A 227,236-nucleotide genomic window follows, 5' to 3' on the forward strand; every position below is an offset into this window, starting at 1 on the left:
AAAGGCGCCGTGCGCGGCCACCATCAGCACGACCGCGCCGAGCTTCAAAATCAGCCAGCCGCCCATCAAGTCATGAAGTAGAAACAGCAGGGTGCCGGAGCCGATCGCCAAAAGTGCGGCGGGTGTGGCAACGGTGTTGTAGAAAAAACGCGGCATGGGCGGGGTGCCCTGGGCAAAGCCCGCATCCCGGCGAAGCGCCAGACTGTGATTTAACAGCGCCGGGAGATACAGCAGCGAGCCGCACCAAATCACCAGCGCTGCGATATGAAGAAGTTTTAACCAGGGCATCACGGCGTCCTTGCAATGCTTTAAAAGCGCTTTCGAATGAGAAGCACGTCAAATGAAGACGCTGGAGTCCGCCGGAAGGCCGAGCCAGCCAGAAGGCTTGCAATCGAGTGAGCACGTTCACCGAGCCCCCGCCCGCCTCTGCCGGGCCGGTCAGGGGTTGAGGCTGTTCTTACCTTAGCCAACTAGCCACGGGCTGGCTAGCAAAGCGAGTCAACGCTTACATGGTAGCCGGTAAACTTGCGCAGGTTGATGACGCCGGTATCGAAGATCAGGTACTGGCCCTTGACGCCGTTCAGTACGCCCTCGACCACCGACTGCTTATCGAAATTGTGCGAGGCGATCTTGCGGGGGAACGACTCGACCGGGTAGCGAATATCGAGCGGGGTTTCATCGAGTAACCGAATCGCCTCCCCCCCGTAGGTGTCGCGTAGCGCGTCCAGGCCGCTGGCAACGGCCTCGAGCAGCCGATCGCGCTCCTTGATCAGATCGAGCGGTTCGACCTCGCCCTTGAGCATGGCGCGCCAGTTGGTGCGATCCGATACGTGCTCCTTGAACAGCGTCTCGACGAAGCCGGACTGCTGGCGGCTGGCCACTTCCATGATCGGCAGCGCCTGGATGGCGCCCTGGTCGATCCAGCGGGTGGGCATGTTGGTCTTGCGGGTGATGCCGACCTTGAGCCCGGAGGAGTTGGCCAGATAGACGATGTGCGGGGTGAAACAGTGCACCTCGCCCCATTCCGGCTCGCGGCAGGTGCCCTGAAAATAGTGGCAGGTTTCCGGCTTCATGATGCAGGTGTCGCACTGCGCCAGGCGTTTGAAGCACGGGTAGCAGTAGCCCTGGGCGAAGCTCTTGTTGGTCTTGCGCCCGCAGTGGGTGCAGGCAATGTGGCCATCAAAGTGCAGGCGAAGCGGCGTGCCGATCAACGCGTTGAGCGCCAGTCGTTGCTCGCCGGCGCGCAGGTGATACGTGACTTCACCGCCAGGTGCCTCGAGCGTGCCCGCCATTTTGCTCAGATGGCCGGACACGCGCACGGCGCTTGACTCGCTTGCGAACAGATCAGTCACCCGAGACGTCCCGGCCCAAACCCGCCATTTCCGGCGATACGCCTGCGCCGGTGGCCCCTGCGCCACAGGTGCGCCGCTCGAGATAGCCCACCCGGTTCTCGTCGGGCACGTTGTTTTCGATTTCAAAACGAATCACCGCCTCGAGACAAAGCTCGGTTTGCTCGGCGGTCAAAAAGCGGCCATCCGGCCATTTACGCAGTGATACCGCCTGCTTGAGGCTTTCGTAAATGCTCGGGGTCATCTGGCTGATCATGCGCTCAAAGCTCATATCATTCATGCAGGGCTCCAGTCGTATCGAAGGTCAGGGCGTGGACCGTGGACGTTTGGCGCAATAGTACCAGCCCGAGGCCAGCCCCACGAGTAGCCCGCCCAGGTGCGCCTCATTGGCCACGTTGCCAAAGCCCACCCACTCGGCAAGCGAGGTCATGGTGAACACCATCCATCCCAGCATGAACACCACCAGCATCTGCGGCACGAAAAAGCCGCTTTCGGGGCGCTTACGTGAGACGAGCCAGACGTGGCCCAACAGCGCATACACCACCCCGGACATGCCGCCGAACAGCACCGTGCCGGTGGCGTACTGCGCCAGATTCGAGCCGATGCCCGCCACCAGCAGCAGCGCCACCATCACGCGGCTGCCCTGCAGCGCTTCGATCTGACGACCGAAGTACCACACCCACATCAGGTTGAAGATCAGGTGCATCAGACCAAAGTGCAAAAATGCCGGGGTCAAGAGCCGCCACAGCTGGCCGCCGGTCAGCGTCTCCATCAGGTGTTGGGCAACGAGCTGGCCGTTGACCACGCCGACCGGCACGATGGTCAGCGCCGTAAGTACGCCGTCGCCCAGGGTATTCATGAGCACGAAGACTAAAACGCTCAAACCGATGATGAGCGATGTAACGGGCAGGCGGCGTAAAAGCGTGGCGCCCTGAGTGCGCTGAGCGCTTTGGGGGCGCGGGCCGGTAATCAGCGTTTCGCCCTGCTGCCAGCGGCGCACCAGCGCGGTCAGCTCGGTTTTCTGACGGGGGTCGGCGAGCCACAGCGTCAGGCCCTCCGGCTCTTCGGTGATCCGATGACCAATCCGGTAGTGCCAGAGCGCCTGGCGAAGCTCACGCGTGTCGGCATCAACGGGTAACAGCATGACGGGGTGCATGACACCTCCCTGGAGTAAAGGATCGGCTGCCCGGCGCGGTGGTTTCGTCATGAGCGTAAATCGTGCGCATAAAAAAACCGGCGGAGGGGGCCGCCGGCTTAAAGCAAGGGATCATTCAAGGGAACACTTACTATGATAGCCAGCGGCGGGGTTAGTTCAGCCATTTTCAAAAAAAGATGTTTCTTAATGTATCTACTCATAATCTGAATTAGAAAGCGCTCGGTAGCCCGCTCAAATGCGGCTGCTCTCTTCACGGTGAACGTCCACCCAAACGAAGCGGTCGGCGCTCAATTCACGCTCGCCGTCGAAACGATAGGCCACCAGCCGCCCATACTTCACCGCGCTGTAATCCAGACACGCGATGTTGCGCGCGGGCAGCGCCGGAATCCCCTCACACCAGTAGTGGCCAATGAACAGCGCCCGCTGCTCGGCGTCGTAATAGCCAAGCCCTTCGCGCTCGGCCTCGCTCAGCGGCCGGGTTTCCAGGTGATCCGGCAGGTTGTCCGGCTGAAACACCACGTCGCCCCAGCGCTTGGGATTGGCGGCCCAGAAATGGGCGCGAAAACTTTTGCGCGTAAAGCCATCGCCGGAGTGGATGGCCACGCCTTCGGGCAGTGCGATGCTGGGCCCTCGGGTCAGCCGGTCGACGATGGCAAACGCCTCGGTCGATGAGTCGGCGGACTCCTCCAGCAATTCATCGGTCAGACACGCGTTGGGCGAGCGCTTCTTGAGCGCCTCGATCAGCGCTGCGTCCCAGCAGGCGTGCACCACGCGAAAGTCGTCGAACTCCAAAAACAGCGGCAGCGTCTTGAACCAGGCGAGCGTGTCTTCCCACTCGTTGGTGTGGTCGCGGTACTGATAGAGCGTATCGGCGATGATGCGGTTGTGGCGCGGCGAATGCTCGCGCAGCCAGCGCCGGTCACTCCCCCTCGGCGCGGGATGGGTGTAGGCCAGGGCGTGGTGCTCATGATTGCCCATCACGATATAGGCCTCGCCTTCGTCGACCATGCGCCGGGCGATCTGCACCGCCAGGCGAATACGCGGGCCGCGGTCGATCAAATCGCCCAGAAAGACGGCCTTGCGCGTCGGGTGGCGATACACCCCGGCGCGTTGTTCGTAGCCCAGCTTTTCGAGCAGCGTCGAAAGCGTCGCCCCGCAGCCGTGGACGTCGCCAATGAGATCATACCCCTGGCTCATCAATCCCCCAGCCGATGACTCCAGCCCAGCTTGCTGCGCAGGATGTCGTAAAAATTGTGGCCCAACGGATGAACGAGCTGAACGCGGGCGGGCTTGCGAGTGATCACCAGCACGTCGTCGGGCTTGGCCACCGCGCGGGTCTGGCCGTCGCAGCTGATGTGCGGGTAGGTGTGGTTGGTTTCGCCGATATGAATCCGGATTTCGCTCGCCGCGTCGATCACGATCGGCCGGCTCGAAAGCGTATGGGGAAACATCGGCACCAGCGTTACGACGTCGAGCTTGGGGTGCATGATCGGCCCGCCGCCGGAGAGCGCGTAGGCCGTCGAGCCGGTAGGCGTGGCGACGATCAGCCCATCGCTTCGCTGACTGTAGACGAAGCGGCCGTCGACGAAGAGTTCGAATTCGATCATGCGCACCGCCTTGCCCGGGTGCACCACCACTTCGTTGAGCGCGTCGCCCCGGCCCACCGCCACGCCGTTGCGGTAGAGCACCGCGTCGAGCAAAAAGCGTTCTTCGACCTCGAACTGCCCCGCCAGCACCTCACCGACCCGGGTTTCGAGCTCGTCCGGGGAGATATCGGTGAGAAAACCGAGCCGCCCGCGGTTGACGCCCAGAATCAGGGTGCCGCTTTGGCACAGCGAGCGCGCCGCGCCCAGAAGGCTTCCATCGCCGCCGACCACAATCACCAGGTCGCAGCGCTCGCCGAGCATGCGCCGGCTGGTTTCCGGCTGGCCATGATCGGGAATCATCGTGGCAGTGCGATCCTCGACCAACACGCGATAGTCATGTTCGACCAGATACGCCACCAGCCGCGAGAGCGAATCGACTACCTTGTCGCTGCCGAGCCGGCCGATCAGGCCGATCGTATTGAACGGTCTTTCGACCGTCGCGTTGGTCATGCTGGACGTACGGGTTGGCGTGGTGGGCATGGGCGGCTCTCACTGTCGTTATCGCCCATTATGAAGACCCGCCCGCACGCGGGCAAATCCGGCGCCTTGTTTATCCGATACTTATCGGCAAAGCAGGCCTTGAGAGCGACTACCTGGCGGCTCAGGCGCGCTCGAGCGTGCCGGTGAGTTGGCGGCGCTTGAGCCACCACTGATTGAGCCAGAGCGAGGCGACGATGATCAGCCCGCCCAGTGCCAGCCGCCCAAGCTCCGCGTCGCGGTTCCAGATTACCAGGTTGACGATCAGCCCCGCCGGTACCAGCGCATTGTTCATGATCGCAAGCGTGCCGGCATCGACCCGGGTCGCCCCCTGGTTCCAGGCGAAGTAGCCCACGCCCGAGGCCGCAAGCCCAAGCCAGGCGAGAACGCCCCACTGAAGCGTCGTGGTGGGCAGCGCCTGAATGTCACCCAATAGCAAAAAGGCCGGCAGTGCGACGATCAGCGCGCCGATGAAAAACCAGCCAAACACGTGGTGCCAGGCAAGCGTTTGAGACTGCCTAGCGGCCAGCCGGCGATACCCCACCTGGCCGATCGCAAAGCTCAAGTTCGCGCCCTGGACCACCAAAAAACCGAGCCAGAAGCCGCTGTCCACGCCCTGGTAGCGAATCACCGCTGCACCGATCACCGCCAGCGTCGCGGTCACCAGATAAATCGGTGTGAAGCGTCGAAAGAGCAGGTCGTCGAGCAGCGCGATGTAGATCGGCGTGAGCACGGTGAACAGCACCACCTCGGGCACCGAAAGCAGCAAAAAGGAGTGGTAGAGAAAGGTGTACATGACGCCGAGCTGAAGCGCACCAAGCGCCATGAGCGTAAACCGGTCGCGCCAGCTCAAAAGTCTGGGCCGCAAAAACGGCAGAAACACCAGTAGCGCCAGCGACACCCGCACCAGCACGGCGAAGTAGCTATCCACCTGCCCGGACAGATAGACACCGATCAGCGAGAACGAGAACGCCCAGAGCGCCGTGACGCCAACGAGATACCCCATGGTAAACCCCGAAAATTATAAAAAGTTGACGGGATTATACGGCGCTCGGGGAAAAGGTAAAGCTCGGCGCACGAGGTTCGTTAGCGGCGAAGCACCCAAGCGAGTGCGTAGATGACGCCGGGCAGCCAGCCCAAAAGCGTCAATACCAGCGCGATCACCACGCGCCTGGCCCCGCCGCCGGCAAGCCCGATACCCAGCGGTGGCAGCAGTACCGACAGCGCCGCGTAGGCGGCCTTGAGTCCGGCAGGCTCATCGACCGAGACTTTAACTGAGTCGCTCCCCGGCGATTTGACGTCCGGCGTTGGCGCCGCCACTTTATCGGGCTTAGCGGGTTCGGGAGTGAAGTGCTCGACGGCGCTGGCCCTGGCGGGTGAGCTCACTTCTTCGCGTTCTACCGGTGCGTGTTGCGCTTTTTTCTCGCGACGCTCGCGTTCGACGGCCTTACGATGCGCCTCTTTATCGATTTTCTGCTCGAGGGTATCGGCGTCGTCCGCCAGATCCTCGTGGTAGCGTTCCCAGTCTTCCCAGTCGTGGGGCGTACCGGATTTGGGCCGCCCGTCACCGGCGCCTCGAGCCCTGGCCCAGGCTTTCTCTTCCAGCGTATTGGGCCGATCCGGGTCGCGCTCGACGCCAACGCCTTTACGGTTCATGTATTCGCGGGCATCCATAGTCGGCTCCTTGTGTGTCAATGCCGGCGCTTCGCCGCATTTAGCGCAAGCGCCTGATCAATGCAGACCGGTCAAAATAGCAGTAGTATAGGCAAGCCAAAAAAAACCGCTGCCAGAAGGCAGCGGAAGCAAGGGATCGAAAAAGAAGCCAGTACAACACTTCTAGCGGCTACTGTCGCAAGGATGCGGCCGTAGCGAAGGCTATAACGCGTTGCCTGTACACTATCTGACAGCGATTTGGTAAAAAGTTCTCAACGGGACAAAAATTTTCTACCCGCAAGCGGGCGGCGACCGCGTCCGAACCGGTAAGGAGCACGAGTAATGGCGCTTTATTTATTGGTGCTTGGCGTTTGTTTGCTGGTGATCGGTTCGGTGCTGGTCATCTTGATGACGACCAGCACCCCGCGTTATCGCACCGAGCCCAAGGATTTGCTCGCGCTCTTCGACAAGGCGCTGGCAAGCCGGGTCAGCGAAACCGAGTGGAACGCCATGATCGGCTACCCCATTCGTCACGACGAGTATCTCGACGGCGTGCGCCGCCGGGCCTCACAGCTCATGGAACAGTACGGCCGGCGCTGGCAGATCGCCCAGGGCAAGCCGCTTCTCAACGCGGCGGGCCAGCAGGAGCTTCAAGCGCTGCGAGATCACCTTGCCGCACACACCGCCCTGCGCCAGCGCTAGGCTCTGTCTGAAAAGTGCCTGCGCTCAACAATATGGCGTTAAAAATTGGCTCGTGCGCGAGTTCGATCAGAATACTCATTTACACACTGAAAACTCCGTTTCTTCGCCAATTTTTGCCTTGTCTTCGCTCACCGACTTGTCAGACAGACCCTAACGTCCCGCCATGCCCGAGAGGAGTTCGTCAATGCTTAGCACCATTCGCCAACTGCCGCTTTCGAGCGCGGTCAAGAGCCACGCTCACGACTTCCATCAGATCGTGATCACGCTCTGCGGCTCGTCGACGTTCGAGATCGAGGGGCTCGGCGGGCGAGTCAACGCGTTTTCCGGCTGCCTGGTGCCCGCCAATCACGAGCACTACTACTCCGGGCAGGGCTATAACCGCCAGCTCATCTTCGATATTCCCGATGACGCCCCGGCGCTGACCGGCGAGCACCGCGAACTGATCGCGCTGTTCGACGCGCCGCGCTTTTTCGCCCTCGACGGCGCGCTTCGCCACTACCTGGCGTTCGTCGAAAGCGAACTCGATCACGGTTTTTATGGCCAGGCGCTGGAGCAACAGCCCGACCGGGTCGCCGCAACCCTGCTCGGCGCCTTGAAGGCGCGCCTGGCGACCCCCCTGCCCGCCTCGCGCCGCCAGCTGGATTTGGCGCCGATCGACCGCTTCATCACCGCAAGGCTCGCCGAGCCCTTGAAGGTGGCGGATCTGGCTCGGCTGGCGTGTCTGAGCGAGGCCCACTTCTCGGCACGCTTTCGCACCCAAACCGGGCTCTCGCCCTGGCAGTACGTTCGTCAAAAGCGCCTGAGCGCGGCGCGGGAGCTGGTCGCCCAGAGCCGGCTGGCGCTGGCCGACATTGCCGTACAAACCGGCTTTGCCAATCAAAGCGCGCTTTCACACGCCTTTCGTCGCCGCTACGGCTGCTCACCGCGGGCGCTGCGCAATCAGCTGAGTACGCCCGCGCCGGGCGCAGCGGCGCCCGGCACGGCGGCGTCCGGCGCCGCGTCATCCCACGCCACGCTCGACGGATGGCGTTAAGCCAACGACACTGAGCCCAGAGCGTCGTGCCAGCGACACGACACCGCGCTTTCCGTGAAATCGACACGTTTTGGCGCGAAACTGACATACACCCGCTCGCCCGGCGCTCTACATTCGAGCGTCATCGGGCGTACCGCTCGGCCGTTTTCCACCTACCAACTCCCGGGGGCCAAAATGCTCAACGCCAAAAAAATGCGTGACCCTGCCGTGTGGCAAACCGATCTCGATTCGCTTTTGAAGACCGTAAGCGATCATTACATCGTCGATGAAGACCACTACGTTGCCGAGTTGATCAAGGTGCTGGACGCCGGGCGCGAGGATTTCGAACGTATCGGCGCCAACACCGCCGAGCTTGTGCGCGACGTGCGTAAAATGGATACCGCCGTCGACACCATCGACGAGCTGTTACAGCAGTACAGCTTGGACACTCACGAAGGCCTGATGCTGATGTGTCTGGCCGAGGCGATGCTGCGCATTCCGGACAAGGCCACGGCGGACGCGCTGATCGAGGACAAGCTGGGCCCGGCGGATTGGCAGTCCCACGTCGGCAAGAGCGAGTCCTGGATGGTCAACGCCTCGACCTGGGGGCTTTTGATGACCGGCCGTGTGCTCAAGCTCGACCACCCGCGCGAAGGCCAGCCGGCGAACTTCATCAACCGCCTGGTCAACCGCATGGGCGAGCCGGTGATTCGCCGCGCCATGGTCGAGGCGATGAAGATCATGGGCAAGCAGTTCGTACTCGGGCGCGACATCGACGAGGCACTCAAGCGCTCGAAGCCGCTGTTCAACAAGGGCTACACCTACTCCTACGACATGCTGGGCGAAGCCGCGCGCACCCGTGACGACGCCAAGCGCTATTTCGATGACTACGCCAAGGCCATCGAGGCCGTCGGCAAGACCTCCCAGCGTTTGGACGCCAAAACGCCGAAGCCGTCGGTGTCGATCAAGCTCTCCGCGCTGCACCCGCGCTACGAGTTCGGCCGCCGCGAGCAGGTGCTCGCCGAGCTGGTCGATACCGTGATCAAGCTGGTTCGCCGCGCTCGCGAGCTCGACGTCGCGCTGACCATCGATGCCGAAGAAGTCGACCGTCTGGAGCTTTCGCTCGAGGTGTTCCGCGCCATTTACGAAAGCGACGCTGCCCGCGGCTGGGGCCACTTCGGCCTCGTGGTCCAGGCCTACTCCAAACGCGCGCTGCCGGTGCTGCACTACCTGAACCGGCTGGCCGACGAGCAGGGCGACGAGATTCCGCTTCGTTTGGTGAAAGGCGCCTACTGGGACAGCGAGATCAAGGAGTCGCAGCAGCTGGGCGTCGACGGCTACCCGGTCTACACCCGCAAGGCGTGTACCGACGTGGCGTACCTGGCCTGCGCACAGTTTCTGCTCAGTGACGACACCCAAGGGCGTATCTTCCCGCAGTTTGCCACCCACAACGCCCACACCGTGACGGCGATCGTCGAGCTCGCCAATGCCGGCAACCGTGCCTTCGAGTTCCAGCGCCTGCACGGCATGGGCGAGGCGCTTTACGATGCCGCCCTCACCCGCGCCCCGGAAGGTACGTACTGCCGTATCTACGCCCCGGTCGGCGCCCACAAGGATCTACTGCCTTACCTGGTCCGCCGGCTTCTGGAAAACGGCGCCAACTCCTCCTTCGTGCATCAGCTCGTCGACCCGGACGTGCCGGTGGAGTGGCTTTGCCAGCACCCGGTCGAGACGCTCAAGCAGTACGACAGCTACACCAACAACCGCATTCCCGCCCCGCGCGACATTTATGGTCCGAAGCGCAAGAACTCGCGCGGCGTGAACCTGAACATCCGAAGCCATCATGACCCGCTCAAGGAGAAGATGGCCGCGTTCATGGACACGCAGTACACGGTCAAGCCGCTGCTGGCCTTCGACATCGAAGACGATGCGGGTGCGACCCACGAGGTCAAGGTGCCGTTCGATCGTTCCTTGAGCGTGGGCACCGTGCAGTGGACGAGCAAGGAGCAGGCGGCCAAAGCGCTGGACGCCGCCTGGGCGGCGTTCCCGCGCTGGGACGACACGCCGGTTTCTGAGCGCGCTGCGATGTTGCGTCGACTGGCGGATCTCATGGAAGAGCACATGCCGGAGCTGATGACGCTGTGCTCACGTGAAGGCGGCAAGCTTTTGACCGACGGCGTCGACGAAATCAAGGAAGCGGTGGATTTTTGCCGCTACTACGCCATGCGCGCCGAGGAGTCCTTTGGTGAAGTGATCGAGCTGCCCGGCCCGACCGGCGAGTCCAACCGCCTGACCATGGGCGGCAAGGGCGTATTCGCCGCGATCAGCCCGTGGAACTTCCCGGTGGCGATCTTCTGCGGCCAGATCGTCGCCGCCGCGGTCGCTGGCAACACCGTACTCGCCAAGCCCGCCGAGCAGACCTCGATCATCGCCCACCGTGTGGTCGAGCTCATGCACGAGGCCGGCATCCCGCGCGACGTGGTACAGCTTCTGCCCGGCGACGGCCCGACCGTGGGCAGCGTGCTGAGCGGCGATTCGCGTATTACCGGCGTGGTATTCACCGGCGGCACCGACACCGCGCAGCTGATCAACCGCTCGCTCGCCGCGCGCGAAAACGCGCCGCTGCCGACGCTGATCGCCGAAACCGGCGGCATGAACGCGATGATCGTGGACTCCAGCGCCCTGCCGGAACAGGTGGTGGTCGACGTGATCCAGTCCGCGTTTCAAAGCGCCGGCCAGCGCTGCTCGGCACTGCGCGTGCTTTACCTGCAGGATGATATCGCCGACCGGGTCATCGAGATTCTCCAGGGCGCGATGAACGAGCTACGCATCGGCGACCCGCGCGATCTCGGCACCGACGTCGGCCCGGTGATCGACGAGGAAGCTCGCGAAGGGCTGATGGCGCACATCGAAAAGCTCAAGGGCGAGAACCGTCTGGTCGCCGAAACGCCGATGGCGGCTCAGTACACCCAGAACGGCACCTTCGTGGCGCCGGTGGCCTTCACCATCGACAGCATCGAGGCGCTCGAGCGCGAGCAGTTCGGACCAGTACTGCACATCGTGCGCTATAAAGCCCGCGACATCGAAAAGGTGATCGATACCATCAACGCCCGCGGCTACGGGCTCACCTTCGGCGTTCACAGCCGCAACGAGTCGTTCGCTGCCCACATCGCCAAGCGCATTCGTGTCGGCAACGTCTATATCAACCGCAACATCATCGGCGCGGTGGTGGGCGTGCAGCCCTTCGGCGGCCAGGGCCTCTCCGGCACCGGCCCGAAGGCGGGCGGCCCGCACTACCTGCAGCGCTTCGTCACCGAGAAAACCGTCACCAACAATACGGCGGCACTCGGCGGCAACGCCTCGCTGCTGGCCCTTGGTGACGAATAGCGTGTGACGAATAGCGCGCGATGAATAACGTGTATGAATAAAAACCTTGACCTTCACCCCTTCAGGGGGTGAAGTAAAATTGACTGCTCGGCCGACGAATCGCTTTTGAGTCGATAACAATAAGTCGCGCCGATCTTTACTTAAAATCCAAAGGGGAACTTCCATGGCTATTGGCGTGTGGATCAGTCTTTTCGCTTATTTTGCGCTCATGGTGGGCATCGGCCTATATGCCATGCGCACCTCGACCTCCACCTCCGAGGACTACGTGCTCGGCGGGCGAACCTTGAGTCCGAAAGTAGCCGCGCTCTCCGCCGGCGCCTCGGACATGAGCGGCTGGCTGCTGTTGGGCCTGCCCGGGGCGATGTTCGTCTCCGGACTGGGCTCGGCCTGGATCGGTATCGGCCTGTTCGTGGGCGCGTTTTTCAACTGGCTGTTGGTGGCACCGCGCCTGCGTGAGCAGACCGTGCATTACGGCAACGCCATCACCATTCCGGCGTTTTTGGCCAACCGCTTTCCGACGCGGGCGCTGTCGCTTCGCACGGTGTCGGCAATCGTCATCGTGGTCTTCTTCGCGGTCTATACCGCATCGGGCCTGGTCGCCGGTGGGCGGCTGTTCGAGAGCGCTTTCGCCGGGGTGATCAACCTGGGTGGGTTCAGCGACTACGGTACCGGCATCATCATCACGCTCGGCGTGGTGCTGGTCTATACCGTGGTCGGCGGCTTTCTTGCGGTCAGCCTGACGGACTTCGTGCAGGGCTGTATCATGATGCTGGCGCTGATCATCATGCCGGCGGTGGTGCTGTTCGGCGAAGGCGGCGGCGGCTTCACTCAGGCCTCGCAAACCCTCAACGAGGTCGACCCGACGCTGCTCTCCTGGACGGACGGGCTCACCTTCATCGGCTGGCTCTCCGCAGTCACCTGGGGGCTTGGTTACTTCGGTCAGCCGCACATCATCGTGCGCTTCATGGCCATTCGCAGCCTCAAGGACGTGCCGATCGCACGCAACATCGGCATGAGCTGGATGGCGGTGTCGCTGATCGGTGCGGTATCGCTGGGTATCTTCGGGCGCGCCTACGCCATCCGTAACGGCATGGACGTGGAAAACCCGGAGACGATCTTCATCATCCTCGCAGACCTGCTCTTCCACCCGCTGATCACCGGCTTCCTCTACGCGGCGCTGCTGGCGGCGGTGATGAGTACCATTTCGAGCCAGCTGCTGGTTGCCTCGTCGTCGCTGACCGAAGACTTCTACCGGCTGTTCTTGCGCAAGGAGGCCTCCGAGAAAGAGACCGTGACCGTGGGCCGAGTGAGCGTGGCGCTGGTGGGGATCGTTGCCGCGATCATCGCCTCCGACCCGGAGTCTCAGGTACTGGGGCTGGTGAGTAACGCCTGGGCAGGTTTCGGCGCGGCCTTCGGTCCGCTGATTCTGCTGTCGCTGATGTGGTCGCGCACCAACGGCGCCGGTGCCATTGCCGGTATGGTGGTGGGTGCAGTGACCGTGATGCTCTGGATCACGCTGGGCTTCAACGCCGAATTTCTGGGCGGGCCGGGCATCTACGAGATCATCCCGGGCTTCATCGCCTCGTTCATCGCGATCATGGTGGTTAGTAGCGCCACTCGCGATGCCGGCGAGTATCGCCATATCGAACGCTAAGCGCTCAAGCATGAACAAGGCCACCTTCGGGTGGCCTTTTTTGTACCCCGTCGCTTAAGTCGTTGAGCCAGATCAAAAAGGCCCTCTGCCGCTGGCGTTACGCTGTACCAACGCTATCAACGCCAAACGTCACGCTATCACGAGGGAAGCATCATGGGTCGACTCTGGACTACCACTATCACTGCCGCCGGGTTCGCCGCGGCCGCCCTCATTACCAGCACCCCGGCGCTGGCCTACGGCCAGGGCGATTTCTTCACCCGCATCGGGGTCGCCAAGGTCGCCCCTAAAAGTGATAACGGCACGCTCGATACGGCGCTGGGCGACCTTGGTGTCGATGTCGAGGATAAGTCGGGCTTCGCCTTTACGCTCGGCTACCGTTTTCACGACAAGCTCGGCGTCGAGCTGCTCGCCGCCCTCCCCTTCGAGCACGACGTTCGCTTGAACGGCGACAACATCGCCTCGACCAAACACCTGCCACCGACGCTGACACTGCAGTACTACCCGCTCGGCGGCACCCAGTCGCGGGTTCAGCCTTACGTTGGCGCCGGGGTCAACTACACCCGTTTTTCAAGCGAGGAAGTAGATATCGACGGCGTGGGGCTGGCGCTGGACGACAGCTGGGGCGCGGCGGGACAGCTCGGACTCGATCTGATCATCGACGAGCACTGGACCTTGAACGCTGCGGCCTGGTACCTGGATATCGAAAGCGACGCCACCGTGGCGGGAAGCGCGGCCGGCAGTATCGACATCGACCCGGTGGTGGTCATGGCGGGGATTGGCTACCGCTTCTAGCCCATGGATCGTTCAAACGCTTGCAAAAAGAAAGCCCGACGCTCGACGCCGGGCTTTTGGCATGCCAGTGCTTAACAGGTAAGCGGCATTTCTAGCCTTCGGTCACGACCTTGTCGACGCGCTCGACGGCCTGAACGACCAGCAGCTGATCGCTTGCGCGCACCTTCTCCTGCTGAAGATAGGCGGCGACCGCCGGGGCGACCTCGCACTTTGCCGGCATTCGCGCCTTGGCCTCGACCAGCGCATCGAGTCTTGCGATGAAGACGAAGCGCAGCCACTGCGGCAGCGACATGGTATCGACGCAAAATGGCTGGCGGCTCTCGAACGCCGGGGCATCCGGGGTGGGCATACGCCAGAGGCCGGCCGCCTTCATCGCGGCTTCGAGCTCGCGCAGCGACTGGTGAAGCGATGGATGTACGCTCATAAGCTCCTGGGGAGTCGGTGCATGAACGTGCCATTATCGCCTTTTCGCGCCCGCGTTGCCATGAGGGCGCGCATCGCTTTGCCGCCACTTTTACGGTTATCCACGGATTCACAGAAAACCTGCAAGAGGCTGTGGATAAACTATGGAAAGGTGACGAGACGCTTACGGCGATGGGCCCTGGGTCAAGTTGTTCAATTTTTGATCATCAAGAGGCGTCAGCGCGCAAACTCCGGCTGACACCGGGGGCGGCTCAAGGTAGAGTGCCCGTTCGCGAAAGGAAAGGATCACATGCAAGCACTGAATACCCTGGACGAGTTCTTTAAGCGAAGCGGCGCCGAGGTGGCCATTTACCATATGGGCCGACGCGTCACCCCGTGCCCGCGAGAGACGCTGGCCGCCTTCGAGCGCGGTGAGACGGCTTGGCCCATGCCCTGGCAGGGGCAGGCGCGCGTGGCCGTCGCGTTTCGCATCGGCGACATGGCCGAGCCCGCGATCTGGTTTCTCGCCTTTGCCCTCGACGAACAGGGCATGCTGTCGCCGGCTTCCCGCGACGGCTTTTTGAACCGCCTGGTGGAAACCCTGGGGCGTAACGTGGCAAACGTTGGTCAGAATGAGGCGAGCAGTGAGCACTTCATGCAGGACAACCCCCTGGCCTTCACCCCGAGCCTGCCGTTTCAGGCCATGCTCAACGCTCGCGCCACCTTCGACCAGCATCTTCCCGCCAGCCAGCACTTCGAGCCGGTGGAGGCTTACCTGAGCGGTCAGCAGACCATCGACTGGCAGGCATTGGGCCTTCAGGGTATTGCCGACTACACTGTGCGCAGCGACGCGCCCACCCAGCAACGCCTGGCCGATTCGATTACGGCAAACCAGTTTGAGCGCGATGTGATTCGCCCACTCTGTCTGTGTTTGGAACACTGCGTGCTCGACGAGCGGCTGGTAATGGCGCTGATCGAGCGCGGCGAGCTTGCCGCAAGCGAAGGCGATATCGAAACGCTGTGCGCCTGCGTACGCGCGGTGGGCGCCAGTGAAAGCGCGGCCGTAGGGCGTTGGTATCTGGCGCTGCTCGAGGACTCGGCGGCGTGCGGGCCGGACGTACTGGCGGCGATCGCCGGGCGCGGCTGGGAGTGGCTAGAAGACGCCGAGCGGCTGCCGCTGTTTCTGCACCGCTTGGCGGCGCGCGAAGATACCGACTTCAACGCCCTAGTGCGCGATATCGCGCTGGTTCCGCGGCTGCGGCTTCTGGTCCTCATGACGCTGCGCGATGCCCCCGAGGGCAGCGCCGTACAATCGCGGCTGGCGAAGTTGGCCCCGCGCCACTAACGTTAATGAAACCAGTCATTAATAAAGTTAGTCGTTAATAAAGTCAGCCGTTAATCAAGCCGGTGGTTGAAGCCAATCCGTTTTCGTAGCGATACCCGGGCCTTATCTGGAATTCGGCCCGGGCCTTCGACCCGGGCGCGCAAGGAGTGATCGTGAAGGAACTACCTTATCAGGCGAAAGCCGTCATCGGGCGTCGCGAAATGGTGACGCTGCCGGAACTTGGCCTGCATCTTTGCTGCAAGGCCGATACCGGCGCGCGCACCTCGGCGCTTCACGCCGAGGAGATCACGACCGAAGAGGACGAACACGGCCAGCTCTGGATCAGCTTTGTTACCCATAGCGGCGGGCCCGCCACGCCCTCGCACCGCTATACGCTCCATTTGCATGACCGGCGCCGCGTCACCAGCTCCAACGGCCACAGCGAGTGGCGCTACGTGATTCGCACGCCGGTGATACTGGGCGAGCTCAATTTCCCCGTCGAGCTAACGCTCACCGACCGCAGCAATATGCGCCATCCGATGCTGCTGGGTCGTCGCGCCATGCGCCGCCTGCTGGTCGCGCCGGGCGCCGCTTTTTTGCACGGCGAACCCTAAACCTGCACCTCTTATCGTGATCCGAACCGGAGCCCTGTATGCATATTGCCCTGCTTTCGCGTAACCGCAACCTCTACTCGACGCGCCGGCTCATCGAGGCCGCCGAGGCCCGTGGCCATACGGCTCGCGTGGTCGATACCCTGCGCTGCTACATGAGCATCGCCGCCCACCACCCGTCGATTCACTACAAGGGCGCCGAGATCGAGCGTTTCGACGCGGTCATTCCGCGTATCGGCGCCTCGGTCACCTTCTACGGCTGCGCGGTACTGCGCCAGTTCGAGATGATGGGTACTTACGTGGTCAACGATTCGGTGGCGATCACCCGCTCGCGCGACAAGCTGCGCTCGCTGCAGCTTCTCTCGCGCAAGGGGCTCGGGCTTCCGATCACGGGCTTTGCCCATTCGCCGGATGACATTCCCGATTTGATCACCATGGTGAAAGGCGCGCCGCTGGTGATCAAGCTGCTCGAAGGTACCCAGGGAATCGGCGTGGTGCTCGCCGAGACCAACCAGGCCGCGGAATCGGTGGTGCAGGCGTTCATGGGCATGAAGGCCAACATCATGGTGCAGGAGTACATCAAGGAGGCCAAGGGCGCCGACATTCGCTGCTTCGTGATCGGCGACAAGGTGGTGGCGGCGATGAAGCGCCAGGCCGCCGAAGGCGAGTTTCGCTCCAATTTGCACCGTGGCGGTACCGCCAGCGTCATCCGTATTACGCCGGAGGAGCGCTCGACGGCGATCCGCGCCGCCAAAGCGATGGGACTTCAGGTCGCGGGGGTGGATCTTCTACGCGCCAACCACGGCCCGGTAATCATGGAGGTCAACTCCTCGCCCGGGCTTCAGGGTATCGAAACCGCGACGGGCAAGGACATCGCCGGGCTGATCATCGAGCAGATCGAGAAAAACGCGGCCCCGTCGCGTAAGGCCCCGCCCAAGCCTAAAGGTTAAGGTAAAACCGCTAAAATAATCCGTTCAAGGGGTGGCAAATCCCGGCCACCCCCGCCACAATTTGCGTCACCGAAGGAGGTAGACGCTCATGTTTCTTGATAATCGCCAGGTGGCGATGGACAGCGTGCTGGAAGCGCTGGCCGACAGTATTGACTATTTCCAGGATAACCTTGAACGCCTGCGTCCCTCGCTGCGTGACAGCCTTAAACCGTACTACGCCGCCAGGCTCAAACAGATGCGCCAGCTACAGTCGCTTGCGCGCACCCATCTCAAGATGCTGCCTCGCGATGCCGACGTCGAACGCGACGACTTTCTGTGGCTTTGGAGTCGGCTAAAAAGCTTCGTGGGTAACGACAGCCAGGTGCTGATCAACGAGCTGCTGGAGCAGGAGCGGGTGCTGATGCAGGCGCTCTCCACGCTCTTCACCCACCCGCTGCCCGAGCCGATCGAACCGGTGATCGATGCCGCAATGAAAGCGTGTCGCGAGCTGATTCGCGAGCTCTACAGCCTGCAAAAGCAGCGCGCCAAACGCTGATCTTTTGAACGTTTACCGAGCGGGCTTCTTCGGTGCCTGACGCTCGAGCGTTGCATCGGCCTCTTCCAGCGCGGCGTCCTTTAAAGAGAGTACGACCGGCAGTCGGTAGACCAACGGTACGTAGCCGGCCTCTTGCGCCTCGCCGGGGCCCACCTCGATGGGCTCCGCCGGGCCGAGAAAGTGGGGCGCGCGCCCCCAAAGATAAAGATCGCCCAGGGTGGCCACTCGGGCGGCGACTTCGCGAAGCCGCAAGCGCCACTCCCCCGCCGCCCGGCGCTGCTCCGCCACGCACCCCGTCACCTCCATCCCCAGCGACCGGCCGATGTAAACCGCCCGCGGCAGATGCCAGCTTTGGGTCACCAGCACCGCCTCATTGAGCTGGAAGACGTCCTTCGCCCGCGCCAAGGTGTCGTAGGTACTGAAGCCGGCGAAATCCAGCGTCATCTGCGTGGACGGTACACCGCGGCGGTGAAGGTCGCGCCACATGGCTCGCGGCTCGTTATAGGCCTGGGTGCGGTTATCGCCGGAAAGCAGCAGGTGATTGACGCGCTCGCGCGCGATCAAATCCGCGGAGGTGCGCATACGAGCGTTGAAGTGCGGGTTTCGAAGCCCGCTGCGAGTCCAGTTCGAGGTGCCGAACACCACCGCCACGTCACTTGTACGGCACTGGGCCACGGGCCGGTCGATATAACGGGCGGTGCTGGCCAACACCCAAACGTTGCCGGCTATAAACACGAATGTCGCCAGCAGCAAAAGCGCTGCCAGCGACATCAGTAGCCACTTGATCGTGCGTTTCACGAAACTAGCCATTCAGCAGCGCCCCGGCCGCCCTTAGAACATGCCGAGCTCAAGCTTGGCCTCGTCGCTCATCATGTCCCGACTCCAGGGCGGGCTGAAGACGATCTCGGTATGCACCTTCGAGATCTGCGGCGCGCCGAGGATCTTGCTGCGCGCGTCGGCGGCGATCACCTCGCCCATGCCGCAGCCAGGGGCGGTCAGCGTCATGCGAACGGTCACCATCCGTTCGCCGCTGATCAGCCGGTCGATGCGACAGCCGTAGACCAGCCCCAGATCGACGATGTTGACCGGAATCTCCGGGTCGAAGCAGGTTTTGAGCTGATCCCAGACGAACGCCTCGATCTCCGCCTCGGAGGCCGACTCATCGAGTGTCGGTGTGGGCAGGGACTCGAGCCCCAGCGCGTCCAGGTGGCGCCCCTCGATCAGGTAGAGCCGCCCTTCGAAGCCCACGCTGACCGTGCTGCCCTTGGCCTGCATGACGCTGACCTCGCTATCCTCGGCCAGCGTCTGGGTGGTGCCAAAGGGAATGGCAATTGCCTCGACATCACGCTGCAGCGGCAATTTCTGGCCTCGGGTCAGGCTTGCGATTTGCTCGATATCCATAGGCGTTATCTCACCATTTTAATGACACGTTCGAGCGCCGCCACGAACGTGTCGACCTCCTCGAGCGTATTATACGCCGCAAAGGAGGCGCGGCACGTCGCCTCGACCCCGAAATGGTGTAAAAGCGGCTGCGCGCAGTGGTGGCCGGTGCGAATGGCAACGCCCAACTGGTCGATCAAAAGCCCGATATCCTGGGAATGGGCGCCGTCGACGACGAACGACAGCACCCCGGCCTTGTTCGGTGCGGTACCGATGATGTTGAGCCCATCGATCTGGCTTACCCGCTCGGTGGCGTGGGCCAAAAGCGCGCTTTCCCACTGACCGATCGCCTCGATCCCCACGCTTTCGACCCAGCCAAGCGCCTCGCCCATGGCGATCACCTCGGCAATTGCCGGCGTGCCCGCCTCGAACTTGTGCGGCGTTTCGGCGAAGGTCGTGCCAGAGGGCTCGAACGAGACGGTCTTGATCATCTCGCCGCCGCCCTGCCAGGGCGGCATCGAATCGAGCAGCGCCTTCTTGCCGTAGAGCACGCCCGCGCCGGTCGGCCCGTATACCTTGTGCCCGGAGAAGGCGTAGAAGTCGGCGTCCAGATCCTGCACGTCGATCTTCTGGTGCGGCGCGGCCTGGGCGCCGTCGACCAGTATCAGCGCCCCCTGCTGGTGGGCAAGCCTTGCCATCTCCTTGATGGGGTTGATGGTGCCCAGAGCGTTGGAGACGTGGTTCACCGCCACGAGTTTGGTGCGCTCGCTCAAAAGCGCCCGGTAGGCGCGGATGTCGAGCGCGCCGCGCTCGTCGACCGGAATCACCTTGAGGGTAAAACCACGCTCGGCGGCCAAAAGCTGCCAGGGCACGATGTTGGAGTGGTGCTCCAGCATCGAGATCAGCACCTCGTCACCGGCGCTCAGATTCTGGCGCCCCCAGCTCTGCGCCACCAAGTTGATCGCCTCGGTGGTGCCGCGGGTAAAGATGACCTGACGCGAATCCTCGGCGTTCAAAAACGCCTGAACCCGGGCACGGGTGCCTTCGAACGCCGCCGTCGCCTCGTCGGCCAGCGTATGCAGGCCGCGATGGATATTGGCGTTGTAACGCGTGTAGTAGTGGTTGAACACGTCGATCACGCGCGAAGGCGTTTGGCTGGTCGCCGCGTTATCCAGATACACAAGGGGCTTTCCGTGAACCTCGCGAGCGAGTATCGGAAACTCATCGCGCAGCGCCTTCAAATCGAAAGGCGCCTGGACGGCAGGACGCACATCAATGGCGGTGTCAGGCATGGCTCGCTCCTTGGTGATTAAGCGCTTACTCGTTGAGGGCGGCGGCGATCTCGACCAGCCCCGCCAGGTTGAAGCGCTCGGGCAGTTTGCCCGCCACGGCGAGCTCGACGCGCTCGCTGATCTCATCGAGCGTAACCTGCTCGAGCACCTCACCGGCGAAAGCCAGCGTCAGCAAACCGCGTGCGGTGGCCTCGTCGATACCGCGGGTGCGCAGCGCATAGACCGCCTCTTCGTCGAGCTGGCCGGTCGTGGTGCCGTGAGAGCACTTGACGTCGTCGGCGTAGATCTCGAGCTCCGGTTTGGCATCGATGTGGGCACGGTCCGAGAGCAGCAGGTTCTGGTTGCTCTGAAAGCCTTCGATCTTCTGGCTGTCGCGCTTGACGTAAACGCGGCCGTTGAACACGCCGTGAGCGCGGTCACCGAGAATGCCCTTGTAGTTCTCGTTGGAGAACGTCAGCGGCGCGTTGTGGTTGACCTTGGTGTGGTTGTCCACGTGCTGGCGACCTTGGCCAAAGAACAGCCCGTACAGGTTGGTATAGGCGTTTTCGCCGTTGAGATCAGCGATGATGTCGTTACGCGCAAGCGCCCCGCCAAGGTTCAGGTTATACGAGGTGTAGACGCTGTCGCGGCTTTGCTCCACGTGAATGCTCGCCACGTGGAAATCGCCGATCGGCGCTTCCTGAAGCTTGTAGTGGGTCAGGATCGCGCCGCGATCGAGCATCAGCTCCGCCACCACGTTGGTGAAGTTGGCGGCATTCGCTTCGCCGGCGTAGTGCTCGATCACCGTCGCTTCACTGCGACCGCCCGCCTCGACGAGAATGCGCGGGTGGCACATGACCGCCTCACCTTCGCGGGAGAGAAACTGCAAAATGATCGGCTTGTCGACCACGGTGTTAGGTGCGATGCGTACCACCGCGCCCTCTTCCATGAATGCCGTGTTGAGCGCGGCGAACGCCGAGAAGTCGACGCTGGTCAAACGACCAAGCGGCCCGCCGACCGCTTCGTGGTTCTCTTCCAGGGCTTTCGAGAGCGGCAGCACCTGAACGCCCTGGGGCAGCGCATCGATATCGGAAAGCTTCGGTGCGAAAACGCCGTCGACGAAGGAAAGGCGATACGCTTCGACCGGCAGTGTCAGCGTTGCCGCCTGGGCCTGGGAGAACTCGCCATCGTCGGCAAGTTTGAAGTGGCCCTGAGCAATGGCGCGCACGTCGGTGTACTTCCACTCCTCGTCGCGGCGGGTGGGAAAGCCCATCGCCTCGAAGCGGGCCGCGCCCGCCTGGCGGCGGGCGGCGATCCAGCTCGGCTCGCCGCTGTAGTTGACGCTGCGCGTTTTTAGCGTATCCAAAAACGTCTGGGTATCGCTCATGCCACGGACTCCTCGATACCTTCGTATCCGTTCGCCTCGAGGGATTTGGCAAGCTCGGCGTCGCCGGTCTTGACGATGCGGCCATTGACCAGCACGTGCACCTTGTCCGGCACGATGTAGTCGAGAAGACGCTGGTAGTGCGTGACCAGCAAAATGGCGCGATCCTCGGCGCGCAGGCTGTTGACGCCGTCGGCCACGACTTTCATGGCGTCGATGTCGAGTCCTGAGTCGATCTCGTCGAGCATCGCCAGTTTCGGCTGAAGTACCAGCATCTGGAGGATCTCGTTACGCTTTTTCTCGCCGCCGGAGAAGCCTTCGTTGACCGCACGCTGCAGAAAGCTTGCGTCCATCTTCATGAAACCAAGCTTCTCTTTAACCAGCTTCATGAACTCGGGCGCGGGCATTTCGCCTTCACCGCGAGCAGCGCGCTGGGCATTGAGCGCCGACTTCAGCAGATAGATGTTCTTGACCCCCGGAATCTCGACCGGGTACTGGAAACCGAGCAGCAGGCCCGCCTGGGCGCGCTCTTCGATTTCCATCTCCAGCACGTCCTTGCCTTCGAACGTGATGCTGCCCTGGGTCACTTCATAGCCATCCTTACCGGCGATGACCGCCGATAGAGTCGACTTGCCGGCGCCATTGGGGCCCATAATAGCGTGAACTTCGCCGGCGTTGATGGTCAGCGTCAGGCCCTTGAGGATTTCGTTGCCTTCGACGGTGACGTGTAAATCGGTAACTTCCAACATGGTAATAACCCTTCAAAATCCAGCGAGTCGCAGGTGCGACGCTTAAACAACAGGTAGTGGCGAAAAATGCTGGCGTCGGCGCTTAGCCGACCGCGCCTTCCAGCGTCACGTTCAAAAGCGCCTCGGCTTCGACGGCGAACTCCATCGGCAGCTCCTGGAAGACGTCCTTGCAGAAGCCGTTGACGATCATGCTCACCGCGTCCTCTTCACTGATACCCCGGCTCTGGCAGTAGAAGAGCTGGTCTTCGCCGATCTTCGAGGTCGTCGCTTCGTGTTCGATTTTCGCGGTGGAGTTGCCGATCTCCTGATACGGGAAGGTGTGCGCCCCGCAGGTATCGCCAATCAACAGTGAGTCGCACTGGGTGAAATTACGCGCGCCCTTGGCTCTGGGGCCGATCTTGACGAGTCCACGGTAGGACTGATCGCTACGCCCGGCGGAGATGCCCTTGGCGACGATGTAGGAGCGCGTACCCTCGCCCACGTGAATCATCTTGGTGCCGGTATCTGCCTGCTGGCGACCATTGGTGACTGCAACGGAGTAAAACTCGCCGATGCTGTCCTTGCCGCGCAGTACGCACGAGGGGTATTTCCAGGTGATCGCCGAGCCGGTTTCGACCTGGGTCCAGCTAATGCGCGCGCGATCACCGCGGCACTCGCCGCGCTTGGTGACGAAGTTGTAGATACCGCCGACACCGTTCTCGTCGCCCGGGTACCAGTTCTGCACGGTGGAGTACTTGATGTAGGCGTCATCGAGCGCCACGAGTTCGACCACCGCGGCGTGGAGCTGATTCTCGTCGCGCATCGGCGCGGTGCAGCCCTCGAGATACGACACCGTGGCCCGGCTTTCGCAGACGATCAGGGTGCGCTCGAACTGGCCGGTATTGGCGGCGTTGATACGGAAGTAGGTCGAGAGCTCCATCGGGCAGGTCACGCCTTCCGGCACGAACACGAAGGAGCCGTCGGTGAACACCGCCGAGTTGAGCGCGGCGAAGTAGTTATCCGCCTTGGGTACGACGGTGCCCAGGTACTGTTTGACCAGCTCCGGATAGTCGCGGATCGCCTCCGAAATCGAGCAGAAGATCACGCCCGCCTCGGCCAGCTGCTTTTTGAACGTGGTCGCCACCGACACCGAGTCGAACACCGCGTCCACGGCCACACCGGCAAGGGCCGCTCGCTCGTGCAGCGGAATGCCAAGCTTTTCGTAGGTTTCCAAAAGCTTGGGGTCGACTTCGTCGAGACTCTGCGGGCGGTCTTCCGGGCGCTTGGGCGCGCTGAAATACGAGATCGCCTGGTAGTCGATCGGCGGGTAATCCAGGTGCGCCCAGGAAGGCTCTTTCATTTTGAGCCACTGACGGTAGGCGTCCAGGCGCCACTCGAGCATCCACTCTGGCTCGCCTTTCTTGTTGGAAATAAAGGCGATGGTGTTTTCGTCCAAACCAGGTGGCAGCGTGTCGCTCTCGATGTCGGTCACAAAGCCATCTTTGTATTCGCGACGAACCAGCTGTTCCATCTCTTCGCTTGCCATGGTCGTACCCTCCAGGCCGTTGGGTGGCGAGCCTGCTCGCCGTCCATAAAGTTAACGCCTTTGCGTGTCTTAAGCAGACACCGCCGACAGGCTGATCGTTTGAATAGGTAGCGCAATAGGCAGTTTGATCGGTGAGGTATCCGCCAGATGCGAAAGCGTGACGCTCTCGAGGAGCGTGCGCAGCGCAATCGACACCCGCTGCCAGTTGTCGGAGACGCCACAGCTGCCCGCAAGCTCGCACTCGCCTTCGGCGTGACTGCACTCGGTCATCGCCACCGGCCCTTCGATGGCGGCAATGATGTCCGCCGCGGTAATTTGGGAGGCGGGGCGCGCAAGCCGGTAGCCGCCCTGAGCGCCGCGCTGGGACGTCAAAAGCCCCGCCTTCGCCAGCATCTTGAGCGTTTTGCTCACCGTGGGGTGAGGCAGGTTGACGGTGCCGGCCAGGTCCGCCGCCGCGTGCGGCGTTTCCGGATGGCGGGCAATTTGGGCCATCACCACCGCTGCGTAATCTGTCAGCCGAGAAAGCTTTAGCATTGAGGCTCCCGATGGGGGTCGCTTTCGATTGAGGACCATTTTAGTCCTGTATGAAATTGATGTGAAGCCCCGGACTCCCCTATTCAACGAAAAGCGGCGTTTTCGTGCACGTTCGCCGCCAATCCAATCATAAAAGCCAATCATTCTCATTTGTAAGTACTATTATAAGTACTATTGAACCGACGCAAAAAGGCCCGCCAAATGGCGGGCCCCGTATCGATTACGTCAGGCTTTTTTGACGAACTGCGACTTGAGCTTCATCGGGCCGATCCCGTCGACCTTGCAGTCGATGTCATGATCGCCGTCGACCAGGCGGATGTTCTTGACCCGGGTGCCGACCTTGACCACCGAGGAGCTCCCCTTGACCTTCAAATCCTTGATGACCGTAACGGTATCGCCATCGACGAGCGGGTTGCCGTTGGCGTCGCGTACCACGCTTTCAGTCTGTACCTCAGCCTCACCGGTTTTGGACCACTCGTTACCGCACTCCGGGCAGACGTACTGCAGGCCGTCATCGTAGGTATAGGCGGAATGGCAGGCGGGACAGTTGGGCAGCTCGCTCATCGAAGGCTCCATCGCGGGAAAACAAAGCGAGGGAGCCTACACACATTGCGCCCGTCACACCAGCACTTAGCGCTGGTAGGTACCGACCAGGCGGTTCATACCGAGAAGATGCGGCTCGATTTCGGTGAGCAGTTCCGACAGCGTCAGCCCCTCGGGTAGCGAGGTCTGTTGATCCAGCGCCAGCACCCAAAAGTAATAGAGGTGTTTACCATGATTTTCCGGCGGCATGGGGCCGGCGTAGCCGGGTTTGTCGAAATCGTTATTGCCGGCGGTGCCGGTGGTAGCGCTCTCTGGAAGCTCGGACAAATCGCCTGGCAGGTTGTATAAAAGCCAGTGAACGAAACCGTAGCCGCCGTTTTTGACCAGCGGCGCGTCCGGGTCATGGCAAATCACTGCAAAGCCTTTCGTGCCTTCCGGGGCGCCCTGCCAGGCAAGCGCCGGCGAGACATCGTCGCCCTCGCCGGTGTACTGGGCGGGTATCGGCTGGTGATCAGAAAAAGCGGGGCTGGTGACTTGCATCGTGGATAGCGCAAAGGCCATGTGAAAGCTCCTTCAAGTGTCGTCCATGTAAGCGGGCGCCGTCCCGCGGTTTTAGTGCGTTAGTACGTGGCGGGCAGCGCCAGCGCATCGGCGTGCTGCTGCTGCCACTGGCGAGCCGTGGCCACGTTGTCGGCGTTGGTGTTGGGGTCGAGCGCCCCCGTGAGGGTAATGACGTCGCCCCGGGTTCTGGCCATCAAGAGCGGGTCCTGGGTGGCGAGCTCCAGCGCGTAAAGCGCGAGCATCAGCTCAAAATCGTCTCGAGTATCGAGACGGGCCAGCAACAGCGGCACCGCCGGCAGACCGATCTCGCCTAGCTTCTCGGCGGCGACATAGCGGGGCCCGTGGCTGCCCGGCGCGACAAAGCGCGGATCCGACAGTCGGCTAACGAAGTAGGCCGCCCGCTCTTCGGGGCTGGTGGCCAGCGGCGGCTCCCAGTAGATATCGGTCATGCCGTAGCGAGGCATCGTCGTGTAGCCCGTGCTGGTGCTTTGCGGCGTTTCTGGCGCTGTTGCCGGCGTGGCCGGCGGTGGCGTGCGGCCTGCGCAGCCGGCCAATAAAGCGGCGACGGCGAGCGCCAGTACGGCACGTGCGCGTTTTCCCATGTTCATCACGTTTTCTCAGGCCCTTCTCTCATGTCAAGGCGTAGCGATTGGGTGAAGGCCGCCGATCATGATGACCAGCGCCCCTGGCGCTTGAGGCGCTTTTCGACCCAGTGGTCGTAGTAGCGGCGAAGCCCCTGCTTGATGCCGGGCAGGCCGATAATATACGCCCCCGGCACGAGCCAGGGAATACGCTTCATCAACAGCCGGTAGGCGTCGATCCCTTCGATGATACGGCCGTTTTCAAGCTCGATGTGCAGCGAGCGCAGCGCGGTGTCGCGTGCAATGCCACGCGCGTTGAGCGTCTGCTCGTACTCGGTGACGTCGCACCACGCGATATCGTCGCCTCGCCGCCCGGCCAAGCGTTCGAAAATTCGCCGGTCCTTGCGACAGCTCGGGCACTGGCCGTCGTAAAAGACCCGCAGATTATCGCGTTTGGAGATATCAGGGTGATTCATGGGCAGTCGCTCCCTTTCGAGACTTCAGTGTGGCACTGCCCGGGGACAACGCAAGCCGCAGTGGGCGATGAACATCGATAAAAAAGCCCGCGCTTTGGGAAAAGCGCGGGCTCGAGGGTCGAGCCGCCGGGCGCATTACCCGGCGCGTTGGTGAGGACTATCGAGCGATCAACTCCACTCCCCCTGTTCCTGCAAACCGCCGAGGCTGACGTCGCTGCTGAACGCCACCACGTCATCCATCGGGAAGCCCATCGCCTCGGCCTCGGGGTCGAACGCCATCGTTCTGGTGGTACTGAAGGCCTGCGCGTCCTGCCCGGCGTCGCGGGTGATCTGGAACGAGGCCAGATCCATCGAGCCACCGTTGAAGGTCACACGTAGCACCTGAACCCCTTCGGCCAGATCGAGCGTGAGCGTCGGCCCTTCGACGTACACGCCCCAGTTGCCGGAGTTGGGCACCGCGGCCGTTGCCTGCTCGTAGAAGCCGCCGTTTTGCTCCACCGCCGCGGTGATCGTACGCCCACCGTTAGGGCTGGCGGTCACAAACGATAGCGTATGAGTGCCGGCCTGCTCGACGTTGATGGTGTACTCCAGCCACTCGCCTTCGTCTACCCAGCCCACCGCTTCGCCGTCGCCGACAATATCCACACCATCGCCAGGACGATAGTCGGTGCCGATCTGGAAATCGTCGGCGTCGTTGTAGGAGATGCCCTGCCCGCCCTCATCGTAGTCCACCGCATTGAGCGTGAGGCCCTCATCGGCATCTACGGCCCAGGGCACGCCGCCGGCGTTAAAGGCTTGTTGGCCGTCGCGCGCCAGAGTGAACGACGCCAAATCCTGGGAGCCGCCGTTGAAGGTCAGCCTAAGCACCTGCTCGCCGGCCTCGAGTGCCACCTGGGAAAGCTCGGTGCGCTGGAAGTTGCCCCAACCGCCGGTGGGTGACACCACGACCGCCTCGCTTGTGACGTAAGGCGCACCCTCGCCCTGGGTGAAGGTCGCGGTAATGCTGCGCTGCGGGCCGCTGCCATCACCCAGCGCCGACAAAAACGACAAGTCATAGACGCCGGCCTGCTGAATATCGAGGGTGTATTCGACCCACTCGCCTTCGTCCACCCAGCCGATCGCGTCGCCGTCACCCACGATATCCACGCCATCCCCGGGGCGGAAATCGCTGCCGATCTGGTCGGCCTCGGCGTCGTTGTAGGCCACGTCCTGTCCCCCTTCATCGTAATTCACCGCGTCCAGCGTGAACCGGCTGCCGACCTGCCAGGGATCGCCGTCCTCTGTAAAGGCGCGCTGGCCGTCATCCACCGGAGGTTCGACCGGCGGCTCCACCGGTGACTCGACGCGCGTCAGATCGAAGGAGGCCAGATCCATCGAGCCGCCGTTGAAGGTTAGCCGCATTACCTGCTCGCCGGCCTCGAGCGCCACCTGGGTGGTGTCGGTGCGGGTGAAGCTGGTCCAGCTGCCGGTCGACGCCACGCCCACCGGGGAGGTCGTCACGTAGGGGGCATCCCCCTTGGCGAAGCTTGCGGTAATCGAGCGCGCCGCGCCGCCGGTGGCGCCCAGCGAGGTGAGGAAGTCCAGCTCATACACGCCGCTTTCGCTGACGTTGATGGTGTACTCGACCCACTCGCCGTTCTCGATGAAGCCGATAGCCTGTGAAGGCGTGGAGATGTCCACCCCTTCGTCACTGCGGAAGGTACTGCCGAAATGCTCGACGGTGGTATCGTTGTAAGCCACGCCCTGGCCGCCGTTGTCATAAAGCCGCGCTTCAAGGCTGAGCCCCTCATCCCCCACCGCCCACGGCGTTTGAGTCGCATTGAAGGCGCTTTGATCCTCGATTGCCGGGGCCTCGAAGTCCAGCGTGAAGGAGGCTAAATCGAGCTGACCGCCGTTGAAGGTGAGCCTGAGAACCTGCTCGCCCTCTTCGAGCTCGAAGGTCAGCGGCCCCACGGTCTGGAAGTTACCGAAGCTGCCGGTGTTGGGCAGGCTCTGGGTCTGGGCCGGGGTATAGAAGCCGCCGTTTTGCTCGAAAGCGGCGGTGATGCTCTTGCCGGTGCTGGTCGCCGAGGTCGAGAAATTCAGCGTATAGGTGCCGGCGGTTTCGACGTTCAGGGTGTACTCGACCCACTCGCCGTTGGCGACATAGCCGATCGCCTCGCTGCCGTTGGAGATGTCCACCGCTTCATTGGCACGAAACGCAGCGCCCTGGTGCGCGGCGGTGGTGTCGTTGTAGGCCACCCCCTGGCCGCCGTTATCATAGAACTTCGCCGCCAGCGTCAGGCCGTCGCTGCCCACCGCCCAGGGCATTTCCGTGGCGTTATAGGCACTTTGTTCGACCGGCGCCGGCGCCTCGAGGAAGTTCGGTACACCGTCGTTATCGTCGTCATCGTAGAGATCCACCCGGCCGTTGCCGTCGGCGTCTTCCGCCCCGGTGGGGTCGTAGGTGGCGACGTTTTCGACCAGGAAGATATTGTCGTTGTAGTCGTAGTTCACCCCCGCGTAGTCCTGGATGACGATGTAGGTGTTCGGGATCACGTTACCCGCGGCGTCCCTGGCGATATACACCCGAATCAGGTGGCCGTCGTTCTGGTCCCAGTTGAGGTTGGTACCGGGATTACCGATGGCGTCGATGGTGTCCTCGTAGAGGTTGGCGTCCGGGTCCGACCAGGAGATGTAGCCCTGGCGACCGGAGATCTCGGCAAAGAAGCCAAACGGCGCGTCGCGATCGAGCGTCGTGGCGGTCAAACCGTTTCCGCCCAGGGTGCGCGGCAGAAGCGTCTGCCCGTCGGCGCCGTCGTGGGCCAGAATTTCGTCGCGGTCGCGGCTATCCACATCGTGGATGAACAGTCGCGCCACGTCCCCCTGGGTGTGGTAGGCCGCAAGCTGGGTGATCTTGACCGGCGCACCCGCCTCGGCGCGCTGGAAGTAGGGCGAGAGAATCTCGTCGCCGTTGGCTTCCACCAGCCCGCCGCGGTTCATGATGCCCTCCGCCACGTTGGTCGAGTAGCCAAAGGCGTTGACGATCTCCTGAACCAGCGGCTCCTGCCCGCTTTCGGAGCGGTTCTGGGCCAGGCCCGCCAGGGCGATCGTCTTCTGCGCCGAGTCGGCGTCGCTCGAGCTGATCACAAGGCTCGCCTCATAGAGGCTTGCATCGTCCGGGTCGTCGGCGATGAAGCGCACCGTCACGTCGACCGACTCGCCCGGCTGCAAACTCACTGCCGTAAACGGCTGGGTAAGCTCGAACAGAGTCGTATCGCTGACCGCGATGGCATCGATATCGAGCACCTCGATGCCATCGTTGCGCAGCGTCATCGTGACTTCGTCGTGGACCACCTGGGCGGCGTTGGCCGGGTTTTCGATGCGCGACATCACCAGCCGGTCATTGGAGGGCACGCCGTCGTTGTTGATCACCGTGAGCTGACCGCCGGTCACCGGCGAGACCCCTTCGATCACGAACATGTTGTCGTTGTAGTCATAGTTGATGCCGGTGTAGTCCATGACGCCCAGGTAGGTATTGGGAATCACGTTGCCTTCACCGTCGAGCGCGCGGAACATGCGCACGGTGTAGCCGCGCTCGATGCCCGCTGCATCCGCCGGCGGCGTGCCGCCGCCTTGTGGATTGAGCGCCGGGTCGGTGGAGAGATTCGCCACCTCGATGCCGAAGAGACCCTGCCCGGTCCAGCCGCCAGGGATATCGGCGCGGGTGAACGTGGCCGTGGCAAAGTCGCCGTTGCTCTTGATCGGCAAGAGGCTCTGGTTGTTGTTACCGGCGTGGTTGCTGAAGATGATGTCCTGATTCTTGTTGCCGGGGTTGTGAATACCGATCGTCGCCCCGCCGTCGCCGTGGTAGGCGGCCAGCTGGGTGATCTTCGCTTGGCTTACGCCATCGGCCAGCGACCAGTAGCGTGACAGCACTTCGTCGTCGTTGACCGGGCGGTAAAGGTCGAAGTCGTTGAGCACCGAGTTCTCGCCGCCGCCGACGGTGGTCAGGCCCTCGATCCGGTTACCGAAGCCGAACACCTCCCACACCTCGTTGACGTTGGGTTCCCAGCCGCCTTCATCGCGGGCCTGCCAAAAGCCGGCCATGTGGATTTCGGCGACCGGCGTCTCGGCGTCGTTGGTGATCAGGCGGATGCGCCCTTCGAACACGCCGTCGCCGGCATCGTTGGTGGGCGGCGTGTAGCTTGCCCGATCGAACAGCACGGCAATGTCGAGCGACTGGCCGGCAGCCAGCGTCAGTCCTTCGAAAGCGTCCGGGTCGGCGAGCACGAAGGGGCCATCGATATCGGCATCGAGAATCACCAGATCCTCGCTGCCGGTGTTGGAGAGCGTGACCGTTGCGCTCTCCTTGAAGTCGCGGTTCGGGTTCGAGGCGCTGTTGTTCTCCAGATAGTTGAAGTGCAGCCGATCGGAGAAGTAGGCCGCGTCGCCGCTTTCAATGACCAGATCGGCGCTTTCGTTGACCGCTACCGGGGCCACGTCGAGATAGTCCAGATCACTCGCCCCGTTGGCGCTGGAGACCACGCGCAGGTTGTAGTCGACGCCCGCTTTCAGCGCCACGTAGGTGCCCTGCTCGCCGGCATCGCCCACGCCCGGGTAGCTCAGTACCTCCACCGGTCGACCGTTGAGCGTCAGCGTCAGCCCCTGGCCGTTGTCGGCGCCGGCGTTGGCCGCCAGGTCGAGCCGGTAGAGACCGTCGGCATCCACGTTGAAGTAGAAATCCGCGGTCAGGTCGTTGATGGTACGGGCGCTATCACCGCTTTCGAGTTCGATACGCGCGCCGCTCGACACATCGGCGTACACCGGCATGAAGGTATCCGCCGGCGCATCGAACACCCGCAAAAAGTCGATGTTGGGGCCGTTGGCGCCCGGGGCGGTGACGCTTACGGTGTTGCTGCCCGCCTGCAGATTGATCAGCACGTTCTGGAAAAACCAGTCGTTTTCTGCGGCGTTACTTTGACCAGCGAAATTGACCAGCCCCAGATCGACGCCATTGACGGTGAGCGACAGCGGCCGATCGGCCTTGGTGGCCGCCAGCGCGTAACGAAAGCCCACGTCATAGTTACCGGTGGTATCGACATTCACCGTCCAGGTAATGCTCTGATCGCTGGTGCCGTCGAAATCGACGTAGCCCGTGCCGGAGGCGTTGCGGTCATCGGCGCTTTCGGGCACCACCACCGCGCCGTCGAGCACGGCGTTCTCGGCTTCGTAGTCGGTAAAGCCTGCGGGGTTATCGCCGCCGACCACGCGCAGAATCTCGAGCTGGTCGATATTGGGCCCGGTATTGGCCACGGCTTGCAGCCGCACGGTGTTCTGACCGCTGACGAGCGTGGCCGCCACGTCCTCGGTGAGCCATTCCGCCCAGGCTGCGTCGCCGGTCAGCGTCGCCGGTGGGCTGAAGTCGAACACGCCAACGCTCACGTTATTGACGAACACCTCCAGCGGCCGGTCGGTGGTGCCGCCGTTGGCGTAGCGAAGCCGCAGCACTGACTCGCCGGCGTCCGCAGTATCGAGATCGAAGGTAAAGGTCAAAAAGTCCACGTTGGTGGAGCCGAAGTCCGCGTAGCCGCCGAGCACTCCGTCGTTATCGTTGGTGTTGCCGTCGATACCAAAGGAGCCGGGGCGCAGGCCGTTGGGCAAGCCTTCGGTGGTTTCGGGATTGATGGCGTCCCGGATCTGAATCTGGGCGCCGGCGCCGGTGGCGACAGTCACCGCGGTAGCGTCCTCCGGCGTTCTATCCTCGGCCTGGATCACCAGCAGTGATTCGAGCTCGCCGGGCACCGGATCGACGGGATCGACCGGATCGATGACGCCGCCGGGGGCCGGGTCGAGGCGGATGATCTGGCTCTGCCCGTTGGCGCGGTTCAGCGTCAGGATATAGAGCTGGCCGGTGATCGGGTTCTCGATGATGTCGAGCGGGTCGACATAGCTAATGACGTTGCCCTGGGGGTCGCGCAGCACGTCGTCACCGATCACATTGCCGTTGGCATCGAGGGTTATGCTGCGCACGTCGTCGCCGCCGGAGTACTCGGTGAACAGCACGTTGCCCTGCAGGTTGCCGCCGAACACGCCACTCTTGTACTCCACAGCGCCATTGGGCGAGCGGTTCTCACCGAGTGAATAGACCCCCCCGATGTCGTAGGTGCCCTCCGGATTGGTGCCGACCGGGTAGCGGTCCACCTGATGGGGGTCGACGCCGCCGGTCGGGTTGCCGCCGTTCATGATGTACTCGTCGCGCAGCGGATTGGGGTGACCGTAGTAACCGCCCTCGACCACCTTGAACAGGTAGTCGTCCTGCTTCTCGACGTTGGTGTAGCGCTCGTTGACCGGGGTCGACGGGTCATCGGGGACGTTGCCGCCCGCCGCCGAGCCGTTGGTCGGCACGTACAAGAAGCCGTTGGAGTGCCAGACCAGATCGTAAGCGTTACGCGCGCCGGTAGCGAAGATCGTCAGCACCGCGTCCTCGGCGAAGGGGTCGTAGTAGCTTTGCAGCACGTTGCCATCGGCGTTTTGCACCGTGGCCACGCCGCGCTCGTCAAAGACCAGAAACTCGCCGTTGCCCATCGGAATCGGGTCATCCTTGGGATGGCCATCCGGGTCGTTGTAGCGGGTGTTCTGGCCGTTGTTCGGCACTGGTTCGGTGGAGACATCGAAGCCTCCGGGCGGCGCATCGCGGGTCGGGTCGATCTCCATGACCGCGGCGTTGAGCAACCGCTCGGGGCGGTTACCCCAGGCGCTGTCCGGCTCGCCCATCGCCGAGTTGGAGCCCTGGATGAGATACAAAAGGTGCGTCGGCACGTCCGGGTTGGCGGTAGCGTCGTATTCCGGATTGGCGCGGAACTCGAGGCTGTTGGTGACGTGGTCACCGTTGGAGCGCGGAAGCCCGGTGATGTAGGGCTCGGCGGTGCCGGAGAAGCCGCCGTTGTCGTCGAGAGTGATCCTGGTGATCCGCCCGCTGAACTCCGGCACGCCGTTGTCGCGGCCGTTGAGCGGAATCGGATAGTTGTCGGTGATCCAGAGCACGTTTGGATCAGTGGGGTCGACCACCAGACCGATGATGCCGCGCCGGTCGTTGCCGCTCTCCGCGCCCGCCTCGAAGAAGTAGTCGCCGGGAAGCGAAAGCTCCTGACGGTTGCCGAGCGAGCCGGTCGCAGGGTCGATATCATAACGCAGAATCTGCCCGCCGATGGTTGCGATGTACATGGTCGAGCCGTCGGCGGTGATCTCGAGCGAGGTAAAGCCGAAGGCGCCATCGGCAGCGCCGTCAAGCTCGATCACATCGTTGAAGGCCACGTCACGCGCCACCACTTCCGGCTCGGCGCCGGTGACGAAAGTGTTGGTGTACTTCTGGAACTCGCGGGTGGGCGCTGTGAGATCGTCGTTGGCGCCGCGGTCCTGGAAGCCGTCGATCACCAGGGTGTAGCTGGTGAACGGCTTGAGCATCTGACTCGGCGAAATGGTCAGCGAGTCGAAGCCGCCGGTGGTGTTGACGTTGAAGGCGACCTCTTGGCCGCTGACGGTTTCGAACAGTTTCACCGAGCCGTCGGTGAGACTTTCGAGCAGCGCGCCGCCGCGGCCATCGACCACCGAGATACCGACGAAAATATCGGACGACGGGTCGACGCCGGTCGCCACGGCGCTATCGTCGGGCTCGAGATTGACCTCGACTTCGTTCTCCCCCACGCCGGCGATGGCACGGGCGTCGGTGAAAAAGGCGTAGTCCTCGAAGGCCGGGCGGTCGTCGTTCGGCGTGAGATCCGGCAGCGCTTGGATCTCGATGTACTGGATCTCGGTGTTTTCGTTATCGAGACCCAGCGAGTCCAGCGTCAAACGACCATCAGACACCTGAACGATGCGGGTGACCAGATCCGAGCGCACGCCCTGGGTGTCGTTGGCCGGGTTGGTATCCGCCGGGAAGTCCGCAGGGCGGAACGGCGTGAACGGCGTGTTGAACAGCTCGCCCTCGGCGTTGAGCACGTTGCGGCTATCATAAGGCCCGGACGTGTCGCCGATCGAGATGGTCACCTCGTAGTAGCCATCTTCGAGCTCGATCTCCCAACCGGCACGCACGTAGGCGCTTCCGGGCTGGTCGAAGTGGGCGTAGGTCCCCAGGCGTGGGTCGAGCCCGGCGATGTCGTCGGTGCGGTCGTTGACCGCCACGCTGGTCAAACTCGAAATATCCAGCGGCGTGGTGCCGGCCTCACCGTCGTAAATCGACGCCTCGGTGACCCAGCCGTAGCGATACACCTGGCCATCGACGGTCACCGACTGAGTGCCAAAGCCCTTTCCGACATCGGCGATATAGCCTTCAGGAATCGCCACCCCTTCCGGCTGGAAGTTGATCTTGACGGCAAAGCGCTCGCCGGGTTCGACGACGACCGGTGGCTCGACGCCTTCCCGGGTGATGCTCAGCCGGTCGATATTGGGACCGGCGTTGGTCAGGTTGGCCAGGCGTATGGTGTTGCTGCCCGCGACGAGTTCGACGTCGAGCGTGGTCTCGGTCCAGTTCTGCCAGTCGGTGGCGCCCACGCCGGTCGAGGCGAAGGCAAGACTGCCCTGGGAGGCACCGCCCACCAGCACGTCCATCGGCCGGTCGACGCCGCTGGTGCCGGCGTTAGCGTAGCGCACCGTGAGCTGATAGGTCCCCGCCTGGTCGACGACGACGCTAAAGGAGGCGGCGTCGCCGATATTGCTCCCCATGTCCAGGTAGCCACTGCCGGTAAAGCCGTCCCACAGGCCATCGGCGCCGGCGTCGGCATTGGTTTCCGGGTTGGCGGCGTTGCGCACCTGGGTATCCAGGGTCGTCCCCACGTTGCTCGGGTCATCGATGGCCAGCGCCTCGCCTTCGATGGTGAATTCGAAAGGCGGCGGCGTCGGCGTTTCGCCCTCTTCCGACAGGGCAAACGTGATCTGGTCGATATTGGGACCGTTGGCCACACCGCCGTTTGCCGCGGCAGGAATGGTCAACGACAGCGTATTGGCGCCGGCCTCAAGCGTGATCTCGACGGTCTGCTCGAGCCACGCATCCCAGGGGTCGTTGACGCCGTCGTTGGGGGCATTGGCAAATGCCAGCTGTGGCCTGGCGGCGCCGTTGACGGCCAGATCCAGCGGTCGTGGGGCGGTACCGCCGTTGGCGTAGCGGATTGTTGCCGTGTAGGTGCCCGCTGCTGGCGCGTCGATGTTGAAGGTGATCCGGTCGCCGGCGTCGGTACCGAAGTCCAGGTACGCCCCGCCCACCGCGCCTTCGCGGTAGGTGCCGAAGTCGTCCGGGTTGGCGGCATCGACCACCCGGGTGACCGCGCCCTGGGCGGTGCCGCCCACATCAGTGACCACCGCCGTCTCGGCCTGGATCGTGAAGGGTTCGACCACCGGCGTTTCACCGCCGCCGCCTTCGTCGATATCGTTGACCGTGATCAGCGTGCTCTGCGAGACGCTCGTTTGCCCATCGGATACCGTGACGGTCAGCTCGTAAACGCCGTCCTCGTTGGTGTCAGCGGGAAGTTCCGCATCCGGCGCGTTGATGAACGATAGCGCCCCGGTCGCCGCATCGAAGCGGAAAAGCGCCGCGTCACTGCCGGATAGCTGAACCGACAGCGCGTCGCCTTCGGCGTCTGCCAACGCCAGGTTGGCTATCAGCGTACTGTTTTCGTCGATAGCAACGTTCGCCGCGAGGCCTTCCAGCGTGGGTGCAGCGTTGACCGGAGCGTCGATACGCTCGAACACCAGCGAGTCGATGCGCATCAGCTCACCGCCGGCGCCGCGAAGCGCAAGGCTTGCGATATCGCCGGCAGTCACTTCAAACGGCGTTTCGAACACGATCTCCTTGCGGTTACCGCTCTGGCCGGCGTTGCCGCGGGCGCCCACTCCCACCAGCGTGCCGAAGGCGTCACTTAGCAACACGTTGTCGCTCAGGCTGTTGCTTTGAACGTTGCGCGCCTGCAGTACGGTGTCGCCAATGGTGAGCGTCAGCGAGCCTTCGCCGTCGTTTTCATCGAACACGTAAAGTTTCGCCACGTACCAGCCAGGTTCTATCCCGCCGGCGGCAAGATCGGTACCGATAGTGGCCGGGGCGTTGCTGGTCAGGCGAATCAGCTGCTCGTTGGAGGCGCTGGCGTTACCGGTGACGATCAGATTGGACGCCTCGAGATCGGTGAAATTCTCCGCCTCGATGGTGACCGCCCCGCCGACCTCGACCCCTTCGATCAAAAAGCTCAGCGTTTGAGTGGCAGAGAGCCCCGCCGGGTCGGTAGCGCGGATGACGATGTCGAAGGCGCCGCTTATGGTCGGAGTGCCCTGGATGACGCCGTTGACCACCTCGAGTCCGTCGGGCAGGTTCTCGGCACTCAGCGTCAGGCTGTCGCCATCCGGGTCGCTAAAGAGCGCGGCCAGATCATCAAGCGCTATCGCGGTGAAGCTCTCCCCCACTTCGCCGAAGTAGGGCTCGAGCGCCGCGGGTGTGGCGACCGGCGCCTGGTTGACGTTTTCGATGGTGAGTGCGAAATCCGTCGACGTCGTGGCGGCGCCATCGTCGGCGGTGATCGACACGGTATAGGTGCCCGGCGTCAGGCCATCGAGGCTTCCGACCAGGGTCTGCTCGACGATGCTCAAACCGGCCACGGTGACCGGCTGGCCGCTGCTGTCGACGACATCGAAGCGGTAGCTGAGCGCATCGCCGTCGTCGTCGACGAAGGGCAGATCCATCTCGAGCGTCGCACCTTCCTCCAGGCTCAGATCGGCGATACCGCCGCCCACCACGCGCGGGGCGCTGTTGGTGTCGGCCTCGGCGGCGTCAAAAAGGCGCACATCGCTGAAGCGAGTGCTGCCCTTGGCGCCGATATCGTCGTCGTTGATGAACACCAGCGAGTCGATCGTGGTGCCGGCGTTGTTGCCCAGGTCGATGGTGAAACGCAGCGTGCCGTTACCGGTATCCACGCCCTGGCCACGCAGGTCGACGAAGCCGCCCTGGGACTGGGTGCCCCCCAGCTGGTAGACGCTGTTGCCGCCGTTGAAGGGGTTGGCATCGTTGTCAAAGCCAACCGCGACGATCTCCGGCACCGGCGACTCGGAAATCGCGATTTCCAGGGTCAGCCTGGACTGGTCGGTGATAATGTAGCTCTCGCCAAGCCCTGCCCGCTTCCAGACGTTATCCGTCAGCGTGAGCGTTGCGCCTTCATTGGATACCGTCGCCCCCGTGCCGCTTGCCGGATTGTCCTGGGCGTCGTTGTAGGCGCTGATGGTGGCATCACCGAAAAGCACATCGAGCGCGGCAGGCGCCGGCTCCTCCTCCACGGTTTCGAGGGTCAGCGCGAGAGTACGCTCGGCGCGGTTGCCGAAGGCGTCGCGCACCAGAAGCGTTGCGGAAAGTGCGCCCTCCTCGAAGCGTGACAGATCAAGCAAAAAGCGGCCGCTTTCGTCCGGGGTGACCTCTTCGACGCTTACACCATCGTCGAAGCTGACGCCAACGAAGGTCACATCGTCGTCGAGCCCGGTCACGCTGAAGCCGGCGGTGGCGGCCTCGGCCGTGTCGATGACGAGCGTATCGGCGCTGAAATCAAGCGTTGTGGCGTCGGCGTCGGCGCTGACGTCGCCGACCGGGCCGCTGCCGGCAGTGGTGACCTCGAGCCGGTCGAGGTTCGGGCCGCTGGAGGCGCCCGCAGGAATGCTCAGCACGATGATGTTTTCACCGGCGGTGAGCGCGGTGGTCAGGCTCTGATAGCCCCACACGTCGAAGCCTTCCGGCGCAAGGTTGGTGGCGTTGGGGTCGGTGGTGACGAAGGGCTGATTGCCCAGCGCCTCTCCGTTAACGGAAAGTGCCATGGGCCGATTGCCGTTGCTGGCGTAGCGAAAATTCAGATCGTACTCGCCGGCCTCAAGAACGTTGACGATGAAGGTCAGGCTGTCGCCCGGCTGGCTGCCGTAATCGACGTAGCCAGTGCCGGAGTAGTCCGGGCGCAGGCCTGAAAACGTCGTGCCGCTTTCGGGGTTATTGGTATCGCGCACCAGCGTCGCCGCGCCGTTGGTGGCGCCAAGGGTGGCCTCCTCGGCCTGAATGACGACCGGCTCGATGACCGGGTTAGCCGGCGTTTCGGGGTCGACGACCGCCGGCGCAATCAGCATGAGTTCAACCTTGTCGATGTTGGGCCCGTTGGCGGCACCGCCAAGGCGCAGCGTATTGCTGCCGGCGGCAAGCGTAATCTCGAGCGTTTCCGTCGACCACCCCTCCCACTGGCTGGCGGCGAGGTTAGCCGGGCGGTTGGCTTGCGGCACATCGGACACGTCGTCCGGGTAGTAAGCCGGCGCGTTGGTCGGCGCGAAGGCGAACGTGCCCAACGGGCTGACCGCCCCACCCTCGACAAGGCCCAGATTGAGCGGGCGTGAAGAACTCGTCGCGTAGGTGATCGTGACGTTGTAGGTGCCGGCCGTGGCGACATCCAGCGTGAACTCACCATAAGCGTCGGCGTTGCCAAGCGCCCAATCCAGATAGCCTGCCCCTTCGGCGCCGACCCGGAAGGTTTCGCTACCCGTGGTGAAGCTTGCGATGTTGTCGACCGTGGTCGCGCGGTTGGTGGCGCTGTTTTTTACATCGGCGCTGGGTGACACCACCATGTCCTCGGCCTGCACGACGTAGACATCCGGGTTGGGTGCGCGCACCTCCAGAAAGTCGAGATTGGGGCCGCTGGCGCCGTTGGAGGTGAAGCTAACGCTGTTTTCACCGGCCTTGAGCTGCACGCGCACGGTGCGCTCACCAAAGTCGCTGAAATCCGTTGGCTCAGAGGTCAAGGTGGTGCTCGGTAGATCGAACATGCGATCGACGAGCTCGCCGTTGACGTCCAGACGCAGCGGGCGGTTGCGCTCGCTGCCATCGGCATTCTGGCTCAGCGCGTAGCCCAGCGCCAGGTCGTACTCCCCATCCTGCTCGACGCTGAAGATGAACGTCAGCGTTTCGCCGCCAGCTACGCCATCGCCGTAATCGACGTAGGCCTGGCCGTCGGCGTTGACCGCGTTGGGTACGTCCGGCCCGGAAACCACGTTGATACCAGGACCGGTCAGCGTCGCGTAGGCACCGCTGGACACCTCCTGGTTTTCGGCCTGGATACGAATGGGAGTAAAACCGGATACGGCGGCTGCGTTGATCATGGCGTCAGGCTCCATCGAGGTCTCGGGGTCGATCATCAAGGCTTGTACAGCGAAGGCATCGTGCGTTTGGGGTGCGACAGGCGCTTGTGCGCTGCTATCGTCTGTAACGGTCAGGTTGAGCGTGTAGAGCGAGTCGGGGAGCAACCTGCGCTGCTCGTCCAGCGCCTCGAGTCTCAGGCTTAAAGGGCCCGCAGGTGGGGCAGGTAGTGACTCGAAAACGAACGGGTGTTCGAGACTTTCGAGCACCCTGGTTTGGTTGTTTGCGTCCTGCCAATACAGGCGCAGCGTATGAATGGCATCGTCCCAGGCAGTGTGTTGGGTATCGATATGAAGTTTGCTGTTCGCAAATATCGTTCCCTCCCACTTTTTTTCTGTTCCCGAGAGGCTTGATAACGCTTGGGATTGATTATCTAAAAGCGATACTAAGTACATGGCCCACCCCATTTTTATTGGAATTATCAAGAGCCTTTAAAGCGCAGCGGACATCGGAGCATTTTTATAAGTATGAAACGACGATGTCCTTCGCCAGAGACACTTGCCAACCTCACCTGACCTCCCGGGCCCAGCGCGTGGTTAGCATGGAGTTTAATCAGACTTCAAAAGCAAGCGGAAGTGGGTATCAGAAAGCCTGGAGCCCACGCTACATGCGGGCTTCACGTGAGCGGAAAAATAAAAACTTGTTAATTCAGCTCTCTTAAAACGCTAACTAAACCGCGATATCCGAAAAACATTGGGAACTTAAGAAAACGGTATTAACGAAAATAATAGCTTTTGATTATTAATTTAATGATCACAGAAAACATTAGCTCCTAAGACTTACTGTTCTTCTCTCTTATTAATTAAATAATGGAAAATTGAAAAAAATAGCCCGAGGTTAAAACAGCGATCCTGATACGCTGGCAAAACTGATAACAATAACAAAATGACCCTGCGTTCATCTTGCAGCCCTCTTACCAACGCCTTGATGTTTCAAGCGAACCGACCCATACGCCACGGTGGGGCGGCCAATAATAACGACAATCCTGCCCTGGAGCGTGCCATGCTAAAACCCAAAGAAGGCTCGGATCTTGCGAAGGTGCTCGGCACCTGCCGACGAAGTTTTATCTACGTGGGTATATTCAGCCTTTTCATCAACCTGTTGATGCTCGTTCCACCGCTTTACATGCTGCAGGTCTACGACCGGGTGATCACCACGAGAAGTCTCGAGACCCTGCTCATGCTGACGCTGGTCACGGTATTTTTCTTTCTGGTCATGGGGGGGCTTGAGCTCATGCGCTCGCGCATTCTGGTGCGGGTTGGCAACAAACTCGACGTGCGCCTCAGCCGTCGGCTCTACGCCGCGATGTTTCAGCGCTCACTGATGAGCCCGGGAAAACCCTCCGCCCAGCCGCTCAATGATCTCACCACGCTGCGCCAGTTTCTGACGGGCAATGCCCTGTTCGCCTTCTTCGATGCCCCCTGGGTGCCGGTTTACATCGCCGTGCTGGCGCTATTTCACCCCTGGTTCGGGCTCTTCGCTCTCGGCGCAGGGCTCATTCTGGCAACGCTTGCCATTATCAACGAGCTCAGCACCAAGGCGCTGTTGAACGATGCCAACGGTCAGCACGTCATGTCCCAGGATCTGGCTAACAGCAACCTTAGAAACGCCGAGGTACTTCACGCGATGGGGATGCTGCCGGGCATCATGGGGCGCTGGAGCGCGCGCCACTACGACTACCTGATGCTGCAGTCCCGCGCCAGCGACCGCGCCGGGGTGATCACCAATACCTCCAAGGTGCTGCGGCTGATGTTCCAATCGCTGATTCTCGGGCTTGGGGCGTACCTGGTGCTGACCGGCGATATCACCCCGGGCATGATGATCGCGGGCTCGATTTTGATGGGCCGGGCGCTTGCGCCAATCGATCAAATGATCAATGGCTGGAAAGGTTTTGCCGGCGCGCGCACTGCCAAAGCGCGTCTCGAGGAGCTTTTGGTGGCCATTCCCGCTGAGCAGCCGCGCATGCCGCTGCCCGCACCCAAGGGGCGGCTAGTGCTCGAAGGCGTGAGTGCCGCGCCCCCCGGGCAAAAGCTCGCCACGATTCGCGACATCGATCTTACCGTGGCGCGCGGCGAGCAGATCGCGATCGTCGGACCGAGTGCCGCGGGTAAGTCGACGCTGGCCCGGGTGGTGCTGGGTATCTGGCCCAGCCAGCTTGGCTGCGTGCGTCTGGACGGCGCGGATATCGCTCAGTGGAATCGCGCCGCACTGGGCCCTCATGTGGGCTACCTGCCCCAGGATATCGAGCTTTTCGACGGCACGGTTTCGGAGAACATCGCTCGCTTGGGCGAGGTCGACCCGGAGGCGGTGGTCAGGGCGGCGCGCAAAGCGGGCGTTCACGACATGATTCTGGCGCTGGAAAACGGCTACGACACCTGGCTCTCTCATGGGGGCAACGCCTTATCGGCAGGCCAGCGCCAGCGTATCGGGCTTGCCCGGGCACTCTACGGTAAACCGGTACTGATCGTGCTGGACGAGCCCGATGCCAACCTGGACGACGCCGGCGAGGCATCGCTTGCCGAGTGTCTGGTGGGTCTGCGCCAGGAAGGCACGACGACGCTGGTGATTACTCACCGCACGCGGCTTTTACAGAGCGTCGACAGAATTCTGGTGCTCAGGGATGGCAGCATCGCCTCGCTCAAACCGCCGGCACGCGTTCAGCCCGCTGTGCGCATGACCGCCGACGGCCTTCGTCCCCAGCCGGTGACCACGCTACGCCCTAGCGCCCGTGGCCGTAATCCACAGGAGAATCAGCCATGAACACACAAACACCCCCGGGCTTCCCCGCCGCCGCCAACGATGAGCTTCCGCTGGAAGATACCCGCTACCGGCGCATGGGTGTGATCATTCTGGCCGTGGCGATCGGTGGCTTCGGCAGTTGGTCGGTGTTCGCCAACCTGGCGGTCTCTGTGGTGGCACCGGGCTCGGTCTCCGTTGAAAGCTTTACCAAAACCGTTCAGCACCTAGAGGGCGGCATCGTGGAGCGCATTCTGGTCGAGGATGGCGACCACGTCGGCGCCGGCGATGTACTGATGGTACTCGATGACACCCAGGCGCGTTCCCAGCTCGAGGTCATCCGCGCCAATTACCTCATCAGCCGGGCCACGGAAGTCCGGCTACTGGCCGAGCTCAGCGACGCCGATACTCTCGACTTTCCTGTCGAGCTGACCGAATCCACTAGCCCACGCGTACAGGATGTGCTCGATGTGCAGCGTCGGCTATTTCATTCACGGCGCGCATCGCTGGAGAGCACGCTGGCCTCGCTCGACGAGCAGGTTACCCAGATGAACGAACAGATCCAGGGTCTGACCAACACCCAGTCGATCAACCAGCGGCGCATCGGCTCACTGGAAAACGACGCGGCGAACCATCGCCAGCTCTTTCAAAGAGGCATGATCAGCAGTCAGCGCCTGCACGAGCTCGAGCGCGAAAGTCTTGAGTATCAAAGTGTCAACGCCCAGCACGCCGCCGACGTGGCCAAGCTCAATTCTCAGATGAGTGAAAACACGCTGCAAAAACAGGTGCGCCTGCAGGAGTTCCAGCAGCAGGTCGGTGAGGCGCTGCGTCAAACCCAGGCGGAGGTAGCAGACGCCGAGGAGCGCCTGACCGCGCTTTTGGACAACGTTGATCGCACCGAGGTGATCGCTCCGGTCACGGGCACCGTGGTGGGGCTTCAGGTGCACACGCCCGGCGGCGTCATTCGCCCCGGCGAGGCGCTCATGGATATCGTACCCTCGAACGTCGGCTTCATCGTCGAGGCTCGGGTGCCGGATCACGATATCGACCATCTCTATCATGGACAGCCGGCGGAAATTCGCTTCAGCGCCTTCAATCAGCGTCTCTCCAACGTGATCGAAGGCGAAGTCGTGCATATCAGTGCCGACAGCTTCGAGGACGAAGCGACGCGAGCGCGCTATTACAAGGTGCGTTTACGGGTCACACCGCAAGGCGAGGAGAACATGACCGAGAGCATGACGCTTCTGGCGGGTATGCCTGCCGAAGTGATGCTCAAAACCGGCGATCGCAGTTTTGCAAGCTATATCGCCAAACCGATCACGGACATGCTCGCCCGCGCCATGCGCGAAGACTGATGCCGGGCCGCCCCTCGTCGCATCGTCGAACCGTTCGAGTTGGCACTGCCGGCGTATAAACGTGTAGCGTAGCGCTCATCATCAATGAAGGAGCGCTACCATGAGTGCCAAACGGCTTTTGATCATTAGCCATGCGCCCTCTCCCAACACGCGCCGGCTGCGCGACGCCGTGATCGAAGGCGCAAGCGACGAGGCGGTCGAAGGTATCGAGGTGCGCGCGCTCGCCCCGCTCGACGTCACCCCGGACGAGATCATCGCCGCCAACGCGGTGGTCATCGGCACGACGGAAAATCTGGGCTACATGGCCGGGCTGACCAAGGACGTGTTCGATCGCTGCTACTATCCATGCATCGAGCATACCGAGGGCCTTCCGTTTGCCTTCTATGTCAGGGCCGGGCTCGACGGTACCGGCACGCGCCGAGCCCTCGAGGCAATCACCACCGGTCTTCGCTGGCGTCTGGTTCAGGCGCCGCTGATCTGCCAGGGCGATTTCGACGAGGTGTTCATCGACCAGTGCAGAGAACTCGGGCTTTCGATGGCGGCGAGCCTGGAAGCGGGCATCGTCTAAACCCAAAAACGGCACCCGAAGGTGCCGTTTTGCGTTGCCACGCGTAAGACGTACTTGACGCCTATTTTAGCCGTTCGAACACCGTGGCCACGCCCTGGCCCATGCCGATACACATGGTGGCAAGGCCAAGCGTAGTGTCCTGCTGGCGCATCACGTTCAAAAGCGTGGTGCAGATTCGCGAGCCGGAGCAGCCCAGCGGATGGCCCAGCGCGATCGCGCCGCCGTGAAGATTGACCTTCTGATCGAGATCGTCCAGAAAACCAAGATCCTTCAATACCGGAATGCCCTGGGCGGCGAAGGCTTCGTTGAGCTCGACGGTTTCGATATCCCTGGCGGAAAGCCCGGCGGCCTTGAGCGCCTTTTTCGATGCCGGCACCGGGCCGTAGCCCATGATGGAGGCGTCGCAGCCGGCCACACCCGTCGAAAGTACCCGGGCGATCGGCTCGAGACCCAAAGCCTGAGCGCGCTCGTAACTCATGATCGCCATCGCCGAGGCGCCAACAGAAAGCGCCGAGGAGGTGCCCGCGGTAACGGTACCGTTACGCGGGTCGAACACCGGTTTGAGCTCGGCCATGGACTCAAGGCTTGCATCGCCGCGCACGACTTCGTCGTGCTTGACGTTGACCCGGAAGCCATTGCTGTCGTGGCCTTCGACACCGATGATCTCGTTGTCGAAGTAGCCCTTCTCGTTGGCGGCCTTGGCCCGCTGGTGTGAACGTACGCCGAACTTGTCCTGCTCTTCACGGGTGACGCCGTGCATCTTGCCCAGAAGCTCGGCGGTCAGGCCCATCATCATGGCGGCCTTGGCGGCGTACTTGCTCGCCGCCGGGTTGACATCGACACCGTGGGCCATGGGCACGTGCTCCATGTGCTCGACGCCGCCGATGACGTACATGTCGCCCATACCCGCCTTGATGTTCGCCGCGGCGATGTGCAGCGCGGTCATCGAGGAGCCGCACAACCGGTTCACGGTTTGCGCCGGCACGGTACGCGGAATGCCGGTCATGATCGCCGCGTTACGGGCGATGTTCATCGACTGCTCGAGGGTCTGATTCACACAGCCCCAGATCACGTCGTCGACCTCCGCCGGGTCCAGGCTGGCGTTACGCTCGAACAGCGCCTGCATCACCGCCGCCGACAGGTTTTCGGCGCGCACGTTGCGAAATGCGCCGTTTTTGGCCTTGGCCATGGCGGTACGAACCCCGTCGACCACCACGATATCCCTTGGATTCAAACTCATCATATTTCTCCTGTTCGCGGTGACTTAGGCCTGGTCTTTGTAGAAACGCTCGCCGTTTTGCGCCATTTGCTTGAGCTTTTCAGTCGGCGCGTAAAGCGGACCAAGTTCCTCGCTGAGCTTTTCGGCCTGCGCCACGAAGGTGTCCACGCCCATGGCGTCGATATAGCGCAGTGCCCCGCCCCGGAAGGGAGGAAAACCGATGCCGTAGATCAGCGCCATGTCGGCTTCGGCGGGCGTGTCGACGATGCCGTCTTCCAAACAGCGCACGGTCTCCAGACACAGCGGCGTCATCATCCGCGCGATGATGTCCTCGTCCGAGAACTCCTTCTGCTCGCCGGCAACTTCCTTGATGAGCTCGTAGGCTTTTTCATCGGTGACCTTTTTGGGCTTGCCCTTCTTGTCTTCCTCGTAGGCGTAGAAGCCCTTGTCGTTCTTCTGGCCCAAACGGTCGTTCTCAAACATCACCTGAATGGCCGTCTTGCCTTCGCGCGCCATGCGATCCGGGAAGCCTTCCGCCATCACCTCGTTGGCGTGCACCGCGGTGTCCATCCCCACCACGTCGAGCAAATACGCCGGGCCCATTGGCCAGCCGAACTTCTCCATCACCTTGTCGACGTGCTGGAAGTCGGCGCCCTGCTCGACCAGAAAGCTGAAGCCGCCAAAGTAGGGAAACAGCACGCGATTGACCAAAAAGCCGGGGCAGTCGTTGACCACGATCGGCGTCTTGCCCATGGCGCGGGCGTAGGCGACGGTCGCTGCGACCGCCTCGTCGGAGGTCTTTTCGCCACGAATGACTTCCACCAGCGGCATGCGGTGCACCGGATTGAAAAAGTGCATGCCGCAGAAGTTGTGCGGGCGCGCCAGGTTCTTTGCCAGCCGGTTGATCGAGATCGTCGAAGTGTTCGAGGTGAGGATGGTGTTCTCGCCGACGTTCTTCTCGACCTCGGCCAGTACGCCCTCTTTCACTTTCGGGTTCTCGACCACCGCTTCGACGACCAGATCGACGTTTTCGAAGTCGCCGTAGGAGAGCGTCGGACGAATGTTGGTGAGCTTTTCAGCCATCTCTTCAGGCGTGAGTTTTTTACGCTCGACCTGCTTGCCAAAAAGCTTGCGCGCCTCTTTCAAACCAAGCTCGATCGCCTCGCCCTTGATGTCCTTCATCAGGATCGGCGTGCCCTTTGAGGCGCTCTGGTAGGCGATACCGCCGCCCATGATGCCCGCGCCCAGCACCGCGGTCTGCTTGACCGGGCGGGCCTGTTTTTCGTACTTGCCGGCCTTTTTCTTGACCACCTGATCGTTCAGGAAGAGCCCGACGAGGTTGAACGCCACGCTGGTCATGGCGAGCTTGGCAAACGCCTTCGCCTCGATCGCCTGGGCGCGCGCACGCTCCTCGCCGGCGCCTTTCTGGATGACCTTGATCGCTTCGATGGGCGCCGGATAGTGCGGGCCCGCCTTGCCGGCGACATAGCCCTTGGCGGTCTCGAAGGCCATCATCTGTTCGATGGCGTTGAGCATCAAAGGCGCCTTCTTCTCGGCGCGGCGGCTTTGGTAGTCGAGCTCGCCGGCGTTGGCGCGGTCGAGCATATCGAGCGCGGCGGCCTCGAGCTGGTCGTGGGCGACCACGGCGTCGACCGCGCCCATCTTGAGCGCCTCGGCCGGGCGGTTTTCGCTACCGCCGGCAATCCACTCGATGGCGTTGTCCGCGCCGATGATGCGCGGCAGACGCACGCAGCCGCCCCAGCCCGGCAAAATGCCCAGTTTGGTTTCCGGCAGGCCCATCTTGCCCTTCTCGCTCATGACGCGAAAATCGCAGGTCAGAAGCACTTCGCAGCCGCCGCCGAGCGCCAGCCCGTTGACCGCGGCCACGGTGGGAAACGGTAGATCCTCGATGGCGTTGAAGATGTCGTGGACCTTGAGGTTCATCTCTTCAAGATACGCTTCGCCCTTGTCGAACAGCGAATGAAACTCGGTGATGTCGGCGCCGACAATGAAGACATCCTTGGCGCTTTTGATCAAAAGGCCCTTGAGGTCGCGCTCGCCTTCGATCGCGCCGACCGCCTCGCCCAGCTCCTGCACCACGGCGCTGGAAAGCTTGTTGATGGACTCATCCTTCAAATCGAAAGTGAGCGTTGCGATGCTGTTGCCACCTTGGGTGTCACGACGCTCCACCGTGATGGCGTTGCCTTGATAGATCATCCGCGCTGTCTCCACTGGTACGGGCTTTACAGATACGAGCTCTACAAATCGGGCGGGGGCCGAACGCGGGCCTGCCGCAATTTTCATACGGTCGTTTGATCGCTCAAGCCTGGTCGAGTTGCCTGTCAAGGTCAAGCCTCCAACGACGCCTCAAGCGGACGATACGCCCGCAAAACGCTACGTTAGAAGACGCAGCCCTTGCCGTTCAAGGCCTGGCGAGGCTCTATCGACTTTCGTTGCAATCCCTGGGATTATAGGCGCTTTCTCAACGAGTGGACCGTCATGGGCGCTTTTCTGACTCCTACCCGCATGGCCAAGTGGCAGTCACTTGCCGAGCGAATCGTTCTCCGGGTCAAGCCCTGGGCCTTTTTATGGCCACCCATCGCCTTCGCCGCCGGGCTCGGCAGTTTCTTTTTGGTGGACCGTCAGCAGTGGCTGGGGGCGGCGCTGGCGCTGGGACTACTGCTGGCCTGGGGGCTCATGCTCTCGGAGAGCCTTTTGTCGCGCGTACTGAGAAAGCGCGGTCAGGAGGGCCTGCCGCGCATGGTCACCACCTTTATCGCGCAGATGATCCACCAGGAAACGCTTTTTTTCACCCTGCCTTTCATTTTGATCACCACGGTGTGGAACAGCGGCCAGCTCATCTTTGCACTACTCGTGTTGGCGATGGCGATTTTGTCGATCGTCGACCCGCTCTATTACAAGTTGGCCGGGCGCTCGCGAAGCCTTTATTTTCTGTTTCACGCCCTGTGCGTGTTTCTCGTGCTGCTGGTGATTTTGCCGATCATGGTGCACCTGACCACCGGGGAAAGTCTTGCGCTGGCGCTCGGCTTGACGGTGTTGATTGCGCTTCCAAGCTTCTGGCACCTGGTCAAGGCAAGAACGCTTACGCGCCTGTGCCTGTTTCTCCTTCTGCTGGTCAGCCTGGCGCTTGCGGGCTGGGTCGCGCGGGTGTGGGTGCCGCCGGCCACGCTCTGGATGACGGGAAGCGCGCTTTCACCAGAATTCGACACCGCCAATCGAACGCCGCTGGGTGAGATGACGCTAACGCCAGAGGCGCTGGCAAGCCGTGGGCTCTACGTCTATACCGCCATTCGCGCCCCGCGAGGCTTGAGCGAAACCGTTCACCACGTTTGGCACCACAACAGCCAGGAGCTCGATACGGTGGAGCTCGATATCAGCGGTGGTCGCGAGCAGGGCTACCGCGCCTGGAGTCATAAGAACAACTTCCCCCAGGACCCGACCGGCAACTGGCGAGTCGATATCATGACCGCCGGCGGCCAGCGGCTGGGGTTGATTCGCTTCGTGGTGGCGGCCGATTCCAATGAGGCAAGCGTCGCCGATGGTCGCATTCGCGCCAGCGGCATGAGCCGGCTACACCTGGGGCGGTTCGTTGCCGGGCGGGGCGAAAGTGAAGAAGATAGTGAAAGCGAGGAAGGCGTCGAGAGTGATGAGCGCGTTGAAAACGTCTCCAATGAGGCCCGCTAATATCCGGCGGGCGCTTGCAATCAGCGCCCGAGGTTATGACAATTCGCTGAACACACTCACGGATCGTGACTCATGGCTTCAACAATAGGTTTTCGACTTGCGCGTTTACCGCACCTGTGGCGCTCCATTCTGGATCGAAGGCTGGCGCCGCTGGGGCTTACGCAAACCCGCTGGGTGACTCTTTACCATTTATGGCGCCTGGGCGAAGGCCACCCCCAGTGCGATCTAGCCAAGGCGATCGGCGTCGAGGCGCCTTCCTTGGTGCGCACGCTGGGCCAGCTCGAGGAGCAGGGGCTGATCGAGCGGCGTGCCTGCGACAACGACCGGCGCAGTAAACGCATTTTTTTGACACCGAAGGCCACGCCGCTGCTCGAAAAAATCGACAGCGTGGCAAGTCAGGCGCGCGAAGAGATGTTCGCGGGCTTGAGCGACGAGCAGCTCGACACGCTCGACGAGTGGCTGGGCGTGATCGAATCCAACGGCCTCGCCATCCAGTCCCGCGACCAGCAGGGCCCCATCGCCTAACGCGAAGAGGCGCTCAGCGCCAAATGATCCGCCTGGCCTGCGAGCGTCTGAGTGAGCTCGCGAAAGGACGCCACATAGAGCGTAAAGCGCTCAGGCCCCTGCGATTCCCACCACCAAAGCGTCATCGCCTGGGCGCTGGACTCGATCACCAGCGCATCCGTTGGCAGGCGCTCCAAAAGCGCCTTCAGCGAGGTCTCGGCCGCCGCCGGCAGCGGCCTGAGCGGCGCGATGCGCCAGCGCCAGCCGGCGTGATAGTGCTCCAGCGCCTCGCTTGCGTGGGCATCGCGCACCAGCACGAAATCCGGCCCCGGTGCTTTTTGCGCGTAGGCAAACCGGTAGCCTGGCATGAAGCCCTTGAAGTTATGCAGCGGCGGCGCGGCCAGTTTCACCTCCACCCCTTCCTTGCGCGCAAAGCTTCTAAGCGCATTCTGCCGCGTTTGGCGCGGATTGGGTTTGAGCCACATGACCGGCGCGGCCACGAACAGCACGACGCCCAGCACGATCAACCATTCCATTTACGACATCCCTCTTTCAACCGATCGATACTTGCGTTAAAAAAACCCGCGTTTGGGCCGTTGTGAACCCCATGCGTTGCGCTTACAGTGAACATTACCCGACAAAGGTGCTCTTTGTTGCTTATTGCGAAGGAGATGGGTCATGAGCTATCACCATATTCTGGTCGCGGTTGATTTGACCAAGGACTCCCACCGGGTGCTCGAGCGCGCGATCGCCGTCTCGCAGCGAAACGAGCACGCCAAAATTTCGATCATGCACACCCTGGAGCCGCTCGGTTTCGCCTACGGAGGCGATATTCCGATGGATTTGACCAGCATTCAGGATCAGCTGGACGACCACGCTAAAAAGCGCCTGTCGGAGATCGCCACGCCCCACGTCAAGCCCGAAGATCAGCACGTGGTGGTCGGCATGCCGGATACCGAAATTCATCGCTTCGCCAACGATCGCGGTGTCGACCTGATCGTGGTGGGCTCCCACGGCCGTCACGGCTTCGCGCTGCTTTTGGGCTCCACCTCGACCGGCGTTCTCCACGGCGCGCCCTGCGACGTGCTGGCGGTGCGCGTGGGCCAAAAAGGCGAGCAGACCGACGAATGACGCCGTGGTCCCGCTAGCGCAAGGCGCCCCGCGGGGCGCCTTTTGTTCATCAAACGCTGCCAAATCCTGCCGGCCTGTCTACTCGCCCGCCATCGCCTCGAGCTCCATCCAGCGCTCCATGGCCGTTTCCAGCCGCGCCTGTACGCCCTGCAGCTCGTTGAGCTTTGCCGTTACCTCGGTGGCGGGCTTTTGATAGAACGTCGGCTCGCCGATCACCTTCTCAAGCGCCGCTATCTCCTCTTCCAGGGTTTCGATCTCGCCGGGCAGCGCCTCGAGCTCACGGCGCAGGTTGTAGGAGAGCTTGGCCGACTTTTTCGCCGGGGCGCTTTTGGGCTTCTCGGCACTTTTTGCCTCAGCCTTGCCGGTCGGCTCGGTGTTCTGGCGCGCCGCGCCCTCCCAGGGGGCCGGGGGGAGCTTTCCGCCCTGACGAATCCAGTCGCTGTAGCCGCCGACGTACTCGCGCACCGCGCCGTCGCCTTCGAACGCCAGCATGCTGGTCACCACGTGATCCATGAAGGTTCGGTCGTGGGAGACCAGCAGCAGCGTGCCATCGAAATCGAGCAGCAGCTCTTCCAGAAGCTCGAGGGTTTCCATGTCCAGGTCGTTGGTCGGCTCGTCGAGCACCAGCACGTTCGCCGGCTGAGTGAAAAGCTTGGCCAACAGCAGCCGGTTGGACTCGCCGCCGGAGAGCGCCTTCACCGGCTGGCGTACCCGGTCCGGGGTGAACAGAAAATCCTGCAGGTAGCTCATGACGTGGCGGTCGCGCCCGCCAACGCTGACACGGTCGCTGCCCTGAGCGACGTTGTCGTAGACGGTTTTCTCGAGCTCCAGCCCCGCGCGCAGCTGATCGAAGTAGGCGACCTTCAAATTGGTGCCAAGCTGGACGCTGCCCTCGGTGGGTTCGAGTTGGCCGAGCAGGATCTTCAAAAGCGTCGTCTTGCCCGCGCCGTTGCGGCCCAAAAAGCCGATGCGGTCGCCGCGCATGATTTCGAGATTGACGTTGTCGAGGATGACTTCGTCGCCAAAGCGCTGGCTGACACCCTTGAGCTCGACCACCCGCTTGCCGGTGCGCTCGCCGCTGTCTACCGTGAGGTTCGCGCTTCCCTGACGCTCGCGGCGCTGGCTGCGCTCGGCGCGCATCGCTTCCAGCGCACGCACGCGGCCTTCGTTACGGGTACGCCGTGCCTTGATGCCCTGGCGAATCCAGGTCTCTTCCTGAGCCAGCTTCTTGTCGAACTCGGCGTTTTCGCGCGCCTCGACTTCGAGCTCGTGCTGCTTGCGTGCCTGGTACTCCTCGTACTTGCCCGGGTATCGGCCGAGCTTGCCGCGGTCGAGCTCCAGAATATGGGTGGCAAGCTTCGAGAGAAACGCCCGGTCGTGGGTGATCAAAAGCACCGCGCCGTTGAAGGCGAGAAGCTGCTCCTCGAGCCAGGCGATAGTGTCGAGATCCAGGTGGTTGGTGGGCTCGTCGAGCAGAAGAAGATCCGGCTCGGAGACCAGCGCGCGGGCCAGTGCCACCCGCCGGCGCCAGCCGCCGGAGAGCGCGTTCATCTCCGCCTCCGGCGGTAGCCCCAGGCGCGTCAGCACGACATCGATACGCTGATGAAAGGACCAGCCGTCGATCGCCTCGATACGCGTTTGAAGCGTGGCCATCCGGTTCATGTCCGGGTCGGGGTCGTTGATCAGGTGCTGGTATTCGGACAGAAGCTCGCCGGCCTCCGGCAGGCCCATGGCCACCACGTCGAAAATCGTCATGCCGGAGGACTCCGGCAGCTCCTGGGCGAGCACGCCGACCTTCAGGCCCGGCGCGCGCCAGACGGTGCCGTCGTCGGCCTGGATGTCACCGGCCACCAGCTTCAAAAGCGTCGACTTACCGGTGCCGTTGCGACCCACCAGCGCCAGCCGCTCGCCCTTCTCCACCGTAAGCTCAGCGCGGTCCAGCAGGGTCTGTGTGCCATAGGCCAGTTGTAGCTGCTCAAGTCGTAACAGGGTCACGCGGTATCCTCCATGTCGTCAGGCGCACAGTGTAACGCATGGCCCGGTTGAACGGTGAACTCGAATCACCGCCGCCCGAGCCATCCGGCGCCGATGACTCAGAGCCCGCTTCGAATGCGCTTTTTATCCAGCTTGCCGACGCTGGTCTTGGGGATCTCATCGACGAGACGAATATCTCGCGGCACGCCCCAACGGTTGAGCTTGCCGTCATCGACGAAGCGCTCCATGAAGGAGATCAACGCCTCAATAGAGGGCGGCTCGTTGAGGTTCTGCGCGACGACCCAGGCCACCGGCCGCTCACCCCACTTGTCGTCGGCAACGCCCACCACCGCCACTTCAGCGACCTCCGGGTGCTGGCTCAAAAGGCTTTCCAGCTCGAGCGACGATAGCCACTCGCCGCCAGTCTTGATCACGTCCTTGATGCGGTCACTGATGGTCAAAAACCCCGCCTCGTCGATCGAGCCCACGTCACCGGTGTGGAGCCAGCCGTCGCGCCAGAGCTCTTCGCTGCGCGTCTCTTCCTTGAAGTAGGCCTGCGTCAGCCAGGGCGCCTTCATGCGGACTTCCCCCACGCTTTGGCCATCATGGGGTAGCGGCTGGCCCTCGGTATCGACCACCTGAAGATCCACGAAAGGCGCCGGTAATCCTGCCTTGCAGCGCCAGGCAAGTTGAGTCTCGTAGTCGGCCTCCTCGACGTGGCGCGGTAGAACGTCGATCGTCACCACCGGGCAGGTCTCCGACATGCCGTAGGCACTGCGGGTATCGACCCCCAGCGCCCAGGCGCGCCGCGAAAGGCTCTGGGTCAGGGCACTGCCGCCCAAAAGCACCTTCCAACCGGTGAGATCCACCCGCCTGGAGGAGACCGCCTCGGTGCTTAGCACCATGTTGAGCAGCGTCGGTACGCAGTGGGAGAAATCGACCCGCTCTTCGACGAGCAGCTTGACCAGCATCTCGGCGTCATATCGGCCGGGATAGACCTGGGTGGCGCCCAACAGCGTGGCCGTGTAGGGCACGCCCCAGGCATGAACGTGGAACATCGGCGTAATCGGCATGTACACCTTGTCGCGACTCAAAAGCTCCACGCCCTTCGCCTGGAACAGGTTCGCCTCGCTCAGCGTGTGCAGCACGAGCTGGCGGTGGGTGAAAAAGACGCCCTTGGGATTGCCGGTGGTGCCCGTGGTGTAGAAAAGCGTGGCCACGGCGTTTTCATCGAAGGTGGGAAAGTCGAAGCGACGCGGCTGCTCTGCCAGCAGCGCCTCAAACTCACCAACGACGTTGAGCGACGTATTAACCGCGTGTGGCGTCTCCTGGCAAAGCACGTAGCCGCGTACCCGATCGAGTTTTGGCGCCAGCGGCTCGAGCAGCGGCAAAAAATCCTCTTGGGTCAGCACGAAGGTGTCCTCGGCGTGCTGCATGGTGTAGAGAATCTGCTCCGGGGCCAGGCGTACGTTCACGGTATGCAGCACCGCGCCGATCATGGGGATGGCGAAAAAGCACTCCAGATAGCGATGGCTATCCCAATCGAGTACCGCCACCACGTCGCCGGCCTCGACACCCTGAGCGGTCAGCAGGTGCGCAAGCTGATGCACGCGCTCCTCGAAGCGGCGATAGTCGTGGCGGCTGTGGTCGCGGTAGACGATCGGGTTGGCGCCGGCGGCGCGTACGCCGGCGCTCAGCAAATCCCCTATCAACAGCGGTGGGTTCGTCGCCGAGGCGGTGGCGGGCAGGATTTTGGGGGTGACGTTGGGCATGGGCGGCTCGCTTTTTATTGCTGTGTTAAACGGCTGTTTGATCGCCTTTAGTGTTCACCGCCCGTTGATCCGGCGCAATCCGTTCCCACTTCTGCTTTGGTATTAGCCGGACGTCCCTCCAAGCCGTTACAATGGCGCGACTCTCACCCGCCGATACGGCGCCCACCTGCAGGAGCCGGGTTTGACCACAACTGACACGCCATCCTTTTTACCCGAGGCGCTGTGTTTTCGCCCGCGCGAGGCGCTGGTGGATATCGGCGCCAACCTGACCCACGAAAGCTTCGAGCGCGATCTGGACGCGGTCATCGAGCGCGCCCAGGCAGCTAACGTGACGACGATGATCGTGACCGGCACCGATCTTGCCCACGCCGAGCAGGCCGTGGCGTTGGCCAAGCGCTTTCCCGGTCTTTACGCCACCGCCGGCGTCCACCCCCACGATGCGAGCGGCTGGAGTAATGAACTCGCCCGTCAGATGGCGGCGCTGCATAAAGCGCCCGCGGTGGTGGCGGTCGGCGAATGCGGGCTCGACTTCAACCGCAACCTCTCCACCCCCGCGGAGCAGGAGAAGGCGTTCGAGGCGCAGCTGTCGCTTGCCGCCGAAAGCGGTTTGCCGCTGTTTCTTCACGAACGCGACGCCGGCGCGCGCATGCGCGAAATACTCAAGGCCTGGCGCGACGATATTTCTAAAGCGGTGATCCACTGCTTCACCGGCGAGGCGCAGACGCTCTACGGCTACCTGGATCTGGATCTGCATATCGGCCTGACCGGCTGGATCTGCGACGAGCGCCGCGGCCATCACCTGCGCCCGCTGTGCAAGGACATTCCGCTCAACCGGCTGATGCTCGAAACCGACTGCCCTTACCTTTTGCCACGTAACCTGCCGGCCAAGCTCAAGGGCCGACGCCACGAACCGGCACTGCTGCCCTGGATCAGCCGGGAGATCGCTCATTGGGCCGGCGTGGAAGAAGAAACACTGATCAATGAAACCACCCGCACCGCCCGGCGCTTTTTCAATCTCGATAGCGCCTTGAAGGAGAGTTAACGTGGCCGAAATGCCCGGATTTATCGCCATCGAAACCGGCGAAGAGGATGGCCTGCCGCTGGCGATCGCCTGGTCGCTGCCGGATGGGCGCATCAAGCAGACGCTGATTCAGCCCGACGACAGCTGGATCGAGGAGGACACCAACGTCTCCGGCGCCTACAGCATCGAAGAGCTCGAAAGCCTGGGCGTAAGCCCGCTGGACGTGATTCGCGAGCTCGAAACCGACCACTTCTCCGCCACGCTCTACACCAGCGACAACGGCGAGGACGAAGCGGCGCTGGCCCGCCTTTTCGACACCTACGGGCTGGACCCCTTCATCGAGCTGGCGCCGGCCCACGTGCTTTACGATCGGCTATCGAGCGGCGAGTGGCACCGCCTGCGCGGCGACACTTTCAGCGACCGTGGCCTCGAGCCCATGCGCGCCGAACACGAAGTCGAGGTGATGCTGGCCCTGCACCAACGCCTGAGCGAGCGCGAAGATTAGCCAGCCACCTTGTCATTGGGCGTTTTGGTGCCGAGTGCTTCAAGACCTGCTGTAACGGCGCCATCGAGCGTATCCCCCTGATGATAAAAGCGTGATAGCGCCCGGCGAAACGCCCGGGCGCGAAGTGGCAGCCCTTCGCGCTCGAAACGCGCCGCGCGCTCGAGCACCTTCGCTTCAAAGGCGGCCCGGTCGACCTCGACCGCCCCGCCCAGGTTATCGACGCTCACGTTGAAGGCGCGTCCGCACGCGCGGGTAAAGAGATACTCCAGCGCCTGGGGGGCGCTTTCGGCGCGCTCGAACGCCGCCTGCTCGAAAGCGTCGCGCCCATCCGGCAGATACCAGTAGCCGTAATCCTCCTGCTCGCGGCGTTTGGCGCCGGCGATGCACCAGTGGCTGATTTCGTGCAGGGCGCTGGCGAAAAAGCCGCGCGCGAAAATGATCTGGTGATACGGCGTCTCGCTGGTGGCCGGCAGGTAAAGCGGCTCGTCGCCGCCCTTGATCAGCCGCGTCTGATAGGTGTCGGCGAATACGCCATCAAACAGCGCGATGATATCGGCCAGCGTCCAGCGCTCGAGGGTCTTGGTCACTATCGCGTCACTTCAAAAAGGGATAAAAAAAACGGTGGAAACAGGGTCCCGGAAAACTCGGCCACCGAGCCCCGCTACAGGCATCCGGCGGCGAAATTTGCTACGCTTGCGCCCTTTCATCGACTCCCTCATGTGAGGAGCCTTGCCGTGGGCGCCGCCGTTCATCGTATCAAATCTCTTTACTGGCCCGAAACGCGTCTGCTGATTGCACTGGCGCTCCCCATCGTGGGCGCCCAGCTCGCCCAGGCCGCTATCGGCGTGGTCGATACCATGATGACCGGGCGCTTTGGCGCCACCTCGCTTGCTGCCGTCTCGGTGGGCTCGAGTCTCTGGACGCCGTTGATGCTGTTCATGACCGGCACGCTCATGGGCGTGACGCCGATCGTGGCGCACCTGCTGGGTGGCCAGCGTACCGCGGACATTCCCAAAGCGGTTCACCAGGCGCTCTGGGTCGCGCTGGTACTCGGCGTCGTGGCCGCCTTCTTACTGCATACCGCGACGCTTCCCGTGTTCGAGCGCATGGACGTACCCGAGGCCGTGGCGCGCGAGGCGAGCGCGTATCTGGGGGCCGTCGCCTTTGGCATGCCGGGCATCGCGCTGTTTCAGGCGCTGCGCGCATTCTCCGACGGCATGAACCATACCCGCCCGGCGCTCTGGATCAGCCTGATCGGCCTTTTGATCAACGTACCGAGCAACTACGTGCTGATCTACGGCGGCGACGGCCTGATTGACCTGTTTGGTGCCTGGCTACCCACCCCGCTTGCCACGCTGCCCGCGCTTGGGGCGCTGGGCTGCGGAATCGCCACCGCCCTTTCCATGTGGTCGATGGCGCTGGCCATGGCCTTCTACACGGCGCGTAGCCGCAGCCGCAACTACCAGGGCATTGCGCTTTGGCAGCGCCTGTATCGCCCGTACTGGGCCGGCATTCGCGAGCTGGTCGTGGTCGGCATGCCGATCGGCGTAGCGATCTTCGTTGAGGTGACGCTGTTCACGCTGATTGCGCTGTTCATTGCAAGCCTCGGTGAAGTCACCGTGGGCGCCCACCAGATCGCGCTAAGCTATACGTCGCTGTTGTTCATGCTGCCGCTGTCGCTGAGCATGGCGCTGACGGTGCGGGTAGGCAATACGCTCGGCCAGGGGCGCCCGGCGCACGCAAGGCATGTCGCCTGGAACGGCATCGCGCTGAGCGTTCTCATCGCCGCGGTCAACAGCGCGTTTTTATGGCTGAGCGCGAAGCCGGTGATCGCACTCTATACCGCCAACCCGGAGATTCAGACGCTGACGCTTTCGATCATCTCGCTGGCGGTGATCTTCCAGCTCTCCGATTCGCTGCAGGTGAATCTGGCCGGCGCGCTCAGAGGCTATAAGGACACCCGGATCGTCATGGTGATCACCGTGCTCTCCTACTGGATCGTCGGCCTGGGCGGCGGCTACTGGCTAGGCACCCAAGGGCTTGGCGGTCTCACCGGGCCGCTCGGCATTCACGGCTACTGGGTCGGCCTGATCGCCGGGCTAAGCACCGCGGCACTGCTTCTCGGGTGGCGCCTGAAACGGATCAGCCTGAGGTAAGCGCATGAAACGTTGCCTTTCGATGATAACCCCACTGTGTTCAGCGCTGCTGCTGAGCGCCTGTGGGAGCAATGAGGATCCGGCCTGGCAGGCGTATCACCAGACGCTTGAAAGCGCGCTCGACGCCGAGCCGATCGCCCGCGAGGCACCCTCCAACATCGGCGCCTTTCCAGACCGCCGCGAGCGACTGCTCGACGTGCCGGAAATCCGTGAAAGCATGTTCAACGTCTACGCGCTTCGCGAGTGCGATATTACCTCGCTGGTAGCAGCGCGTAACAACCAGCTTGGGCGCGTCGCGCCCCCCAGCCAACACTGGCTTTACGAGCGCGAGCTGTGGCGGCGTCTGGAACGCTGCTCCCAAAGTGACGTTGTTGAAGGGCTGGGTGAAAACGACCGAGCGCGGCTTTTGAACCTGACCGCGCTCAAGACCGAACAGCTGCCCGCCGTAGGCTTCAACGCGCTGTTCGACTCAGAGGAGTGGGAAAAGAACTTCTCCCGCGCGAGCCAGCCGCTCGAATTGACGGCGCTGCCGGACATGACCCGCGAACTCGAGGCGCTTGGCTATCTCGAGAGCATGGTCCTCAACACCTACGACCTCGAGTGGCAGGCGGACTCCGCCACCCTCGAGCAGCATCTTAAAGCCCTTCAGGCGCGCCCGCTGACCGCCGAAGTGCTGCGCACGCTGTTGCTGGGTGCCGAGCGCCTGAACGAGGCCAACCGGCTGCTCGCAAGCCACCTACCCGCCACGCAATGCCTGCCGGCCTGGCAAGGCGACTGGCTGGTAAATATGGCGCGTGCCGCTCGGCGCTGGCTCGACCAGGTCAACGCCTTGATCGATGCGCATGAGGTAAACGCCCCAGCGGCGGTGGCCGAGTATCAGCGTCAGTGGCTCTCTCTGGAGACCGCAAGTGCTCCCTGGCCACGCTTTGAAGCCGCGCTGATGGAGCACCTTGCGCTTCGCACGGCCTACCCGGTGTGTACACGGAATCAAGGCGTTGATTAAAAAATAAGTAGGTTCTCTTAACCTGGCGTCCAACCTGTGCTATTGGTTGAAATACGCGGTAGGCAGTTTCGCGCCTATCAACGTCGTGACCACGCAGCACCAGGAGGGACACTATGGGTCGACCCCATTCACCCCACTCTGCCCAGGTCATCGACCTGGAAACCGCGCGCCAACGTCAGCAGGCGCGCAAGTGCGTGATTCGTCTAGCCCCCGAGCTCGACGGACTCGAGATGGTTTACCAGCTCGCTGCGAGTCCCGACACCTATTACGGCCTGCCGATACTGGCGTGGGGCTTGCGTGACGACGGTAATGTCGTGGGTCTGGTGCCCTGGATGAACGGGCTGTGCGCCTGCAACGAGCTCGACAGCCAGGAAAACGGTCATTTCGTCGGCTATCGCGACCCGGAAACCGAGGAAATTTTCGAGCTACCACCGGAGCATAAGCACGCCGAACTCATCGCGGCGGCAGACTACTTCGAGTACGAAGCGTCAAAAGACGTGGCGCTGATTCAGCAAATTCCCGACACGCTCGGCACCCACGCGCTGTGCATGAACCAGGAAGATGCGCCCTGGCATATGAAACCGGTGTTTGGTTGGCGTCTTTATAGCAATGGGAGCGTCGAGGCGCTGCTCGCCGACGAAGAGAAAGCGCAAATGTCGCCGATCATCCTGGGTGATTCTTGCCTATTCGATGCCCATACCCGCTATCAGACCATCTACTTCTTTCAGCGCCACATCGCCAATCGGATTCTCGAAGAGGACCCGGCCACACTGGAGGCACTGGCGATGATGGTCGTGCCCGACGACGAGTAGTGCCGGGTACCGCTCGATGGCTCACGCAAGGCGAATGAAGTAACGGTATTCGCCTTCGTGTTCACGCTGGGTCATCAGTTCGTGGCCCAGGAACTGACAGAACTTGGGCACATCGCGCGTAGTGGCGGGGTCGGTCGCCACGACTTCGAGAACCTGCCCGGCACTCATGTCGCGGACCTTATTATGCATAAGCATAATGGGCTCGGGGCAGTAGAGTCCGGTAGTATCCAGCGTAGCGTCACAGGCGGGCGTCGTATCAGTCATCTCGGGCCTCGGTAAGGAAGTGGCATATGGTTAAAGTTATCATCGAACGGCGCATCATGCCCGGCCTCGAGCAGGAGTACGAGCAGGCGGCCCGCGAAGCGATGCGCGTCTCGCTCGGCGTCAGTGGCTTCGTCAGCGGTGAGACGCTGGTCAGGGTTGGCCAGCCGGACCGTCGCTTGATGATCACCAAGTGGCGCGATCTGCGTGCCTGGAAAGAGTGGCACCAAAGCGAGGCAAGAGCCAGGGCGATGGAACAAATCCTGCCACTTCTTACCGAAGACGAAACCGTGCAGGTATTTGAAGCCGCTCTTTGATAGGTGACGATCCGCTCGCCGGGTACGCGGGTCTAGTGCGTTAACCGCACGTGAACCGTCACCTCTTCACGATCGTGATAAAGGTGGCGACAGCGAATTTCGGCACTCACCCCCGCCTCTTTCAGCGACTCCTCAAGGGTGTCCAAACAGCGCGTCACTTCGTCCCAGCGCTTTTTCATCGGCAGTTTCAAATTGAAGATCGCCTCACGGCACCATTGGCGCGTCAGCCACCGCTGTACCATGGTCAGTACGCGCACGGGCTTGTCGACGATGTCGCACACCAGCCAGTCCAGCCGCTGGTCCGGCGCCCAAACGAAGCCGTCCTCTTTCAAGTGATCGACCTGGCCGGTTTTCATCAACGCCTTGTCCATCGGGCCATTATCGATCGCGTAGACGTACATGCCGCGCTGAACGAGCTGCCAGGTCCAGCCGCCAGGGGCAGCGCCCAGATCTGCCGCCTGCATGTGTTCGGCAAGCCGGGTATCCCACTGATCCCGGGGAACGAACTCGTGCCACGCCTCTTCGAGCTTGAGCGTCGAGCGACTGGGCGCGCGCGAGGGAAAGCGTAGCCGGCGAATGCCGTTTTTGAGCTCGCTGCGATTGCCGGGAAAGCTGATGGCGAGCTGGACCCGGTCGCCGCTGGTCCAGAAAACGTGCAGCCGCCGACCGCCGGCCTTACGCCTGAGCGCGCCGCGCTTGGTCAATAAGCTCTCCAGCGGCTTCGTCAATGCCTTGATCAGCCCGGCCAGCGCCTTGCCATCGTTGGTATCCGGCGTTTCATGCCAGATCTCCTCGAAGCTCCAGCGGCTCGATTTGATCTGCTCGAGCATCGGCGTGAGCCGGTCCTCCTTCGAAAGCGACAGCGGAGCCAGCGCGGCCAGACTCTGACGCGCAAAGATGAGCTTGTCGAATCGCGCGTCGCGATGCAGCGTGTTGATCGGCTCATCGTCGGTCCGCGTCAGGCTCGCCCAGCCCTCCCCTCGCTGTGGAACGCAGGGCACGCAAGCCAGCGCTGCGTGGTGCTGCATCTCTGCCAGCGCATCGGGCTCGAAGCCCGGGCGGCAGTACACAAGCCAGGTTGAGGGCGCTATTTCACTCACGGGGGACTCCACTCTGTGCCGGTCGCATTGAATTCGAGGCGCATCATACCATCGCAGGCCACGTTATCGGGCGCGAACTGCTTATTTACAATAAGATCACGCTGTCATCGTTTGCCACGGCGAGCTTTCGATAGCCCGAATACAGAAAAGCCGCCCATGGGGCGGCTTTTCTATAACCAGCGGCGAATATCAATTCTCTGCGGCATCCTCGATATCTTCACCCGCATCTTCGATGCTCTCGCCGGCGCTTTCAATGCTGTTATCGATATTTTCGCCCGCTTCTTCTGCCGGACCCTGATCGTTGTCGCAGGCTGCAAGCCCGCCAGCCATCAGTGCGATCAAAGCGGCCATCAATAGTTTTTTCATCATGTCTCCTTTCATTTTTTACGCTCCTTTTTGCCGAATTAAACGACCTTTGCATCATACGGTTTTTATTCAACGAAAGACAACCGACAGCTTTTTCATTGTCTCGCGTCAGGACACGTATTTTCCATGCACAAAAAAAGCCCCGAACACAGAGTGCTCGGGGCTTTTTCGAATAGGTGCCTGACGATAACCTACTCTCGCATGGGGAGACCCCACACTACCATCGGCGCGTTGCGGTTTCACTTCCGAGTTCGGCAAGGGATCGGGTGGTTCACGCAAGCCATGGTCGTCAGGCGTAACTGTCAATGTATATCGGCTGACGGTTTCGTGATCGTCCCGTTCGACATGAAGCCTCTCGCTTCATGTTCGTGCGTATCCGGTTATTGCTTCGTTGTCACTGCGGGCCGAACCCCTTGGGTGTTATAGGGTCAAGCCTCACGGGCCATTAGTACACGTTAGCTCAACACCTTGCGGTGCGTCCACACCGTGCCTATCAACCAGCTGGTCTCGCTGGGCCCTTCAGGAGGCTCGAGGCCTCGGGGATGTCTCATCTTGAAGGGGGCTTCCCGCTTAGATGCTTTCAGCGGTTATCCCGTCCGCACATAGCTACCCGGCAATGCCACTGGCGTGACAACCGGAACACCAGAGGTGCGTCCACTCCGGTCCTCTCGTACTAGGAGCAGCCCTTCTCAAACATCCAACGCCCACGGCAGATAGGGACCGAACTGTCTCACGACGTTCTAAACCCAGCTCGCGTACCACTTTAAATGGCGAACAGCCATACCCTTGGGACCGACTTCAGCCCCAGGATGTGATGAGCCGACATCGAGGTGCCAAACACCGCCGTCGATGTGAACTCTTGGGCGGTATCAGCCTGTTATCCCCGGAGTACCTTTTATCCGTTGAGCGATGGCCCTTCCATACAGAACCACCGGATCACTAGAACCTGCTTTCGCACCTGCTCGACGTGTCTGTCTCGCAGTCAAGCACCCTTATGCTCTTGCACTCATTGCACGATGTCCGACCGTGCTGAGGGTACCTTCGTGCTCCTCCGTTACTCTTTGGGAGGAGACCGCCCCAGTCAAACTACCCACCACACACTGTCCTCGACCCGGATAACGGGTCGGAGTGAGAACACCAATGATGCCAGGCCGGTATTTCAAGGGTGGCTCCCTCCGAACTGGCGTCCGGAGTTCCTAGCCTCCCGGCTATCCTACACAGGCAACATCAGTATCCAGTGTGAAGCTATAGTAAAGGTTCACGGGGTCTTTCCGTCTAGCCGCGGGTACACCGCATCTTCACGGCGATTTCAATTTCACTGAGTCTCGGGTGGAGACAGCGTGGCCATCATTACGCCATTCGTGCAGGTCGGAACTTACCCGACAAGGAATTTCGCTACCTTAGGACCGTTATAGTTACGGCCGCCGTTTACCGGGGCTTCGATCAGGAGCTTCGCCCGAGGGCTAACACCATCACTTAACCTTCCGGCACCGGGCAGGCGTCACACCCTATACGTCCGCTTGCGCGTTGGCAGAGTGCTGTGTTTTTACTAAACAGTTGCAGCCACCTGGTATCTTCGGCCGGTTCGGGCTCGGGGAGCAAGTCCCTCTACCCTACGCCGGCGTGCCTTCTCCCGAAGTTACGGCACCATTTTGCCTAGTTCCTTCACCCGAGTTCTCTCAAGCGCCTTGGGATTCTCACCCTGACCACCTGTGTCGGTTTGGGGTACGGTCGCACATGATCTGAAGCTTAGAGGCTTTTCCTGGAAGCGTGGCATCAGTGACTTCCTGACCGTGGTCAGTTCGTCTCGCATCTCGGCCTTGAACGCCCGGATTTGCCTGAGCGTTCAGCCTACCTGCTTTCACCGGGACAACCAGCGCCCGGCTCACCTAGCCTTCTCCGTCCCCCCATCGCAATCATGTCCGGTACGGGAATATTGACCCGTTTCCCATCGACTACGCCTTTCGGCCTCGCCTTAGGGGCCGACTCACTCTGCTCTGATTAGCATCGAACAGAAACCCTTGGTCTTCCGGCGGGGGAGTTTTTCACTCCCCTTATCGTTACTCATGTCAGCATTCGCACTCGTGATACCTCCAGCAGACCTCTCGATCCACCTTCATCGGCGTACACGACGCTCCTCTACCGCTCATCCAGAGGATGAACCCGTAGCTTCGGTACCTGGTTTAGCCCCGTTACATCTTCCGCGCAGGCCGACTCGACCAGTGAGCTATTACGCTTTCTTTAAAGGATGGCTGCTTCTAAGCCAACCTCCTGGCTGTCTGAGCCTTCCCACATCGTTTCCCACTTAACCAGGATTTGGGGACCTTAGCTGACGGTCCGGGTTGTTTCCCTTTTCACGACGGACGTTAGCACCCGCCGTGTGTCTCCCACGCTGCACTCACCGGTATTCGGAGTTTGCCTCGGGTTGGTAAGTCGGGATGACCCCCTAGCCGAAACAGTGCTCTACCCCCGGTGGTGATACGTGAGGCGCTACCTAAATAGCTTTCGAGGAGAACCAGCTATCTCCGGGCTTGATTAGCCTTTCACTCCGATCCACAAGTCATCCAAATCTTTTTCAACAGATCCTGGTTCGGGCCTCCAGTTGATGTTACTCAACCTTCACCCTGCTCATGGATAGATCGCCCGGTTTCGGGTCTATATCCAGCGACTGGTCGCCCAGTTAAGACTCGATTTCTCTACGCCTCCCCTATTCGGTTAAGCTCGCCACTGAATATAAGTCGCTGACCCATTATACAAAAGGTACGCAGTCACAGAACAAGTCTGCTCCCACTGCTTGTACGCACACGGTTTCAGGATCTATTTCACTCCCCTCGCCGGGGTTCTTTTCGCCTTTCCCTCACGGTACTGGTTCACTATCGGTCAGCCAGGAGTATTTAGCCTTGGAGGATGGTCCCCCCGTCTTCAATCAGGGTTTCTCGTGCCCCGACCTACTCGATTTCACTGTGCTCGGATTTCGGCTACGGGACTATCACCCGCTATGGTCAGACTTCCCAGACTGTTCGCCTATCGATTGCACAACTTAAGGGCTGGTCCCCGTTCGCTCGCCGCTACTGGGGGAATCTCGGTTGATTTCTTTTCCTCGGGGTACTTAGATGTTTCAGTTCCCCCGGTTCGCCTCGTATCCCTATGTATTCAGGATACGATACCGACCTTGTGGTCGGTGGGTTTCCCCATTCAGAAATGTTCGGGTCACAGGTCGTTTGCCACCTCACCGAACCTTATCGCAGGCTTCCACGTCTTTCATCGCCTCTGGCTGCCTAGGCATCCACCGTGTGCGCTTCATTGCTTGACCCTATAACCCGAAGGAGTCCGGGCCCGCAATGACAACGATTGCCGGATACGCTTGAGACGTATCACAAAACAATTGCGTATCGAGATCACGTCACGATTACAGGAGCCGAAGCTCATGTCACCGTATCGTCATTCGATACTGTCAGCATGATATACATTGTTAAAGAGCGACTGCCATAAGCAGTGACAAGCGTTCTTCACGTTGGAAAAAAGACCCAAAATACCCAAGGGATTTTTCTTTCAGTGTGTGAAAACACAGCGCTTGTCACTGCTCATCAACAGCATTCGATCAGGCAATTCATTGTGGACGTTTACCGCGAGGATGACGCATCGTTTAAGGAGGTGATCCAGCCGCAGGTTCCCCTACGGCTACCTTGTTACGACTTCACCCCAGTCATGAACCACACCGTGGTGATCGCTTTCCCGAGGGTTAAGCTAACCACTTCTGGTGCAGTCCACTCCCATGGTGTGACGGGCGGTGTGTACAAGGCCCGGGAACGTATTCACCGTGGCATTCTGATCCACGATTACTAGCGATTCCGACTTCACGGAGTCGAGTTGCAGACTCCGATCCGGACTGAGACCGGCTTTTCGGGATTCGCTTGCTCTCGCGAGTTCGCTGCCCTTTGTACCGGCCATTGTAGCACGTGTGTAGCCCTGCTCGTAAGGGCCATGATGACTTGACGTCGTCCCCACCTTCCTCCGGTTTGTCACCGGCAGTCTCCCTAGAGTTCCCGCCATTACGCGCTGGCAAATAGGGACAAGGGTTGCGCTCGTTACGGGACTTAACCCAACATTTCACAACACGAGCTGACGACAGCCATGCAGCACCTGTCTCTGCGTTCCCGAAGGCACCCCGGAATCTCTTCCGGGTTCGCAGGATGTCAAGAGCAGGTAAGGTTCTTCGCGTTGCATCGAATTAAACCACATGCTCCACCGCTTGTGCGGGCCCCCGTCAATTCATTTGAGTTTTAACCTTGCGGCCGTACTCCCCAGGCGGTCGACTTATCGCGTTAACTTCGCCACAAGGTGCACAAGGCACCCAACGGCTGGTCGACATCGTTTACGGCGTGGACTACCAGGGTATCTAATCCTGTTTGCTACCCACGCTTTCGCACCTCAGTGTCAGTGTCAGTCCAGAAGGCCGCCTTCGCCACTGGTATTCCTCCCGATCTCTACGCATTTCACCGCTACACCGGGAATTCCACCTTCCTCTCCTGCACTCTAGCCTGACAGTTCCGGATGCCGTTCCCAGGTTGAGCCCGGGGCTTTCACAACCGGCTTGTCAAGCCACCTACGCGCGCTTTACGCCCAGTAATTCCGATTAACGCTTGCACCCTCCGTATTACCGCGGCTGCTGGCACGGAGTTAGCCGGTGCTTCTTCTGTGGGTGATGTCCTTCCTGACGGGTATTAACCGGCAGGCCTTCTTCCCCACTGAAAGTGCTTTACAACCCGAGGGCCTTCTTCACACACGCGGCATGGCTGGATCAGGCTTGCGCCCATTGTCCAATATTCCCCACTGCTGCCTCCCGTAGGAGTTCGGGCCGTGTCTCAGTCCCGATGTGGCTGATCATCCTCTCAGACCAGCTACGGATCGTCGCCCTGGTGAGCCGTTACCTCACCAGCTAGCTAATCCGACATGGGCTCGTCCGATAGCGGGAGCCGAAGCCCCCTTTCTCCCGTAGGACGTATGCGGTATTAGCCTGGGTTTCCCCAGGTTATCCCCCACTATCGGGTGGATTCCCATGCATTACTCACCCGTCCGCCGCTCGCCACCAGGAAGCAAGCTTCCCGTGCTGCCGCTCGACTTGCATGTGTTAAGCCTGCCGCCAGCGTTCAATCTGAGCCATGATCAAACTCTTCAGTTTAAAATCAGTGTGATTCTTGCCTGCCCCACATACGAAGACATGACGCAGAGGCGAATCAATCCTGGCTCAAGGTTCAAACGAATTTACCGTGATACCTCGAAAGGTATCGCTGTGTTCGTCTGCCTTGATATAAGGTGACTTGTCACCCTCATCGGCAAACGCCCACATGAATTGCCTGATCAAATTGTTAAAGAGCTTTCGACGAACCGTTCGATGACCTGAACCGCTTGCCCGTCGAGGAAGGCGTATTCTACGCATTCCGGTGAATTTGTCAACCGCTGATTTCAGCGAGTGAAGCGAGCCGTTCAAACCAATCGAACATTGCTCTAACTTCCTGACAAACCGAAGGTTTTCACCTTCATCCACCGCTGGAAACGTTGTCCGTCCCCGGCAGCGGATGCGTACTTTACGGATTTGGTCGGGCGAGTGCAAGCGGTTTGTGCAAAAAGTTCAGCGAGCCAAACAAAACACTATAAGAAGCAGGCAAAAACAAAAAGCCGGCAGATCGAACTGCCGGCAAGAAGGTAATCAGTTATCGCCTGATAGTTGGCGTTAGATTTCGAAGCCCAGACCGAAGTCTTCGCTCGATATCGCCATCAGGCTTGCCGCCCCGGCCTGAATCATTTGGGCGTGAGCCCGGGTGCGCGGAAGCAGGCGCTGATAGTAAAAGCGGGCGGTGTCGATCTTCGCCTGATAGAACGCCTTCTCGTCACCGTTGAGCCCGGTCGCCGCGCTCTTGACGGCGCGGGCGAACAGATAAGCCAGCGCCACATAGCCCGAGTACATCAGATAGTCGACACTGGCGGCGCCCACTTCTTCGCGGTCCTGCATGGCTTTCATGCCCACGCCCATGGTGAGCTCGCCCCACTCGGCGTTGAGTTTGGCAAGCGGCTCGATGAACTCCTTGAGCGCCGGGTTATCGGCTTCGGTCTTACAGAATCTGTGAATCTCTTTGGTAAAGACCTTCAGCGACTCGCCCTGGCTCATCAGCACCTTACGGCCCAGCAAATCGAGGGCCTGAATGCCGGTGGTGCCTTCATAAAGACGCGTGATGCGCGCGTCGCGCACCAGCTGCTCCATCCCCCACTCCTTGATGAAGCCGTGACCACCAAAGATTTGAACACCTTCGTTGGTGCTTTCGAATCCCACCTCGGTCAAGAACGCCTTTACGATCGGCGTCAAAAGCCCCAGCAGCGTATCGGCACGCTCGCGCTCGTCACCCGGTGCTGCGTGCTCCACTTGGTCGAGCAGCTGCGCCGCGTACAGCACCAGCATGCGCCCACCTTCGGCGAAGGCTTTCTGGGTCAGCAGCATCCGACGCACGTCGGGATGCACAATGATCGGGTCGGCGGGCTTTTCCGGGGCTTGCTTGCCGGAGAGCCCGCGCATCTGCAGCCGGTCGCGGGCGTAGGCGAGCGAGTTCTGGAAGCTCGCCTCGATCAACCCAAGCCCCTGAATACCGACGCCGAGGCGCGCGGCGTTCATCATGGTGAACATGCAGGCAAGGCCCTTGTGGGGCGGGCCGACCAAATAACCCGTGGCGCCGTCGAAGTTCATCACGCAGGTGGCGTTGCCGTGAATGCCCATCTTATGCTCGAGCGAGCCACACACCACGCCGTTACGCTCGCCGACGTTGCCCTCGGCGTTCGGCAGGAACTTGGGCACAAGGAAAAGCGAAATGCCTTTCGAGCCTTCCGGGGCGTCCGGCAGCTTCGCCAGTACGAGATGCACGATGTTCTCGGCAAGATCGTGCTCGCCGGCGGAGATGAAGATTTTGGTGCCGGTCACGGTATAAGCGCCGCCCTCTGCCGGTACGGCGCGGGTCTTGATCAAGCCAAGGTCCGTGCCGCAGTGGGGCTCGGTCAGGCACATCGTCCCGGTCCAGACGCCCTCGACCAGTTTGCTGAGATAGGTGGATTTCTGCTCGCCGGTACCGTGGTGGCGCAGCGCGTCGACGGCGCCGTGAGAAAGTCCGGGATACATTCCCCAGGCCAGGTTGCTGGCACAGATCATTTCCGAGAGCGCCATGGCAAGCGACGGCGGAAGTCCCTGGCCGCCGTGCTCAACCTCGGCGGAGAGTCCGGGCCAGCCGCCTTCGACGTACTGCAGGTACGCCGCACGAAAGCCATCCGGCGCCTTGACATCGCCGTTTTCCAGCCGCGTACAGCCCTCGGCATCGCCGATCTGGTTGAGCGGTAGCAGCACCTCACGGGCGAAGCGCCCGCCCTCCTCCAGAATGGCGCCGACCACGTCCGATGAGGCGTCGTCGCCTTTGCCGATCGCGGCGTAGTGCGCGGGGTAGTCGAGCATTTCGTCCATGACGAAACGCAGATCACGCAGGGGGGCTTGGTAGCTGGGCATCGCGGGTCTCCTCAACCGTGGCCGAAAGCCATAGAAAAAGGCGGCTTTCAAACGATTGTTTGAAACTAGCGCGACGCCGCACGCCCGTCAAGCAGGCGTTTGAATTTGACCGCTACTTACACGCACTCTTTAGTCGAATAGCGAACGGTCACTTGCCCGTTTTGAGATAACGCGGGCGCAAACGGTTCGTGCTCACTGCATGCGAATACCGCCATCCAGGCGAATTACCTCGCCGTTAAGCATCGGGTTGGTGATGATCTGCTCGGCCAATTGGGCAAACTCGTCGGCGCGGCCAAGGCGCTTGGGAAACGGCACGGCGGCAACCAGAGCATCATAGGTATCACGCGGAATCTCGCTCATCATCGGCGTTTCGAACACCCCTGGCGCGATGGCCATGACGCGCACCGCGTGGCGCGAAAGCTCGCGGGCAGCGGGCAGGCTCATGCCGACCACCCCAGCCTTGGAGGCGCTGTAGGCGCACTGCCCCACCTGGCCGTCGAAAGCGGCCACCGAGGCGGTATTGACGATCACTCCGCGCTCGCCGGACGCCGTTGGCGCATTCTTCGCCATCGCCGCGGCGGCCAGGCGCATCACGTTGAAGGTGCCGACCAGGTTGATCTGAACCGTTTTAGCGTAAGCGTCGAGATCCGCCGGATGGCCTTCGCGGTCGACCAGCTTGGCCACGCTCACCACCCCGGCGCAGTGCACCACGCCGGCCAGGCCCTGCTCGCCGCCGAGCTCGACCGCCGCGTCGATCACCTTCTCCATCTGTTCACTCGAGGTGATGTCTGCGGTCATGGCGCGGGCGCGCTCGCCGAGCGCTTTAGCCTGCTCATGCACGCGCTCGCTCACATCGCACAGCAACACGCTTGCGCCAAGGCTCAAAAGCCGCTCGGCGGTCGCCGCGCCGAGCCCGGAGGCGGCGCCGGTGATCAGAAATGCGCGCTGATTTATTTCCATATTAAAGCCCTTTTATCAAAGCCCTTTGCCGGGATTATCAAACGTGGCGCTCGCCTGAGCGCGCAGTTTGAAACGTTGAATCTTGCCGCTGGGGGTTTTTGGCAGCTCGTCGACGAACTCGATCTCGCGCGGAAACGCGTGAGTCGACAGGCGCTCGCGCACCAGCGTGCGGATCTCTTCGGCCAGCGCTTCAGTCGGCTCGAAGCCTTCGCGCAGTACCACGAACGATTTGATGATCTCGCCGCGAATCTCGTCAGGCTTGCCTACCGCCGCCGACTCTGCCACGCCGGGGTGCGTCATGACGCTGTTTTCGACATCGGTCGGGCCGACCCGATAGCCCGCGGTGGTGATGATATCGTCGTCGCGCCCGGCGAACTGAAAGCTGCCGTCCTCGTTTTTGATCACGACGTCGCCGGTCAGGTAGTAGCCGTTCACGAACGGGTTCTTCTCCTGCCAGGTGTAGCCCTGGAAGAAATGCACGGGGGAGTGGTCGATATCCACCGCGAGCACCCCGGGCTCACCCGGCGGAAGCTCGTTGTACTCGGCGTCGAGAATCGCCAGCCGGTAACCCGGTAGCGGCACGCCCATGCCGCCCACGTGTTTGGGGTGATCGAGGCCGTGGTGGCAGTTGCAGGTCATGCCGGTTTCGGTCTGGCCGTAGTGATCCATCACCGCGCAGCCCAAAGCTTTCTCGACCCAGTTAACGACCTCGGTATTGAGCGGCTCCCCCGCCGAGCTCGCCGCGCGAAGATTGAGACTCTGATGGGCGTCATCGAACAGGCTTGATGCCTTCATCAGCCGGTAGGCGGTGGGTGCGGCGGCGAAGTTGGTGATGTCATGACGCTTCATGAACGCAAGCGCCCCTTCGGCGCTGAAGCCCGCCTCGCAGAAGTGCGTGGTTGCACCCAGTAGCAGCGGCCCGGCGATGGCGTAATAAAGCCCGTAAGCCCAGCCCGGGTCGGCCATGTTCCAGAAACGGTCCTCGCGCTTTAGATCCACCGCAAGCTCCATATAAAGCGCGAACGCCGCCATCGCCTTGAGCGGCACCGCCACACCCTTGGGCTTGCCCACGGTGCCGGAGGTAAACATCTGTAGAAACGGCGCCTGAGGGTCGAGCCGCGGCGGCGCGTCGCTCATGGGCGCGTGCGCCAGCGCCGTTTGCCAATCGAGATCCGCCGAGTGCTCATCCGTTGGGCCACCGACGGCCAGCACCGGCGGGCAGCGCTCGATGCCGTCGAACTTGTGCCGGTTGGCGTGATCGGTGATGACCAGCTGGGTATCGGCGCGGCTCAAACGGTATTCCACCGCGTCCGGCCCAAAAGCAGTAAAAAGCGGCTGATACACCGCGCCGATGCGCCAGGTCGCCACCACGGCCACCAGCAGCGCCTTGGAACGCGGCAGCATACAGGCGATGCGGTCACCCTCTTTCAAGCCCTGGTCGCGTAGCCAGCCGGCCAGCCGCGCACTTTCGGCGTCGAGCTCGCGATAGGTGAGCGTATGCACCTGCTGATGAGTATCTTCGTGTACCAGCGCCAGCGTCTCGCCGCGCCCCTGTTCAAGATGGCGCGCGCAGCACGCCTCGAACGCGTTGAGCTTGCCATCCTTGTGCGTATCGAGACCTTCGATCACGGCGTCAGTCGAGAAGCGCTCGAGATAGTCGGCATAGGCGGGAAGTGAAGCAGTGTGAGTCATGGCGGCTCTCTGTTGTTATTAAATCGAGCTATTGAATCGAGCTATTCGGTCAAGCTATGGGATCGAGCGTGCAACAAGAGACTTGCATTCCGCAGGCATTGGTTTACGTTAACGGAAACTTGCCCTTTGGCTAACGCTAAAAGGATTGCCGGGCCAGCGCAAGCGAGCGGCGCTACAACGGCGTTAGACGTTGGTCGCGCCCAACGGTGAGCCTTGTGCTGCGGCCACCTGTTCATCGCGATACTTTTCAACGGCTACCATCACTACAACAGCCGTATCAGTGGTTTTTGGAGTCGTTTTTACAATCGTTTTTACAATCGTCTTGATAGCCGTCTTAACAACCGTCTTTATAGCCGTCTTTATAACAATGCCATCAGGAGACTTCCCATGAGCAGCGCCAACGACATCGTCTTTCTATCCGCCACCCGTACGCCGATGGGCGGGATGAGCGGCAGCCTTGCAAGCCAAAGCGCGCCGGCACTGGCGGCGGTCGCCATTCGCGCCGCGTTAGAGCGGTGCGCCATCGCCCCGGACGCCATCGAGGAGGGCATTCTTGGCTGCGTGCTGCCCGCCGGCGTCAAGCAAGGCCCTGCCCGTCAGGCCATGCGCCAGGCCGGCATTCCCGATGCGATCGGCGCCACCACCATCAACAAGCTGTGTGGCTCGGGGATGAAGGCGGCAATGCTGTGTCATGATCTGATCAAGGCGGGCACGAACTCGGTGATGCTGGCCGGCGGGATGGAGTCGATGTCCAACGCCCCGCACCTTCTCACCAAAGCGCGCAGCGGCTACCGGCTGGGCCACGGTGAGCTCAAGGACCACATGTTTTATGACGGCCTGGAGGATGCCGAAACCGGCAAGCTGATGGGGGTATTCGCTCAGGAGATCGCAAGCGCTCGCGGCTACACCCGCGAACGTTTGGATGACTTTGCTATCGCCTCGCTCGAGCGGGCGATGAAGGCCAATGAAGACGGCTCTCTGGATGCCGAGATGGCGCCGGTGACGGTCACCACCCGCCAGGGCGAGAGCGTAGTCGATAAGGACGAGCAGCCCTTTCAGGCCCGCCTCGACAAGATCCGTACCCTGCGCCCGGCATTCGCCAAGGACGGCACCATCACCGCGGCGAACGCAAGCTCGATTTCCGACGGCGCGTCGGCGCTGATCATGGCAAGCCGCGAAGGCGCCGAGCGCATGAAAGTGAAGCCTCTGGCGCGCATGCTCGGCCACGCCACCCACTCGCGCCACCCGAGCGAGTTCACCATCGCTCCGGTGGGGGCGATCGAGTCGCTATTGAAAAAGGTCGGCTGGAGCGTGGATGACGTCGACCTTTTCGAGATCAACGAGGCGTTCGCGGTAGTCACGCTCATGGCGATCGACGATTTGGGCCTGGATTACGCCAAAGTGAACGTCTTCGGCGGCGCCTGCGCCCAGGGCCACCCGGTGGGTTCGACCGGCTCGCGCATCATCGCGACACTGATCCACGCGCTGCGCACGACCGGCGGCAAGCGTGGGGTGGCGAGTCTGTGCATCGGCGGCGGCGAAGCCACGGCGGTGGCAGTCGAGCTGATCGATTGATCATCAGGCAGCTTTCACGAAAAAAACCCGCATCGACTCGATGCGGGTTTTTATTGACCCAAACAGCGGCAGTGTTTAGCCAAAGCGCCCGGTGATGTAGTCGTGGGTGCGCTGATCCTGGGGGTTGGTGAAGATGTTGTCGGTGGTGTCGACCTCGGCAAGATCGCCCATGTGGAAAAACGCGGTACGGTCGGCCACGCGCGCGGCCTGCTGCATATTGTGAGTCACCATGACGATGGTGTAGCTCTCGCTGAGCTCGTCGATCAGCTGCTCCACTTTCGCCGTGGCGATGGGGTCGAGCGCCGAACACGGCTCGTCCATCAGGATCACGTCCGGGCTTACCGCCACGGTGCGCGCGATACAAAGGCGCTGCTGCTGGCCGCCGGAGAGCCCGGTGCCGGGCTTGTCCAACCGATCCTTGACCTCGTCCCACAGCCCGGCGCGGCGCAGGCTGCTCTCGACGATGTCATCGAGTTCCGCCTTGCGCTTGGCAAGCCCATGAAGGCGCGGCCCGTAGGCGATGTTCTCGTAGATCGACTTCGGGAACGGGTTGGGCTTTTGAAACACGATGCCGACCTGAGCGCGCAGCAGCACCACGTCGCGATCCGGCGCGTAGATATCGCGCTCATCGAGGGTGATCTTGCCCTCGACACGGCAGATGTCGATGGTGTCGTTCATGCGGTTCAAACAGCGCAGAAACGTCGACTTGCCGCAGCCCGAGGGACCGATAAAGGCCAGCACTTCGTTTTCGTAAATATCCAGATCGATGCCATTGATCGCCTGGGTATCGCCGTAGAAAACGTTGACGCCTTCGGCCTTGAGCTTGACCTTGTCTGTTGCCTTGCTGACGCGGTTTTCACCGTTGCCGACGCTGACGCTGGACATGGCGCCGGATGGTGCGCGCGCCCCGGCATTCGTCGACTCGGAATTCGCAGAAGAGCTCGCAGAAGAGTGCGTAGAAGTATCCACTTACCACCTCGTTTCGAATTTTTTACGCAGCCAGATGGCCAGCGCGTTCAGGCTGAGCATCAGGCCCAACAGCACGATGATCGCCGCGGACGTGCGCGCCTCGAAGAAATTGCGCAGCTCGTTACCCTGCCACAGATAGATTTGCACCGGTAGCGCCGTAGACTGATCCATCGGCGAGCCCGGCACGTTGGCCACGAACGCGTTCATGCCGATCAGCAAAAGCGGCGCCGTTTCGCCCAGCGCCTGGGCCACGCCCAGAATCGAGCCAGTGAGAATGCCCGGCAGTGCCAGCGGCAGCACGTGGTGAAACACCGTTTGCACGCGCGAGGCGCCAATACCCAGCGCGGCCTGGCGAATCGACGGCGGAATCGAACGTAATGATGCGCGCGTGGCGATGATGATCGTCGGCAGCGTCATCAGCGTGAGCACCAGGCCCCCGACCAGCGGCGCCGACAGCGGCAGGCGCAGGTAGCCAATGAAGATCGAGGCGCCCAGCAAGCCGAAGACGATCGACGGTACCGCGGCCAGGTTGTTGATGTTGATCTCGATGAGATCGGTCAGGCGATTTTTGGGCGCGAACTCCTCGAGATAGATCGCGCTCGATACCCCCAGCGGTACCGACAGCGAAATCACCACCATCATCATGAACAGCGACCCCATGAAGGCACCGGCAAGCCCTGCCGAGGCGAGCGAGCTTCGCGAGTCGGTATTCATGAATAGCGACGTGCTAAAGGACTGACGCAGTACGTCCTGCTCTTGCAGTACATCGACCCAGGCGCGGGACTGCGGGCTCAACTGCAGGCGCGCATCCGGCAGGTCCCGGTCGATGTTGCCCTTCACCCACACGTCGACGTCGGCGCTGGCGAGCATCTTGAGCGACACCGTTTCACCTAAAAGCGAGGGGTCCTCGGTGAAGCGGTCGCGCAGCGCGTAGCGCTCGCCGGAGGCGACCAGCGCGCGCAGGTCGCGAAGCGCTCGTGGCTCGACCTCTTCGCCCAGGGCCTGCTCAAGCGAGGTATCGATCAACGACTGCCAGTTCACCAGCCCTGCCTGAGTCAGCCACTGGGTCATGCGCTCATCGAAGGCGAACTGGCTCTCGCCCGCTTCGCGCTCGGGTTTGGGCGGAAGGTCGATGACGTCCGGATCAAACGTCACCTCGGTATAGAGCGTGGCCTGCCAGAAGGCGGGAATGCCCTTGCTCAGGATGCTGGCGAACAGAATGGCCACCAGGGTCATGCCGGTCAGTACCGCCACCAGCCCCAGCCGACGGAACGTGTTCTCCTTGCGGTGACGCTTGGAAAGCGACTTCTCGATCGTTTCGAGGCGATGCTGGCGGCGCTGCTCAATCGTTAGGGACATGGGCATCTACTCGTATTGCTGACGATATTTGCGCACCACGACCAGTGCGATGACGTTCAAGCCCAGCGTGATCACGAACAGCGTCAAACCGAGCGCGAAGGCGACCAGCGACTGGGGGCTGGCGAAGTCCATGTCCCCGGTGAGCTGGTTGACGATGGTCACGGTGATCGTGGAGACCGCCTCGAACGGGTTGGCGTGCAGCACCGGGTTGTTGCCCGCCGCCAGCACCACGATCATGGTCTCGCCGATCGCCCGGCTCGCCGCAAGCAAAAACGCCCCAACGATGCCGGGAAGTGCCGCAGGCAGCACCACCTGGCGCACGGTTTCCGATTTGGTCGCGCCAAGGCCCAACGCGCCGTCACGCAGTGATTTGGGCACCTGCGTGATGATGTCATCGGACAGCGACGAGACGAACGGAATGATCATGATGCCCATGGCGATGCCGGCGGTCATGGCGCTGGTAGTGCGGATATTGATGCCCACCAGGTCACCGAGCATCGACAGAAACGGGCCGATGATCGTCAGCGCGAAAAAGCCGTACACGATGGTGGGAATGCCCGCCAGAATCTCGATGATCGGCTTGGCGATGCTTCGAAGCCAGGGCGAGGCGTACTCCGCCATGTAGATGGCCGTCATCAGCCCCACGGGGATGGCGACCAAAAGCGCGATGGCGCTAACCATAAGGGTGCCCCACAAAAGCGGCAGCAAACCGAACTCGCCCTGCCCGCTCGCACCAGCGGTGCTAAAGCGCGGGTTCCACACCGTGCCGAAGAAGAAGTCTGCCGGGTGGATGAAACTGAAAAAGCGCAGTGCCTCGCCCAGCATCGACAGCACGATGCCGACCGTCGTCAGGATAGCGATCGCCGAGCTGGCGGCCAGCGCAAAGGTAATGACCCGCTCAACCTGGTTGCGCGCCCGCCAGGTCGGTGAAATGCGCCGCCGCGCCAGCACCAGCCCCGCTACCGCCAGCACCGCCATCACCGCGATCAGGGCGATGTTTTCAAGCGTTTGCAGCCGCGCCATGTGGCTCGCCGCGGCAAGCTCTTCCGGGCTTCCACCGCCGGCGACACCGCGCCCATCGGCCAGCGCCGAGATGCGACGCATCAGGGTCTGCATCTCCTGGTCGCCGAGCCCGCTTACAAGCTCTGGCGGCAGTTGGCCGGTGACCAACGTGTCGATCAGTTGGGGCGCCAGAAACGACCAGAGAAGAAAAATGGCCAGCGCCGGCAGCCCGCACCAGAGGGCAACCAGCGCGCCGTAATAACCCGGGCGCGAGTGCAGTCGCACGTCGCGGCTTGACGCCACCGCGCGGCTGCGCGTCAGCCCCAGGTGATATGCCAAGGCCATCAGCATCAAAAGCGTGGCGATCAAGGCAAAATTGCTCATGGTATGTCTTCGCCTTTTACTTTCTACGTTTAAACGCCGGCATCGAATGCCTCGATGCCGGCGCAATCACTTTCTCACCTGCCTTGCGTTGTCAGGCACGGCGCCTGTCGCAAGGCGGGCCAGACGTTACTCGGCGCTGACCACGGTGCGCGACTCGAACTGCTCGAGCTGCTCCTGACGCTCGCCTTCGTCCATCGGGATCAGGCCGGCGTCTTCCAACGGGCTTCCGTAGCCGGAGGTCATGTCGTTGAGGAAGAACTCGGTGTACTCGGCAAGGCCGGGGATGACGTCCAGGTGCTCGCCTTTCACGTAGAAGAACAGCGGACGTGATACCGGGTATTCACCGGAGCCGATGGTTTCGAGGCTCGGCTCGACGCCGTCCATGGTCGCCACTTGCAGGCGGTCACGGTTCTGGTCGTAGAAGCTCAAGCCGAACACGCCCACGGCGTTCTCCTGAGCGTCCAGGCGCGCCAGGGTTTCGGTGTAGTCGCCGGCGATTTCGACGATACGGCCGTCACCGCGCAGATTGTTACAGGCGTCCTCTTCCACTTCCGCGACGGTGTCGCAGCCGGCGTGCAACACGCGCTCTTCGAATACTTCACGGGTACCGTGGTTGGAAGCCGGGATTACCAGCGTGATTTCCTGGTCCGGCAGGCTATCGTCGATATCGGACCAGTTGGTGTAGGGGTTGTCGACCAGCTCGCCGTTTTGGGGCAGCTTGGCGGCGGCGGCCTTGAAAACGAATTCCGGCGTCAGCTCAAACGCGTTTTGATCCAAGCGCGAGGCGAAGACGATACCGTCGTAGCCGAATTTCACCTCGAGAATGTCGTTAACGCCGTTCTCGCCGCAGCTTTCGACTTCGCTTTGACGAATCGGGCGCGAGGCGTTGGCGATGTCGATGGTGTTTTCACCGACGCCCTGACAGAACTGACGCAGACCACCGCTGGAGCCACCGGAGCCCACGACTGGCGTATTGAACTGGGAATAGGTGTTGCCAAACTCTTCTGCAACGATACTGGCAAACGGCAGTACGGTAGAAGAGCCCGCAATCTGAATGGTGTCGCGAGCCATGGCTACGCTGGATACGCCAGCGCTCAGGGCGGCGACTACGGCAACACTTAGCGTCTTTTTGGTTACATTCATCGTTGCGTTCCCCTTGGTGTGAAATCCAGCGCGCCGCTGGAAAAGGTGGCCCTGTGGCCTTCAACACCGAGGAGTCTGCCGCGCTTTGATTGCAATTATATGACAGCGCCGCGCTCACCTGCTTTTTTTAACGTGCATGGCCCAAGGCGCGCATTAAGGTGGCGTTACTGAGCGCGGCGTCAGCCAGCGCACGCCCAGGTTGCCCAGCAGCGCGACCGTCAGCATGGTGAGCAGCATCGGCCCCAGGTGATCGACCTCAAAAAGCCCGACCACCACGCCGGCAAGCGCCCCACAGGTGAACTGAATACCGCCCAAAAGCGCCGTTGCCGTGGCGCTGATATGGCCAAAATGATCCAGCAGCGACGAGATGGCGTTGGGCGTGATCAGCCCGATCATGCCGGTGAACAGCATGATCAATGGCACCACGACATAAAGCGAGGCCAGCCCCAGGGCGTTGACGAGCACCAGCGCCAGCGCCGCCACCAGCTGTACGCCCAACCCCAGGCGCAGGTTTTGCTGCGGCGTGCGGTAGCGCAGAAGATAGATATTGACCCGATTGGAGAGCGCGATGACCACCACATTGACCCCGAACACCGCCGGATAAACATGGGGAGAGAGTGAGAAATAGTCCAGATAGAGAAACGGTGAGGCGGTGACGAAGGCAAAAAGCCCGGCGAAGGAGGCGGCGACCGCGCAGATATACCCCATCGCCTCGCGGTGGCGCAGCACGCTTGCATAGTTACGCAGCACTTGGCGCGGCGAAGCGGCCGGCAGGCTCATGTCGCGCGTTTCCGGAAGCTTCGTCCCCAAAAGCCAAAGCAAAAATCCGGCGTAGGCCGCCAGAAACACGAAGATCAGCCACCAGTCGCCGACGCGCAGCAAAAGGCTGCCCACCGCCGGCGCCACCAGCGGCGCCAGCATCATGATCATTGCCATGGTCGACATCACCCTCGCCGCTTCGCGCCCGCTAAAGCAGTCGCGCACGATCGCCGCCGAATTCACCACGCACGCCCCGCCGCCGAGCGCCTGCACGAAGCGCCAGGCCAGCAGCGCGCCAAGGCTATCCACGGTGGTGATCAAAAGGCTGGCCAGCAAAAAAACCACCAGCCCGCCCATCAACACCGGCTTGCGCCCGACCCGGTCGGAGAGTGGGCCAAAACAGAGCTGGCCAAGCGCAAAGCCGAACAAGAACATGCTGATCGAAAGCTCGGTGCGGTGAATACTTTCATCGATCGCCTGGGCCAGAATACCGATCGCCGGCAGGTACGCATCGATGGCAAACGGCGCAAGCGCGGTGTTGGCGGCGACCAAAAGCGCCACCCGGCGTGAGTTGAGCTGCATGAATCTCCCTATCGCATCGCTACCCTGTCATCAAGCACCCGAACCGAAACATCACGGCGTTAGCGACGAAAACGCCCGGCGCGCGTGCTTTCATGATACGGCACTTCTTCGCCGCTCGAGGTCCCGGTTCAAAAAACCGCAACAAACCGCGCTTAGTCTACTGCTATTTTACTACGCGAACCCGGACTGCCCATGACCCTCAAAGCGCTTCACCACCTTTCGCTTCGCACGCTGGCCTTGGCGGCGCTATCGCTGGTCACGCTCTGCGTCGTGGCCCTCGCCCTGCTTGCCTGGAGCGTGATCGAACGGGGGCAAAACGATCTGGCGCTGCTCGAGCGGGTCAACGTCCAGCAGGCGTCCTCGCTCAATCGGGTGCACATATCAGGCCTTGAAGGGCTTCACCGCCTCGACCGGGCGCTCGAGCGTCAGCTCCGGCCCTCGCTTGGCGACCCGATCGAGGCGCTCGAAGCGGTAGAAAGCGACCTCGAAGAGATGAACAGCGGCCTGGCGCGATTTCTCGCTGCCAGCGCCGACTACGCCGGCCGCGACGCGCTCGAGGCGTCGGCTCGGGCGCTGATCGCCACGATGGAGCAGCAGCTTGCGGCGGTACGCGCCGGCGACCGCGGCGGGTATCGCGAGCTTACCGCCCAGGCACTCACGCTCAGCCAGGCGTTTAGCGAGCAGGCGCGCGCCTTCTATGCCCTGGCGGATCAACAGGGCTCTACCCTGCTCTCGCGCGCCGAGCGCCAGGCCGCCACGCTCGGCCAGGCGCTGATCGCGGGCGTGCTGGCAACGCTCGGTATTCTGCTGATGATCGCCGTGATCGGGCAGCGCTACTTTCTGCGCCCGATCAAAACCCTGGTGGGCCATCTTCGTACCCTCGCCAGGGGCGATTTGAGCCGGAAGGTCGAGAGCCCGGGGCGTAATGAAATCGGCCAACTCTACGCCGAGCTAGACACCATGCGCCGCGCGTTCATCGACACCGTCACCCAGCTTCACACCCAGAGCCGCTCGATGTTCGAAAGCGCCCAGCGCCTGGCACTGGGAAGCGAAGAGCTGACCGTACAGAGTCGTGAGCAGCAGGCCTTTCACGCGGCCACGACCACCACGCTCGACGAGCTCACCACGCACACCGCCTCCACCGCCGGCTTTGCCGCCGAGGCGGCCAACCTGACCGCTTCGGCCCGAGCGCGCACGGCCGAAGGAAGCGAGGTGATGAGCGACTTTCTCGCCACCATGGAGCGCATCCAGGCGCGCGCTCGCGAAGTGGACGGGATCGTCGAGGCCATCGATGCGATCGCGTTTCAGACCAACATTCTCGCGCTCAACGCCTCGGTGGAGGCAGCGCGCGCCGGCACCGAGGGCAAGGGGTTCGCGGTGGTGGCAGAGGAGGTCAGAACGCTCGCCACGCGAAGCGCCGACGCCGCCGGCGAGATCAGAGCGCTTCTGGCGGAGTCGGGCCGCCAGATCGAGCAGGGCTACGCGCGCTCGCGCCAGGCAAGCGACACCATGCACGACATCGCCGACGCTGGCGAGCAGGCCAATCGCCTGATGGCGCACATCGCCAGCGCCGCCCAGGAGCAGCATCGTCATATCGAGCGGCTCAACGCCACGCTTGCCGAGCAGACCCAAACCCACCGGGCCAGTGCCGACCGGGTCGAACAAAGCGCCCGGGACGCGCTCGCACTCGAGCAGATCGCCGAGGCGCTCAGAGAAGCCGCCGACGCTTTTCAAATCGACGATGCTCCGCCGGCCGGCTTTCACTGGCGCCCCGACCAGGCGTTGGTGCAATCGGCCCGCGGCAATATCCACAGACCGGAAGCCTTGTTAGAGTAGGGCTGGACTCAATAGGGAGGAGCCTTACATGAGCACGAGCCTACTCGCGCAGCTAAAAGAGATGACCAAGGTCGTCGCCGACACCGGCGATCTGGAAACGATCCGCCGCTTTCGCCCGGAGGATGCCACCACCAACCCGTCGCTCATCCTGCAGGCCGCCCAGCAGGAGGATCGCCGCGAGCGCCTCGCCGTCATCGCCCGCGAAAGCGCGGACATCGACGAGGCGGTGGATCGGGTTGCGGTAGAGATCGGCTCCGAAATCAGCGAGCTGGTGCCAGGCTACGTCTCTACCGAGGTCAGCTCGCGACTCTCGTTTGACCGCGAGGCAACGATCAAAAAAGCGCACTCGCTGATCGAGCGTTACGCGAAAAACGGCGTTCCCGCCGAGCGAATTCTGATCAAGACTGCCTCGACCTGGGAGGGGATTCAGGCGGCGCGAGCGCTCGAGCGCGACGGCATTCGTACCAACCTCACGCTCTTGTTCGGCTTCGCCCAAGCCAAGGCCTGCGCCGACGCCGGCGCGACGCTGATCTCGCCCTTCGTCGGACGTATTCTCGACTGGCACAAGGCGCAAAATCCGGACGGCGACTTCAGCGGCGACAACGACCCCGGGGTGGCCTCGGTCAAGCGCATCTTCGAGTACTACAAGGCGCAGAATTACGCCACCATCGTGATGGGCGCAAGCTTTCGCAACGTCGACGAAATCAAGTCGCTCGCCGGCTGCGACCGCCTGACCATCTCGCCGGCGCTGCTCAACGAGCTCGATGAAGAGCACGGCACGCTCGAGCGCAAGCTGAGCGTGAAAAGCGCGAAGGTAGGCGCCGATGACGCCTTGAGCGAGCAGGAGTTTCGCTGGGCGATGAACGATGATGAAATGGCCCACGACAAGCTCGCCGAAGGCATCCGCAAGTTCATGGCGGATCAGAAAAAGCTCGAGGAGCTGCTGGCCAAACTGCGCCAGTGATCACCCCGGCGGGGCGGGCCGTGCCACCCAGGCGGAGATGATAAAGGCCCCGGGGGTTGCGCCCCGGGGCCTTTGATGTCAAGCGAAGGGTCATCGAGCGATGACCCTAGTGTACCGGCGAGTCCTGGGATTCCAGCATGTCGACCAGCGGCTGAAACTGTTCGCGGTTGTGTTCGTTCATGTGCATCAGGATACGGTGAGCCTCGAGGATTCGATCACGCAGCCCCTCCTCGTCCGTGGGCACTTCGGGCAGCTCGGTCAGCGTCGGGTCAATGCCGCCCGCGTTTTGAAGCGGCGCCTCGACCAGGGTAAAAAAACGCGCGAACCCCATCACATCCAGCATTTTCTGAATATCGGGGTTGTCAGCGATGATCGTCGGCGGATGTTCCAGACGCCCTTTCACCGCCATGGCTACCTTGGCCAGAAAGCCCAGGGCACTGGAGTCGACGTTACTCGCCTCGCGCAGGTCGATCATCACCGAGCGAAGCCCGGGCGTGTCGGCGAGCCGCTGGGCCTGGACGTCGAGCGTGGCGCAGAGCGTCAGGCGCACGTCGCCACAGAGCTTCAGGATGAAAACCCCGGAATCGAATGCCGCCTTGATACGGCCTTCCTCAATCAGCATGACCAAATCCGCTCACCATCATGATTGTCAGATCGTCGGGTAAAGCGTTGCGGTCTTGGCTCTCCTCGTCAGCCGTCTCCCCCTCCATCAGCAGGGCGTTGGTCTGAACCAGCCGGTCGCGCAACCGCTCGAGTGTCTCACTCTCGCTTACTAATTGCTCAAGCTCCATGAGCCGCGTGTCGAGCGTCTTACCCGGCAAGCATTCCAATACGCCGTCTGAACAGAGCCACAGGCGAAAGTCAGGCGGAAGGTCACAGCTAAGAGAAGGATACTCGATATCGGGGAAAAGCCCGACCGGCATGCCTTCGCCCTCGAGGCGCGTCAGGCCCTGGTCGGTCACCAGTATCGGCATCGGCAGCTGTGCACCGAGCGAATAGTGAAGGGTCTTGGCCTCGTGGTCAATCACCCCCACGAAAAGGGTGGCGTGCTTGCCGATATCGGTATCCTGAAGCTCGCGGTTGAGCGCCTTGAGCCATGTGGCGGCCAAACGCTCCGGCGCCTGGCCGTCCCACTCGTTAAGCCAGCGAATAAACAAGTACTTGAGCAACACCGTGACGAAGGCCGACGAGGCGCCGTGGCCGGATACATCGGCAAAATAGAAGGCGCTGAAGCGCTCATTGAACGGCTGATAGTCGAGAAAATCGCCGGACAAATAGAGCGACGGCGCGAACCAGTAATCGAATCGAATGCCGTTGATAGTGCGCGCGTTCACCGGCAGCAAACGGCGCTGGATATGCCCGCCGCTTTGCTGGTCCATGCGCAAAAGCGCCAAGTGCGTCTCCAGGCTTTCGTTGAGCTCCTTGAGGCGCGCCCGGTCGCGCTCGCGCTCGCGGGCAAGCGCACTGAGTTCGACCGCCTTGCGAATCATGCGCCGTAAAAGCTCGCTGTGTCGCAAGGGGTCGACCACGTGATCCAGAAGTCCGCTCTCCACCGCCTGAAAGAGCGCCTGGTCCTCACGGGAGTCGCTGACTACCAACGTTGGCACCCGGGCGGCCAACAGCGCCCACTGCTCGCGGGGCACCACGCCGACCCGCGCCACAACCAGCGCGACGTTGTCGGGCAAACGTTCGATGTCGCTGGCGGCCAGCACCGCCATGTCGCGGCAGGTGATGGCGCGAGTGAGCGCATCGCGCTCATCGCCCGGGGCATCGATGACCGCGATCAGATGCTTGGAGGAATCCATATCAAGCCTCAGTCGGCGACGTCATCGTCACCAAAATCTGCATCGTCGAATTCAAAGCTGTCCATGGCGAAGGGGTCGTCACCGAGCTCGCCGTCGTTGATCATGAACTGGCGACGCTGCAGGTAGGCGTCGCGAATGAATTGGTAGCGGTCGCCGCTGATCAGCGACTCCTGGTCGAGCAGCCCCGCCCGGGTGTCGATGACGTTGAGCGCGGTCAGGCTGATACGTACCGCATCGTCCTCGACGTAGGTATTGGGGTAGGCCGCGATATCCGCCGGCAGGCCCGTGGTGTCGCGCAGCGTGCTCGGGCCGAGCAGCGGCAACACCAGATAGCGCGAGTCGCTCCAGCCCCAGCGCGCTAGGGTCTGGCCGAAATCTTCCTCGTCGGCGGTGATCTCCATATGGGTCGCGTAGTCCAGAAGACCACCGATCCCGACCGTCGAGTTGATCAAAAACCGCGACGTCGCAAGCCCGGCGTTGGCCGGCTTGCCCTGCAAGAGGCTGTTGAGCGCGGTGCGGATCTCGCCGAGGTTGGAGAAGAAGTTGCCCACGCCAGTCTGCACCGGGTCTGGCGTGACGTTGCGATAGCCGGTGGCGACCGGCTTCAACGCGTAGCGGTCAAGCACGTCGTTGAAGGCGAACACGCGCCGGTTGAAGCTCTCCCAGGGGTCGTCCGGGTGCGCCTGCTGCGCCGTCGTTTGGGTGCTGGCACAGCCGGACAGCCCCATGGTGGCCAGCAGCACGACCGGCAAAACGCTCTTGAGCGCGCCGGCGTTGAGTCGATTGGCCCTTGAGGCGGCTAGTAACCCTGACATGATGATTCCCTCTTTTTTAGTGTGTCCCTGCTTTATTTAATACACGCGTCTACTGACAGCGCAGCACGACGCTGCCGGCGCTATAGCCTGCCCCGAAGGAGCAGATCAGGCCAGTGTCGCCAGTCTTGAAATCGTCGCGGTGCAAGTGAAACGCGATGATCGATCCGGCAGAGCTCGTATTAGCGTAGCGATCGAGAATGATCGGCGCCTGACTTTCGTTGGGGTCGAACCCGAGCACCCTGCGCGCGATCAAATCGTTCATGTGCCGGTTCGCCTGATGCAGCCACAATCGCTTGACGTCAGAGCCTTCGAGTTCGAGCGAGGCCAGATGCGAGGTGATGAGACTGGCCACCATCGGGCACACCTCCTTGAACACCTGGCGCCCCTGCTGCACGAACAACTTGTCGACGCCGAGCGGATCGCTGTCGGTCACGCGGTTCAAAAAGCCGGCGTTGTTGCGAATGGCGTTCGAGAACCGGGTGACCAAACGTGTGCCCAGCACCTCGAAGCGCTGGCTCGCCACGGCGAGATCGCTTCGCTCGAGCACCACCGCCGTGCACGCGTCGCCGAAGATGAAATGGCTGTCGCGGTCAGTGAAGTTCAAATGCGCCGAGCAGATTTCAGGGCTCACCACCAGCGCGCGCTTGACGCTTCCTGACGCGATGGCGTTGGCCGCGGTTTCGATGGCAAAGGTGGCTGAGCTGCAGGCGACGTTCATGTCGAAGCCGTAGCCCGCGGTGCCGAGCGCCTGCTGGATCTCGACCGCCACCGCCGGATAGGCGCGCTCCAGATTCGAGCAGGCCACGATGACGAGCTCGATTCCCTCGGCCTCGACGCCGGCATTTTTCAGCGCCTGCCCAGCGGCCTCGACGGCCATCTCGCACTGGATCGACGGCTCGTCGTCGCTGCGCTGTGGCAGATTTGGGCGCATGCGCGCCGGGTCGAGAATACCCTCAGCATCGAGCACGTACCGGCTTTTGATGCCCGAGGCCTTTTCGATGAATTCGCTGCTCGAGTAGGCCAGCGCCTCGCGCTCGCCGGCGGCAATTTCGGCGCTAAAGCGCTCGTTGTGACGGTCAACAAACGCGTTGAACGTCGCGACCAGCGCCTCGTTGTCGATGGCGTGTTCCGGTGTATATAGGCCCGTGCCGGTAATCACCACGTCATTCATACTTGTTCTCCCTCGCGTTGTGCTCAACGACCCCGGTACCTGGCCTGCTTAGGCACTCGGCCTGCTGCGTTGAGTGTCATCGTCGCCCCCGGCCCTGGAGGGCGCGCGTTGCGCCTTACGGGCGCGTAATCTCTTCCCACTGTTTTTCGAGGCGCTTGACCGACACCGGCATGAGAGTGCCAAGCTGCTGGGCGAACAGCGACACGCGAAGCTCCTGAATCCACCAGCCGAAGGCGACCAGCACCGGATCCTCGACCTGGCCGCGGCGCTCGCTTTCACGCCTTGCGTCGAACTTCGCCTCCAGCGCCTGAATCTCTTTCATCATCATCTGGTCGCGCCCGCGCTCGCGCCCCGCCTTTTCAAGACGTATCAGCGCGGCGTCGAAGTACCGAGGGTACTCCGAAAGCCACGCCCCCGCATCACGGATGAAGCCAGGATAGACCAAACGCTGCATTTGCGCCCGCACATCGCTATAAACGAGCGCTTGGGAGAAGTCGAGATTGCCCTTGAGCCGCTTGGCGAGTTCGAGATGCGCCTTGAGCGCCGCCTCGACCTCTTTCAAGAGTTTTTCGGCGCGCTCGGGCAGCTGGTCTTCCACCTCATTAAGGCGGGCCTCCAGCTCCCCCGCCGAGCGTGGCAGCGGATCGATGGCCACGACCTGGGTAAACACCGCCAGCAGCACGTCGTCGATGAATGCGGACTTCGCGCCGACGTTGGTGAACAGCAGCGCGCACTTTTCAAGACGTGGCAGCGCGCGAATGGCCTTGACCCGCTCGCCGCGCTGGGTGATCGCAAGCCGCGCCACACCTTCCCGGTGCGCGGCCAGGGCCTTGGCCGGGTGATCGAATAGCGCCACCTTGAAGGACGCTCCGTCGACGGCCAGCGCCGGGTAAGCCTCCACGCGGATGCCGGCCTGGGTAGTCACCCGCGACTCGGGCAGCGGCGATGGTGGGAGCTCGTTTAGAGCCGGTGCCTGGGTGGCCTCTCTGGCCAGCGCCTGGGCGCCCAAATTGGCCGCTTGCTCGAAGCGCTTTTCCAGCGCGCGCACGTCGCGCCCCTGGCCGAGTGTTTCACCCGCGTGGTCGACCACGCGCACGTTCATGATCAGGTGCGCGTCGAGCTGGTCGAAACGCCAGTCGTCCGGGTGAACGCGGGTGCCGGTGCGCTGGCGCAGAAACTCGCCCAGCGCCTCGGTCAGTGGGCGCTCCCCGGGCACCAGCGTTTGCAGCGCGGCGTCGACCCAGTCGGGAATCGGCACGACCTGGCGGCGAATGCTCTTGGGCAACGACTTCAGAAGCGCAATACACTTTTCGCGCAAAAGCCCCGGCACCAGCCACTCCAGCGCGTTTGCCGGCAGCTGCGAAAGCATCGCCGCAGGCACGGTAAGCGTGACGCCATCGTCTTCGGCGCCGGGGGCAAAGTGGTAGCTTACCGGGTAGGCAACGCCCCCCAGGGTCAGGTAATCCGGGTACTGGGCACGCGTGACGTCCTCGGCCTCGCGTGCCTTGAGCGAGGCGATGTCGAAGTGCAAAAGCTCGGGCGTTTCGCGCTCGGCCTGCTTGCGCCAGTGCTCGAAGCCCTTGCCGTTGACCACATCAGACGGAATGCGCTCATCGTAAAAGGCAAACAGCGTCTCTTCATCGACCAGAATGTCGCGACGCCGCGCCCGGTCCTCGAGCGCTTCGACCTCGTCGATCAGCTCACGGTTGTGGGTGAAAAACGCGCCTTTGGTCTGAAATTCGCCTTCGACCAGCGCCCGGCGGATGAAGATCTCGCGGGACGCTTTCGGGTCGATGGGACCAAAATTGATCCGCCGGCGTGAGACGATCGGAAGACCAAACAGCGTGACCTGCTCTAAGGCCACGACCTGAGCGCGCTTCATTTCCCAGTGCGGCTCGCTGTAGCTTCGCTTGACCAGATGTTCGGCCTGAGGCTCGATCCACGTCGGATCGATCTTCGCCACGGTGCGGGCGTAGAGTTTGGTGGTTTCGACCAGCTCGAACGCCATTACCCATTTGGGCGTCTTTTTGGCGAGCCCCGAGCCCGGGTGGATGAAGAACTTGCGGTTGCGCGCGCCCAGATATTCGCGGTTCTCGAGCAGATTACCCAGATTCGACAAAAGCCCGGAGAGCAGCGACTGGTGAAGCCGGGCCGACGTCTTGCGCCTTGCCTGGCGCGCCTGCTCCTCGCTTTCGTCTTCATTGGCAGGCAGCGGCCCCGGCACCTCGATCTCCATGTCGCGCAAAAGCTGTCTGAGCTGGCGGAACGTGTCGTGCCACTCGCGCATGCGCAGGTAATTGATGAAATGATCGCGACACCAGCGGCGCAGCTGGCTGCTGGAAAGCGAGGCGCGCGCGTTTTCGATGCCGTGCCACAAATTCAAAAGCGCGACGAAGTCGGAGTCCGGGTCGTGCCATTTCTGGTGGGCCTGATCGGCCGCCTGACGTTTGTCCGCCGGGCGCTCGCGCGGGTCCTGGATCGCCAGCGCCGACACCACCACCAGCACGTCGCGAAGGCTCTGGCGCTCGGCGCCTTCGAGCACCATGCGCGCAAGCCTAGGGTCGATGGGGAGCCTTGCGAGCTTGCGCCCGAGCGGACTGATCTGCTCTTTCTGATCCACCGCGCCGAGCTCGAACAGCAGCCGAAAGCCATCCTTGACGAAGCGGCTGTCCGGCGGATCGACGAAGGGAAACGCCTCGATATTGCCAAGCTTCAACGAGAGCATCGACAGGATCACCGAGGCGAGATTGGTGCGCTGGATCTCCGGGTCGGTGAACGCCGGGCGCGAGAGAAAATCCTCCTCGTCGTACAGGCGAATACACACGCCTTCGGCGACCCGCCCACAGCGGCCCTTACGCTGGTTGGCGCTGGCCTGGCTGATCGGCTCGATGGGCAGACGCTGGATCTTCGCCCGGTAGCTGTAGCGGCTGATGCGCACCAGCCCCGGGTCGACCACGTAGCGAATGCCGGGCACGGTGAGCGAGGTTTCCGCCACGTTGGTGGCCAGCACGATGCGCCGGCCGCGGTGCGGGGCAAACACCCGGTTCTGCTCTTCGTTGGAAAGCCTTGCGTAGAGCGGCAGCACTTCGGTGCCCTTGAAATCCGCCCGGCGCAGGGTGTCGGCGGTTTCGCGAATCTCGCGCTCGCCGGGCAGAAAAATCAGCACGTCCCGCGGGCCGTGCAGCCAGCCGCGCTCGCGCTCCAGGGTTTCGATCTCACCAATCGCCTGAAGAATCCCCTCCTGTAGCGTGCGATCCTCCTCGTCGTCGTCGCCTCGTACCAGCGGGCGGTAGAGCACGTCGACGTCATACGCGCGCCCGGAGACCTCGACCACCGGCGCGGGCTTTTTGCCGTCGCTGAAGTGGGCGGCGAAGCGCTCGACGTCGATGGTCGCCGAGGTAATGATCACCTTGAGATCCGGGCGCTTGGGCAGCAGGCGCTTGAGATATCCCAGCAGAAAGTCGATGTTGAGACTGCGCTCGTGGGCCTCATCGATGATGATCGTGTCGTAGCGCCAGAGCATCGGGTCGTGCTGGGTTTCGGCCAGCAGGATCCCGTCGGTCATCAGCTTGACCAGGGTGTTCGGCGCACTTTGATCGGTGAAGCGCACCTGATAGCCCACCTGCTCGCCCAGATTCACCTCGAGCTCTTCGGAGATACGCATGGCGACGCTGCGCGCGGCAAGACGCCGCGGCTGGGTGTGTCCAATCAGCCCCCGGCGGCCGCGGCCGAGCTCCAGGCAGATCTTGGGCAGCTGGGTCGTCTTGCCCGAGCCGGTTTCACCGGCCACCACCACCACCTGGTGATCGCGTATCGCCTCCAGAATGTCCTCGCGGCGCTCGACCACGGGAAGATTGGGCGGGTAGCTGACCGCCACATGGGTCGAGGCACGGCGCTCGAAATGGCGCTGGGCCTTGTCGATGTCGCGGCTCAGCTCGGCCAAGCCGCGGTCGATGGGCTTGTCCTCACGCAGACGCCGCTTGAGCCCGTCGACTCGCCGCGCCAGGCGGTGGCGGTCGCGAAGGGTCAACTCGTCGAGGGCGCGCTCGAGCTGCGTTACCTGGTCGGCGCTGGTCAAGGAGGGCGTCTCGGTGGTCACGTTAGGCTCAAATTCCATCTGGAGAAACAAAAATTCGGCCCGCCTGAAAAAGCGGGCCGAACAGTATAGCGCTTTCACTCGCAACAGGGCTAACCCGGCAAGGCGCCCTTCCCCTGGGGTCAGACGTTCGCCTGCTCCTCGCCCTTCTCTTCGCTTTTCTGCTCGTCGCGCAGCTCGCGGCGCAGCACCTTGCCCACGTTGGTCTTGGGCAGCTCATCGCGAAACTCGACGTACCTGGGCACCTTGTAAGCGGTCAGCTCTTTCTTGCACCAGGCGCGCAGCGTCTCGGCATCGAGGCTCGAATTTTTCGAGACCACGAAGAGCTTGATCGCTTCACCCGCGTCTTCGTCCGGCACACCCACCGCTGCCGCTTCGACGACGTCCGGGTGGCCGGCCACTACGTCCTCGATCTCATTGGGATAGACGTTGAAGCCGGAGATCAGAATCATGTCCTTTTTACGATCCACGATGCGAATGTAGCCGTCATCCTGGAGCACGGCGATATCGCCGCTGTGAAACCAGCCGCCTTCGTCGATCGACTTTTTCGTCTCGCCGTCCTGGTTCCAGTACCCCTTCATCACCTGAGGCCCCTTGATGCAGAGCTCGCCGGGCTCACCCAGAGCCACATCGTGACCGTCGGCGTCCACGGTCTTGACCGAGGTGCCCGCCACGGGCTTGCCGATGGTGCCAAGCTTGATGGCGTCGGTGGGGTTGAAGCTCACCACCGGCGAGGTCTCGGTCAGCCCATAGCCTTCCGCCACCGGGCAGCCGGTCACCTCTTCCCAACGCTGGGCGACGGGTTTGGTCAGCGCCATGCCGCCAGAAATAGTGAGTTTCAGGTGCGAAAAGTCGAGCGACTTGAAGTCGTCGCGCTGACACAGCGCGTTGAACAGCGTATTGAGCCCGATAAAACCGGAGAACTTGAGCTTCTTGAGCTCCTTGACGAAGCCGGGCAAATCGCGGGGGTTGGTGATCAGCACCGAATGGTTGCCGGTATCCATCAAAAACAGACAGTTCACCGTGAAGGTGTAGATATGATAGACCGGCAGCGGCGCGATGATGGTTTCGCTGCCGTCCTTCAGGTGCTTGCCGATCGCCGCACGCGCCTGCAGCATGTTGGCGATCAGGTTGGTGTTGGTCAGCATCGCGCCCTTGGGCCGGCCGGTGGTGCCGCCGGTGTACTGGAGCGCTGCGACGTCGTCCGGGGTGCGTTTGACCGGGGTAAAGTCTTTCTCCTGGCCGGCCTTCATGACCTGGCGAAAGCCGGTGGCGCCAGGCAGCCGGTAGGTCGGCACCATCTTCTTGACGTACTTGACCGCGGCGTTGATCAGCCAGCGTTTCGGCACGCCGTGAAGATCGGCGAGTTCGGTGACTACCACGTGTTTGATATCGGTTTTGTCGAGCACCTTGTCGAGCTTGTGCGCCATGTTCGCCAGAATCAGGATCGCCTTTGCGCCGGAGTCCTTGAACTGGTGGGCCATTTCACGTTCGGTGTAGAGCGGGTTGGTATTGACTACCACCAGCCCCGCGCGCAGCGCGCCGAACACCGCCACGGGAAACTGCAGCACGTTGGGCAGCTGAATGGCGATGCGATCGCCGGGCTTTAGATCGGTATGATTCTGCACCCAGCTGGCGAAGCGCCCGGCATAGCGGTCGAGCTCGTCAAAGCTCAGGGTTTGCCCCATGCAGCTAAACGCGGGCCGGTCGCCGTAGCGTTTGACGGCGTTGTCGAAAACGTCGACAACGGAATCAAATTGATCCAGTCCTTCAAGCGTGGGGCCATTCAAAATGGGAGCATCGGCGTGTTCGCTCATGGTGCAATCTCCGCTATCCGTGTCGATAAGTGGACCGACCTTGTTGTTTTGTTAATCGTTTGACGATCTTGTGATGTTGACGTCGCTCCAAGATATACCAGGGGCGCAGGGCTGTAAAACGCTCGATTGAAACTACTGTTTCATGCGAGCCATGCGCCTGGCTCGAAACCGACGTGTCGCGTGCTCATTATGGTGCGTAACGCGCCTTTATGCTTCCCTCTCGCCATACCAGAAGCTCGCCGGGCAGCATCGTCGTCCACACCTCGTTGTGCGTCAGCGGCGCGGTGGCGATCACCGAAACCACATCATTCGCGGTGGTGTGCTCGCTAAAATTGACCGTCATTTCGGCATCCGACAGCTCCGCCTCGCCAAAGGGGGCACGTCGGGTAATGTGCGCGAGTTTGGTCGAGCAGTAGCTATAGAGCGACTCACCGTCGGAGAGCAGCAAATTGAATACGCCAAGCCCCCGCAGGCGCTCGCAGAGCGTGTGCAAAAGCGCCGCGACCGGTCCGAAAGATGCAGGCGGAGTTGGAAACGCGCGGCGAAGCTCACCCAACAGCCAGCAAAAGGCGTGTTCGCTGTCCGTCGAGCCGACCGGGGTGTAGACATCGAGCGCAAGCTCCTGCCACCCGTCGAGCTGGCCATTGTGGGCGTAGCACCAAAGGCGGCCCCACATTTCGCGAGTGAACGGATGGGTGTTGGCCAGGCGCACGCCGCCCACGTTGGCCTGGCGGATATGGCTGATCACCACGTTGGATTTGATCGGATAGTCGCAGATTAGCCGAGCGATGGGCGAATCCACCGATGGGTGCGGGTCGCGAAATTCTCGGTAGCCGCCCTGCTCGTAGAAGGCGATGCCCCAGCCGTCGCGGTGGGGGCCGGTTCCCCCGCCGCGGTGCAGAAAGCCCGAAAAGCTAAAGCAGATATCCGTCGGCACGTTGGCGCTCATGCCTAAAAGCTCGCACATGGGGCTCTCCTTGCCAGGTGTTTAGCCTAGTTGATCACCGGCTCGCGACGTTTGGTGTCACCACCGGCGCTTCGCGTTTTAGGCGCCGCGCGTTTGGGGCCGGCATTGCGCGGCGCGCGCGGGCGGTCGTCATCGCCGTCGTCGTGGTTTGACGGACCGCGTTTGGTCGGGCCACGCTTGGTCGGCGCGGCCGGGCGGCGAACCCACCAGAGCGCAACACCCGCGCAGGCGCCCAGCGCGATGCCGATGAGAAGCCAGACCAGCCCGCCCCACAGGGCCGAGGCGCTGTGCTCGAGAAAGCCGACCGCCGACACCATCGCTGCCGGCGCCCAGCCGGTGTAGAACTCGTTCTCCTCGATCAGCGGCAGGCTAAAGCGCGCCGGTATCCACATCGCGCCGGCCACGCCCCAGGTAAGGACCAGCCGCGGCAGGCGCGGCAAAAACGACAACGCAAAATACACCGCCAATAGCACTACCAGCGAAACCCCGTAATAACTTAGCCAGAGCAGTGACATTGAGCCTGTAAACAGCATAATACCCTCGTGTGGGTGAACGCACCCGCGGTTGATTTCCCGTTATGGTACCTGTCAATTTATGAAAGCACAGCCTGGCATGCGCAAAGACTCGCCCGTGGCGCGCTACTATCGCGCCGACGACCCCCACTGGCACTGGCTGGAGCAACGCGACACGGCTGAGGTCGACGCCTTTCTGACCGCGGCCAACGAGGAGCACGAGCGCTGGTTTCGCCCGCTCGCGCCGCTTGCCGACACGCTCTATCAGGAAAATCTTTCCCGGCGTGAGCTCGCCGTCAAAAGTCTTGAGACCGCACTCGACGTGTTTACGTTCTGGAGTGAAACCGGCGAAGACGACGACTACCCGCGCTGGTGGCGCGCCCCGCTCGACAACCCCGGCGCGCCGGAGTGCTTTTTCGACGTGGTGGCGCGCGCAGAGGGGCACGCCTTTTTCGAGATCGGCGACATGGCGCTCACCCCGGACGAGCAGTGGCTTGCCTGGAGCGAGGACACCCAGGGCGACGAGCGCTACACGCTGTGGCTGAAAGCGCTGCCCAACGGCGAGCCGCACAAGCTGGCAAGCGATATCGGCCCGGCGCTTTGCTGGGCGGAGGATCAAACCCCGCGCGGCGCTACGCTGCTGTTCACCCGCTTCGATGCCACCCAGCGCCCGGACAGCCTCTGGCGCTGCGCGGTGGATTTCGCCAACCCCGCCCAGGATGCCCCGGCCACGCTTGTGCTGCGTGAGGACGATGCCGAGTTCTGGCTGGGCGTGGGCAAGACGCGCTCGAAGGCCTGGCTTTTGATCGAAACCAGCGCCAAGGACACCAGCGAAATTCTCGCCGTGCCCGCCGACGCCCCGGCCACGCCGCCTCTGCTGCTACATCGGCGCGTGAAAGGCGTCGAGGCAAGCATCGACCACCGCCCCGGCGCCTTCTACCGGCTGCAAAACCAGGCCGGGCCCCACTTCGCCCTCGACGTACTCGACGAGCACGCCCTGACCGAGGAAGACGCTGAAAGCGCCAGTTGGCAAACGCTGATTGCTCATCGGGACGATCAAACCCTGGAAGGCGTGGATGCTTTTGCCTGGGGGCTGATCGTGGCCGAGCGCGACCACCACCAGGCCCAGACGCGGCTGCGCCGGCTGGTGCTCGAAGACAATGGCGTCGTCACCCAGGATACGCCGATCGAGCTGGTCGAGCTGCCCTGCTCGCAGCTGATGGAAGACGCACCGCACTTCGACACCACCGTGGTGCAGGTGCGCGAGGAGTCCTTCACTCGCCCGGCGAGCTGGTACGCGCTGGATCTGGAGAGCGGCGAGCGCACGCTGCTCAAAACCCTGGCGGTGCACGGAAACCTCAAACCCGAGCAGCTTGCCAGCCGCCGCCTCTGGGCCACGGCCCCGGACGGTGAGCGCGTGCCGGTATCGATCGTGGCACGGGCGGATTTGATCGATGCCCCGCTACCCACCCTGCTGTACGGCTACGGCGCCTACGGCGAGCCGCTGGACCCCTGGTTTTCGATCGCCCGGCTGTCGCTTCTGGAGCGCGGCGTGGCCTTCGCCGTGGCCCACGTTCGCGGCGGCGGCGAGCGCGGCGAGCCCTGGTATCTGGACGGCAAGATGGCGCACAAGGAGAACAGCTTCTCTGATTTTCTCGCCGCGCGTCAGGCGCTGGTCGATCAAGGCGCGAGCCTTGATGACAAAATCGTCGCCTGCGGCGCCAGCGCCGGCGGGCTTTTGGTGGGCACCTGCCTCAATCGCGCCCCCGAGGCGTTCTGCGCCGCCGTGTTGGACGTGCCGTTTCTCGACGTGCTGCGCACCATGCAAAACCCGGAGCTTCCGCTCACCACCGCCGAATACAGCGAGTGGGGCAACCCGGCAGAGCCGGAGGTGTACGCGCGCATTCAGGGTTATTCGCCGGTGGATAACGTCAAAGCCCAGGCCTATCCGCCGCTCTGGATCGAAGGCAGCTGGTTCGATACCCGCGTCAGCTACTGGGAGCCGGCCAAGTTCTACGCCCAGGTCACCCAGGCCCAGCAGGCCGACGCCCCGGTGTTGCTTTACACCGACAGGGAGAGCGGTCACGGCGGCGCATCCGGGCGCTTCAAGGCGTGGAAGGACGCCGCCCGTCAGGACGCGTTCATCCTGTGGGCGCTGGGTCTCGACAGGTAAGCCCTTATAACCCAAACGTTCACCCCAATATCCAAAAAAGCGCTCGCAATTCCATGCGAGCGCTTTTTATTGAACGCCAATAATTCGATTTTTAAACGCCGCTAACTTAATGGAAACGTTTTCCAAAAATACTTTTCAGCCGTACAGGAGTGCGCCATAATAGCCGTTAGTCGCATAGACGAAAGTTTTATACCTTAACGGCGCCTCGGCGCAGGAGAGCAGCATGAAGTATCAGGAACAGTTTCTGACCATTTGGGACACCCCGGCGACGCAGACCGAGCGCCAGAAAAAAGCCGCCAAACCGCGCGTGTCGCTTTTCAAAAGCCTGTCGCTGATGCTGGTGGCGCTCAAGCGTTAAGCGCTCAGACGGGCGCTAGCGAATGGGCAGCACGGCAATGATGTGCTCGTCCCACTCGCGCTCCGGCACGTCATCCTGAGAAACGGCGAAGCCGCGAACGCTAATACCCTTGCGGTGGACGCGCTCGGCGTCGTTACTCAAGAGCGGGTGCCAGCCGGCCAGCTTGCGCCCTTCTGCTACCCGGCGATAACCGCAGGTCGCCGGTAGCCAGTTGAATTCGCGCACCAGTGCCGGCGTTAGCTGAGTACAGTCCGGCACGGTATCGAAGCGGTTCTCGTAGTCACTGCACTGGCAGCTGTGTGTATCGAGCAAGCGACACGCCACGTTCAAAACGGCGAGCTCGTTGGTGTCGTCGTCGTGAAACTTCAGCAGGCAGCACTGCCCGCAGCCGTCACAAAGCGCCTCCCACTCGTCATCGGCCAGCTCCTCGAGAGCGTATTTTTCCCAGAAGCGTTCGCGCATCTCATCCTCGTTCGTCAAGTGTGGCAGGCGTTGCTGTCTACCGTCATCAGCTCATCGTCAGCCGTTCGTCGCCGGCCGTTCATTGCCGGTAGCGTCGAGCCGCTCGAGACAGTCGGCCCACAGCGGCTCGAATTGCGCTTCGAGCCAGCCGTATTGGTGGTCAAGCCAGGGCGTCAATTCGGCCAGCCGGTTGGGGCCGGAGAGCCGCTGGCCGAGGCCCGCAATGGCGCGGCAGGTGAAGTCGAAATCGGCGTAGCGATGAAGCCAGTCCTGCTCGATCAGCGCCGGCATCATCGCGGCCAGCCGGTTGGGGGCGCCTTCACGCTCGAGCAGCGTATAAAGGCGCGCCACCAGCGCTTCGAACTCGGCGGTGCCGATCAGCTCACGCGCTAGAAAGTGATCCCAAAGAACGTCCAGCGCAATACCGGCAAAGCGGCGCTGACCCGCCGGCGCCGACGCCTTGACCCCCTTGACCCGCGCGTGGCTATCGACAAAGGCGTCGACCCGCCGATGGTGGCGAATGCCCGCCGCCACTGATGACGGCCAAGGGGCAAGGTCGCTTCCCTTGACGCCGTCGGCGATCACGTTGCCCAGCAAAAAGCCGTCGCTGCCGCGGCGGGCAAGCAAGGCGTGGGCCAGAAAGTTCATGAATGGCGGTCGACGTGGGCGCGGTGGACGTCCAAAAGATACTCCTCTTTTGCCGGCGGCATCTGCAGGTAAAAGCCCTGGGTCTCGATCCCCTCGAGCACATCGCCGACATCGACCCGGGCGAGCTTTTTATCCGCGGTCAAAATCATGGTCAGCACCGCCACGGGCTTGCCAAAAGTCTCCATCAGCGCCTCGGGCACCGGTGCAAGCCCCTGGCGCTTGTCCACGTAAAGATACATCTCTTCCTTGCGCGAGCTTTTAAAGATCTCGCAGACCAGCTTGTCGCTCATGCTCCGCTCTCCTGTAGCGCCTGAGATAGCGCGTCGTTCAAACACTCGCCCCGCCAGCCGCCGGGAAGCGTCGGCGCTTCACCGGCCATGTCCTGCATCACCAGCGCCTCGATGTCGCGCCGTCTGAGCAGCACTTCCGGGGCGATGCCCAGCGCCGCCGCCTTTGCACTAATGACTTTCTTGAGCGCCTTGAAGCGACGCTTGAAACTCGGCGACGCCGGGTCCGGCCATGGCGCGGGCAGCGCCTCTTCCGGGCAGTGACGCGCCTCTCTGACAAACTCGAGCAGCGTATCGCCCTCCTTCTTGACGAAGGCCGGTTTCACGCCTTCGACGCCCGCCAGCTCGAAGCGGTTTTTCGGCATTGCCTCGGCCACGGCAAACAGCAGCTTGTCGCTGGCGAGCCAGTTGCGCGGCAAGTCGCGTCGGCGGGTTTCGCCTTCCCGCCAGGCGGTCATCCGCTGATAGGCATCGATCGCCCGGGGGGGCAGCCGCCACAGCTGGCGCTGGCGGGTGTACCAGAGCGCGTCGCTTTCGCTGCTGCGCTCGGCCTGGGCAAGCTGAGCGGCGCACTCCTCGAAAAGCCACTCCCGGCGCCCCAGCATGTCGAGCTGACCCGCCTGTAGTGCCCAGACCCGCAGCAGATAGATAACGTCGAGGGCGGCGTAGTCGCACTGGCTCGGCGTCAGCGGCCGGAGCAGCCAGTTCGAGCGCGTCTCCTCTTTGGGCAGGGTCTCACCGACCCAGTGCTCGACCAGCTTTTGATACCCCAGGGCGGGCACCTCGCCGAGCAGCGCCTGAGCGATCTGGGTATCCACCAGTGGCGTCGGCAGCACACCGGCCCAGAGCTGGAAAATTTCCAGATCCTCGCTGCCCGCGTGCAGCAACTTGATGGCCTGGTTTTGCAACAGCGCCCTGAACGCCTCGGTGCACGGGGTGGCGACCGGGTCGATCAGATAGGCAAGATCACCGGCGCAAAACTGGATCAGCGCCGGAATCGGAAAAAAGGTGTTTTCGCGGAAAAACTCCGTATCGAGCGCGATCACGCTGGCGGCCTCGACCTCCCGACAGGCGGCGTCGAGCTGGTCGGCGGTCTCGATCCATCGGTAGGACGGTTGGGTTAAAACGGACACGGTAGACTTCCCTGTGGTGGTACCAAAAGCGGCCCAGGTGACGGTAATCGACGCCTCGCGGCAGGCTCGCCGCGGGCGCAGGCAGAAGAGTGTGGCGCGGCTATTCGAGGCCGAATGGCAGGCGGCCGTTGAACGCGCGGCTGAGCGTGCCGCCATCGACGTACTCGAGCTCGCCGCCCATGGGTACGCCGTAGGCGAGCCGGGAAAAGGCGACGCCGTACTGGGCGAGCTGCGAGGCAATGTAGTGCGCGGTCGCTTCACCTTCGACGGTGGGATTGGTCGCCAACACGATCTCGCGGATATTGCCTAAGCTTACACGCTCCTCGAGCAGGTCGAGCCCGATCGCTTCCGGGCCGATCCCGTCGAGCGGCGACAGATGGCCGTGAAGTACGAAGTAGCGCCCGCCAAAGCCGCCCGCCTCTTCGATGGCGAGCTGATCCGCCGGCGACTCCACCACGCAGAGCACGCTGTCGTCGCGCCGCGGGCTGTCGCACAGCGCGCAGACCTCGGCCTCGGTAAGCGTGCGGCAGCGCTGGCAGTAACCCACCTCACGGATGGCGCGCTCGATCACCTCGGACAGACGCTGGCCGCCCTCGCGCTCACGCTCGAGCAGATGCATGGCCATGCGCTGGGCGGTCTTCGGCCCAACGCCTGGCAGCACCCGAAACGCTTCGATGAGCTGCTCGATGAGCGGGGAAAAACGCATCGCTTAAAACGGCATCTTGAAGCCGGGCGGCAGATTCAGCCCCTGGGTGGCCTCTTCCATCCGCGCCTTGGAGTTGGCTTCGACCTTACGCACGGCGTCGTTGACCGCCGCGGCCAGCAGGTCTTCGAGCAGCTCCTTGTCCTCTTCCAGCACGCTTGGGTCGATGGTGACGTCGCTCACATCGTGACGACCGTTCATGGTGACCTTCACCATGCCCGCGCCGGCCTCGCCGAAGACCTCGGCTTTCGCCGCCTCTTCCTGGACCTGCTGCATCTTTTCCTGCATTTCCTGGGCCTGCTTCATCAAGTTGCCCATTCCGCCTTTAAACATGGTGTCTACTCCCTGGTGGTCAATCGGTGCGGTTTGAAAGCTTAGCGTAAGCCGCAAACGCCGGGCTGTCATGGCGACGTCGAGGTTTTTGGCTTGACGCTCTCTTCGTTGAGCGTGGCGCCAAAGGCTTGACGTAGCTTCTGTATATTGGGGTCGCGCTGCAATAGATCAACGGCGCTGGCGTGTCGCTCGCGCTGAAAGCGCAGCGACTGGTCGCGCGGGGTTTCGAGCCTGGTGTCGAGCTCGCCGACCTCAAAGCTCACCGAGCGCGAAAAGCCCTGATCGGCGAGCGCCTTCTCCAGGCGCTGCTGGTGTACATCGGCCTGCATCGCCGACTGGCTCGGGTCCAGGGTCAACACCAGCGTGCGTCCATCATCGCTTGCCAGCTGGCAGTGCGCCGCCAGGTTGCGGGTCAAACCGCCAAGGCCAAGCTGGTCGAACAGCGCAAGCCACCCGGCGTGGTCGAGCCGCCCGCCGGGCACCGGAGCGGTTTTAGCCGCCGCCGCGTCGCTCGACGCCTGCTCGTCGGCTGGCTCTTGAACTTGCCGACCCTGTGCCTGAGCGCTCTCGGCAGGCGCATCCGGCGCAGGTGCGCTTTCTATAAAGGCGCTCTCGGACGACAGGTCCTGTACGGGCACGTCCTCGACAGGCACGTCCTCGACAGGCATGTCCTGTACAGGCACGTCCTGCTCATCGAAGTCGGTCACATCGGCGTCAACCACGATGGGGGTATCCGGTACGAACGCCGGCGCGGCGGGCTCGGGCTCGGGCTCGGGCTCGGGCTCGGGCGCTTCAGCATGCGCGGCGGTGTCGTCCATCGCCCAGGGGGGCGGCGATTGATCGATCGGACTTGCGACTTCCTGCACCGGGGCGCTGACAGGCGCTGATTCGAACGCCGCCGGGGCAGGATCAGGCTTTTTTGGCGCGTCGGCCGCCGGCTCGTGGTCGGCGGGTGTGGCCGCGTTGGCTTGCGCCATGGGTTCTGAGCGTAGCGGTAGCGGCGTTTTCGGCGGCCGGGGCACGCCCTGGGGGCGAAACGCCAGCATGCGCAAAAGCGTCATTTCCAGCGCGCTGCGCAGATCCGGGGCGTGCTCCATGTCGCCGCGCCCCTGAATACCAATCTGGTAATAAAGCTGGATATCCTCGGCGGTGAAGTGGCCCGCAAGCTCGAGAATGGTATCGCGGTCACCGTGGCTGTTATCCACCGCCCCTGGCACCATTTGCGCGACCGCCAGCCGGTGCAGAATGCCGGTCAGGTCGTCGAGCACCGCGGCGAAGTCCGGCCCCTGCTCGGAGAGCGTGGCGACTTCGGCGAGAATCGCCTGTACGTCGACCTCGGCCAGCGCCTTCGCCAGCGCCAAGATATGGCGATGATCGAGCGTGCCCAGCATCGCGGCGACATCGGCATGGCGCACCGCGCCCTGACCAAAAGCGATCGCCTGGTCGGTCAGGCTCATGGCGTCGCGCATCGAGCCTTCGGCGGCCTTGCCCAGAAGCCACAGCGCGCTTTCATCGAAGGCCACGCCCTCCTGGCCCAGCACGAAGGTCAGATGCTCGACCACCCGTTCCGGCGGCATGTGCTTGAGAGTGAACTGCAAACAGCGCGACAGAACCGTTGGCGGAAGCTTTTGCGGGTCGGTGGTGGCCAGCAGGAATTTAACGTGCGGCGGCGGCTCTTCCAGGGTTTTCAACAGCGCGTTGAAACTGCTGGTCGAGAGCATGTGCACCTCATCGATGAGGTACACCTTGTAGCGCCCCTGGGTCGGCGCGTACTGCACGTTGTCCAGAAGCTCGCGCGTGTCTTCGACCTTGGTGCGCGAGGCGGCGTCCACCTCGATCAAATCGACGAAGCGGCCTTCATCGATGGCGCGGCAGCTATCGCACTGCCCGCAGGGCGTGGACGTGACGCCATCGTCGCCTTCGCCGTTGGCGGTGCAGTTCAGGCACTTGGCCAGAATACGCGCAAGTGTCGTCTTGCCGACCCCGCGGGTGCCGGTGAACAGGTAGGCGTGGTGAAGGCGCCCCTGGTCGAGAGCGTTGACCAGCGCGCGCTGAACATGGGTCTGCCCCACCAGCTCGTGAAACGTACGCGGGCGCCACTTGCGGGCCAGAACCTGATAGCTCATTGAGCACTATTTCCTTTGGCGGGCTGGCGCTCCCCGGTAGCGCCGGGGAGGCCACTTCAAACGATCTGTCGAATGGCGGGCGGCCATTCTAGCGGTTGGGAGAGAGCCCGCCAACCGCGGGCCAAAAGGCGCCTTACTCGCTCGGCGCGTCGCTGCCTTCGGCTGCGCTGGCGCGCTGGCCGGCCTCCTTGATCAGCTTTTCGAGTTCGCCGCTTTGATGCATTTCCATCACGATATCGCAACCGCCGACCAGCTCGCCTTCGACCCACAGCTGCGGGAACGTCGGCCAGTTGGCGACCTTGGGCAGTTCGCTGCGGATATCCGGGTTGTCCAGCACGTTAACGAACGCGAAACGCTCGCCGCAGCTCATCAGCGCCTGAACGGTTTGGGCGGAAAAGCCACACTGGGGCAGCTGGGGCGTGCCCTTCATGTAGATCAGAATCGGGTTTTCGCTGATTTGGCGCTGGATGTTCTCAACCGTTGTGCTCATGGAGTGCTCCTTCGATCGGTGGCGCGTTCATCTAGTGTACGCAACTCGTCACGTCTTTAAAGAGTACCGCCATCAAGCGGTACCTGAGTAAACTGCTCGGCTTTATCGAGCGCCCTATTCTACGCATGCCGGTGGCGTTGCGCATCCCCCGCGCCGTCGCTAGGATGGGGTATTTACCCGGAGAGACGTTATCATGGCGACCCGCCATTTTCTGACCCTGCTGGATCTAAGCCCGGACGAGCTCGACTACTTGATCGACCGTGCCATCACCATCAAAAGCGAGCTCAAGACCGAAGGCCCCGTTTATACGCCGTTCAAGAACCGGACGCTGGCGATGATTTTCGAAAAATCCTCGACCCGTACCCGCGTCTCGTTCGAGACCGGTATGACCCAGTTCGGCGGCCACGCGCTGTTTCTCTCCCCTCGCGATAGCCAGCTTGGCCGCGGCGAGCCGATCGAGGACACCGCGCGGGTGCTCTCGGAAATGGTCGACGCAGTGATGATTCGCACCTTCTCTCACGAAGGCATCGAAACCTTCGCCGGCGCAAGCTCGGTACCGGTGATCAACGCCCTGAGCGACGACTACCACCCCTGCCAACTGCTGGCCGACGTGATGACCTGGAAAGAGCACCGGGGTAGCGTCGAAGGCCGCACGGCAGTGTGGGTGGGCGATGGCAACAACATGTGCCACTCCTGGATCAACGCCGCGCGCCAGTTCGGCTTCAACTTGCATGTTTGCTGCCCGAAAGGCTACGAGCCGCGCGCCGACATTCTCGAGGCCGCAGGCGATCGCGTGACGCTGTTCCACGATCCGGTCGAGGCGACCCGGGGCGTCGATTTGATCACCACCGACGTATGGGCCTCCATGGGCCAGGAAGAGGAGCAGGCCAAACGCGAGGCCGACTTCGCCGGCTTCCAGGTCACCGAGGCGATGCTGGATGCCGCCGCCGACGACGTGCTGTTTTTGCACTGTCTGCCCGCCCACCGCGGCGAAGAGATCAGCGAGACGCTGCTCGACGACCCGCGCGCGGTGGTCTGGCAGGAAGCCGGCAACCGGCTGCACGCGCAAAAGGCGCTGATGGAATTTTTGCTGCTGGGCCGCATTGGCTAAAGCTCGCTACGCTCGGCACTGGCCGGGCGTTTGGCGCCCGCATGATGCGCACGAAAAAGCCCCGCTCGATGAGCGGGGCTTTTGAATTTGGTGGAGCCTAGCGGGATCGAACCGCTGACCTCAACACTGCCAGTGTTGCGCTCTCCCAGCTGAGCTAAGGCCCCAGAGCAACCGGCGTTTTGTGGCCGAGTGCGCGGCGAATACTAAGCAAGAAAATGCCTCGGGTCAAGCCCGGCGTGGGTTTTATATTTACTAATTCTCCTTTGGCAAAAGCTATGGCACCCTAGGTTCGACCCCTAAGCTCGAACCCCAGGCAACCGACGGCAGAACAAACGTCGAACAACACAACGTGTGAGTGCATGAATGCAGGAGCGACCACGTGATTAACGTTCTCATCGCCGACGACCACCATTTGGTAAGAAGCAGTATCGCGCACCTGCTGAACGAGGAGCGCGATATCTCGATTGCAGGCGAAGCCGTCGATGGCGAAAACGCGGTCACGCTTTGTCGTCAGGTCAAACCGGATCTGGTGCTGATGGATATTCGAATGCCCGGCATTGGCGGGCTGGAAGCGACCCGGCGTATCTGTCGCAGCATGAAAAACGTGCGCGTTCTGATTCTAACGGCCTACATGGAAGACAGCATTTTAAGGCGCATGCTCGAAGCCGGCGCCTCTGGCTTTTTGAGCAAGAGTGCCAACATCGAGGAGATGACCAAAGCGATCCGCCAGGTTTACAGCGGCGGGCGCTACGTCAGCCAGGAGATCGCCCAGCGACTGGCACTTGCTCACTTCACCGAAGAGCGCAGCCCGTTTCGCCAACTCTCGCCGCGCGAGCTTCAAATCGCGCTGATGATCGTCAACTGCCAGCGGGTTCAGGACATCTCCGAACGGCTGCATTTGAGCCCTAAAACCGTGAACACCTACCGCTATCGTCTATTCGACAAGCTGGCCGTGACCAGCGACGTGGAGCTGACCCATCTGGCGCTTCGCCACGGGCTGGTCGAGGGCTTTGACGCGCGCGAGGGTTAGGCCTAACATCCAGTGCTCGCTCACGCAGATCCCAGGTTCCATGACTTTCGATGCCAAGCAATTCTTGAGCTCGGTAAGCACCTCCCCCGGCGTTTACCGGATGCTCGACGATCAGCAAAACACGCTCTACGTTGGCAAGGCGAAGCGGCTCAAGGCGCGCCTGGCGAGCTATTTTCGTGGCCAGCTCAACGCCAAGACCCAGGCGATGGTGGCGCGTATCGCCGACGTTCAGGTTACCGTCACGCGCACCGAAACCGAGGCGCTGCTGCTCGAGCAAACGCTGATCAAGGAGCTGCGCCCGCCCTACAACATTCTGCTGCGCGACGATAAATCCTATCCGTTCGTGTTCGTCACCGATCGCCATGCCTATCCGGCGCTCGAGTACAAGCGCGCTCGCCAGCGGCGCGGCGACGGCCGCTATCTGGGCCCCTACCCAAGCAGCGGCGCGGTGAAAGAGAGCCTGACGCTGATGCAAAAGATCTTTCGCATCCGCAACTGTGAGGACAGCGTCTTCGCCCACCGCAGCCGCCCCTGCCTTCAGTACCAGATCGACCGCTGCAGCGCGCCCTGTGTGGGCTATATCTCTAAAGAAGAGTATCAGCGCGACGTCGAGCACGCGGTGATGTGCCTGGAGGGTAAAAGCGACAGCGTCACCGAGGCGCTCGGCCGCGACATGGAGACGGCAAGCCAGGCGCTCGATTTCGAGGAGGCCGGGCGGCTTCGCGACCAGATTTCGAAACTCCGACAGCTTCAACAGCGCCAGTTCGTCGACAACGAAAGCGGCGACGCGGACATCTTCGCCCTCGCCCACCGCCCCGGCGCTCAGGGGGTGTCCATCATGAGTATTCGCGATGGAAGGCTGCTCGGCGCGCGCCACCATACGCCGAAAAACGATCTCGAGCTCTCTGACGAGATGCTCTTGACCGAGGTGGTTAGCCAGTACTACTTCGGCCAGCCCCACAACGTCCCCGCCGAAGTGATCACCAGCCACGCCCTGGACGATAGCCAGCTGATCGCCGATGCGCTCAGCGAGCAGGCCGGCAAGAAGGTACGCGTGGCGCATCAGGTACGCGGCCACCGCGCCCAGTGGCAAAAACTCGCCATGACCAATGCCGAGCAGCAGCTCGCCTCGCAATTGGCGAACAAAACCCAGCTCATGGCCCGCTTCGAGTCGCTGCAAAAGGCGATGGGGCTCGAGAATACGCCAGCGCGGCTGGAGTGCTTCGATATCAGTCACAGCCAGGGCGAGGCAACCGTGGCGTCGTGTGTGGTATTCGATCAACAGGGACCGCGTAAAAGCGACTATCGTCATTTTCGCATCGAAGGGGTCGCTGCCGGCGACGACTACGCCGCCATGCAGCAGGCGCTGACGAGGCGCTTGAAGCGCGTCAAAAGCGGCGAAGCGATCGCGCCGGATGTGCTGATCGTCGACGGCGGCAAGGGCCAGCTCAATATGGCCCGCGGGGTGATCGAGGAGCTTGGCGTCGAAGGCATTACGCTTTTAGGCGTGGCCAAGGGCACGACGCGCAAGGCGGGGCTCGAGACGTTGTTTCTGGAAAGCAGCGACAACCCTCTGCCGATGGACCCGGCCTCACCGGGGCTGCATCTGATTCAGCACATCCGCGACGAGTCGCACCGCTTCGCCATTGCCGGCCACCGCGCCCAGCGCGACAAGGCGCGGCGCACCTCGACCCTGCAGGACATTCCAGGCGTTGGGCCCAAGCGACGGCGCGAACTGTTACGCTTTTTCGGCGGGCTTCAGGGGGTACAGAAGGCAAGTCAGGACGAGCTCGCTCGCGTACCGGGCATTAGCGCGACCATGGCCGCGTCGATCTACCAGGCGCTCAATGGATAAAGGTCTTTGCGGCATGGATGCCGCGCCCCAAGGCGGATAGAATAGCCCTACATACGTTTGATTTTCTGATTCTCCGGCAAGGATCGCGCCCTGCGATGAACATACCCAACATATTGACTCTGGCAAGAATCGTTTTCATCCCCCTTCTGGTCGTGCTCTTCTACCTGCCCTACAGCTGGAGCATGCCGCTGGCAGCGGGCCTGTTTGCGCTCGCCTCGATCACCGACTGGCTGGACGGCTATCTGGCGCGGCTCTGGAATCAGTCGACGCCCTTTGGCGCCTTTCTGGATCCGGTGGCGGACAAGCTGATGGTCGCGGTGGCGCTGGCGCTTTTAATCGAGCGCTTCGACACTGCGCTGCTGACGTTGCCCGCGCTGGTCATCATCGGACGTGAGATCGTGATTTCGGCGCTGCGCGAGTGGATGGCGGAAATGGGCAAGCGCGGCATGGTCGCGGTCTCCTGGATTGGCAAGCTCAAGACCACGCTGCAGATGGTGGCGCTTCTGGTTCTGCTTGCCGTCCCCTCCGGCCATGCGCTGGCCATGGTCGGCGTTGCCATTTTGTACGTGGCGGCGGTGCTGACGCTGTGGTCGATGTTTCAGTATCTGCGGGCGGCCTGGCCGCACCTGAGCCGCTCGATGTAGGCATTTGCTGAACGCGCGTTATCTTATTGGTCGCATTGACCATTTCAGCGATTGACAAGCCCGCGTTAGTGCGTATAATTCGCCCTCGAGTCGAGCGGGAATAGCTCAGTGGTAGAGCATCGCCTTGCCAAGGCGAGGGTCGAGAGTTCGAATCTCTTTTCCCGCTCCAAATTGACTCAAAGCGTCGGCAGCAGGATCAGGAGCAAGTCGAGAGCTGGAACGCCAGCCCGGTCGACTCTCTTTTCCCGCTCCAAACGACTTGTAAGGCTGGATGGCAGAGTGGTTATGCAGCGGACTGCAACTCCGTGTACGCCGGTTCGATTCCGACTCCAGCCTCCATATTTTCGATAGCAGCGACCAGATGCCCTCCATCGCCTGCTGCTATACGCCCGGATGGCGAAATCGGTAGACGCAAGAGACTTAAAATCTCTCGGGGGTAACCCCGTGCCGGTTCAAGTCCGGCTCCGGGCACCATCGATTACTCCCCTTTTTCTGAACGTTCCTCAAGCCCTGCTTTCCGTACATCTGTTTCACGGCTTGTTTGCGCAAACTCTCTGCGCAACATCTTCCTGTTTTTCAAAACGTCGACTGACGCCCTTACTGGCGCCCGCGTGAACGCGAGCCGAGCTAGCGACCGGGGCGGTGCAGCAGCCGGCGAAGCGCGCGGTGGTCTTGAGCCGACACGCTATCCGGCCAGAGCCAGAGACGCGCGCCGCCCACGTCCAGCCCCAAAAGCCAAGGGCCGAGATAGTGACAGCGAAGCAAAACGGCGTCATATGGCTCGCCGCACGCTTTTATCCAGCGCGCATAAAGCACCTCATCGAGCGTTTGAATCGATAGCGCGCCCTTGGGCTGGGCGCGGGCGTGTAACGCGACCGCTGCCAACAGTAAAAGCCAAACGGCAAGCACCAGAGGCGGCGGGGCAAACGTCAGACCCACGTCTGCAAGCCCCGATGCCAGCAGCGCGTGGATTATCGGTGGAAATCTAGAGCGTGCGATAGGCACTGTTATCGGTGGTTTCGGCATGCTCGACGATCATCTGAACGAGCCGGCGCAGGTCCGGGTCGGTGGGCCACTCGCGGTGCATCAGCCAGACGAAGAGATCCTGATCCTCCTCCTCGATCAGGCGCTGGTAAACCAGTCGATCCTCTTCACAGAGCGAATCGAAGCGCTTTTCGAGAAAGGGAATCAACAGCAGATCCAGCTCCCACATGCCGCGACGCGAATGCCAGTAAAGCCGTTTACGGAGGATGGCCTCCGGGGAAGTGTCATCGCTCAACGTGGACCTCTATCAAGTCTTGAATGGAAAGCCAGTATACCTGAGCCACAGGGTCGCGCCAGGGGCCGGCTTCGCCTATGCTGTTATTCGACCTAGAACCTTGTTTTAACTAAAGTACCTAGTTTTGACCGAATTGTTTTATCACCCGATGCGCAGTATGCTGAAGTAGATGTTATTGCGGCCGTAAGCGCATACGACCTTTAACGTTTGCAGGGAGCCAACCGATGACCAAATCTGAATTAATCGAACAAATCGCGATGCGTCAACCGGAGCTGTCCGCCAGGGAAGTCGAAACGGCGGTGCGTATCATACTCGACGACATGACCGACGCCCTCTCCAGTGGTGGCCGCGTCGAAATCCGCGGCTTTGGCAGCTTTTCGCTGCACTACCGCGAGCCGCGGGTTGGTCGTAACCCCAAGACCGGCGACCCGGTAGATCTCGAGGGCAAGTACGTCCCCCACTTCAAGCCGGGCAAGGAGCTGCGCGAGCAGGTCGACGCTAGCCGCGCGCTGGGGTATTGAAACAGGGGCGTTCGAGGCGGGCCAATCGCGTTGTCGGGGATGACGCCGCGTCCTGACTCATACACAATAGAGCCCTTCTGCACGTAAAAACTTGCACGTAAACACCAGGAACTTCTCATGCGTTGGATCAAAGGGCTTTTACTAGCCATCGTATTACTCGTGGTGCTGCTGGTCGGTATCCTCTTTGCCGTGAACAACCAGCAGGCGATCGCCCTGAATCTGATCTGGACCGAACTTCCCCCGATTTCGCTGTCGGTATGGCTTCTGGCCACGCTGACGCTGGGCGTCGTGCTGGGGATGCTGGCGATGCTGGGGGTTTACGTTCGGCTGAAAGCCCGCCTGGCTCGTAGCGAGCGACACAGCAAGCACCAGCAAAAAGAACTCGACCGCCTTCGCACCCAGGAGTTCAAGGAACTGGCTTAAATGCAGGATGTCGCGCTGCTCGGCGTGCTTTTCGCCGCCCTGGCCATTGGCTTTGGGCTTGGCGTACGCCATCGCGCCGGCAAGCGTCTCATCCGACCGACGCCCAAAGCGCCGGCGCTGTCGAAAGAGTATTTTGTCGGGCTCAACTATTTGCTCAACGAGCAGCCCGATGAGGCAATCAACACCTTCATCAACGCGCTGGACGTCAATAGCGATACCGTCGAAACGCACATTGCCCTGGGCAAGCTCTTTCGCGCTCGCGGCGAGGCGGACAAGGCCGTCAGCATTCACCAAAACCTGCTCGCTCGCCCCGCCCTTTCGGTCACGACCAACGATCACATCCAGCTCGAGCTCGCCCAGGATTTCATCGCTTTGGGCGTACACGATCGCGCCCAGCGGCTTTTAAAAACGCTGTTGAGTCACACTACCGACGACACCTACCGGCTACACGCCAAGCGCCTGCTGCTCGATTTGCTCGACCGCGAGCGCGAATGGCAGGAAGCGCTGGAGACCGTCGCTCCCATCCTCAAGCAGCAGCCCGTTCTGCGCCGCCCCGCCGCCCACTGGCTGTGCGAGCTTGCCGTCGAGGAAATCAGCGAATCAAGCCGCGCGCTTGCGCGAAAGCATCTAAAAAAAGCGCTGCAGATGGACGAGAACTGCGTGCGTGCAACGCTGCTCTACGCCGAACTCGAAATGGAAAACGGCCACTATCAGCGGGCGATCGACTGGCTCGAGCGCATTCCCCATCAGGATATCGCGCATACCCCCACCATGCTGAGCGCGCTCAAGCGCGCCTACGAGCGCTTGGAGAACTCGGCGGGCTTCGAGGCGCATCTACATAGACTGCTGGAACAGGCGCCGTACACCAGCGTGATCGTGGCGCTGGGCGAACTCGTTCACCGCCGCGACGGCGTCGATAGCGCGATCGAGCGCACCGGCGAGTGGCTGCGCGAAGCGCCGAGTCTGGGCGGGCTCGACTATCTGATCGATCTGTATCTGGAAAGCGAGCGGCTAAACGGCAAGACATCGCCGGATACCCGCCTGCTGCTGTTGAAACACCACACCGGGGCTCTGCTCGAGGGCCGGCCGCGCCAGCGCTGCCGCCACTGCGGCTTTACCAGCGACCATCTGGTGTGGCAGTGCCCCAGCTGCCGGCGCTGGGGCACGATCAAACCGATTACCGGGATCGAGGGCGAGTAGCGCCGGCGATGTCGGCTTCGATCGCCTTGAGCGCCGCCATCGGCTCCTCGGCCTGGGTGACCGGGCGCCCGATCACCATGTGAGTACTGCCTGCGGCCAGCGCCGCGCTCGGGGTCATGACGCGCGACTGGTCATCGAGTGCGGCAGAGCGTGGGCGAATACCTGGCGTCACTTTCAAAAACGCCTTACCGCAGGCGCTTTCGACCGCTGCCGCCTCTTGGGCGGAGCAGACCACCCCGGCCAAACCGCTTTCATGGGTAAGCCTTGCCAGCCGCATCACCTGCTCATCAAGCGCTCCGCTCACGCCGATATCACCAAGCGCCTCGCCACTCATGCTGGTCAGCACGGTCACGGCGATCAGGTGGGTTTTCAGGCCGTTTCGAGAGAGCCGCTCGGCCGCGGTTTCCATCATCGCCTTGCCGCCACTGGCATGCACGTTCACCATCCAAACGCCCTGCTCCGCCGCCGCCTGCACGGCGCTGGCCACGGTGTTGGGAATATCGTGAAACTTGAGATCCAGAAAGATCTCGAAGCCGCGCCCATGAAGCGCCTCGAGCACCGCTGGGCCGCTGCGGGTGAAAAGCTCTTTACCCACTTTCACTCGACAGCGGGCAGGGTCGAGCTGGTCCGCCATGCACAGGGCCTGGTCCAGCGACGGGTAATCGAGGGCGATGATGAGGGGAGAATCGGTTGACACGGGCGCGCTCCTTGTTTGAACCGCGCCATTATACCAGCCTTGCCCCGCGCTTTCGTGTAAGCGATCTCAGGACCGAACCTGAGCATGCGCTTACAAAGGCCGTCGTTTTCAGATGACGGCGGCGTGACACAAGCCTTGCCAGGGTGATCAGTAGTCCCGGCGGCGGGGATCAAACCGGGCGAATGACAGCAAGAATCCATCGTTATCTCAAGGGGGCTTACCATGAAGCGAATGATCAAGGGATTACTGGCAGCGACATTATTGGGCATCGGGGTCAGCGGCGCAGCGCTGGCGCAATCCATGGCGCCGATCAACGTAAACACCGCCGATGAGGAGCTGCTGGCCGAACTGCCCGGTGTCGGCCCCAGCCGCGCGGCGGCCATTATCGAAGAGCGTAGCGCCAACGGCGACTTCGAAAACGCCGATGATCTCACGCGCGTCAGCGGCATCGGGTCCGCCACGGTCGAAGGTATGCAGGATCAGATCACTTTCGACGAGTAGATTTCAGGCGCCCACGCCCCATTTTCAGGGCCGGGGTGTGGGCATAAAAGGCCGCAGAACCGAGGGTTTGGCCGCTCGTTCAAGCGCTTTCCAGACCATCGCCGGGTACGAACACCCGGCCTTCCATCAGTACACGGGCGCTACGGCTCATCAGCGCCCGGTCGATCTGCCAAACGCCCTGCACAAGGCTCGCCTTGGCACCCACGTGCAGCGTGCCGGATGGGTGACCGAAAGTGACCGCCTCGCGCTCGCCGCTGCCAGCGGCCAGGTTCACCAGCGTTCCCTTTATCGCCGCCGCCGAGGCAATCGCTACCGCCGCGGTGCCCATCATGGCGTGGTGGAGCTTGCCCATCGAGAGCGCGCGCACGACCAAATCAATATCTCCCGCCACCACGGACCGGCCGCTCGACGCCGTATAGTCCGAAGGCCGCGCCACGAACGCTACCTTTGGCGTGTGCTGGCGCCCCCCCGCCGCCTCGAGGTTTTCAGCCAGCCCCATTTTAACCGAGGCGTGGGTGCGAATCGCCTCGAACCGGGCAAGCGCCTGGGCGTCACCGTTGATCGCTTCCTGAAGCTCCGTGCCGGTGTAACCGATGTCCTGGGCGTTGACGAATACGGTGGGAATACCGGCATTGATCATCGTCGCCTCGAGCGTACCGATGCCTGGCACCTCGAGGGCGTCCACCACGTTTCCCGTGGGGAAGATCGCCCCTTCGCCGTCGGCGGGGTCGACGAAGGCCACCGGGATTTCGGCGGCGGGAAAGGTCACGCCGTCGAGCTCGAAGTCGCCGGTTTCCTGCACCCGGCCGCCGGTAATCGGTACCCAAGCGATGATCGTTTTTTCGATATTCGACTGCCAGATACGGACCTCGACCACGCCATCGTCGGGAATTCGCCGCGGGTCGATGAGCCCGGCGCGAATCGCGAATGGGCCGACGGCGGCGGACAGGTTGCCACAGTTGCCGCTCCAGTCGACGAAGGGCCGGTCGATGGACACCTGGCCGAACAGATAGTCGACGTCGTGATCCTTTGAGGCGCTTTTCGAGAGAATCACCGCCTTGCTGGTGCTCGATGTCGCCCCGCCCATGCCGTCGATCTGCTTTTCATAGGGGTCGGGGCTGCCCATCAAGCGCAGTAGCAAGCGGTCGCGGGCGGGACCCGGCGCTCTGGCCGCTTTGGGCAGGTCGTCGAGCGCGAAGAAAACGCCCTTGCTGGTGCCGCCGCGCATATAGGTGGCGGGAATCTCGAGCTGGGGACTGATGGTCATGGCGTGCTCCTGAAACGCCCGGCGTGGGGCCGGGCGTGTGTGAAGGGTGACAAACGAGGCCGAATCAGGCTGGCGTCGCCTCCAGAAAATCCTGAGCGAAGCGCTGAAGCACCCCGCCGGCGGCGTAGATAGTGACCTCCTCGGCGGTATCGAGCCGGCAGATCACCGGCACGCGCTCGACGCCGCCGGCGCGGTGGATCAAAAGCGTCAGCGTCGCACCCGGCGCGGTATCCCCTTCCACATCGAACACCTCGGTGCCGTCCAGCGCCAGGGTCTTGCGCGTGGTGCCGGGCTCGAACTGCAGCGGCATCACGCCCATGCCTACCAGATTGGTGCGATGGATGCGCTCGAAGCCTTCGGCGACGATCGCCTCGACTCCGGCCAGCGCCACGCCCTTGGCCGCCCAATCCCGCGAGGAGCCCTGACCGTAGTCGTTGCCGGCGATAATGATCAAGGGCTGTTTGCGCGCCATGTAGGCTTCGATCGCCTCCCACATGCGCACCACCTTGCCTTCGGGTTCCAGACGCGCAAGCGACCCCTGGCGCACGTGGCCGTCATCGTCGAGGGCCATCTCGTTGTAGAGCTTGGGGTTGGCGAAGGTCGCCCGCTGGGCGGTGAGGTGATCGCCCCGGTGGGTGGCGTAGGAGTTGAAGTCCTCCTCCGGCAGGCCCATTTTCAGCAGGTACTCGCCGGCCGCGCTGTCCGGCAAAATGGCGTTGGACGGCGACAGGTGGTCGGTGGTGATGTTGTCCGGCAAAATCGCCAGCGGCCGCATGCCCTTGAGCGCCCGGGCCGCCGCCATGTTCCCCTCCCAATAAGGCGGGCGACGGATATAGGTACTCTGCGGGCGCCAGTCGTAGAGCGGCTCGACCTGAGTACGCTGGCTCTTGTCGAGATCGAACATCGGGATGTAGGTCTGGCGAAACTGCTCAGGTCTAACCGAGGCCTTGACGATGGCGTCGATCTCGCTGTCATCGGGCCAGATATCCTTGAGCGTGATCGGATGGCCGCGATCATCCACGCCCAGCACGTCCTTTTCGATATCGAAGCGGATGGTACCGGCGATGGCGTAGGCCACCACCAACGGCGGCGAAGCCAGAAACGCCTGTTTGGCGTAGGGGTGGATGCGCCCGTCGAAGTTGCGATTGCCCGAGAGCACCGCCGTGGCGTAAAGGTCGCGCTCCTTGATCTCCTGCTGAATTTTCGGATCGAGGGAGCCGGACATGCCGTTGCAGGTCGTGCAGGCGTAGCCCACCACGCCAAAACCGAGCGCCTCGAGTTCATCCATCAGCCCGGCATCCTCGAGATACATCGTCACGGTTTTCGACCCCGGCGCCAGCGACGACTTCACCCAGGGCTTGCGAAGAAGCCCCAGCCGGTTGGCGTTGCGGGCGATCAGCCCCGCCGCCACCATGTTGCGCGGGTTGGAGGTGTTGGTGCAGCTGGTGATCGCGGCGATGATCACCGCGCCGTCGGGCAGCCGGCCGTCGAGCTCGTCCTGCTGCGCGGCCTCGTAATTGATCGCGATGCCGCGGCTGGCGAGTTCCGACGTCGGCAAATGGGCGTGCGGGTTCGACGGCCCGGCCAGCGTGCGTGCCACGTTCGAGAGATCGAAGCGCAGCACCCGTTCGTACTCCGCGGTTTTAAGATCACTGGCCCAAAGCCCCGTGTGCCTGGCGTAGGTTTCCACCAGCGCCACCTGCTCATCGTCGCGCCCGGTGAGCTTGAGATAGTCGATGGTCTGGTCGTCGATATAGAACATCGCCGCACTGGCACCGTACTCCGGCGTCATGTTGGAGATCGTCGCCCGGTCGCCGATGCTGAGCGCGTCCGCGCCTTCGCCAAAGAACTCGAGATAGGCGCCGACCACGCGCTCACGGCGCAAGAATTCGGTGATCGCCAGCACCATGTCGGTACCGGTGACACCCGGGGCTAGTTTGCCCGTCAGCTCCACGCCCACGATATCCGGCAGCCGCATCATCGAGGCGCGCCCAAGCATCACGCTCTCTGCCTCGAGCCCGCCCACGCCCACCGAGATCACGCCGAGCGCGTCGACCATCGGCGTGTGGCTGTCGGTGCCCACGCAGGTATCCGGAAAGGCGACCTTCGCACCGGAATCGATTTGGCGACACTGCACCACCGGCGACATCTTCTCCAGATTGATCTGGTGCATGATGCCGTTGCCCGGCGGAATCACGTCGACGTTCTCGAATGCGAGCTTGGTCCAGTTGATGAAGTGAAAGCGGTCGTCGTTGCGCCGCTCTTCGACGGCGCGGTTCTTCTCGAACGCCTGGTCGTCGTCGCCGTTGTGCTCCACCGCCAGCGAGTGATCGACGATCAGCTGGGTCGGCACCACCGGGTTGACCTGAGCGGGGTCGCCGCCGCGCTCGGCGATGGCGTCCCGTAGCCCGGCGAGATCGACCAGGGCGGTCTGGCCGAGAATGTCGTGGCATACCACCCGCGCCGGGTACCAGGGAAAGTCGAGATCGCGCCGGCGCTCGATGAGCTGGGAAAGCGCATCAACCAGAAGCGCCGGCTCGCAGCGGCGTACCAGCTGCTCGGCGAGTACCCGCGAGGTGTAGGGCAGCGTTTCATAAGCGCCCGGGGCGATCTCTTCGACGGCCTGACGGGCATCGAAGAAGTCGACCGGCTCACCGCCCATTAGCGCGCCGGGCAGCGTCTTGCGGTAGTCGCTATTCATGATGGCCTCCTAGTCGCGCTCTTCGATCGGCACCCACTCGCTCTTTTCGGGGCCAGTGTAGTCGGCGCTCGGGCGAATGATGCGATTGTTGGCGCGCTGTTCGAACACGTGCGCCGCCCAGCCGGTCAGCCGGGACATGACGAAGATCGGCGTGAACAGCTTGGTCGGAATCTCCATGAAGTGGTAGGCGCTGGCGTGGAAGAAGTCCGCGTTGCAAAAGAGCTTCTTCTCGCGCCACATCACCTTTTCACAGCGCTCGGAGACCGCATAGAGCGTGGTGTCGCCCACGTCTTCGGAAAGCTTTTTGGACCACTGTTTGATGATCTCGTTGCGTGGGTCGACCTCGCGGTAGATCGCGTGGCCAAAGCCCATGATCTTCTCCTTGCGCTCGAGCTTGCCGAGCATTTCGCGCTCTGCCTCGTCCGGGGATGTCCAGTCCTGGATCATCGCCATCGCCGCCTCGTTGGCGCCGCCGTGCAGCGGGCCTCTGAGCGAGCCGATCGCCCCGGTCACGCAGGAGTGCATGTCGGAAAGCGTCGAGGCGCAGACCCGCGCGGTAAAGGTCGAGGCGTTGAACTCGTGCTCGGCGTAGAGAATGAGGGATACGTTCATCACCCGGGCGTGCAGCTCGGAGGCCGGCTCGCCGCGCAGCATGTTGAGAAAGTGCCCGCCCACGGAGATATCGTCGGTTTCGGTATTGATGCGCACGCCGTCGTGGCTGAAGCGGTACCAATAGCAGATGATCGAGGGCAGCACGGCGAGCAGCCGGTCGGCGACGTCCTGCTGCTCGTCGAAGCTCTCCTCGGTCTCCAGGTTGCCGAGCATCGAGGTGCCGGTGCGCATCACGTCCATCGGGTGGGCGTCGGCGGGGATCTCTTCGAGCACTGCCTTGAGCGGGCCGGGCAGGCCGCGCAGCCCCTTGAGCTTATCGATGTAGTGGTCGAGCTCGGCCTGATTGGGCAGCTTGCCCTTCAACAGCAAATACGCGACCTCCTCGAATTTGGCTTTCTCGGCCAGCTCCTTGATGTCGAAGCCGCGGTAGGTGAGCCCGGAACCGGTCTTGCCTACGGTGCAAAGCGCGGTACTGCCCGCGCTCTGCCCACGAAGCCCGGCGCCTGCCAGCGGTTGTTTGTCAGCCATGGTGCGTCTCCTCAATGCTTTTTATAAGTACTTTTTTAGGTGCTTTTTTAGGTGCTTTTTGTAAATACTGTCTATCAGTACCGTTTATAAGTGCTGCTTATGGGCGTTTTATAACTGCTTTCTGTCACTGCTTTTACAGGGGCCTTTTTATCGCCGCCTTGTAGAGTGTTTTGCTCAGCGCTCGTTTTGCTCGCTGAACAGCGCGTCGAGCTTCTGCTCGAAATCGTGGTAGTTGAGAAAATCGTAAAGCTCGTCGCGGGTCTGCATGGTATCGACCACCTCACGCTGATGGCCGTTGTCGAGAATGCTCTGGTAGACCTTGAGCGCCGCGGCGTTCATGGCGCGAAACGCCGACAGCGGGTAGAGCACCATGGCACAGCCAGCCTCGCCAAGCTCGGCCTGAGTGAAGAGCGGCGTGGCACCAAACTCGGTGATATTGGCCAGAATCGGCGCGTCCACGCGGGTACAGAACGCGCGGTAGTCGTCGAGGGTGTGCACGGCTTCGGCAAAAATAGCGTCGGCGCCGGCCTCGATGCAGGCGTTGGCGCGCTCGATCGCGGCATCCAACCCCTCTTTCTGGAAGGCGTCGGTGCGCGCGATCATGTAAAAGTCCGGGTCACGCCTGGCATCTGCCGCCGCCTTGATGCGATCGACCATCTCACTCTGCGAGACGATCGCCTTGTTCGGCCGGTGACCGCAGCGCTTTTGGGCCACCTGGTCCTCGATATGCACCGCCGCCACCCCGGCGCGCTCCATTTCCTTCACGGTGCGGGCGATGTTGAACGCGCCACCCCAGCCGGTATCGATATCCACCAGCAGCGGCAGGTCGGTGGCCCCGCAGATGCGGTGGGCATCCTCGACTACATCGTTCATGGTGGTCATGCCCAGATCCGGCAGCCCGAAGGAAGCGTTGGCCACCCCGCCGCCGGAAAGATAGATCGCTTGGTGCCCCACCCGCTCGGCCATGAGCGCGGTGTAGGCGTTGATGGTGCCAAGAATGGGCAGCGGACGCTGATCCTGCAGCGCCTGGCGAAACCGGGCGCCCGGGGTGAGCGAAGAAGGTGCGTGCGTGGACATGATCTCTCCTGTCGATGTTGTTATAAAATGGTTGTTATAAAAAGGGTGTTATAAAAAAGCCGCTATGAATCGGTCTGGCCGTCGGCCAGCATCGCCGCGTAGCGGTCGGCGACGTTTTCGCGGGAGGCGCTGACGTGGCGACGCATCAACAGCTCGGCAAGCTCGGCGTCGCCGGCTTCGATGGCATCGACGATGCGATGATGCTCCACGAAGGCGCGCTGGGGCCGGGCGCCGCTGGCGCTGAACTGGGTGCGGTAGAGGCGCACGAGATAGTAAAGATCGTCGCAGAGCAGGTTCATCAGCATTCTGTTGTGGCTGCCCTGCACGATCAGGTAGTGAAAATCGAGATCGCCTTCGCGCTGATAGTAGGCCTCGCCGCGCTGCAGATCCGACTGACTCTCGTGCACCGCCAACACGTCGCGCAGCCCCTGAATCTCTTTTGGCCCCATATGCTCGGCGGCCAGGCGGGCGGCCATGCTCTCGAGCGCCTCGCGCACGTCGAATAGCTCGATCAGCTCCTTCATCGAGAGCTTGACGACCCGGGCGCCCACGTGTGGCACGCGCTCGATCAGCCGGTGCGCTTCGAGTCGGCGCATCGCTTCTCTCAGCGGCCCGCGAGAGATACCGTAACTCTTGGAGAGCCCGGGCTCGGTGATCTTGCTCCCCGGCGGCAGCTCGCCGCGCACGATGGCACTTTGCAGCTGGTGAAACACCCGCTCGGCCAGGGTGCGCACTTCCGGCGTATCGGGATCGAATGCGCTGTCAACGCGCGGCTTGGGCACTTTGCTAATGGCGGCCATGGCTAATTGTCGACAATAAAGAGAGTTACCGGCACTTTAGCCCGCGACCCACCGAGCGTCAACCGCACTCAAGGCGCGTTTTATGGCACTTTGGTGGGAGAAAACAAAAGTGCTGCTCCGAAATGTCTACAATTCAGGCGAAGAGAAAAACTAAAATGATGAGCACCACGCGTGGAAAATAAGCCGATGCGCGACTGGCCCTCGACGAGCACGCTCACTAGAATAACCGGCCCAACCGCAAGGCACCGAGTCATGAGCGCGTCGTTCACCATTACCGCCCTTCCCTACGCCCAGGACCCACTGGCGCTGTTTGCCCGGCTCAAGCACCGCCCAGGCGCCATCCTGCTCGACAGTGGCCGCCCGGCGGCCAAAAGCGGGCGCTTCGATATTCTGGTCAGTGACCCTATCGCTACGCTCGAGATCGACGCGCGCGGCGCCGTGGCGCTCGACACCGACACGCTTGTACCGCCCAGGGCGCTTCTGGACGACCCTTTCGCGCTCAAGGCCTGGCTACTCGCACAGCTTCCCCCACCCGTCGAGAAAAGCGAGCTTCCCTTTATGGGCGGGCTGATGGGCTACTGGAGCTATGAGTTCGGCCTCGCCCAGCAGGGCATCGAAAGCCGCCACGAGAGCGCCGCGTCGCTCCCCGCGGCGCGGCTGGGGCTCTACGACTGGTGCATCACGCTCGACCATCACGCCGGCCAGGCCTGGCTGGTCGCCTCCCCTGCGCGGCGTGACGAAGTCCTTGAGTGGCTCGACGCGCCCGCGCCCGAACCAGATGACTTCCGGCTGACCGGGGCGTTCGAGGCCGAGCTCGACCAGCGCGCCTACGTCGAGCGCTTCGAGGCGGTACAGCACTACATTCGCGCCGGCGACTGCTACCAGATCAACCTGGCGCAGCGCCTGTCCGCGCCGTTCGAAGGCGATGCGTGGCAGGCCTACCAGCGGCTTCGCCGCGCCACGCCCACGCCGTTTTCCGCCTTCATGGCCTGGAAGGGTCAGGCGGTGCTGTCGCTGTCGCCGGAGCGCTTCATTCAGGTGGCGAGTGGTGAGGTCGAAACCCGCCCGATCAAGGGCACCCGCGCTCGGGGCAAGACACCGGCAGAGGATCAGGCGCTGGCCGAAGCGCTTTTGGCCAGCGTCAAGGATCGCGCCGAGAACGTGATGATTGTGGATCTTTTGCGCAACGACCTGGGACGGGTATGCCGGCCGGGCAGTATTCACGTGCCCAAACTCTGCGCGCTCGAAAGCTACCCCAACGTGCACCATCTGGTCAGCGTGGTACAGGGCACGCTGGCCGAGGATCAGTCGGCGCTATCGCTTCTAGCGGCGGCGTTTCCCGGCGGCTCGATCACCGGCGCGCCCAAGTTTCGCGCCATGCAGATCATCGACGAACTCGAGCCCTGCCAGCGCAGCGTCTACTGCGGAAGCCTTGGCTACGTCGACGTGCGGGGGCATATGGACACCTCGATCGCGATTCGCACCATGGTGGCGGATCAGGGCGCGCTGCACGTCTGGGGCGGCGGTGGGCTGGTAGCAGACTCACAAGCGCAGGAGGAGTACACCGAGACGCTGGATAAAATCTGCCACCTGATCGGTGCGCTGGAATAAGTGACAGGCTTTTTGATTCTGAAAGTAATATAAAAGCCAAACCAAACGGTATTGGGGCGCGCGCTATCTCCTTTGGTAGCCTAGCGTTCGACGTTTCGCTCAAAGCGCAGGAGGCCGCATGTCGTCAACACTGGAAGCCATGAATCGCGATCACGCCAATGCCCCCCACGTCCTGATCGAATGGGCATTGAAACAGGGCGAGCGCCCGATCTGCACGACCAACTTTCGCCCCTTCGAGGCGGTCATTCTGCACATGGCGACTCAGGTGCGCCCGGACATCCCGATCGTCTGGATGGACAGCGGTTACAATACCGAGGCGACCTACCGCGTTGCCAACGAGATCATCGAGCGGCTGAATCTGAATATCGTCAGCTTTTTGCCCAAGCGCACCCGCGCCCACCGCGAAGCGCTTGAGGGCCCCGTGCCGGGTATCGACGACCCGCGCCACGACGCCTTCACTCAGGAAGTCAAAATCGAGCCGTTCGAGCGCGCGCTCAAGGAGATGCGCCCGGACGTCTGGCTGACCGCGCTGCGCGCCGAGGACACGCCGGAGCGCGCCAAAATGCAGCCGCTGAGCCAAAACGCCGACGGCCTTTTGAAAGTGGCGCCGCTTCTGCACTGGAGCGCAAAGGACATGTACGAGTACCTGCAGGCGCATGATCTTCCCAACAACTTCGACTACTTCGACCCCACCAAGGTGGAAGAGAAGCGCGAGTGCGGCCTGCACCTGCAGCACTAGGCGCTGGATAGCCCGCTTCTACCAAAAAAGGCGCCGCTTAGCGGCGCCTTTTCGTTGGCGTGTACGGGGTGAGCGTGAATAAACTCAGTACTCGGGCAGCTCGACGCCCTCGAACAGCCCCTGCTCCTGACGCGGGCCGATGTTGAGCGCTTCATCGACGCGCTCGCGCGTCAGGTGCGGGGCGAAACGGGCGAGAAAATCGTACATGTAGCCGCGCATGAAGGTGCCGCGGCGAATGCCGATTTTGGTGGTGGAGCTTGCAAACAGGTGGCCGGCCTCCAGCGCGACCAGGTCGCTATCCAGCGCCTCATCGACCGCCATATGGGCGACGATCCCTACGCCCATGCCAAGGCGCACGTAGGTCTTGATCACGTCGGCATCGGCGGCGGTGAGTACCACGTTAGGCGTAAGCCCCCGGGCCTTGAACGCGTCGTCGAGCTGCGAGCGGCCGGTAAAGCCGAACACGTAGGTGACCAGCGGGTGCTCGGCAAGCGCCTCCAGGGTCAACGGCCCATCGAGCTCAGCGAGCGGGTGGCCCTTGGGCACCAGCACGCAGCGGTTCCAGCGGTAGCAGGGCAGCAAAATCAGATCGGTAAAAAGCTCCAGCGACTCGGTGGCGATAGCGAAATCCGCCTGGCCTTCGCTGACCATCTGGGCGATCTGCTTGGGCGTGCCCTGCTGCATGTGCAGCGCCACTTCCGGATATTTTTGGGTGAAGGCGCTTATCACGGGCGGCAGCGCATAGCGCGCTTGGGTGTGCGTGGTGGCGATCGCCAAACTCCCACGGCGTTCGTCGCTGTGCTCCTGGGCCACCTGCTTGATGTTGTCGGTAAGCTTAAGCACCTGGCCTGCCAGCTCGATGATCGACTCCCCCGCCGGCGTTACACGGGTGAGGTGCTTGCCGCTTCGAGCAAAAATTTCCACGCCCAGCTCGTCTTCCAGAAGGCGGATCTGTTTGGAGATGCCGGGCTGAGACGTAAAAAGGCTTTGAGCCGTGGCCGAGACGTTGAGATTGTGCCGGTTCACTTCCCAGATATAGCGAAGTTGCTGTAGCTTCATGTGATCTACCTTGCGTCCCGAAGAAGCCGCTCAAAGCGCCTCTTCTGCCATACGTTCGCGCGCGGCGACCCAAAGCGGGCCAAACCGCTAAACGCATAAATTTGAATAAAAAATACTCCCTTAATTCCCTTATAGTATAAGAAATATGAAAGCCTGGCACCCTATAATTTAATCGCCCCAGGCGGTCAGAGCCGGGTGAAAGTTGCCAGTTTAGGCGGCGGGCGCTACCATCGTGGCACCTGGCGCGATAAACATGCGCTATTCTATCGCGTAATAGCCGTTGCTCAGTGAAGGCAACGAATCGTAAGAGCAACGTAATCAGGAGATGTAAATGGCTACCAATGTAGATGTCACCAACGCCAATTTCGAACAGGAAGTCCTCAACGCCGAGCAGCCGGTGCTGCTGAAGTTTTGGGCCCCCTGGTGCGGCCCGTGCAAGGTCATGGCACCGGTGGTCGACGAAGTAGCTTCCGAGCGCGGCGACGGCCTGAAAGTGGTCAGCGTCAACGTTGACGACGCCCCGGAGATCGCCGCTGAACAGGGCGTTCGCGGCGTCCCCACCGTCATGCTGTTCAAGTCCGGCACCAAGGTCGCTTCACTGGTCGGCGCGCAGTCCAAATCCCAGCTGACGCAGTTCATCGACCAGAACGCATAAGTCTCAATGCCCAGCGTCTGGCGCTGACAAGGCGCCTAAACGACACGGGGCTACCGCTTTCGCGGTAGCCCCGTGTTGCGTTTGGGCCCTGCTGTTCATCCGGTTATTCGCTGGTTTCCGGTTTCTTGATTAAAGGCTCCGGGTCCGGCTTTTTGCGCCGCCAGGGCGCCTTACTGGGATCGCCACCGTGATTGACGCTTCGCCGCAGCTGGCGCGTACCCGGCCCCAGAAGATGGGCAATCCAGCGCGTCTGCGGGTGGCTGTCGAGCGCGATCTTGAGCGTCATGGTCAACACCACCGACAACAGCATCCCCGCCGCACCGAAGATCCAGCCCCATACCACCAGCGACAAAAACGCCACGAAGGTGGAAAGTCCCAGCGCCTGTCCCATGACTCGCGGTTCGATCAAATTCCCCATGACGAAGTTGATCACCAGATACGCCGAGGCCAGCATCAACGCCTGCAGCACGCCCCCATCCTGAGCGACGAGCAGCAGCAATACCGGCGGCACCGCCGCCAACGCCGAGCCGATGTTGGGAATGAAGTTGAGCGCAAAGGCAAGTACGCCCCAGAGTAGCGGAAACTCGACCCCGATCATCAAGCACGAAAGCCACACCAGCACGCCGGTCGCCAGGCTGATCACGGTCTTGATCGCCAGATAACGCTTCAACGTGGCGCTGAATTCGGCAAAGCGCTTGAGGCTCGGGGCCGGATTCTCCAGCGCCCGAGCCACCTTGGAGCGAAAGTTGAGCGTCTCGAACAGCATGAACATGACCAGCAGCGACACGACACTGCCCTGCATCATGATCGCCCCGACTTCGCTGACCAGCACTGCCACCCAGGAGCCATCGTCCTCCATCGCCAAGGCACTGCTCAGCTGATCCGGGTCGATGGCCACGCCGCGAGCGGAGAGCGTATTGAGCATACTCCAGTAGTGCTCGTAGAGACGCGCCTCGATATCCGGCAGCGCGTCGATGAAGGTGCTGAAGCTATTGACCACCAGCACGCCGAGCAGCAAAAAGAAGGCGGCCAGCACCACCAGCGTGATCAACGCCGCCATGCGCATACCGACACCGTGGCGGTGCAGCCAATGCACCGGCGAGGTACACACCACGGCGATGAAAATGGCCAGCAGCAGCGGTACCAGTAGATCCGAGCCAAGCTTCATCCCCGTGACGATGACCACCAGCGCCGCGATCGCCAGCGTCGCGTTCAAGGGGATGCTGCGATAATCCTTATCCGACAACTTCTGCATGGCCCATTCCTTGAGATTGATCCTTACATAATGGCTGCTCGCCGCTCAATTAACAAACGGTGCATATAATAAGCAACTGTTTTACGACTACGCTTGATAAGTGAACTTATTGCCGGCGTGATCTTCCAAGTCGTGTTCGCTTAGAGCCCTTCCCGGATCACTTCGACGGACGCTTTCGTCCAGCGCTTTTACAAGGAATCGTTTTATGACTTTAAACCCGTACGCTCGCTCGATGATGAAACTTCGCACTCACGTAGCCGGCACGGCCCTGGCCGCCCTGCTCTGCGCCGGTGCCGCCCAGGCCTCGACAATGCCGACGCAGCCCCCCGGGCTTAGCGTTCAGGCCCAGTCCTTCGTCGAAGTCGAACCGGACAAGGCGAGCCTCTCGGCCAGGCTTTGGGAAAACACCCCCGCCGTGTCATCGCTCGACGATAGCGAACAGGGCGCACTTGGCGAGGCCCGCCAGCGCCTGGAAGAGCGCTCGCGCCAGCTGATCGAGACGATGGAAGAGGCCGGGCTGAGTGAGCGCGCCATTAGCGCAGGCTCGCTCAACGTCTATCAGGAGCAAATGAACCAGCCCCAGGGCCAGGGTGGCGAACAGGAGATGATGGTGCGCACGCGGGTCGAGCGCCCCTTCGATATCGAGCTCTCAGACATCGACCGGCTCAACGACGTGCTGGACGCGCTGGTCGATGCCGGCGTCAACGCGCTGGACGGTGTCCAGTTCGATCTCAAGGACCGCGAAGCGGCGACCGACGAGGCGCTGGTGATGGCGCTCGAGAAAGCGCAGCGCAAGGCGGAGCTCATGGCCCAAACCCTGGGCGCCGAGCTCGGCGACGTGCAGCATATCGCCGAAACCCAGGCCCCGGTGTTCCAGCCGCGCATGATGGCGATGCGCGCTGAAAGCGCCCCGAGCGGCGCCAGCGATGAATCCAACGCCGAGTACCGCCCCGGCATCATTCGCATCGATGCCGGTGTCAACGTCGAGTGGGCGCTCGCCGGCCAGAACGACGGCGAGCGCGGTGACGAGCGTGGTGCTAGAGAGCGAGACGCTCGAGACCACCAAGATACGGACGCAGCGGCTCAGGAATAACGACCGAGCCATCCGCCTGCTGGTGATTCTCCAGAACCGCCAGCAGGCAGCGCCCCACTGCCAGCCCCGAGCCGTTCAGGGTGTGAAGCAGCTGGGGCTTTTTCGTGTCCGGCTTGCGGTAGCGCGCCTGCATGCGACGCGCCTGAAAATCCTCGCAGTTGGACACCGACGAGATCTCGCGGAAGGTTTCCTGGCTTGGTAGCCACACTTCCAGGTCATAGGTTTTCGCCGCGCCAAAGCCCATGTCGCCGGTGCACAGCGTTACCACGCGATACGGTAGCTCCAGCGCCTGAAGGATCGCCTCGGCGTGGCCGCGCATCTCCTCCAGTGCCTCGTAGCTCTTCTCCGGCTCGACGATCTGCACCATCTCGACCTTGTCGAACTGGTGCTGGCGAATCATGCCGCGGGTATCGCGCCCGTAGGCACCTGCCTCGCTACGAAAACACGGCGTGTGCGCGGTCAGCTTCATGGGAAGCTGGGCCTGTTCGACGATCTCGTCACGCACGAAGTTGGTCAGCGGCACTTCCGAGGTGGGAATCAGGTGGTACTCGCGCTCGTCGTCGAGCTTGAACAGGTCCTCGCCGAATTTCGGCAGCTGCCCGGTGCCCATCAGCGAGTCCCGGTTGACCATGTAGGGTACGTAGCACTCTTCGTAGCCGTGGGACAGCGTCTGGGTGTCCAGCATGAACTGGGCCAGCGCCCGGTGCAGGCGCGCAATCGGCCCACGCATGACGGCAAAGCGCGCGCCGGTGAGTTTTGATGCGAGTTCGAAATCGAGATAGCCGGATTTCTTGCCCAGATCGACGTGGTCGAGCACCTCGAAATCGAAGGTTCGCGGCGTACCCCAGCGGTGCAGCTCGACGTTGTCGTCTTCGCTTTTGCCTTCGGGCACGCTTTCGTGGGGCACGTTGGGAATGCCGCTGACCGCATCGTCCCACTCGGCCTGCACCGCGGCGAGCTCCTCCTTCGCGGCGTCGAGACGACCACCCAGATCGTCGACTTCGCTCAGAAGCGGCTGGATATCCTCACCCTGAGCCTTGGCCTTGCCGATCGCCTTCGATCGCGTATTACGCTCGTTTTGCAGCTGCTCGGTCCGGGTCTGCAGCTCGCGGCGGCGCGACTCGAGCGCCTCGAGACCCGACGTGTCCAGTGCATAGCCGCGCTTGGCAAGCTGTGATGCCAGCGCATCCAGGTCGGTACGCAGCAGTTTCGGATCGAGCATGAAGACTCCTTGGCCTAAATCGGTTGAACACGGCGCACGCCGCCGGTGATAAAGCGCCCTATTGTAGGCAAAAGCGCGGCAAGGGGCTACGCCAAGCCCGCCTTGCGAAGGCCAGCATTGAGATCCAACCCATTTATCGGCAATCTGAGGCATCGATTCCCCTTAAAGGCACCGCGCTCATGTCGACCGCTTTTGATCAGACCCTGCAGGCCATCGATGCGCTTCACGGCGAAGACCCTCGCCACGTTGAGGCGCCCGGCGGTGAATCGACGCCGCAGGAGCTCGCCTACGCCGAGCGCATGACCCATTGGCTGTTCGCGCTCGAAAGTGCGCCGGCTGAGCTATTGCAGCTGGCGGTGCGCGCTCAGCATCTGCAGCGTTGGAAAGTGCCGCGCAGCGACTATCCCGAGGGGCGGGTCGGCTATTTGACCTGGCGGCGCGATCAGGGCCTTCGCGCCGGCGAAACCGTTGCCGAGATCATGACCAGGGTCGGCTTCGATGATGAAGACGCCAAACGGGTCGCGGATATGATCGCCAAGAAGGGGCTGGGGCGCGACCCCAACGTGCAGACGCTGGAGGACTGCGCCTGCCTGGTGTTTCTGGAGAACCACTTCGCGGCGTTTGCCACCAAAATCGAGCACGACCACATGGTGCGCATCGTGCAGAAAACCTGGCGCAAGATGTCCGAGCAAGCCCACACGCTTGCGCTATCACTGCCCATGACGCCGGGCAGCGCCGCGATCGTCGAACAAGCTCTGGCAGCGCCGTAACGCGTCGAAGATGCACGCGCGGCCGGGCTCCGGTAAAGTAGAGCGCCTCTTCTATTCGCTGCAATGACGGCTCGACCGACCATGATAGCTTCGCTTGATTCGCGCAAGATCCCGTTTTCCGGCCTGGGCGAGCGCTACATGCGCTTTTTGCAGGCACTCAAGGCGCGTGGCTTCGAGGGCGAGATCGCCCCGGACCACGCCAGCCGCACGGTGCTTGCCACCGACAACTCCATCTACCAGCGCCAGCCCCAGGCGGCGGTGTTCCCGCGTCACGCCGAGGATCTGGAGCGCCTTGCCCGGCTCGCCGTCGAGCTGCCCTACCGCGATATCGTGCTCACCCCGCGCGGCGGCGGCACCGGCACCAACGGGCAGTCGCTGACCGATGGCCTGGTGGTGGACGTCTCGCGCCACATGAACCGGATTCTCGAGATCGACGCGGATAACCGCCGCGTGCGCGTTCAGGCCGGCGTGGTGAAGGATCAATTGAACGCCGCGCTCAAGCCTTACGGGCTTTTCTTCGCCCCGGAGCTTTCGACCTCGAACCGCGCCACCATCGGCGGCATGATCGCCACCGATGCCAGCGGCCAGGGCAGCTGCGTCTACGGCAAGACCCGCGATCACGTACTCGAGCTCGATACCGTACTGCTCGGCGGCGCCCATCTGCACAGCCGAGCGCTCGACGCCGAGGAAGAAGCAAAGGCGCTCGAGGAGCCCGGGGCGCTCGGGCGCGTTCACCGCGTCGCGGCCAGCATCATCGATGAGCAGCGCGCGCTGATCGAGGCGACCTTTCCGCCGCTCAACCGCTGCCTGACCGGTTATGATCTAGCGCACCTGCGCGATGATCAGGGCCGGCTGAACCTCAACAGCCTACTGTGTGGCGGCGAAGGCTCGCTTGGCTTGGTCAGTGAAGCGGTGCTCAACGTGCTGCCGATCCCCAAACACTCGACGCTGATCAACGTGCGCTACCCGGGCTTCATGGAGGCGCTGCGCGACGCCAAGGCGCTGATGGCCAGCGCCCAGCCGACCTCGATCGAAACCATCGACGATACGGTGCTCAAGCTCGCCATGGAGGATTTCGTCTGGGACGGCGTGGCCGCGTTCTTCCCGGAAAGCGACCCGCCTACCGGCGGTATCAACCTGGTCGAGTTCAGCGGCGACGACGAGGCCGCACTCGCCGAGCGGGTGGCGGCGTTCACCGAGCATCTCGGTCGTGACGCCACCGTTACGCGGCTGGGCTATACCGAGGCGCGCGGCCGCGAGCAGATCAGTACGGTTTACGGCATGCGCAAGCGCTCGGTGGGCCTTCTGGGCAACGTGCAGGGCGAGAAGCGCCCATTGCCGTTCGTGGAGGACACGGCGGTGCCGCCGGAGCACCTGGCGGACTACATCAGTGAATTTCGCGCGCTGCTCGATGCCCGCGGGCTCGACTACGGCATGTTCGGCCACGTCGATGCCGGCGTGCTCCACGTGCGCCCGGCGCTGGACATGAAGGACCCGGCCCAACAGGCGCTGATTCGCGAGATTTCCGACGAGCTCGCCGCGCTCACGCAGAAGTACGGCGGGCTTTTCTGGGGCGAGCACGGCAAGGGCATTCGCTCGGAGTACTCGCCCAAGTTCTTTGGCAAACTCTACCCGAGCCTGCAGCGCGTCAAGGCGGCGTTCGACCCCCACAACCAGCTGAACCCGGGCAAGATCGCTACACCTGCCAGCGACGACCAGGCGCCTTCGACGCTGATCGCCGTCGAGCGCGACCCGGTCGAGCGCGACCCGGTCGTCCGCGACCCGGTCGTCCGCGACCCGGGGCTATTGACCATCGACGGCGTGACCCTTCGCGGCGAGCTCGACCGTACCATCGACGAGCGCGCCTGGCAGGCGTATGACGCTGCGGTCTACTGCAACGGCAACGGCGCCTGCTACAACTATGACGTCGACGACCCGATGTGCCCCTCCTGGAAAGCGACGCGCGATCGTATCCACTCCCCCAAGGGCCGGGCGAGCCTGGTGCGCGAGTGGCTGCGCCTGCAGTCCAACGCCGGCATCGATGTGGTCGAGGAATCGCGCAGGAAAAAGGCCGAAACGGGCTTTGGCTTTGTTAAAAGCCTGCCCAAACGGATCAGCAACACGCTCAGCCGCGAGCAGCATCACGATTTTTCCCATCAGGTGTACGACGCCATGGCCGGGTGCCTGTCGTGCAAGTCCTGCGCCGGCCAGTGCCCGGTGAAGGTGAACGTGCCGCAGTTTCGTTCGCAGTTTCTGGAGGTGTATCACGGGCGCTACCTGCGCCCGGTGCGCGACTACGTGATCGGCGCCACCGAGTGGACGCTGCCCTGGCTTGCCAAAATGGCGCCGCTCTACAACGCTGCGATCCAGAAACCCTGGATGGAGCGTTTGATGCGCCGGTCGATCGGCATGAGCGACTCGCCGACGCTATCGCGCGCCAGCGTGAAAAAGCAGCTGCGTGCCTGGGGAGTGGCCGAGGCCACCCCGACCTCGCTTGCGCTTCTGACCGAGCGCCAGCGGGCGAAAAGCGTGATTCTGGTGCAGGACGCCTTCACCACCCACATGGAAGCGGACCTGGTGCTGGATGTGGTAGAGCTTCTGCACCGCCTGGACGTGCGCGTGTTCGTGCTGCCGTTTGCAGCCAACGGCAAGCCGCTGCAGGTGCAGGGCTTTCTCGGCGCCTTTGAGCGCACCGCCGAGAAACAGGCCAAACGCCTGCGCGCGCTGGTCGAATTCTCGATCCCCTTCGTCGGCATCGACCCGGCCATGACGCTGACCTACCGCCAGGAGTACGTGAAGGCGCTCGGCCGTGAGGCCGTGCCCGACGTGCTGATGCTGCAGGAGTGGCTGGTAACCCGGACCCAAGCGCTGGCCTCGTTCAAGGGGCGGCTGGCGGACCCGGGCTACCGGCTCTTGTCCCACTGCACCGAAAAAACCAACGCGCCGGGCAGCCCGAAAGCCTGGCAGCAGGTGTTCGCCGCCTTTGGCCTCGAGCTCGAGCTTCTGGCCACCGGCTGTTGCGGCATGTCCGGCACCTACGGCCACGAAACCCGCAACGTCGCCACCTCGAAGGTCATCTACGCTCAGTCCTGGCAGCCCCAGGTCGAGGCCACGGAGAACGCCGACCGGCTGTTGGCCACCGGCTATTCGTGTCGCAGCCAGGTCAAGCGCTACTCGGAACGTACGCTCGCGCACCCGCTGCAGGCGCTGCTGCGCTGCCTGAAAGCCGCCGCGCCGGCGTAGCGCCTTGCAAAGCGAAAAAGCCCCGAGCGCGATCGCCCGGGGCTTTTTTATTCCTGCGCTGACCAGTGCCAGGCAAGCAAAACGGCGCTAGAAGAAGAGCGCGCCGAGCGCCTGGCCCGGGTCATCCTTGCGCATGAATGCCTCGCCCACCAGAAAGCCGTTTACCTGGTGATCGCGCATCCGGGTGACATCGTCGCGGGTCAGAATGCCGGACTCGGTGATCACCGTGACGTCCTCGGGAATACGCGGCAATAATTCGATGGTCGTGTCGAGGTCGGTCTCGAAGGTGTGCAGGTCGCGGTTGTTGATGCCGACCAGCTTCAACTCCAGCGCCAGCGCCCGCTCGAGCTCCTGGCCATCGTGCACCTCGACCAGCACGTCCATGCCCAGATCCGTCGCCTGACGGTGCAGGGTTGCCAGGGTTTTGTCATCCAGGGCGGCGGCGATCAGCAGAATACAGTCAGCGCCGATCGCCCGGGCCTCGGTGACCTGATAGCCGTGAGTGATGAAGTCCTTGCGGATGACCGGAAGCGTACAGGCGTTTCTCGCGGCGATCAGGTCGTCCTCGTGGCCCTGAAAGAAGTCCGCATCGGTGAGCACCGACAGACACGCCGCGCCTCCGGCCTCGTAGCTTTCGGCGATGGCCGCCGGGTCGAACGCTTCGCGGATCACCCCGCGCGAGGGCGAGGCTTTTTTCACCTCGGCGATGATCGCCGGATCCCCCGCGGCGATGCGTCGGTTGAGGGCGTCGATGAAGCCGCGCGGCGCGCTCTGCTTCCGGGCAAGCGCGAGCAGGTCGTCTTCAGAAACCGCCTGACGGCGGGTGGCGACTTCTTCATCCTTGCGCGCGAGAATGCGCGTCAGAATGGTGGGCGTTGAGGAGCTGGACATGAGAATTACTCTTTGAACACGCTGGTAAAGTGCGAAAGCTCCTTGAGCTTTTCAAGCGGCAGTTTGGAGGCCTGGGCATCCTGGGCGACGGCCACACCCTCTTTCAGGGAGTCCGCAATACCCGCGCAGTAGAGCGCCGCGCCGGCGTTGAGCGTGACGATATCCGCCTCCGGGCCGTCGCCGACCAGCGCGGCCTTGACCAAGCGCAGGCTCTCCTCGGCGGTCGCCGCCTTGAGCGTGGCAAGGCTTTGACGCTCGATACCAAGCGCCTCTGGCGTAATGGTGTACTCGATGATCTCGCCATCCTTGAGCTCCGCCACCTGGGTGGGCGCGGCCAGCGATATCTCGTCGAGGCCATCCTCGGAGTGCACGACCATGGCATGACGGCTGCCGAGTTTCTTGAGCGCCTCGGCCATCAGCGGCACCAGGTGCGGGGCGTAAACGCCGAGTACCTGATTGGGGGCGCTGGCCGGGTTGGTCAGCGGCCCCAGAATGTTGAACAGCGTGCGCACGCCCATTTCGCGCCGCGGGCCGATGGCGTAGCGCATCGCCGGGTGATGGTTGGGGGCGAACATGAAGCCGACGCCGACCTGCTCGATACAGCGCGCGACCTGCTCCGGGGAAAGATCCAGATAAATACCGGCGATATCGAAAAGATCTGCGCTTCCCGACGAGGACGACACGCTGCGGTTGCCGTGCTTGGCCACGTGGGCCCCGGCGGCGGCGGCGACGAAGCTCGACGCGGTGGAGACGTTGAACAAGTTCGCGCCGTCGCCGCCGGTGCCGACGATATCCACCACGTTGTCGGTGAATAGCCGCACCGGGCGCATCAAATCGCGCATTACCTGGGCGGCGGCGCTGACCTCGACGGCGCTCTCCCCTTTCATGGAGAGCCCGACCAGCAAACCGCCGATCTGGGCGTCGGAGGCTTCGCCGGTCATGATCTGATGCATCAGCGTGCGCATGACGTCGAAAGATAGATCTTCACGGCGCATCACCGCGTTGATGGCGTCTCGCATTTGCATGAAAGGACAGGCCTCTTTACGTAAAAAAGTGAGCAGTCAGCTGCGCGTTAGAAAATTGGCCAGCAGCGCGTGACCCTGACGGGTCAGTATCGACTCAGGATGAAACTGCACCCCTTCGATATCAAGCGTTCGGTGGCGCATCCCCATGATCAGCCCCGGCGTTTCGTCACCAGCCGTCGTCCAAGCGGTGACCTCGAAACACGCGGGCAAGCTTTCGCGCTCGACGACCAGCGAATGGTAGCGGGTCACCTCGAGCGGCGTTTCCAGAGCGCGAAACACGCCAATGCCCGTGTGCTCGATGGATGACGTTTTACCGTGCATCACCTTCGGCGCCCGCACGACCCGCGCCCCGAAGGCCTGGCCGATCGCCTGATGACCCAGGCACACGCCCAAAATGGGCAGCGTGCCGGCAAAGCGTTCGATGGCCGAAAGCGACACGCCCGCCTCGTTGGGCGTACAGGGCCCGGGGGAAATCACCAGGTGCGACGGCGCCAATGCCTGGATCTCATCAAGCGTTATGGCGTCGTGACGATAGGTCAATACCTCGGCGCCCAACTCGCTCAGGTACTGAACGATATTGAACGTGAAGCTATCGTAGTTATCGATCATCACCACACGCGGTGTCTTGTCCGCTATCGCCACGCTTACCCCATCACACTGATCAATCGGCTAAAAACGATGATACCCTAACCGGGCGGCGCGTTGCAGTGGTCAGGCGATATCAACGCCGCGCGGGCACTGGCAAGACGCTCGTGCAATTATTATGATCTGGCGTTTTTTTAACGAGGAACATTTGGAATGAAGCACCGCGCCATCCTTGGGAGTCTGTTGGTCGCCGGTTTGTTGGCCCTGGCCCTCCCCGTGCAGGCCGCGCCCTCGTATAAAGTGATGGCCTCGTTTTCGGTGATCGGTGATTTGGTACAACGCATCGCCGGCGACGACATCAGCGTCGAGACCATCGTGCCCCGCGGCCAGGATGTGCACCGCTGGGAGCTGACCCCGCCCAACGTGCTGGCGATCGAAGAGGCGGATATCGTCTTCTATAACGGCTACGGGCTCGAGCCTTGGCTTAGGCACGTCGAGGCCATGGCGGATCAGCGCCTGCGCCTCAAACCCGTGGCCGAGCGGGCGCAGTTTGAAACGCTGCCGGTGACGGTGGGCCGGCTCCATGGCAGCGTCGACCCGCACCTGTGGATGGACCCGGCCGGCGCCAGCGCCTACGTCGACGTCATTGCGCGCACCCTGGGCGAGCAGTATCCGGAAAAGCGCGACGCGTTCGAGGAGCGCGCCGCGCGCACCCGCGAGTCGCTGGCGCTTTTGAGCGCGCGTCTCACTGAGCGCCTGGAAGGTATTCCCCAAACCAACCGTGTGCTTTATACCAGCGAAGCCGGGATGGCGTATTTTGCCCGCGCCTTCGATTTCGACTACGCCGCCATCTGGGGCAGCAGCAGTGAGCGCCTGGGCAGCGCCTTCGATATGGCGGTGATGAGCGAGCGGCTGACCCACACCCGCCCACCGGCGCTTTTTTACGAGAGCACCACGCCCTGGATTCACATGGATGCGCTATCGCGGGAGAGCAATATTGCGCTCGCCGGCCCCTTGTTCGTCGATAGTCTCGGCGACACCGACAGCCCCGCCTATAACTACCCGGGCATGCTCAACTACAACGCCGAGCTTCTGCACAGGGCGCTCGGCGGCGCTCGGCCCTGAGCCGGGGCATTGTCAATCGAGTAGCGCGGTGAGGCTCGCCACGCAAAGATCCGGCCGGCTCGCCTCGATCGGCTCCCCGTGGTTGTAGCCATAAGGCAGGGCGACGGTGGCGAACCCCGCCGCCCTGCCCGCCTCGATATCGTGTTTAGAATCCCCCACCATCACGCATGCCTTTGGCGCTGCGCCCAGCGTATTTGCAGCGTGCAGCAGCGGAAGCGCACTCGGCTTTTTCTCGACCAGGGTGTCGCCGCCGATACAGAGCGCGAACCAATTCAACAGGCCGAAATGTTCGAGAATCGGCGCGATGAAGCGTTCGGGCTTGTTGGTGATTAGCGCAAGCGCGAAGCCGGCCTCATCGAGCGCGGCCAGCGTCTTTTCAACGCCATCGTACACACGGGTATGGGCAAACGGCGCGGCGCCGTAGTGGCGCATGAACGCCTCGTACGCCTGGGTCAAAAGCGTGTTGTCTGGCGCCTCACCCAGCGCCCAGGTCAGGGCGCGCTCGACCAGCGACCGGGCGCCGTTGCCCACCCAATCGCGCACGTTGGCCTCGTCCGGGGCGCGAACGCCGACCTCATCGAGCGCTTTTTGCACGCCCACGGCCAAATCCGGCACGGAGTCGATCAGGGTGCCGTCCAAGTCGAAAGCGATGAGCCGCTTGTCCGTTAAAATCGCGTGCATGAAACCTTCCTGTGGTGTTGTCAAGGAGCTGTCGAAAAGCGGTAAGCTCAGAGTGCCAAAAAGCACGCCCTGCGTCAGGCGAAAAGACGATAAAACCGCGCGCCGCCATTCGTCAGAATCAGTAGAAAGCACTATGCTGAAGCCAAATTTGCCAAGGAGAAGCCAGTGACTCACCCAAGGATCGTCATCGTCGGCGGCGGCGCGGGAGGCCTTGCGCTCGCCACGCGTTTAGGGCGCACGCTCGGCAAGAAGCAGCGCGCCGAAATCGTCCTTCTGGACCGCAGCGCCACCCACGTCTGGAAGCCGCTGCTGCATGAGCTGGCCACCGGCGTGTTGAACTCTGCCATGGACGAGGTCGACTTTCGCGGCCACTCCAGCGCCCACGGTTACCGCTACCAGCGCGGCTCGCTGTGCGGGCTCGACCGGGAAAACAAAACGTTGAGCCTGGCCCCCATTCTCGACGAGGATGGTATCGAGGTGCTGCCCGAGCGCACCCTCACCTATGACTACCTGGTGCTCTCGCTTGGCAGCGTCTCGAACGACTTCGGCACCAAGGGCGTGGCTGAGCACTGCCACTTCATCGACTCGCCCCAGCAAGCGAAGCTCTTTCAGCGCGACATGATCAACACCTTCCTGCGCTACACCGACCCGACGCTTCGAACCCACACCACACTAAGCGTCGGGATCGTCGGCGGCGGTGCGACCGGGGTGGAGCTCGCCGCGGAGCTTCTGGACGTCACCCGCCTGCTCAATGCCTATGGGGTCACCAACGTCGACGACAACCAGATCAGCGTTCACCTGATCGAGGCGGCGCCGCGCATTCTGCCCGCCCTTTCCGAACGCGTCAGCCAAACCGTTCACAAGGAGCTCGAAAGCCTGGGCGTCAACATCCATCTGGAAACCGCGATCAAGGAGGCGCGGGAGTACGAGCTGGTCACCGGTGACGGCGAAACGATCGAAACCGATCTGAACGTCTGGGCTGCGGGCATCAAGGCGCCGGACTTTCTCGCCGAACTGGGGCTTACGGTGAACAAGAGAAACCAGGTATGCGTCCAGCAGACCATGCAGAGCGTCGACGACCCGAGCATTTTCGCCATGGGCGACTGCGCCAGCTGCCCTCAGGGCGACGACTCCACGGTGCCACCCCGGGCCCAGGCCGTGCGCCAGCAGGCGGGGGTGTTGGCGGAAAACATCACGCGGGCGCTCGAGAGCAAGGAACTCAAGCCCTTCAAATACAAGGATAACGGCTCGCTGGTGTCGCTTGCCCGCTACGACGCGGTTGGCAACCTGATGCGCGGTGGCGCCTCACGCGGACTGTTTCTGGAAGGCTGGATGGCGCGCAACGCCTACGCCTCGCTCTACCGCATGCACCAGGTCTCGATTCACGGCGTACCGAAAACCGGACTGACCTGGGTGGTGGACAAGCTAAACCGTTATCTGAAGCCGCGCATGAAGCTGCACTGAGCGCGACCTGATGATCTTCCAAAACGAGTGGCCTGCTGAATTTAGCGGCCTATCGGATTAGTGGCCTGCCAAAGCCTGGCGCAGTGAGCCGATCACGCTGTCGTAGCCGTTCGGATCGCTTTTGCTGTGTGCATTGAAGATCGCGGAGCCGGCGACGAACGTATCCGCGCCGGCCTCCCTGATGGCCTGAATGTTATCCACCTTGACGCCGCCGTCGACCTCCAGGCGAATCGGGTGCGGGGCGGCGTCGATACGCCCGCGCGCTTGCCTGAGCTTGTCTAGCGTCGCCGGAATGAACGACTGCCCGCCAAAGCCCGGGTTGACGCTCATCAGCAGCACCATGTCGATCTTGTCCATCACGTAGTCGAGATAGGAAAGCGGCGTGGCCGGGTTGAACACCAGCCCCGCCTTGCAGCCGGCGTCGCGAATCAGCTGGAGCGAGCGGTCGATATGCTCGGAGGCTTCCGGGTGAAACGTGATGTAGCTGGCACCGGCCTCGATGAAATCACCGATCATGCGATCCACCGGCTTGACCATCAGATGCACGTCGATGGGTGCGGTCACGCCGTGGTCTCTAAGCGCCTTGCACACCATCGGCCCAATGGTCAGATTCGGCACGTAGTGGTTGTCCATGACGTCGAAGTGGACGATGTCGGCGCCAGAGGCGAGCACGTTGTCGACCTCTTCCCCCAGGCGGGCGAAGTTGGCAGAGAGAATCGAAGGGGCGATGAGAAAATCTTTCGCGGCGGTCATAAACGCTCCAGGGTAAAGCGGGCGCGCCTCAAAGGCGCTGACAAAGCGCGCATGATACCAGAGTCCGACGTTTCAGCGCCTGTCCGCTTAGCGGCGAGGAAACGGTCATTATTCCCCAATCGAATATAAAGACAGATTGTAATTCCTGAAACACAGGACTAACCTTGTCTTATCGCGAAAACGTCTATGGCCAGACCGACCCTACCGATCTCCATAAACGCCGTGCTTGCATGATCGCTCGGCACCTCGCTCATTCCTACTTGCCTGCCAACAAAAGGAAAGATTCGATGCGCTTACCGCTTGCCCTCTCTGCTCCCTTCACCCGCACCGCGCTGGCCCTTGCGCTCGGCGCCACCGCTGCGGGTGCGACCGGCACGGCCATGGCCCAGGAGCGCGAGCTTCTGAACTCGTCCTACGATATCGCTCGCGAGCTGTTCGCCGCGATCAATCCGGACTTCATCGAGTGGTGGGAGCAGGAGCACGACGAAGAGGTCAGCGTGAGCCAGTCCCACGGCGGCTCCTCTGCCCAAGCGCGTGCCATCATGCAGGGCCTTCGCGCCGATGTCGTCACCTTCAATCAGGTGACCGATGTCGACGTACTGGCGGACGCCGGGCTGGTCGACGAGGACTGGCAGGACGCGTTCGACAACAACGCCTCGCCCTACTACTCTACCACGGCCTTTTTGGTGCGCAAGGACAACCCCAAGGGTATCGAGAGCTGGGACGATCTGGTTCAGGAAGACGTCGAGCTGGTATTCCCCAACCCGAAAACCTCCGGCAACGCACGCTACACTTACCTCGCCGCCTGGGGCTTCGCCGATCGTGAATTCGAGGGTGACGAAGAGCAGATTCATGAGTTCATGCGTACCCTTCTCGCCAATGTGGCGGTATTCGACACCGGCGGTCGCGGCGCCACCACCAGCTTCATCGAACGCGGCATTGGCGACGTGCTGATCAGCTTCGAGTCCGAGGTGAACAACATTCGCCGCGAGTACGGCAGCGACGATTACGAAGTCATCGTGCCGCCAATGAGCGTGCTGGCGGAGTTCCCGGTCGCGGTGGTCTCGGAAAACGCCGAGCGTAACGGCAACGAGGACCTCGCTCAGGGCTATCTCGACTACCTCTACACCGAAGAGGCTCAGCGCACGCTGGCCGGCTTCAACTACCGCGTTCATAACGACGCCGTGGTAGAAGAGTTCGCCGACGAGTTTCCGGAAACCGAGCTTTTCAACGTCGACGACGTCTTCGGCAGCTGGGACGAGATCATGGAAACGCATTTTGAGAGCGGCGGCATGCTCGACCAGCTTCAGCGTCGCTAACGGCTCGGCATGAAATCGTTGAGCTTTCACCAATCCGGCAGCGCGCGCGTGCTGCCGGGTTTTGGTTTGTCCATGGGTATCAGCGTGCTGTTCATTTCGCTGGTGCTGCTCTTACCCATCACCGGGCTGTTCGGCCAGCTGGCGGGGTTGAGCCTCGCCGAGTACTGGTCGATCGTTACGGAAGGCCGGGTGGTGGCAAGCTATATGGTGACGCTGGGCGCGGCGGCGGTGGCTGCATTGGTCAATGCGGCGTTCGGGCTGCTGTTGGCTTGGGTGCTGGTACGCTACGAGTTTCCCGGCAAGCGGCTTCTGGACGCGCTGATGGACCTGCCCTTTGCGCTCCCCACCGCCGTGGCCGGCATTACGCTTGCCACGCTCTACGCCAGTAACGGCTGGATGGGTCGACTGCTCGAGCCGCTGGGGTTTCAGGTGGCCTACACCTGGGTGGGCATTGCGCTTGCCATGGCGTTCACCAGTATTCCCTTCGTGGTGCGCACGGTGCAGCCGGTGCTGGAGGATCTACCGGGGGAGATCGACGAGGCGGCAATGTCGCTCGGCGCCACCGACGGCGTCGCGTTTCGCCGCGTGATCATGCCGCACCTGTGGCCAGCGCTGGTCACCGGCACCGGGCTCGCCTTCGTGCGCTCGCTCGGTGAGTTCGGGGCGATCATCTTCATCGCCGGCAACATGCCCTATGAAACCGAAATCACCGCACTGATGATTTTCGTGCGCCTACAGGAGTACGACTACGCCGGCGCCTCGGCGATCGCCTCAGTCGTGCTGTTCACCTCACTGGCGCTGCTGCTCGCGATCAACGTGTGGCAGGGGCGCTTCGTTCGTCGTCTGCACGGAGGATCTACCTGATGCGCCGCGTGGGTGATGCACCGCTGGTTCGAAATATCCTGATAGCCGCCGCCGTTTTCTTATCGGCGCTGTTTCTGCTGCTGCCGCTGGTCGCCATTTTCGCCCAGGCGCTGTCCAGCGGCGTGATGGTGTTCTGGGAAAACGTCAGCAACGTCTATACCCTGCACGCCATTGGCCTGACGCTTTTGATCGCACTGATGACCATTCCGGTGTGCCTGGTATTTGGCGTGGCGCTGGCCTGGCTGGTCACCCGGTTTCGCTTTCCCGGTCGGCGAATTCTGCAAACGCTGATCGACATTCCCTTCGCGGTATCGCCGGTGGTGGCAGGGCTCGTTTATCTGCTGCTCTACGGGCGTAACGGCTGGATCGGAAGCTTTCTGGACGGCTACGATATCCAGCTGATGTTCGCCTGGCCGGGAATTTTGATGGTCACCATCTTCGTCACCTGCCCGTTCGTCGCCCGCGAGCTGATTCCGCTGATGCAGGCCCAGGGCACCCGCGAAGAGGAAGCGGCGGTGACCCTGGGCGCCTCCGGCTGGACCGTCTTTCGCCGCGTCACGCTGCCCAACATCAAGTGGGCGCTTTTGTACGGCGTCATTTTGACCAACGCCCGAGCAGTGGGTGAGTTCGGCGCCGTGTCGGTAGTGTCCGGGGCGATTCGCGGCCAGACCAACACTCTGCCGCTGCACCTCGAGCAGCTTTACCAGGATTACAATGCGGTCGGGGCGTTTTCGAGCGCGGCGCTGCTGGCGCTGATTGCGCTTTTGACGCTGGCGACCAAGGCGGCCCTTCAGCGGCGCGCCACCCGCCGGGAGGCCATTTTATGAGCATCGAGCTACACCATATCGCCAAGCACTTCGGCGCCACTCAGGCGCTCGAGCCGATCGATCTCAACATTCATGACGGCGAGCTGGTGGGCCTTCTGGGGCCGTCAGGCTCCGGCAAGACCACGCTTTTGCGCATCATCGCGGGGCTCGAAAACGCCGACCGCTCGCCCACCCCGGGTAAAATTCTGTTCGGCGAGCGCGACGTGACCCACGTGCACGTACGCGACCGACGCATCGGCTTCGTCTTTCAACACTACGCGCTTTTTCGCCACATGAGCGTGTTCGATAACGTCGCCTTCGGTCTGACCGTGATGCCGCGCAAGGATCGTCCGTCCAAAGGCGAGATTCGCGCGCGGGTCTTTCGGCTTCTGGAAATGGTCAAGCTCGAGCACTTCGCCAACCGCCTGCCGGCCCAGCTCTCCGGCGGTCAGCAACAGCGGGTGTCGCTGGCACGGGCACTTGCGGTCCAGCCGGACGTACTGCTGCTCGACGAGCCTTTCGGCGCGCTGGACGCCAAGGTGCGCCAGGACCTTCGCCGGTGGCTGCGCCGCTTGCACGAAGAGCTGGGCTTCACCAGCGTGTTCGTCACCCACGACCAGGAGGAGGCGCTGGAGCTCTCCGACCGCGTGGTGGTCATGAGTAACGGCCGCATCGAGCAGATCGATACGCCCGAGGCGCTCTACCGGGCACCGAAAAACCGCTTCGTGTTCGAGTTTCTGGGCGACGTCAACCATCTGGAAGGCCACGTCAAAAACGGCGTGCTCACCTGCGGCGATGCGAAGCTCAAGGTCGACCTACCGGATGGTGACGAGGAGCTTTTGCTGCGCCCCCACGAGGTGCGCCTGGCGGAAACGTTCGAGCCCGGCGTTCACCTGCCGATGACGATCACCGCGTTTTCGCTGGTCGGCGCCGAGGTGCGCGTGGAGCTCGAAGCCGACTGGCTCGGCGCGCCCTGGCTTGCCACGGTACGCCACTCAGATTTCGAGCGCCTGAAGATCCATCGCGGCCAGCGCCTTTACGCCCACCCAAGGCGCTGGCACCGCTTCAAGGACGACGCGGCGAAGACGCGCCAGCCCCACTAAACGAAGGCGCCGCAGACCAGCGGCGCGTTCGCGTTCATCCGGCGCGCAGCTGGCGAAAGGTCAGGTTCACCCGCGCATCCATACACTTTTTGGTTTTGGGCAAGCTGTGCCACCAGTGGGTCTGGGTCGCCCCCTGCATGATCAGAAGGCTGCCATGTTCCAGCAAAAGCGAGACGCGCTCGCCGCTCGCCTTGTGCTTGAACGAGAAACGCCGCTCGCCGCCGAGCGTCAGCGAAGCGATGATGCCTTGCTCGGCAAGCTCGCGCTCGTCGTCGCTGTGCCAGCCCATGCCCTCCTCGCCGCTGTGGTAGAGATTGCACAGGCACGAATCAAAGCGCGCCCCACTTGCCCGCTCTACCCGCTCTTTCAGCGCCTGCAAAAGCGCCGGCCAAACCCGCGCCCGTTTGGTCTGACCCGAGTAGGTGTAGGTGGCCGGCGCATCGGCGTACCAGGCGACCTTACGCCGGGTGGTGATGTCACGGCCGAACATCACCACACGCTCGTGGGCCCAGTCGAGCTCTAAAACACAGCGCGTGAAGTAGGCGCTTGCCTCGCGCTCGGTGAGCACCGGGCCGAGGTAAAACGCCTCGCCGTCGTGGGGCAGCAAATTGGCCGGCGGCGGCGTGTCGAAAAGCGCCTCTTGCTCCATGAAAACTCTCCAGAAACGTGCCTTTGGGTTTGCATGTACCCGACGCGCGAGCGCAGGCTATACTGGCCTTTTTAACCATTGCGGAGAAACACCATGCTTCGGCGTCATTTTTTAACGCTCACCACGGCGCTTGTCGCAGGCGCTTGGCTTACCGCCTGCGCCAGCCCCCAGTACCTTCAGCTAAGTCCGGAGCGTACCGCCGAGGTTCCCAAGGCGGGCTCGGGGCAGCAGGTTAGCGTTGCGGCGGTCGATGCCCGTGAAAGCGAAGTGATCGGCACCCGCGCCGGCGGCAGCATGTCCACCGCCCAGATCACGGTCAACAGCCACGAGCTGGTGCCAAGGCTTCAGGCGGAAGCCGAGCGTGCGGTGCGCGAAATGGGCTTCAACCCGACCAGCAGCCCGGTGCAAAACGCCCCGAGCCTGACCCTGGAGCTAGCAAGCCTGCACTACGGCCAGGGCGACAGCGGCCAACCCCTGGTCGACGAGGCGCGCATCGAGGCAGTTTTTCGCGCCATCGCGCAAAACCGCGGCACCACCTACACCGGCACCTATACCTCACGGCGCACCCAGGGCTACGCCATCAAGCCCGGTGAAGCGACCAACACGCGCATGATCAACGATTTGCTCAGCGACGGCATGAATCGCGCGTTCAGCGACCCGGAGCTTGCACAGCTTCTGGCCCGCTAACCGCGCTGCCATATGAAGGCGCGGGTCACGCTGGCCCGCGCCGCTTGAGCGCCCACACCTGCTCGCTGACGCCGCGCGCGTCCGCCTCACGTTGTTCCAGCAGCGTCAGCGCAAAGTTCGGCGACAAAAGCCGTCGAATCTCCTCTTCCGCTACGCTGTAGGGCGGGCCTTCCTCGCCATTTTCGTGGGTCACGCTGATCAAAAGCCCTGCCGCCCCGGGCGGCAAAAGCTGCGCCAGATGAAACGCGTAGCGCGCCCGGGTGGCCGGGGGCAGCGCAATCAGCGCGGCGCGGTCGAAAAACGCGTCGAGCTGCGAGGCCTGGCGGCGGGTAAGATGGAAAAAGTCGCCGCACCAAAGCTCGACATTGGCCTGGCGGGCAATATCGAACCCGGTCTGGCGGTAGCGCGACACTCCAAGCGGGCGCTGCGCTAAAAACTGCGCCACCGCTTCCGGGGCGAGCTCGATGCCGAGTACCGCATGGCCGCGCTCGGCAAGCCAGCGCATGTCCAGGCTTTTACCGCACAGCGGTACCAGCACCCTGGCGTTTTGGGCGACGTTCAAATCCGGCCAGTGTCGAACCAGCGCCGGGTGAGTCACCGATTGGTGAAAGCCGATACGCCCTTCTTGCCAGCGCTTGCGCCACGCGTTCTCCATCGATACCTCTTGGCTGGGCGCTTAGAACCAGCGGTCGCGTTTTTTACGCCGGCGCGGCAGGTGCGGCACGATCAGCCCCACCAGAAGCCCGGCCCCGGCCACGCCGCCTCCGTACATGAAATAGCGCATCAGAAGATCCTCTTCCTGGGTGTCCAGGCGAGCCTCGAGCGCGCGCACCTGTTGGCGAGACTGATCGGTTACGCTTTCGAGCTCGCGGTTGCGCGCTTCGAGCTCGGTAATACGCTGCTCGCGTACCTCGAGCGTCTCGCGCATCGAGGAGACGCGCTCCTCCCACGTATCGTTGATACCGTCGAGTTCCTGGGTAAGTTCACCGACCTGATCTTCGAGTTCGGGAAGCTGCTCGCGGGCGCTCGGGGTTTGCTGCAGTTCGTCGCTGAGCACCCATACGGCGTCACCGCCGCTGCCGCGTACGCGGGTGTAGTCGCCGCTCTCTTCGAGCACCTCGACCTCTTCGCCGGCGTTGAGCGTTCCCACGATACGGTAGCCGTCGGTGGGGCCGCTACGCACGAAGGTGCTGAGCTCTTCGCTGACCCAGGCCTGACTATCGTTTTGGGCGAGCGCCGTAGAGCTTGCCCCACCCATCAATAAACCGGCACTCGCCAGACAACCCATGAAACGAGACTTTTTTACTTGCATGACTAACATCCTGATCAAAAAACACGTACGTCGAGCATCGTTGCCTAAAGGCGCGCCCGTACGCTTACCTTTCACCGCGAGGTGGCAGCGGGAAGGGACGAGTAAATTCCGCGACGCGGCTATCGCTTTTGACGACTTTCAGCGGGCCTTCACGCTCGACTTCGTCGATCCGCACGATGGCGTTGAGCGGCAGGTAGCTTCGCTTGACGCCCTCGAAGGTGCGCTGCAGTTTTTCAGCGCCCGGGTCGACCACCACCCGCGAAACATCGTCAAAGACAAACTCCTCGACTTCAATAAAGCCCCAGAGTTCGCTTTGAAAGATCTCTCTGACGTATAAATCCCACACTTCACCCTGCTGGTGAACCACTACCCGATAGATTGGCTTGGGCGCCATTCTGGCGTCGTCCTCTTGGCGTTTAAAGGTCAAAAACTCGATCCTAGACTATCATAACTCTGGGCTTGCCCTTTACTGCCGCGTGCACGTTTTACGCGTTACTCCCCTTTTTCAGGGCGGCGGCTCGGGTATTGTTTGGGTGACCGAGTGTGTATGGTGGCGTCAATGCAGACGGTTTTTTCCCCACAGGAGTTACCAGCATGGAAAAGGATTCGAGCAAGGGGTATATCGCCCTACTGGGTTGGAGCCTGAACGCCATCGAAGCGGCGGAAAAGTTCGACCGCCGCTACATCGTGGTCGCCCCGGACTGGGCCGAAGAGTATTGCCAACAGCACAACATTCCCCACGTGGCCTGGAACTTCGAGCGTCTCAACGACCGCTCGCTCGAAATCGCCGAAACCCTGAAAGAGAAAGGCGTTGACGTCGCCATCCCGTTGTTCGAAGAGACCGTGGAGTGGGCCGGCGCGATCAACTCGCTGCTGCTCGACAACCCGCGCCTTTATGGTCAGTCGCTATTGCTACGCGACAAGGCCCTGATGAAGCGCCGGGCACAGCTGGGAGGCATTCGCGTAGGCATTTTCGAAGAAGCCCACGACAAGGAAGACGTCATCCGCTTTTTGAAGCGCGTCAACCAAACGCTTTTGAAGCTCGACGGCGACCCCAACGACCCTATTCACCTCAAGGCCTTCGATAAGGCCGGATGTCTTGGCCACCGCGTGATTCGCACCCCGGATGAAATCGATTCGATTCCGGAAGAGGAATTCCCGGTATTGATGGAGTCGCACCTGGACGGCTGGGAGTTCGCCGTCGAGGCGTGGATTCATAACGGCAAGATCGCCTTTTTGAACATTTCCGAGTACGTGACCCTGGGTTATTCGGTGTTCGTGCCCGCCTCGCCGGAGCTCGAAAAGTATCGCGAACAGATCACCCAACAGATCGAGAAGCTCATCAAGACCTTCGACATCGAGTTCGGCCTGATTCACCCGGAGTACTTCGTCACCAGCGACGGCGAGATGTACTTTGGGGAAGTCGCCTACCGCCCGCCGGGCTTCAAGGTGTTCGAACTGCTCGAGCGCGTTTACGGCTTCAACGCCTACCAGGCCTCGATGCTGGTATTCGACCCCAAAACCACGCCGGAAGAGGTCGCCGCCTTCTTCCCCAGGGAAGTGGTCGATGCCGACGGCTTCGCCGGCTGCTTCGGCGTCTACCCTCGCCGACGCGTGGTCAGCCGCCTGGAGATTCCGGAGGAGACCGAGGATCACCCCTACTTCGAGTCACACGAGCTTACCTCGCCGGTCGAAGAAACGGTCACCAAGCGCACCGCCTTCGGCACCCACTGGGGGCTTATCTATTTTCGCGGCGACGACGCCCACACGCTTCGCGATCTGCTAAAACATCAGGAAGACCTCGACTTCTATGTATAATCCCCGCGACTGCAGGGAAAAGGAGTCGCTGTGACGACCGCCGATGATCAAACTTCGTCCCCTCTGCTGAGGGGACTTTTGGAAAAGCTGGACGATGCGCTTAAAAGGCTCGAGGACGCTCCCGCCTTCGCCCGGCCCGACAAGCTCCCCCGCGTTCTGGATACCGCCCGCCGCGTGCTGCTGCAACCAGGCGGCTGCCAGGCCTGCGAGGCGCGCGCCGCGACGTTTGAATCCGCCGCCGTGTTCCAGGGCTCCGACTGGGAAACCCCGCAGTATCTCCAGCCCGCCCTTGCTGCCTTTTCGCTCAAAAGCGCCCACGCCCACGCCCTGGTGATCGAGGCGCTCAGCGAGCTGCGCCTTCTGGCCGTGGCCAAAGGCGAGCTCGATCATCCGCTGATCACCCAAGCGCAGGCGCACCAACACCTCACCCAGGTCATGGCGCTCAACCTGACGCTACTGTTCGGCGCGCCAACCGAGGCCGAGCGCGAAACCCAGGGCAGACTGGCGGCGATTCCGCGGGCGCTTTTTCAGCATCTGGCCGGGCGAATCGGCTACGAGCACATCATCGACCGGCTGATCGACGAAATCTGGCGCATTCTTCAGCAGCGCCCGGTGCAGGTCGACGGCATCAAGCAGATGATTACCCACATCGCGCTGTGCCAGGCCGACCCATCGATCGATCTCGGCGCAAGCGGCCAGGGCGCTGACCGGCTGGTCAGCTCCCTGTTTGGCCCCACCCAGGCATGCCGTGAGGATCCGGGCGTCGAGGTGTTTCAGACGCGGCTGGCCGGCATGGACAGCGCCGCGCTGCAGGCCGAAGCCACCGGCTTTGCCCGCGCCATGCACGACACCGGGCTGGTGTCGCCCTACCACGCCGTGCTGATGCGCTTTTGTCTCGATGAAAGCGATTACCTGATCAGCGAAGCGCTCGGGCTCTCCTCCACCGGGCGGGACTGTCTGCTGTGCTACCGCGAGCTGGTGCACGCGCTGATTCGCGAAAGCGTCCACCCGGCCACCGCTCAGGCGGTGTACGGCCTGGCGCTGATGCTCGAGCGTGGGATTCTCTATCAGCCGCCGGTGGCCCCGGCAATGTGGCGTCAGCTCAATCTGGCGCTATCACCGCCAGCCAAAGCGCGGTTGAGCGCGACCTACGGCGACGAGGTGAGCCCCCACGCGCGGCTCATGGAGGGCGTGCTGTGCCTTTTAGGGCTACCGCTGGGCGTGGGCCAGGGCAACAACCCGACCTGCCAGTCGGCGCGGGCGCTTTCGATGTGGGCCTACAACGACCCGGACTACCTGCTGCAAATGGTGGCCTGGGCGACGCGAGACGATGAAATCATCATGCACTTCGAAGGTCAGCCGATCTCGTCCAGAGAGAGCGGCGCGGGTGTGGCCACCTCCCTTCCCATGGACCTGGACCCGGTCTCGCTGATCGTGGTGCCGCACCTGGATCGCATCTACGCCGAGATGGGACGGCGCTGTATCGGGCGTGAAGGCGACCCGCACCGCTGGGTCAACCCGGAGTTTCACGGCTGGTGGTCCGGGCGCGGGTTTCGTATCAACGTCGATGTACAAAGCGGTCGGCTTGTCGAGGTCGAACGCTTCATTCGCCACTTCTACGCCAGCTACCATCCGTTCTACAACGGCAACCAGCCGCTGATTCACCCCCAGCCCGCGGGCATCGCCGTGACCGACAGCGCCGGGCGCTTCGTGGGCTGGCACGCCATCACCATTCTTCGCGCCTCGCTCGACCCGACCGACACCATGCGTGTCTACTTCTTCAACCCCAACAACGACAGCGGCCAGGATTGGGGCGACGGCGTGCGCGTGAGCACCGCCGGGTTTGGCGAGCGCTTCGGCGAGGCCTCGCTGCCGTTCGAGCAGTTCGTCTCGCGCCTTTACATCTATCACCACGACCCGCTGGAGCGCGGCGAGCCGGCCACGGTCTCTCAGGACGTACTCGAGCGGGTCACGGGCTACCTGCACCGAAGCTGGGGCGAGCCGCGCCTGCCAGAACTCGAATGCTAAAAAGCCACTCATCCAACCGCTAACGAACCATTTACTCCCCCGATATGATGCGACTCGACCAGCTGCTGGCGACTTTGGGCCTCGCCAGCTCCCGCACCCGCGCCCAGCGCCTGATCAAAAACGGCCGGGTCCGCCTTGAAGACGGCACTCCGCTGACCCGCGCCTCCCAACCCTGGCCACCCGAGACGCGCTTTGTCATCGACGACGACCCGGAAGAGCGCTACGTCTCTCGGGCCGGGCTCAAGCTCGAAGGCGTGCTCCAGACGCTCGCGCTTCGCCTCGATGACATTGGGGTGCTCGATGTGGGTCAGTCTACCGGTGGTTTCACCGACTGCGCCCTGCGCTTTGGTGCGCGCCACGTCATCGGCGTGGAGGTCGGCCACGGCCAGCTCGACCCGGCGCTTCGCGCGGATGCGCGGGTGCGCTGTCTGGAAGGCTTGAACGCCCGCTCGATGAGCAGCTCGCAAGCGCTTCTTGAGGCGCTGTCAGAGCGGCCGATCGGCGTCGCGGTCATGGACGTCTCGTTCATCTCGCAAACGCTGATCATCCCCGAGATCGCAACGCTGCTGCCCCCAGGTGGCCGGCTTTTATCGCTGGTGAAGCCGCAGTTCGAGCTCGACCCCGGGGCGCTCGATAAGCGCGGCGTGGTGCAGGACGCAAGGCGCTTTATGGAGGTCGAGCGGCGCATTCGCCGATGCTGCGAGGCAAGCGGTTTTGAGATAAGCCACTGGCAGGAGAGCCCAATCACCGGCGGCGACGGCAATCGGGAGTTTTTGCTGTTGGCGAGCAAGGCCTGAGCAAGCAGGACAAGAACATTCAGGGCCCCAACGAAAAGGCCGCCCGCTAGCCCGTCGAGGGCGGCGGCACGTTGGCCGACTGCACCTTGACCGGCTCGCTTTCGTCGCGGTGCAGCCAGACGTCCATCTGCTCGAAAGCCACCCGAATGCCCGCCTCGCGAAACAGCGCGTCGACCCGGCAGTTCACTTCGTCGGCAGCAAAGAGCCGGTCGAGCAGGTCGTTGACGAAGATGCGCAGCTCGAAATTCAGGCTGTGCGGCCCGTAGCTTACGCAGAAGACCTGAGGCTCCGGGTCGGTCAGAATGCGCGCGTTTTCATCGGCGGCCTGGCGCAAAAGCGTATGAACCCGCGCCAGATCCGAGCCGTGGGAGACGCCATAGGTCAATACCACCCGCGTGACGTTGTCGGAAAGCGACCAGTTGATGAGCTGGTCGGTCACGAAGGTCTTGTTGGGAATGATGATCTCCTTGCGATCGAAATCCGTGACCGTGGTAGCGCGAATGCGGATCCGGCTAACGGTACCGTGCAAATTCCCAAGCGTGATGGTGTCGCCGATACGGATCGGGCGCTCGAACAGGATGATCAGCCCCGAAATGAAGTTGGCAAATATCTCCTGCAGCCCGAAGCCGAGCCCCACGCTGAGCGCGGCCACCAGCCACTGCAGCTTGTCCCAGGAAACGCCCAGGGTTGCCAGCGCCATGACCACCCCGGTGCCGACGATGGTGTAGGAGAGAAGCGAGGTGATGGCATAGGAACTGCCCTGCTTGAGCGAGAGTCTGGAGAGCACCATCACCTCCAGTAGTCCGGGCAGATTGCTCGCCATGATGAAGGTCACCGCCACCACGAACAGCGCGGTGAACAGATCGGCGATCGACAGCGTATTGCCGACGATATCGCCCTCTTCGGCGTCCCACAGCGACACCTGATCCAGATAGCCCAGCACCGAGAGAAGATCCGACCACACCAGGTACAAAAGCGTCATGAAGCCGATCAGCAGAATCAGCTTGGACAAACGCAGCGACTGGCTGTTGATCTGGTGCATGTCCAGCGGCGGTTCTTCGACCACCTCGAGCCCGCCTTCGGCCCCCTCCTGCACCTGGGCCCGGCGGCGCGCCAGCGCCCGGCGATAGGCAAGACGACGCGCCGCCACGGCCAGACTGCGCACCACGGTGGCTTCGATGATGATCCAGAGCCCGAGAATGTAGATCGTCATGGCAAAGCGCCCCACCAGGCGCAGCGCGGTGTACTCGAACCCCCAGGCCACCAGGCTGAACAGCACCAGCGGCACCGCGGCGATGGAAAGCCCCAGCAGCAGCCGGAAGAGGCGCACGCCGAAAAACGGCACGTGGGCGAGAATCAGCTGGGCCAGCCACCAGCTCATCGCCGCTAACGCCACGAACAACAGCAGGAGCGCGATGGGCCGCTGGATCAGCGGCGTCTGCATCGGCTCGGAGATCGTCGCGATCACCAGCACCAGCGATAGCATCAGCCCAAGCCCGCCCAAAAGCTTGCGAAGCCGAGCGCTGTAGCCCGCCGACCAGGTAAAGTGGCGCTCGGCCACACCATCCGGCACCAGAAGCCGACGCCCCCAGGCGATCGCCCCCCAGCTCAGCGCCAGCTGCAAAAACGCCATCGACAGGCTTTGAAGCGCCGTGCCCTCGGTGGTTTTGAGCCCCAGACCGACGCCGGCGAGTACCAGCGGGCCGGGAAGGGCGAGCAGCGCGTTGAGTAGCACCGCCTTGGGCGTATGGCCCTGGGTGTCGCTTTTGAGCCGGCCGATCTGCGAATGAAGAAGCGCCAGCCGCGCCTTGATACGCGCTCTGAGAAAGATCAACAGTAGGCTGATCAGCATCAGTGGCGCGCCGCTGAGCACCTGCCATGAAAGCCCCTGCCAGCGGGTGGGTAGAAGGTTTCGCCACTCGCCTTCACGCCACTCGATGCGCAGGTTTTGCGGCAGCTGGCGTAGCCAGGTGAGATCCAGCGGGCGGCTGCTCGCCACCCAGAACAGCTGCTCGTCAATGGTCGAGCGCAACGTGCGCGAGATTTCCAACAACTGCTGCTGGTTGAGCTGCAGCTCGATGGCCGCGCTCAAAAGCTCACTGTAAGCCTGTTCGAGCTGCTCGACGAGCTCGCGCCGGGACTGGTAGAGCCTTGAAAGAGAGTCGACGAGCCCGGCGGTGACTTCGACCCCGGCCTCCTCCAGACGCTGGTTGGCCAGCCGCTCCCCCTGTCTGAGCTGGTCGCGCTGGCGCACCAGATCGAACTGCTTCAAGCGCAGGTCGGCGATTTCGTCCTGTAGATCGCGCCGGGGCGCGATGCTGGGCAGCGACTGGCGCTGCTCGACCAGAATGCGCGACAGAAGCTGGCTGCCGCGAATGGCATCGAGCTGCTCGTTGAGGCTTCGCTGGAGCTGGCGCACGTGATCGAGCTGACGCTGCGCCTCGATGTTTTCACGCACGATGCCGTTGGCACGGTCGGTGGCTCTTAAAAGCTCGAGACTCAACGCCTGGTTGATCTGCTGGGCGCTCAGTACCACCGGGTGCCCTTCGGCCACCAGCGGGTCCTCGCGGGCGGCATCGGCGATCGCCTGTTCCGAGGCGAGCCGGCGCTGGCGGTCGATCACGCCCTGAAGCAGGTTGAGCTGCTGCTCCTTTTCATCGATCTGCATCGACAGAAGATCACGACGCCGCTGGGCCAACTCGCGCAGGCGGCTGTTGGCGCTGAGCTCACGCTGGTTGAGGCTGATTTCGCGCTCGGCCAGCGCCCGGCCCAGACGAAGCTGAATCAGTTCGGCATCGTTTTGCGCAGAGAGCTGGCGGTCGTCGAGCAGTGCCTCGCGCTCGTCCAGCTCGCGGCGCAGGCGTTCGCTTCGCTGGAGCGCATCGGAAATGGCCTGCTGCGCGCGTTCGGGCAGAGTCTGAGCGGCCAACAGCTGGGAGTTGGCGTCGGCAAGCTGCCCCTGGAGCTGCTGCAGGGCGGCCACCGCGTCGGCCTGGCGGCTTTCCAACCGCGATAGCGCCATGTCGCTCAGGTCTTCGGCACTAAGCGCCTGACGCGCCTGTTCGGCTTCGTCGAGCTCGCGCTCCAGACGCGCCAGCGTCGAGGGCGCGTCATCGGTGCGCTGCTCGAGGGTGGCGAGACGCTCCTCCATCGCCTCGAGGCGCTCATAGGCGTCCAGCGAGGCTTGCAGCGACTGAAGATCGCTTGCCTGCTGAGTGCTTAACTCCCCTTCCGTCGCCTCTAGCTGGTCAAGACGTTCGCTGAGCTCTTCCTGCGACGGAACGCCCTCGACCTCGACCGCCCAAGCGCTGGCGCCCGTGACGACGAGTAACAGCGCCATCAGCGCCAAACCACCCACCCATCTCCCAACCGCACGTTTCATCTCGACGCGTCGCCCCGCTGACAGATCGCCCGCCATGGCGGGAAAGGGCGCCATTGTCCTGGGTAATGCGTACTTTCGCAATCATCGCTAGTTGACTTAAACGCCAAGGCTGTATAGAAAGCCCTGTTAACTCACTCCTTCACCTCGCGAGCCTCGTTCATGGTCAATAAACCCCGGTTGTTTGCAGCACTGTTCGTGCTCATAGGCGCCTCTCCGCTCGCGTCGAGTGCCTGGGCGCAGCAGTCGCCTGACGAGATCGAGGCGCGCATTCGCGCGCTCAACGTCGAGCTCTATCAACTGCGCCAGCAGCTTCAACAGGTGGAAGCCCCCGAGGAGCGCGCCGCCGGCATCGAACCCGAACCGCAGCCGGAAGAGGCCGCGCTGGAAGACTTGAGTGAGCGGCGCATGCTCGAGCAGGAGTCGACGCGCAACCCCTTCGCGATCACCACGCACCGGACCAACTATCTTTTCCCGGTGAGCTACAACACCAACCGGGATGCGGAAAGCTTTCGCGAAATCACTGACGAAAACGGTCCGGACAACGTCGAAGTGAAGTTTCAGTTCAGCGCCAAGTTCAACCTGGTGCAGGACCTGTTTGGTGACGTGGGGGATGTCTATTTCGGCTATACCCAGAGAAGCTGGTGGCAGGCATACAACACCGAGGCCTCCTCGCCTTTCCGGGAGACCAACTACGAGCCGGAACTCTTCATCGACTTCGATAACGCTTGGACGGCGCTTGGCTGGGTCAACACCCGCAACCGGGTCGCGTTCAACCACCAGTCCAACGGCCGCTCGGACCCGCTCTCGCGTAGCTGGAACCGATTCTACCTGGAGAGCACCTTCCAGCGCGGCGACTGGGCGCTGACGCTTGCCCCCCACTGGCGCGTACCGGAGTCGGAAAGTAGCGACGACAACCCGGACATCGAGCGCTTCATGGGCTACGGCGACATCCGTTTGGCCAAGCGTTTGAACCATAATCACGAAATCGCCGGGCAACTGCGCGGTAATCCCTCGGCGGGCAACTACGGCACGCAAATCGACTACAGCTGGCCGGCGTTCACCAATCTTCGCGCACACCTGCAGTACTATTACGGGTACGGCGAGAGCATGATCGACTACGACAACCGGGTCCACCGGCTGAGCATCGGGTTTAGCCTGAATCCCATGTTTAGCGCCTCCGGGCTCGACCGCTAGGCAAGGTTGTCTATTCGGTAAGGGCTGCTATGCTGATAGCGGTTATCGTTTCATTCATACGTCAAAGGAAGACATCATGGCCAAACGTAATTCCGACAGTTCAGCACGTGCCGACCAGCTCAAAAACGACCTTCGCTACCTGAGCGAAACCGTCGAAGAGCTGGTCAGCGCCACCTCCAAGGATGCCAGCGGTGAAATGCGCGGCCTTCGCGAGCGCGCCGAGCGTCGTTTGAAAGAGACCCGTTCACGTTTGGAAAGCGCTGGCGAGCATCTCTACGAAGATACCCGCGAGTCGCTGTCCAACCAGGTTGATTGCTGCGACCGCTACGTTCGCGAAAACCCTTGGACCAGCATGGGTATTGGTGCCGCTGCGGGTCTGGTAGCCGGACTGCTGCTCGGTCGTCGCTAATGGCCTTGGGTCCTACCCAACGCGTATTCTCTGCCGTCAAACGCTTGCTGGGCTCACTGGTCGCCAATAGTGAAACCCGCCTGCGTTTGGCGGTATTAGAGCTCGAAGAGGAACGCGCACGTTTACTGGTACTTTTTCTGCTGGCAGGCGCGAGCCTGCTTTTGCTTTTACTGGGCGTAGCCACGTTGACGGCGCTGGTCATTATCCTCTTCTGGGATACTTACCGCATAACGGCGATCGTTGTCAGCGCCGGCGCTCTGATTTTCGCAAGCCTGCTTTTCGCCCTGATTGCCCTTCGTCAGGCAAAGAGCCACACGCTGTTGAAAGAGACGCTCAAGCAGCTGGCAGCCGACCGGGCGCTTTTGGAGGCCAACCAGTATGACCACCCCGACCAACACCGCTAGACCCAGCCGTGCCGAGCGCAAGGCAGCGCTGTTGCTGGAACTCGAGCAGCAGCGGGTCGATATTCTGGTCGATAGCGACTACCTGCTCAACGCCGCTCAGCCGCTCGAGAACAGCCTGAAAAGTTTCAAACTGCCGCTTTTCGCCATTGGCGGTATTGCCGCGTGGCGTCTGGTGCGCCATCCGGGTGGCGCCATGGCCGCCGGGCGTAAGGCGCTGGCGGGGTACATGCTGTTTCGCAAGTTCAAACTGCTGGCCAAGATCGCGACCTGAAAAGTGTCGGTTGACGCTTTCCAAAACGCGCGCTTCGGCGCGCGTTTTCGTATCTGGCGTGTGCCGGTAGCGATTAAAGCGCCTGGGCGCAGGCCACTCCGCTCGCCCAGGCCCACTGAAAGTTGTAGCCGCCGAGACGCCCGGTGACGTCCAGCACCTCGCCAATGAAGCGAAGCTGGGGCAACTCCTTCACCTCGAAGGTTTTCGAAGAAATCGCATCGGTATCGACGCCGCCCATGGTCACCTCCGCGGTACGCCACCCTTCCGTGCCGGAAGGTTTCAACGTCCAGCCGTTCAGCCGCTCGGCCCAGGCGTCGATCATCTCATTGGAGGCCTGCGCCAGCGGTAGGTGCGTCTGCCCGTCGGGGTACCACTCGATCAGCGCCTGGGCCAGGCGCTTGGGGAAGTGCTCGCCAAGCCAGGTCGATAGCAGCCGCCTGGGCGTTTCCTGACGCGCTTTCAGGAGTAACTCCCGGGCCTCACAGTGAGGCAGCAAATCAATAGAGAGCGCCTCGCCGGGCTCCCACACGCTCGAGATTTGCAGCATCGACGGCCCGGACAGGCCCCGGTGGGTAAACAGCAGCGGCTCTTCGAAACGGTAGCCTTCGTGGTGGACGGCCACCGGCACGCTCACCCCGGAAAGGGCGCTGGCACGCGCCTTCCAAGTATCGCTCAGGGTGAGCGGCACGAGTCCTGGCCGGGTGGGCAGTACCTCGAGCCCGAACTGGCGGGCAAGCTCATAGCCAAAGCCGCTCGCCCCCAGGGTGGGGATCGAGAGTCCGCCGGTGGCCACTACCAGCACGCCCGTGTCGATTCGACCGCGGGAGGTATGAAGGCGCATGGCATCGCCCGCGCGCTCGACGCGCTCGATGCGGGTATTGAGCGACACCTCGGCGCCGGCCCACTCGCACTCGGTCAACAAAAGCCGCACCATCTCTTTCGCGGAGTCGGCGCAAAAGAGCTGGCCCGGGGCTTTCTCGACGTACTCCAAACCGTGGCGCTCGACCAGCTCGACGAAGTGCTCCGGGCGGTAGCGCTTGAGTGCCGAGATGCAAAAGTGCGGATTTTGAGAGTAAAAGTGGTGAGGCGCGGTGTCCATGTTGGTAAAGTTACAGCGACCGCCCCCGGACATCAGGATCTTCTTGCCCGCCTTGTTGGCATGGTCCAGCACCAGCACCCGCTTGCCGGCGTAGCCGGCCTGGGCGGCGCACATGAGACCCGCCGCCCCCGCGCCGATGATCACGACATCAAACACCATACCCGACATCCTCGAACCAGCAGAAAGTCGGCCATTCTATCAGGTATGAAGCGCTTTATTGTGCCGGCCCCCTATTTCGGCGAGCGCTGCACCGGGGGCGCTGTTTCGGGCAGCGCGGCGAAAGCGTTGCATTAAACGCCGCGCTGAACGACCCTGCGCATGCACTGCGCCCCGAGCTAACACGGCCCTTGACCGAGACCCGTATGCCTGCCCACAACCGCCTTATCGAACTGTTCTTTAGCGTGATCCTCATGCTTGCCCTTGCCCCACCGGCCTTCGCCCAGCCGCTGCCGACCGTCATCGGCCGCTACGCCGAGGCGGGCAACTGGTCGGACCCGCTCGAGGCGCTGGGCACGCTCAGCGCCGATGAAAGCGTGACGCTCGCCGCCACGGTGACCGAGCGCATCGCCGAGATCAATTTCGACGACGGCGAACAGGTCGAGCGCGGACGGCTTTTGATTCGCCTCGACGACGCCGAGGAGCAGGCGCTGTTGCGCGCCGCCCAGGCGCTTGGCGCCGAGCGTGGCAACGCCTTGAATCGCGCCACGCAGCTGCAAAACCGAAACCTCGCCGCTCGCGCCGACGTCGAGGATAGCCAGGCCCGGCAGGATCAGGCCCAGGCCCAGGTGCAGGCCATCGAGGCACAGCTCAAGGACTACCGGCTGCATGCTCCTTTCAGCGGCCGGGTCGGGCTTAAAGAGTTGAGCGTCGGCGCGCTGGTCACGCCGGGCATGGCGCTGGCCACGCTCGACAAGCTCGACGTCATGAAGCTCGACTTCAGCGTACCGGAAGTGTTTCTCGGCCGTCTCTCGCCGGGGCTCGCGCTCAGCGCCACGACCGCCGCCTACCCGGACGAAGTGTTTGGCGGTGACATCGCCAGTATCGGCACGCGCATCGATCCAGTCACCCGCAGCGTCGACGTACGCGCCCTGCTCGACAACCCCGGGCTGCGCCTTCGCCCCGGGATGCTAATGGAAGTCACCGTACGCCAGCGCCCGCGCGAGGCCATCATCGTTCCCGAAGCGGCGCTGGAGCCCAGCGGCGACCGCCACTACGTCATGCTGATCCACGCAGACGGCGACACTTACCGCCTGGAGCGGCGTCAAATCACGATCGGCGAGCGCCGCGTGGGTGAGGTGGAAGTGCTGGAAGGCCTCGACGCTGACGATCTGGTCGTGATCCACGGGCTACAGCTTGCCCGCGATGAGCTGGAAGTGCGCCTGCTCGGCGTCGTCGATGACGACACCGGCGTGCGCGAGCTTCTGGAGGCGGACCGCGGATGAAGCTTTCGGACATCTCGGTTCAGCGCCCGGTCCTGGCGTTGGTCATCGCCGCGCTGATCATCGCCTTCGGCGTGCTGGCGCTGGACCGGCTGCCGCTGCAGGAGTACCCCACCGTCGATCCACCGATCGTCAGTATCGATACCCGCTACCCCGGCGCCTCGGCCAGCGTGGTCGAAACGCGCATTACCCAGGTACTCGAGGATCGCATCGCCGGGGTCGAAGGGATCGAGCTGATTACCTCGCAAAGCGAGGATGGCCGCTCGCGTATCGAGATCGAATTCGCGATCACCATGAACATCGACGCCGCGGCCAACGATATTCGCGACCGTATCTCCGGGGCGCTGAGAAATCTTCCCGACGATGCCGACGCGCCGGAAGTGACCAAGGCGGACAGCAGCGAAGAGATCGTGGTGTGGCTGAGTCTATCCGGCGCCGAGTACTCGATCACCGAGCTCACCGACTACGCCAACCGCCAACTGGTCGATAGCCTGTCGGTACAGCCCGGCGTTGCCCGCATTCGCGTGGGCGGCGGGCGCGACTACGCCATGCGCGTCTGGCTTGATCGCAACGCGCTGGCGGCCCGAGGCCTGACCGTGGGCGACATCGAGGATGCCCTGCGCGCCGAAAACGTCGAGCTGCCCGCCGGCTCGCTCGAATCCGCCGACCGCCAGTTCATCGTGCGCCTGCCGCGCGCCTTTGCCACCGCCGAAGACTTCCAGCGCCTGGCGCTGGACCAGGGCGAGAGCGGCTATCTGGTGCGCCTTTCGGATGTCGCCCGCGTCGAGGTGGGCTCGGTGGAGGATCGCTCGGTGTTTCGCGCCAACGGCGTGCCGATGGTGGGCCTTGGGGTGATCATGCAGTCCACTGCCAACGTGCTGGCGCTGTCCGAGGCAGTGCAGGGAGAGCTTGAACGGCTGCAGCAAACCCTGCCGGACGGCATGACGCTCGAACTCAACTACGACGCCTCGCTGTTCGTCGCCGGCGCCATCGACCAGGTCGTTTCGACGCTGTTCATCGCCATGGCGCTGGTGGTCGTGGTCATCTTTCTTTTTTTGGGCAACCTTCGCACCACGCTCGTGCCCGCCGTCACTGTGCCCATCGCGGTCATCGGCGCCTTTACGGCGCTGGCGGTCATGGGCTTTTCGATCAACCTGCTCACGCTCCTGGCGCTGGTGCTCGCCATCGGTCTGATCGTCGATGATGCCATCGTGGTGCTCGAGAACATCAACCGGCGCATGTTCGAGTACGGCGAGACCCCGCTGGTCGCCGCCTACCGCGGTACCCGTCAGATCGGCTTTGCGGTGATTGCCACGACCCTGGTGCTGGTCGCGGTGTTCGTGCCCTTGAGCATGCTTCAGGGCGATATCGGCCGGCTGTTCTCCGAGTTCGCCCTGACCATGGCCGCGGCGGTGGTGTTCTCGACGCTTTTGGCGCTGACGCTCACGCCGATGATGGCCTCGAAAATTCTCAAGCCCGGCATGCACGAAAGCACCATCGGCCGCGGCGTGCAGCGGCTTTTGAGCGCCACCCAGCGCCTTTACCGGCGCGTGCTGCTGCTGACGCTCAAACTGCGCTGGCTGGTGGTGGCGCTGTTTTTACTGTTGATCGCCGCCACCGCCTGGCTTGCCTCGATTCTTCCGAGCGAATACACCCCCCAGGAGGATCGCGGCAACTTCATCGTGCTGGTCAACGGCCCGGAAGGCGCCACCTTCGAGTACATGATGGACTACATGGACGAGATCGAAGCGCGACTCGACCCCTTTCTGGAAAGCGGCGAGTTCGAGCGCGTGGTAGTGCGCGCGCCGCGCGGCTTTGGGAACATCGAAAACTTCAACAGCGGCTTTCTGATCATCGACATGGCGCCGTGGGGCACGCGGCGAAGCGCTTGGGCGATCATGAACGAGGTGCGCGAGACGCTCGCCACGCTCCCCGGTGTGCGCGCCTTCCCGGTGATGCGCCAGGGGTTTGGCCAGCGCACTCAAAAGCCGCTGCAGTTCGTGCTCGGCGGCGGCTCTTATGAAGAGATCGCCGGCTGGCGCGATACGCTGCTGGAGCACGTGCGCCGCGACAATCCGCGCCTGACCGCGCTTGAAAGCGACTATGACGAAACTCAGCCGCAGCTTCGCGTGGAAATCGACTACGCCCGCGCCGCAAGCCTCGGCGTGACGGTCAGCGAGATCGGCCGCACCCTCGAGGTGCTGCTCGGCGGGCGCAACGTCACCCGCTACGTCGATGACGGTGAGGAGTACGACGTCATCGTCGAAGGCGACCGGGCGCGGCAAAACAGCCCCCGCGCGCTGGACAACGTCCAGGTGCGTTCGCGCCGGAGCAACGAGCTGATTCCGCTCTCGAGTCTGGTGACGCTCTCCGACTTCGCCGGCGCCAGCACGCTCAACCGCTTCGACCGCGTGCGCTCGATCACTATCGAGGCGAACCTGGCCGATGGTTACACCCTCGGCGAGGCGATCACCTACCTGCAGCAAGCGGCCGATGAGCTGCTGCCCGAGGCGGCCCAAACCAGCCTGGCCGGGCCCTCGCGGGACTATCAGGCGGCCAGTGGCGCCACGACCTTTTTGCTGGTGCTTGGCGCGGTGGTGGTGTTTCTGGTGCTGGCGGCGCAGTTCGAGAGCCTTATCCACCCGCTGGTGATCATGCTGACCGTCCCGCTGGCCATGAGCGGCGCGCTGCTCGCCCTGCTGCTCACCGGTCAGTCACTGAATATCTACAGCCAGGTGGGGCTGGTGCTGCTGATAGGGCTGGCGGCGAAAAACGGTATTCTGATCGTCGAGTTCGCCAACCAGCTGCGCGACGAAGGCGTGGCGTTTCGCGAGGCGCTCGTGGAGGCCTCGGTCACCCGCCTTCGCCCCATTCTGATGACCGCGATCACCACCATGGCAGGTGCCGTGCCGCTGATTCTCTCGACGGGGCCGGGGGCGGAGTCGCGCCTGGTGATCGGCACGGTGATCATGGCCGGCGTCGGGGCGGCCACGCTGTTTACGCTTTTGGTCGTGCCGGTGGCGTATGATCTGCTCGCCCGCCACACCGGCTCGCCCAACGCGGTCAAGCGCCGTTTGGAGGCGGAGATCGCCGCCGCCGACCGGCGTGTTTGAGGCCAACGAAAAAGGCGCCGAAAGGCGCCTTTTTCACTCACTCGTCAACGCTTAACCACAGTCGCCGACGCGCTCGCCTTCGATGGTGGTATCCATCGTGAGTGCGCCCATCGGGGACTCGGTCACAATCGTGACGGTGCCATCTATCTGCTCGCCCATAAAGCTCATTTCGCCGTCGATGGTCGCCTGGCCACCGTCGGCGCTGCAGGCCATGTTGTAGGAGAGACCGTCAGCGTTCATCTCCTGGCTCAAGAGCTCGCAGCCCTGCTCTTCCTCGATCAGGCCGAATTCGGCGCTGTCGAGCTCTTCCTGAGTGATGCACTGACGCTCGGTTTCGGTTTGATCCGGAATATCCATATCGCCGCTTACGCCGGTCACGCTGACGAACTCCCACTCGCCCGGCGTTACGTTCGGCGTCTCTGCCAGAGCCGTCATCGGGAGGGCCAGCGCGGCCGCCACTACCATGTAACGTTTCATCATCGTTGTCTCACCTGTTGATCGAAAAACCGCCGACCCATCCTACCTGATTCTGGCGACCGGCGCCCACCCGGGCTCTGCTACACTGAATCCACCCGTGTTGTGCACGCCCTCACCCTTTGCGAGAGATCCTCATGGACGACGAAGCCCTCATCGAACACGATTTCGACTGCCCCTACTGCGCCACGGCGCTGACCTTCATAATCGACACGTCCCAGGGCAGCCACACCACCTGGGAGGATTGCCACCGCTGCTGCGCACCGATTCAGGTGCAGGTGGTCATGTCGCCAATGACCGGTGAGATCGACGCGATCACCACCGGGCGCGACGACGACGTACTTTGACGACGATGTGCTTTGACGATGAAGTGCCTTGACGATGAAGTGCCTTGACGTCGCTGTTTGCCTTTACTCGGCGCTTTGGGCTTCCCGAATCAGCATGAGCCGGCGCTTCTCGCTTCGCCGCATGACGTACCAGGCGAGCAGCGTAGCGATCGCCACGATCAAGATGATCAGCGTCGCCAGCGCGTTGATCTTCGGCGACACGCCAAGGCGCACCGAGGAAAACACCACCATCGGCAGCGTATTCGCCCCGGGCCCGGACACGAAACTTGCGATCACCAGATCATCCAGCGACAGCGTAAAGGCCAGAAGCCACCCGGCGACCAGCGCCGGTGAGATCACCGGCAGCGTAATGCAAAAAAAGGTCTTTAGCGGCGGTGAACCCAGATCCATCGCCGCCTCCTCGATCGAGCGGTCCATTTCGCGAAGCCGCGCGGCCACCACCACCGCCACGTAGGCGCTACAAAACGTGGTATGGGCGATCCAGATCGTCGCCATGCCGCGATCCGCTGGCCAGCCGGTCAGTTGGGCCATCTGAACGAACAGGAGCAACAGCGAAAGCCCCGTGATCACCTCCGGCATCACCAGCGGCGCGGTCACCATGCTCGAAAGCGCGGTCTTGCCGCGAAAGCGCCCGAACCGGGTCATCACGAAGGCCGCAACGGTGCCCAGACACACCGCCATGCTGGCGGCGAAAAAGGCGATCTTGAGGCTCGTCCATACCGCTTCGAGGATCTGGCGATCCTCGAACAGCGCCCCGTACCACTGGGTGGAGAACCCGGCCCACACCGTGACCAGTCTGGAGGAGTTGAACGAATAGACCACCAGCACGGCCATCGGCAAATAGAGAAACAGAAGCCCGATGACCAACATGACCGTCGTGAACGAAGGAACGCGCGGCTTGACACTCATTTTTCGAGCTCCCGGGACTGATAGCGGTGAAACCAGACGATGGGCACGAGCAGCAGTAGCAGCATCACCATCGCCAGCGCCGAGGCAACCGGCCAGTCGCGGTTAAGGAAAAACTCCTCCCACAAGACCTTGCCGATCATCAGCGTATCCGGCCCGCCGAGAAGCTCGGGGATCACGAACTCTCCCACCGCCGGAATGAACACCAGCATCGACCCCGCGATGATCCCGCCCATGGAGAGCGGCAGCGTCACCTTGATGAAGGTATTGAGCCTGCGCGAGCCCAGATCCGCCGCCGCCTCCAGCAGCGCGTTATCGAGGCGCGTGAGGTGTGCGTAAAGCGGTAGCACCATGAAGGGCAGGTAGGCGTAAACGATACCGACCACCACGGCAAAGCGGGTGTTCATCATTCGAAGCGGCGACTCGATCACGCCAAGGCCAAGCAACAGGTTATTGATCAGTCCGCTGTTGCTCAAAATGCCCATCCAGGCATAAACGCGGATGAGAAACGACGTCCAGGAGGGCAGCATCACCAACAGTACCAGCACCAGCTGCCAACGAAGCGGCGCCCGCGCCATGGCGTAGGCCATCGGGTAGCCCAACAGCAGACACGCAACGGTCGAGATGAACGCCGTCTTGATCGACCCCCAGTACGCCGCGGCGTAGAGCGAATCGGAGAGCAGGAACAGGTAATTGCCCAGGTTGAGAAACACGTGCAGCACCTGGTCGCTGTACTCGATCAGCGGGCCAAACGGCGGGATGGCCACCATCGACTCCGCCAGGCTGATTTTCAGCACCAGTACAAAGGGCAATAAAAAGAACAGCGTCAGCCATAAAAGCGGCAGCGCGATGACCGCGCGGCGGCCTAGCTGCAGGCGCTTCAAACGCGTCGCGATGTCAAACGACTTCATCAGGGGCGCTCCTAAAACCACGCATTAGCGGTTAAGCACGATGGCGCTGTGATCTTCCCAGTAGACGTACACGCTGTCTTCCCAGGTGGGCCGATCCCCGCGACGCTCGACGTTGGCCATGCTCGCTTTGATGATCTGATTTGATGCGGTACGCACGTAATAAAGCGAGTAGCCGCCCAGGTAGGCGATATCGTCGACCTTACCCGCCTCCCAGTTGTAAGCCCCGTCAGGCTTTTCACGCGACAGCCAGATTTTTTCCGGACGCAGCGCCGCCCACACGCGCCGGTCGACGGCCTGGGTGGTGATACCGTGGTCGATGTAAATCGGTCGCGACAACATTGGCGTCTCGATGGTGCAGTGATCGGCAGCATCCGCCACGATCTCGCCCTCGAATAGATTCACCGTGCCGACGAACTCCGCCACCATGCGACTCGCCGGGCTTTCGTAGATATCCACCGGCGAGCCCACCTGTTCGATCCAGCCGTCGGCCATGATGGCCACGCGGTCCGCCATGGTCATTGCCTCTTCCTGATCATGGGTGACCATGATGCAGGTCACGCCGACCTGTTCGATGATCTCGACCACCTCGAGCTGCATTTCGGTGCGAAGCTTTTTATCCAGTGCCCCCATCGGTTCGTCGAGCAGCAGAAGCCTTGGCCGCTTGGCCAGCGAGCGCGCCAGCGCCACCCGCTGACGCTGGCCGCCGGAGAGCTGGTGCGGTTTGCGCTTGGCAAAACGCTCCATGTGCACGAGCTTGAGCATTTGCGTGACCCGCTCGTCGATATCCGCCTTCGAGAGCTTGTCCTGCTTGAGCCCAAAGGCGATGTTCTGCGCCACGTTCATGTGGGGAAAGAGCGCGTAGGATTGAAACATCATGTTGATCGAGCGCTTGTGCGGTGGCGTTCGCGTGATGTCCTCACCGCCGAGCAGAATGCTGCCCTCGGACGGCGTCTCGAACCCCGCCAGCATGCGTAAAAGCGTCGACTTGCCAGAGCCGGAGCCGCCCAACAGCGCAAAGATCTCGCCGCGCTTGACCTCGAGATTGACGGTATCCACCGCCAGCGCATCATCGAAGCGCTTGCTCAGACGCTTGACCTGCAGCACGACGTCCTCGGCAAAGCGCGGGGTCTTACCGGCGGTACGCGTAGCGCTTGACTCCGGCGTGGTGTCCTTCGACGGGGTCGTCGTGTCCATGCCCACTCCTAAAAAGGGCCTGAGAGCAGGCCCTGACGATAAAGCGCGGGCAGCTCACCTGCCCGCCGTTTGAACGGCGCGCCTTAGCGGCCGGATTTGACCCGGTTCCAGATACGCGTGCGCTGACGCTGGAAATTTTGCGGCATGTCGCGGGCGACATACAGGTTCTGCATCACCTCGGTTTCCGGGTAGATCGCCGGGTCGTTCAGGATCTCCTCATCGACGTAGGCATCAGCGGCGGCATTGGGGTTGGCGTAGCTGACATAGTCGGTGATCTCGGCGGCAATTTCCGGGTCGAGAATGAAGTTGATGAAGGCGTGGGCGTTTTCCGGATTCGGCGCGTCAGCCGGCACGGCCATGACGTCGAACCAGAGTGCAGCGCCCTCTTTCGGAATGGTGTAGCCGATCTCGAAATCGCGTCCGGCTTCCTCGGCGCGCTCGGCGGCCTGGAAAATATCGCCGGAGTAGCCCGCCGCCACGCAAATATCGCCATTGGCGAGATCGGAAATGTAGCGCGACGAGTGGAAATAGGTGATGTCGTCCCGGACGCTTGCGATCACTTCGCCGGCGGCGTCGAGATCGTCGGTGCTGTCGCTGATCGGATTGAGGCCCAGATACGCCATCGCCGCGGGCAGCATCTCCTCGCCGGTATCGAGCATGGAAATACCGCAGCCGGCCTCACTGAGCGCGCCGGTGATTTCCGGGTCGAACAGCAGCGCCCAGCTGTCGAGCGGCGCATCGTCGCCCAGAATCTCGGTGACGCGCTCGACGTTATAGCCGATGCCGTTGGTGCCCCACATGTAGGGAATCATGTACTCGCTTTGCGAGTCGATGGCTTCCAGATTCTCCATCAGCTCCGGATTGAGGTTCTCCAGATTCGGCAGCGCACTCTTGTCCAGCGGCTGGTATACGCCGGCCTGGCGCTGGCGCGAGAAGAAGTGCGAGGAAGGAACGACCACATCGTAGCCGGAGCGGCCAGCCAGCAACGCAGCATCGAGGGTTTCGTTGCTGTCGTAAACATCGTACGTGACGTCGATGCCGGTGCGCTCGGTGAACTTCTCGAGGGTTTCCGGCGCAATGTAGTCGGACCAGTTATAGATGCGCACCTCAGCAGCGTGAGCGCTCGCCGCTGCAACGCAGGAAAAGGCCGCAACGGCCGCGGAAAGCTTGTGGATGTTCCCCATCAGGTGGCTCCTTGTAGAAATCATGAAAGACCAGGGCGGCTATCCGCGCGCCTTGCCCGGGCGGCGGAGGTATCGCCTGATGGCCGATAGCTGTGCCAACACTCAAATTAGCACCTGCTCGTCGCCTGGCAATTTTTTGCGCCGGGAATTCTGCGCGGCTGGCTCCCCCACCGCAAGGGCTGGCCAAAAAATTGTTGCATTACTAACGCCTCGACCCCACCTACGTCTGATGACGGCGTAGCCGGGCGGCTTTGAGAGGCGCTCGAAGTACCTTGAACGAGCACGCTATCGATAAAGGCGCTTGCGATAGCATGAGACTATGGATGATATGTCCATTCTCAATTTTAGCTATCAGCCGTTCGCCGTTAGTATGATACCCGTATTCAGAAGCCACTACCCAATCACTTGGAGACGATCTTAATGTCCTTGATCAACACCGAAGTTAAACCGTTTAAAGCGACTGCTTACCTCAATGGTGAGTTCATCGACGTTACAGAGGCCGATTTGAAAGGCCAGTGGTCCATTTTCTTCTTTTACCCGGCCGATTTCACGTTCGTTTGCCCGACCGAGCTTGGTGACCTGGCCGATAACTACGAAGAGTTCAAAAAGCTGGGTGTGGAAATCTACAGCGTGTCGACCGACACCCACTTCACCCATAAAGCGTGGCACGACAGCTCCGAGACCATCGGCAAACTTCAGTACCCGATGATCGCCGATCCGACGCTGAAAATTTCGCGCAACTTTGAAGTGCTGATCGAAGAAGACGGCTTGGCCGAGCGCGGCACCTTCGTCGTCGACCCGGACGGTAAGGTTCAGATCGTCGAGATCAACGCCGGCAACATCGGCCGTAACGCCGAGGAGCTGCTGCGTAAAGTGAAGGCCGCCCAGTACGTTCGCGAAAACCCGAACGAAGTGTGCCCGGCCAAGTGGAAAGAAGGCGAAGAGACGCTGGCCCCGTCGCTGGATCTCGTTGGCAAAATCTAACGCCAACCCGCCGATTCGCCTCAACGCGTTTACCGTTTCGTGATGAATCGGCCCTGCACCCGGGTCCTGCCCGGGTGCATCGTTTTAAGCCTTCGAAAATAGTGCCTCCAAGGCTTAAAACGCTCCTTGTATTCGAAACATCTATCCGAAACATCGCTCGATTTTTTAACCGCTTGTATTGCTCCCGTGAAGGCCTTTCAGGCCTGCCATCGGTCGAGCCCAATCAACGCCGATTGCGAGGACCCTACTGTCATGTTGGACGCCAATTTAAAAAGTCAGTTGAAAGCTTATCTGGAAAAGGTGACTCAACCGTTCGAGATCGTTGCGTCCCTCGATGACGGTGCCAAGTCAAAAGAGCTGCTCGGCCTATTGGAAGACATCAAGAGTCTGACCGACAAGATCACCCTGCATACGGACGGCCAGGACGCACGCACGCCGTCGTTTGCCATCAACCGCCCCGGCGAAGAGACCGGCGTGGTTTTCGCCGGTATCCCCATGGGCCACGAGTTCACCTCGCTGGTGCTGGCACTGCTGCAGGTGGGCGGCCATCCGCCCAAGACCGCACAGGAAACGCTTGATCAGATCAAGGCGCTCGACGGCGAGATGCGCTTCGAGACCTACTATTCGCTTTCATGCCAGAACTGCCCTGACGTCGTTCAGGCGCTGAACCTGATGGCGATCTTCAACCCGAACGTCCACCACGTGGCCATCGACGGCGCGCTGTTTCAGGACGAGGTTGAAGCGCGTGAAATCATGTCGGTGCCGAGCGTCTACCTCAACGGCAAGCCCTTCGATCAGGGCCGCATGACCATCGAGCAGATTCTTGCCAAGGTGGACACCGGTGCGGCCGAGCGCGACGCGAAGAAACTCAGCGAGAAAGCCGCCTTCGATTCGCTGGTCATCGGCGGCGGCCCCGCCGGCGCCTCGGCGGCGATCTACTCGGCGCGCAAGGGCATCAATACCGGCATCGCCGCCGAGCGCTTCGGCGGCCAGGTGGTCGACACCCTCGGTATCGAGAATTTCATCTCGGTCTCCTACACCGAAGGCCCCAAGCTGGTCGCGGCACTCGAGCAGCACGTCAACGACTACGACGTCGACGTGATGAATCTGCAGCGTGCCAGCCACTTCAAGGCCGCCGAGGTCGAGGGCGGGCTGCACGAAGTGACATTCGAGTCCGGCGCCACGCTCAAGAGCAAGACGCTGGTGCTGGCCACCGGCGCACGCTGGCGCGAAATGAACGTGCCCGGCGAGCGCGAGTACCGTAACAAGGGCGTAGCCTACTGCCCCCACTGCGACGGCCCGCTGTTCAAGGGCAAGCACGTCGCCGTGATCGGCGGCGGTAACTCCGGCGTCGAAGCGGCGATCGATCTGGCCGGTATCGTCGGTCACGTCACGCTGGTCGAGTTCATGGGCGAAATGCGCGCCGACGCGGTACTGCAGAAAAAGCTCAAGAGCCTGCCCAACGTCGACATCATCCTCAACGCCCAGTCCACCGAGGTGACCGGCGACGGCAGCCGCGTCAACGGTCTGACCTATAAGGACCGCAACACCGACGAGACCAAACACGTCGCGCTCGAGGGCATCTTCGTCCAGATCGGGCTTGTGCCGAACACCGAGTGGCTAAAAGGCTCACCAATCGAAATGTCGCCCCACGGCGAGATCATCGTCGACGCCCACGGCATGACTTCCGTGCCCGGCGTGTTCGCCGCCGGCGACGCCACCACTGTGCCCTACAAGCAGATCGTCATCGCCATGGGCGAAGGCGCGAAGGCCTCACTGGGTGCCTTTGACTATCTGATTCGGAACTGATCGATTCAGAATTGCGAAGCGCGAAGGGGTATTTCGCCCCTTCCCTTGTTCGACGTAAAAAAGCCCGCTCAAAGCGGGCTTTTTTACGCTTAAATCTCAAGACCGAGCGCTTCCCTGATCCCTGAGCTTGCTCAAACCTGACTCTGGTCGTGGGCACTCTGCTTCAAATAGTGCAGCAAATATGCTACGAACCCGGAAAGATAGTGCTCGACATCGTCGATGCGCACGCGAAAGCTGTGGTGGCGGATGAAGAAGCTGCCTTCGATGCGCTCCGGGCGCTGGAAGAACATCGCAAGCTCAGGCCAGAAGTGGCCGTTGAGCAGGTAGTGGGCGCGCGTCTCCAGCGCCCGGTAGAAGCGCTCGACGTCGATCAGCGCTAAAAGATGGCGATGCTCGGGTGTGGCCTGCAGGCGCGCAATCATCTTGTGCGCTGCCATCATCAGCTCCAAAAGCGTGGGGAAGGTGGTAATCCGCCCCTCCACAAAGCCCAAGTACCCGGCGACGTTTTGAAGCCCGAAGCGGTAGTAGCGCTCATCAGGCCGGTAAAGTGTTAACTCATTGACGCAGTAGCTCAGCCAGTGATCGTGCGCTTTCCAGTGCTCCTGAATGATGAAGTATTCAAAAGCGCGCTCGACGACCTCGAGCCAGCGGGCATCTCGGGTCAAGCCGTACAGGCGCATCAGCCCGAACGCCGCTTCGCCATCGTAGTAGATGATACGAAACGCCTCCTTGACGCTGAGGTCGGATGCGTTCAACACATGATTGAAGCCACCGCTTTCGAGCTGACACTGGCGGATACCGAGCGCCACCTCTTCCATTAGCGGCAGGTACTGCTCGTCACCACTCAGCTCGGTGTATTTCGAAAGCGCCAACAGCGTGACGCCACTGCCGCCAAGCTTTATCTCGCCGTTGTCCTCCAGCAGGTACGTCACCTGCTCGCCGCGATGCGTAAAGCGTTTCAAAAGCCGCGTGGTGAGGTGCGAAAGCGCGGCGTCGATCGCGCGCTTGAGCGACGCGCTTTGGGTCACCTCCCAGGCTTCGAGCATGCTGTAGATACTGCTGGCGTGGCGCAGGGTGTTGTAGCCGTTCACCTGCCGATCAAAACAGGGGTGCAGGCCATAGATAAAGCGCCCGCTCGGCTCGACCTGATCGGCGAGAAATTCGCTTGCGCGCTCGATCAGCGTACGTGTGATCTCGGGCGTGAGTGTTTCGATGACGCGCCGGCCAGTGTCGCGTCCTTCCTCGCCACCGGAGTAGCCGTGTAAACGCCGCACAGGCTGATCGGCGGTCACCAGAAGCGCATCGGTGGTAAAGGTGAACACGCGCTGGTGGGGGCCGAAATCGATCTCCGTTTGGGTGCCAAAGCGCTCGCGGGCGTAGCGCAGGAAGTTTTTCTGATTGAGCTCGGCGTGGGGCACCTTGACGCCCTGATAGAGCATGGCGTTGGCGTTAAGCTCCTGCTCGAGAAAGGCGCGCTGGCACCCGCCGTCCAGCGCGATGCCGCGGCGAAAGTAATTACGCTTGTGCTTTTTGAGCTCGGCGGCCAGGCTCTCCCAGGTGTACTCGGCAAGCTCGCGCGTCCAGTCAAGGCGCAGCCAGCGTACCGCCGCCTGTTCGCTCAATTTTCCGGCGAGCGTCTCACTCAGCGCTTGCCAATGCTCGCTATCCGCCACGCCGTAGGCGTTGACTACGATGGCGCGGTGGGTGGCATCGGTGACGGACACGAACAGATGAAGCGGCGCATCCAGCGGGCCTTCCAACGCCTCGTCGAGCGCCTGGCGCGCGCGCTCGAGGGCGTCGCTCAGCGCCACTGTCGCAACGTCGCTCTGCCTTGAAGCCGTTTTCAACACCGGCACTTGAAACGCTGGCGCCACCTGCTTTTTCTTCCTTGCACGCTGAGCACGCCTGGCCTGACCAAGACTTTTCGAGCCGGTAGATTTCGCCATGATTCACCCTTTTATCGTTGTACGCTGCGATGCCGAATTATCGCTGCCCGCACACTGGGCAGGCCGGGTCGCGGGGGACCTGAAAGTGGCGCCAAGTGCCGCGCAGCCCGTCGAAGGTGGAGAGCCCACGGTGTACCTGGCCCGCGCCGCTTAAAAGCTTGACTGCCTCCAGCGCCTGGAAGGCGCCGATGACGCCGACCAGCGGCGCGATGACGCCGCTGTCGGCGCAGCTCGGTGCTTCATCGCCGCCTTCACCCGGCGGGTAGAGGCAGGCGTAGCAAGGGCTTTTAACGTCGCGCGGGTCGAACACGGCGAGCTGGCCGGAGAAGCGGATCGCCGCGCCGGATACCAGCGCCACGCCCGTCGCCTGGCAGGCGGCGTTGATCGCGTAGCGGCTGGAGAAGCGGTCGGTGCAGTCGAGCACGACATCAAAGGTGGCGGCGAGCGTGGCAAGCTCGGCCTCGCTCAGGTGGCACTCGATGGCGGTAATCTCGCACTGCGGATTGAGCGCGGCCATGCTGTCGCTTGCCGAAACCGCTTTGTTACGACCGATGTCGGCGTTTTGGTGGGCGATCTGGCGCTGCAGGTTGGAGAGTTCGACGGTGTCAGCGTCGGCAATCGTAAGGTGACCCACGCCCGCAGCGGCCAGATAGAGCGCCACCGGCGAGCCAAGCCCGCCGGCGCCGACGATCAGCGCGCGGGCATCGAGCAGGCGCTGCTGGCCGTCGATATCGACCTCGTCGAGCATGATGTGGCGGCTGTAGCGCAAAAGCGTTTGGTCATCCATCATGGGCCCTTCTCCTCGAACTCGCTGACCTCCGGCACGTGCAGGCTGAAGCTCTCCTTGACCTCCTCCATCACCACGTAGCTTTTGGACTCCTTGACGCCAGGCAGCGTCAGTACGACGTCGCCCAGAAGCTGCCGGTAGGCGGACATTTCCGGAATCCGGCACTTCAAAATGTAGTCGAACTGCCCGGACACCAGATGACACTCCTGGATCTGGGGCAGCGTTTCCACCGCGCGGCGAAACTCGTCGAACACCGCCGGCGACTGGGTCTCCAGACTGATCTCGACGAACACCAACAGGTTCGCCTTGAGCGCCTGCGGGTCGAGCATCGCCTTGTAGCCGCGAATGACACCGGCGCGCTCCAGTCGCTTGACGCGCTCCAAACACGGCGTGGTCGAAAGCCCGACCTCGGCGGCGAGATCCACGTAGGAGATACGCGCGTTGTCCTGCAGCACGCGCAGAATCCGTAGATCGATGCGATCCAGCGCCTTGTTTTTGGTTTTCATGAGCGTTTCATCTTCATGAGTGTTCGCCTTGGGAATTCTTCACGCCCTCGATCGACGCCGGCATCCGCCCCAGCGTGACCCGCGCGTGCCCGCCCAGATCGACGAGGCTCTCGACGTCCAGGTAGCCCGCGCTTGAAAGCGCCTGACGCACTGCATCGGCCTGACGATAGCCGTGCTCCAGCAGCAGCCACCCGCCCTGCTCGAGATATTCACGGGCGCAGTACACCAAATGAAGCAGATCGGCAAGGCCTTCGCCCGCCGCCACCAGTGCCGAGCGCGGCTCGAAGCGCACGTCGCCCTGGCTCAGGTGCGGGTCGGCTTCGTCGATATAGGGCGGGTTGCTGACGATGATATCAAAGCGCGGCGCGACGTCTTCCTGCGCGAGAGCCTCGAACCAGTCACTCTGGATGAAGGTGGCGTTTTCGAGCGCCAGCCGCGCGGCATTTTGTTCGGCAAGGGCCACGGCATCAATACGCAGGTCGAGTCCGCTCACCTGCCAGCCCGGGCGCTCGCTGGCAAAGGCGAGCGCAATGGCGCCGGTGCCCGTGCCCAGATCCAGAAACCGGCCGCTGGCGGCGCCGGCGCGCGCAAGCGCCGCCTCGACCAGGGTTTCGGTGTCCGCCCGCGGGATCAGCGTATGGCGTGAGGTCAAAAGGGGCAGCCCCCAGAACTCGCGCTCGCCGGTCAGGTACGCCACCGGCTCGCCCTGAGCACGGGCAGCGATGAGCGCCTCGAAGCGCGCCCGCGCCCAGGGCTCGCAGTCGCGGTCGCCCCAGGTGTAAAGCCAGGTCAGCTCGCAGCCGGCGGCGTGCATCATCAAAAGCTCGGCGTCGCGCCGGGGCGAGGGCGAGCCCGCGTCCGCAAGGCGTTTGGCCGCCGCGTTCAACAGCGCATCGAAAGTCATCAGGCGTCCTGAAGGGCGGAAAGCTGCTCGGCCTGATACTCGTGAATCAGCGGCTCGACCACGTCATCGAGCTGCTCACCGCTGACCACATCCAGCAGTTTATAGAGCGTCAGGTTGATGCGGTGATCGGTGATACGCCCCTGAGGGAAGTTGTAGGTGCGGATACGCTCGCTGCGATCGCCGGAGCCGACCAGGGAGCGGCGTGCGTCTGCCTGTTCCTGGCGTTGGGAATCCACGGCGTTGCGCTTGAGCTTGGCGGCGAGCAGCGACATCGCCTTGGCGCGGTTTTTATGCTGGCTGCGCTCCTCCTGACACTCCACGACCACGCCGGTGGGCAGGTGGGTGATGCGAATCGCCGAATCCGTGGTGTTGACGTGCTGGCCGCCGGCGCCGCTGGAGCGGTAGGTATCCACGCGCAGATCCGACGGGTTGATGTCGATGTCGCCGACGTCATCCACCTCGGGCATCACCGCCACGGTGCAAGCGGAGGTGTGGATTCGCCCCTGGGATTCGGTGGCGGGCACGCGCTGCACGCGGTGCGCGCCGGACTCGAACTTGAGCCGGGCATAGACGCCGTCGCCCTTCACCCGGGAGATCACCTCTTTATAGCCGCCCTGCTCCCCGTGGCTGGCGCTGACGATCTCCACCCGCCAACCGCGCTTTTCTGCGTAGCGTGAATACATGCGAAACAGATCGCCGGCAAAAATCGCCGCCTCGTCGCCGCCGGTGCCGGCGCGCACTTCCAGATACACGCCACGGTTATCGTCCGGGTCCCTGGGCACCAGCAGGCGCTTGAGTTCGACCTCGAGAGCCTCGCGCTGCTCGCGGCCCTCCATCAGCTCCATCTCCGCCAACTCACGCATTTCCGGGTCGCTGTCGCCGCTCAAGGCCTCGGCGGTGGCGATGTTCTCTTCGACCTCGCGGTAGCGCTGCCAGGCCGCGACCAGCTCCTCGAGCTCTGCGTACTCGCGGGAGTAGTCGCGAAAGCGCTGCTGGTCGTTGATGACTTCGGGCTCGGAGAGCAGCATCGCAAGCTCTTCGAAGCGGTCGGCAAAACTGTCCAAACGTTGGCGCAACGTCTCTTTCATGCGGGCGTATCATCCTTCTGGCGTTTAGCCGAGGGCGCGGGCTTCTCAAACGCGGGTTTTGGGGAAAGCAAAACGCGCGGCGCCGCGCTCAGCACTGCGTGATCTTCTTCGGAGGCCGCTTTGCGAAGGGCCAACGTCGGCTGGTGCATGAAGCGGTTGGCGAGCTGATGGGCAAGGCGCTCGACCACTTTTGCCGGGTCTTCGCCGCGGGCCAGGCGTTCGAGCGCCTGGTCGCGGCTTTCGTCGCGAAGCGCTTCGCCGTGGCGGCGGTAGTCGCGGATCAGCTCGCCGCCGCCGCGCACTCGGCGCTCCTGCTCCCAGCTTCCCACGCCGTGTTCGATCAGCGATTCGGCCTGGTCGGCGGCCACCTGGCGGTGGCGGCGATTCTCTTCGATCACCTCCTCGAGGTCATCGACGGTATATAAAAAGACGTCGGCAAGCTCACCCACCTCCGGCTCGATATCCCGGGGCACGGCAATATCGACCATGAACACCGGCCGGTGGCGGCGCTTTTTTAGCGCTCGTTCGACCATGCCCTTGCCCAGAATCGGCAGCGGCGAAGCGGTCGAGGAGATGACGATGTCGGCGTGTTCGAGCGCCGCCGGAATCTCCGGCAGCGTGATCGCCTCGCCGCCCAAACTCGAGGCCACGTTCATGGCGCGCTCGCGGGTGCGGTTGGCCACGGTGAGTTTGCGCACGCCAGCCTCGCTCAGATGGCGTGCCACAAGCTCAATGGTTTCGCCGGCGCCGATCAGAAGCGCACTTGCCCGGCCGAAGTCGTCGAAAATGCGGCTCGCCATGCTGACGGCGGCGTAGGCGACCGACACGGGGTTCTTGCCGATGCCGGTTTCAGTGCGCACCTGTTTGGCCACGGCGAACGTGTGCTGGAAAAGACGCTCGAGCTCGCCGCCAAGGCCCTGGGCCTCGCGCGCCTGCTGATACGCATCCTTTAGCTGGCCGAGAATCTGGGGCTCGCCGAGCACCATCGAATCGAGCCCTACGGCCACGCGCATCAGATGGCGGGCGGCGGCGGCGTCGAGATAATGATAGGCGCAGCGAGTCAGATCCTCGACGTTCAGGCCGTGAAAGCGGCCAAGCCAGTCGAGCACCGCGCGCTCGCCGGCAGCGTCGGTAACGCAGTAGAGTTCGGTGCGATTGCAGGTCGAGAGCACCGCCGCCTCGTGAATGTTCGGCAGACAGCGAAGCTCGCCCAACGCGCTTTCGAGCTGCGTAGGGGTAAAGGCTACCTGCTCACGCACGGCAACGCTTGCGGTGCGGTGATTGATTCCCAGGGCAAGAAGCGTCATGCGTTATGCGTCTTCGCTAGTGGATCGGTCGTGGATAAACGGCGGCTCGACTCTTGAGCGGGCGAGTCCTTTGAGCGTCAAACGCTCGACAGTGGCGAAACCGCCAATGAGACGGCTGCGGTGGTCGAAATTGCGCTGACACGAATCGTTTTCAAGGTGTAGCATTCTACCACAAACCACCCGGTTCTGGCGCCACCACTTTGCCGCAGCCCCGCAAGCCGCTATGCTGACAATTCGGCCACCTGATTGAGATACGCATGCCCTTTCGCGCGACATTAACGGGGTTACCCCGCTGGCCTTTGGCGGTCACGCTGTTGTTAAGCGGCTGTCAGGCGACGCCTTCGAGCTCGGTGGGCGGGCTACCCGCTTTCATCGATGACCCCATGGCCTCGGCGCCGCCGATCACGCGCGGGCTCGACGCCGAGGGGCTGCGCACGCTGTTGACCGCGGAAATGGCCGGCCAGCGCGGCGATTTTAGCCGCGCAAGCCAGGGGTATCTGGCCGCTTCACGCCGCTACCCGGTGGCAGCCCTTGCCGAGCGCGCCACCTTCGCCGCCCGTTTTGGCAACGACACCGCGCTCATGGAAACCTCGGCGCTGCGCTGGCGCGAGCTTGCACCCACCGCCCAAGGGCCCAATCAGTTTCTGGCCACGCTTTCGCTCTCGCGCGGCGATTGGCTCGACAGCCTCGAGCAGCGCCTGGCGATCGTTTCCGCCGGCGGCAACGGCGAGATCGCCGCGTTCGCCGAACTGGCGGTCGCGGAAAACGCCCCGCTTGGACTGTTGATCCGCCCGCTGCGCGATTTTCTCGACGAAAGCGCTGGGATCGCGCCGCTGGGTGACGAGCAGGAGGGCCAGGTTGATGTGCTGTTGGGCACCGCGCTGATCGAAGCCGCGCTTGGCAACACCGCCCAGGCCCAGGCGCGTCTGGACGAGGTCGCAAGCCAGGCCCCGGATCTTGAGTCGCTGTGGCTCGCCCGCGCCCGACTGGCGCTGGAAACCGGCGATCATCAGGGCGCGCGCCGCGCCGCGCGCCGCGGGCTCGAGCTTGCCCCCGACGACGTGCGCTTCGTACTCATGCTCGCCCAGGCCAACATTCGCCTCAATAACCTCACCCAGGCGCAGGAGCAGACCGACGCGCTGCTCGAGCGCCACGGCGGCGGGCCGGATTTGCGCGTGGCGCTGGCCCAGCTCTATCTGGAAGAGGGCCACCCGGACCCCGCCTACCGATTGCTGCAGCCGATGATCGGCGAAGAGAACATTCCGGATCTGGCCTACTTTCTTCTGGGCGCGATCGCTCAATCCGAAGGCGACATCGATAACGCCCTGATCTACTACCGTCAGGTGCGCGAGGGCAGCGAGTTCCTGCCCGCCCGGGCCGCCGCCGCGCAGATGCTGATCGAGGAGGATCGGCTGTTGGATGCGCGCGCCTTTTTACGCATCGAGCGGATGCGCTATGACGCCTACTTCAGCGATCTGGTGCTGCTGGAAGTACAGCTGCTCGACGGCCAAAATCTCGCAAGCGAGGCCGACGCCCTGCTCGACCGCGAGCTCGCCCGCACCCCCGCCGATACCGGCCTTCGCTACCTGCGGGCCATGCGCGCCTTCGAGCGCGGTGACCTTGCGGCCATGGAGCGCGATCTGCGCTACATCATTCGCAGCGAGCCGGACAACGCCAACGCGCTCAACGCGCTGGGTTACACGCTGGCAGACACGGATTCCGGCGAACGGCTTGAGGAGGCCCGAGCGCTCATCGAGCGCGCTTATGAGCTCGAGCCGGACAACCCGGCGGTGCTGGATAGCATGGGCTGGGTGCTGTTCAAACAGGGCGAGCCCGACGAGGCGCTCTCCTGGCTCGAAACCGCGTTTGCCCAGATGCCGGACCAGGAGGTCGCCGCGCACCTGGCCGAGGTCCTCGATGCGCTGGGCCGCGTTGATGAGGCACGCGCCATCGTTCGCCGCTTCCAAACCGGGCGTGGCGATACCCCGGCGCTCGACGAGCTCTTGCGCCGCCGCCCGGCGCTTGGCACGCCTTGAGACACCCTCTTTAACCCTTTTTATTCTGAATGAATCAGAATGCATCACCGATACGGAGCTTCACCATGTTGACCGCTTACTCGAACGCCTCGCCTTTCAGCGCTTGGGCCCGCCCGGCAAAAGCCTTTCTGACCGGCGCCGCACTATTGGCGCTGGCCGGGTGCGCCACCCAGGCCCCGATGGACGACAGCGGCCGACAAGAGGGCCAGTGGGAGCGCCAGCAGGCCGAGGTCGAAGCGTTCGATAGCTGGACGCTGATCGGCAAGGCCGGGCTTAGAACCCCGGACGAGAACACCAGCGCCAACCTGGACTGGAACCAGACGCCGTTTTACTTTCGCATGCTGATCAGCGGCCCCTTCGGCGGCGGGCGCAGCGTGCTGGAAGGCCGCGAGGGCCGCTTCTCGCTGACCACCGGTGAAGGCCGTTTCGAAGCCGAAACGCCGGAGGCGCTGATGGAGGAGCAGCTTGGCTGGTCGCTGCCGGTACGCGCCATGCCCGACTGGGTACGGGGCCTTCCAGGCGATGACTCCGATTATCAGCTCGAAACCGACGAGCTCGGCTTTCCGCGTCATCTGGAGCAGGACGGCTGGGAGATCGACTACCGCGACTGGGAAGAGGTCGAAGAGATGTGGCTGCCGCGGCGTCTGGTCATGAACTATGACGAGGTGCGCATCACTCTGGTGGTGAACCAGTGGCGCCCGCGCGACGACCAGGAGTAAGCGGTGACAGGCACGACGTCTACCATGAAGCTTCCGGCACCGGCGAAGCTCAACCGCATGCTGCACGTGACCGGCCGCCGTGAGGATGGCTACCATACGCTGCAGACGCTTTTTCAGTTCATCGACCTGCAGGACACGATCACGCTCTCGCCGCGAGACGATGGAGTGATCGCGCTCGAAAACGACGTCGATGGCGTGAACTTCGATGACAACCTGATGGTGCGCGCCGCGCGCACCCTGCTGCCCTACCGCCGTGACGCGAACCAGGGCGTAAGCCTTGGCATCGACAAGCGCCTGCCCCTGGGCGGAGGCCTGGGCGGCGGCAGCTCCAACGCCGCCACTGTACTGGTCGGGCTCAACCGGCTATGGAAGCTCGAGCTCTCGCTGACGGCACTGGCGGACATCGGGCTCTCGCTGGGCGCCGATGTGCCGGTGTTCGTTCATGGCCATAGCGCCTGGGCCGAGGGCGTGGGTGAGGTGCTTACCCCGGTCACCCTCGACACGCCCTGGTTCGTGGTGATCCACCCGGGGGTGAGCGTGTCGACCCCGGCCATCTTCCAGGACCCGGAATTGACACGCGCAAGCCGCCCCATTACTATGGCGCGCGCACTGCAGGGGGGAGCGGCCACGTGGCGTAACGACTGTGAAGCAACGGTCAAAAAACGCTATCCGCCGATCGCTTGTGCGCTCGAGTGGCTCGAGCAGTTCGCACCCGGCCGCGTAACCGGCACCGGCGCGTGTCTGTTTGCCGCGTTTGAAACCCAACGCGATGCAAACGCCGTCGCTGAACAGGCGGGCCAACGCTATCAGGCCTGGGTGACGCGCGGGCTCAACACCTCTCCTCTACACGATGCGCTGGGACGCTGAAAGCGCCCGGTCATCACATTGGGTTATTGCTGGGGTATCGCCAAGTGGTAAGGCACCGGTTTTTGGTATCGGCATTCCCAGGTTCGAATCCTGGTACCCCAGCCAACCTGCCCATGATCCAACGTTTTCTCCCCTGATCCCCAACGCTGCAAAGGTGGCTGCACGTGTCAAAATTGATGGTTTTCACCGGGAACGCCAATCCCGAACTCGCTCGTAAAGTGGCTGAGAGCCTGGACAGCCGGATGGGCAACGCCACGGTGGGCCAGTTCAGCGACGGCGAGATCGCAGTCGAGATCAATGAGAACGTGCGTGGCAAGGATGTCTTCATTCTCCAGTCCACCTGTGCCCCGACCAATGACAACCTGATGGAGCTGATCCTGATGGTTGACGCCCTGCGTCGCGCCTCGGCGACCCGCATCACCGCGGTGCTGCCCTACTTCGGCTACGCGCGCCAGGATCGTCGCGTGCGCTCTGCCCGCGTGCCCATCTCCGCCAAGGTCGTGGCCGACATGATGGTCAAGGCCGGCGTTGACCGCGTGATGACCATGGATTTGCACGCCGACCAGATTCAGGGCTTTTTCGACGTGCCGGTGGACAACGTCTACGGCTCGCCGATCCTGCTCGACGACATCGAGCGCCAGAACTACGACGATCTGGTCGTGGTCTCGCCGGATGTCGGCGGCGTGGTGCGCGCGCGCGCCATCGCCAAGCAGCTCAACGCCGATCTCGCCATCATCGACAAGCGTCGCCCCCAGGCCAACCAGGCCCAGGTGATGCACATCATCGGCGAGATCGAAGGCCGCACGTGCGTGGTGGTCGACGACATGATCGACACCGCCGGCACGCTCTGCAAGGCCGGCGAAGCACTCAAGGACCACGGCGCCGCGCGCGTGGTGGCCTATGCTACACACCCGATCTTGTCTGGCCCCGCCATCGACAACATCACAAGCTCCGTACTGGATGAAGTGGTCGTGGCCGACACTATTCCGCTCGCCGACCATGCGCGTCGCAGCGGTAAAATTCGCCAGTTGAGCGTTGCCGGCCTGATTGCGGAAGCGATCCGCCGGGTCAGCAACGAAGAATCCGTCAGCGCGATGTTCCACTAACCGCTCACGCGAGCGTGGACACCGCCTGACGTTATAGCCCCTTCGGGGCCCTGAAAGCGTCGTCGACTGGTCGCGGTCGGCGGGGTTTTCTTACTTAAACCAAGAGGCACCAACATGTCCGATTTTACTTTGAAAGCCGACGTTCGTAACGACCTGGGGAAAGGTGCGAGCCGCCGCCTGCGTCGTGCGAACCAGCAAGTTCCCGCCGTGATCTACGGTGGCGAAACAGCGCCTGTCTCCATCGCCGTCGAAAAGACCGCGTTCTACAAGGCGATCGAAGACGAGTCCTTCTTCTCCTCGGTCATCACGCTGGACGTCGAAGGCAAGCAGGAGCAGGTCGTCGTTCGTGATCTGCAGCGTCACCCCTACAAGCCGCTGCTGACTCACGCCGACTTCATGCGCGTTGACGCCACCCACGAAATCACCATGAACGTGCCGCTGCACGTCGTGGGCGAAGCGAAGTGTGTCGGCATCAAGGACCAGGGCGGCGAGCTGCACGTGCTGAACAACGAAGTGGCGATCAGCTGCTTGCCGAAAGACCTGCCGGACTACCTGGAAGTCGACATTTCGAGCGTCGAGCTGGGTACCACCCTGCACCTGTCCGACCTGACCCTGCCGGCCGGCGTTTCTTCCGTGGATCTTGCCCACGGCGAAGAGCACGACCACGCCATCCTCAACATCACCGCGATCAAGGATCGTGTTGAAGACGAGGAAGAAGGGGAAGGCGAAGAAGGCAGCGCCGAGTAAGCGCAGTCCTCTTTACCCCCGTGCAGATTGGGCCATGCCCGCATGGCCCATGAATGCTAAAATCAAGCGCTTCGGCGCTTGATTTTTTTTGTCGGGCCAGCGGCCGAGACACTTTTGAACGTTGGAGGTGGGAACATGAGCCAGGTAACGGCGATCATTGGGCTGGGCAATCCCGGCCCCGAGTACGACGCGACGCGCCACAACGCCGGGTTCTGGCTGGTGGACGCGCTGGCGCGACGTGCCCATACCGAGCTTCGCCCGGAAAAGAAGTTCCTCGGGCGCTATGCCAAGGCGCAGCTCGACGGTCATGAACTTCACCTGTTGAACCCCACCACCTTCATGAATCGAAGCGGCGCCTCAGTGGCCGCGCTTTGCCAGTTTTTCAAGCTCGCCCCGGACAACCTGCTGGTCGTGCACGACGAGCTCGACCTGCCGCCGGGCCAGGCGCGCTTCAAGACCGGCGGCGGCCACGGCGGCCATAACGGCCTGCGCGACATCATTAGCGCCCTGGGCAACCAGAACGCCTTCCACCGGCTGCGCATCGGTATCGGCCATCCGGGCGAGGCACGCCAGGTGGTTCACTACGTATTAAATCGCCCGGGCAAAAGCGAGCAGGAAGCGATCGACCATGCCATTCTGGCGTGCGAGACCACCCTCCCCCTGGCGCTCAAAGGCGACTGGGCGAAAGCCATGAACCAGCTCCATAGCGTAAAATAGCCAAACGTTTCCATTTCAAGGCGGCTTTCTATCAAGCGCGCCCCGGTCAGGACATTCCCATGGGTTTTAACTGCGGTATCGTTGGCCTACCCAACGTAGGCAAATCCACGCTCTTCAACGCGCTAACCAAATCCGGCATCGATGCGGAAAACTTTCCGTTTTGCACCATCGAGCCCAACGTCGGGATCGTGCCGATGCCGGATCCGCGCCTCGACAAGCTCGCCGAGATCGTCAAGCCCCAAAAGGTGCTGCCCACGACCATGGAGTTCGTGGATATCGCGGGCCTGGTGGCCGGCGCCTCCAAGGGCGAGGGCCTCGGTAACAAGTTTTTGGCCAACATTCGCGAAACCCAGGCGATTGCCCACGTGGTGCGCTGCTTCGATAACGACAACGTGATTCACGTAGCCAACCAGGTCGACCCTCGTGCGGACATCGAGACCATCAACTTGGAGCTGGCGCTCGCCGACCTCGACACCGTCGAAAAGGCCAGTCAGCGGCTGGTACGCTCGGTAAAGGGCGGCGACAAGGATGCGGTGGCGACCAAGACGATTCTGGACAGGATCCAGCCGCACCTGGCCGAGGGCATGCCGCTTCGAAGCTTCGGGCTAAGCGATGACGAAAAGCAGCAGGTGAAGAGCTTCGGCTTTTTGACCCTGAAGCCGACGATGTACATCGCCAACGTCAACGAGGACGGCTTCGAGAACAATCCGTATCTCGATATCGTCCGTCAAATTGCCGAAGAGGAAGGCGCGGTGGTGGTACCGGTGTGCAACCAACTCGAAGCCGAAATCGCCGAGCTCGACGACGAAGAGCGCAGCGTATTCCTCGAAGAGATGGGCATGGAGGAGCCGGGGCTCGACCGCGTCATTCGCGCCGGCTACGCCCTTTTGGGCCTGCAAACCTACTTCACTGCCGGGGTGAAGGAAGTGCGCGCCTGGACCGTGAAACAGGGCGCCACCGCCCCGGAAGGCGCCGGTGTCATCCACACCGACTTCCAGAAAGGCTTCATCCGCGCCGAAGTCATCGCCTATGACGATTTCGTCGCACTCGGCGGCGAACAGGGCGCCAAGGATGCGGGCAAGTGGCGCCTGGAAGGCAAGGAGTACATCGTCAAGGATGGCGACGTGATCCATTTCCGCTTCAACGTCTAGCGCTTGATTGAACGCCTGACGCACTCGGCGGCGGATAAACCCGCCGCCGAACAAGGAAGTACTTGACGAGCGGCGGCACGCTTTGTAATATTCGCCCCCGTTGAACGGCTACATAGCTCAGCTGGTTAGAGCACATCACTCATAATGATGGGGTCCCCTGTTCAAATCAGGGTGTAGCCACCAGCTTCAAAAAAACCCGCTAACTTCGGTTAGCGGGTTTTTTGTGCGCCCGTGAAAAGTGTGCGCCTCAATAAAGCGCTGGGCGATTGAGGAAGGCGACCAGCGCGCGGGTCAGGTGTTCGACATCCCGGGTACCGGCGGTTTCACGAATCGAGTGCATCGCCCACTGCGGCACACCCACATCGATGGTCGGCACGCCGATTTCGGTGGCCGTGATGGGGCCGATGGTGCTGCCGCAGCCCATGTCGGCGCGGGTGACAAACGACTGCACCGGCACGCCCGCCTCGCGGCACACGTCACGAAACAGCGCCCCGGTGACGCTGTTGGTCGCGTAGCGCTGGCTGGCGTTGACCTTGATCACCGGGCCGCCATTGATGGCCGGGCCGTGGCGCTCATCGTGCTTGTCGCGAAAGTTGGGGTGCAGCGCGTGGGCGTTATCGCAGGAGATCATCACGGACGACTGAATCAGCTGAATCAGCGCCTCCTCGCCCCCCTTCCCGACCTGGGCATTGATGCGCCGGAGCACGTCGCCCAAAAACGGCCCCTGAGCGCCGCAGGCGCTGGCGCTGCCCACTTCCTCGTGATCGTTGGCGATGAGCAGCGCGCCCTGCTCACCGTCGCACGCCAGAAGCGCCTCCAGCCCCATGAAGCACGACAGCAGGTTATCCAGCCGGGCGCTGGCCACCAGCTCACGCCCCACCCCGACCAGCGACGGCGGCTGCAGATCGTAAAAGCCGAGCTCGAAATCGACGATCTCGATGCCCTTGAGGCCGTGTTCACGCTCAAGCCAGCCCTTCAACAGCGAATCGAGCGTAGCGTCACCGCTTTGCATCAGTACCGGTGCCATCTGGGTCTGCGGATTGATCGCTCGGCCGGCGTTGACGTCACGATCCAGATGGATCGCCAGGCTCGGGATCATGGCCACGGGATCCGCCACGTTGAGCAGCACGCTTTCGAGTCGGCCGTCGGCGTGGCGAAGGTGCACCCGCCCGGCCAGGCCCAGATCACGATCGAACCAGGGCGCGAGCAGTACGCCGCCGTAGACCTGCACGCCAAGCTGTAGCCAGCCCGCCGAGCGCTGGGTCGCCTCGGGCTTGAGTCTGAGCCCGGGGCTGTCGGTGTGCGCGCCGATCATGCGAAGGCTTTCGAGGCCGTTTTTATCGCCGGCGGGCAGTTGAAAAGCGATGATCGAGGAGTCGTTGCGGGTCACGACGTAGCGCTTGCCCGCCTCGAGCGTCCAGTCGGCGCGCTCGTCAAGGCGAATGAAGCCGTTTTCCTCGAGCCGACGAGCCATCGAGCGTGTCGCGTGCCAGGGCGTGGGCGAGCCCGCCAGAAAATCGCACAGCCGCGCCAAACGCGGCGCATCAAAAGAAGTGTCGAGCGCGGTCAAATCAATGCCCCCTATCAGAAAATCAGTGAGTATCACAGAGTAAATGACCTGCTACAATGCTCTTGGCCTGCGCAACTCATGGGCTGACTGAATGTCCAGAGGACACGAGTGACTATAAATTCCGGGAGAGCCTGACTGATGAGCTTGTTTGTAACGCTTACGCGCTCGGCCGCCGTTGCCGTGATGCTGGCCGTCGCCAGCCCGGCGCTTGCGCAACTCGCGCCGACCGACGAACAGCGCCAAGCGGCAGTGGAGATTGGGGATGCGCTGCGCTACGGCCACTACGCCAATATCGACTTCGACGCGCAGTGGTCTCAGGAGGCCTTCCAGCGCTATCTGGATATTCTGGACAACCAGCGCAGCTATCTGCTCAGTCGCGACATCGAGCCCTACCGCCACCTGGAAGAGGACATGGATCAGGTGCTGTTCGAAGGTGACCTTGATGAGGCCTTCGAGCTCTACAACCGCCTGAGCGAGCGCCACACCGACCGCCTCGAATGGCTCTTGACCCGCCTGGACGACGGCCTCTCCTTCGAGTTCCAAAGCGACGAGCGCCTGGAAGTCGACCGCGAAGAAGCGCCCTGGGCAACCCAGGAAAGCGAGCTCGACGAGCTGTGGCGCAAGCGTCTGGAAAACGATGCGCTGACCCTGTCGCTGGCCGACCAGGACGAAGAGGAGATCGAAGATAATCTGCGCCAGCGCTACGAAGGCCAGCTCACGCGCCTGGAGCAGACCGAATCCGAAGACGTGTTCGGCATTTTGATGGCGGCGATCTCCAGCACCATCGACCCCCATACCGGCTATCTCTCACCGCGCCAGAGCGAATCCTTCGATATTCAGATGAGCCTGTCACTGGAGGGCATCGGCGCGCTGCTGCAGGCCGACGGCGAGTACGTGAAAGTCGCAAGCCTGGTGCCCGGCGGTCCCGCCGAGCGCGCCGGCGTGCTGGAACCCGCCGACCGTATCGTCGCCGTGGGACAGGACGAGGGCGAAATGGTCAACGTGGTGGGCATGCGCCTGGACAACGTGGTCGATCTGATCCGCGGGCCAAAAGGCTCCACGGTGCGCCTGGACGTGGTGCCCGCCCAGGCGGTCGACATGACCCGCTCGCACATCGTCGAGATCACCCGCGACACGGTCAGCCTCGAAGATCAGGCCGCTCAGAGCGAAGTGATCGAGGTCGAGCGCGACGGTGAGCCGCACAAGATCGGCGTGATCGACGTGCCCACCTTCTACGTCGACTTCGACGCCTGGCAGGCGGGCGAAGAGGAGTATCGCAGCACCACGCGCGACGTTGCCAAGGAGATCGAAGCGCTCAAGGCGGAAAACGTCGAGGGCATCGTGCTGGATCTGCGCAACAACGGCGGCGGCGCGCTGCAGGAAGCCAACTCGCTGATTGGGCTGTTCATCGACCGCGGTCCGACCGTGCAGGTGCGCGACGCCCAGGGGCGCATCCAGCTCTACGGCGACACCGATGCCGGTACGCTCTACGACGGCCCGCTCACCGTGCTCACCAACCGCCTCTCGGCCTCCGCCTCGGAAATCTTTGCCGGCGCGATTCAGGACTACGGCCGCGGCCTGGTGGTCGGCGCCGACACCTTCGGCAAGGGCACCGTTCAAACCCTCAACGAACTGAGCCACGGCCAGATCAAGCTGACCCGCGCCAAGTTCTACCGCATTTCGGGAGATAGCACGCAAAACCGCGGCGTCGAACCGGATATCACGTTCCCCAGCCTGATCGACCCGGAGCGCATCGGCGAGAGCAGTCTCGATAACGCCCTGGCTTGGGATACGGTGCAAAACGTGCAGTATCGCCGCTACGGCAACCCGGAGGACTTCATTCCCGCGCTGACCATGCGCCATCAAAAGCGCGCCGCCGAGAACCCGAACTTCCGCTATCTGGAGCGCCAGTCGACGCTCGCCCGCCAGCTTCGCGAACAGCACACCACCGTGAGCCTGAACCGCGAGCAGCGCCAGCGCGAATTGGAAGCCCAGGAAGCCGAGCAGCTCTCGCTGGAAAACCAGCGCCGCCGGGCGCTGAACCTACCGGAGCTCGACGAGTGGCTAGACGCCCGCATGGACAACGCCAGCGGCGAGCCGATCGACGAAACCGAGGAAGAGGATGAAGAGATGCCGGTGGACCGCGCCCACGTGCTCGAAGCCGCCGAGATCATGCTCGACTACACCCACATGAAAAACGCCCAGCGCATGGCCCAGCGCTAAGCGCCGGAGCCACTCGAATCAGCCGCGCCCTTTCGAGGGTGCGGCTTTTTTCATGCCCGCACGAGCGTACTGAAGCGTGAAGAAGGATAAGAGCGTTTTAAGGACACGCAAATATCAGGCGCTGGAAAAGGCCTGTAATGACTGCCAGAGAGGCAAAGGAGTCAGTTGAATCGAACGAAGATGAACTGCAGAACCGGCGTGCGGTTAAAAAAGACGAGATTGGCTCCCCGAACAGGACTCGAACCTGTGACCCAATGATTAACAGTCATTTGCTCTACCAACTGAGCTATCGGGGAACGTCTTGAAATCGGTGCTTAGCGGCGGTTGGCTCCTCGAACAGGACTCGAACCTGTGACCCAATGATTAACAGTCATTTGCTCTACCAACTGAGCTATCGAGGAACTGCTTATGCTACCGCTTTTGCTAAGGCGTTTGAGGCGAGCCAGATGTTGGCTCCTCGAACAGGACTCGAACCTGTGACCCAATGATTAACAGTCATTTGCTCTACCAACTGAGCTATCGAGGAACTGCTCAAACACGGTGCGTAGTATACTCATAGAAACGCCTGGGTCAAGTATCGATTGTACAGCGCTAGCCGCTGGTTTGTTGTATCCGTATAATGACTGCCACTCTAAACGCACCGGCACGCGCCTGTGCCCGACCGATATTTCATTCATTTTCGTCCCAGACGATTCATAGACGACAGGTACCGATGGCGAAGAAGCTCTTCATCAAAACGCACGGCTGCCAGATGAACGAATACGACTCCTCTCGTATGGCGGACCTGCTGGGCGAGTCCCATCAAATGGAACTCACCGACAACGAGAAAGAAGCCGATGTAATCCTGCTCAATACCTGCTCCATTCGCGAGAAGGCCCAGGAAAAGGTGTTTCATCAGCTGGGGCGTTGGAAAAAGCTCAAGGACGCCAACCCGGATCTGGTGATCGGGGTTGGCGGCTGCGTGGCGAGCCAGGAAGGCGAGGCGCTGAGAAAGCGCGCGCCCCACGTGGATATGGTGTTCGGCCCGCAAACGCTGCACCGCATTCCAGCGATGATGGATGCGCGCAGCGATGCGGCGGCTTCCGGCGGCAACATGATCGCCGCGGTGGACGTCACCTTCCCGGAAATCGAGAAGTTCGACCACCTGCCAAAGCCCACCTCCGACGGCGCGACGGCGTTCGTGTCGATCATGGAAGGCTGCTCGAAGTACTGCACCTTCTGCGTGGTGCCCTACACCCGCGGCGAAGAGGTCTCGCGGCCTTTTGAGGCGGTGATGGACGAGGTCATTCACCTGGCCGACCAGGGCGTGCGCGAGATCAATTTGCTGGGCCAGAACGTCAACGCCTACCGTGGCGACAACCAGCTCGGTGAAGAGATCGATCTGGCCGAGCTGATCGCCTGCGTGGCGGCGGTGGAAGGTATCGACCGCGTGCGCTTCACCACCTCGCACCCGGTGGAGTTCACCGAGAGCCTGGTCGAGGCTTACGCCGAGATTCCGGAGCTCGTGAGCCACCTGCACCTGCCGGTACAGTCCGGGTCTGATGCGATTCTGTCGGCGATGAAGCGCGGCCACACCCGCGACGAGTATATCGCCAAGATGGAGCGTATCCGCGCCAACCGCCCGGACATCAGCTTCTCGTCGGACTTCATCATCGGCTTTCCCGGTGAAACCGAGCAGGATTTCGAGGACACGATGGATCTGATCCACCGTATCGGCTTCGACCACTCCTTTAGTTTCGTCTACTCGGCGCGCCCGGGTACCCCGGCGTCCGGCCTCGAGGATGACACCCCGGAGAGCGTCAAGAAGCAGCGCCTGAAGATTTTGCAGGACCGCATTCTGCAGCAGGCCGGGCAGATCAGCCGACGCATGGTGGGCTCGACCCAGCGCATTCTGGTCACCGGCTTCTCGCCGAAGGACCCGGGCCAGCTCTCCGGGCGCACCGAGAACAACCGCGTGGTGAACTTTCGCGCCGCCAACCCGGCAGAGCTGATCGGCTACTTCGTCGATGTCGAGATTACCGAAGCGCTGCCCAACTCACTGCGCGGCGAGCTCGCCTCTCCCGAGCGATATTGAGGCTGATTTAGCCCAGGTAATTGCCCAGGTCCCGCCTGGGCATTAAGCTCTGAGTTACACACATCAACGAACGGGTCGACAACTTTTGAGCCAGCCATCCTCTCAGGCCAACCGCATCATCACTTTAAGCCTTGAACCCAACGATCCGCAGCGGCTAGCAAGCCTTTGCGGTCAGCGCGACGAGCACCTGAAACTGATCGAAGACCGGCTGGACGTCACGCTGAGAAACCGCGGCAACATCTTTCAGCTGGCGGGCCCGGCCAACCGTATCAAGGCGGCCTCGAACGTGCTGGAGCACCTGTACCGCGAAACCGCGGCCAGCGAACTCTCCCCGGACACCGTACACCTGTTCCTGCAGGAGTCGGGCCTCGAGGCGCTGGAAGACGAGGAAGAGAGCGAGGACGGCAGCGGTGACGTGATCATGCGCACGCCACGCACCATGATCAAACCGCGTGGCTTGAACCAGCAGCGCTACGTCACCAGCATCCGCGAGCACGACATCAACTTCGGCATCGGCCCGGCGGGTACCGGCAAGACCTACCTGGCGGTGGCCGCGGCGGTCGAAGCGCTCAACAGCCAGGAAGTGCGCCGCATTCTACTCGTACGCCCGGCGGTCGAAGCCGGTGAGAAGCTCGGCTTTCTGCCAGGCGATTTGGCCCAGAAGATCGACCCGTACCTGCGGCCGCTCTACGACGCGCTTTACGAGATGATCGGCTTCGAGCAGGTCGCCAAGCTGATCGAGCGTCAGGTGATCGAAATTGCGCCGCTGGCCTACATGCGCGGGCGTACGCTCAACAACGCCTACATCATTCTCGACGAGAGCCAGAACACCACGCCGGAGCAGATGAAAATGTTCCTGACCCGGATCGGCTTTGGCTCGACGGCGGTGATCACGGGGGATGTGACCCAAGTCGACCTGCCCAAGGGCCAGCGCTCGGGGCTCATTCAGGTGCTCGACGTTTTGAAGGACACACCGGGGATCGGCGTGACCCACTTCGCCGCGAAGGACGTGGTGCGACACCCCCTGGTTCAGCGCATCATCGAAGCGTACGACGCCTTCGAGTCCCAGCAGGAAGCCGAAGAGCGCGCCCAGCGCGAAGCGCGCCAGCAGGAGCGCGAAGCCCGAATGGCCGCGCGTGACAGCGCCCCGCGCTGGGACGGCGGGCGATGACCGATATCGTGATCGACCGCCAGGTGGCGGTCAGCGCCGACGATCTCCCAACGCTTTCACAGCTCACCCACTGGGTGGGCTGTGTGTTTTCCGAGCACCCGGAGGATTCACGCCACGAGCTGACCATCCGCTTCGTCGAACCCGATGAAAGCCAGGCGCTGAACCGCGACTACCGCGGCAAGGACAAGCCGACCAACGTGCTCTCCTTTCCCTTCGAAAGCCCGCCGGGCGTGGATCTTCCACTATTGGGCGATCTGGTGATCTGCCATGATGTCGTCGCCCGCGAGGCCGGCGAGCAGCAGAAATCGCCGAGTGATCACTACGCCCACATGGTGATTCACGGCACGCTGCACCTGCTGGGGTACGATCATATCGACGACGACGAGGCCGAGGTCATGGAGGCGCTGGAGCGAAAGCTTCTGGCCCGCCTTGATATCGCCGACCCCTACTGCGTATAACGTTCACTTTCGACGTTTGACGCCACATTTGTCCGACACACTCGTTCGTAACCAAGAGACCTGACGCAATGAGCGAAGATCCATCGAGCACGTCCAATCAAAAATCCTGGCTCGAGAAACTCTTTAGCGCCCTCACCGGTGACTCCGATGAGCCCAGCTCCCGCGACGAGCTCCTCACCTTCCTGCGCCACACCGCCGGCAAGCTGAAGCTCGACCAGGACGCCATCATGATCATCGAAGGCGCGCTCGAAATCAGCGACCAGCAGGTGCGCGAAATTCTCATTCCCCGCTCCCAGGTCTCGGCGATCGCCATCGATCAAGCCAGCGACGGCTACCTGCCACTGATTCAGGAAACCGGCCATTCGCGCTACCCGGTGATTGGTGAGAACCTCGATGACATCAAGGGCATCCTGCTAGTCAAGGATCTGCTGCCACTGCTCTCCCAGTCCCAGGAGCGCCGCGACGCCTTCATGTTGGAGGACGTGCTGCGCCCGGCGATGTTCATTCCCGAGTCCAAGCGGCTCAATAGCCTTCTCAAGGAGTTTCGCGATACTCATAACCACATGGCGATCGTGGTCGACGAGTACGGCGGCACCGCGGGCATCATCACCATCGAGGACATTCTCGAGCAGATCGTTGGCGATATCGAAGACGAGCACGATACCGACGAAGAGGACGCCATCCGCCGACTCGACAACGGCCATTTCGCCATCCGCGCGCTCACCCCGATCGAGGACTTCAACGAGCGCTTCGATACCGACTTTTCCGACGACGAGTTCGACACCGTCGGTGGGCTGGTCATGCAGCAGTTCGGCCATTTGCCCGGGCGCGGCGAGTACACCTGCTTCGGCGGCTGGCGCTTTACCGTGCTCAACGCCGATAACCGCCGGATTCGCCTGCTCGAAGCGCATCCTGACACCAGTGACGCGTCCGGCTCGGCCGATACCGACGACGCCGATTGACGCCACCGCTAACAGGATGACACGACCGTGTTGACGTCCCCTTTTGCGCTTCAACTGCTGGCCGCGCTGGTGGCCGGCGGCTTTACTACGCTGACCGCCTCTCCCTTCGAGCTGTGGTGGCTCGGCCCTGTCGCCGTGGCGCTGCTGTTTTTCGGCCTCGAGCGCCTCACCCCGGCGCAGGCCGCGCTCAAGGGCTGGGCGTACGGGGTGGCGCTGTTTGCCAGCGGTACCTCCTGGGTCTACGTCTCGATTCACGACTACGGCTATACCGGCGTGCCGCTGGCGGTATTTCTGACCGCGCTGTTCGTGACGGTGCTGGCGCTTTTCTACGCGCTGACGTTCTGGGTGTTTCGGCGCTTTTTCGCGACCCGCCTGACGTTCTTGAGCTTCGCCGGCCTGTGGGTACTGGGCGAGGTGCTGCGCACCTATCTCTTCACCGGCTTTCCCTGGCTGCTGCTGGGCTCGGGCTACGTCGACTCGCCCCTGGCCGGCTGGGCGCCGCTGGGCGGCGTCTATCTCTTGTCGCTGCTGGTCGCGCTCAGCGCCACGCTGCTGGTCGGCGTGCTGCGCCGGCGCTTCTGGATGGCGCTACCGCTGGCGGCGATCTGGCTGATACCGCTGGCGCTTCCGGGCCAGTGGACCACGCCGGCCGCCACGCCGACGCGTGTGGCGCTGTTACAAGGCAATCTTTCCCAGCTGATCAAGTGGACGCCGGAAGGCCAGCGCGCCGCCGCCAACATCTACAGCGAGCTGACCCGCTCGGTCGCTGACGATGCCGAGCTGATCCTCTGGCCGGAAACCGCGGTACCGATGTTCGAGTACCAGGCGCGGCCGGTGCTCGAGCGCATCCAGGCCACGCTCTCGCCGGACACGTCGCTTCTGACCGGCATCGTTCAGCTGGACGAAGAGAATCGCTACTTCAACAGCGTGATCGGCGTAGGCAACGTCACCGGCAGCTACCAGAAATCGCATCTGGTGCCCTTTGGCGAGTACCTGCCGCTGGAGAGCCTTCTGCGTGGGGCGATCGACTTTTTCGACCTCCCCATGTCGAGCTTCACCAAAGGCGATGCAGTGCAGGTGCCGATGCAGGTCGGCGATCTGCGCATCGGTAACGCGATCTGCTATGAAATAATTTATCCACAGCTGGTGGCCAGCCGGGCGCTGGAGAGCGATGTGATCGTCACGATTTCCAACGACACCTGGTTCGGCGCCTCGATCGGCCCGCACCAGCACCTGCAAATGGCGCGCCTGCGGGCGCTGGAAAACGGCCGCTATGTGCTGCGCGCCACCAGCAACGGCATTACCGCGATCATCGACGCCAACGGCCAGTTGGTGAGCCGCGCGCCGCAGTTCGAAGCCACGGCGCTGACCGGCGAGTTCTACGCCATGACGGGGCAAACGCCCTTCACCCGCCTGGGCAGCTGGCCGGCCTGGCTTCTGGCCGCGCTGATGGGCGCGTCAGGCGTGGTGACCCGGCGCACGCGCACGACGCTGCTTTAAGCACCAGGGTGCGGCATTATGGAGCAGCCGGGGCGCTTGACCGGCTTTGGGGCGCTGGCATAATGACGCCATGACTACTTCTCGCCCGTTTCTACTGCTGATCGTCGCCCCGCTCGCCTTTACGGCGGTCATCGGGGCGGTGATTTTTGGCAATCAGGCGCTCTCCGCCAACAAGGTGGACGACGAGATTCGCCAGGCGATCGCCGCCGAGCTTGCGACCTCCGCAAGCGTCGAGCTTACCCAGTTGCAGGAAGTGCAGTACGGCTACGGCGTGTGCGGGCTCTACCAGACCGCCGAGTCCGACAAGGGCCTCGCCTCGTTTTTCTACGACACCACCAACCATCGCCTGATTCTGGACGTGAACTCCCGCGCCTACACCGCCAACTGCGGGCTCTCGTCGGTCTGCTGACGCAAACCGGTCACTGCTCGATCACGGTTGTTCAATGATTGCTGTTCGATGATGGTCGTATCCAAAAAAAGCGCCTTTTCAAGGCGCTTTTTTGCGTTGAGCGCATAAGCGCTTAGCCTTCGTCGATCACGCGGCGAAGGTCGGCCAGCACGTCCTGATTCGAATGCGGGTCGCGCACCAGAAAGCGCGGCTGGCCTTCATCGTTGAAGGCGAACACGGCGCTGGAGTGGTTGACGATGTAGTCCCCGCGCTCGTTGGGCTCCTCGAAGCTGTAGGCGATACGGTAGCGGTTGGTCAGCGCGTCGATCTCTTCCTTGTCGCCGGTCAGCCCGGTGAATTCCGGCCCGAAGGCGTCGGTATAGCGCTTGAGCACCTCCGGCGTGTCCCGGTTCGGGTCCACGGAGATCAACAGCATCTGTACGTCGTCGCGCTCGTCGTCATCGAGCTCATTGAATATCGAGGCGAAGCGTGCCAGCGTCAGCGGGCAGACGTCCGGGCACTGGGTGTAACCGAAATACACCAGCGTCGTCTTGCCCCGATACTCCTCGGCGCGAGCGGGCTCGCCGTCGTCGTTGGTCAGCGAGAATTGAAGCGGCGGCATAATCTCTTCGATATCCGTGGTGCGAAACTCTTCGTCGCTACACCCGGCCAGCAAGGCGACCGCCAGCAGCGGCCACGCGACTTTTTGCATACTCGGTACTCTCCTTGCGATGGTCACGTTCTCGGCGATCCTCCAGGCGGCGCGTATCAAAGCGAGGTGGGCGAGACGACCTCGAAGGTCACCGGCAGCGTTTCGCCATCGAACTCGAGGGTCACCTCGACGCTGTCGCCCACGGCGAGCGGCACCACGCGCTCCATGAACATCAGGTGATGCCCACGCGGGGCAAAACTGAAGGTTTCTCCCGCCTCGACTTCGACATTCTCGACGCTTTGCATGTGCGCCATGCCCTCGTGCTCGCTGCTTTCGTGCATCTCGACCGCCTCGAACGCCTCGGTATCAGCGCCGGTGAGCGTGACCGCCTCGTCGCCGGCGTTCTCGAGATCGAAATAGCCGGCCCCTGGGGTATTACCGGGCAGCAGGCTCAGGCGCGCGTTGGACACGCTGATATCGCTTGCCTGAGCGCTCGCCGCGCCCAGCAACACGGCGGCGCCGAGCAGCGCTGACACGAGCGGACGTGGGGTATTGGATAAAACGTTCGCCATGACGAGGCTCCTGAGTGTTGAATCGAAACGACAGCGCCCAAAGCGCTTTGTTGATGGCTACTACCTTAGCGCTCTTTGGCGCCGCTGCCACCGCAATGCGACAATTTGTCCGTTAACGGCGCGCGTAAAAAAGCCCGGCGGTGCCGGGCCTTGAATGCGCTGGCGGCTATGCGCTGGTCGGCTCGCTGCCTGTGTCGTTTGGGCCATTGTTGGAGGTGGTTTCAGGCGCCTCTGCAGGTGCTTCTTCAGACGGCACTTCTCCCAGCACCTCGGGAATGGTTTGGCGCACGTAGCGCCCGGGCGCGGCTTCGATCACGCTGAGCTTGCCACTGCCGGGTACGCGGGCAGCCACGGTTTTCTGCGTATCGGCGTAGCCATTCTGGGTCATCCACGCCTGCCAGTGCGGCCACCAGGAGCCTTCGTGCGCCTGGGCGCCTTCGAGCCACTGCTCAGGCTCGGCGGGAAGTGCATCGTTGGTCCAGTAGCCGTACTTCTGCTTGTGCGGCGGATTGACGATACCGGCAATGTGGCCGGAGCCGCCCAGCACGAAGGTCACCGGCCCCTTGGGCAAAAGCGCGCCAAAGTAGGTGCTGTTCCACTTGGCGATGTGGTCCTCTTTCGTAGAGACGAAGTAGCTCGGCGTGGAAACCTTCGAAAGGTCGATCTTCACGCCGTCGAGCTCGATGCCGCCGGGCTCGACCAGCCGGTTCTCCAGATACATGTGGCGCAGGTACCAGCCGTGGGTCGACGCGGGCAGGTTGGTGCCGTCGGTGTTCCAGTAGAGCAGATCGAAGGCGGCGGGCACGTCGCCTTTTAAGTAGTTGTTGATGAAAAACGACCAGAACAGATCGTTTTCGCGCAGCAGGTTGAACGTGTAAGCCATTGAGCGCCCGTCAAGGTAGCCCTTGAGGTTCATCGAGTGCTCGATGCCCTGCACCACGCCTTCGTTCAGGAACACGCCGATGTCGCCCGGGTCGCGGAAATCCTGCAGCGTGGCCATGTAGGTCACCGACTTCACCTTACGCCCGCGCCTAGTACTGTTGAGATACGCCACCGTCGAGGCAGTGAGCGTGCCGCCGACGCAGTAGCTCATCAGGTTCACGGATTTCTCGCCGCAGGCGCGCTCGATCGCCTCCATGGCGCTGATGGGCCCCAGCTGCATGTAATCCGCCCAGGTGATGTCGTGCTGCTCGGGCCCCGGGTTGCGCCAGGAGATCAGAAATACCGTGTGGCCCTGGTCGACGAGCCACTTCACCAGCGAGTTGTCCTCGCGCAGATCGAGAATGTAGTACTTGTTGATCCAGGGCGGCACGATCAAAAGCGGCGTCTTGAACACTTTCTCCGTGCTCGGCGTGTACTGAATCAGCTGCATCAGCTCGTTTTCATACACCACGGAGCCCGGGGTGACGGCGATGTTGTCGCCGATGCCGAAGGCCTGGCGGTCGGTCATGCGAACGTTGATACCCTCGGCGGAGTTGGCCAGGTCCTCGCGAAGCCGCGAAAGCCCCTCGACGAGATTCTGCCCTTTGGTTTCCAGCGTCCGCCGTACCACTTCCGGGTTGGTGGAAATGAAGTTCGACGGCGACATGGCGCTGACGAGCTGGCGGGCGTAAAAGGTGAGGTTTCGCTTGCTCGCCCCTTCAAGACCGTCGAGGTTGCCGATCAAATCGTCGACGGACTGCGAAAACAGCAGGTACTGCTGCATTAGCGCCAGATAGAACGGCTCCTGGGTCCAGGCGTCGTCCTTGAACCGGCGATCGCCCCTGGCGGGCTGGATCAGCGGGGTCACCGACTCCCCGGAGAGCGTGCGCAGCCCCTGCTGCCACAAAAGCCACTGATCCTGCATCAGCCGCGCCTGGGTTTCCCACAAAAGCGTGGGGTTACCCATCAACGACCGGGCGGCGGCCTCGAAGCTTTGGCGCATGTCGCTGTACACGGAATCGGCGGCGTCGCTCGGCGCCATTTTGGCCAGAAGCTCTTCCATCAGGCCCTGATACTGCTCGCCGACTTTCTCAAGCGCCTCTCTCCAGACCACCAGCTCTTCCTGGCTGAGCCCTTCCGGCGCCGCACTCCACGCTGACTGCATAAGCCCCTCCCCTCATGCTCTCTCTTTTCGCACCCACTTCGCACTCGGTGCGCGCTTTATCCCTGGATCCAAAAAAGACGGCGCCCGAAGGCGCCGTATTGAAAGCGTTTACTTTTTACGCGTGGACTGGCTGCTGGGGTCGCTTTTGGCACCGCCCGCCTGCTCGCGCATTTGCTCGCCGGCGGCGCTGGCCTGTTCACGCATCTGCTGGCCGGCGTTGCTTGCCTGCTCGCTCATTTGGCGGCCAGCGTCGCTGAAGAGCTTCTCCATTTCGGATTTGAACTGCAGGCTCATCTCGCTCATCGCGCGGGCATCTTCCTGCATCTGCTCGGAGAGCTCTTTCATCATCTCGGCTTGCTTGGTCCCGAAGTTCTTCAGGCTTTCCGCGTCGCTGACATCGGTGGCCTTGCGCAGCCGGTCGGTGCCCATCTGGCTGTAGCGCTGCATCGCGTCCAGCTGGTAGTGGGTGAGTTTTTCCATGTTGTCGAGCATCAGCGAGTTCATTTTGCGCATCGGCTCGAACATCTGGCGGGTCTGGCTACTGAAGGCGTCGAACATTTTATCCTGCATGGTCCTGTCTCCTTTCAAGGCAATGAGGCGGCATTCACGTTGGCAGATGGGTGTTGTAGTGCTTTTTCGTACGCGCCGCTTGAAGGCGATACCGCGTACTCCGATCCACGAAAGCAAAGCAGAAGGCACGCCTGCCTGCGGCCAAAGCGCTTTGCCACGCGTTGTCTTGCCCGTTCAGCGCCATCCAGAACCCGCTTTTGCGGCGTTTTTCAAACCAGAAGGGCGCGCCCTCTTTTTAACCCAGAACGCTTGCCCGGCGCTATCGAAACAGCGTAACGATTGCCCTGACGTTTAGCAACGCAGCCCCGAGCTATTCTTTGGCCCGCGAGCGTGACGAGGCGCTGGCCCGCGCTTTGGATGCCGGCTTCTCCGGCTCGGCCTCGGGCGCCTCGCTTCCCGCGCTGGCGCTGGCGTTACCCGCCTGTTTCAGCATATCCAGCATCATCTGCTGGTAGGTACCGAAGTGGGCAAGGCCCTGGGACAGCCCCTGGGAGAGTCCTTGAGAAAGCCCCTGCTGCATCATCGGCTGCTGCAGAAACGGGCGCATCAGGCTCATCGGGTCGTAGCCTTCGACACCCGACTCCATCTGGCGCTGGATGCTGGTCAACAGGTGCTGCTGAAAGGCTTCGACGTCGGGCAGGCCCAGCGACTGGCGAAACTCTTCCGGCGTGAGATCGAACTCGACGTTGATTTTCATGGCCGACTCCCCTTGCGTGATGTGGCTGAATTGCGCGTGATCCGTTGAGCGTTCTGGCGACTCGCCGCCAGAAGGGGCGGCGGTCTGCTCTTGTGTGAAGTGTAGCAGCGCCCTGCGTTCGGGTTTAACGCTGATTCAGGCGCGGCGTATCGACACGAACGTCGCCGTTCTGACCGCGATGGCGCAGCAGATGATCGAGCAGCGTGATCGCCATCATCGCCTCGGCAATGGGCGTGGCGCGAATGCCCACACAAGGGTCGTGGCGCCCCCTGGTGATCACTTCGACCGGCTCGCCGTGCACGTCGATCGAGCGCCCGGGCGTGGTGATGCTGGAGGTCGGCTTCAGCGCCAGGCGCGCGACGATCGGCTGCCCGCTCGAGATACCGCCGAGAATACCGCCGGCCTGGTTGGAGAGAAAGCCCTCCGGAGTCAGCTCGTCGCGGTGCTCGGTGCCGCGCTGGGTCACGCTTTCAAAGCCGGCGCCGATCTCGATGCCCTTCACCGCGTTGATGCTCATCAGGCCGTGGGCAAGCTCCGCGTCGAGGCGGTCGAACACCGGCTCGCCAAGGCCCACCGGCACGCCGTCGGCGATCACGGTGATCTCGGCGCCGATCGAGTCCTGGTCGCGGCGCAGCTGGTCCATGTAGTTTTCGAGCTCGGCCACGCGGTCCGGGTCCGGGCAGAAGAAGGCGTTCTGCTCGACGCTCTCCCAGCCCTTGAAGTCGATCTTGATGGGGCCGAGCTGACTCATGTAGCCGCGCACCTGAATGCCCTGGGCGGCGAGCACTTTCTTGGCGATGGCGCCGGCGGCAACGCGCATGGCGGTTTCACGGGCGCTGGAGCGCCCGCCGCCGCGGTAGTCGCGGTGGCCATACTTGTGGTGGTAGGTGTAGTCGGCGTGGGCCGGGCGGAACTGCTCCTTGATTTTGGAGTAGTCCTTCGAGCGCTGGTCGGTGTTCTCGATCAAAAGGCCGATCGAGGTGCCGGTAGTCTTGCCCTCGAACACGCCGGAGAGAATGCGAACCTCGTCGGCTTCCTTGCGCTGGGTGGTGTGGCGCGAGCTTCCCGGGCGGCGGCGGTCGAGCTCGACCTGCAGCTCCTGCTCGCTGATCTCGATTCCCGGCGGGCAGCCGTCGACGATGGCGCCAAGGGCCACGCCGTGGCTCTCGCCGAAGGTGGTCACGCTGAAAAGCTTGCCGAACGTATTGCCAGACATGTCGCTAGTTCCTTACGCAAAAGACGCCGCGTGGGCGTCGAGTTCCGCGGCGCTGATGGCAAAGACGCCCTGGCCGCCGTGCTCGAATTCAAGCCACATGAAGCCGACCTCGGGAAAGGCCGCCTCGACGTGGCGATCGGAGTTGCCGACCTCGACGATCAGCCAGCCGTCGTCGGTCAAGTGATTGCGCGCCTGGCGCAAAATGCGCCGCACGATGTCGAGCCCATCAGAGCCTGCGCCAAGCGCCAGCGCCGGCTCGTGGCGAAACTCCGCGGGCATGGTGGCCAAATCGCGCGCATCGACGTAGGGCGGGTTGGAGACGATCAGATCGAAGCGCTGGCCCGAGAGCCCGTCGAAGACGTCGGATTCGACCGCGCGCACCCGGTCGCCGACGTCGTGGCGGGTGATGTTCTGCTTCGCCACCGCCAGCGCATCGGGGCTCAAGTCCGCCAGCGTCACGTGGCTGGTGGGCAGCACCAGGGCCGTGGCGATACCGATGCAGCCCGAGCCCGTGCACAGATCGAGCACGTGCGCCGGCGGTTCCTCGTCGAACCAGGCGCCGAAACCGTCGAGAATCAGCTCGGCGATCGGCGAGCGCGGAATCAGCACGCGCTCATCGACATCGAAAGGAAAACCGGCGAAGAACGCCTCGCCCAGCAGGTACGGCAGCGGCGCCCGAGTAGTGATCCGCCGGCGCACCAGCTCGATGATGCGCTGGCGCTCGACGGGCAGCAGGCGCGCATCCTGAACGCCGGGGTCGACGTTCCAGGGCAGGTGCAGCGCGCCCAGGCACAGCGCCACCGCTTCGTCCCAGGGCGAGTCGGTGCCGTGGCCGTAGTGCAAACCAGCGACGTAGAACTCGCTGGTCGCCCAGCGCAGATAGTCGCGCAGCGTGATCAGATCGCTGGCCAGCGCCGACTCCGGCAGGGAAAGCGTTGAGGGAGAAGTCTCGGCATTGAGGTGCGTGGTCACAAGGGCTCCTGGCCAGGCGAGCCGAAAGCGTCGGGCTTCCGGCCCATCAAGGGGTGAAACGTGAAAAACGTCGTTGGCTTAACATCGGGAAATGATTGTACCTTCGTCGTCGCCCGGTTCACAGCGCCGCCAGGGCCGCTATACTGTGCCGTTCACGCCATCGTCCACACCGCCGTTTTTCATTTTTTGTGAGCCTTTCATGTCGCGACGCCGCCACTCGCCCAACGATGAAGAGATCAGCGCCTTTCGCCAGGCGCTCCAGGAGGCGGGGGTGCGCCAGATCAAAAGCGACCTGGCCGACCCCGGCCGGCCCAAACGCGAGCGCGACGCCCAGGCCGCGCGCCGCCAGGCGGCGGTCAAGCAGGACGCTCAGGTCACGACCGGGCGCACCTCCGATGGCCGGGTCGAGGCGGTGCGCCCATCGGAGTATCTCGAGTTTTGCGTGACCGATCTGCCCTACCGCACCTTCAGCCAGCTCAAACGCGGCCAAACCTCCTGGCAAGCGGGACTGGATCTTCACGGCTACACCCTGGAAGAGGCGCGTTTGGAGCTCGAAAGTTTTCTGACCGACGCCGCCGCCCAGCATCTTCACTGCGTGCTGGTGGTCCATGGCAAGGCGTGGGGCGCGACGGCGGATTTTCCGGTGCTGAAAAGCCACACCAACGCCTGGCTTAGAGAGTGGCCCGGGGTGCTGGCGTTTTGCTCGGCGGTGGACGCCGACGGCGGCACCGGCGCGGTTTATGTGCTGCTGCGAAAGCGTGGCCGCTAGCGGCTACTCGGCAGCGTCCGAGGCAATGCCCGGCATGCGCCGCTCAAGCGCTTCGTCGGCCAGATGGCGGCCAAGGCGAATCAGGTCGCGGGCGCGGTGAAATTCATAAGTGCTGCACACCGTTTTCGGTACCTCGATCAGCACGTCCGGCGGGTAGCCCGCTACCTTGTACTTGGCCAGTGCCGCCTGGGTGATATCGAAGGACTCCAGAATCATGTCGAGCTTGCCCCACTCGCGTTGCCCACGCGCCTCGATGCTCTCCTCTTCGACCCACTCGTCGTCCTGGGCACCAAAGCCGTCCCATAGCCGTTTCGTCGCCGCGCGCACCCCGTCCATCCAGCCGCCCAGGTTGGCGTCGTGGTCGCGCTCAAGGCGCGTGCGCTCGTCCTGCTCATCGACGGGCAGAAGCTCCTCGAGGCTTACGGGCTGAGGGCTCTGGGCAGTGACGTTCACCGCCACGACCAGATCCGCCTCGTGGGCGGAGAGAATCGGCATCATCGGCAGCGGATTCAAAAGCCCGCCATCGACCAGCACCTGATCGCCCAGATGCACCGGGGTGATCACCCCCGGCACGGCGATCGAGGCGCGAATGGCGCGCAAAAGCGGGCCGCGCTGAAACCAGACTTCGCGCTGGCGGACAAGATCCGTTGCCACCGTGGTCACTGGAATGGGCAAATCCTCGATTAGCGTATCGCCGATCAGCGCCTCGAGCTTGTTCATCACCTTGTTGGCGCGCATTGCGCCCATCGGGCTCCAGGTCACGTCGACCAGTTTCAACACGTCCAGGTAGTCCAGGTTGCAGACCCACTCGCGGTACTCGGCCAATTTGTTCGATGCGTAGATGCCGGCGATCAGCGCGCCCATGGAGCAGCCGGCGATCGAAATGATCTCGAAGCCGCGTGCCTCGAGCGCTTCGATCACGCCGATATGGGCATAGCCGCGGGCACCGCCGCTGCCCAGCACCAGGGCGACCTTCTTGCCGTGACCGTCTTGTTGAGGAGAAATATGGCTTAACGCTTGCTCTGTTGGCTTGCTCATTCGACGTTCCGATCTGTTCCGTTTTACACGATCATCTGGCGTTTGCAGTAATCCACGATGGTGGCCGCGACGGCCTCGACGGCCTCAGCCTCCAGGTGCAGATGATGGCCACCCAAAAGCACCTGCCGCGTCAAATCAGGCACCTGCTGGCGGGCCTTGTGCGCCCAGTGGCGCTCGCCCAGAATGCCGCGATCGCCCTCGATCAGCAGTACTGGCGCCTGAATACTCGCCAGCATCGCCAGCACCTGCTCCGGCGTAAAGCGCACCAGCGACGGCTTGAGCAGGCGCGCGTCGGTGCGCATCTCGAGATCGCCCTGGGAGCTTGCCCGGGTATTACGCTCGACCACCGGGGTGATGGTCGACGCACTCACCGGCGTCACGCCGCCGGCCACCCGCGCGCCTACCGCGCGATCAATATCCGCGTAGCGCGGCGTGCGCGACGCCTGACGTCGGTGGGCCAAAAGCCCCTTTCTCAGCTGCTCGGTGCTCTGCTCGGCCTCGGTATTGAGCGCCCCCAGTCCGTCGATGAGCAGCAGCTTCTCTACGCGTTCGGGCAGCGCGGCGGCCAGCAGGCAGCTCACCGCCGCCCCCATCGAGTGAGCCAGAAGCGTGGCGCGTTCGATTTCCAGCTCGTCCAGCGCGTCGAGCACATCGAAAACGTAGTCCCACAGCGCGTAGTCGGTTTGGTCGGGCCCGTGGGCGGAGTGGCCGTGGCCGCGAAAATCGAGCGCGACGATGCGAACGCCGAGCGCGCGCGCCAAATGCGGGGCCAGGCGCGTGAAGCTTGCGGCGTTGTCCAGCCAGCCGTGCAGCGCCACCCAGACCGGCGCCTCGACGCTTCCCCATGCAAGGCCCGCCAGGCGGCCACTGGCCAGCGACAGGGGCCTGGGCGCGGTGCTTGCCACCTCCACCATAAGCGTTCTCTCCGTGTGCGCGTTTTTCGTTTGATGACGCCTTATGGCGTAAACGTTACCATGCCGGGCCCGGTGCCTGGAGCGCCGCGTTTTCAAAATTCTGCGCGCCACGCTCGACACGCGCTGATACGCCAACCGTCATCCACCCCTTCGCCAGATGAGTACCGTTATGAAACCTCGCCGTGATACCCGCGCCCGCAATGCCGTCTTTTTCATCGCCGTTACCAGCGCCATCGTCGTGGGGCTTTGGCTCGCACGTTGAAAACGGGGCACGTTGAAAACCGGGTACGGCTTCAACCTTGCATTTCAAGACTCGAATAATAATACTGTATATACATACACCACTTGATTGTTCGAGGACGTCACGATGCCGTCTCAACCCGCCCACGTTGCGACAGCCTGGCCGTTAACCTTTCAACCGCTGGCGTTTCCCACCCTGTACGCGCGTGCCGGCTTTAGCGGATTTCCCTCGCCGGCCCAGGATTACGAGCAGCGCACGCTGGATCTGAACACGCGGTTGATCAAGAACCCGACGCAAACGTTCTACCTGACGGCGATCGGCGACAGCATGGAAGGCTGGGGCATTTTCCACGACGACCTGCTGGTCGTGGACCGCAGCATCAAGCCGCGCCTTGGGCACATTCTGGTGGCGCTGCTCGAGGGCGAGGTGTTGATCAAGCGCTACGCGCTCTACCAGGGCACGCCGCACCTATGCTCCGCCCACCCGCTCTACCCACCGCTGCCGCTATCGGGCACCGAGTGCCAGCTGTGGGGCGTGGTGCGCGCGGTGATTCACGAGTACGTGTCGTGATCGGCCTGGTCGACGCCAACAACTTCTACGTCAGCTGCGAGCGCGTTTTCCAGCCCGAGCTCGACGGCCAGCCGGTGGGCGTCATGAGCAACAACGACGGCTGCATCATCGCCCGCTCGGAAGAGCTCAAGGCCATGGAGATCCCCATGGGCGTGCCGGCGTTCAAGCTCGAGGGGCTGCGCCGCGCGGGGCGTATTCATCTCAAGTCATCGAACTACGAACTCTACGGCGACATGTCAGGAAGGCTCTGCCAGCTTCTGCGCGACGCCTGCCCGGCGGTGGCGCCCTACTCGATCGACGAAATGTTCGTTTATCTGGACGGGCTCTCACCCGAGCAGTGCCAGGCGGTAGGAGAGGCACTTCGCCGCCGAATCCGCCGCCACCTGGGGCTTCCCGTCTGCGTCGGGCTTGCCCCGACCCATACGCTGGCCAAGCTGGCCAACCACGCCGCCAAAAAGCGCGCGCGCTACCAGGGCGTTTGCCTGCTGGACGCCGCGTCCAGAGAGACCGCGGCGCTATTAAAAGAGCTTCCGGTAGGCGAGGTGTGGGGCATCGGGCGGCGGCTGGCCGAGCGGCTGGCGGTGCAGCGCATTCACACCGCCTGGGATCTGCGCGAGTGCGACCACCACGACCTTCGCCGGCGCTTCTCCGTGGTGCTGGCGCGCACGGCGCTCGAGCTTCGCGGCACGCCGTGCCTTTCCATGAACGCGGTGGACGAGCCGCGCCAGCGCATCATGACCTCGCGCTCCTTCGGCAGGCCCACCGGCGACAAGGCCGACGTGTACAGCGCGCTGAGCCGCCACGCCCAGCGCAGCGCCGAGAAGCTACGCGAGCAGCGAAGCCTGACCCGGGCGGTGATGATCTTTCTCGCCACCAACCGTCACCGCCAGGACCAGCCGCAGTATTTTCCCCACGCCATGATTCCGCTCGCCGCTCCCAGCGACGACACCCGCGTGGTGCTGGCCGCGGTGCGCGAGGGGCTCGAGCAGATCTACCGGCCGGATCACCGCTTCATGAAGGCCGGCGTAATGCTGCTGGATCTGGTCGACGCCGAGCAGTATCAGCTCTCGCTTTTGCACCAGCCGCCGCGCCACCGTCATCATCCGGCGCTGATGGCTACACTCGACGACATCAACCGGCGCATGGGCCAGAACAAGGTGCGCTTTGGCGTCGAGCCGGAAGAGGCGTCCTGGCACCTGCGCTGCGGCCACCGCTCGAACCGCTTCACCACCCGCTGGGGCGAGCTGATGAAAGCTGGCACCCATCCAGGGGCCATCGAGGCGTGTGCCGAGCGGAAGAAGCCGCTACCCTAAAGGGCCTACTCGAAGTTACGTTATATCTCATGCCGCTTACCCGCCCCGACAGGGAGTTCGCCCCCGCCCCGGACCGTATCCAGCGTTTCGCAAGCCGCTACATCGGCCGCCGCCTGACCCGCCATAAAGCGCTGGGCGCCCCGGACATGGACGCTGTGAAAAGAAGCCGCCGCTGGGTGATCGTTTGGGCGGCGCTGGCGGGAATCGTCTCGGGCACGCTGATCGGCGGCGCCGAGTGGTGGATGCGCGAGATACTCGTCGACGACTGGGAGGCGCTGTCGCTTCGCGAACAGCTGCCCTACTGGAGCGGCTACCTGGCGTTCGCCGGCGTGGTCACGCTGCTCGAAATCGGCTTTCTTTACTGGAACTCGCTGCGCGGCGTAGCGCGCATGATGCACTTTTGCGGACTCGACTACCGCCACCGCTCGCCCCAGACCCCCACGGTGGAGCTGACCCTGCAGGGCGCAGCCCGGGTGGCGCTGGAGTACCCAAGCCCCGGTAGCCCCGTTTATGGCGTCGACCCGCACGCGTATCTTCGCGGCTGGAAGCTGACGCTGCGCGCCCTGCTCTACCGGCTCAAGGTCAGCCTGAGCAGTTTCCTGCTTCGCATGGTCATGCGCCGCCTGCTCGGGCGGCTGACCCTGCGCGGCTTCGTTCCCTTTTTTGTCGCGCCGCTCTACGCGTTATGGAATGCCTGGATCGCCGCCCGCGTGACCGAGGATGCCTGCCTGCTCGCCCTGGGCCCCCAGCGCATCGACCGACTGATGCCGCGCATCGAGCGCGCTCCGGAACACATCCGCCGCCTGCTCGCCCAGGGCGTGGGCGAAATGATCATGCGCAACCAGCACCCCCATCCGAACCTGGTGCTGCTGCTTTCGCGCGTATTGGCCACGCTTCCAGGCGCTCCCAGCGCCCTGACCGTGGCGTGGCCAAGCGCTCTGGACGAGTTTGCGCGACTTGACGAGGGCGAGCGCGCACCGCTTCTGGAAAACCTGACCCAAGCGGCGCTGTTGAGCGGCGGCTACCGCGGCGCGCGCAAGCGATTTTTACGCCAGGTGTTCGCCCGCTGCCAGACACCGCTGACCCATGAGTTCATCGCCGGGCAGCGCTTCGAGATGGCATCGAACGATCAGCGCGGCGCGAGCGCCTGACGCAGACGCGGGCTTAAACGCTCCCCAACCAGAATCATCAGCAGCAGAACGCCCAGCAGGTACGGCCAGTGCTGAGCGAACACGACGCTATAAAGCCCCAGCACGTCGGCAAAGATCACCAGAATGCCCAAGGGGCTTACGTAGCGCGCCATCAATAGCCACAGCGCATAGAAGCGCGGGCCGAGCCCGAGCTCATCGCGCATCACGTTCTTGTTGAGCAAAAACCCGGCGACGAAAATGGTGCCCAACCCGCCCAGCGGCATCAGCCAGCGCGAGGTCAGATAGTCGAGCCAGTCAAAGAAGGTCTTGCCCGCCAGCGTCCAGTCCGCGCCCACGTTGAACGAGAGCATCGCAGCGGTGCTGATCAGCCACAGCACGATGCCGGTGCTCCAGGCCGCCGAGCGGCGCGTAAAGCCCTTGTTGTCGCAAAGCCAGGAGACCGTGGCCTCGACCATGGAGATCGACGAGGTGAGCGCGGCCATCGAGAGCATGATGAAAAACAGCGCGCCGAACAGCGACCCCAGCGGCATCGCCTGAAAGGCAACGGGCAGGCTCATGAAGATGAGCCCCGGCCCACCCGCCGGGTCCATGCCGTTGGCGAAAATGACCGGGAAGATGGCAAGACCGGCCATGAGCGCGACGAGCGTATCCGCCAGCGCGACGCCGAGCGTGGTGCGCCCGATGGAGGCGGTCTTGGGCAGGTAGCTGCCGTAGGTCAAAATCGCCCCGGCGGCCAGCGATAGCGTGAAAAACGCGTGTCCCAGCGCGGCCAGCATCCCGGCGCTCGAAAGGCTTCCCGTGTTGAACGAAAACAAAAACGCAAAAGCCTCACCGAAGCCGCCGGAGAGCGCGCCGAAGCCGATCAGCACCACCAGCATCAGCACCAGCCCGGGCATCATCCAGCGCACGCTCTTCTCGATGCCCTCCTGAACCCCCTTGCCCACGATCACCATGGTGACAAGCGTCACCAGCGTGCTCCAGAACCCCAGGTTCCAGGGATTGGCGTTATTGGCCTCGAACACCGCCGCGAGCTCGTCGACACTGCCACCGCTGAGCCCGCCGCTGAGCGTCTTCCACAGGTAAGAGAACGACCAGCCCGCCACGACCACATAAAACGACAGGATCATGAAGCCGGCGAGCATCGACATCCAGCCCAGCACCGACCACGCCGGTGAGCGCCCGGAGCCGGTTGCCATGCGGCGAAAGGCGTCGACCGGGCTTCCCTGGCCGCGCCGGCCAAAGGCGATCTCGGCCATCATCACCGGCACGCCCACGGCCAGAATGCAGATCAGATACACCAGCACGAAGGCGCCGCCGCCGTACTCGCCGGTCATATAGGGAAACTTCCAGACGTTGCCAAGCCCCACTGCGGAGCCGGTCGCCGCCAGCAGAAATCCCCAGCGGCCCAGCCACTGCGCGCGCGGTTGTTCAGAAGACGCCATGCCTTTTCCCCTGCCTTGAAAAAAAGGCGACATCCTGGCGGATTTGGACGTAAAAGCCCAGGGGTTTTGCGCTAGAGCGCGCGCGCCTCGGCGTCCAGGCCCTGGGCGGTGTGATCCACGCGCTTGAGTATGAGCAGAATCACCGCGCCCAGCGCCACCAACGCGCCGGCCAGCCACAGCCCCAGCCGGTAGTCGCCCACGGCTTCGGCAAGCGTTCCGGTCACCGCCGGCGCGATGATTTGCGCCGCGCCGTAGGCCAGTGTCAGCTGGCCCATCAGCCTTGCCGGGTTATCCGGATAAAGCCGCCCGGCCATGGTCAGCACCAAACACACGCAGCCCAGAAAGGTGCCGCCATAAAGCACTGCGCTCAGCAGCAGCGCGGCCAGGCTCGTGCTCCAGAGCGGAAGCCAGATCCCCACCACCTGAATGGCCATGGCAAGCCCCAGCGCCCCCAGGTAGCCCAGCCGCCGGGCGACGAAGTCCCATATCACGACCGTCAGTGCTGCGGAAAGCCCCACCAGCGCAAACGCCCAGTTGCCGGTACCGGCAAGCAGCGGTTCGCGCTCGACGATGGTGACGAGGAAAGTAGCGTTGACCACGTAGCCGTACCCGGCGCAGAAGTAGGCCGGTACCATCAGGCGCAGAAAGTTCGTGCTGACGGGGCGAGTCGTGGCGGGTCTGGGCGCGGCGCTGGCAGCAGGCTTTTTGGGAGAGGGTAGCCACCGCCAGGCGGGCACCACCAGCAAGGCGCCCAGCGCGGTCAGCCAAAGCCACTGGCCGCGCCAGTCGATGGAAAGCGAAAGCAACCCCTCCACCGCCAGCGCCGCCAGCACGATGCCAAGCCCCAGGCCCGCGAAGTGAATGCCAAGCTCGCGTCGGCGCTTGTGTTCGATCAGCCAGTGCAGAATCAGCCCCGAAGCCAACAGCATCGAGGCGCTGCTGGAAAGCCCGGCCAGAAAGCGCAGCAGGGCCCAGAGCCAGACGCTTTCGGTCAGCGCCATGCCAAGAGTCGTCACCACCGCCAGCAAAAGCCCGGCGCGGTAGAGCTTATCCTTGAGCGCGAGACTCCCGGTCGAGGCGGCGAGCACCGCACCCAGCATGTAACCTGCGTAGTTGAACGCGGCCAGCCATCCGCCTTCGGCGTCGTTCAAGAGCCCGTCGCCCTGCATCACCGGCAACAGCGGCGTATAGGCAAAGCGCGCAACGCCCACACACAAAAGCTGGCTGAAAATACCGGCGAGCAGCACCTTGTAGCGCTGCAGGGAGATCGAGGCGGTCAAGGGCGGCTCCGTTACCTTATATGCATTATTGTTGAACCATCTACGCATGATAAGGCGTCCGGCGCCAGCCGTCATGACCACCTAAGTCGAGTCAGCGCGTAATATCCACGCCAAGCAGTATAAAGGAGAGCGTCTTGCCGTGGCCGTCCAGGTTGAGCGCACCGTTGACCCCGCCCTGCAGCACATCGTCGATGACGAAATTCATGCCACCCAAGTGAGGCAGCAGGTAGCGGCGAACGCGGCTAGCGCCGCGGTGCTGAAAAAGCGCAAGTACCCGGGCCTCGTCGAGCTCGCTCACGAGCAGGTCGTAATCCTCCGGCCGGTAAGCGAAAAGCGCGATGTTGAGCCGGTCGCCCTTGTCCCCGGCCCTGGCGTGAGCCAGCTGATGAAGCGGCGTCGTTTTCACGACGCGCGCCTGTTGCGACGTTTCAGTCTGCAGCATGGGTGGCTCCTCTTTGGTCATGGGCATTTTGCGGCGGGGCGTTTTGTGATCTAACGTCGAATAAGCGGGCGTAATCATGAACGTCGTCGCGCCGCACCAGATATGAGGCGGTAAACACCCGCCGCTGGAACTGACGTCGCACGCCACCGCCGCCCGCCGGCCCCGCGCAGTAAAGCGCCAGCAGCTCTTGGGTCGCGCGCGCGACCCAGCGCCGTTCCGGATGTTCGGCGGCCAGACGCAGGCGGTAATCGCCGTCGGGATTGGCCGGGGCCGCCAGACGCTGAAGCTCGCCGTCATCGCTGTCGAACACGCTCGCAAGGCCGATGATGTCGAAACGCGTGCGTAGCTCCGCCGGGGCACGAAACGCCAGCCGCTCGCGCAGCACCCGGGCGGCGAGCCGCGCGCGCTCGAGCGCGTTGGGCCCGGCGTAGGAGATCTCCGCCTCGCTTTGCCAGCCGCCGTCGTAGCACACGGTGGTTTTCAAACGCGCAGGCGCCGGCTTGCCGCGAATGCCGCTCACTTCCACGCAATCCAGGCCGAGCTGGCGCACGGTCGCGTTGGACAAATCGACCACCACGTCCGGCGTCAGGTAGTTGGCCGGGTCGTGCACCTCGTACAGAAGCTGCTCCTTGACAGTCTGCTCGGTCACGAGCCCCCCGCTTCCTTCGGGTTTGGTCACCAGAATACGCCCGTTTTCTTCCACCTCGATGATCGGATAGCCGACGGTGGCGAGACTCGGTACGTCCTTGAGCCCCGGGTCGGCGAAGTATCCGCCGCTGACCTGGGCACCGCACTCGGCCAGGTGCCCGGCCATCATGCCGCAAGCGAGCCGATCCCAGTCATTCCAGCGCCACTGAAAATGGTGCATCAGGGGCGCCAGAAAGAGCGCGGGGTCGGCGACGCGCCCGGTGACGACGATGTCGGCCTCAAGCGAGAGCGCCTCGACCAGCGCCTTAGCGCCGAGATAAACGTTCGCCGAAATGAGCGCACTATCGTCAGGCAGCGCCTGGCGCTCCGCCTCCCAGGGCGTCAGGTCGAGCGAGCGCAGCCGGTCGCGGATGTCGTCGCCATGCACCTGGGCGATGGCGATATCCGGGCGGCCTGCGGCCTCGGCCAGCTTTTTGACCAGCGCGCAGGCACCTTCGGGGTTGGCGGCGCCGAAATTGCCCAGGATGGTGATGCCGTGATCGACGCAGTCACGCAGCACCGGCGGCAAAAACTCTTCGATCAGCGGCTCGAACCCCTGCGCCGGGTCTTCGCGCATGGCGCGGTGCGCCGCGGCCAGCGTGCGCTCGCCCAGCGTTTCGAAGGCCAGAGCGGCGGGCTTTCCTCGCCGGATGAGTTCCGCCACCACCGCCTCGGCCGCATCGGTGCGATCGCCGGAGAACCCGGCCCCGCTACCCAGTAAAAAGCTCATGTGGTGTGCTCCTTGAGAGGTTGAGGCGCAGGCGTTGTCGGCGCCACGCCGTCATCGAGCAGCTGGCGACGGCGCCAGAAAAGCCCCGCGATGATGATCAGCGCGCTGAGCGTGGTCAGCCATCCCGGAATGAGCGCTAGACCAATCACCAGCGCCAGGGCCAGCGCGTCCACCACGCGGTGGCCGGTCATCATGACCCGCGACATGAGCGCGGCGAAGGCCACGACGAACACGATGCCCTGCGAGCTTGCCAGCACGATATCCCAGGCCGAGCCGAAGCCCGCCAGCGCCGGGTAGATCAACAGCAGAAACGGAATGACATAGATCGCGGCGGCCAGGCGTACCGCCTCTACCGCCGACGGCAACCAGTTGGTACCGGCGATGCCCGAGGCAACGAACACGGCAATGCAGACCGGCGGCGTGATGACCGACAGCGTCGCGAAATAGAACACGAACAGGTGCGCGATAAGCGGCTCGACGCCGATGGTCGTCAGCGCCGGCGCCAGTACTGACGCGACCAGCACGTAGGCGGCGGTGGTGGGGATACCCATGCCGAGAATCAGACAGACCCCGCCGACGATCAGCGCCACGAGAAACAGCGACTCGCCGCCTACGTTGACGATCAGGCTCGCCAGCGTCACGCCGATCCCGGTCATGCCGATCATGGCTACCAGAATCTGTGCGCCGGCCAACAGCACGCCGATGATGACCATCCCTTTGCCCGCATCGACCAGCCCGCCCACGAGCTTGCCGACGACCTCCTTGAGCGGCATGTGCGCAATCAGCGCGAAAGGCACGAAGGTCAGCACTGTCATCAGGATGCCGTAGAACGCCGACATCTGAATCGAGCGCCCGCTCAGCACCCCGTAAAAGAGCCCGCCGAGCGCGGCCAGAATCGGGATGATCCGCTCGGGCCGGCGTATCTCTGCCCATGGCGGCAGCTCGTCTTCGGGCACCACCTTGAGCTCGCGGCGCTTGGCCACCAGGTGGATCGTCAAGAACACGCCCAGATAGAAAAGTACCGCCGGCAGCAGCGCCGCCAGGGCAATGCGCAAGTAACTCTCGCCGATGATCTCGGCCATGATGAAGGCTGCGGCTCCTAAAATCGGCGGCGCGATCTGCCCGCCGGTGGAGGCCACCGCTTCCACGCCCGCCGCAAAGGGCCGCGGGTAGTTCAGCCGTTTCATCATTGGAATGGTGAAGTTGCCGGTCGTGGCCACGTTGGCCACGGCGCTGCCGCTGACCATGCCGAAAAGCCCGGAGGCCACGGTCGCTACCTTGGCCGCGCCGCCCGGCGAGCGCCCGCTGATGCGCAGCGCCAAGTCCATGAAGGTATTACCGCCGCCGGTGTGCAGCAGCAGACAGCCAAACAGCACGAATGCAGCGATGGTAGTGGCGGCCACGCCTACCAGCATGCCCCAAACACCTAGATCGCCCAAGTAGATCGTTTCGGTCATGTAGTAAAGATCGAATCCGCGGTGACCCAGCGGCCCGGGAATCATCGAGCCAAACCAGGCGTAGGCGAGCCCGGCCACTACCAGCATTGGAAAGATCCAGCCAATCGCCCGGCGGGAAAGCTCCAGAATGGCGACCAGCAGCACACCGGCCAGCACCATGTCCCGCGGCGTGGCCCAGGGCAGCTCGACCAGAATCTGCTCGTAATTGAGCGCCACGTAGCCGCAGGCGAGCACCACGCCCACCGCCAGCACCAGATCGATGGCGATACCAATCGGGCGCCAGCGCTTGCCGTCGCCCAAGGGGTAAACGGCAAGCCCCAGAAGAATGACCAGCGCAAGAAAGAGACTGCGCTGAACCAGGCTTTCAAAAGGCCCGGTCGCGGAAGTAAAAAGGATCAGGCCGCCAAGCGTCAGCGCCAGCCCTTTGACGAGTAGGTCTCGCATGAACTTCGTCCTCTATCGGCGACTTACTGGGCCGGCTGCAGCGCCTCGGGAATCTCGTAACCCTGCTCTTCGAAATAACGCGCGGCACCGGCGTGCAGCGGTACCGTGCCTACCTCAAGGGTCATTTGGGCGATATCCGCGTCTTCCATTGCCGAGAAGGCGTTGACCTGCGGCTCCGGATTTTCCATGACCGCCTTGACGATTTCGTAGGCGGTCTCCTCGCTCATATCCGGATGCGCGTGAACGGCAACGCCGAATGCCCAAGTGGTGTAGGCCGGGATACCGTCGCCGGCGCCTTCGGGTACGTCGACGATTGCCAGATCAGGCATCTCGTTACGCAGGGTTTGGGCCTGCTCGTCATCGAGCGAAAGCACGCTGATGGGTGTGAACGTGGAAATGTCCATGGTGGAGCCGTCGAGGCGGTTCCCCACGCCAGACTTCACCGAGCCCATGACGCGACCATCCTTCATCGAATCGACAATGTCGGTAGTCGAGCCGCGCACATAGTCGGGCTCGATGCCCAGCGTCGTCATGACCGCTTCGGTAGTCTTTTCGGTAGCCGAGCCGGTGATCCCCGGATTGAAGCGCACGCCGTCCAACTCCGCGAAGGTAGTGACGCCGGCGTCTTCGCGCATCACGGTGTTTTGCGGTGCCACGGTGTAGACCCACAGCAAACGGCTATCGACTGGTCGCCCGTCGAACTCCTGCTCACCGGCGTAGGCGTGGTAGCCGATATTGGTGGTCACCAACCCCATATCGATCTGGTGGCGGCCAAGACGGCGAAGGTTGTCCACCGCTGCGCCAGTTTCAGCTACCGACGAGCTGATGTTTTCGACCTGATTGTTGATGATCTGGTTGACGGCGACGAAGTAGCTGTAATGGCTCGACGAGCTGGAGGTCGACCCGATCAGTAGACGCTCGTTGGCATGGCTGACAGCGGCGGCGACCAGCGCGGTACTGGCGACAACGGCGGTGAGTAGCGTTTTCATGGTGACTCCCGGGCCACAAGGGCCGTTTTTATTTTGAGGTAAAAGGTAAGTAGCGGTTCAGGAACGCTTTTCTAAGCGATAGCTCAAAGTGAGGGCTGACCACTATTTTGTATATTAAATTGTTTTTAAATTTTGTTTTATTTACTAAAATAAAGAAATGCATCTTTTTAGTGCCTGATATATGGGCGTTTGCTGCGGTACAGCAATAGCAAAAGTTACTTTAGTTAATGCCTATATAAACTAAAGTCTCAGAAAAAATGTTCTCTGTAAGGGTCTTGCGTCCGGCGTTATCCGCTCTAGGAAGTCATTCTCGTTACCCTTGAGCGGTCCATAAATGGCGGCCTTTTACACACGCTTTCTTGTGAGCACGCTCTCTCAGGCCGGGGTTTGATATTTAGATGACAACCAGCATCAAACAGCTTCAAGTATTCGTGGCGGTGGCCCAATCGCGGAGCTTTAGCGAAGCCAGCGAGCGCGTGCACCTTTCCCAACCCGCCATCTCCATCGCGCTAAAAAAGCTCGAGGAGAGCGTGGGCGGAGCGCTGTTTGCTCGCACCAGCCGTCAGCTCGGGTTGACGCCGGAAGGCGAGGCGTTTTTGCCCGTCGCGCAGCGTCTTCTCAGCGATTGGCACGAGGCCTTCGAGGATCTCGGTGAGCAGTTCTCCAAGCAGCGCGGCAAGGTGGCGGTTGCCGCACTGCCGACACTGGCTGCGGGGATATTTCCAAGCGTGCTCAAGCGCTTTCACGAAACCTATCCCCGCATCAATCTGAGCCTTCACGACGTGCTGGCCGAGCAGATCAATCAAATGGTGCGCGAGGGTCGCGCCGACTTCGGGCTTTCCGTCGAGCCTCAGAACGCAGACGATCTAAGCTTCGAGCCCATATGGGTCGACCGCTACGTGGCGGTTTTCCCTGAAGGCCACACGCTTGGTCAGCAAACGCATATAGAGTGGGCGCAGTTGGGGGACTACCCTTTCATCGGCATCAATCGGCTATCGAGCTCGCGTCAGGATATCGATCGCATAGTGGCTAGCGTTGGCGTCAAGCTCGATATTCTTTGCGATGCCAGCCAGATCGCCACGGTTGGCCGCATGGTCGCGGCGGGGCTTGGCATTAGCGTACTTCCTGCGCTGAGCTTTCGTCAGATCGCGGTAGCAGGTATCGGCCACCGGCCGCTGGTAGCGCCGAACACGCCTCGCGAGCTTGGTATTGTCTTAAGCCGGCGCCATCCGCTGTCCAGTGCAGCGCGGGCGCTGTTCGAGCTGATTCACGCCGTCGATGATGGCTCAAGGCCGACTAACGGCACACGTTCTCGCTAGATTTGTGCCAAACTGGATAGCCTACTCACAAGCCAACATGGAGAGTTTTACATGAGCGAAAGCGCCAAACCCTGGACGCAGCCAATGCCCGAGGCGCAGTTCGATTTGATGCGCAACATCATTGCCGCCCCCAGCCCGGTCGGGCTCGAAGGCGCGATGACCTACGGCGTCTTGAAGCCCTATTTCGAGAGTTTTGCCCCAGAGGAGTGGAAGCTTCATCAGTATCGTGGCAACGCCGGCGTGGTGCTGGATACCCACCCGGGCCAGGACGATATGTTCAAGATCATGCTGGTGGGCCACGCCGACAAGATCCGCATGCAGGTGCGCTCGATCGGCGAGGACGGCAAGATCTGGATCAACACCGACTCGTTTTTGCCGACGGTGCTGATCGGCCACGAAGTCATCCTGTTCAGCGAGGACCCGGAGGCGCCGGGCAGCTATCGCCGGCTGGAAGGCGGCACCGTCGAGGCGCTGGGCGCCATCCACTTTTCCGACCCCGGTGTCAGAAGCGGCGAGAAAGGCATCAAGAAAGAGCAGATCTATCTGGATCTGCAGATTCACGGCGAGAACAAGAAGCAGCAGGTGCTGAACCTGGGCGTGCGCCCGGGCGATTCGATCATCTTCAACCGCCCGATCAAAAAAGGTTTCAGCCCCAACACCTTCTACGGCGCCTACCTGGATAACGGCCTGGGCTGCTTCGTCACCGCGGAAGTGGCGCGCCTGGTGGCCGAAGCCGGCGGCACGAACAACGTGCGCGTGATGTTCGCCATCGCAAGCTACGAGGAGATTGGCCGCTTCGGTAGCCGCGTGCTGGCCGGTGATCTCAAACCCGACGCGCTGATCGGCATCGACGTCAACCACGACTACGTGGCCGCCCCGGGCATCGGCGACAAGCGCATGCAGGCGCTGGAGATGGGCAAGGGCTTTACGCTGTCCGTCGGCTCGATCGCCAGCGAGCAGCTCAACCGCATCATCGCCGAAACCGCGCGCCAGAAGGATATTCCCATGCAGCGCGATATCGTCGGCGTGGACACCGGCACCGACGGGATGGCCAGCGTCCTTGCCTCCATCGATAGCGCCGCGACCTCGCTGGGCTTTCCAACGCGCAACATGCACACCATCTCCGAAAGCGGCAATACTCAGGACGTGCTGGCCGCGATTCACGTACTGGCCGAGACGATCCAGCTGCTCGACAAGGTCGATAACATCAACGAGCTGTTCTTTGATCACCACCCACGGCTCGACCAGGCAAGTGAGCTTGTCCACAAGGGCAGCGACAAGCCTGACAGCGAAAAAGAGAACGACGACAAGTAAGGCATCTGCCCCCGGCCACGCCGGGGGCTTCACTTTGGGCCAATCCTCTACCGCCCTTCTCCTGCACCCTTCTCCTGCTCCCTTTTCCAGCGCCTTTTTTCAGCACCCTTCCCTCCCTTGACTCAGCACGGGTCCAGCCCGTTTCCCCCTTCATGTGGCTCCCCAAAGGCGCAAGCCATACACGACCAAAGTCGTATGCATTCGACCAACGTTTTATAGACGTAAGTGGTAGCATCCCGCTCGCCAACGATTTGTTACGTATTCGCTTATCTTTTTCAGGGAGTTAGCCATGAGTTCATTGACCGACCAGTGGCGCCGCTGGGTGCCGCTACTGGCGGGGCCGCTACTATTCGCGCTTGTTCAGTTCGCGATGCCGACCACGCTGATCGATCCGATGCCGCGTATCGTGTTGGGTTTGACTGTCTGGATGGCCGTCTGGTGGGTGACCGAGCCGGTGCCCATTCCGGTCACCTCCTTTCTGCCCATGATTTTGCTGCCGCTGACCGGCGTCATGCCCATGGACGAGGCGGTGGTGGGTTATGCCAACCCGGTCATCTACATGTACATGGGCGGCTTCATCCTGGCGATCGCCATCGAGCGTTGGAACCTGCATCGGCGCATTGCGCTTTCGATCGTCAACCGCATCGGCAACAGCCTTCGAAGCATCGTATTGGGGGTGATGATCGCCTCGGCGTTTCTCTCGATGTGGATCTCCAACGCCGCCACGGCGCTGATGATGCTCCCCATTGCCGTGGCGCTTTTAGGCGAACTCGACGAGCGCGACCAGTTCGAGAAGAACCAGCGCGACGCCTTTGCGCGCACGCTGCTGTTGACCGTGGCCTACTCGGCGTCGATCGGCGGGCTTGCCACCATCATCGGCTCAGTGCCCAATGCCATTGTGGTGGCGATGATTCCGCAGTTCTTCGATGTCGAGATCAGCTTTTTGCAGTGGATGATCTTTGCGCTGCCGCTCACGCTCTTGCTGCTGATCTTCCTGTACCTTTATCTCACACGCGTCTACTCGAAAGTGCCCAACAGCCGCCTGGAGGTGAACTTCGTCGCCCAAGAGCTTGAAGCGCTGGGGCCGATCACGCGCAACGAAAAGCGTGTGCTTGGCGTATTCGTCATCACCGCGCTTGCCTGGGCGCTGCGTGGCTGGCTGGCGCCGTATTTCGATCTGCCCATCAACGACACGCTGATCGCGGTGATCGCGGCGGTGTCGCTGTTCATCATTCCTGCGCACCACGAAAATCGTAGCCTTCTGATCTGGGATGACATGAAAAACCTTCCCTGGGGGCTTTTCATCCTGTGGGGTGGCGGCATGGCGCTGGCGGCGGCGTTCAGCGCCAGTGACCTGACCGGCTGGATCAGCGACCAGCTCGAACTGCTGGATGGGGTGAGCTACTTCTGGCTGCTGCTGTTCATGGTGGCCTTGATGCTATTTCTCACCGAGATCATCTCCAATACCGCGACGGCCAACATGGCGATTCCGATTACCGCTGGGCTTGCCTCGGCGATCACCACCGGCAACCCGCTGGGGTTGATGGTAGCGGTGGCGTTGGCCACCACCTGCGCGTTCATGATGCCGATCTCGACGCCGCCCAACGCCGCGGTGTTCTCGAGCGGGCGCATCACCATCAAGCAGATGGCCAAGGCCGGCTTTATCATGAACATCGTAAGCGCCCTGGTGATTACGCTGTTCGTCTACTTCATCGTACCGCTACTGCTGCCCTCGCCCCTGTAAGGCGCTGGCTTACCCACAAAAAAAGACCCGGCCATCCGGCCGGGTCCAGTACGAGCATGTCCTCCCTGAAGACTTTCGCAACCTCCTGTCGCGCCTCCCTGGTTTAGCCAGCATCCTGCTTGCTCCCTCCTGCGCCCTCCCGGCGTCTTGCCTACCATGCGCTCGCAATGTGTCAGCCGCATGACAAAATTAAAACGCGCTTGTTAACCCAAATCAGTGGCACAGCGCGAGAACCCGCTTATGCTGAAAGAGTAGCAAGGGCAAAGGGAATTGAGCTCTTTTACGCGAGACCCCACAACTCAATAACAGCAGGAGGTTAGCGTGCGGGATATCATGATCAGTCATACCGTGGGCGGTTTGGATATCATCTGTCGCCATTGCGGAAACGCGGAAACCGTCAAAACGGTCTATTTCAAGCATTTTCGTCTGGAAGGTACCGGCAAGCAAAGCGCGACTCTGCGCTGTCTGGCGTGCCAAACCGGTATGGACGTACCGCTTGATCAGCTCGGCCCGCAGTATCTGGACAAGGCCTGTTGAGCACCAAAACGCCAGCGCACTAAAAAAGCCCCGGCCGATAGCGGCCGGGGCTTCCCCGAATCTTCCTTAACCCTGCTCCATAAACGTCCCGCTCATGCATCCTTGTGAGTGCAAACCTCCTGTTCGCCTCTTCCTTCTCGCTTCTCCCTAAGCAGTGCGCACACAGTGGACCCTATAGAGGGCAAACGATTTATCCTGGGTTAACCAATGCCGAAATTTACCGGTTTTTTAGCCTACAAAGCGATAACGCCGCAAAATATGAGCAAAATTTGGACAGAGGCCCGGTTTTCTACACCGGAATCATTTACGTACTAGGCAGGTACAATAAAAATATAATTTTATCTTGTACACGCCTTGGCGTTGTTCTATAGTCTGTAGTGTTCGCGGTAAGGAAACCGCTTCGCGAAGGATCGCCCGTTCAGGAAGAACGAAGTCTTCAAGGAGTGAACGTACTCAGGATGAGTACCCAGCGTTCAAGGATGAAAATAGCTCAGGATCGAGCGTTTACGTCTCAAGGAAATGAGAAGCTCAGGACGAGCAAGCAAAATACAGGGAAGGCCAGCAGAGGCAACGAAAAAGCACCCTTTTTTTAAGGGTGCTTTTTCGTATCTGCTCCAAAACCGGCCGTAAAGCTCTTTCCCGTTCACGATAGCCCAAACACCGCGCCCTGATCGGCTGGATCGAAATTTTCCTGGAAATAGCAATTACATAACACCGCATCAGACCACTACGCTCAAGAGTGTCCACCAAGGAGGTCGTTATGTCTGAACAACAGTGTGCATGCCCCAAATGCGAGTGCGCCGTTAACGCGGAGTCCATCGAAAAAGATGGTCAACGTTTTTGTTGCCAGTCCTGCGCCATTGGCCACACAGACGGCAGCGCCGACTGCGGCCATAACTGTCAGTGCGGCTAACGCCGCTTAAAGCGTAGCGTTAGCCGAGCGCCCGGTCGTCATCGACGATCGGGCGCTTTTTGTATAGCGAAGCACCGCGAGGGAATGCGCCGTGCGTAACCAGGCACCTTGCACTAAGCTTTGAGGGTTTAACCAACGGATCAGGGAAAGAAAATGCCATCAACCACCGCCATCGTTGTTATCATCGTCATCATTGCCGTGCTGGGCATCGGCTTTAGCGGCGCGCTGCCTTTTTAAGACCGCTAAATCGAACGAGACGAAGGGGCGCTCGAAGCGCCCCGCTCTCGTTGTATCCCTGTTTGAGGCAGGCGCCACTTCAAACGGCCCCCATCGATGACACCAAGGAGCTCCCATGCCACTACTCGATAGCTTTACCGTCGATCACACGATCATGAACGCCCCGGCGGTTCGCGTTGCCAAGACCATGACGTCTCCCTCTGGCGACACCATCACCGTGTTCGATCTGCGCTTCAACAAGCCCAACGAAGACATGATGGGTGAAAAAGGCATCCACACCCTGGAGCACCTGTTTGCCGGTTTCATGCGCAACCACTTGAACGGCGACGGCGTCGAGATCATCGACATTTCGCCCATGGGCTGTCGTACCGGGTTTTACATGAGCCTTCTGGGAAGCCCCTCGGAAGAGCGCGTCAGCGAGGCCTGGCTTGCCTCCATGCGCGATGTGCTGGCACTCAACCGCATGGACGAAATTCCCGAGCTCAACGAATACCAGTGCGGCACCTACGTGATGCACTCGCTGGACGATGCCAAGCAGATCGCCCAGAACATCATCGACCAGGGCATCGGCGTGAACAAGAACGCGGATATCGCGCTGAGCGAAGAGCGTTTGTCGGCACTGGGCAACGATGTCAAATAACGCGTAGGCCCGGATGCTAAAAAGCCCCGCCATGGCGGGGCTTTTTCATTTTCGGCAGCGCTTGAGCTGCCTGTCTTTACATCGTTTAGAGGCGCTCGTCGAGCCACTTCTTGACCGCAAACTGGTCCTGCGAGCCGGCGGGCAGCTCATCGCGAATCAGTTCCTCTCCCTTGTGCAGCGCGGAGATCGGCGCCGAGGCGGAAAGCACCATGTTCAGCATATAGAGCACTTCGCTTCCGTGTTTGGGGTCGAAGGTCGTGCTCTCTTCCGGCTCGCCGCTCACGCGCGGGTCGTTGCTCGGGATGTCGTCCCAGCTGTAGTGGTCCAGGCTCAGATTGATACGCTGAAAGTCCGCCATGAAATACCTCGATCATCCAATGAGTGTCGTTGCTCCATTACCGCCGCCGACCATGGCCGACAGCCCTATCAGGGTAGCAAAGATGGGGGATTTAGCGCGGGCACAGCGCCAGATCGAGACAAATGAAGGCGGTTGTTTAATCCATGTAATGAAGTTGGCGCTGACACGGGTCACTCGCGTACTCGCGGCGGCTTCTCGGGCCACTCGGTCAGGGTAAGCTCGCCTTCGATCGCCTCCACCACCTCCTCGAACTGATCCGGGCAGTGCTTGACCCCGCACTCCCACACGACGATCACCCGCCAACCCAGCGCTTCGAGCTCGGCGCGCTTGCGCACGTCGCGCTCGACGTTTTCGCCCAGTTTCTCCTGCCAGAACGTTTTCTGGCTGGCCGGCGTGGTGGCGTAGAAGCAGCCCTGGTGGCGGTGCCAGAAGCAGCCGTTGACGAAAAGTGCGACCTGATAAAGCGGAAGGATCACGTCCGGCTTGCCGGGAAGCTCGACCGAGTGCGCCTCGAAGGACATATGGCGCCGTTCGAGCTCGGCCTGCACGAAGCGCTCCGGCGCGGTGTTCTTGCCCTTGATGGAAGCCATCATTTTCGAACGCGTGGAACGATCAACGATGTCGGTCATGCGAGTATCCGCCGGGAAGGTCTTCAAAGCGTAGCACGCTCGGCCTACCTTTACCGCCGCGCCAGACCTCTAGCAAAAGCTAGCGCGCCAGCGGTGTTTCGAGTTGGGACTCTTTCTGTATTGGACGGTTTGCTTCTATGTTAACGGCGGCGAGAAGGCGCGGTTTCATCAGCCGGGCAACGGCTTCGAACACCGGCACGACCACCGAGTTGCCGAACTGGCGATACGCTTGGGTATCGGAGACCGGAATGACGAAGCGGCTTTCGCCGGGCGCATCGAACCCCATCAGCCGCGCGCACTCCTGAGGCGTGAGCCGCCTGGGCCGGTTACGCTGGTTGGCATCAGTGTAAAAATCCTCGGCGTCGTCGAATCCGCGGTCGACCAGAATCTCCGAGCCATCCTTGTGATAGCGCGCCGAGAGCGTGCGGGCCACATCATTCTCACGCGTCAGCCCAAAGCCGAAACCGTTGCCCTTTTCGCGATGCTTTTGGGCGTACTTGTAGAGGTACTCCCAGAGTTTGGGCGTGAGCACGTACTTGTCGTTGACCTCGGCATCGAGCAGCTCGCCAAAGCACGGCGGATGTTCCGGGTAGAGGTTGGCGATCTCTTTCAGGCTGAAGCCTTCGTGAACGTTCAGGTCGCGGCGAAAGCCGACCAGCACGATGCGCTCGCGGTGCTGCGGAACGAAGTGCCTGGCATCGATCACTTTTGGATCGCGCCCTTTCGGCGCATCGACATCGGCCACCTCGTAACCCAGCTCGTCGAGTGCTTCGCAGATTACGCGAAAGGTCTTGCCCTGGTCGTGGCTCTTGAGGTTCTTGACGTTCTCCAGCACGAACGCCGCCGGCCGCTTGGCCGCGAGAATGCGCGCCACGTCAAAAAAGAGCGTGCCCTGAGCGTCGCACTCGAACCCGTGCTTGCGCCCCAGCGAGTTCTTCTTCGACACGCCCGCCAGCGAAAACGGCTGGCAGGGAAAGCCCGCCAGCAGCACATCGTGGTCCGGTACGTGGCGGTCGATATGGCGGTAAGCCGCCTCTTCGTCCACGGAGAGATCCGCACTCAGAGTCAGCTCGCGAATGTCCTCGTTGAAGCGATGTTTGAGCGGATCGCAAAAGTGGTTGGCCTTGTAGGTGCGCACCGCGTACTTGTTCCACTCCGAGGTCAGTACGCACTCCCCGCCAATCGCCTCGAACCCTTTGCGAATCCCGCCGATACCGGCGAACAGATCCACAAAGCGAAACGCCGGTTTAATATCGTTTGGCTTGGGCGCGGGCAGCATGGCGATCATGCGTTGACGCGCGGCCGGCGTCACACTTGGGCTCGCCTTCCCCTTCGCCCAGCGGTTGACGGTTTCCCGACACCAGCGCCCCGGCTCCACTTCCGAAAGCGCTTCAGCGATCGCCCGCTGGTCATAAATTTCCAGCAGCTTTTCCAGCAGCGCGTGCTCGCCAAATTCGGCGTAGGGCGATTCATCCGCGCCGGCAGCGTTATCGGTATCGAAAGAAAGGGCCATGAAACTCTCTGGGTCAAAGGTGTGACGAGATGAGGGATTGTATGCGGATTGGGAGGGGATCGCGAGGGGTACCAAGGAATGTGGCACTGCTGTCGAAGTGCTCTACCGAAGTCCAACCGAAGGCAGAACCAAAAGCTTTCCATTGTGCATCGCCAGCGTCACCGATGACGATGCCTACAGCGGTGTGAAAGCCTATTGGAATGAAACCCGTGGCACTGCGCAAAACCGTTCTCGCCGGTACGGACGACAACACCAGGCAACTGCGCCCGTCCTACATGGCGGGCGCTCATCGATTGCAGATCGTCTGGCGGCAAGTCGCGCTTGCTCGCGCCACCTTTCGCGAGGCAGTCCTTACGCTAGTTAGTCGAAGCTGAAGGATTTCGGGTGACTGTAGGGCTCGGCGTCATCGCTGGTTTCATCTTCTACACAAAACAGCAGCACCTCATAGCTATCGCCAGCGCCCTCGGTGCAATTGCGCATCGTGCGCGGGTCGATCGATTCGGCGTTATCGCGCAGTTGGTCATAGGACTTTTGCTCCTGCTCAATACAAAAATCATACATCTCGTGGCTATTGCCAGAAATTTCCTTGCAAATGGCCTCAACTTTAAAGCGCGGTATATCGGCAGCCATGGCCAGGTTTGATAGGACCAACGTGGATAACGCGAGTACGGTTTTAATGACCATTCGCTCTCCCTGTATCGATCTACACAATTATTGCATCAGCATGAGGCGAGGCACTGGTAGCCAGGAAAAGAGCATAAAAAGATTAACCAAAGCACCCTGCTCTTTAGCCATGCCGGGAAAATGCTTAAAAACCAGAAACGAAAAAGGGGAACCAAGCTGATGCTTGATTCCCCTTTTCATATTCGGTGGCGGAGGGGGAGGGATTCGAACCCTCGAAGCCTTTCGACTTACACACTTTCCAGGCGTGCTCCTTCGACCACTCGGACACCCCTCCGCATTTTGTCTATCGGTCCGGGCGTTGCCTTTCCCAACAGAACGGCGCGTATTTTAGGGGTTAAGGTATTAAATAGCAAGTCTTTTCCGCATTCAGCTTAAAACGGCGTAGGTACCGCGGGCCTCCAGACAGAGAACGTCGTGGCAGTAGAGCGCCTGCACCAGCGTGATACGGCCCTTTCCACGGGTTTCGAGGCGGCTTGCGAGATCATCCGGGCCCCGAGGGTCTTCGGGTTTGCATATCAGCCGGTAGTCGTGAGTGACCGGGGCCAGAAAGCGCTGGGAAGCATCCGCAACCACCACGTCGCGCGCCAGGCCCTGCTGGCGAAGCCAGAGCGTGGTCCAGCACCAGCCCAGCAGCGTAGTTTGGGCGGTCAGCGCACCGCCAAAACCGGTGCCCTTGTCGTTGAGCGAGGGCGCAAGCGCAAGCTCCCACACCAGATGGCCGTTGTTCTGGCTCATTCTTTTGAGACCGAGGGCGTCCACCATGGGGATCGCCTGGGTCAGCCAGCGCTGAAAGGCGTCCAGGTCCTCCTCCCCCTTTTCGGGAAGTGACAAGCGTGGGAATGGCGTACCGGGCTCGCGAGACGTGGCCATGCGACCTCCTCGACGTATCGGGTTAGTTCCAGCGCTCGACGAAGTCGCTGACATCGTGGCGGGCCAGCGGCTTGTGGCGCCCGCCCAGGCTGCCCAGATAGATGAACGCGACCACTTCGTCGTCGTCCTCTAGGCTCAGCCCCTTGCGCACGACCGGATCGAACGCGTACTTGCCGCTTCGCCACATGGCGCCCAGCCCCAGCGAGTGGGCGGCCAGCAGAATGCCGTGGGCGGCGCAGCCAGCGGAGATGACCTGCTCCATCTTGGGCACCTTGGGAAGCTCCGGCGTCACGCGGGCGATGACCGCGATGATCATCGGCGCGCGAAGCGGCTTCTGGCGCGCGGCGTTGAGCGTATCATCAGACGCGCTGGGGTCTTCCTGGAACTCCGCTTCGGCGAACAGCTCGCCGAGGCGCTCGCGTCCTTCCCCACTGAACTCGATGAAACGCCAGGGGCGCAGCTCCTTGTGATCCGGCGCGCGCAGCGCCGCCTGGTAAAGCGCTTCGAGCTGCTCGGCGCTGGGCGCGGGCTCGGTGAGCTTGCCCATGGAGCTCCGTTCGTGAAGAAGCGTCAGTGCATCCATTCTGCGTCCTTTGATTAAGCCGGCCTGTGGTGAGCGCTCTACTTTAGCGCAACGCCTTACTGTCTTGCCAGACGCAGCGACCCCGGCGGCGCCATTCCCTTCGTGGCCCGCCAGGGGCTGATATCGAGCCCGCCCCGGCGTACGTAGCGCGCCAGCACCAGAAGCTCCTCGGGATCGGCGCGCTGCATCATATCGGTAAAGATGTGCTCGACGCAGTGCTCGTGAAAATCCTGGTGCTGGCGAAAGCCGATCAAATAGCGCAGAAGCCCTTCACGGTCGATCTTTTTGCCCTTGTAGCGAATCATCACGCTACCCCAATCCGGCTGGCCGGTGACCGGGCAGTTGGATTTCAGCAGGTGCGAGTAGAGGGTTTCCTCGATGACTTCGCCATCGGCACTTAGATGATCCGCGCTCGGGGTGTAGTCGTCGACGGCGATATCAAGCGCGTCCAGGCATTCGCCGGGCAGGCGCACCGGGTCGAGGGCGGCATCGTCCACGTCGAAAAGCTCGACGCCTACCGCGGCACCGGCCACACGGGAAAGGTCCTCTTTCAAAACGCCTCGCACCGCGTCGATGTTTTCAAAGCGCGTCTGATTGAAGCTATTGAGGTAGAGCTTCCAGGATTTGGATTCGATCAGGTTCGGCGAGCTTGCCGGCAGCGTGAAGCGCGCCACCGCCACGACGGGCTTGCCACGACCATTGAGCCAGGACACTTCGAAGGCGTGCCACTCGTCCTCGCCGATGAAGGGCAGCGCGCCCTCCTCGATGCCCAGCGGCGCCCGGTTGGCGGCGCGGGCAATGGGGAAGAGCAGCGCCGCGTCATACTGCTCCGGGTAGGCGGAATCGCGCCCCAGGGGCGCGTGTTCCAGAGTATCGGGGCGGTGTGCCATGACAGACTCCTTAACTGCGAATGCCGCGACCGCGCTCGAGCATGAACAGCGCGACGGTGAACAGCACGACGATGAACGCGAACACGGCGGCCAGCGCCCAGCCCACGGGAATGTCCGACACGCCCAGAAAGCCGTAGCGGAACACGTTCACCATGTAGAGGATCGGGTTGAGCATCGATACGCCCTGCCAGAAGTCCGGCAGCATCGAGATCGAGTAGAACACCCCGCCCAGATAGGTCAGCGGCGTCAATACGAAGGTCGGCACGATCGAGATGTCGTCGAACTTGTTGGCCAAGAGCGCATTGATGAAGCCGCCGATGGAGAATAGCGCCGAGGTCAGCACGACCACCAGCAGGGTCAACAGCGGATGCTCGAGGCTAAGCCTGGTAAAGAACAGCGACACGACCGTGACGATCAGCCCCACGCCCAGCCCGCGCGCCATACCGCCCAGAATGAAGCCGGAGAGGATCACCCAGTTGGGCATCGGCGAGACCATCATCTCCTCGACCGAGCGCTGAAACTTGTTGGAGAAGAAGCTCGAGGCGACGTTGGAGTAGCTGTTGGTGATCACCGACATCATGATCAAGCCGGGCACGATGAAGTCCATGTAGCTGAAGCCATCCATCGCGCCGATGCGCGAACCGATCAGGTTGCCGAAGATGATGAAGTACATCGCCATGGTGATCGACGGCGGCAAGAGCGTCTGCGGCCAGATCCGAGTGAAGCGCTTGATCTCCTTGATCACCAGCGTCCAGAGCGCCACCAGGGTTTGCGTTGCGTTCATGCGGAGGTCTCCCTGGAGCTCGGCTCGTCGATGGATTTCTGGCCCTGCTCGACCATGGACACGAACATTTCCTCGAGCCGGTTGGCGCGGTTGCGCATCGACACCACCTTGATGCCCTGGGCGCTGAGCGCCTCGAACACGGTGTTGAGCTCCTGGCCCCGCTCGATCGCCAGCGAAAGCTGCGACGGCTCGATCTGCTGGATCGCGAAGCCTTCGATTTCGGGTACGGTGGTGATCGGCTCGGCCAGGTCGAGCAGAAAGGTTTCGATGTCGAGCTCAGCGAGCAGCTCACGCACACTGGTGTTACGCACGATGTCGCCATTATTGATGATGGCGATGTTACGACACAGGCTTTCGGCCTCTTCCAGGTAGTGCGTGGTCAAGATGATGGTGGTGCCTTCGTCGCGGTTCAGGCGGCGCATGTACTCCCACATGCTGCGCCTGAGCTCGATGTCCACGCCGGCGGTGGGCTCGTCGAGAATCAGGAGCTTCGGGCGGTGCATCAGGGCGCGGGCAATCATCAGGCGCCGCTTCATGCCACCGGAGAGCATGCGCGCGCTGCCGTTTCGCTTGTCCCAAAGGCCGAGGTCGGTGAGAAGCTGTTTGGCCCGCGGAAGCGCCTCGCTGCGCTTCATGCCGTAGTAGCCCGCCTGGGCCATGACAATATCCAGCACTTTCTCGAACTGGCTGAAATTGAACTCCTGGGGCACCACGCCAAGCTGATATTTGGCTTTAGCGAAGTCCTTGTCGATGTCGATACCGAAGATGGAGACCTTGCCTTCGGTTTTTTGCACCAGCGAGCACACCACCCCCAGGGTGGTCGACTTCCCCGCTCCGTTGGGCCCCAACAGCGCAAAAAAATCGCCCTGCTGGACGTCGAGATCGATACCCTTCAGGGCGTGAAAGCCGTTGCCGTACACTTTGGTAAGGCCACGGATAGACAATGCCGGTTCGGCCATGAACATGTCCTGTCAGCAAAAGAGGATAAACAGTATAGAACGCCCATAGATGGGGGCAGTCGGGATCGTTTTCAAGCTAACGGCTGGGCGCGCCTGAAAATCGGAAACGGCAAAACCGTCGCTACCGTGTAATAGCGAACCGATCGAAAAGTAGGGGGTAAAAAATTGGAGCGGGAAAAGAGATTCGAACTCTCGACCCTCGCCTTGGCAAGGCGATGCTCTACCACTGAGCTATTCCCGCTTAGTACTGGAAGGCGCGAAATTGGCGTCCCATAGGGGGTTCGAACCCCTGTTACCGCCGTGAAAGGGCGGTGTCCTGGACCACTAGACGAATGGGACACATCAACGTCACAAGACGCTTGGAGCGGGAAAAGAGATTCGAACTCTCGACCCTCGCCTTGGCAAGGCGATGCTCTACCACTGAGCTATTCCCGCTTATCAATTTTCGCGTTCGGAGTGGCGTCCCATAGGGGGTTCGAACCCCTGTTACCGCCGTGAAAGGGCGGTGTCCTGGACCACTAGACGAATGGGACACGTTATGGAGCGGGAAAAGAGATTCGAACTCTCGACCCTCGCCTTGGCAAGGCGATGCTCTACCACTGAGCTATTCCCGCACTCCGATACCTTGACGATGAAGTGGCGTCCCATAGGGGGTTCGAACCCCTGTTACCGCCGTGAAAGGGCGGTGTCCTGGACCACTAGACGAATGGGACGTTTCATTGCCTCGTCGAGGTGGCGCGTATATTACTCAGAGGACCTTTTGATGTCAAGCCACTGATTTTCAGTTTGTGAGTTTACTTACGCTCGGCCCGAGTATCGAGCTGGCGTACAGCGCCGCCGCCCTTCTTTATTTCTTCCCTTCTTCCCTTCTTCCCTTCTTCCC

At 62.4% G+C, this 227,236-nt stretch carries 195 protein-coding genes, 16 tRNA genes and 3 rRNA genes (1 of these 214 only partly in view); 88 read left to right on the forward strand and 126 right to left on the reverse strand.

All coding sequences use genetic code 11. From position 1 onward, the window contains the following. From RN347_RS10565 to RN347_RS10600, 8 genes are all read right to left on the reverse strand, one after another. Window positions 1-288: the 5' portion of a CopD family protein gene (locus RN347_RS10565; protein ID WP_263586828.1), read on the reverse strand. 138 nt of this gene lie to the left of the window's left edge; the window shows 288 of its 426 coding nt (coding positions 1-288); it begins with the start codon at window positions 286-288; its stop codon lies off the left edge, out of view. A 197-nt stretch (window positions 289-485) separates the two neighbouring features. Beyond that, window positions 486-1,292: a DUF2797 domain-containing protein gene (locus RN347_RS10570; protein ID WP_311960848.1), complete on the reverse strand. Its 807-nt coding sequence runs from the start codon at window positions 1,290-1,292 to the stop codon at window positions 486-488. A gap of 52 nt (window positions 1,293-1,344) precedes the next feature. Then, window positions 1,345-1,629, reverse strand: a complete 285-nt coding sequence (locus RN347_RS10575) for a YeaC family protein (protein WP_263586826.1) — start codon at window positions 1,627-1,629, stop codon at window positions 1,345-1,347. A 24-nt stretch (window positions 1,630-1,653) separates the two neighbouring features. Then, complete coding sequence (locus RN347_RS10580; protein WP_311958204.1) at window positions 1,654-2,505, reverse strand: rhomboid family intramembrane serine protease; 852 nt, start codon at window positions 2,503-2,505, stop codon at window positions 1,654-1,656. 231 nt (window positions 2,506-2,736) lie between these two features. Beyond that, on the reverse strand, window positions 2,737-3,702 hold the full coding sequence (locus tag RN347_RS10585) for a metallophosphoesterase (RefSeq protein ID WP_311958205.1): 966 nt from the start codon (window positions 3,700-3,702) through the stop codon (window positions 2,737-2,739). Then, entirely contained in the window at window positions 3,702-4,631 is a 930-nt protein-coding gene (locus RN347_RS10590) for an NAD(+) kinase (protein ID WP_263586823.1), read from the reverse strand. The genes RN347_RS10585 and RN347_RS10590 overlap by 1 nt, the downstream gene beginning before the upstream one ends. 121 nt (window positions 4,632-4,752) lie before the next feature. Beyond that, on the reverse strand, window positions 4,753-5,634 hold the full coding sequence (locus RN347_RS10595; protein ID WP_311958206.1) for a carboxylate/amino acid/amine transporter: 882 nt from the start codon (window positions 5,632-5,634) through the stop codon (window positions 4,753-4,755). Window positions 5,635-5,714: 80 nt separating this feature from the next. After that, window positions 5,715-6,302, reverse strand: coding sequence for a YqaE/Pmp3 family membrane protein (locus tag RN347_RS10600; protein WP_311958207.1), 588 nt, complete (start codon window positions 6,300-6,302; stop codon window positions 5,715-5,717). A 321-nt stretch (window positions 6,303-6,623) separates the two neighbouring features. On the opposite strand from RN347_RS10600, the gene RN347_RS10605 reads away from it, so the two are divergent. The 5 genes from RN347_RS10605 to RN347_RS10625 all read left to right on the forward strand — a co-directional run bounded on the left by RN347_RS10605 (window position 6,624) and on the right by RN347_RS10625 (window position 13,828). Next, window positions 6,624-6,983 (forward strand): hypothetical protein, encoded by a 360-nt coding sequence (locus tag RN347_RS10605; RefSeq protein ID WP_263586820.1) that lies wholly within the window; start codon window positions 6,624-6,626, stop codon window positions 6,981-6,983. Between the two features lie 184 nt (window positions 6,984-7,167). Beyond that, complete coding sequence (locus tag RN347_RS10610; RefSeq protein WP_263586819.1) at window positions 7,168-8,016, forward strand: AraC family transcriptional regulator; 849 nt, start codon at window positions 7,168-7,170, stop codon at window positions 8,014-8,016. 174 nt (window positions 8,017-8,190) lie between these two features. Continuing rightward, window positions 8,191-11,382, forward strand: coding sequence for a bifunctional proline dehydrogenase/L-glutamate gamma-semialdehyde dehydrogenase PutA (putA, locus tag RN347_RS10615; protein ID WP_311958208.1), 3,192 nt, complete (start codon window positions 8,191-8,193; stop codon window positions 11,380-11,382). Between the two features lie 163 nt (window positions 11,383-11,545). After that, entirely contained in the window at window positions 11,546-13,036 is a 1,491-nt protein-coding gene (gene putP, locus RN347_RS10620) for a sodium/proline symporter PutP (RefSeq protein WP_263586817.1), read from the forward strand. 153 nt (window positions 13,037-13,189) lie between these two features. Beyond that, a complete protein-coding gene (locus tag RN347_RS10625; RefSeq protein ID WP_311958209.1) occupies window positions 13,190-13,828 on the forward strand; it encodes an OmpW family outer membrane protein in 639 nt (212 codons plus the stop codon). 91 nt (window positions 13,829-13,919) lie between these two features. Here the strand turns inward: RN347_RS10625 and RN347_RS10630 are convergent, their stop codons facing one another. Further along, complete coding sequence (locus RN347_RS10630) at window positions 13,920-14,252, reverse strand: YqcC family protein (RefSeq protein ID WP_263586815.1); 333 nt, start codon at window positions 14,250-14,252, stop codon at window positions 13,920-13,922. 288 nt (window positions 14,253-14,540) lie between these two features. On the opposite strand from RN347_RS10630, the gene RN347_RS10635 reads away from it, so the two are divergent. The 4 genes from RN347_RS10635 (at window position 14,541) to RN347_RS10650 (ending at window position 17,650) form a co-directional block, all read left to right on the forward strand. Beyond that, entirely contained in the window at window positions 14,541-15,575 is a 1,035-nt protein-coding gene (locus tag RN347_RS10635; RefSeq protein WP_311958210.1) for a DUF3549 family protein, read from the forward strand. A 152-nt stretch (window positions 15,576-15,727) separates the two neighbouring features. Continuing rightward, window positions 15,728-16,168 (forward strand): RimK/LysX family protein, encoded by a 441-nt coding sequence (locus RN347_RS10640; RefSeq protein ID WP_263586813.1) that lies wholly within the window; start codon window positions 15,728-15,730, stop codon window positions 16,166-16,168. Window positions 16,169-16,206: 38 nt separating this feature from the next. Then, complete coding sequence (rimK, locus tag RN347_RS10645) at window positions 16,207-17,115, forward strand: 30S ribosomal protein S6--L-glutamate ligase (RefSeq protein ID WP_263586812.1); 909 nt, start codon at window positions 16,207-16,209, stop codon at window positions 17,113-17,115. Window positions 17,116-17,203: 88 nt separating this feature from the next. Then, complete coding sequence (locus tag RN347_RS10650) at window positions 17,204-17,650, forward strand: hypothetical protein (RefSeq protein WP_252109740.1); 447 nt, start codon at window positions 17,204-17,206, stop codon at window positions 17,648-17,650. A 12-nt stretch (window positions 17,651-17,662) separates the two neighbouring features. On the opposite strand, the gene RN347_RS10655 is transcribed toward RN347_RS10650, so the two are convergent. The 12 genes from RN347_RS10655 to RN347_RS10710 all read right to left on the reverse strand — a co-directional run bounded on the left by RN347_RS10655 (window position 17,663) and on the right by RN347_RS10710 (window position 40,226). Beyond that, window positions 17,663-18,460 (reverse strand): ElyC/SanA/YdcF family protein, encoded by a 798-nt coding sequence (locus RN347_RS10655; protein ID WP_311958211.1) that lies wholly within the window; start codon window positions 18,458-18,460, stop codon window positions 17,663-17,665. A 21-nt stretch (window positions 18,461-18,481) separates the two neighbouring features. Continuing rightward, on the reverse strand, window positions 18,482-19,051 hold the full coding sequence (sufT, locus tag RN347_RS10660; protein ID WP_263586810.1) for a putative Fe-S cluster assembly protein SufT: 570 nt from the start codon (window positions 19,049-19,051) through the stop codon (window positions 18,482-18,484). A 5-nt stretch (window positions 19,052-19,056) separates the two neighbouring features. Further along, the gene (locus RN347_RS10665) at window positions 19,057-20,322 is read right to left on the reverse strand and encodes a cysteine desulfurase (RefSeq protein ID WP_311958212.1); all 1,266 of its coding nucleotides are present in this window, start codon (window positions 20,320-20,322) and stop codon (window positions 19,057-19,059) included. Window positions 20,323-20,347: 25 nt separating this feature from the next. Beyond that, window positions 20,348-21,688, reverse strand: a complete 1,341-nt coding sequence (gene sufD / locus RN347_RS10670) for a Fe-S cluster assembly protein SufD (RefSeq protein ID WP_311958213.1) — start codon at window positions 21,686-21,688, stop codon at window positions 20,348-20,350. Further along, window positions 21,685-22,434 (reverse strand): Fe-S cluster assembly ATPase SufC, encoded by a 750-nt coding sequence (gene sufC, locus RN347_RS10675; protein WP_263586807.1) that lies wholly within the window; start codon window positions 22,432-22,434, stop codon window positions 21,685-21,687. The genes sufD and sufC overlap by 4 nt, the downstream gene beginning before the upstream one ends. Before the next feature lie 82 nt (window positions 22,435-22,516). Further along, window positions 22,517-23,959 (reverse strand): Fe-S cluster assembly protein SufB, encoded by a 1,443-nt coding sequence (sufB, locus tag RN347_RS10680; RefSeq protein ID WP_263586806.1) that lies wholly within the window; start codon window positions 23,957-23,959, stop codon window positions 22,517-22,519. A gap of 69 nt (window positions 23,960-24,028) precedes the next feature. Beyond that, window positions 24,029-24,493, reverse strand: a complete 465-nt coding sequence (locus tag RN347_RS10685) for an SUF system Fe-S cluster assembly regulator (RefSeq protein ID WP_263586805.1) — start codon at window positions 24,491-24,493, stop codon at window positions 24,029-24,031. A gap of 225 nt (window positions 24,494-24,718) precedes the next feature. Next, complete coding sequence (locus RN347_RS10690; RefSeq protein ID WP_311958214.1) at window positions 24,719-25,057, reverse strand: zinc ribbon domain-containing protein YjdM; 339 nt, start codon at window positions 25,055-25,057, stop codon at window positions 24,719-24,721. Between the two features lie 66 nt (window positions 25,058-25,123). Continuing rightward, window positions 25,124-25,597 (reverse strand): YbhB/YbcL family Raf kinase inhibitor-like protein, encoded by a 474-nt coding sequence (locus RN347_RS10695; protein ID WP_263586803.1) that lies wholly within the window; start codon window positions 25,595-25,597, stop codon window positions 25,124-25,126. A gap of 59 nt (window positions 25,598-25,656) precedes the next feature. Continuing rightward, window positions 25,657-26,199: a hypothetical protein gene (locus tag RN347_RS10700; RefSeq protein ID WP_311958215.1), complete on the reverse strand. Its 543-nt coding sequence runs from the start codon at window positions 26,197-26,199 to the stop codon at window positions 25,657-25,659. A gap of 65 nt (window positions 26,200-26,264) precedes the next feature. After that, on the reverse strand, window positions 26,265-26,654 hold the full coding sequence (locus tag RN347_RS10705) for a thiol-disulfide oxidoreductase DCC family protein (RefSeq protein ID WP_263586801.1): 390 nt from the start codon (window positions 26,652-26,654) through the stop codon (window positions 26,265-26,267). A gap of 168 nt (window positions 26,655-26,822) precedes the next feature. Then, window positions 26,823-40,226: a carbohydrate-binding protein gene (locus RN347_RS10710; protein WP_311958216.1), complete on the reverse strand. Its 13,404-nt coding sequence runs from the start codon at window positions 40,224-40,226 to the stop codon at window positions 26,823-26,825. Window positions 40,227-40,833: 607 nt separating this feature from the next. Here RN347_RS10710 and RN347_RS10715 point away from each other — a divergent pair. The 3 genes from RN347_RS10715 (at window position 40,834) to RN347_RS10725 (ending at window position 44,490) form a co-directional block, all read left to right on the forward strand. After that, window positions 40,834-42,591, forward strand: coding sequence for a type I secretion system permease/ATPase (locus RN347_RS10715; protein ID WP_311958217.1), 1,758 nt, complete (start codon window positions 40,834-40,836; stop codon window positions 42,589-42,591). After that, window positions 42,588-43,922, forward strand: a complete 1,335-nt coding sequence (locus RN347_RS10720) for an HlyD family type I secretion periplasmic adaptor subunit (protein ID WP_311958218.1) — start codon at window positions 42,588-42,590, stop codon at window positions 43,920-43,922. The genes RN347_RS10715 and RN347_RS10720 overlap by 4 nt, the downstream gene beginning before the upstream one ends. A 100-nt stretch (window positions 43,923-44,022) precedes the next feature. Continuing rightward, window positions 44,023-44,490: a flavodoxin family protein gene (locus RN347_RS10725; RefSeq protein WP_311958219.1), complete on the forward strand. Its 468-nt coding sequence runs from the start codon at window positions 44,023-44,025 to the stop codon at window positions 44,488-44,490. Window positions 44,491-44,551: 61 nt separating this feature from the next. Here the strand turns inward: RN347_RS10725 and fadA are convergent, their stop codons facing one another. Together fadA and fadB are read right to left on the reverse strand one after the other, a co-directional pair. Beyond that, window positions 44,552-45,730 carry an acetyl-CoA C-acyltransferase FadA gene (gene fadA, locus RN347_RS10730; protein WP_311958220.1) on the reverse strand — a complete coding sequence of 393 codons (1,179 nt, stop codon included), beginning with the start codon at window positions 45,728-45,730 and terminating at the stop codon, window positions 44,552-44,554. A gap of 24 nt (window positions 45,731-45,754) precedes the next feature. Beyond that, on the reverse strand, window positions 45,755-47,926 hold the full coding sequence (gene fadB, locus RN347_RS10735) for a fatty acid oxidation complex subunit alpha FadB (RefSeq protein WP_311958221.1): 2,172 nt from the start codon (window positions 47,924-47,926) through the stop codon (window positions 45,755-45,757). A gap of 282 nt (window positions 47,927-48,208) precedes the next feature. Here fadB and RN347_RS10740 point away from each other — a divergent pair, with 282 nt between their 5' ends. Both RN347_RS10740 and slyA read left to right on the forward strand, forming a co-directional pair. Continuing rightward, window positions 48,209-49,414 (forward strand): DUF5924 family protein, encoded by a 1,206-nt coding sequence (locus RN347_RS10740; RefSeq protein ID WP_311958222.1) that lies wholly within the window; start codon window positions 48,209-48,211, stop codon window positions 49,412-49,414. A gap of 72 nt (window positions 49,415-49,486) precedes the next feature. Next, complete coding sequence (slyA, locus tag RN347_RS10745; protein WP_263586793.1) at window positions 49,487-49,939, forward strand: transcriptional regulator SlyA; 453 nt, start codon at window positions 49,487-49,489, stop codon at window positions 49,937-49,939. Here slyA and RN347_RS10750 read toward each other — a convergent pair. Continuing rightward, a complete protein-coding gene (locus tag RN347_RS10750; RefSeq protein WP_311958223.1) occupies window positions 49,936-50,454 on the reverse strand; it encodes a preprotein translocase subunit YajC in 519 nt (172 codons plus the stop codon). The two genes, slyA and RN347_RS10750, sit on opposite strands and share 4 nt — an antisense overlap. Window positions 50,455-50,596: 142 nt before the next feature. On the opposite strand from RN347_RS10750, the gene RN347_RS10755 reads away from it, so the two are divergent. Further along, window positions 50,597-51,049 carry a universal stress protein gene (locus RN347_RS10755; protein WP_263586791.1) on the forward strand — a complete coding sequence of 151 codons (453 nt, stop codon included), beginning with the start codon at window positions 50,597-50,599 and terminating at the stop codon, window positions 51,047-51,049. Window positions 51,050-51,127: 78 nt separating this feature from the next. Here the strand turns inward: RN347_RS10755 and RN347_RS10760 are convergent, their stop codons facing one another. Next, window positions 51,128-53,044, reverse strand: a complete 1,917-nt coding sequence (locus RN347_RS10760) for an ATP-binding cassette domain-containing protein (protein WP_311958224.1) — start codon at window positions 53,042-53,044, stop codon at window positions 51,128-51,130. Between the two features lie 98 nt (window positions 53,045-53,142). Beyond that, entirely contained in the window at window positions 53,143-54,795 is a 1,653-nt protein-coding gene (locus tag RN347_RS10765) for a fatty acid--CoA ligase (RefSeq protein ID WP_311958225.1), read from the reverse strand. A 181-nt stretch (window positions 54,796-54,976) separates the two neighbouring features. Here RN347_RS10765 and RN347_RS10770 point away from each other — a divergent pair, with 181 nt between their 5' ends. Together RN347_RS10770 and RN347_RS10775 are read left to right on the forward strand one after the other, a co-directional pair. Further along, a complete protein-coding gene (locus RN347_RS10770) occupies window positions 54,977-55,837 on the forward strand; it encodes a TatD family hydrolase (protein WP_311958226.1) in 861 nt (286 codons plus the stop codon). Between the two features lies 1 nt (window position 55,838). Beyond that, the gene (locus RN347_RS10775; RefSeq protein WP_311958227.1) at window positions 55,839-56,321 is read left to right on the forward strand and encodes a hypothetical protein; all 483 of its coding nucleotides are present in this window, start codon (window positions 55,839-55,841) and stop codon (window positions 56,319-56,321) included. Here RN347_RS10775 and RN347_RS10780 read toward each other — a convergent pair. Then, a complete protein-coding gene (locus RN347_RS10780) occupies window positions 56,318-56,908 on the reverse strand; it encodes an elongation factor P hydroxylase (RefSeq protein ID WP_311958228.1) in 591 nt (196 codons plus the stop codon). The two genes, RN347_RS10775 and RN347_RS10780, sit on opposite strands and share 4 nt — an antisense overlap. Window positions 56,909-57,055: 147 nt before the next feature. On the opposite strand from RN347_RS10780, the gene RN347_RS10785 reads away from it, so the two are divergent. The 3 genes from RN347_RS10785 (at window position 57,056) to RN347_RS10795 (ending at window position 60,292) form a co-directional block, all read left to right on the forward strand. Continuing rightward, window positions 57,056-58,477, forward strand: coding sequence for an MATE family efflux transporter (locus RN347_RS10785; protein ID WP_311958229.1), 1,422 nt, complete (start codon window positions 57,056-57,058; stop codon window positions 58,475-58,477). A 22-nt stretch (window positions 58,478-58,499) separates the two neighbouring features. Further along, window positions 58,500-59,480 carry a DUF3080 family protein gene (locus RN347_RS10790; RefSeq protein ID WP_311958230.1) on the forward strand — a complete coding sequence of 327 codons (981 nt, stop codon included), beginning with the start codon at window positions 58,500-58,502 and terminating at the stop codon, window positions 59,478-59,480. 113 nt (window positions 59,481-59,593) lie between these two features. Beyond that, window positions 59,594-60,292, forward strand: coding sequence for a hypothetical protein (locus RN347_RS10795; RefSeq protein ID WP_263586783.1), 699 nt, complete (start codon window positions 59,594-59,596; stop codon window positions 60,290-60,292). A 21-nt stretch (window positions 60,293-60,313) separates the two neighbouring features. On the opposite strand, the gene tusA is transcribed toward RN347_RS10795, so the two are convergent. Next, window positions 60,314-60,556, reverse strand: coding sequence for a sulfurtransferase TusA (gene tusA / locus RN347_RS10800; RefSeq protein ID WP_263586782.1), 243 nt, complete (start codon window positions 60,554-60,556; stop codon window positions 60,314-60,316). Between the two features lie 26 nt (window positions 60,557-60,582). Between tusA and RN347_RS10805 the strand changes: the two genes are divergently transcribed. Continuing rightward, on the forward strand, window positions 60,583-60,870 hold the full coding sequence (locus RN347_RS10805; RefSeq protein WP_263586781.1) for an antibiotic biosynthesis monooxygenase: 288 nt from the start codon (window positions 60,583-60,585) through the stop codon (window positions 60,868-60,870). A 32-nt stretch (window positions 60,871-60,902) separates the two neighbouring features. Here the strand turns inward: RN347_RS10805 and rlmM are convergent, their stop codons facing one another. The 8 genes from rlmM to RN347_RS10845 all read right to left on the reverse strand — a co-directional run bounded on the left by rlmM (window position 60,903) and on the right by RN347_RS10845 (window position 72,531). After that, window positions 60,903-61,970 (reverse strand): 23S rRNA (cytidine(2498)-2'-O)-methyltransferase RlmM, encoded by a 1,068-nt coding sequence (gene rlmM / locus RN347_RS10810; protein ID WP_311958231.1) that lies wholly within the window; start codon window positions 61,968-61,970, stop codon window positions 60,903-60,905. A gap of 189 nt (window positions 61,971-62,159) precedes the next feature. After that, entirely contained in the window at window positions 62,160-62,351 is a 192-nt protein-coding gene (locus tag RN347_RS10815) for a hypothetical protein (protein ID WP_263586779.1), read from the reverse strand. A gap of 163 nt (window positions 62,352-62,514) precedes the next feature. Further along, window positions 62,515-62,630 (reverse strand): 5S ribosomal RNA (gene rrf, locus RN347_RS10820). A 130-nt stretch (window positions 62,631-62,760) separates the two neighbouring features. Then, window positions 62,761-65,649 (reverse strand): 23S ribosomal RNA (locus RN347_RS10825). A gap of 334 nt (window positions 65,650-65,983) precedes the next feature. Beyond that, window positions 65,984-67,518 (reverse strand): 16S ribosomal RNA (locus RN347_RS10830). Together the 16S, 23S and 5S rRNA genes form the textbook arrangement of a ribosomal RNA operon. A 552-nt stretch (window positions 67,519-68,070) precedes the next feature. Beyond that, on the reverse strand, window positions 68,071-69,879 hold the full coding sequence (locus RN347_RS10835; RefSeq protein WP_311958232.1) for an acyl-CoA dehydrogenase C-terminal domain-containing protein: 1,809 nt from the start codon (window positions 69,877-69,879) through the stop codon (window positions 68,071-68,073). 192 nt (window positions 69,880-70,071) lie between these two features. Next, window positions 70,072-70,839 (reverse strand): SDR family NAD(P)-dependent oxidoreductase, encoded by a 768-nt coding sequence (locus tag RN347_RS10840; protein WP_311958233.1) that lies wholly within the window; start codon window positions 70,837-70,839, stop codon window positions 70,072-70,074. Window positions 70,840-70,854: 15 nt separating this feature from the next. Then, the gene (locus RN347_RS10845; RefSeq protein WP_311958234.1) at window positions 70,855-72,531 is read right to left on the reverse strand and encodes an AMP-binding protein; all 1,677 of its coding nucleotides are present in this window, start codon (window positions 72,529-72,531) and stop codon (window positions 70,855-70,857) included. Window positions 72,532-72,918: 387 nt separating this feature from the next. Here RN347_RS10845 and RN347_RS10850 point away from each other — a divergent pair, with 387 nt between their 5' ends. Then, entirely contained in the window at window positions 72,919-74,106 is a 1,188-nt protein-coding gene (locus RN347_RS10850; RefSeq protein ID WP_311958235.1) for an acetyl-CoA C-acyltransferase, read from the forward strand. Window positions 74,107-74,181: 75 nt separating this feature from the next. On the opposite strand, the gene pstB is transcribed toward RN347_RS10850, so the two are convergent. The 5 genes from pstB to RN347_RS10875 form a co-directional block, all read right to left on the reverse strand. Then, the gene (gene pstB, locus RN347_RS10855; RefSeq protein WP_252109181.1) at window positions 74,182-74,991 is read right to left on the reverse strand and encodes a phosphate ABC transporter ATP-binding protein PstB; all 810 of its coding nucleotides are present in this window, start codon (window positions 74,989-74,991) and stop codon (window positions 74,182-74,184) included. Between the two features lie 84 nt (window positions 74,992-75,075). Continuing rightward, a complete protein-coding gene (pstA, locus tag RN347_RS10860; protein WP_263586774.1) occupies window positions 75,076-76,434 on the reverse strand; it encodes a phosphate ABC transporter permease PstA in 1,359 nt (452 codons plus the stop codon). Between the two features lie 6 nt (window positions 76,435-76,440). Then, on the reverse strand, window positions 76,441-77,820 hold the full coding sequence (gene pstC / locus RN347_RS10865) for a phosphate ABC transporter permease subunit PstC (RefSeq protein ID WP_311958236.1): 1,380 nt from the start codon (window positions 77,818-77,820) through the stop codon (window positions 76,441-76,443). A 126-nt stretch (window positions 77,821-77,946) separates the two neighbouring features. Continuing rightward, complete coding sequence (locus RN347_RS10870) at window positions 77,947-78,963, reverse strand: substrate-binding domain-containing protein (protein WP_311958237.1); 1,017 nt, start codon at window positions 78,961-78,963, stop codon at window positions 77,947-77,949. A 153-nt stretch (window positions 78,964-79,116) separates the two neighbouring features. Continuing rightward, window positions 79,117-80,304, reverse strand: a complete 1,188-nt coding sequence (locus RN347_RS10875; protein ID WP_311958238.1) for a multidrug effflux MFS transporter — start codon at window positions 80,302-80,304, stop codon at window positions 79,117-79,119. A 192-nt stretch (window positions 80,305-80,496) separates the two neighbouring features. Here RN347_RS10875 and RN347_RS10880 point away from each other — a divergent pair, with 192 nt between their 5' ends. Both RN347_RS10880 and tal read left to right on the forward strand, forming a co-directional pair. After that, window positions 80,497-82,140: a methyl-accepting chemotaxis protein gene (locus RN347_RS10880; protein ID WP_311958239.1), complete on the forward strand. Its 1,644-nt coding sequence runs from the start codon at window positions 80,497-80,499 to the stop codon at window positions 82,138-82,140. 28 nt (window positions 82,141-82,168) lie between these two features. Continuing rightward, the gene (tal, locus tag RN347_RS10885) at window positions 82,169-83,104 is read left to right on the forward strand and encodes a transaldolase (protein WP_311958240.1); all 936 of its coding nucleotides are present in this window, start codon (window positions 82,169-82,171) and stop codon (window positions 83,102-83,104) included. A 106-nt stretch (window positions 83,105-83,210) separates the two neighbouring features. On the opposite strand, the gene RN347_RS10890 is transcribed toward tal, so the two are convergent. The 8 genes from RN347_RS10890 to RN347_RS10925 form a co-directional block, all read right to left on the reverse strand. Further along, entirely contained in the window at window positions 83,211-83,726 is a 516-nt protein-coding gene (locus RN347_RS10890; RefSeq protein ID WP_263586769.1) for an STAS domain-containing protein, read from the reverse strand. Further along, window positions 83,716-84,909: a PP2C family protein-serine/threonine phosphatase gene (locus RN347_RS10895; protein WP_311958241.1), complete on the reverse strand. Its 1,194-nt coding sequence runs from the start codon at window positions 84,907-84,909 to the stop codon at window positions 83,716-83,718. Before RN347_RS10895 ends, RN347_RS10890 begins: the two co-directional genes overlap by 11 nt. Before the next feature lie 8 nt (window positions 84,910-84,917). Then, window positions 84,918-85,637 (reverse strand): VacJ family lipoprotein, encoded by a 720-nt coding sequence (locus tag RN347_RS10900; RefSeq protein ID WP_409335801.1) that lies wholly within the window; start codon window positions 85,635-85,637, stop codon window positions 84,918-84,920. A gap of 136 nt (window positions 85,638-85,773) precedes the next feature. Beyond that, window positions 85,774-86,895: a beta-ketoacyl-ACP synthase III gene (locus RN347_RS10905; RefSeq protein WP_263586766.1), complete on the reverse strand. Its 1,122-nt coding sequence runs from the start codon at window positions 86,893-86,895 to the stop codon at window positions 85,774-85,776. 115 nt (window positions 86,896-87,010) lie between these two features. Next, complete coding sequence (gene hrpA, locus RN347_RS10910) at window positions 87,011-91,012, reverse strand: ATP-dependent RNA helicase HrpA (RefSeq protein ID WP_311958242.1); 4,002 nt, start codon at window positions 91,010-91,012, stop codon at window positions 87,011-87,013. Window positions 91,013-91,113: 101 nt separating this feature from the next. Further along, complete coding sequence (locus RN347_RS10915; protein ID WP_311958243.1) at window positions 91,114-92,808, reverse strand: AMP-binding protein; 1,695 nt, start codon at window positions 92,806-92,808, stop codon at window positions 91,114-91,116. A gap of 187 nt (window positions 92,809-92,995) precedes the next feature. Beyond that, a complete protein-coding gene (locus RN347_RS10920; protein WP_311958244.1) occupies window positions 92,996-93,775 on the reverse strand; it encodes a class II glutamine amidotransferase in 780 nt (259 codons plus the stop codon). 26 nt (window positions 93,776-93,801) lie between these two features. Continuing rightward, the gene (locus tag RN347_RS10925; protein ID WP_311958245.1) at window positions 93,802-94,308 is read right to left on the reverse strand and encodes a hypothetical protein; all 507 of its coding nucleotides are present in this window, start codon (window positions 94,306-94,308) and stop codon (window positions 93,802-93,804) included. A gap of 61 nt (window positions 94,309-94,369) precedes the next feature. Here RN347_RS10925 and RN347_RS10930 point away from each other — a divergent pair, with 61 nt between their 5' ends. Both RN347_RS10930 and RN347_RS10935 read left to right on the forward strand, forming a co-directional pair. Continuing rightward, window positions 94,370-96,460: a S9 family peptidase gene (locus RN347_RS10930; RefSeq protein WP_409365754.1), complete on the forward strand. Its 2,091-nt coding sequence runs from the start codon at window positions 94,370-94,372 to the stop codon at window positions 96,458-96,460. A 223-nt stretch (window positions 96,461-96,683) separates the two neighbouring features. Further along, window positions 96,684-96,818 (forward strand): hypothetical protein, encoded by a 135-nt coding sequence (locus RN347_RS10935; protein WP_263586760.1) that lies wholly within the window; start codon window positions 96,684-96,686, stop codon window positions 96,816-96,818. 15 nt (window positions 96,819-96,833) lie between these two features. Here the strand turns inward: RN347_RS10935 and RN347_RS10940 are convergent, their stop codons facing one another. The 8 genes from RN347_RS10940 to grxD form a co-directional block, all read right to left on the reverse strand. Next, window positions 96,834-97,280 carry a YcgN family cysteine cluster protein gene (locus RN347_RS10940; protein ID WP_263586759.1) on the reverse strand — a complete coding sequence of 149 codons (447 nt, stop codon included), beginning with the start codon at window positions 97,278-97,280 and terminating at the stop codon, window positions 96,834-96,836. 57 nt (window positions 97,281-97,337) lie between these two features. Next, the gene (locus RN347_RS10945; RefSeq protein WP_311958247.1) at window positions 97,338-97,928 is read right to left on the reverse strand and encodes an ACP phosphodiesterase; all 591 of its coding nucleotides are present in this window, start codon (window positions 97,926-97,928) and stop codon (window positions 97,338-97,340) included. Next, window positions 97,925-98,218 (reverse strand): YcgL domain-containing protein, encoded by a 294-nt coding sequence (locus tag RN347_RS10950; protein WP_263586757.1) that lies wholly within the window; start codon window positions 98,216-98,218, stop codon window positions 97,925-97,927. Before RN347_RS10950 ends, RN347_RS10945 begins: the two co-directional genes overlap by 4 nt. Beyond that, window positions 98,215-99,348: a ribonuclease D gene (rnd, locus tag RN347_RS10955; RefSeq protein ID WP_311958248.1), complete on the reverse strand. Its 1,134-nt coding sequence runs from the start codon at window positions 99,346-99,348 to the stop codon at window positions 98,215-98,217. Before rnd ends, RN347_RS10950 begins: the two co-directional genes overlap by 4 nt. A 100-nt stretch (window positions 99,349-99,448) precedes the next feature. Beyond that, window positions 99,449-100,054 (reverse strand): recombination mediator RecR, encoded by a 606-nt coding sequence (gene recR, locus RN347_RS10960; protein WP_311958249.1) that lies wholly within the window; start codon window positions 100,052-100,054, stop codon window positions 99,449-99,451. Between the two features lie 3 nt (window positions 100,055-100,057). Next, complete coding sequence (locus RN347_RS10965) at window positions 100,058-100,384, reverse strand: YbaB/EbfC family nucleoid-associated protein (RefSeq protein WP_252108931.1); 327 nt, start codon at window positions 100,382-100,384, stop codon at window positions 100,058-100,060. Window positions 100,385-100,452: 68 nt separating this feature from the next. Next, window positions 100,453-102,510 (reverse strand): DNA polymerase III subunit gamma/tau, encoded by a 2,058-nt coding sequence (dnaX, locus tag RN347_RS10970; RefSeq protein WP_311958250.1) that lies wholly within the window; start codon window positions 102,508-102,510, stop codon window positions 100,453-100,455. 133 nt (window positions 102,511-102,643) lie between these two features. Further along, window positions 102,644-103,000: a Grx4 family monothiol glutaredoxin gene (gene grxD, locus RN347_RS10975; RefSeq protein ID WP_311958251.1), complete on the reverse strand. Its 357-nt coding sequence runs from the start codon at window positions 102,998-103,000 to the stop codon at window positions 102,644-102,646. A 193-nt stretch (window positions 103,001-103,193) separates the two neighbouring features. Between grxD and argF the strand changes: the two genes are divergently transcribed. After that, window positions 103,194-104,111 (forward strand): ornithine carbamoyltransferase, encoded by a 918-nt coding sequence (argF, locus tag RN347_RS10980; protein ID WP_311958252.1) that lies wholly within the window; start codon window positions 103,194-103,196, stop codon window positions 104,109-104,111. An 88-nt stretch (window positions 104,112-104,199) separates the two neighbouring features. On the opposite strand, the gene RN347_RS10985 is transcribed toward argF, so the two are convergent. Continuing rightward, window positions 104,200-104,275: transfer RNA gene (locus RN347_RS10985), tRNA-Ala, on the reverse strand. A 215-nt stretch (window positions 104,276-104,490) separates the two neighbouring features. Between RN347_RS10985 and uvrY the strand changes: the two genes are divergently transcribed. From uvrY to RN347_RS11015, 6 genes are all read left to right on the forward strand, one after another. After that, a complete protein-coding gene (gene uvrY / locus RN347_RS10990) occupies window positions 104,491-105,141 on the forward strand; it encodes a UvrY/SirA/GacA family response regulator transcription factor (RefSeq protein ID WP_311958253.1) in 651 nt (216 codons plus the stop codon). 40 nt (window positions 105,142-105,181) lie between these two features. Continuing rightward, entirely contained in the window at window positions 105,182-106,996 is a 1,815-nt protein-coding gene (gene uvrC, locus RN347_RS10995) for an excinuclease ABC subunit UvrC (protein WP_311958254.1), read from the forward strand. A gap of 95 nt (window positions 106,997-107,091) precedes the next feature. Then, complete coding sequence (pgsA, locus tag RN347_RS11000) at window positions 107,092-107,640, forward strand: CDP-diacylglycerol--glycerol-3-phosphate 3-phosphatidyltransferase (RefSeq protein WP_263586750.1); 549 nt, start codon at window positions 107,092-107,094, stop codon at window positions 107,638-107,640. Window positions 107,641-107,734: 94 nt separating this feature from the next. After that, window positions 107,735-107,809: transfer RNA gene (locus tag RN347_RS11005), tRNA-Gly, on the forward strand. Between the two features lie 96 nt (window positions 107,810-107,905). After that, window positions 107,906-107,979: transfer RNA gene (locus RN347_RS11010), tRNA-Cys, on the forward strand. 48 nt (window positions 107,980-108,027) lie between these two features. After that, window positions 108,028-108,114: transfer RNA gene (locus tag RN347_RS11015), tRNA-Leu, on the forward strand. A 153-nt stretch (window positions 108,115-108,267) separates the two neighbouring features. Here the strand turns inward: RN347_RS11015 and RN347_RS11020 are convergent. Continuing rightward, window positions 108,268-108,579 (reverse strand): hypothetical protein, encoded by a 312-nt coding sequence (locus RN347_RS11020; RefSeq protein WP_311958255.1) that lies wholly within the window; start codon window positions 108,577-108,579, stop codon window positions 108,268-108,270. A gap of 46 nt (window positions 108,580-108,625) precedes the next feature. Next, window positions 108,626-108,919, reverse strand: a complete 294-nt coding sequence (locus tag RN347_RS11025) for a succinate dehydrogenase assembly factor 2 (RefSeq protein ID WP_263586748.1) — start codon at window positions 108,917-108,919, stop codon at window positions 108,626-108,628. Between the two features lie 224 nt (window positions 108,920-109,143). Between RN347_RS11025 and RN347_RS11030 the strand changes: the two genes are divergently transcribed. The 3 genes from RN347_RS11030 to lapB all read left to right on the forward strand — a co-directional run bounded on the left by RN347_RS11030 (window position 109,144) and on the right by lapB (window position 111,063). Next, window positions 109,144-109,440, forward strand: coding sequence for an integration host factor subunit beta (locus RN347_RS11030; protein ID WP_252109016.1), 297 nt, complete (start codon window positions 109,144-109,146; stop codon window positions 109,438-109,440). Between the two features lie 117 nt (window positions 109,441-109,557). Further along, window positions 109,558-109,863 carry a lipopolysaccharide assembly protein LapA domain-containing protein gene (locus RN347_RS11035; protein ID WP_252109017.1) on the forward strand — a complete coding sequence of 102 codons (306 nt, stop codon included), beginning with the start codon at window positions 109,558-109,560 and terminating at the stop codon, window positions 109,861-109,863. Beyond that, complete coding sequence (gene lapB, locus RN347_RS11040; RefSeq protein ID WP_263586746.1) at window positions 109,864-111,063, forward strand: lipopolysaccharide assembly protein LapB; 1,200 nt, start codon at window positions 109,864-109,866, stop codon at window positions 111,061-111,063. Here the strand turns inward: lapB and pyrF are convergent. Beyond that, on the reverse strand, window positions 111,041-111,760 hold the full coding sequence (pyrF, locus tag RN347_RS11045) for an orotidine-5'-phosphate decarboxylase (protein WP_263586745.1): 720 nt from the start codon (window positions 111,758-111,760) through the stop codon (window positions 111,041-111,043). The two genes, lapB and pyrF, sit on opposite strands and share 23 nt — an antisense overlap. A gap of 222 nt (window positions 111,761-111,982) precedes the next feature. Between pyrF and RN347_RS11050 the strand changes: the two genes are divergently transcribed. Continuing rightward, window positions 111,983-112,261: a ComEA family DNA-binding protein gene (locus RN347_RS11050; RefSeq protein WP_311958256.1), complete on the forward strand. Its 279-nt coding sequence runs from the start codon at window positions 111,983-111,985 to the stop codon at window positions 112,259-112,261. A 79-nt stretch (window positions 112,262-112,340) separates the two neighbouring features. Here RN347_RS11050 and prpF read toward each other — a convergent pair whose 3' ends face one another. The 5 genes from prpF to RN347_RS11075 all read right to left on the reverse strand — a co-directional run bounded on the left by prpF (window position 112,341) and on the right by RN347_RS11075 (window position 119,246). Then, on the reverse strand, window positions 112,341-113,528 hold the full coding sequence (prpF, locus tag RN347_RS11055; RefSeq protein ID WP_311958257.1) for a 2-methylaconitate cis-trans isomerase PrpF: 1,188 nt from the start codon (window positions 113,526-113,528) through the stop codon (window positions 112,341-112,343). A gap of 64 nt (window positions 113,529-113,592) precedes the next feature. Then, window positions 113,593-116,229: a Fe/S-dependent 2-methylisocitrate dehydratase AcnD gene (gene acnD, locus RN347_RS11060; RefSeq protein ID WP_311958258.1), complete on the reverse strand. Its 2,637-nt coding sequence runs from the start codon at window positions 116,227-116,229 to the stop codon at window positions 113,593-113,595. A gap of 9 nt (window positions 116,230-116,238) precedes the next feature. Next, window positions 116,239-117,369, reverse strand: a complete 1,131-nt coding sequence (gene prpC, locus RN347_RS11065) for a 2-methylcitrate synthase (protein WP_311958259.1) — start codon at window positions 117,367-117,369, stop codon at window positions 116,239-116,241. Between the two features lie 174 nt (window positions 117,370-117,543). Beyond that, entirely contained in the window at window positions 117,544-118,446 is a 903-nt protein-coding gene (prpB, locus tag RN347_RS11070) for a methylisocitrate lyase (protein ID WP_311958260.1), read from the reverse strand. Window positions 118,447-118,508: 62 nt separating this feature from the next. Beyond that, window positions 118,509-119,246, reverse strand: coding sequence for a GntR family transcriptional regulator (locus RN347_RS11075; protein WP_311958261.1), 738 nt, complete (start codon window positions 119,244-119,246; stop codon window positions 118,509-118,511). Window positions 119,247-119,498: 252 nt separating this feature from the next. Here RN347_RS11075 and pabB point away from each other — a divergent pair, with 252 nt between their 5' ends. Together pabB and RN347_RS11085 are read left to right on the forward strand one after the other, a co-directional pair. Next, the gene (pabB, locus tag RN347_RS11080) at window positions 119,499-120,857 is read left to right on the forward strand and encodes an aminodeoxychorismate synthase component I (protein WP_311958262.1); all 1,359 of its coding nucleotides are present in this window, start codon (window positions 119,499-119,501) and stop codon (window positions 120,855-120,857) included. A gap of 118 nt (window positions 120,858-120,975) precedes the next feature. Continuing rightward, window positions 120,976-121,596, forward strand: a complete 621-nt coding sequence (locus RN347_RS11085; protein WP_311958263.1) for a phosphoadenosine phosphosulfate reductase family protein — start codon at window positions 120,976-120,978, stop codon at window positions 121,594-121,596. 84 nt (window positions 121,597-121,680) lie between these two features. Here the strand turns inward: RN347_RS11085 and cysB are convergent, their stop codons facing one another. After that, window positions 121,681-122,655: an HTH-type transcriptional regulator CysB gene (gene cysB, locus RN347_RS11090; protein ID WP_263586736.1), complete on the reverse strand. Its 975-nt coding sequence runs from the start codon at window positions 122,653-122,655 to the stop codon at window positions 121,681-121,683. Between the two features lie 331 nt (window positions 122,656-122,986). On the opposite strand from cysB, the gene trxA reads away from it, so the two are divergent. Continuing rightward, window positions 122,987-123,310: a thioredoxin gene (gene trxA, locus RN347_RS11095; protein ID WP_252109029.1), complete on the forward strand. Its 324-nt coding sequence runs from the start codon at window positions 122,987-122,989 to the stop codon at window positions 123,308-123,310. A 103-nt stretch (window positions 123,311-123,413) separates the two neighbouring features. On the opposite strand, the gene RN347_RS11100 is transcribed toward trxA, so the two are convergent. Beyond that, on the reverse strand, window positions 123,414-124,565 hold the full coding sequence (locus RN347_RS11100; protein ID WP_311958264.1) for an AI-2E family transporter: 1,152 nt from the start codon (window positions 124,563-124,565) through the stop codon (window positions 123,414-123,416). A gap of 205 nt (window positions 124,566-124,770) precedes the next feature. On the opposite strand from RN347_RS11100, the gene RN347_RS11105 reads away from it, so the two are divergent. Next, on the forward strand, window positions 124,771-125,658 hold the full coding sequence (locus tag RN347_RS11105; protein WP_311958265.1) for an SIMPL domain-containing protein: 888 nt from the start codon (window positions 124,771-124,773) through the stop codon (window positions 125,656-125,658). On the opposite strand, the gene serS is transcribed toward RN347_RS11105, so the two are convergent. Further along, window positions 125,603-126,880, reverse strand: coding sequence for a serine--tRNA ligase (gene serS, locus RN347_RS11110; RefSeq protein WP_263586733.1), 1,278 nt, complete (start codon window positions 126,878-126,880; stop codon window positions 125,603-125,605). The two genes, RN347_RS11105 and serS, sit on opposite strands and share 56 nt — an antisense overlap. A gap of 179 nt (window positions 126,881-127,059) precedes the next feature. On the opposite strand from serS, the gene RN347_RS11115 reads away from it, so the two are divergent. Together RN347_RS11115 and RN347_RS11120 are read left to right on the forward strand one after the other, a co-directional pair. Then, complete coding sequence (locus tag RN347_RS11115; protein ID WP_311958266.1) at window positions 127,060-127,650, forward strand: DUF4202 domain-containing protein; 591 nt, start codon at window positions 127,060-127,062, stop codon at window positions 127,648-127,650. Between the two features lie 81 nt (window positions 127,651-127,731). Further along, the gene (locus tag RN347_RS11120) at window positions 127,732-130,893 is read left to right on the forward strand and encodes an FAD-binding and (Fe-S)-binding domain-containing protein (protein WP_311958267.1); all 3,162 of its coding nucleotides are present in this window, start codon (window positions 127,732-127,734) and stop codon (window positions 130,891-130,893) included. A gap of 87 nt (window positions 130,894-130,980) precedes the next feature. Here RN347_RS11120 and trpC read toward each other — a convergent pair whose 3' ends face one another. The 3 genes from trpC to RN347_RS11135 are packed head-to-tail and all read right to left on the reverse strand — an operon-like array spanning window position 130,981 to window position 133,418. After that, entirely contained in the window at window positions 130,981-131,784 is an 804-nt protein-coding gene (gene trpC / locus RN347_RS11125; protein ID WP_263586730.1) for an indole-3-glycerol phosphate synthase TrpC, read from the reverse strand. Between the two features lie 5 nt (window positions 131,785-131,789). After that, entirely contained in the window at window positions 131,790-132,809 is a 1,020-nt protein-coding gene (gene trpD, locus RN347_RS11130) for an anthranilate phosphoribosyltransferase (RefSeq protein WP_263586729.1), read from the reverse strand. 36 nt (window positions 132,810-132,845) lie between these two features. Then, the gene (locus tag RN347_RS11135; protein WP_263587298.1) at window positions 132,846-133,418 is read right to left on the reverse strand and encodes an aminodeoxychorismate/anthranilate synthase component II; all 573 of its coding nucleotides are present in this window, start codon (window positions 133,416-133,418) and stop codon (window positions 132,846-132,848) included. Window positions 133,419-133,607: 189 nt separating this feature from the next. Here RN347_RS11135 and RN347_RS11140 point away from each other — a divergent pair, with 189 nt between their 5' ends. Continuing rightward, a complete protein-coding gene (locus RN347_RS11140) occupies window positions 133,608-134,519 on the forward strand; it encodes a metal ABC transporter solute-binding protein, Zn/Mn family (RefSeq protein WP_311958268.1) in 912 nt (303 codons plus the stop codon). A gap of 12 nt (window positions 134,520-134,531) precedes the next feature. Here RN347_RS11140 and RN347_RS11145 read toward each other — a convergent pair whose 3' ends face one another. Beyond that, a complete protein-coding gene (locus tag RN347_RS11145; RefSeq protein WP_311958269.1) occupies window positions 134,532-135,200 on the reverse strand; it encodes a phosphoglycolate phosphatase in 669 nt (222 codons plus the stop codon). A 165-nt stretch (window positions 135,201-135,365) separates the two neighbouring features. On the opposite strand from RN347_RS11145, the gene RN347_RS11150 reads away from it, so the two are divergent. Then, on the forward strand, window positions 135,366-136,664 hold the full coding sequence (locus RN347_RS11150) for an NAD(P)/FAD-dependent oxidoreductase (protein WP_263586726.1): 1,299 nt from the start codon (window positions 135,366-135,368) through the stop codon (window positions 136,662-136,664). A gap of 57 nt (window positions 136,665-136,721) precedes the next feature. Here the strand turns inward: RN347_RS11150 and rpe are convergent, their stop codons facing one another. Beyond that, the gene (rpe, locus tag RN347_RS11155) at window positions 136,722-137,417 is read right to left on the reverse strand and encodes a ribulose-phosphate 3-epimerase (RefSeq protein ID WP_311958270.1); all 696 of its coding nucleotides are present in this window, start codon (window positions 137,415-137,417) and stop codon (window positions 136,722-136,724) included. Between the two features lie 287 nt (window positions 137,418-137,704). On the opposite strand from rpe, the gene cysP reads away from it, so the two are divergent. Genes cysP through RN347_RS11175 form a run of 4 tightly spaced genes read left to right on the forward strand, consistent with a single transcriptional unit; the run spans window position 137,705 to window position 141,509 of the window. Beyond that, entirely contained in the window at window positions 137,705-138,736 is a 1,032-nt protein-coding gene (gene cysP, locus RN347_RS11160) for a thiosulfate ABC transporter substrate-binding protein CysP (protein WP_311958271.1), read from the forward strand. A gap of 9 nt (window positions 138,737-138,745) precedes the next feature. Beyond that, window positions 138,746-139,600 (forward strand): sulfate ABC transporter permease subunit CysT, encoded by an 855-nt coding sequence (gene cysT / locus RN347_RS11165; RefSeq protein ID WP_311958272.1) that lies wholly within the window; start codon window positions 138,746-138,748, stop codon window positions 139,598-139,600. Then, complete coding sequence (gene cysW, locus RN347_RS11170) at window positions 139,600-140,427, forward strand: sulfate ABC transporter permease subunit CysW (RefSeq protein ID WP_311958273.1); 828 nt, start codon at window positions 139,600-139,602, stop codon at window positions 140,425-140,427. Before cysT ends, cysW begins: the two co-directional genes overlap by 1 nt. After that, complete coding sequence (locus RN347_RS11175) at window positions 140,424-141,509, forward strand: sulfate/molybdate ABC transporter ATP-binding protein (protein WP_263586721.1); 1,086 nt, start codon at window positions 140,424-140,426, stop codon at window positions 141,507-141,509. Before cysW ends, RN347_RS11175 begins: the two co-directional genes overlap by 4 nt. Window positions 141,510-141,543: 34 nt before the next feature. Here RN347_RS11175 and RN347_RS11180 read toward each other — a convergent pair whose 3' ends face one another. Beyond that, the gene (locus tag RN347_RS11180; RefSeq protein WP_311958274.1) at window positions 141,544-142,158 is read right to left on the reverse strand and encodes an alpha-ketoglutarate-dependent dioxygenase AlkB; all 615 of its coding nucleotides are present in this window, start codon (window positions 142,156-142,158) and stop codon (window positions 141,544-141,546) included. Window positions 142,159-142,251: 93 nt separating this feature from the next. Here RN347_RS11180 and RN347_RS11185 point away from each other — a divergent pair, with 93 nt between their 5' ends. After that, window positions 142,252-142,845 (forward strand): YajG family lipoprotein, encoded by a 594-nt coding sequence (locus tag RN347_RS11185; RefSeq protein WP_311958275.1) that lies wholly within the window; start codon window positions 142,252-142,254, stop codon window positions 142,843-142,845. Between the two features lie 25 nt (window positions 142,846-142,870). Here RN347_RS11185 and tmpT read toward each other — a convergent pair whose 3' ends face one another. From tmpT to RN347_RS11200, 3 genes are all read right to left on the reverse strand, one after another. After that, the gene (gene tmpT / locus RN347_RS11190; protein WP_263586718.1) at window positions 142,871-143,500 is read right to left on the reverse strand and encodes a thiopurine S-methyltransferase; all 630 of its coding nucleotides are present in this window, start codon (window positions 143,498-143,500) and stop codon (window positions 142,871-142,873) included. Window positions 143,501-143,521: 21 nt separating this feature from the next. Next, entirely contained in the window at window positions 143,522-144,157 is a 636-nt protein-coding gene (locus RN347_RS11195; RefSeq protein ID WP_263586717.1) for a TIGR04211 family SH3 domain-containing protein, read from the reverse strand. A gap of 64 nt (window positions 144,158-144,221) precedes the next feature. After that, window positions 144,222-144,551, reverse strand: a complete 330-nt coding sequence (locus tag RN347_RS11200; RefSeq protein WP_252109111.1) for a DUF1820 family protein — start codon at window positions 144,549-144,551, stop codon at window positions 144,222-144,224. Between the two features lie 200 nt (window positions 144,552-144,751). Between RN347_RS11200 and RN347_RS11205 the strand changes: the two genes are divergently transcribed. Genes RN347_RS11205 through RN347_RS11215 form a run of 3 tightly spaced genes read left to right on the forward strand, consistent with a single transcriptional unit; the run spans window position 144,752 to window position 148,800 of the window. Continuing rightward, the gene (locus RN347_RS11205) at window positions 144,752-145,975 is read left to right on the forward strand and encodes a carboxylate--amine ligase (RefSeq protein WP_311958276.1); all 1,224 of its coding nucleotides are present in this window, start codon (window positions 144,752-144,754) and stop codon (window positions 145,973-145,975) included. Window positions 145,976-146,005: 30 nt separating this feature from the next. Continuing rightward, entirely contained in the window at window positions 146,006-148,003 is a 1,998-nt protein-coding gene (locus RN347_RS11210) for a hypothetical protein (protein ID WP_311958277.1), read from the forward strand. A 44-nt stretch (window positions 148,004-148,047) separates the two neighbouring features. Continuing rightward, window positions 148,048-148,800: a TlyA family RNA methyltransferase gene (locus RN347_RS11215; RefSeq protein ID WP_311958278.1), complete on the forward strand. Its 753-nt coding sequence runs from the start codon at window positions 148,048-148,050 to the stop codon at window positions 148,798-148,800. Window positions 148,801-148,846: 46 nt separating this feature from the next. Here RN347_RS11215 and mscK read toward each other — a convergent pair whose 3' ends face one another. Continuing rightward, entirely contained in the window at window positions 148,847-152,182 is a 3,336-nt protein-coding gene (gene mscK / locus RN347_RS11220) for a mechanosensitive channel MscK (RefSeq protein WP_409335764.1), read from the reverse strand. A 159-nt stretch (window positions 152,183-152,341) separates the two neighbouring features. Between mscK and RN347_RS11225 the strand changes: the two genes are divergently transcribed. The 4 genes from RN347_RS11225 (at window position 152,342) to RN347_RS11240 (ending at window position 154,460) form a co-directional block, all read left to right on the forward strand. Then, window positions 152,342-153,376 (forward strand): phospholipase A, encoded by a 1,035-nt coding sequence (locus tag RN347_RS11225; RefSeq protein WP_263586713.1) that lies wholly within the window; start codon window positions 152,342-152,344, stop codon window positions 153,374-153,376. A gap of 76 nt (window positions 153,377-153,452) precedes the next feature. Continuing rightward, complete coding sequence (locus RN347_RS11230) at window positions 153,453-153,785, forward strand: YqjD family protein (RefSeq protein ID WP_252109116.1); 333 nt, start codon at window positions 153,453-153,455, stop codon at window positions 153,783-153,785. Next, window positions 153,785-154,189: a phage holin family protein gene (locus RN347_RS11235; protein WP_263586712.1), complete on the forward strand. Its 405-nt coding sequence runs from the start codon at window positions 153,785-153,787 to the stop codon at window positions 154,187-154,189. The genes RN347_RS11230 and RN347_RS11235 overlap by 1 nt, the downstream gene beginning before the upstream one ends. Continuing rightward, the gene (locus tag RN347_RS11240; RefSeq protein WP_263586711.1) at window positions 154,164-154,460 is read left to right on the forward strand and encodes a YqjK-like family protein; all 297 of its coding nucleotides are present in this window, start codon (window positions 154,164-154,166) and stop codon (window positions 154,458-154,460) included. Before RN347_RS11235 ends, RN347_RS11240 begins: the two co-directional genes overlap by 26 nt. A gap of 73 nt (window positions 154,461-154,533) precedes the next feature. Here RN347_RS11240 and RN347_RS11245 read toward each other — a convergent pair whose 3' ends face one another. Beyond that, a complete protein-coding gene (locus tag RN347_RS11245) occupies window positions 154,534-155,718 on the reverse strand; it encodes an NAD(P)/FAD-dependent oxidoreductase (protein ID WP_311958279.1) in 1,185 nt (394 codons plus the stop codon). Between the two features lie 203 nt (window positions 155,719-155,921). On the opposite strand from RN347_RS11245, the gene RN347_RS11250 reads away from it, so the two are divergent. Both RN347_RS11250 and RN347_RS11255 read left to right on the forward strand, forming a co-directional pair. Then, entirely contained in the window at window positions 155,922-157,001 is a 1,080-nt protein-coding gene (locus RN347_RS11250) for an efflux RND transporter periplasmic adaptor subunit (protein ID WP_263586709.1), read from the forward strand. Next, window positions 156,998-160,111 carry an efflux RND transporter permease subunit gene (locus RN347_RS11255; RefSeq protein ID WP_311958280.1) on the forward strand — a complete coding sequence of 1,038 codons (3,114 nt, stop codon included), beginning with the start codon at window positions 156,998-157,000 and terminating at the stop codon, window positions 160,109-160,111. The genes RN347_RS11250 and RN347_RS11255 overlap by 4 nt, the downstream gene beginning before the upstream one ends. Before the next feature lie 51 nt (window positions 160,112-160,162). Here the strand turns inward: RN347_RS11255 and RN347_RS11260 are convergent, their stop codons facing one another. Then, a complete protein-coding gene (locus RN347_RS11260) occupies window positions 160,163-160,591 on the reverse strand; it encodes a DUF3617 family protein (protein ID WP_311958281.1) in 429 nt (142 codons plus the stop codon). A gap of 131 nt (window positions 160,592-160,722) precedes the next feature. Between RN347_RS11260 and RN347_RS11265 the strand changes: the two genes are divergently transcribed. Further along, the gene (locus RN347_RS11265; protein WP_263586706.1) at window positions 160,723-160,932 is read left to right on the forward strand and encodes a CPXCG motif-containing cysteine-rich protein; all 210 of its coding nucleotides are present in this window, start codon (window positions 160,723-160,725) and stop codon (window positions 160,930-160,932) included. 63 nt (window positions 160,933-160,995) lie between these two features. Here the strand turns inward: RN347_RS11265 and RN347_RS11270 are convergent, their stop codons facing one another. From RN347_RS11270 to RN347_RS11285, 4 genes are all read right to left on the reverse strand, one after another. Then, a complete protein-coding gene (locus RN347_RS11270) occupies window positions 160,996-161,841 on the reverse strand; it encodes an ABC transporter permease subunit (protein WP_263586705.1) in 846 nt (281 codons plus the stop codon). After that, complete coding sequence (locus RN347_RS11275) at window positions 161,838-162,749, reverse strand: ABC transporter permease subunit (protein ID WP_263586704.1); 912 nt, start codon at window positions 162,747-162,749, stop codon at window positions 161,838-161,840. Before RN347_RS11275 ends, RN347_RS11270 begins: the two co-directional genes overlap by 4 nt. A gap of 24 nt (window positions 162,750-162,773) precedes the next feature. Beyond that, window positions 162,774-163,943, reverse strand: a complete 1,170-nt coding sequence (locus tag RN347_RS11280) for a polyamine ABC transporter ATP-binding protein (protein WP_311958282.1) — start codon at window positions 163,941-163,943, stop codon at window positions 162,774-162,776. A gap of 83 nt (window positions 163,944-164,026) precedes the next feature. After that, window positions 164,027-165,127 carry a polyamine ABC transporter substrate-binding protein gene (locus tag RN347_RS11285; protein ID WP_311958283.1) on the reverse strand — a complete coding sequence of 367 codons (1,101 nt, stop codon included), beginning with the start codon at window positions 165,125-165,127 and terminating at the stop codon, window positions 164,027-164,029. 420 nt (window positions 165,128-165,547) lie between these two features. On the opposite strand from RN347_RS11285, the gene ahpC reads away from it, so the two are divergent. Together ahpC and ahpF are read left to right on the forward strand one after the other, a co-directional pair. Then, the gene (ahpC, locus tag RN347_RS11290; protein WP_263586701.1) at window positions 165,548-166,111 is read left to right on the forward strand and encodes an alkyl hydroperoxide reductase subunit C; all 564 of its coding nucleotides are present in this window, start codon (window positions 165,548-165,550) and stop codon (window positions 166,109-166,111) included. A gap of 252 nt (window positions 166,112-166,363) precedes the next feature. After that, the gene (gene ahpF, locus RN347_RS11295) at window positions 166,364-167,920 is read left to right on the forward strand and encodes an alkyl hydroperoxide reductase subunit F (protein ID WP_263586700.1); all 1,557 of its coding nucleotides are present in this window, start codon (window positions 166,364-166,366) and stop codon (window positions 167,918-167,920) included. 131 nt (window positions 167,921-168,051) lie between these two features. Here the strand turns inward: ahpF and RN347_RS11300 are convergent, their stop codons facing one another. Genes RN347_RS11300 through hemA form a run of 6 tightly spaced genes read right to left on the reverse strand, consistent with a single transcriptional unit; the run spans window position 168,052 to window position 174,458 of the window. After that, window positions 168,052-169,866 carry a hypothetical protein gene (locus tag RN347_RS11300; RefSeq protein WP_311958284.1) on the reverse strand — a complete coding sequence of 605 codons (1,815 nt, stop codon included), beginning with the start codon at window positions 169,864-169,866 and terminating at the stop codon, window positions 168,052-168,054. Between the two features lie 37 nt (window positions 169,867-169,903). After that, on the reverse strand, window positions 169,904-170,656 hold the full coding sequence (locus tag RN347_RS11305; RefSeq protein WP_311958285.1) for a molybdopterin-synthase adenylyltransferase MoeB: 753 nt from the start codon (window positions 170,654-170,656) through the stop codon (window positions 169,904-169,906). Continuing rightward, window positions 170,653-171,159, reverse strand: a complete 507-nt coding sequence (locus tag RN347_RS11310) for an Lrp/AsnC ligand binding domain-containing protein (RefSeq protein WP_263586697.1) — start codon at window positions 171,157-171,159, stop codon at window positions 170,653-170,655. The genes RN347_RS11305 and RN347_RS11310 overlap by 4 nt, the downstream gene beginning before the upstream one ends. 13 nt (window positions 171,160-171,172) lie before the next feature. Then, on the reverse strand, window positions 171,173-172,063 hold the full coding sequence (gene prmC, locus RN347_RS11315; RefSeq protein WP_311958286.1) for a peptide chain release factor N(5)-glutamine methyltransferase: 891 nt from the start codon (window positions 172,061-172,063) through the stop codon (window positions 171,173-171,175). Beyond that, window positions 172,063-173,151: a peptide chain release factor 1 gene (prfA, locus tag RN347_RS11320; RefSeq protein WP_311958287.1), complete on the reverse strand. Its 1,089-nt coding sequence runs from the start codon at window positions 173,149-173,151 to the stop codon at window positions 172,063-172,065. Before prfA ends, prmC begins: the two co-directional genes overlap by 1 nt. Then, entirely contained in the window at window positions 173,148-174,458 is a 1,311-nt protein-coding gene (hemA, locus tag RN347_RS11325; RefSeq protein ID WP_311958288.1) for a glutamyl-tRNA reductase, read from the reverse strand. The genes prfA and hemA overlap by 4 nt, the downstream gene beginning before the upstream one ends. A gap of 257 nt (window positions 174,459-174,715) precedes the next feature. Here hemA and RN347_RS11330 point away from each other — a divergent pair, with 257 nt between their 5' ends. The 9 genes from RN347_RS11330 to RN347_RS11370 all read left to right on the forward strand — a co-directional run bounded on the left by RN347_RS11330 (window position 174,716) and on the right by RN347_RS11370 (window position 181,984). Next, window positions 174,716-176,494 carry a tetratricopeptide repeat protein gene (locus RN347_RS11330; RefSeq protein ID WP_311958289.1) on the forward strand — a complete coding sequence of 593 codons (1,779 nt, stop codon included), beginning with the start codon at window positions 174,716-174,718 and terminating at the stop codon, window positions 176,492-176,494. Window positions 176,495-176,559: 65 nt separating this feature from the next. After that, complete coding sequence (lolB, locus tag RN347_RS11335; protein ID WP_311958290.1) at window positions 176,560-177,213, forward strand: lipoprotein insertase outer membrane protein LolB; 654 nt, start codon at window positions 176,560-176,562, stop codon at window positions 177,211-177,213. A 24-nt stretch (window positions 177,214-177,237) separates the two neighbouring features. Next, entirely contained in the window at window positions 177,238-178,080 is an 843-nt protein-coding gene (gene ispE / locus RN347_RS11340; RefSeq protein WP_311960850.1) for a 4-(cytidine 5'-diphospho)-2-C-methyl-D-erythritol kinase, read from the forward strand. 30 nt (window positions 178,081-178,110) lie between these two features. Further along, window positions 178,111-178,185: transfer RNA gene (locus tag RN347_RS11345), tRNA-Gln, on the forward strand. A gap of 59 nt (window positions 178,186-178,244) precedes the next feature. Continuing rightward, entirely contained in the window at window positions 178,245-179,186 is a 942-nt protein-coding gene (locus tag RN347_RS11350; protein WP_252109137.1) for a ribose-phosphate pyrophosphokinase, read from the forward strand. 114 nt (window positions 179,187-179,300) lie between these two features. Next, on the forward strand, window positions 179,301-179,933 hold the full coding sequence (locus tag RN347_RS11355; RefSeq protein WP_263586691.1) for a 50S ribosomal protein L25/general stress protein Ctc: 633 nt from the start codon (window positions 179,301-179,303) through the stop codon (window positions 179,931-179,933). A 135-nt stretch (window positions 179,934-180,068) separates the two neighbouring features. Continuing rightward, window positions 180,069-180,650 (forward strand): aminoacyl-tRNA hydrolase, encoded by a 582-nt coding sequence (gene pth / locus RN347_RS11360; protein ID WP_311958291.1) that lies wholly within the window; start codon window positions 180,069-180,071, stop codon window positions 180,648-180,650. A gap of 59 nt (window positions 180,651-180,709) precedes the next feature. Beyond that, the gene (ychF, locus tag RN347_RS11365) at window positions 180,710-181,801 is read left to right on the forward strand and encodes a redox-regulated ATPase YchF (RefSeq protein ID WP_311958292.1); all 1,092 of its coding nucleotides are present in this window, start codon (window positions 180,710-180,712) and stop codon (window positions 181,799-181,801) included. A 106-nt stretch (window positions 181,802-181,907) separates the two neighbouring features. Continuing rightward, a tRNA-Met gene (locus RN347_RS11370) sits at window positions 181,908-181,984 on the forward strand. A gap of 64 nt (window positions 181,985-182,048) precedes the next feature. On the opposite strand, the gene RN347_RS11375 is transcribed toward RN347_RS11370, so the two are convergent. After that, window positions 182,049-183,371 carry a M18 family aminopeptidase gene (locus tag RN347_RS11375; RefSeq protein ID WP_311958293.1) on the reverse strand — a complete coding sequence of 441 codons (1,323 nt, stop codon included), beginning with the start codon at window positions 183,369-183,371 and terminating at the stop codon, window positions 182,049-182,051. A gap of 138 nt (window positions 183,372-183,509) precedes the next feature. Here RN347_RS11375 and RN347_RS11380 point away from each other — a divergent pair, with 138 nt between their 5' ends. Beyond that, complete coding sequence (locus RN347_RS11380; RefSeq protein ID WP_311958294.1) at window positions 183,510-185,594, forward strand: carboxy terminal-processing peptidase; 2,085 nt, start codon at window positions 183,510-183,512, stop codon at window positions 185,592-185,594. 220 nt (window positions 185,595-185,814) lie between these two features. On the opposite strand, the gene RN347_RS11385 is transcribed toward RN347_RS11380, so the two are convergent. From RN347_RS11385 to RN347_RS11395, 3 genes are all read right to left on the reverse strand, one after another. Then, a tRNA-Asn gene (locus RN347_RS11385) sits at window positions 185,815-185,890 on the reverse strand. Window positions 185,891-185,919: 29 nt separating this feature from the next. Beyond that, a tRNA-Asn gene (locus RN347_RS11390) sits at window positions 185,920-185,995 on the reverse strand. 49 nt (window positions 185,996-186,044) lie between these two features. Next, window positions 186,045-186,120 (reverse strand) — tRNA-Asn (locus RN347_RS11395). A 186-nt stretch (window positions 186,121-186,306) separates the two neighbouring features. On the opposite strand from RN347_RS11395, the gene miaB reads away from it, so the two are divergent. The 6 genes from miaB (at window position 186,307) to RN347_RS11425 (ending at window position 192,168) form a co-directional block, all read left to right on the forward strand. After that, on the forward strand, window positions 186,307-187,668 hold the full coding sequence (miaB, locus tag RN347_RS11400) for a tRNA (N6-isopentenyl adenosine(37)-C2)-methylthiotransferase MiaB (RefSeq protein WP_263586686.1): 1,362 nt from the start codon (window positions 186,307-186,309) through the stop codon (window positions 187,666-187,668). Window positions 187,669-187,753: 85 nt separating this feature from the next. Next, a complete protein-coding gene (locus RN347_RS11405; RefSeq protein WP_263586685.1) occupies window positions 187,754-188,839 on the forward strand; it encodes a PhoH family protein in 1,086 nt (361 codons plus the stop codon). Beyond that, window positions 188,836-189,297 (forward strand): rRNA maturation RNase YbeY, encoded by a 462-nt coding sequence (gene ybeY / locus RN347_RS11410; protein WP_263586684.1) that lies wholly within the window; start codon window positions 188,836-188,838, stop codon window positions 189,295-189,297. The genes RN347_RS11405 and ybeY overlap by 4 nt, the downstream gene beginning before the upstream one ends. A gap of 68 nt (window positions 189,298-189,365) precedes the next feature. Further along, the gene (locus RN347_RS11415) at window positions 189,366-190,259 is read left to right on the forward strand and encodes an HlyC/CorC family transporter (protein ID WP_263586683.1); all 894 of its coding nucleotides are present in this window, start codon (window positions 189,366-189,368) and stop codon (window positions 190,257-190,259) included. Window positions 190,260-190,286: 27 nt separating this feature from the next. Beyond that, window positions 190,287-191,759 carry an apolipoprotein N-acyltransferase gene (lnt, locus tag RN347_RS11420; RefSeq protein WP_263586682.1) on the forward strand — a complete coding sequence of 491 codons (1,473 nt, stop codon included), beginning with the start codon at window positions 190,287-190,289 and terminating at the stop codon, window positions 191,757-191,759. A gap of 70 nt (window positions 191,760-191,829) precedes the next feature. Next, window positions 191,830-192,168 carry a hypothetical protein gene (locus RN347_RS11425; RefSeq protein WP_263586681.1) on the forward strand — a complete coding sequence of 113 codons (339 nt, stop codon included), beginning with the start codon at window positions 191,830-191,832 and terminating at the stop codon, window positions 192,166-192,168. A 112-nt stretch (window positions 192,169-192,280) separates the two neighbouring features. On the opposite strand, the gene RN347_RS11430 is transcribed toward RN347_RS11425, so the two are convergent. From RN347_RS11430 to prmB, 7 genes are all read right to left on the reverse strand, one after another. After that, window positions 192,281-192,859, reverse strand: a complete 579-nt coding sequence (locus RN347_RS11430; RefSeq protein WP_263586680.1) for an SCO family protein — start codon at window positions 192,857-192,859, stop codon at window positions 192,281-192,283. Window positions 192,860-192,915: 56 nt separating this feature from the next. Further along, the gene (locus RN347_RS11435) at window positions 192,916-193,371 is read right to left on the reverse strand and encodes a copper chaperone PCu(A)C (RefSeq protein WP_263586679.1); all 456 of its coding nucleotides are present in this window, start codon (window positions 193,369-193,371) and stop codon (window positions 192,916-192,918) included. A gap of 166 nt (window positions 193,372-193,537) precedes the next feature. Further along, window positions 193,538-195,457, reverse strand: coding sequence for a class I poly(R)-hydroxyalkanoic acid synthase (phaC, locus tag RN347_RS11440; protein ID WP_311958295.1), 1,920 nt, complete (start codon window positions 195,455-195,457; stop codon window positions 193,538-193,540). 108 nt (window positions 195,458-195,565) lie between these two features. Continuing rightward, entirely contained in the window at window positions 195,566-196,027 is a 462-nt protein-coding gene (locus RN347_RS11445) for a phasin family protein (protein ID WP_263586677.1), read from the reverse strand. Window positions 196,028-196,337: 310 nt separating this feature from the next. Then, on the reverse strand, window positions 196,338-196,724 hold the full coding sequence (locus RN347_RS11450; protein WP_263586676.1) for a hypothetical protein: 387 nt from the start codon (window positions 196,722-196,724) through the stop codon (window positions 196,338-196,340). A gap of 124 nt (window positions 196,725-196,848) precedes the next feature. Continuing rightward, window positions 196,849-197,940, reverse strand: coding sequence for a chorismate synthase (gene aroC, locus RN347_RS11455; protein WP_311958296.1), 1,092 nt, complete (start codon window positions 197,938-197,940; stop codon window positions 196,849-196,851). A gap of 12 nt (window positions 197,941-197,952) precedes the next feature. Further along, the gene (gene prmB / locus RN347_RS11460) at window positions 197,953-198,912 is read right to left on the reverse strand and encodes a 50S ribosomal protein L3 N(5)-glutamine methyltransferase (RefSeq protein WP_263586674.1); all 960 of its coding nucleotides are present in this window, start codon (window positions 198,910-198,912) and stop codon (window positions 197,953-197,955) included. A gap of 199 nt (window positions 198,913-199,111) precedes the next feature. Here prmB and RN347_RS11465 point away from each other — a divergent pair, with 199 nt between their 5' ends. Further along, entirely contained in the window at window positions 199,112-199,681 is a 570-nt protein-coding gene (locus RN347_RS11465) for a Smr/MutS family protein (RefSeq protein ID WP_263586673.1), read from the forward strand. A gap of 3 nt (window positions 199,682-199,684) precedes the next feature. On the opposite strand, the gene RN347_RS11470 is transcribed toward RN347_RS11465, so the two are convergent. Together RN347_RS11470 and RN347_RS11475 are read right to left on the reverse strand one after the other, a co-directional pair. Then, window positions 199,685-200,719, reverse strand: a complete 1,035-nt coding sequence (locus RN347_RS11470; protein WP_311958297.1) for a patatin-like phospholipase family protein — start codon at window positions 200,717-200,719, stop codon at window positions 199,685-199,687. Window positions 200,720-200,742: 23 nt separating this feature from the next. Beyond that, entirely contained in the window at window positions 200,743-201,633 is an 891-nt protein-coding gene (locus RN347_RS11475; RefSeq protein WP_311958298.1) for an alpha/beta hydrolase, read from the reverse strand. A gap of 367 nt (window positions 201,634-202,000) precedes the next feature. Here RN347_RS11475 and RN347_RS11480 point away from each other — a divergent pair, with 367 nt between their 5' ends. The 3 genes from RN347_RS11480 to RN347_RS11490 are packed head-to-tail and all read left to right on the forward strand — an operon-like array spanning window position 202,001 to window position 204,908. Further along, the gene (locus tag RN347_RS11480; protein ID WP_263586670.1) at window positions 202,001-202,444 is read left to right on the forward strand and encodes a LexA family transcriptional regulator; all 444 of its coding nucleotides are present in this window, start codon (window positions 202,001-202,003) and stop codon (window positions 202,442-202,444) included. After that, window positions 202,441-203,757 (forward strand): Y-family DNA polymerase, encoded by a 1,317-nt coding sequence (locus RN347_RS11485; RefSeq protein ID WP_311958299.1) that lies wholly within the window; start codon window positions 202,441-202,443, stop codon window positions 203,755-203,757. The genes RN347_RS11480 and RN347_RS11485 overlap by 4 nt, the downstream gene beginning before the upstream one ends. A gap of 29 nt (window positions 203,758-203,786) precedes the next feature. Beyond that, a complete protein-coding gene (locus tag RN347_RS11490; protein ID WP_311958301.1) occupies window positions 203,787-204,908 on the forward strand; it encodes an LBF_2804 family protein in 1,122 nt (373 codons plus the stop codon). Here RN347_RS11490 and RN347_RS11495 read toward each other — a convergent pair. From RN347_RS11495 to RN347_RS11520, 6 genes are all read right to left on the reverse strand, one after another. Continuing rightward, window positions 204,887-206,350: a sodium-dependent transporter gene (locus RN347_RS11495; RefSeq protein WP_311958302.1), complete on the reverse strand. Its 1,464-nt coding sequence runs from the start codon at window positions 206,348-206,350 to the stop codon at window positions 204,887-204,889. The two genes, RN347_RS11490 and RN347_RS11495, sit on opposite strands and share 22 nt — an antisense overlap. A 71-nt stretch (window positions 206,351-206,421) precedes the next feature. Further along, a complete protein-coding gene (locus RN347_RS11500) occupies window positions 206,422-207,630 on the reverse strand; it encodes a YbfB/YjiJ family MFS transporter (protein ID WP_311958303.1) in 1,209 nt (402 codons plus the stop codon). A gap of 91 nt (window positions 207,631-207,721) precedes the next feature. After that, entirely contained in the window at window positions 207,722-208,072 is a 351-nt protein-coding gene (locus RN347_RS11505) for a hypothetical protein (protein WP_311958304.1), read from the reverse strand. Continuing rightward, on the reverse strand, window positions 208,059-209,489 hold the full coding sequence (locus RN347_RS11510; RefSeq protein ID WP_311958305.1) for an acyclic terpene utilization AtuA family protein: 1,431 nt from the start codon (window positions 209,487-209,489) through the stop codon (window positions 208,059-208,061). The genes RN347_RS11505 and RN347_RS11510 overlap by 14 nt, the downstream gene beginning before the upstream one ends. Further along, window positions 209,486-211,390, reverse strand: a complete 1,905-nt coding sequence (locus tag RN347_RS11515) for a TRAP transporter fused permease subunit (RefSeq protein ID WP_311958306.1) — start codon at window positions 211,388-211,390, stop codon at window positions 209,486-209,488. The genes RN347_RS11510 and RN347_RS11515 overlap by 4 nt, the downstream gene beginning before the upstream one ends. A gap of 23 nt (window positions 211,391-211,413) precedes the next feature. After that, window positions 211,414-212,379, reverse strand: a complete 966-nt coding sequence (locus RN347_RS11520; protein WP_311958307.1) for a TAXI family TRAP transporter solute-binding subunit — start codon at window positions 212,377-212,379, stop codon at window positions 211,414-211,416. A gap of 398 nt (window positions 212,380-212,777) precedes the next feature. On the opposite strand from RN347_RS11520, the gene RN347_RS11525 reads away from it, so the two are divergent. From RN347_RS11525 to luxS, 6 genes are all read left to right on the forward strand, one after another. Beyond that, the gene (locus RN347_RS11525) at window positions 212,778-213,698 is read left to right on the forward strand and encodes a LysR family transcriptional regulator (RefSeq protein WP_311958308.1); all 921 of its coding nucleotides are present in this window, start codon (window positions 212,778-212,780) and stop codon (window positions 213,696-213,698) included. 51 nt (window positions 213,699-213,749) lie between these two features. Next, entirely contained in the window at window positions 213,750-215,012 is a 1,263-nt protein-coding gene (locus tag RN347_RS11530) for a M20/M25/M40 family metallo-hydrolase (RefSeq protein ID WP_311958310.1), read from the forward strand. Window positions 215,013-215,301: 289 nt separating this feature from the next. Further along, on the forward strand, window positions 215,302-216,756 hold the full coding sequence (locus tag RN347_RS11535; protein WP_263586664.1) for a DASS family sodium-coupled anion symporter: 1,455 nt from the start codon (window positions 215,302-215,304) through the stop codon (window positions 216,754-216,756). A gap of 321 nt (window positions 216,757-217,077) precedes the next feature. Further along, a complete protein-coding gene (locus RN347_RS11540) occupies window positions 217,078-217,293 on the forward strand; it encodes a hypothetical protein (protein ID WP_263586663.1) in 216 nt (71 codons plus the stop codon). A 760-nt stretch (window positions 217,294-218,053) separates the two neighbouring features. After that, on the forward strand, window positions 218,054-218,206 hold the full coding sequence (locus tag RN347_RS11545) for a metallothionein (protein WP_252109172.1): 153 nt from the start codon (window positions 218,054-218,056) through the stop codon (window positions 218,204-218,206). Window positions 218,207-218,558: 352 nt separating this feature from the next. Beyond that, window positions 218,559-219,083 (forward strand): S-ribosylhomocysteine lyase, encoded by a 525-nt coding sequence (gene luxS / locus RN347_RS11550; protein ID WP_263586662.1) that lies wholly within the window; start codon window positions 218,559-218,561, stop codon window positions 219,081-219,083. An 85-nt stretch (window positions 219,084-219,168) separates the two neighbouring features. On the opposite strand, the gene RN347_RS11555 is transcribed toward luxS, so the two are convergent. The 16 genes from RN347_RS11555 to RN347_RS11630 form a co-directional block, all read right to left on the reverse strand. Further along, window positions 219,169-219,441: a hypothetical protein gene (locus RN347_RS11555; RefSeq protein WP_263586661.1), complete on the reverse strand. Its 273-nt coding sequence runs from the start codon at window positions 219,439-219,441 to the stop codon at window positions 219,169-219,171. 170 nt (window positions 219,442-219,611) lie between these two features. Beyond that, window positions 219,612-220,070 carry a very short patch repair endonuclease gene (locus RN347_RS11560; protein WP_263586660.1) on the reverse strand — a complete coding sequence of 153 codons (459 nt, stop codon included), beginning with the start codon at window positions 220,068-220,070 and terminating at the stop codon, window positions 219,612-219,614. 79 nt (window positions 220,071-220,149) lie between these two features. After that, window positions 220,150-221,583, reverse strand: coding sequence for a DNA (cytosine-5-)-methyltransferase (gene dcm / locus RN347_RS11565; RefSeq protein WP_311958311.1), 1,434 nt, complete (start codon window positions 221,581-221,583; stop codon window positions 220,150-220,152). 360 nt (window positions 221,584-221,943) lie between these two features. Next, on the reverse strand, window positions 221,944-222,267 hold the full coding sequence (locus tag RN347_RS11570) for a hypothetical protein (protein ID WP_311958312.1): 324 nt from the start codon (window positions 222,265-222,267) through the stop codon (window positions 221,944-221,946). Window positions 222,268-222,453: 186 nt separating this feature from the next. Next, a tRNA-Ser gene (locus RN347_RS11575) sits at window positions 222,454-222,541 on the reverse strand. Between the two features lie 92 nt (window positions 222,542-222,633). Further along, window positions 222,634-223,137 carry a YiiD C-terminal domain-containing protein gene (locus tag RN347_RS11580; RefSeq protein ID WP_311958313.1) on the reverse strand — a complete coding sequence of 168 codons (504 nt, stop codon included), beginning with the start codon at window positions 223,135-223,137 and terminating at the stop codon, window positions 222,634-222,636. Window positions 223,138-223,159: 22 nt separating this feature from the next. Then, complete coding sequence (locus RN347_RS11585) at window positions 223,160-223,720, reverse strand: nitroreductase family protein (RefSeq protein WP_311958314.1); 561 nt, start codon at window positions 223,718-223,720, stop codon at window positions 223,160-223,162. Window positions 223,721-223,776: 56 nt separating this feature from the next. After that, window positions 223,777-224,610 (reverse strand): NADPH-dependent 7-cyano-7-deazaguanine reductase QueF, encoded by an 834-nt coding sequence (queF, locus tag RN347_RS11590; RefSeq protein ID WP_311958315.1) that lies wholly within the window; start codon window positions 224,608-224,610, stop codon window positions 223,777-223,779. A gap of 10 nt (window positions 224,611-224,620) precedes the next feature. Beyond that, complete coding sequence (locus tag RN347_RS11595; protein WP_311958316.1) at window positions 224,621-225,394, reverse strand: ABC transporter permease; 774 nt, start codon at window positions 225,392-225,394, stop codon at window positions 224,621-224,623. Continuing rightward, window positions 225,391-226,353, reverse strand: a complete 963-nt coding sequence (locus tag RN347_RS11600; RefSeq protein ID WP_311958317.1) for an ABC transporter ATP-binding protein — start codon at window positions 226,351-226,353, stop codon at window positions 225,391-225,393. The genes RN347_RS11595 and RN347_RS11600 overlap by 4 nt, the downstream gene beginning before the upstream one ends. A 166-nt stretch (window positions 226,354-226,519) precedes the next feature. After that, window positions 226,520-226,594, reverse strand: a tRNA-Gly gene (locus tag RN347_RS11605). A gap of 22 nt (window positions 226,595-226,616) precedes the next feature. Next, window positions 226,617-226,692, reverse strand: a tRNA-Glu gene (locus RN347_RS11610). 21 nt (window positions 226,693-226,713) lie between these two features. Next, window positions 226,714-226,788: transfer RNA gene (locus RN347_RS11615), tRNA-Gly, on the reverse strand. A gap of 22 nt (window positions 226,789-226,810) precedes the next feature. After that, window positions 226,811-226,886: transfer RNA gene (locus RN347_RS11620), tRNA-Glu, on the reverse strand. Between the two features lie 6 nt (window positions 226,887-226,892). Then, window positions 226,893-226,967: transfer RNA gene (locus tag RN347_RS11625), tRNA-Gly, on the reverse strand. Between the two features lie 23 nt (window positions 226,968-226,990). Continuing rightward, window positions 226,991-227,066, reverse strand: a tRNA-Glu gene (locus tag RN347_RS11630). Between the last annotated feature and the right edge of the window lie 170 nt (window positions 227,067-227,236).

The sequence above is a fragment of the Halomonas sp. PAMB 3264 genome (assembly GCF_031954245.1).
In the GTDB taxonomy this organism is placed as follows: domain Bacteria; phylum Pseudomonadota; class Gammaproteobacteria; order Pseudomonadales; family Halomonadaceae; genus Vreelandella.

What these genes read in the sequence shown, in the direction of transcription:
- RN347_RS10570 (WP_311960848.1), bottom strand. Translation starts at nt 1,292, where the DNA reads ATGGCGGGCACGCTCGAGGCACCTGGCGGTGAAGTCACGTATCACCTG.
- RN347_RS10575 (WP_263586826.1), bottom strand. Translation starts at nt 1,629, where the DNA reads ATGAATGATATGAGCTTTGAGCGCATGATCAGCCAGATGACCCCGAGC.
- RN347_RS10580 (WP_311958204.1), bottom strand. Translation starts at nt 2,505, where the DNA reads ATGCACCCCGTCATGCTGTTACCCGTTGATGCCGACACGCGTGAGCTT.
- RN347_RS10585 (WP_311958205.1), bottom strand. Translation starts at nt 3,702, where the DNA reads ATGAGCCAGGGGTATGATCTCATTGGCGACGTCCACGGCTGCGGGGCG.
- RN347_RS10590 (WP_263586823.1), bottom strand. Translation starts at nt 4,631, where the DNA reads ATGCCCACCACGCCAACCCGTACGTCCAGCATGACCAACGCGACGGTC.
- RN347_RS10595 (WP_311958206.1), bottom strand. Translation starts at nt 5,634, where the DNA reads ATGGGGTATCTCGTTGGCGTCACGGCGCTCTGGGCGTTCTCGTTCTCG.
- RN347_RS10600 (WP_311958207.1), bottom strand. Translation starts at nt 6,302, where the DNA reads ATGGATGCCCGCGAATACATGAACCGTAAAGGCGTTGGCGTCGAGCGC.
- RN347_RS10605 (WP_263586820.1), top strand. Translation starts at nt 6,624, where the DNA reads ATGGCGCTTTATTTATTGGTGCTTGGCGTTTGTTTGCTGGTGATCGGT.
- RN347_RS10610 (WP_263586819.1), top strand. Translation starts at nt 7,168, where the DNA reads ATGCTTAGCACCATTCGCCAACTGCCGCTTTCGAGCGCGGTCAAGAGC.
- putA (WP_311958208.1), top strand. Translation starts at nt 8,191, where the DNA reads ATGCTCAACGCCAAAAAAATGCGTGACCCTGCCGTGTGGCAAACCGAT.
- putP (WP_263586817.1), top strand. Translation starts at nt 11,546, where the DNA reads ATGGCTATTGGCGTGTGGATCAGTCTTTTCGCTTATTTTGCGCTCATG.
- RN347_RS10625 (WP_311958209.1), top strand. Translation starts at nt 13,190, where the DNA reads ATGGGTCGACTCTGGACTACCACTATCACTGCCGCCGGGTTCGCCGCG.
- RN347_RS10630 (WP_263586815.1), bottom strand. Translation starts at nt 14,252, where the DNA reads ATGAGCGTACATCCATCGCTTCACCAGTCGCTGCGCGAGCTCGAAGCC.
- RN347_RS10635 (WP_311958210.1), top strand. Translation starts at nt 14,541, where the DNA reads ATGCAAGCACTGAATACCCTGGACGAGTTCTTTAAGCGAAGCGGCGCC.
- rimK (WP_263586812.1), top strand. Translation starts at nt 16,207, where the DNA reads ATGCATATTGCCCTGCTTTCGCGTAACCGCAACCTCTACTCGACGCGC.
- RN347_RS10650 (WP_252109740.1), top strand. Translation starts at nt 17,204, where the DNA reads ATGTTTCTTGATAATCGCCAGGTGGCGATGGACAGCGTGCTGGAAGCG.
- RN347_RS10655 (WP_311958211.1), bottom strand. Translation starts at nt 18,460, where the DNA reads ATGGCTAGTTTCGTGAAACGCACGATCAAGTGGCTACTGATGTCGCTG.
- sufT (WP_263586810.1), bottom strand. Translation starts at nt 19,051, where the DNA reads ATGGATATCGAGCAAATCGCAAGCCTGACCCGAGGCCAGAAATTGCCG.
- RN347_RS10665 (WP_311958212.1), bottom strand. Translation starts at nt 20,322, where the DNA reads ATGCCTGACACCGCCATTGATGTGCGTCCTGCCGTCCAGGCGCCTTTC.
- sufD (WP_311958213.1), bottom strand. Translation starts at nt 21,688, where the DNA reads ATGAGCGATACCCAGACGTTTTTGGATACGCTAAAAACGCGCAGCGTC.
- sufC (WP_263586807.1), bottom strand. Translation starts at nt 22,434, where the DNA reads ATGTTGGAAGTTACCGATTTACACGTCACCGTCGAAGGCAACGAAATC.
- sufB (WP_263586806.1), bottom strand. Translation starts at nt 23,959, where the DNA reads ATGGCAAGCGAAGAGATGGAACAGCTGGTTCGTCGCGAATACAAAGAT.
- RN347_RS10685 (WP_263586805.1), bottom strand. Translation starts at nt 24,493, where the DNA reads ATGCTAAAGCTTTCTCGGCTGACAGATTACGCAGCGGTGGTGATGGCC.
- RN347_RS10690 (WP_311958214.1), bottom strand. Translation starts at nt 25,057, where the DNA reads ATGAGCGAGCTGCCCAACTGTCCCGCCTGCCATTCCGCCTATACCTAC.
- RN347_RS10695 (WP_263586803.1), bottom strand. Translation starts at nt 25,597, where the DNA reads ATGGCCTTTGCGCTATCCACGATGCAAGTCACCAGCCCCGCTTTTTCT.
- RN347_RS10700 (WP_311958215.1), bottom strand. Translation starts at nt 26,199, where the DNA reads ATGGGAAAACGCGCACGTGCCGTACTGGCGCTCGCCGTCGCCGCTTTA.
- RN347_RS10705 (WP_263586801.1), bottom strand. Translation starts at nt 26,654, where the DNA reads ATGAATCACCCTGATATCTCCAAACGCGATAATCTGCGGGTCTTTTAC.
- RN347_RS10710 (WP_311958216.1), bottom strand. Translation starts at nt 40,226, where the DNA reads ATGTACTTAGTATCGCTTTTAGATAATCAATCCCAAGCGTTATCAAGC.
- RN347_RS10715 (WP_311958217.1), top strand. Translation starts at nt 40,834, where the DNA reads ATGCTAAAACCCAAAGAAGGCTCGGATCTTGCGAAGGTGCTCGGCACC.
- RN347_RS10720 (WP_311958218.1), top strand. Translation starts at nt 42,588, where the DNA reads ATGAACACACAAACACCCCCGGGCTTCCCCGCCGCCGCCAACGATGAG.
- RN347_RS10725 (WP_311958219.1), top strand. Translation starts at nt 44,023, where the DNA reads ATGAGTGCCAAACGGCTTTTGATCATTAGCCATGCGCCCTCTCCCAAC.
- fadA (WP_311958220.1), bottom strand. Translation starts at nt 45,730, where the DNA reads ATGAGTTTGAATCCAAGGGATATCGTGGTGGTCGACGGGGTTCGTACC.
- fadB (WP_311958221.1), bottom strand. Translation starts at nt 47,926, where the DNA reads ATGATCTATCAAGGCAACGCCATCACGGTGGAGCGTCGTGACACCCAA.
- RN347_RS10740 (WP_311958222.1), top strand. Translation starts at nt 48,209, where the DNA reads ATGGGCGCTTTTCTGACTCCTACCCGCATGGCCAAGTGGCAGTCACTT.
- slyA (WP_263586793.1), top strand. Translation starts at nt 49,487, where the DNA reads ATGGCTTCAACAATAGGTTTTCGACTTGCGCGTTTACCGCACCTGTGG.
- RN347_RS10750 (WP_311958223.1), bottom strand. Translation starts at nt 50,454, where the DNA reads ATGGAATGGTTGATCGTGCTGGGCGTCGTGCTGTTCGTGGCCGCGCCG.
- RN347_RS10755 (WP_263586791.1), top strand. Translation starts at nt 50,597, where the DNA reads ATGAGCTATCACCATATTCTGGTCGCGGTTGATTTGACCAAGGACTCC.
- RN347_RS10765 (WP_311958225.1), bottom strand. Translation starts at nt 54,795, where the DNA reads ATGCCCAACGTCACCCCCAAAATCCTGCCCGCCACCGCCTCGGCGACG.
- RN347_RS10790 (WP_311958230.1), top strand. Translation starts at nt 58,500, where the DNA reads ATGATAACCCCACTGTGTTCAGCGCTGCTGCTGAGCGCCTGTGGGAGC.
- RN347_RS10795 (WP_263586783.1), top strand. Translation starts at nt 59,594, where the DNA reads ATGGGTCGACCCCATTCACCCCACTCTGCCCAGGTCATCGACCTGGAA.
- tusA (WP_263586782.1), bottom strand. Translation starts at nt 60,556, where the DNA reads ATGACTGATACGACGCCCGCCTGTGACGCTACGCTGGATACTACCGGA.
- RN347_RS10805 (WP_263586781.1), top strand. Translation starts at nt 60,583, where the DNA reads ATGGTTAAAGTTATCATCGAACGGCGCATCATGCCCGGCCTCGAGCAG.
- RN347_RS10815 (WP_263586779.1), bottom strand. Translation starts at nt 62,351, where the DNA reads ATGAAAGGAGACATGATGAAAAAACTATTGATGGCCGCTTTGATCGCA.
- RN347_RS10835 (WP_311958232.1), bottom strand. Translation starts at nt 69,879, where the DNA reads ATGCCCAGCTACCAAGCCCCCCTGCGTGATCTGCGTTTCGTCATGGAC.
- RN347_RS10840 (WP_311958233.1), bottom strand. Translation starts at nt 70,839, where the DNA reads ATGGAAATAAATCAGCGCGCATTTCTGATCACCGGCGCCGCCTCCGGG.
- RN347_RS10845 (WP_311958234.1), bottom strand. Translation starts at nt 72,531, where the DNA reads ATGACTCACACTGCTTCACTTCCCGCCTATGCCGACTATCTCGAGCGC.
- RN347_RS10850 (WP_311958235.1), top strand. Translation starts at nt 72,919, where the DNA reads ATGAGCAGCGCCAACGACATCGTCTTTCTATCCGCCACCCGTACGCCG.
- pstB (WP_252109181.1), bottom strand. Translation starts at nt 74,991, where the DNA reads ATGTCCAGCGTCAGCGTCGGCAACGGTGAAAACCGCGTCAGCAAGGCA.
- pstA (WP_263586774.1), bottom strand. Translation starts at nt 76,434, where the DNA reads ATGTCCCTAACGATTGAGCAGCGCCGCCAGCATCGCCTCGAAACGATC.
- pstC (WP_311958236.1), bottom strand. Translation starts at nt 77,820, where the DNA reads ATGAGCAATTTTGCCTTGATCGCCACGCTTTTGATGCTGATGGCCTTG.
- RN347_RS10870 (WP_311958237.1), bottom strand. Translation starts at nt 78,963, where the DNA reads ATGAATGTAACCAAAAAGACGCTAAGTGTTGCCGTAGTCGCCGCCCTG.
- RN347_RS10875 (WP_311958238.1), bottom strand. Translation starts at nt 80,304, where the DNA reads ATGCAGCTCAACTCACGCCGGGTGGCGCTTTTGGTCGCCGCCAACACC.
- RN347_RS10880 (WP_311958239.1), top strand. Translation starts at nt 80,497, where the DNA reads ATGACCCTCAAAGCGCTTCACCACCTTTCGCTTCGCACGCTGGCCTTG.
- tal (WP_311958240.1), top strand. Translation starts at nt 82,169, where the DNA reads ATGAGCACGAGCCTACTCGCGCAGCTAAAAGAGATGACCAAGGTCGTC.
- RN347_RS10890 (WP_263586769.1), bottom strand. Translation starts at nt 83,726, where the DNA reads ATGCTGATTGAGGAAGGCCGTATCAAGGCGGCATTCGATTCCGGGGTT.
- RN347_RS10895 (WP_311958241.1), bottom strand. Translation starts at nt 84,909, where the DNA reads ATGGATTCCTCCAAGCATCTGATCGCGGTCATCGATGCCCCGGGCGAT.
- RN347_RS10900 (WP_409335801.1), bottom strand. Translation starts at nt 85,637, where the DNA reads ATGGGGCTGTCCGGCTGTGCCAGCACCCAAACGACGGCGCAGCAGGCG.
- RN347_RS10905 (WP_263586766.1), bottom strand. Translation starts at nt 86,895, where the DNA reads ATGAATGACGTGGTGATTACCGGCACGGGCCTATATACACCGGAACAC.
- hrpA (WP_311958242.1), bottom strand. Translation starts at nt 91,012, where the DNA reads ATGGAATTTGAGCCTAACGTGACCACCGAGACGCCCTCCTTGACCAGC.
- RN347_RS10915 (WP_311958243.1), bottom strand. Translation starts at nt 92,808, where the DNA reads ATGAGCGAACACGCCGATGCTCCCATTTTGAATGGCCCCACGCTTGAA.
- RN347_RS10920 (WP_311958244.1), bottom strand. Translation starts at nt 93,775, where the DNA reads ATGTGCGAGCTTTTAGGCATGAGCGCCAACGTGCCGACGGATATCTGC.
- RN347_RS10925 (WP_311958245.1), bottom strand. Translation starts at nt 94,308, where the DNA reads ATGCTGTTTACAGGCTCAATGTCACTGCTCTGGCTAAGTTATTACGGG.
- RN347_RS10930 (WP_409365754.1), top strand. Translation starts at nt 94,370, where the DNA reads ATGAAAGCACAGCCTGGCATGCGCAAAGACTCGCCCGTGGCGCGCTAC.
- RN347_RS10935 (WP_263586760.1), top strand. Translation starts at nt 96,684, where the DNA reads ATGAAGTATCAGGAACAGTTTCTGACCATTTGGGACACCCCGGCGACG.
- RN347_RS10940 (WP_263586759.1), bottom strand. Translation starts at nt 97,280, where the DNA reads ATGCGCGAACGCTTCTGGGAAAAATACGCTCTCGAGGAGCTGGCCGAT.
- RN347_RS10945 (WP_311958247.1), bottom strand. Translation starts at nt 97,928, where the DNA reads ATGAACTTTCTGGCCCACGCCTTGCTTGCCCGCCGCGGCAGCGACGGC.
- RN347_RS10950 (WP_263586757.1), bottom strand. Translation starts at nt 98,218, where the DNA reads ATGAGCGACAAGCTGGTCTGCGAGATCTTTAAAAGCTCGCGCAAGGAA.
- recR (WP_311958249.1), bottom strand. Translation starts at nt 100,054, where the DNA reads ATGCGTTTTTCCCCGCTCATCGAGCAGCTCATCGAAGCGTTTCGGGTG.
- RN347_RS10965 (WP_252108931.1), bottom strand. Translation starts at nt 100,384, where the DNA reads ATGTTTAAAGGCGGAATGGGCAACTTGATGAAGCAGGCCCAGGAAATG.
- dnaX (WP_311958250.1), bottom strand. Translation starts at nt 102,510, where the DNA reads ATGAGCTATCAGGTTCTGGCCCGCAAGTGGCGCCCGCGTACGTTTCAC.
- grxD (WP_311958251.1), bottom strand. Translation starts at nt 103,000, where the DNA reads ATGAGCACAACGGTTGAGAACATCCAGCGCCAAATCAGCGAAAACCCG.
- argF (WP_311958252.1), top strand. Translation starts at nt 103,194, where the DNA reads ATGGCGACCCGCCATTTTCTGACCCTGCTGGATCTAAGCCCGGACGAG.
- uvrC (WP_311958254.1), top strand. Translation starts at nt 105,182, where the DNA reads ATGACTTTCGATGCCAAGCAATTCTTGAGCTCGGTAAGCACCTCCCCC.
- pgsA (WP_263586750.1), top strand. Translation starts at nt 107,092, where the DNA reads ATGAACATACCCAACATATTGACTCTGGCAAGAATCGTTTTCATCCCC.
- RN347_RS11030 (WP_252109016.1), top strand. Translation starts at nt 109,144, where the DNA reads ATGACCAAATCTGAATTAATCGAACAAATCGCGATGCGTCAACCGGAG.
- RN347_RS11035 (WP_252109017.1), top strand. Translation starts at nt 109,558, where the DNA reads ATGCGTTGGATCAAAGGGCTTTTACTAGCCATCGTATTACTCGTGGTG.
- lapB (WP_263586746.1), top strand. Translation starts at nt 109,864, where the DNA reads ATGCAGGATGTCGCGCTGCTCGGCGTGCTTTTCGCCGCCCTGGCCATT.
- RN347_RS11050 (WP_311958256.1), top strand. Translation starts at nt 111,983, where the DNA reads ATGAAGCGAATGATCAAGGGATTACTGGCAGCGACATTATTGGGCATC.
- prpF (WP_311958257.1), bottom strand. Translation starts at nt 113,528, where the DNA reads ATGACCATCAGTCCCCAGCTCGAGATTCCCGCCACCTATATGCGCGGC.
- acnD (WP_311958258.1), bottom strand. Translation starts at nt 116,229, where the DNA reads ATGAATAGCGACTACCGCAAGACGCTGCCCGGCGCGCTAATGGGCGGT.
- prpC (WP_311958259.1), bottom strand. Translation starts at nt 117,369, where the DNA reads ATGGCTGACAAACAACCGCTGGCAGGCGCCGGGCTTCGTGGGCAGAGC.
- prpB (WP_311958260.1), bottom strand. Translation starts at nt 118,446, where the DNA reads ATGTCCACGCACGCACCTTCTTCGCTCACCCCGGGCGCCCGGTTTCGC.
- RN347_RS11075 (WP_311958261.1), bottom strand. Translation starts at nt 119,246, where the DNA reads ATGGCCGCCATTAGCAAAGTGCCCAAGCCGCGCGTTGACAGCGCATTC.
- pabB (WP_311958262.1), top strand. Translation starts at nt 119,499, where the DNA reads ATGAGCGCGTCGTTCACCATTACCGCCCTTCCCTACGCCCAGGACCCA.
- RN347_RS11085 (WP_311958263.1), top strand. Translation starts at nt 120,976, where the DNA reads ATGTCGTCAACACTGGAAGCCATGAATCGCGATCACGCCAATGCCCCC.
- cysB (WP_263586736.1), bottom strand. Translation starts at nt 122,655, where the DNA reads ATGAAGCTACAGCAACTTCGCTATATCTGGGAAGTGAACCGGCACAAT.
- trxA (WP_252109029.1), top strand. Translation starts at nt 122,987, where the DNA reads ATGGCTACCAATGTAGATGTCACCAACGCCAATTTCGAACAGGAAGTC.
- RN347_RS11100 (WP_311958264.1), bottom strand. Translation starts at nt 124,565, where the DNA reads ATGCAGAAGTTGTCGGATAAGGATTATCGCAGCATCCCCTTGAACGCG.
- RN347_RS11105 (WP_311958265.1), top strand. Translation starts at nt 124,771, where the DNA reads ATGACTTTAAACCCGTACGCTCGCTCGATGATGAAACTTCGCACTCAC.
- serS (WP_263586733.1), bottom strand. Translation starts at nt 126,880, where the DNA reads ATGCTCGATCCGAAACTGCTGCGTACCGACCTGGATGCGCTGGCATCA.
- RN347_RS11115 (WP_311958266.1), top strand. Translation starts at nt 127,060, where the DNA reads ATGTCGACCGCTTTTGATCAGACCCTGCAGGCCATCGATGCGCTTCAC.
- RN347_RS11120 (WP_311958267.1), top strand. Translation starts at nt 127,732, where the DNA reads ATGATAGCTTCGCTTGATTCGCGCAAGATCCCGTTTTCCGGCCTGGGC.
- trpC (WP_263586730.1), bottom strand. Translation starts at nt 131,784, where the DNA reads ATGTCCAGCTCCTCAACGCCCACCATTCTGACGCGCATTCTCGCGCGC.
- trpD (WP_263586729.1), bottom strand. Translation starts at nt 132,809, where the DNA reads ATGCAAATGCGAGACGCCATCAACGCGGTGATGCGCCGTGAAGATCTA.
- RN347_RS11135 (WP_263587298.1), bottom strand. Translation starts at nt 133,418, where the DNA reads ATGATCGATAACTACGATAGCTTCACGTTCAATATCGTTCAGTACCTG.
- RN347_RS11140 (WP_311958268.1), top strand. Translation starts at nt 133,608, where the DNA reads ATGAAGCACCGCGCCATCCTTGGGAGTCTGTTGGTCGCCGGTTTGTTG.
- RN347_RS11145 (WP_311958269.1), bottom strand. Translation starts at nt 135,200, where the DNA reads ATGCACGCGATTTTAACGGACAAGCGGCTCATCGCTTTCGACTTGGAC.
- rpe (WP_311958270.1), bottom strand. Translation starts at nt 137,417, where the DNA reads ATGACCGCCGCGAAAGATTTTCTCATCGCCCCTTCGATTCTCTCTGCC.
- cysP (WP_311958271.1), top strand. Translation starts at nt 137,705, where the DNA reads ATGCGCTTACCGCTTGCCCTCTCTGCTCCCTTCACCCGCACCGCGCTG.
- cysT (WP_311958272.1), top strand. Translation starts at nt 138,746, where the DNA reads ATGAAATCGTTGAGCTTTCACCAATCCGGCAGCGCGCGCGTGCTGCCG.
- cysW (WP_311958273.1), top strand. Translation starts at nt 139,600, where the DNA reads ATGCGCCGCGTGGGTGATGCACCGCTGGTTCGAAATATCCTGATAGCC.
- RN347_RS11175 (WP_263586721.1), top strand. Translation starts at nt 140,424, where the DNA reads ATGAGCATCGAGCTACACCATATCGCCAAGCACTTCGGCGCCACTCAG.
- RN347_RS11180 (WP_311958274.1), bottom strand. Translation starts at nt 142,158, where the DNA reads ATGGAGCAAGAGGCGCTTTTCGACACGCCGCCGCCGGCCAATTTGCTG.
- RN347_RS11185 (WP_311958275.1), top strand. Translation starts at nt 142,252, where the DNA reads ATGCTTCGGCGTCATTTTTTAACGCTCACCACGGCGCTTGTCGCAGGC.
- tmpT (WP_263586718.1), bottom strand. Translation starts at nt 143,500, where the DNA reads ATGGAGAACGCGTGGCGCAAGCGCTGGCAAGAAGGGCGTATCGGCTTT.
- RN347_RS11195 (WP_263586717.1), bottom strand. Translation starts at nt 144,157, where the DNA reads ATGCAAGTAAAAAAGTCTCGTTTCATGGGTTGTCTGGCGAGTGCCGGT.
- RN347_RS11200 (WP_252109111.1), bottom strand. Translation starts at nt 144,551, where the DNA reads ATGGCGCCCAAGCCAATCTATCGGGTAGTGGTTCACCAGCAGGGTGAA.
- RN347_RS11205 (WP_311958276.1), top strand. Translation starts at nt 144,752, where the DNA reads ATGGAAAAGGATTCGAGCAAGGGGTATATCGCCCTACTGGGTTGGAGC.
- RN347_RS11215 (WP_311958278.1), top strand. Translation starts at nt 148,048, where the DNA reads ATGATGCGACTCGACCAGCTGCTGGCGACTTTGGGCCTCGCCAGCTCC.
- mscK (WP_409335764.1), bottom strand. Translation starts at nt 152,182, where the DNA reads ATGAAACGTGCGGTTGGGAGATGGGTGGGTGGTTTGGCGCTGATGGCG.
- RN347_RS11225 (WP_263586713.1), top strand. Translation starts at nt 152,342, where the DNA reads ATGGTCAATAAACCCCGGTTGTTTGCAGCACTGTTCGTGCTCATAGGC.
- RN347_RS11230 (WP_252109116.1), top strand. Translation starts at nt 153,453, where the DNA reads ATGGCCAAACGTAATTCCGACAGTTCAGCACGTGCCGACCAGCTCAAA.
- RN347_RS11235 (WP_263586712.1), top strand. Translation starts at nt 153,785, where the DNA reads ATGGCCTTGGGTCCTACCCAACGCGTATTCTCTGCCGTCAAACGCTTG.
- RN347_RS11240 (WP_263586711.1), top strand. Translation starts at nt 154,164, where the DNA reads ATGACCACCCCGACCAACACCGCTAGACCCAGCCGTGCCGAGCGCAAG.
- RN347_RS11245 (WP_311958279.1), bottom strand. Translation starts at nt 155,718, where the DNA reads ATGGTGTTTGATGTCGTGATCATCGGCGCGGGGGCGGCGGGTCTCATG.
- RN347_RS11250 (WP_263586709.1), top strand. Translation starts at nt 155,922, where the DNA reads ATGCCTGCCCACAACCGCCTTATCGAACTGTTCTTTAGCGTGATCCTC.
- RN347_RS11255 (WP_311958280.1), top strand. Translation starts at nt 156,998, where the DNA reads ATGAAGCTTTCGGACATCTCGGTTCAGCGCCCGGTCCTGGCGTTGGTC.
- RN347_RS11260 (WP_311958281.1), bottom strand. Translation starts at nt 160,591, where the DNA reads ATGATGAAACGTTACATGGTAGTGGCGGCCGCGCTGGCCCTCCCGATG.
- RN347_RS11265 (WP_263586706.1), top strand. Translation starts at nt 160,723, where the DNA reads ATGGACGACGAAGCCCTCATCGAACACGATTTCGACTGCCCCTACTGC.
- RN347_RS11270 (WP_263586705.1), bottom strand. Translation starts at nt 161,841, where the DNA reads ATGAGTGTCAAGCCGCGCGTTCCTTCGTTCACGACGGTCATGTTGGTC.
- RN347_RS11275 (WP_263586704.1), bottom strand. Translation starts at nt 162,749, where the DNA reads ATGAAGTCGTTTGACATCGCGACGCGTTTGAAGCGCCTGCAGCTAGGC.
- RN347_RS11280 (WP_311958282.1), bottom strand. Translation starts at nt 163,943, where the DNA reads ATGGACACGACGACCCCGTCGAAGGACACCACGCCGGAGTCAAGCGCT.
- RN347_RS11285 (WP_311958283.1), bottom strand. Translation starts at nt 165,127, where the DNA reads ATGGGGAACATCCACAAGCTTTCCGCGGCCGTTGCGGCCTTTTCCTGC.
- ahpC (WP_263586701.1), top strand. Translation starts at nt 165,548, where the DNA reads ATGTCCTTGATCAACACCGAAGTTAAACCGTTTAAAGCGACTGCTTAC.
- ahpF (WP_263586700.1), top strand. Translation starts at nt 166,364, where the DNA reads ATGTTGGACGCCAATTTAAAAAGTCAGTTGAAAGCTTATCTGGAAAAG.
- RN347_RS11300 (WP_311958284.1), bottom strand. Translation starts at nt 169,866, where the DNA reads ATGGCGAAATCTACCGGCTCGAAAAGTCTTGGTCAGGCCAGGCGTGCT.
- RN347_RS11305 (WP_311958285.1), bottom strand. Translation starts at nt 170,656, where the DNA reads ATGATGGATGACCAAACGCTTTTGCGCTACAGCCGCCACATCATGCTC.
- RN347_RS11310 (WP_263586697.1), bottom strand. Translation starts at nt 171,159, where the DNA reads ATGAAAACCAAAAACAAGGCGCTGGATCGCATCGATCTACGGATTCTG.
- prmC (WP_311958286.1), bottom strand. Translation starts at nt 172,063, where the DNA reads ATGACTTTCGATGCGCTGTTGAACGCGGCGGCCAAACGCCTTGCGGAC.
- prfA (WP_311958287.1), bottom strand. Translation starts at nt 173,151, where the DNA reads ATGAAAGAGACGTTGCGCCAACGTTTGGACAGTTTTGCCGACCGCTTC.
- hemA (WP_311958288.1), bottom strand. Translation starts at nt 174,458, where the DNA reads ATGACGCTTCTTGCCCTGGGAATCAATCACCGCACCGCAAGCGTTGCC.
- RN347_RS11330 (WP_311958289.1), top strand. Translation starts at nt 174,716, where the DNA reads ATGCCCTTTCGCGCGACATTAACGGGGTTACCCCGCTGGCCTTTGGCG.
- lolB (WP_311958290.1), top strand. Translation starts at nt 176,560, where the DNA reads ATGTTGACCGCTTACTCGAACGCCTCGCCTTTCAGCGCTTGGGCCCGC.
- ispE (WP_311960850.1), top strand. Translation starts at nt 177,238, where the DNA reads ATGAAGCTTCCGGCACCGGCGAAGCTCAACCGCATGCTGCACGTGACC.
- RN347_RS11355 (WP_263586691.1), top strand. Translation starts at nt 179,301, where the DNA reads ATGTCCGATTTTACTTTGAAAGCCGACGTTCGTAACGACCTGGGGAAA.
- pth (WP_311958291.1), top strand. Translation starts at nt 180,069, where the DNA reads ATGAGCCAGGTAACGGCGATCATTGGGCTGGGCAATCCCGGCCCCGAG.
- ychF (WP_311958292.1), top strand. Translation starts at nt 180,710, where the DNA reads ATGGGTTTTAACTGCGGTATCGTTGGCCTACCCAACGTAGGCAAATCC.
- RN347_RS11380 (WP_311958294.1), top strand. Translation starts at nt 183,510, where the DNA reads ATGAGCTTGTTTGTAACGCTTACGCGCTCGGCCGCCGTTGCCGTGATG.
- miaB (WP_263586686.1), top strand. Translation starts at nt 186,307, where the DNA reads ATGGCGAAGAAGCTCTTCATCAAAACGCACGGCTGCCAGATGAACGAA.
- ybeY (WP_263586684.1), top strand. Translation starts at nt 188,836, where the DNA reads ATGACCGATATCGTGATCGACCGCCAGGTGGCGGTCAGCGCCGACGAT.
- RN347_RS11415 (WP_263586683.1), top strand. Translation starts at nt 189,366, where the DNA reads ATGAGCGAAGATCCATCGAGCACGTCCAATCAAAAATCCTGGCTCGAG.
- RN347_RS11425 (WP_263586681.1), top strand. Translation starts at nt 191,830, where the DNA reads ATGACTACTTCTCGCCCGTTTCTACTGCTGATCGTCGCCCCGCTCGCC.
- RN347_RS11430 (WP_263586680.1), bottom strand. Translation starts at nt 192,859, where the DNA reads ATGCAAAAAGTCGCGTGGCCGCTGCTGGCGGTCGCCTTGCTGGCCGGG.
- RN347_RS11435 (WP_263586679.1), bottom strand. Translation starts at nt 193,371, where the DNA reads ATGGCGAACGTTTTATCCAATACCCCACGTCCGCTCGTGTCAGCGCTG.
- phaC (WP_311958295.1), bottom strand. Translation starts at nt 195,457, where the DNA reads ATGCAGTCAGCGTGGAGTGCGGCGCCGGAAGGGCTCAGCCAGGAAGAG.
- RN347_RS11445 (WP_263586677.1), bottom strand. Translation starts at nt 196,027, where the DNA reads ATGCAGGATAAAATGTTCGACGCCTTCAGTAGCCAGACCCGCCAGATG.
- RN347_RS11450 (WP_263586676.1), bottom strand. Translation starts at nt 196,724, where the DNA reads ATGAAAATCAACGTCGAGTTCGATCTCACGCCGGAAGAGTTTCGCCAG.
- aroC (WP_311958296.1), bottom strand. Translation starts at nt 197,940, where the DNA reads ATGTCTGGCAATACGTTCGGCAAGCTTTTCAGCGTGACCACCTTCGGC.
- RN347_RS11465 (WP_263586673.1), top strand. Translation starts at nt 199,112, where the DNA reads ATGTCGCGACGCCGCCACTCGCCCAACGATGAAGAGATCAGCGCCTTT.
- RN347_RS11470 (WP_311958297.1), bottom strand. Translation starts at nt 200,719, where the DNA reads ATGAGCAAGCCAACAGAGCAAGCGTTAAGCCATATTTCTCCTCAACAA.
- RN347_RS11475 (WP_311958298.1), bottom strand. Translation starts at nt 201,633, where the DNA reads ATGGTGGAGGTGGCAAGCACCGCGCCCAGGCCCCTGTCGCTGGCCAGT.
- RN347_RS11480 (WP_263586670.1), top strand. Translation starts at nt 202,001, where the DNA reads ATGCCGTCTCAACCCGCCCACGTTGCGACAGCCTGGCCGTTAACCTTT.
- RN347_RS11490 (WP_311958301.1), top strand. Translation starts at nt 203,787, where the DNA reads ATGCCGCTTACCCGCCCCGACAGGGAGTTCGCCCCCGCCCCGGACCGT.
- RN347_RS11495 (WP_311958302.1), bottom strand. Translation starts at nt 206,350, where the DNA reads ATGGCGTCTTCTGAACAACCGCGCGCGCAGTGGCTGGGCCGCTGGGGA.
- RN347_RS11505 (WP_311958304.1), bottom strand. Translation starts at nt 208,072, where the DNA reads ATGCTGCAGACTGAAACGTCGCAACAGGCGCGCGTCGTGAAAACGACG.
- RN347_RS11510 (WP_311958305.1), bottom strand. Translation starts at nt 209,489, where the DNA reads ATGAGCTTTTTACTGGGTAGCGGGGCCGGGTTCTCCGGCGATCGCACC.
- RN347_RS11515 (WP_311958306.1), bottom strand. Translation starts at nt 211,390, where the DNA reads ATGCGAGACCTACTCGTCAAAGGGCTGGCGCTGACGCTTGGCGGCCTG.
- RN347_RS11520 (WP_311958307.1), bottom strand. Translation starts at nt 212,379, where the DNA reads ATGAAAACGCTACTCACCGCCGTTGTCGCCAGTACCGCGCTGGTCGCC.
- RN347_RS11525 (WP_311958308.1), top strand. Translation starts at nt 212,778, where the DNA reads ATGACAACCAGCATCAAACAGCTTCAAGTATTCGTGGCGGTGGCCCAA.
- RN347_RS11530 (WP_311958310.1), top strand. Translation starts at nt 213,750, where the DNA reads ATGAGCGAAAGCGCCAAACCCTGGACGCAGCCAATGCCCGAGGCGCAG.
- RN347_RS11535 (WP_263586664.1), top strand. Translation starts at nt 215,302, where the DNA reads ATGAGTTCATTGACCGACCAGTGGCGCCGCTGGGTGCCGCTACTGGCG.
- RN347_RS11545 (WP_252109172.1), top strand. Translation starts at nt 218,054, where the DNA reads ATGTCTGAACAACAGTGTGCATGCCCCAAATGCGAGTGCGCCGTTAAC.
- luxS (WP_263586662.1), top strand. Translation starts at nt 218,559, where the DNA reads ATGCCACTACTCGATAGCTTTACCGTCGATCACACGATCATGAACGCC.
- RN347_RS11555 (WP_263586661.1), bottom strand. Translation starts at nt 219,441, where the DNA reads ATGGCGGACTTTCAGCGTATCAATCTGAGCCTGGACCACTACAGCTGG.
- RN347_RS11560 (WP_263586660.1), bottom strand. Translation starts at nt 220,070, where the DNA reads ATGACCGACATCGTTGATCGTTCCACGCGTTCGAAAATGATGGCTTCC.
- dcm (WP_311958311.1), bottom strand. Translation starts at nt 221,583, where the DNA reads ATGGCCCTTTCTTTCGATACCGATAACGCTGCCGGCGCGGATGAATCG.
- RN347_RS11570 (WP_311958312.1), bottom strand. Translation starts at nt 222,267, where the DNA reads ATGGTCATTAAAACCGTACTCGCGTTATCCACGTTGGTCCTATCAAAC.
- RN347_RS11580 (WP_311958313.1), bottom strand. Translation starts at nt 223,137, where the DNA reads ATGGCCACGTCTCGCGAGCCCGGTACGCCATTCCCACGCTTGTCACTT.
- RN347_RS11585 (WP_311958314.1), bottom strand. Translation starts at nt 223,720, where the DNA reads ATGGATGCACTGACGCTTCTTCACGAACGGAGCTCCATGGGCAAGCTC.
- queF (WP_311958315.1), bottom strand. Translation starts at nt 224,610, where the DNA reads ATGGCACACCGCCCCGATACTCTGGAACACGCGCCCCTGGGGCGCGAT.
- RN347_RS11595 (WP_311958316.1), bottom strand. Translation starts at nt 225,394, where the DNA reads ATGAACGCAACGCAAACCCTGGTGGCGCTCTGGACGCTGGTGATCAAG.
- RN347_RS11600 (WP_311958317.1), bottom strand. Translation starts at nt 226,353, where the DNA reads ATGGCCGAACCGGCATTGTCTATCCGTGGCCTTACCAAAGTGTACGGC.